A 168,675-nucleotide genomic window follows, 5' to 3' on the forward strand; every position below is an offset into this window, starting at 1 on the left:
AACTTTTAAAGATGTAGTAATTGTTGCCGGAAACGTTGCAACAGCTGAAGGAGCACGTGCTCTATTTGAAGTTGGCGTTGATATTGTTAAAGTTGGTATTGGTCCTGGTTCGATCTGTACGACACGTGTTGTTGCAGGGGTTGGGGTACCACAAATCACAGCTATTTATGATTGCGCGACTGTTGCACGCGAATTTGGTAAAACGATTATCGCTGATGGCGGTATTAAATACTCTGGCGACATCGTAAAAGCGTTGGCTGCTGGAGGAAATGCAGTTATGCTAGGAAGTATGCTCGCTGGAACAGATGAAAGCCCTGGTGAAACAGAAATTTTCCAAGGTCGTCAATTCAAAACTTATCGTGGTATGGGTAGTTTGGCAGCTATGGAGCACGGTTCTAAAGATCGTTATTTCCAAGCTGATGCAAAAAAACTTGTTCCTGAAGGTATCGAAGGGCGTGTTCCTTACAAAGGTTCCGTGGCAGATATTATCTTCCAATTAGTTGGCGGTATTCGTTCAGGCATGGGCTACACTGGCTCACCTGATTTAAGACATCTTCGTGAAGAGGCGGCGTTCGTTCGTATGACTGGTGCCGGACTACGCGAGAGTCACCCACATGATATTCAAATTACAAAAGAAGCACCGAACTATAGCATTTCTTAAGGTCGAAAAAGCAGAAATCTCTTCCAAAAGAGGTTTCTGCTTTTTAATTTCTTCTATAAAATAAGAAAACGCCCAGAAAAAACGAATTTCCTCAAAAAGCTTCAATTAAGTTCTTAAAACCGCTATACTGTTTCTATAGAGGAGGCGTGAAAAAAGATAATGATAGAACAAGCAAGAGCTATTTTACAGCAAAATTTTGGTTATCAAGACTTTCGAGATGGACAGATAGATGTTATATCGAAACTTTCAGCTGGTGAAGATACGCTCGCAATCATGCCAACTGGCGGCGGGAAGTCACTTTGTTACCAAATACCAGCACTTCTTTTTGACGGTTTAACCATTGTCGTTTCTCCGCTAATTTCACTTATGAAGGATCAAGTAGATGCGCTAGTCTCAGATGGCATTGCAGCTACTTTTATTAATAGTACACTTACTAATAGAGAAATAGATATTCGGTTAGATGCTGCATTTTCTGGAGAGCTAAAGATGCTTTATATTGCTCCAGAACGAATTGAAACGCCAGGTTTTCAGCGATTAATCGAGCAAGTGCCTATTGCGTTATTTGCAATTGATGAAGCGCACTGTATCTCTCAGTGGGGTCATGACTTTAGACCGAGTTATCTGAGTCTTTGCGATAGTTTAGACAAAATGACTCGGCGTCCGCTTGTTATCGCGCTTACTGCTACAGCAACTCAAGCTGTTTCAGACGATATTTGCCGTCTTTTAAAAATAAAACCAAATTCTGTTATCAAAACTGGATTTTCCAGAGATAATTTAGCATTTCAAGTAGTAAAAGGTCAGGATAAAGACAAGTATTTAATTGATTATTTAACGAAAAATTCGACGGAATCAGGTATTATTTATGCGTCTACACGAAAAGAAGTAGAGCGGATACACAGTTTCTTGCTTAAAAAAGGCGTGGAATCAGGTATGTATCACGGCGGAATGACTGATATAGCTCGAAAAGATTGGCAGGAGAAGTTTCTATATGATGATATTCGTGTAATTGTAGCAACGAATGCTTTTGGAATGGGCATTAACAAATCCAATGTGCGCTTTGTCATTCATTATAATATTCCCCGCAATATCGAGGCGTATTATCAAGAAGCAGGCAGGGCTGGTCGAGACGGCGTTCCAAGCGATTGTATTCTGCTCTTTTCTCCACAAGATAGTCGTATTCAACAGTTTTTAATTGAGCAATCCGAAATGGATGATGAACGTAAACAAAATGAATTCGCTAAGTTACGCCAAATGACGGGTTATGGTTATACAGAAATTTGTTTGCAGAAGTATATCGTTCAGTATTTTGGTGACGACGAGGAAAACTGCGGGAAGTGTAGCAATTGTCTGGATACGCGAGAGACGACAGACATTACAATTTTAGCGCAACAAGTTTTTTCATGTATAAAAAGAATGGGCGAACGTTTCGGAAAAGTATTAATTGCCAAGGTTCTAACGGGTTCTGCTGACCAAAAAGTGAAAGACTGGCGATTTGAAGAACTTAGCACCTATGGATTAATGAAAGATGCATCGCAAAAAGATGTATTGCAACTAATCGATTACCTTACAGCAGAAAAATATTTACAGCCTACAGATAGTCAATTTCCTTCGCTTAAACTTACTGATAGAGCGATATCTGTACTACGAGGCGAGCTAAAGGTAGAGCGTAAACAAGCAAAACGTGCCGAAAAAGTTAAAATGGATGTAACTAGTGATCTTTTCGAAAAATTACGAGAGGTCAGACGCGAACTAGCAGCGAAACACAAAGTACCGCCTTATATCATTTTTTCAGACGAAACCTTACGTGAAATGTGTGCGTATATGCCACAAACGGAAGATGCGCTGCTTGAAGTTAAAGGGATTGGTGCGATGAAACGTGATAAATATGGTGCTGAATTCTTGGCAGTATTGCAACAAGAGGCAGCAAAATAAGATAGAAGAGAGGGTTTGACAGATGACAAAAACACTAGTGCTGGCAGAGAAACCGTCTGTCGGTAAAGATATAGGCCGCGTGCTCGGGGCTAAACAAGGAAAAAATGGCTATTTAGAAGGCGGGAAATACGTAGTAACATGGGCGTTAGGACACTTAGTAACACTGGCCGATCCAGAACGCTACGACCCAAAATACAAGAATTGGAACATGGAAGACTTACCAATGCTTCCAGAAAAAATGAAACTAGAACCAATTAAACAAACAAGAAAGCAATATGAAACAGTTAAAAAATTGATGAACCGTACTGATATAACTACCATTGTTATTGCAACAGATGCAGGGCGAGAAGGAGAACTAGTAGCTCGCTGGATTATTGATTATGCGAAAATCAAAAAACCTTTAAAAAGATTATGGATTTCCTCTGTAACAGATAAGGCGATACGAGAAGGATTTGAACATTTAAAACCAGGAAATGCTTACGAAAACCTGTATCATTCTGCTGTGGCGCGCTCTGAGGCTGACTGGGTAGTGGGGATTAATGCTACACGCGCGTTAACAACCAAATACAATGCACAACTATCCTGTGGTCGCGTGCAAACACCCACGCTTGCAATGATTCAGCATCGTGAAGAAGAAATACGTAACTTTAAACCACGAGAATACTACAGAATTACCGCGTTAACAGAGCAAGAAAGTTTCACGTGGAACAATGGACAAACTTTTGATAAGGATTTAGCTGAAAAACTAGTAAAATCTTTACAAGGCGAAACGGCGTTAATTACAGATGTTGCTATGAAAGAAAAGAAAACTTTTTCACCCGGGCTATATGATTTAACCGAATTGCAACGTGATGCCAATAATAGATATGATTTTTCAGCGAAAGAAACGCTTAATATTATGCAAACCTTGTACGAACGGCATAAGGTATTAACTTATCCGCGAACTGATTCACGCTTTATTTCAACTGATATTGTCCCTACTCTAAAAGAGCGTTTAGAAGCTTGTGGTGTGGGTGAAAATGCTAAAGCTGCCCGCCAAATCAGTGGTAAACCAATTAAAGCAAATAAATCGTTTGTAGATAACAGCAAAGTAAGTGACCATCACGCCATTATTCCGACCGAGCAGCCCGTTTCACTCGGAGATTTAAGCGATAAAGAACGGAAAATTTATGATTTGGTAGTCAAACGTTTTTTAGCAGTACTTTCGGATCCATATATTTATGAAGAAACCTCTGTAAAAGCAAAAATCGGTCAAGAAGACTTCACTTTAAAAGGTAAGGTTGTTAAGTCCCTAGGCTGGAAAAGCATATACGGCGAGGCGCGTGAACCCGATCAACTGACTAAAATGAAAAAAGGCGACAAAATTCCTGTTAAGCGTGTAAATTTAGAAACAGGAAAAACAAAGCCGCCAGCAAGATTTAATGAAGCAACTTTACTGTCAGCAATGGAAAATCCGTCAAAATATATGGAAACAACGAGTAAAGCACTGGCCAAGACTCTTGGCGAAACAGGTGGTCTTGGAACAGTTGCTACACGAGCAGACATCATTGAAAAACTTTTCAATAGTTTTGCCTTAGAAAAACAAGGCAAGGAAATTCACATTACATCTAAAGGACGGCAATTACTCGAATTAGTTCCAGAAGATTTAAAATCCCCTGAACTAACGGCGCGATGGGAGCAAAAGCTATCCAAAATCGCAAAAGGAGAACTAGATTATCGTAAATTTACTGCGGAAATGCGGGATTATGCTAAAAAAGCAGTAACAGAAATAAAGCAAAACGATAAAAAATTCCGTCATGATAACATTACATCACAAAAATGCCCGGATTGCGGCAAGCCAATGCTAAAAGTGAAAGGTAAGCGCGGAACGATGCTCGTTTGTCAGGACCGTGAATGTGGTCATCGTGAATCAGTTTCAAGAACGACTAATGCGCGTTGTCCAAACTGCCATAAACGTATGGAAATGCGCGGCGAAGGGGATAAACAGATTTTTGTATGTGTTTGCGGACATCGTGAAAAGCTAACCGCCTTCCAAGAGCGCCGCAATAAACAGAAAAACAAAAATGTATCCAAAACAGATGTGGCCAAGTTTATGAAAAAACAAAACAAGCAAGATGATGAACCTTTTAACAACCCAATGGCCGAAGCATTAGCAAAATTAAAGCTAGATAAATAAGCGCAAACAAAGCGACCCACTCATATCGAGTGGGTCGCTTTGTTTGACATAGTCTGCTGTATACGAAACAATAAAATGGCAATCAATATTAAAAAGGAGATGTTTCACGTGAAACATAATCAATTAATAATAGAAACAGATATTCCAGCCAAAATGCGAGATGGGGTGACTCTCTACGCAGATATATATCGTCCAGCCGATGAAGGAAAGTACCCAGTTTTGCTTACAAGATTACCTTATAGCAAATCATATGGGCTCCATTTTCTCCGTCCTAATATTTTGGCAGAGCAAGGTTATATTGTGATAGTTCAAGATGTTCGTGGTAGATACACATCAGAAGGCGAATTTGTACCTTACATAGCAGAAGTAGATGATGGATATGACACAATTGAATGGGCAGCTAATTTGCCTTATTCTAATGGGGATGTCGGGATGTTCGGGTTGTCGTACTATGGTTATACGCAAATATTGGCTGCGATAAGCGGTAATGAGCATTTAAAAACTATTGCTCCAATTATGGCGCAAAATAGTATGACTGACGTGTTTAATGACCATGACGGTGCGCTCGAGCTTGGTATGTGGGAAACGTGGAATTTAGAATCAATGCTTCCAAACATGCTGACTCGCAAATACAGTACACGTGAAGAACAAGAACAAGCAGCAAATACATTAATGAAAAACTTAGATAATCTCGAATCATTATATAAATTTAAACCATACAAAGACTGGCCAGCAATTGGGCGGGAAGAAATGCCTTATTTTTCAGAGTTACTTAATTATGAACCAACCCACAATCACTGGCAAAAAATCGATGCGAAAAGCAATTACGATAAAATCAATGTTCCAGGGCTTCATGTAGCCGGTTGGTACGACTGCTTTTTAGATAAAACGATCGCTAATTTCCAAAATGGTCACAGCCGTAAGCTTGGAGATAAATTAGTCATCGGACCATGGACTCATGCCAATTTTGCACAAATGATTGGAGATAGAGACTTTGGCATAGCTGCTACTAAATGGGGCGAGGCAAGTATGCATGCAAGACATATAGAATGGTTTAATCACTGGCTGAAACAAGAGCCACTACCTGAAATGGCGGCAGTTAATTATTTTGTTATGGGCTTAAACGATTGGAAAACAGCTGAAACTTGGCCACCCGAAAATACAGCTATGACACCACTTTATTTTAAAACAGGCACAGTAAGCGCAGAATTCACTCCGCCAACCAAAGAGTCAAAAGCGAAATTCAGTTATGACCCGGAAAATCCGGTGCCTTCAAACGGCGGAGGAACTTTACACAAAGAGCTACATGCGGATGGTCCCAGAGATCAGCAACACCTAGAGTTGCGCAACGATATTCTTTGTTATTCAACTGCTCCACTTGAAGAGTCGCTAGAAATTACAGGACCAATCCAAGTAAAACTATGGGCGAAAACAGATGCGCCAAACACTGATTTCACCGCTAAATTAGTCGATGTTTTCCCGGATGGGACAGCCTTTAACCTAGCAGACGGCATTATCCGGGCTAACAAACAACACGGCGATAATGTGCAAAACAAAATTAATGAATATACAATTGATTTATGGGCAACAAGTAATCTTTTTGAAAAAGGGCACCAAATTCGCGTTGAAATTTCTTCAAGTAACTTCCCTAGATTCGATCCAAACCCAAATACGGGCAGTAGTTTTATTAATTCAACCGAAAGCCAAATCGCGAGCCAAACGATTTATCATAGTCCTGAATTTTCGTCACATATTCTTCTGCCAATCGTTCGCTAGAAAATTTGGTTTTTGGGCGAAAAGTTTTATATACGGCACTACTAAATCATGGTAAAATATGAAAGTATCCGTCAAAAAAATGAAACTTATTCAAAAAGGGAATTTTAAAATAGGTTTCTTGATTAAAATATAGATAAAATGAGTCAATAATTTGCTCAAATGAAGGAGAAGTTGCAGTGAAAAACATAATTAAAAAAACAGGGATCGTAATCATGGCAGCATCCCTTGCAGTAAGTGGCTTTTTAGTAAGTCCGAAAGCAGCACAAGCCGCGGAAGCACCAAATGTAAATGCAAACGCAGCAATCGCGATTGAAGAGAGTACTGGTAAAATTTTATATTCAAAAGATGCTGATAAGCTAATGGGAATTGCATCCATGACGAAAATGATGGATGAATACTTATTACTTGAAGCTATTGATAAAGGACAATTGAAATGGGACGATAAAGTAACTATTTCTGAATATGCCTACAAAGTTTCTCAAGACACTTCCTTATCGAATGTTCCACTTAGATTAGGTGAAGAGTATAGTGTTCAAGAATTATATGAAGCTATGGCGATTTATTCCGCGAATGGGGCTGCAATTGCCATTTCTGAAAAAATAGCGGGTTCTGAAAAAGAATTTGTTGATTTAATGAACAAAAAAGCAGAAGAATTAAAACTAGGCGATCACCAATTTGTTAACTCGACTGGACTTAACAATGAAGATTTAAAAGGTGGCCAGCAAGTGGGCGGTCCAACAGATGAGAACAAGATGACGGCTCGCGGGATGGCAAAGCTTGCGAAACACTTAATTGATGATTATCCTGATGTTCTTAAAACAGCTAGTACAACGAAAAAAGAATTCCGTAAAGGCACATCTGACCAAATTGACATGTCGAACTGGAACTGGTTACTACCAGGATTAATTTACGGTCGTAAAGGTGTCGATGGCTTGAAAACCGGAACTACTGATTACGCTGGAATGTGTTTGACTGCAACAGCTGTACAAGACGGCATGCGAGTTGTTACCGTGGTACTTCATGCTAACGGCGGTGGTAAAGGTGAACATACGAGTGCTCGTTTTGACGAAACAAACAAAATGCTAGATTATGCATTTAACAATTTCAAAGTAAAAGAAGTTCAAAAAGCAGGTTCGAAAGTGAAAAAACCAGCTAGTATTGCAGTAGATAAAGGAAAAGAAGACACAGTTGGACTCGTTACAAAAGACGCAGTAAAACTAGTGGTACCCAAGAACGACAACTCACCTAAGTTAAATACAAACGTAAAACTGGAAGAAAAAACCATAGAAGCACCAGTTAAAAAAGGTACAGAAGTCGGCAAAATGGAAGTATCTTTAAAAGATGGCGACAAGTTAGGATATATTGACGGAAAACAAACAGAAACAATTGACGTACTAACTGCCAGCGATGTCGAAAAGGCAAACTGGTTCATGCTCTCTACACAAGCAGTAGGTTCTTTCTTTAAAGGCATTGGAAGCTACGTTTCTAATGGTGTGCAAGGCTGGTTTAATTAACATAAAAAAATCGATTTCCTTAACTAGGAAATCGACTTTTTTTATTTGTTTGATAGTCTCTATAAAACCATAATAAGAAAAAAACAATACTAATAGTAAAAAATATAATTGGCACTATAATAAGCTTTGTGCCCAGTAAACTCTGATTGATGCTCCCATCCATAAAACCAGATTGAATCAATAACCCTCTTACGACCCCTAATACTTGGATGACAAAAAGTAAAATAAGACCAATAAAACCACTTCTAACAAAAAGATTAAAATTCATATGTATGTTCACCTCTGTTTTTATTTTTCTGTTCTAAATTACGTTAACATAAAATTACTGAGATGAAAATAAAAAAAGAAGTTCTCAATGTTTAACATTTGAGAACTTCCTTTTTTCTATTTATTTCAGACCATAAAAAGCGTCTATCTACTCAATAACAAACTGATTATGATAAAGCTCAGAATAAAATCCTTCCGCCTTCATCAGCTCATCATGATTACCCTGTTCAATCACTTCACCTTGATGTAGTACGACGATATGGTCGGCATCAAGGATAGTTTTTAAACGATGGGCAATGACGAAACTAGTTCTACCGGAGATAACGTTGTCCATAGCTTTTTGGATGCGGCTTTCGGTTACGGTATCTACATTACTTGTCGCTTCATCTAGAATTAGTAGAGAAGGGTTCGTAATAATAGTTCTCGCAATACTCATAAGCTGCTTTTGACCAACACTGAAAATATTGTTTTCATCACTGATTTCTGTTTCATAACCTTTTTCTAGGTTCATAATGAAGTCATGGATGTTAGCTTGTTTCGCAGCGTTAATCACTTCCTCGTCGCTTGCTTCCGGCTTACCGAAAACAATGTTATCGCGAATGGTTCCTGTAAATAGAACGGAATCTTGCAACACGATACCAACTTGTTTACGAAGAGAATCAAGGCGAATGTCGCGGATGTCGATATCATCAAAGAGAATCGCACCACCGTCGACATTATAGAAGCGGTTAAGAAGGTTCATAACAGTTGTCTTACCAGAACCAGTTGGTCCAACAAGCGCCACCATTTTACCTTTACTTACATCAATTGAAACGTCTTTTAGAACTGGTTTTTCAGGGTCATAAGCGAAATCAACATGATCTAGTTTAACACCTTTATTAATACCATCAATTGTTTGTAAGTTCTCGCGTTCAACTTCTTCTTCCTCTGCAAATACTTCACTAACACGACGCGCACCAGTGATTGCTAGTTGTAGCAAGCTGTACTGGGACGAAATTTGTGTTAGTGGCATATAGAATTGTTGTGAATATTGAACGAACATAACGATTAAACCAAGAGCGGCTGTGCGTTCAAGGTCGCCGTTTAGAGCTAACCATCCACCGAAGAAGATAACGATAGCTGTATTTAATAATGAAATACCTTGCATCATTGGAAAAAGTAAACCAGAGTAAACTTGACCTTTATAAGTTGCGTTTTTAACAACATTATTTTGTTTAACAAAGCCCTCAATAGTTTCTTCTTCTAAGCCATTTGTGATAATAATTTTTTGACCAGAAATTTTTTCGTCAATGTAGCCGTTCAAAACACCTAATTCATCTTGTTGAATATCAACGAATTTGCGGGCTTTTCGAATGATTATAGTCGCAATAATAATCGCAAATGGAGCAGATATTAAAGTAACAAAGGCTAGTTCCACATTTTGCTGGAACATCATGATGATGACACCAATCATTAATGCAATGTTTGATAGCACTTGAATCAATGCTTGGTTGAGTGTGTTAGAAATGTTATCCAAGTCACTAGTGAAGCGACTCAGCATTTCGCCATCATTGCGGCTGTCGAAGAAACGAATCGATAGTTTTTCCATCTTGCGGAAAAGCCCTATACGCATTCTGTTCGTCGATTTACCAGCTACCCCTGTCATAATGATACTTTGGATAAAAGTGGCAGCAGCGAGCAGCACGTAGCAGAGAATCAGCATCCAAATGATATGGATGAAGTCGCTCTTGTCATCAACACCTGTTTGTAGTAAACGAACAACATAATCACCAAGTTCTTGAACGGCGTTACCAATATATTGTGGCGCTTTTACTTGAAGGTATGTCGCAAAAACTACAGCAATTAAAATGACAAAAAGTTGAGGTTTATAACCCCGCAGATAGTGCCAGAAAAAGCGGCTAATTTGTTTAAACTCTTTCATTATGCGGTTACCTCCTTGCCTTTTTGAGTGTCGTAAATTTCACGGTAAGTTTCATTTTCTTTAAGAAGTTCTTTGTGGGAACCAACGCCAACGAGTTTACCTTGATCGAGCACGAGAATTTTATCTGCTTGAATAACAGAAGAGATTTTTTGTGCAATGATGAAAGTAGTAGTGTCGTCTAGCTCTTTATTAAGTGCTTCTTTGACTAATTTCTCGGATTTTGCATCAAGGGCACTTGTGCTGTCATCAAGAATTAGTACTTTCGGCGAACCGATAACTCCACGTGTAATGGATAGACGTTGTTTTTGTCCACCAGAGAAGTTATTACCGCGCTCAGAAACAGGAGCTTCATAAAGTTTTGCTTGTTTATCAATAAATTCTTTCGCTTGTGCTATTTTACTTGCATGTTCCATTTCATCGGTTGTCGCGTCTTTTTTACCATGACGTAAATTGTCTGCGATTGTTCCTGAGAAAAGGATTGCGCGTTGGAGCACGAAGGAAACGGTGCTACGAAGTGTTTTCTTATTGATGTCTTTTAGGTTAGTACCACCAATAATAACTTCACCTTCAGTTGGATCGTAAAGGCGTGGAATTAGCTGGGCAAGAGTCGATTTACCGGAACCTGTTGCGCCAACAATACCGACCATTTCACCAACATTCGCTTTAAAAGAAATATCTTTAAGAGCAGGTGTATCGTCACCATCATATTTGAAACTAACGTTACGGAACTCAACAGTACCTTCTAAATCTTGTTCTGGCGCATTTTCATTGTAAGTAATATCTGGTTCTGTTTCGAGAACTTCAGTAATACGTTTCAAGGAAATAAGCGCACGAGAGGCCATCATCATTAGCATACCGCCGATAATAATTGCCATCATGATTTGCATTAAGTAGTTCATGAATGATGCGATAGCCCCGATAACTTCTGGGTTTTCAGCAGCCATGTCACCTACAAAGAAAATAGAAACAACAATTGCTAAGTTAGAAACGAGCATAAATGCAGGAATCATGACAGAAAAAAGAGTTCCTACAATGATAGTGTGACGAGTTAGTTTGTCACTGACAGTTGTGAAACGTCCGATTTCGTTATCTTCTTGAACAAAAGATTTAACAACACGCATTCCGGCAAGGTTTTCTTTTGCGATAGAATTTACGCGGTCAATTAACTTCTGGATAATTGCAAAGTGTTTACCCATAGAGCCAAATGTGAAGACAACAATTAGCACAACGAGTACAACAAGCACAATAATTACCCACCATAATTCAGGTAGAGTAAACATCGCTAAAATAAAAGCTCCGATAAACATAATCGGAATTCTTGTTAGCGACTGTAGTGAAAGCATCACTAAATTTTGTACTTGGGTAATATCGTTTGTTTGTCGAACAACTAGATTACCTGTCGAAAGTTTTTCAATGTTACTAAATGAAAATGTTTGGATTTTACGGAAACTAGATTCACGAATATCTGCGCCGACACCTTGAGCGACTTTGGCAGAAAGAATCGTGTTTAGAATCCCAGCGATAAGGCCAACTGCGGCAATACCGATTAGAAGTGCGCCTATGGAAGAAATTTCATCCATATTATCTTTCATGATGGCGTCTAGGACTTGCTGAAGTAATTTTGGTTGCCATAGTTGTGAGATAACCATGACTACTACAAACAAAGTAGATAATGTTGCTTGTAGCTTGTAATTTTTAAGATGATGAAACAATACTTTCATGATTTTCCTCCCTTGGAAAACGGAAATAAAGACGTGCGAACACATATTCTAATATAGTTTGTGAAAATTTGCAAGTAATTTTTTCACTAATTCTAAATATGGCGAAAATATGGCAAATATACTGTCGAAAATCATTTTTTAATTGTGAAAAAACCTATTGATTATTGTTTGATTTCTACTTCTACAAATCCTCTTACACTATTTATTAACCACACAAAGTCAGCCTCGAAAAGGTCTTTTTTCATTAGTGTTTTTTCGGAAATTTTGTTTTTTGCTAATAAATCTGCTCTCATGGTACCTGGGAGAAGACCTGAACTCACTGGTGGTGTGAAAAAACAGCCTTTTATGCCTAGAACTATATTCCCGGTAGTAAATTCTGTTAGCTCGCCTCGCTCATTCCAAAGCAATGTCTCCTCGGTTTCAGTGCTTTTCATGTCTTCATAAACAGATCTATTAGTGGTTTTATGATAAAGGAATAAATCATCAGTTGAGACGGGACTTTTTGCCAGTTGCGCGGTTATTTGCTGATTTTGCGTACTTATTTCGGTTAGTTCTAAAAGGTGCGTGCCATTTGGATGGAGTAAAAATCTTAATTTATATGTTCCAGCTGGATTGTTTCGCGCTGTTTCCCGCCATAGTTCCACAATTTTTTCACCATTAAAAGGAAAACCAAAAAAATTTGCGCTTGTTTGAAGCCGTTTTAGATGAAAGTCTATCCGGGAGAGTACTCCTTTTTCAAGGCGTAAACATTCAATTAAAGAAAACTTGGTTGCTTTTTCTAAAATAGCTGATTTTGCATGAATCTCGGAAAATTCGCTTTCGGCATCAGAATCCCAAACAATACCGCCACCAACACCATAAGTTGCTTTATTATCTGCAATGGAAATCGTTCGAATTGGCACATTAAAAATCGCATTTCCATTAGGTTCTAGGAATCCAATCGCGCCACAGTATACGCCTCGAGGTGAATCTTCTAGCTCTGAAATAATTTCCATTGTCCGGGCTTTTGGGGCGCCAGTTATTGAACCACAAGGGAAAAGCGCCTCGAAAACTGCGGTTAAACTAGTATCAGGAGGTGTTTCTGCGGTAACAGTAGACGTCATTTGCCACACTGTGGGGTAAGGTTCTAAAGTCATTAATTTAGGCACTTTTACGCTACCAGGCACCGCAATCACCCCAAGGTCATTTCGTAGTAAATCAACAATCATCACATTTTCAGCACGATTTTTAGAATCATTTTTTAACCAATCATGTGCTTCTAAGTCAGCTTGTTCCGTACTTCCGCGGCGAATGGTGCCTTTCATTGGACGTGTCGTCAAGATGTTCTCCTTCCATTTAAAAAATAGCTCGGGTGAAGCGGAGATAATTTGAAATTCATCCGTTTCAATTAGCGCTGTATAGTTTGCTTTTCCAACTTGTTGCAGCGATTCAAAAGAAGCTTGGGCAGAAAACTCACTTGGTACCTCACTTTGGAGCCGAACAGTGTAGTTGATTTGGTATGTGTTTCCAGCAGCAATTTCCGCTTTAACCTGTGCTATTTTTTCCGCATAATCCGGGTAATCCGTATCCATTTTAAAAGAAAGTGGTGCAGTGTCTGAGTTTTCGGTAGGTGCAGTCGTGAAGTTGTCGTATACACCAAACCAGATAAGTGGCATGTTCTCGGCAGGATGTTTGGTTTTTAAATTACTACGAAAAGCAGGAGCGGCCTCATAACTAACAAAGCCAGCAACGTATTTTCCGGATTTTTGGGCTTCTTCGGCAGCTTTCATAATAGGAAGTACTTCCGATAAATCGCGCGCCACCAGTTCGCGAAGTGGATTTTCAAAAATCTTTACCGAACCTTCAAAATCAAAACGTAATAAACTCATTTGGCAGCTCTCCCCAGTCGTACAAAGTTTTCTAAAATTGCGTGTCCGTTTTCAGATAGGATTGCTTCAGGATGAAATTGGACACTATAAATCGCTTTTGTCAGATGCTCTAAACCCATTAAAACCCCATCATCTGTCACAGCGGTCACTTTCAAATCAGCTGGCACAGTATTTGGGTCGATAACTAAAGAATGATAGCGGGCAACTGAGAATCTCGAATTAAGTCCGGCAAATAATCCTTCACCGTGGTGCGTGATTATGCTAGTTTTTCCGTGAACAGGAACGTCCGCCTGAACCACTTTTGCCCCGAAAAAATGACCAATCATTTGATGGCCAAGGCAAATCCCGAGAATGGGAGCGTGAATTTTGTCTAGGAGAGCTAAACTTTCTGGAAAATCATCCGGAGAACCAGGTCCGGGCGAAAGAATAACCATTTCAGGTGCTAATTGGTCGAATGCTTGAAGCGAAAAATCTCTAGCAGAAACTACCCGCACATCTTCCTTAAGCTCTAAAAAATATTGGTATAAATTATATGTAAATGAGTCATTATGATCGATTAATAAAATCACTTCAAATCCCCCTAGTCAAAACGGTTATACTCTTTTATAGCAAATAGCTACGGAGATAACAAGCCTGAAATGTTTGAAGCCCGAAAACAAGTGGAAATGTACACTAAATAACCAAAGGAAGGTGTTTTAGATGGAAAATGAACTAGAAGATAAAATTCTCGCCATTTTAGAACAACATCAAGTTGGGGTATTAACCTCTGTACAAGGCGATTTTCCGCACGCTAGATATATGACGTTTCTTCATGATGGCTTAACACTTTATACACCATCTGGAAAAGAACTACCGAAAACAGAGGAAGTCCGTAGAAACCCGCACGTATGCGTTTTAATTGGCTATGATAGCCCCGGATCTGCCTTTTTAGAAATCAATGGTTTAGCATCACTGGAAGAAGATGAATCTATCAAAGAACGCATCTGGGAAAATATCTCTAAAGACTGGTTTCAAGGCGAAGATTCACCATCCTTTGTCGTTATAAAAATTGTTCCGGAACAAATTAGAATACTGAATTCTGATGATGACGGTCCAGACACGCTCGATTTAATTGGTTAAAGATTTGCTTGTAATTTAAGCAGATATGCGATAGAATAACTTTAAATTAATACGAAAAGCGAAGACAAGAAGTAGTAATGAGGTAGAATTTCTAAAGAGAGCCAGTGGTTGGTGCGAACTGGTGAAGTTTCCTTATGAATCCATCTTGGAGTGAGTGGTGGAAAGCATAGTTTTGCGAGTAAATCATTCCGGCTGGGTCCGTTAAACCTAAATGAAGCTGGGGATTTTTTTAAGTCCCAATAAGGGTGGCAACGCGGTTAACTCTCGTCCCTTTCCTGTTAATTCGGGAAAGTACGGGAGTTTTTTATATGGAAAAAAATAAAGGAGGAGTTAGCATGTTAGATGTTAAATTGTTACGTAATAATTTTGAAGAAGTAAAACAGAAGTTGCAAAATCGTGGGGAAGACTTGGGTGAATTTGAGAAATTTGGCGAGTTAGACAAACGTCGTCGTACACTGATTGTGGAAACAGAAGCGCTAAAAAGCCAGCGTAATGAAGTATCTCAAGAAATCGCTAAATTAAAACGCGAAAAACAAGATGCTGATGCTAAAATTGAAGAAATGCGTGTCGTTGGTGACCGTATTAAAACATTAGACATCGAATTAAGAGAAATTGACGAGAAGTTAGATACGATTTTAATGTCGATTCCAAATATTCCGCATGAGTCTACTCCGGTCGGTGAATCGGAAGACGATAACGTAGAAATCCGCAAATGGGGCGAAGTTCGCGAATTTGATTTTGAACCAAAAGCTCATTGGGACTTAGGAACTGACCTTGATATTCTTGATTTTGAAAATGCTGCAAAAGTAACTGGCAGCCGCTTCGTTTTTTATAAAAAATTAGGTGCAAGACTGGAACGAGCGCTAATTAACTTTATGATGGACTTGCATTCGAATGAACATGGCTATGAAGAAATGCTTCCACCGTACATGGTAAACCGCGCGAGCATGACAGGTACTGGACAATTGCCGAAATTTGAAGAAGATGCATTTTTAATTGAAGCGGAAGACTATTTCCTTATTCCAACAGCGGAAGTACCAGTAACAAATTACCACCGCGAAGATATTTTAAAAGCAGAAGATTTACCAAGAAAATATACAGCATTTAGCGCATGTTTCCGTTCTGAAGCGGGATCTGCGGGTCGTGATACGCGTGGCTTAATTCGTCAACATCAATTTAACAAAGTGGAATTAGTTCAATTTGTTAAACCGGAAGATTCCTACGCGGCGCTTGAAAAATTAACTGGAAACGCAGAAGAAGTATTACGTCGCCTAGAATTACCATATCGCGTACTAAGCATGTGTACTGCTGACTTAGGCTTCACTGCTGCTAAAAAATATGATTTAGAAGTTTGGATTCCAAGCTATGATTCTTACCGTGAGATTTCTTCTTGCAGTAACTTTGAAAGCTTCCAAGCAAGACGCGCCAACATTCGTTTCCGCCGTGAACCAGGAAGCAAACCAGAATACGTGCACACATTAAATGGTTCCGGGTTAGCGCTAGGTCGTACGGTCGCTGCTATATTGGAAAACTACCAAGAGGAAGATGGCTCTGTACGCATTCCGAAAGTACTACAAGGTTATATGGGCGGTATCGAAAAAATCGAATTACCAAAATAAAAAGGAAGAAGGAACTGTAATGGCGAACCTAAGCGAATTACCAAACATTGGCAAAGTACTGGAGCAGGACTTAATAAAAGCTGGGATAAAAACCCCAGCTGAGCTAAAAGATGTTGGAAGCAAAGCAGCCTTTTTACGTATTTGGGAAAAAGATTCAACTGTTTGTTTAAGTGAACTATGTGCGCTTGAAGGAGCCGTACAAGGCATCAGGTGGCATGATTTAGACGAAGCAAAGAAAATCGAACTCAAAAAGTTTCATCAATCCTTATAAAAAAACGACGATGCATATTCGCATCGTCGTTTTTTTATTTCCCGGGAAATAGTTATTTTAATTGTTGTTCCGCAAAAGAGGCGTAGAGCGGATGAGAAGCCACTAATTCGCTATGTGTGCCCCGACCAGTTATTTCCCCGTGTTCAATAAAGAGAATTTGATCGGCATTAACAATAGTGGAAAGGCGGTGAGCGATAACAAAAGTAGTGCGCCCCTCCATCAAGTTCGCTAAAGCTTGTTGAACTATTTGTTCGGATTGGCTATCTAAGCTTGCTGTCGCTTCGTCTAACATGAGAATATTCGGGTTGCGTAAGAAAGCTCGTGCAATTGCAATTCGCTGTCTTTGGCCTCCAGAGAGCTTCACGCCACGTTCGCCGACTTCGGTTGCCATTTTGTCAGGAAGTTCAGAAATAAAGCCGTCTGCATAAGCCAGTTTTGCTACATTCCAAAGCTCTTCTTCGTTAATTTCTCGATCCAGACCGTAACAAAGATTGTCGCGAATTGTGCCTGAAAGCATCGCACTTTCCTGTGAAACGTAACCGATTTGTGAGCGCCATGAGTTAATCGAAATCTCAGAAAGAGGAATATCACCTACTAAAATTTCTCCAGTTTTCGGTTGATAGAAACGCTCTAAAATCGCAAACAAGGTAGATTTACCGCCACCACTTGGACCAGCGAATGCGATAACTTCCCCTGGTTTTGTATCAAAAGAAACATCTTTTAAAATCGGTTCACCTTCATTGTAAGAGAAGGAAATATCAGTGGCGCGAATCGTTTTTCCGCTCACATCTACTTTTTTACCAGCATCGAAATCTTCTTCTGCTTCATTTAAAATATCTGCAATGCGTTCTGTCGCTCCCTTTGCTTTTTGAAGTTGCGCGAAGAACGTTGCAAAAGAGGTTACTGGGACGATAATTTGGAATAGATATAGCAAGAATGCGATTAATGTACCAGTAGTCATAGTCCCGGCTGAAACTCGAATCCCGCCGTAACCGATGATACCAACAATAACTCCCATTACAACAAAGAAAATTAAAGGTCCAAGTACGGCAACAACTTTCGCCTCTCGAATACCGAATCCGAATAGGCGATTGATTCCTTTATGACCAGCTTCTGTTTCACGTGTTTCCGCATTAGATGCCTTTACGAGCCTCGCTTCAGAAAGGGTTTGACTAATGGAACCAGTGAAGTCTGCTGTTTCATTTTGAAGACCTTTAGAGATTTTAAACATTTTCTGACCAAGCGGCGCAACGACTAGCGCTGTAATCGGAACAGCTATTAAGATAATTAGTGTCATTTTCCAGTCCATAAAGAATAGGATAATAATCGCACCAACCACAGAAATAATCCCTGTTACAAATTGCGGTAAATGATCGGCAATTAGTTCCTTGACTACGACTGTATCGTTCACCATGCGGCTCACCATTTCACCCGTTTTTGTATTATCAAAATAGGAAACTGGCAAGTGCACGATTTTTCGCCATAAACGTTCGCGGATGGTAGCTACAACTTTCTGCCCCATATAATTAAGCAAGAAAATCGAGAAACCGTTTGTTATAGCTTGCAAAATAAATGCAAGAACAATCAAAGCCACCATTTTTACATCTAACGAAGCTATCGAAAAGCCATCAATTAAGTTTTTTGTAAAAAGTGGGACTACAAGGCCAGCAACAGTAGTTACAACACTGGCGATTAAAGCGCAGAATATTATCCAATTTGCAGGCTTTGCACTAATAATTAACTGGAAAAAATTCCGCCAACTATATTTTTTCTGATCCATTTATTTCACCCTTCCTAATTTTCCCATCCATATAATGCTTACTTTTTAAGTATAATCAATTTACCAAATAATAAACCAGTCTAAAGTGGTAGTTATGGAATTATTTTCTCGATTTGAATATTTAAAGAAAAGTAACAAAAAATTCGAATTTATGTCAAAAGCTCACATTTATAAGTGATAAAAATTAAGAATTATAATAAACAATGTAATATAGTTATCTTAAATTGAGTTTTCAGCATTTTTTGAAAGCCTATGAACGAGATTTCCAATATAGTGTTTATGATATAATTACGAGTAGTTTTTTCAATATTATATAGCAAAGGAGAGAGTATGCTATTCTTAAAAGAGCTTGAATCCAATCTAACGGTTAGCAAATTAATGGAGCTGTGCTTTGAACATCCAAATTACAAAGACTACTGCTCGGTTATCAGCACGAAGAAGGGTGAGGTTCTAGAAAGTTTAAGTCCGACTGGGACAAAAGTATATTTTGTTCTAAGTGGCATATACGGGATGATTGTAGAAAAAGATGCAGAATTGGAAGAAGAAAACTGTAAAGAATGCATTGTTCGTTTCTTGCAAAAAGGAGATAGTTTTGGACTTTACCATTTGTTTTATGATGAATGGAGCCCGCATGTTTCGATGCAAAGTCTAGGTCATGGAGAGGTTATGGAAGTAGATAGTAATTTCTTATTTTCAGTGTTTGATAAGGAAGATGAGAACAACTTTTTCATGATTAAAGTAATGGCAGAAGAACTACGGGAAGCACATACTTTTGCAAAACTAAGCTTTTTAAAGAAAGAAGAACGAATTCGCAAAGCCATTCTCAAATGCGCTCAAACTCTAGGAACGTTTTCTGATAACGGGATATTGCTACCAAAAGAAGTCACGCAAGAAGTTCTTGCAAGATACACCAATACATCACGTGAATATGTGGCTCACACAGTCATGCATTTAATTAAAGAGGATATAATTAGAAATAGACCTAAGCCTCTACTAGTGATGGACAAAACTCGTTTATAACTTTGTTTCACGTGAAACTTTTTTAGAATGCTTCAATTGCATTCTTTTTTTTGTGGAAAAAAGCACTTCGAAAGCATTATTTTATCTTTTGCGTTATAATGGCTCTGTAATTGAAAGCGCTTGATAGAAAAGGAGGATGTTTCAATGAGATTTTTTATCGATACAGCGAACGTAGAAGAGATTAAAAAGGCGAATAGAATGGGTTTTATTGCTGGTGTCACAACGAACCCATCACTAGTTGCCAAAGAAGGCCGCGATTTTAATGAGGTTATTCAAGAAATCACATCCATTGTTGACGGACCGATTAGCGGTGAAGTAGTAAGTTTGAACGCGGAAGAGATGATTGAGGAAGGTCGAGTTATTGCTAAAATCCATCCAAATATGGTTGTTAAAATACCTATGACAGGTGAAGGTTTGGCAGCAGTAAAGGTTTTGACGGAAGAAGGGATTAAAACTAATGTCACGCTAGTCTTTTCTGCTACACAAGCATTACTGGCAGCGCGGGCAGGAGCGACATACGTATCCCCGTTTTTAGGTCGTTTAGATGATATTGGTGACGACGGACTGGTGCTCATTCGCGATATAGTAGAAATTTTTGAAACACATGGTATCCCGACAGAGATTATTTCAGCAAGCGTGCGCCACCCGATTCATGTAATTGAATGTGCCAAGGCGGGAGCAGATATTGCTACAGTGCCTTATAAAGTATTTGAACAAATGTTAAAACATCCTTTGACCGACAGCGGAATTGATAAGTTTCTTGCAGATTGGGAAGCTGCTAAAAAATAACGAGGAAGGTTTCTAACTATGAATCAAACATTTATCGTAAAAAAAGAACACATTAGCAAGTATCCAAATCCACTTTTTGTTAATAAAAATGAGTCTATTTGGGTGTTTGATGAAGATACAGAATACCCTGGCTGGATTTTTTGCAAAGTGAAGTCATCGGATAAAGAAGGCTGGGTTCCAAAACAAATTATTCAGTTAGGCAGTGACGGAAAGAGTGGGACCGTGACAGAAGATTATTCGGCGCGCGAATTAAATGTAAAACCTGGGGATAAATTAGAAAGCAATCGAGAGCTTAATGGCTGGGTTTGGTGCGTAACGGAAGATAATGAAGCTGGCTGGGTACCACGAGAAAATCTTGAATCCTAAATTGTTTCACGTGGAACATTTTAAGTAAATATAGCAAAAAAGCGAAGGGTTTAGTTTTACTTTCGCTTTTTTTGTGGAATAATTAAGGATAACGATAGAAGAATCTAGGTGAACTTATGGAAAATTGGAAGAAGAATTTGTATGTTGTTTGGGTGGGGTGTTTTCTTACCGGGACTGGATTAAATTTAATCATGCCATTTTTACCATTATATATTGAAGAACTCGGCGTACATAATCCCGACCAAGTAAGTTTATGGTCAGGTGTGGCACTGAGCTCAACATTTTTAGTATCAGCAATTATGTCGCCGGTTTGGGGCAAATTAGCGGATCAAAAAGGGCGGCGCATTATGCTTTTACGTGCTGCGCTTGGAATGGCGATAGCGATGATTTTGATGGGACTTGTCAGCAACGTTTACCAATTTGTAGGTTTACGTTTATTGATGGGGATATTTTCAGGATACATTTCCACGGCTAATGCGCTAATCGCCACACAAGTTCCGCGTCACCGCAGTGGATGGGCGCTCGGTGCTCTATCAACAGCAGCAGTATCAGGCGTATTAATCGGTCCATTAATTGGTGGAGCGCTATCTGACTCATTTGGCGTTAGACCAGTGTTTTACATTACAGGCGCTCTTTTATTAGGTAGTTTTTTCTTAACACTTTTCTTTGTTAAAGAGAAATTTACACCAGTAGAAAAAAAGGAAATGCGGTCAGGAAAGGAAGTTTTCTTATCATTAAAAAATCCTGGCTTAATTATTTCGTTGTTTATTACGACAATGATGATCCAAATTGCATCCAATTCCGTGAACCCTATTTTGACATTATATGTACGGGATTTAGCGGGAAATGCGCAAAACATTGCCTTTATTAGTGGGATGATTGCTTCAGTACCAGGGGTTGCAGCCTTGATTGCTGCACCACGACTTGGAAGGTGGGGCGACCGAATTGGTTCAGAGCGAATACTCCTAGGCGCGCTCATCGGGTCCATGTTGCTGCAAATACCAATGGCTTTCGCTCAAAATCCGATGCAACTTGGTATTTTGCGTTTCTTATTAGGTCTCACAGATGGTGCGTTACTTCCGGCAGTCCAATCACTACTAACTAAAAATACACCTCGCGAAATTTCCGGTCGAATTTTTGGTTATAATCAATCTTTTCAATATATCGGCAATGTCATCGGTCCGCTTGTCGGATCAAGCGTGGCGGCGCATTTTGGCTACGGAGATGTCTTCCTTGTAGTTGCTGGTTTTATTTTTATCAATGTACTAATCAGTTTTTATTTTAACCGAAAAATGCATAGAGAGAAGGGAAATCATGCCAACTGATCTAATAAAATTACCCGGAATAGGCAAGAAAATGGTATTAATGCTAAATGAAATTGGGATTGAAAAAGTTGCTGACTTAAGAGGAAAGAATCCGCTTGATTTATACGAAAACACTTGCGCTAAACGAGGCGAAAGAATGGATCCTTGTGTACTTTATACGTATCGCTGCGCAGTATATGTCGCAGAAACCGATGAAAACGAGCAACATGCAGATTTACGAAAATGGTGGAACTGGAAAGATAAACAGCATATAAATGAAAGGAATTTAAAAGATGAATAATTTGAAAGAAGCGATTAAACAAGCAGAACATATTGTTTTTCTAACGGGAGCGGGCGTTTCAGTGCCTTCAGGAATTCCGGATTATCGTTCGAAAAATGGTTTGTATGCGGGGATGAGTAGCCCGGAATATATGCTTAGCCATACGTGTCTTGTGCGGGAACCAGAGAAGTTTTATCAATTTGTCACAGAAAATATGTACTATCCAGATGCTGTCCCAAACACTATTCATCGTAAAATGGCTGAAATCGAAGCGGAGAAAAACGTCACTGTTATTACGCAAAATATTGATGGCCTTCATGAAAAAGCTGGCTCTAAGAAGGTAGTTAATTTTCATGGTAGTTTGTATCACTGCTATTGCCAAAAATGCGGAAGAAGTGTTTCAGCAAGCGACTATTTACAGTCAGACATCCATGCTGATTGTGGTGGGGTCGTTCGGCCAGATGTGGTGCTTTATGAAGAAGCGATTTCAGAAAGCGCGATAGACCAGTCACTTGCAGCTATTCGGGAAGCTGATTTAATCGTTATTGTTGGCACTTCTTTCCGCGTGAGTCCGTTTTGTAATTTAACGGACTATCGAAATAAAAAAGCGCGAATTTTTGCTGTGAATAAAGAACGAATTTCGCTTCCATATCCTTTTGAAATGATAGAAAATGATGCTGTGAAAGTTTTTGCGGAGATTTGAAACCTTGCAGTAATGGGGGTGGCGTGATAAAATTTTCTTAACCGGGAAATTGTCCGGAATATTTTGAGAAAATAAGGAGTGGAGAGTTCCATATGAACCCTGACCCCGAGAGTCAGCAGATTATCTTGCAGTTAATTCTTATTGTGGTGTTGACAATGCTCAACGCGTTCTTTGCCTCAGCAGAGATGGCCCTTGTATCACTGAACAAAAATCGGGTGAAAAACCAAGCAGAAACCGGTGACAAAAAAGCCGTAATGCTTGCTAAACTCGTAGATGATCCAAGTAAATTTTTAGCTACTATTCAAGTTGGGATTACGCTTGCTGGATTCTTTTCCAGTGCGTCAGCCGCGACTAGTATTGCGACTAGGCTTGAATCGGTTTTTGGCGGAAGCAGTTTTGCGAAAGAGTTATCCATTATCGTCGTAACTATTGTGCTATCTTATATCACGTTAGTTTTCGGTGAGCTTTATCCAAAACGTTTAGCACTCCAAAAATCAGAAAAAATTGCCCGTGTTTCTGTACGACCAATTATGGCAGTTGGTGTTGTGCTTCGTCCGTTCGTAAAATTCCTATCTTTTTCAACAGATATTCTTGTGAAATTAACGAGAATGGAGAAAAATACGGATAATGAAAAAATGACGCGAGAGGAAATGCAGCTACTGATTGAAACCGGTCGACGTGACGGCATTATTGAGGTAGAAGAATTACAAATGCTTCGTGGTGTATTTGAAATGGATAATAAATATGCGCGTGAAGTGATGGTACCACGGACAGATGCGTTTATGATTGATGCCGAAACAGAATCGGAAGAACTTTGTGACGCATTATTAAGTGAGAATTTTTCAAGAGTTCCCGTCTATACAGGCGACCAGGACTCGGTGCTAGGTATTCTGCATATGAAAGATTTTTTTGCGGAAGCGAGAAAGTCAGGCTTTGAAAACATTGATGTGAAATCGCTCGTTAAAAACGCGTATTTTGCCCAAGAGACGATGTTTATTGATGACTTACTTAAGAACATGCAAAGAACTAGAAATCAAATGGCAATTTTAATGGATGAATATGGTGGCGTAGCTGGTATTGTCACTGTAGAAGATTTATTAGAAGAAATTGTTGGCGAAATTGACGATGAAAATGATGTGTTTTCTGATGAAGTCAAAAAAATTGATGATAATACATTTATCGTTGAAGGCCGCATGCCACTAGATGATTTCAACAAAATGTTTCACGTGGAACTTCCAGCGCGTGGAGTTGATACTGTAGCTGGCTTTGTGCTTACTTTAACTGGGACAATTCCGGAAGAAGATGATAAAGTAGTAGTAGAATATGATACCCTTCGATTTACAGTAGAAGAAATGAATGATGCTAGACTGGTTTCGGTTCGTGTCGAAAAAGACATTCAAACAAGCGAACTCGAACAGCTGGCTTAATGATAAAAATAAAAGTGCGGTATGAGAAATCTGTCCGCGCTTTTTTCTTAGGAATGAGGTTTTTAAAATGCCAAATATTAAAGACATAGCCAAATTAGCGGGAGTTTCAGTGACGACAGTATCACGTGTGCTCAATAACCATCCGTATGTTGCGGAGGAAAAAAGAGCCCGCGTGCAAGCTGTTATTGATGAATTAGACTATTCTCCTAACCGTAGCGCCATGGACTTAGCGCGTGGTAAAACAAATACGGTTGGCGTGATTATACCTTATAATGATCATCCGTGGTTTGACAAAATTGTGAATGGTATTTTAGAAGCAGCTTTTAAAAATCGTTATTCGGTGACACTTTTCCCAACAGGATATGATCCGAAAGAAGAAGAAAAATATCTAATGCGCTTGAAAACAAAGCAAGTTGACGGGCTAATTATTACTTCGCGTGCCAATAATTGGGATGTGATTTTGCCATATCTTGCTTATGGTCCGATTATTGCGTGTGAATACGTGGAGTCCAAAGATGTATCTTGTTCCTATATTGACCGAGTAAAGGCCTACCGCGCGGGATTTCAATTTTTACAAGATGAAGGTTATAAAAAAGTGGCATTCACAGCAGGACGGGCCTCGCGGGAAAGCACAAGTACATATGGGAAAATTAACGCATATGAGCAGGTTTTTGGTCCAGTTGGTGAAAATCGTTTTTTAAGTGAGTGCTATACGTTAGAAGATGGTGTAAAAGCAGGAAAACACTTTTTTGCTGAAGGGAAAGACTGGCCTGATGCGATTTATGCGAATGGTGATGAGGTTGCAGCGGGTGTTATGTACCATGTGAAGGAGCTTGGGTTACGCGTGCCAGAAGACGTCGCTATTTTAGGGCAAGAAAATCTCCCAATTGGTAAGGCTCTTGAAATCACAACCCTTGATCATAACCTAAAAAAATTAGGAGAAAATGCTTTTTCGATTTTTGAACAAGGAAAATTACAACGAATTAAAGTGGAACATGAATTAATTAGAAGGAAAACGGTATAAAAGCTAGTCGCCGCTTCATTTTTAAAATATTTTTATGAAATTGCTTGACATGAAACCCATTTCATCATTTAAAACTAATATATAAGGTGATGAAGGAGGCGAATGGTATGAAATTAGATGGAGTATGCAAAATTAGTTCAGCCCTAGGAATGGAATATCAATTCGGAGAGTTTTACATCGATAGAGATTATCTTGTTTTTGACCAAAACTTCAGCTTAGGCATGAAAAAACGGCAAACTTTTCCAGTTGCGAAATTAGGACAGATTGCTTTAGTTCGAGAAGAAGAGGAAATCCTGCTCACTTTTAGCTGCGATAATATCGAATTTGAAATAAATGGGAATTCTCATGCTAATTTGCGCGAATTTCGGGATTTGCTTCAAAATAAAGGCACTAATAGCTCAGATATTCAAAAAGCTGAAAATAAGAAAAAAGCGAGATACACAACTCACCATTATCACAACTTCGCTAAATCTTGAAGGAGGAAATTATATGTATAAAGCAATAATTTTTGACGTAGATGGAACGATTCTAGACACGGAGAGAGCTGTTTTGCATTCTCTTCAAGCGGTTTTAGCCGAAGAAGGATTAAGTTATGAACTAGATGAATTACGATTTGTACTTGGAATTACTGGGGCAGCTGCGGTTGAACAGTTAAATATTTTGGATTCAGAGAAAGTATTGGACAAATGGATTGAACGTGAAGCAACTTTTATTGAAGAAGTAGAGGTTTTCGAAGGTATTCATAAAGTTCTGCATGCCATTCCAGAAAGCGGCGTAGTTACTTCGAAAAATGCGTTAGAAATGGAGAAAGGTTTCTATCCATTTGATATTCAGGATCATTTTCAAGCAATTGTTTGTGCGAGTGATACAGAAAACCATAAACCTCATCCAGATCCACTGCTGAAAGGGTTAGAAATTCTTGGAAGAGAGCCACATGAGGTGCTTTATGTCGGTGATTCTTCTTATGATATGAAATGTGCCCATGCGGCCGGAGCTCATTTTGGCTTAGCACTTTGGGGTGCAAAGACAACTGATGGCTTTGAAAAAGCAGAACTTGTCTTTGAAAAACCAGAAGATATTTTAGCGTATGTAAGTAAATAAGTAAAACCCGCCAACCTTGAATGAAGGCTAGCGGGTTTTTTCGTTATAAATTAGTGTAATGTTCATCGGATACGGGCTCTAACCAAGTAGTTCCCCCTAAATCCACATTTGTTGAAATGGCTAAGTGGACAAACCAGCTATCTTTCGTAGCGCCGTGCCAATGTTTCACGTCTTTCGGGATAGTTACCACGTCACCCTCTTTAAGTAACTGAGCGGGTTTTCCTTCCTCTTGATAGTAACCAGTTCCGCCTGTTACAAGTAGGATTTGCCCGCCGTCATGTTTATGCCAGTTATTCCTGGCTCCCGGTTCAAACGTAACATTCCCAATCGGACAATTGTAAACAGTATCTTCTGCGACAAGCATTTTTAAATAAGCATTACCGGTAAAGTAGTCATTAGTAATCCGTTCACCTTTATCAAAAATAACGCTGTTTTCGAGTGTAGTCATTATGAATTACTCCTTTCAACATTAAAAATCTTTTAGTTCTTTTTGAGCCGGAATGAGATGGGTATCGTAATTATCTATTTTGAAGTCAAGTCTATCAAGCGCTTCTTGCATAACATCAATGCGATTTTTCAACTCCATGCGTTGTTCTTTCAGCAATTCGGCGCGAGCTTCCAGCGTGTGTTCGCCTTCTCGGAAAAGTGCCAAGTAATCAATTAATGCTTCAATAGATAAACCAGCGCGGCGCATTTGACGACTAAACAAAATCCAGCGTATGTCTTCTGCGCCAAATTTACGAATCCCATTTTCATTACGATGTATAGGTGGAATTAAACCAATGCGTTCGTAGTAGCGAATTGTATCGGCAGAAACGCCACTTTTTTCACTAGCTTCTTTGATATTCATTGTTAAGTCTTCCGAAGCATCCACCACATAAAAGCTAATTTTATTTTTGGTCATAGCCATTCTCCTTTACTGATTTTCTATAATGATTGTATTTCTTGGAGTTAACTTTAAGTCAAGCGAAAAAGCAACCATGATCATTTATTCATGATTGCTATTATTTGTTTGAAGTGTAGACAGGTAAGCCAAGAGCAACCCGTCCATTTTGCGGAGTGATAAGTTTGTTTGTTCATAGAATTTGTCCAAACGATATTGAATTGTATTCCGGTGCATAAAAAGTTCTTTGGCAGTAAGGCTGATGTTTCCTTGGTTTTTAAATAACGTATGAATTAAAGGAATCCAAGTATCATCTTGATGGAAAAGGTTGTTGAGTTCACTCGTAATTAAACTTTCTTTCATTCTTAGCGCGATGACTTTTAAACTTTCGGAAGCGACGGTTTGGACAACTTCACGATTATTATGGTCAAAAATGGTACGTTCCTCTGCAAATAAACCGCGTAATTTAGCATTTAACGGGTGAAAGAGCCCCATGAAGAAAGTAGATTGAATATAAAAATCATTTTCAAGGGTACCGGCAACGGCAATAAGTTCTTCTTCCCCGAGCAGAGAACCGGTAGATTTTTCAATAATCACACCATAACTCGCCGAAAACATAATTAGTTCAGCATCCGGACTAAAGAAGCTGAGTAGCGCTTTTTGCCATTCTTGCAACATGCTTTTGGTGGTTGCGGTTTTAATATGAAACTGTGTTATCCGGTAAGTTTCTTTTTCACTCGTAATCGTGACAGCTTCATTTCCAAATAATAAATCGAACCAAAACTGAGTAGATTCTTTTGTAAATGTTGGTAAAGGTTCAGGAAATAACGTATGTAGTAACGCCGCTTCTTCTTCTGAAAGGTCACTTTTGGGGATAGTAAAATAATACGGTTCCTGGAAAAAAGAAAACGTATCTGTAGTTGATTTTATTGGGTTTTTTGAAACGACTATATTGGGATATCTATTTTTTAATATTTTAATCTGCACAGTGGATAGCACCCCTTCTCTACTCTTTATTTTTACAAAAGAAAGATAGGAAGTCAAATTATTGCCCGGGAAATAAAAAGGTTGCGCAGTCAACCAAATTACTGCTATACTATAATGGTTGACGCCGCAACTAATTATGTGGCGGATTTTTTTATGAGGAGTCGGATAAATGGCAGATAGACATGAAAGTTTAGCGAAAGCCATCGCAATTATTCATCGTTCAGAAAGCACTTTTAAAAATAAAAAGTTACTTGAAACTGGTCTTAATATAGGTCAATTGCGGTATTTATGGACGCTTTATAAAGAAGATGGTATTTCTCAAGAATCAATGGCAAAAAGGTTTATGGTGGATAAAGCCAGTGTGACAAGGCATATAAAGCGCCTTGAAGATCTTGGGATGATTCGCCGAGAAATGGATACAAGAGATAGACGTATTCAACGGATTTTCGTGACTGAAACAGGATTTAAAATGCGAGAATTAATTGAAGAAGTTACAGCTGAATGGTCTGCACTTTTAACGGCAGGGTTTAGCGAAGAAGAAAAAGATGACTTAATGCATTTGATAGGACGACTTTCTGATAATGCGATTATGGCAGTTGAAGGAGGAGAGGTCGAATGAAAGAACAGAGTAAACGATTAGGTGAAGATAGCATTCCATCACTCATGGCGCGTTTGTCGATTCCGGCATTTATCGGTATGTTTGTTATGGGAATGTATAATATTGTTGATACGATTTTCGTGTCATATGGCGTTGGTCCGTCAGGGGTTGCAGCACTTTCAATTGCTTTTCCCGTTCAAATGATACTGATGGCGATGGCGGCGATGTTTGGTATTGGTGGTGCTTCAATTATTTCCCGCTCGCTCGGTGCCGGTGAACAAAAACATGCGGATAAAGTATTCCATCAAGTTATCTGGTTAGTACTTATTTCCAGTATTTTTATTGCAATTGTAACCTTTATATTTTTAGATCCACTTATTACGCTTTTCGGAGCACCAGCGGATATTCATGATATTGCCAGTGATTTCTTATCGCTTATTTTACTAGGCGCAGTGTTCCAAACCTTTGCGATGGCGATGAATAATATCGTGCGTTCTGAAGGTAATGCGAAAACAGCGATGTTAACCATGATTATTTCCGCTATTTTAAATATGATTTTAAACCCGATTTTCATTATGGGATTCGGTATGGGCGTTCGTGGTTCTGCCCTTGCGACTGTTATTGCACAGGCAGTTGGCGCGATTTGGCTCTTGATTTACTTTTTATCAGGAAAAAGTACTTTATCTTTAAAAGGGTTCTCATTCCGAATGGATTTCCCGCTGATTCGCCGGATTATGGCAATCGGGTTCCCGTCATTTATTATGATGTCCGCAGGGAGTATCGTAACGGTTGCGGTAAACTGGATGCTTAATATTTATGGCGGAACAATGGCGATTGCGGTATACGGGATTGCCAACCGAATTGCTTCTTTCGTAATTATGCCGATCAATGGTGTAACACAAGGGATGCAACCAATCGTTGGCTTCAACTACGGATCGAGACAATTCGAACGTGTAATGAAAGCTGTCAAAGTATCAATGATAGCAGCAACTGTCATGTCACTAATTGCTTGGGGCTTGGTAGAAATTTTCCCAGGAATGCTCGTACGAATTTTCTCTAATGACCCAGAATTGATTGCACAAGGAACAAATGCTGTTAGATTTATGCTTCTAGCTGCCCCAACAATTGGTTTCCAAATTGTCTGCGGAGGGCTATATCAAGCGCTTGGTCGAGCACGGATTTCCTTTATCATTTCCTTAATGCGCCAAATCATCTGTTTAGTACCACTTTTACTTATTTTGCCGCAGTTCTTCGGTTTAGATGGTATTTGGTATGCTTTCCCATTAGCAGATTTAGGCGCGTTCACCGTCTGTCTTGTGATTATGAGCAAAACATGGCGCCGAATTTTTAAAAATCCTGAGATAGTTTAGAGAAAAACGAATTGGGTATTTTCTAACTAGCGTCTTAAAAATAAAGGAGCGATTTTTATGGCAAAAATGTACCCGTATTTGGCTTTTGAAAATGCAAAAGAGGCTTTAGGATATTATGAAGAAGTGTTCGGAGCAACGAATATTTCAAGGCTTCCAGTAAGTGAGGAACAAAGCGAAATGTTTGGTCTAGCAAAAGAAAACCTAGAGAACACAACAGTTCACGGTGGCTTTACCGTCCTTGGGGCAAATTTATTTTGTTCAGATTCATTCGGCAAAGAAGTAAAACCATCCAACCAAATCTCGATTATGCTCGATTCTAACAGTGAAGACCCTGTGGCTGTAGCAGATGCAGATGCTTTCTTTGAAAAAGTGAGCTCATCGGGAAGAGTAACTGTAACGTTACCTTTCGAAGAGCAATTTTGGGGCGGGAAAATGGGACAATTCGTCGACGAGTACGGCATCTCCTGGATGATTCATACACAACCTTATTCTAAATTATAAAAAACAAGTGGACCAGATATTAGTTATCTTGGTCCACTTTTTTATTTGGATTCACTTTTTTCATTAAGTAATGTTCGCCGATGCCAGGAATGACAAACGATTTACCAACTTTGCGGTAGCCATGTTTTTCATAAAAACCAACAGCGACAATCCGCGCATTGCACCAAATAATATCTGCGCCGTGCTTCCAAATTTCCGCTTCACCTTCTGCAAGTAATGCTGTGCCGAGGCCTTTCAAGCGCATCCGTCGTTCTGTTGCCACACCGCGAATTCGGTACTGAGCAGGATTATTAATAATGGCTGATTTTTCCGGATAAAAACTCGCAACTCCAAGTAAAACATCCTTTTCAAAAGCGCCTAAATGAAAAGTACCATCCATATCATCATTAGGGTAAATTGCGTTTTCTTCAGGATGTTCTGGGCGAAGAACCCGGTGCCTAATATCTTGCGTGTCTTTTGCTTTGATTTGCTTGATTTCCACGGCGCCCACCTCCACGTTATTTCTTTCTATTATAACCAATCTTTCTAAAATATCTATTCAAAAGTTAATTTTGTTTCATATGAATAACCGTGAACCAGCTCTTGATTAATCCAAGCCACCGTTTCTTGTAAAAGGTAATTTTCATTTTCTGGAGGCGTTTCTAAGTTTTGCGGCGTGACAAAAGCTTGCCGCTCACTTGATAATAAACGCCGTTCACCAAGTGCGCCAATAGAATGATCTAGTTCAATGAAAAGATAAGCCTGCCCGTCTAACATAAAAAAACCAGGAAACTGCTGATAGCTTTTCGAAAGACCGAGGCGACTCACAGTTTTCTGAACTTCTTGATGGAAATCTGGGTCGTTTAAAATATCCGCATGAACAGGTGTTAGAAGTGGCTCTGTAAGCAAAAGTCGGGCCGTTGTTAGAGGTTGTGTTGTTTCAGTTTCCCGTTTTAATAAACCTTGATAACGGTCAATAAGCCACTTTTTACGGGCAATGCGAGCTTCTTCATCCTTTAATTTTTGTTGATATTTAATAAGCAAATTGGGTAAGCTTTCCGATGTGTTTTTGTCGAGATATTGTTTGAGTTCTTGCAAGGAAAACCCCATATATTGCAACGCTTGAATGAGGTTGAGTTGTTCTTCTTGAGCCGTTTTGTAGTAGCGATACCCAGAAGTCGGATCGGTAAAAGCGGGGACCAAAAGCCCAATTTTATCATAATAGCGCAGTCGTTGAATGGAGAGTTGGCTTTTCTTTGCCATTTCCCCAATGGAAAAAAGCGGTTCCACATTTATCACCCTTTCGTCTTGACTCTATAGTTACTATACACTTTATCATAAAGGTAATTCAAAGCGAGAGGTGAAAAAAATGAAAATTATTGTGGAAAAAGATTACGAAAATATGAGTAAAACAACGATGCAACTGCTTTTAGGGAAAATGTATCAAGACAAGTTGGTTCATTTAGCCATCACAGCAGGCTCAACACCGAAGCGAATGTATGAACTGATGGTAGAAGAATTGAAGGATAAAGCGCCACTGAAGAATGTCAGCTATTATAATTTTGACGAAATTCCAATTGGAAACGAAAAATATGGCGTAACTATTGGTAATTTAAAAGCGATGTATTTTGATCCGGCGGGCATTCCAGAAGAACAAATTCACATGCTAGATACGAAAAACTATACAGACCATGAAGCACATTTGAAAGCAGTTGGTGGCTTGGATGCGATTTTAATCGGGATTGGTGAAGATGGTCACTTCTGCGGAAACTTACCTGGTGTAACCAAATTCGGCGATGAAACGCGACTTGTTTCCGTTCAATCACGCCCAGATATGTTCGATATTTTGCTAGGAGAAGTTGGCGGCGATGCAGAAAAAGTTCCAGAATACTACGTAACAATGGGACCAAAAAGCGTCATGCACGCAAAAGAAGTCATCCTATTCGCAAACGGCAAGAAAAAAGCAGCAATCATTAAAAAAGCACTACAAGGCCCAGTGACAGAAGACATTCCAAGCTCGATTTTCCAGTTACACCCTAATTTCACAGTGGTGCTGGACGAGGAAGCGGCGAGTGAGTTGAATATTTAAAAGAAAACCCAACCTTCTATTTAGGAAGGCTGGGTTTTTGATTATCCGTGCACACTAGCAAACTCCGCATCACGTAACTCAACGCGGCGAATTTTACCAGAATCAGTTTTCGGTAACGCTTCAACAAATTCAATCCGGCGCGGATACTTATACGGAGCCGTTTGTTCTTTCGTAAATGTTTGTAATTCATGCACAAGGTCTTCCGTGCCCTCGTACCCATCTTTTAAGACGATGAAAGCTTTTACGACTGTACCGCGGATTTCGTCAGGACTTGCGACAACAGCGACTTCTTTTACGGCTGGGTGATGTGTGAGCGCGTCCTCTACTTCGAACGGTCCAATCGTGTAGCCAGAGCTAATAATAATATCGTCATTTCGTCCTTGGAACCAGTAATAATTGTCTTCATCGCGGATAGCGCGGTCACCAGACACAAAATAATCACCACGAATCGCTTTTTGCAAACGTTCTGGTTCTTTATAATACTCTTTGAAAAGTGCTGGGAAGTCTCTGCGCATTGCGATGTCCCCAATTTCACCGACACCGACTGGAGTTCCTTCAGCATCAATAATTGCCATGTATTCTGGCATAATCGGTTTACCCATCGAACCAGGGCGGATTGGCGTATCAACCAGTGTCCCAATCAATAATGTACTTTCCGTTTGACCATAACCGTCGCGCACTTTAATATCAAAATTGTCTTGGAAAACTTGAATAACTTCGCGGTTTAAAGGTTCTCCTGCTGATACGGCGCTACGAAGGGCACTTAAATCATGTTCGCGTAAATTATTTACTTTAGCCATTAAGCGATATTCTGTTGGTGTACAGCATAGCACATTGATTTTTTCTTCTTCCAGTAAATGTAGTTGTTTTTCTGGAATGAAGCGACCGTTGTAAATGAAGCCAGTCGCACCTTTTCCAAGTACAGAAAGGAACGGAGACCAAACCCATTTTTGCCAACCAGGACCTGCTGTAGCCCAAACAATATCGTCCTCATGAATGTCCAACCAATGATCAGCTGCGATACGAATGTGCGCGTAACCCCAACCGTGAATATGTACAACACCTTTAGGATTACCAGTAGTTCCACTAGTAAATGCAAGTAGGCAAGCGTCATCTCGAGACGTTTCTACGCGTTCAAATTCAGTCGATGCAGTTTCCATTAGTGTTTCGTAGTGATCCCACCCGGATAATTTTTCGCCAACAATAATTTTTTTCGATACAGAAGGAATATTTTCGATTTTATCAAATTCAGCGGTCATTCCATTGTAAGAAACGATTGCTTTTACGTTAGCATGGCGGATGCGGTATTCTAAGTCATGTGCTTTAAGAAGTTCAGATGCCGGGATAATAATGGCACCAGCTTTCCACAAGCCCATGTATATGGCATAAGTTTCTAGTAGTCTAGGCGTCATAACAATGACATGGTCGCCTTTTTTCACGCCCGCATCTTTTACAACGTTAGCAAATTTGTTCGCTTGTTCCAGCAAGTGACGGTAACTCCAAGTTTTTGTTTCATTGTGTTCGTTTTTCCAAATTAAAGCAGTTTTTTCAGAACTAAATTTAGCAATCTCGTCGGTGATATTATAAAGTTCTGGAGCAATTAATTTCTCTGAATTCATAATGATTCTCCTTTGCAAGTAGATTGTATATTTTGATAATTTTGTTTTAGTACCTAGTATTAATATATGGTAATATAAATGCCTTATGAAAGCAACTAAAAGTATTCCTGTGAAAATTTGAGCAGATTATTCTTACATCTAATACAAGCTATGATAAAATGGCAGTGAGTGATTTTTGAGAAATGAGGTGCATAGATGGAACAAGATTTCTTTATGCAACAAGCGCTTGAGGAGGCGAAGAAGGCACGGGAAATTGGAGAGGTTCCAATTGGTGCAGTTGTTGTTTTAGATGGAGAAATTATTGGTCGCGCACATAATTTACGCGAAACTACCCAGAATGCTGTGACTCATGCGGAGTTACTTGCAATTGAAGATGCTTGTAAACACCAAAATTCTTGGCGTCTTAGCGGCGCAGAACTATATGTCACGCTAGAACCATGTCCGATGTGCAGTGGAGCAATTTTACTTTCGCGAATTGACAAAGTTTATTACGGAGCAAAAGATCCAAAAGCCGGAACAGCAGGTTCATTAATGAATTTATTGCAGGATGATCGATTTAACCATACGTGTAAAGTAGAAGCTGGATTATTAGAAGCCGAAAGCAGCGCGATGTTAAAAAGTTTCTTCCGGGAATTGCGAAAACGTAAAAAAAAGAATAGGTCTTAATACTCATTATACTAAATCATGCTTTTACGATTTCTATTGTGAAATAAAAAGCAATAAGTCTTATCAACATTTACAGCCACTTAATAATTGCGAAATTTATCACAATCTCTCAAAAATAAAATAACATCTAAAGTACTAAATAAATTTACCTTAAAATAGGATAAAATATACTCCAGATAGAACTCATTATAAAGTAAAAATCTTTCTTAACTAGTTCCTAAACCCGTGAAAAATAAGGATTACATATTATTTTATTATGCTTTGTGAATTACAGAGCAACTGGGCGCATCACTTTGGGCGGTTTTTCACAAGGTTTTTAAGAAAGAAGCAAAAAAGCAAGGGACTAAACAGCAATTTTAAGCATAAAAAGGAGGAGAAAAGGGTGGATAAACTATTTTTAGCCCGTTTTCAATTCGCATCAACAACGATTTTCCATTTTTTATTTGTACCACTTTCAATTGGACTTGTATTTATGGTTGCTCTTATGGAGACGTTGTATGTCGTGAAGGGGAAAGAAATTTACAAAAAAATGTCGAAGTTTTGGGGTCATATATTCCTTATTAACTTCGCGGTCGGTGTCGTAACCGGTATTATTCAAGAATTCCAGTTTGGGATGAACTGGTCGGATTACTCTAGATTTGTTGGGGACGTATTCGGAGCACCACTTGCTATCGAAGCGTTACTTGCATTCTTTATGGAATCTACGTTTATCGGACTTTGGATTTTTGGTTGGGACAAACTTGGCAAAAAGCTTCATTTAGCTTGTATTTGGCTTGTTTCAATCGGAACAATCATGTCTAGTTTCTGGATTTTAGCTGCAAACTCATTTATGCAACATCCGGTTGGTTTTGAATTTAAGAACGGCCGCGCAGAAATGAATGATTTCTTGCAACTTATTACTAATGGACAACTACTTGTGGAGTTCCCGCACGTTATTTTCGGGGCATTTGCCACTGGGGCCTTTTTCATTGCTGGTGTCAGTGCGTATAAGATGCTCAAAAAACAAGATGTCGCCTTCTTTAAACGATCATTCCAAATTGCAATGGTCATGGCGGTAATAGGTGGATTTGGTGTGGCTTTCAGTGGTCACTCGCAAGCACAATACTTAGTTAAAACTCAACCTATGAAAATGGCAGCAACAGAAGGGATATGGGAAGATACAGCTGACCCAGCTCCGTGGACGATGATTGCCAAAATTAATCCGGAAGAAAAGAAAAACGAATGGGAAGTCAATGTCCCATACGCGCTAAGTTTCTTATCTTACGGAACATTAACTGGTAGCGTGGAAGGTATGAACACGCTGCAAAAACAATATGAAGAAAAATATGGTGAAGGTGACTACATCCCACCAGTTAAAACAGCATTTTGGAGCTTCCGTATCATGGTTGGCGCAGGTATGTTAATGATTCTATTCGCGTTAATCGGTATCGTGCTTGCTTGGAAGAAAAAACTCGTTAATGCAAAATGGTATTTACGTTTCATGATTCCAATGATTGGCTTCCCGTTCCTAGCGAACTCCATGGGTTGGATTATGACAGAAATAGGGCGACAACCATGGGTAGTTTTCGGTTACATGAAAACCGCTGATGCCGTATCGCCAAACGTTTCATCAGGACAAATTTTGTTCTCGATAATTGCGTTCTCAACAATTTATACGATTTTAGCCATTCTATTGGTTTACTTATTTATACGTGAAATTAAAAAAGGACCAGACGGACACAAACCAGAAAAAGCAGAGATTTCCGTAGATCCATTTGATAAGGGGGATGAAAGCTTTGTCACTAAATGAGTTATGGTTTCTATTAATCGCCATCTTATTCATTGGATTCTTCTTCCTTGAAGGTTTTGACTTTGGTGTTGGGATGTCTACACGATTTATGGCTAGAAATGCACTGGAACGGCGCGTACTCGTTAATACGATTGGACCGTTCTGGGATGCAAATGAAGTATGGCTATTAACTGCAGGGGGCGCGATTTTCGCGGCTTTCCCAAACTGGTATGCAACAATGTTTAGTGGGTATTATATTCCACTAGTATTCTTATTACTTGCTTTAATTGGTCGCGGGGTTTCTTTTGAATTCCGTGGTCAAAAAGATTCACCGCTTTGGATAAAAACGTGGGATTGGGTTATTTTCTTCGGTAGTATTTTACCGCCATTCCTATTTGGTGTATTATTTGCTAGTTTGATTCAAGGTATGCCGATTAATAGTGATATGGATATGTATGCTGGTTTCTTTGATTACATTACCGTATTCTCCGTATGGGGTGGCGTGACGATTACGCTTATGTGCCTACTTCACGGGTTACTATTTATTACTTTACGTACAGAAGAAGATATTCAAGATCGTGCTCGTCGTATGGCGAAACGTGTTTGGTTTATTACTGTACCAGCTTTAGTAATTTTCGTTGTACTTGCTTACTTCAATACAGATATGTTCCAAGTTAGACCTGTACTTGTACCACTGATGATTGGAATTGTAGTCGTTATGTACGTGCTATCTGCCCTGTTTATTTGGAAAGATCGTGATATTTTAGCATTTACATTCGGCGGACTTGGAATTGTCTTCACGATTGCGACGATTTTCGTGTCACTATTCCCACGTGTAATGATCAGCTCTATCAACAGTGCGTTTGATTTAACTATAGAAAATGCAGCTTCCGGACAATATTCGCTAAGTGTGATGACGATAGTTGCCGTTACGCTATTGCCGTTTGTTCTTGGTTACCAAATTTGGAGCTACTATGTTTTCCGTAAGCGCGTTTCTAGTAAGGAGAAAATGACGTATTAATGGGAAAAGATTTAAGGAACTACAAAGGAATTAAAAAAATAATGGCGATTCTCGCAGTTTTCACGCTTGTTCAAGGTGCTGCGATTATCGTGATGGCGATAACTTTAGCTCGCGCGATTACTGACTTATTTCACGAGCATCCATTTCAATCAGTCACAATACAAATAGGTCTCTTCGCGGGGGCCTATTTCTTGCGTCACTTTTTGAACGTATGGAAAAAACAAATCGTTTATCGCTATGCTGCAAAACTTGCGAAGACAATGCGAGAAGAATTACTAGATAGTTTGTTCGCGCTTGGACCGCGTTTTGCACGAGCGGAAGGAACTGGGAAAGTTGTAACGATGGTAATGGAAGGTGTAGCTGACTTCCGGAATTATTTAGAACTGTTTCTACCTAAAATGATGAATATGGCTATTATTCCAGCGATGATTTGGGTTTATATTGCTTTTCAAGACTGGACTTCCGCTTTTATTTTGATGATTACTTTGCCAATTTTAATTGTATTTATGATTATTCTAGGATTAGCCGCGAAAAAACAAGCTGATTCGCAGTTTGAAACATATCGTGTGCTGTCCAATCACTTTGTAGATTCGTTAAAAGGTTTAGAGACTTTGAAATATCTAGGATTAAGTCATGACCATGAAGGGAAAATTGCTTCGGTTAGTTCGCGCTACCGGAAAGCTACGATGAAAACGTTACGTGTGGCATTTATGTCTTCATTTGCGCTAGATTTCTTTACAATGCTTTCAATTGCGCTTGTTGCCTTATTCTTAGGTCTTGGCCTTATTGACGGTAATATGAACTTGCCGATTGCGCTAAGTGTTTTAATCCTTGCGCCAGAATACTTTTTACCAGTGCGTGAAGTTGGCTCGGATTACCATGCCACACTTGACGGGCAGGAAGCGGGTCGAGTTATTCAAGGGATTATTGACCAAGCTAAAGCGGACAAGCCAGAAACGGACGCTTTACCGCTAACTCCATTTGCTGAAAATACCGAGTTCTCCTTTGAAAAAATTACTGTGAAGCACGGCGCGGATGATGCTGAATCGCTACATGAAGCAAGTTTTACTGTGAAAGGTTTTGAAAAAATTGGGATTATCGGTGCGACTGGTGCTGGGAAATCGACGTTAATTGATGTTTTAAGTGGCTTTTTGACACCAACTTCCGGAGATTTTCGCTGGAATGGAAAAACTGGTGCGGCGCTTGCTTCAACTGATTGGCAAACCCAAGTAACTTATATTCCGCAACATCCGTACCTTTTCCATGATACAATCGCTGGAAATATTCGCTTTTATCATCCTAATTCTACTGAAGAGGAAATGAAAAAAGCAGCCGAATCAGCTGGTTTAAATAAGCTTGTGGCCGGGCTTGAAGATGGCTATGAAACGCTTGTTGGGGAATCAGGGCGGATGCTTAGTGGCGGGCAAGAACAACGTGTTGCACTTGCTCGGGCTTTCTTAACGGATCGTCCAGTTGTACTAATGGATGAGCCAACAGCACACTTAGATATTGAAACAGAATACGAACTAAAAAAACCAATGCTAGACTTATTTGAAAATCGACTTGTCTTTTTCGCGACGCATCGCTTGCACTGGATGCTTGAAATGGACAGAATTGTCGTTTTAGATCACGGGGCTGTGGTCGAAACAGGAACGCACGAGGAACTACTGGCGCGTAAAGGGTTCTATTACAATTTAGTCAAAGCCCAATTGGAGGAAGTATGATGCGAAAAAGTAGCTGGATTATCCCATATATTAAAGAAAATCGCGGCTTGTTTTTACTTGTCATTTTCCTTGGAACACTGACTTTTGCCTCAGCTGGAGCGCTTATGTTTACATCGGGTCATTTGATTTCAAAATCGTCCCTGATGCCAGAGTCAATTATGGCTGTCTATATTTCAACCGTTGGAGTGCGCGCATTTGGTATTATGCGCTCGGTTTCACGCTATGTAGAACGCCTTTCGAGCCATTCGCTTGTGCTTCGAATTTTAGAAAAAATGCGTGTTCGACTGTATCGTTTACTTGAACCACAAGCTTTACTACTAAAATCGCGCTATAAAACTGGCGATATTCTAGGTTTGCTTGCTGGTGATATTGAACATTTGCAAAACTTCTATTTGACTACGATGCTACCGGCAATTGTTAGCCTTGTACTTTACGCAATCGTCGTTATTTCACTTGGAGCATTTTCAATTCCATTTGCGGCGCTTTTCGTACTTTTAATTGGATTACTCGTGCTTGTGTTACCATGGGTCTCCCTTTTATATGCTCGCGGTAAGAATGCTTATTTAAAACAAGGTCGAAACAGTTTGTATCAAAAATTTACTGACGCTGTTTTTGGTATTAGCGATTGGAAATTTAGCGGTCGTGAAAAAACATTTATTACGAATTATGAAAAAGACGAGGCGGATATGCTTCGAACTGAAAATAAACAGTTTCATTTTGTTAATTGGCGTGATTTCTTTAGCCAGTTAGTTGTTGGTTTTATGGTTATCGTGATGGTCTATTGGAGCACAGCTGAGTCTCGTGATGGCGCGTTTTCTGGAACAATGATTGCTGCTTTCGTTTTAGCTATAATGGCTCTTGCAGAAGCGTTTGTACCAGTTTCAAGCGCTATTAGTGATAAATCGCTCTACCAAGATTCGCTAGCCCGTCTAGACAAAATAGAAGACCCAGCGCTTCCAACCTTTGAAGAAGAAACGAAAGAAATTGCCCGTATTAATACTGAAAATGTAGTTTTAAAAGCAGAAAATTTATCTTTCGCTTACGATAAAAAGTCGCCTAAAATCTTAGACGGTTTTGACTTTACACTTGAACAAGGTGAAAAAGTGGCGATTATCGGTCGAAGTGGTACAGGGAAATCAACTTTTCTTAAATTGGTTCAAGGAGCTTTACTACCAACAGCTGGAAAAGTAACAATGAACGGTGTTGAGGTGGAGAATTTAAGACCGCAAATCCCTGAAATTACATCAATGTTAAATCAAAAAGCACATCTTTTCAGTACAACGGTTTTAAATAATATTCGCTTAGGAAATCAAGATGCCACCGATGAGGAAGTTTATGCGGCGGCAAAAAAAGTTCAGTTACATGATTTTATTATGAGTATGCCAGATGGCTACCATACACAAATGAGTGAGATGGGCGAGCGTTTTTCTGGCGGGGAACGTGGTCGGATTGCACTAGCTCGGATTTTACTTCAAAATACGCCGATTGTTATTTTAGATGAACCGACAGTAGGACTTGATCCCATTACAGAACGAGATTTGCTAGCAACTATTTTCGAAACATTAGCCGATAAATCACTCATTTGGGTAACGCATCATTTAGTAGGAGCAGAGAAAATGGACCGAGTATTATTTTTAGAAGAAGGAAAAACATTGATGGAAGGCCGCCACGCCAAATTAATGGCAGAGGAACCAAGATATAAACGGCTTTATCAATTAGATAGACCTATTGAATTATAGAAAAAAGCTTGCTAAGAAAAAACTTAGCAAGCTTTTTTTGTAGTACTTTCTTAACATTTGTAACAATATTGTAATTTAAAATTGACTTTTGACTCATTTCTGCTTATGATTAATATATGAAAAAACGAAAGGGGAATTTATTATGAAAAAATTCCACGGGCTGGTACTTATAGCTTTGTTAACTAGTCTTATCATTCCATTTTCATTGGCAGCAAGCGCTGAAACAAATGAAAATGGTAACAATGTAACTCCAACAGAAGATAAAATAACAGATACTACTAAAAATACAATCACTGAAGATCCTTCAAAAACACCTGAACCGCCAAAAGAAGCACCAAAGACTAAAACTACTGAACCACAAAAGGCTACTGAACCACAGAAGAATACTACACCAACAACTATCGACATTACCGATTCAGCTGAAGTTTATTCCTATGAACAAAACGATAAAATTGCGCTAAAAGATTTTACAGACACATTAACAACACATACAGGTACTAAATTAGTAAATTATCGCTTAGCAGAGAATTCTAAACTGAATACAGCAGAACCAGGTATCCATGTTATCACCTTACTTGGGGAAAATGAAGAAGGCAAAACTACAGCAGTCAAATTAAATTATTTAGTAAAAGAAAAAACAGCCCAATTAACTGTCACAGATATGAATTTTGATTTAGAAACAAAGATTTTTACTGGAAAAACGAAACCATTCGCAAGTGTCTACATTACTTCTCCCGTAGATGAAAATTTTGGCGAGGGAGTAACAAAAGCAGATAAAGATGGCAATTTTTACGCGCAGTGGGCTACAGTGCCGAAAAAGATTTTCGCTTATGCTTTCGATGAAGCGGGTAATTTCAGCGAAGAAGTAACCTATGAAGTTCCAACGAAAAAAGAAAATGACGTGGTTGTTAAAGCTCCGGCAAACGTGAAAAAAATCGAAACAACTAACGCAGTAAAAAGTGCGACAGCTAAACCAAGCACACCTAAAGCATCCAAAGAAGACTTACCTGCAACAGGGGATCAAGGCGTGGAATGGATTTTCGTTGTAGCAGGTGTTATAGTTATCCTTATAGCAATATTACTATTACGCAAACGAAAAAAATAAGCTAATTGTCATAGGGAATAACTCGAAAAAAAGGAGCGAATAATGAAGAAGTTATTAAGCGGTTTAATTATTGTTCTAATGGTTAGCCTCCTTGGTCACTCCTTTAACGCCGAAGCAGCAACGTATGAAAAAATCATTTACGACAAAGCAGTTAATTTAAAAGGGGTAGTCAATCAGTCGAAGCGAAACGATGGTATTACTAACAAAATATACAAGACAAGTAGTAGTGTAAAATATCTCGGTTCGGCAAAAAAGTATGATAAAAAGACACTCATTATTACTCGCGAAGGAAAAACAGCTAGAGCAAAATGGTATTATTGCAAGCTCGGAAATACGAATATTGGTTGGATTGACGCCCGAGCTTTCACGAATATCGGCAAACCAACTATCGCTGACACCGTTCCAGCACTTTGGAATAGTAAAAAAGCAATTATTACAACAAAACCAAAAAGCACTACAGCAACGACTTACTTTTTCCAGAAAAATAGTGCCGGCAATTGGTATGAAGTTCGCCATTTTACGAGTCATATTGGAAAATGGGGTTTTGATCCAAAGTTCTCTGAAAAAAGCTCAGGGACACCAGTTGGCGTTTACCGCACAGGCATTGCTTTTGGTCAAAAAGGAAATCCAGGTACGAAATTAACTTTTAAAGCAATTACTAATCGTAGTTATTGGATTTCTAATTCTAAAGATAAAGCTTATAATACCTGGCAGGAACGTTCTTCTTCTAGTTCTGCCGACGAAAAAATGAAAATCCCACAATACATTTACGGGATGGAAGTTAAATACAATGCTAAACGTATAAAGGGAAAGGGTTCTGCTGTGTTTTATCACGTAGACTCCCCGAAATATAATTATACTTTAGGTTGTGTAGCACAAAGCGCAGCAAACACAAAAGAAGTACTTAAATTTGCCGATAAAAACACATTAATAGTGCTAGGTGAAGAAAGCCGAATTAAAACATTTAATACGATAAACTAAGCTAGAGAATTTCTCTAGCTTTTTCTTTTGCAAAAATCCAAGTAGCCTAGCCCCAAAATTTATACTATTTGACGTATAATGAAAAGATACAAAGATATGAGGTGAAATGTTTTGACGAGCAAATCTTACATAATGGGCGTAGATATTGGGACTTCAAGTACAAAAGCAGTACTTTTCAATGAACGTGGTGAGGTCATTTGCCGGGAAGCTACGCATTATGAATTAGTAACGGATGAAACGGGGAAAGCGGAAGAGAGTCCTACTGAAATTTTTGAAGCAGTCATAACATCTATCCAAGGCGTAATGAAGGATATAGATAAAACAGAACTAAGAGGCATATCATTTAGTTCGGCGATGCATAGTTTAATTATGGTAGGAGCAGACGGAGAGCTTTTAACTGAATGTATCACTTGGGCGGACGGACGAAGCAGTGAGGCGCTTGAAAATATAAAAAGGGATAATTACTTGTTTCAACTATATGAAGCGACAGGGACGCCGATACATCCAATGAGCCCCTTTGCTAAAATTTGTTGGCTAAAAGAAGATGAACCACAATTATTCCATCGCGCGGAGAAATTTGTCGATATTAAATCTTACATTCTGAATCGTTTGTTTGGCGTCTGGGTGATGGATGAATCGTTAGCATCAGGAACCGGACTTTATAACATTTTAGAACATGACTGGGAATTTGAAGCAATGGAAATCATCAAATTAACCCCAGATTATTTGCCAAAAGTAGTTCCAGAAACCTACCAATTACATGGCGTGAAAAAAGAATACGCGGACTTAATGGGTATTCCGGAAAACTTGCCATTTATTGTAGGTGGAAGTGATGGAGCGCTTGCGAATATTGGTATTCAAGCAACAGGGCGAAATGATGTGACGATTACTGTAGGCACGAGCGGGGCAGTTCGGAAATTAACAAATGAATTTCAGGTGGACTCGCGTGGTCGGACATTTTGTTATGGTGCCGGGGATGGCTATTTTATCGCTGGTGGAGCCGTCAATAATGGCGGAAAAGTAGTGGAATGGGGATTACAGCAATTCGGATCTGAAGGTGAGATTATGAACCGCGATTTTGCAAGTTTCATTGCTCATATAGATGAAGTAGCTCCTGGCGCATCTGGATTGCTCTTTCAACCTTATTTACTTGGCGAGAGGGCTCCGTTTTGGACTAACGATATTCGCGGGGGCTTTGTTGGGCTCACGATTAATCATTCCAAAGCACATTTTATTCGCGCGATTTTAGAAGGAATTGCGTTTAATCTCGCGGAAGTCTATGAAGCAGTTTCGGCTCCGGATGATATTATTTATGTGACGGGTGGTATTTCTGGGCATGATGCTTGGTGTAGATTGCTGGCTGATATTTTAGACCGGGAAGTTCGCGTGCCACATACAATTGAAGGTTCTAGTTTAGGCGCTGCAATTATCGGAATGCGCTCGCTGGGAATTTTAAAAACGTTGAATCTGGAACAAACGCTTCCAATTAAAGCAGTCTATCATCCTAGTGAAAACACGAAGAAATATGCAGAATTACGCCCAATTTTCAAACAAGTAACAACACAATTAATGGCTAGCTACAGCATGCTAAATAGCTGGCAAAAGAAGTTTGATTATAACAGCTAATTTTTGTGTTTCATGATATAATCACTAAAAGAAAAGCGATAATGTGAAGTAAGGGGGAGAAGACTATGAATAAGAAAATAGTATGGATAGCTTTAACATTAGTAGGTATTTGCGTAGTTGGAACAATTATTGCAGCAATCATGAGTGTTTACTTACGTTAAAAAATATTTCCCCGTTTTCTACTTGCACTTTTTACACTAAAAAGGTACACTAGTAATTGAGCTCTTTTCAGAGTTTGCGCTAAATATCTTTTTATTTGGCACTTAATTATTGGTAGCAAATTTGTCGTGCTAGACGGGGAGGTAGCGGCGCCCTGTAACCCGCAATCCGCTCTAGCGGGGTTGAATTCCTCATTTGAGGCATCGTAATTGTTTGGTCTGCCCTTGACAAGTGGTGTTGAAGGTTGGGTCTTGCGCAATGGGAACCTGTGAACCATGTCAGGTCCGGAAGGAAGCAGCATTAATCAGTGCTTCTCATGTGCCGCGAGGTTGCCTGGCCCGAGCTAACTATCAAGGTAACGCAGGTGATTGCATGTCGATGTGAGGTGCGCGACACTAATTTTAAATATATTAAGGACTATTTTGCTTATCGCGAAATAGTCTTTTTTCTACAAAACAGCTACTAAACTTATAAAAGTAATGTATAATCCTCCATAAACTGGTACAATATAATTTAGTAAAGCAATTCATGACAAAGGATGAAAATAATGCAACAACTAAAATCTAAAAAGAAATGGCTGCCCGCTTTAATCATTGCAGTTTTAATAGGAATCCTTGTAATCTTAGCAATTATGTTTGGCTTTTTTCAGCGCCAAGAAGTATTCGATAAATACGACGTTGCTTACGAAATAGACGGCAAGTTATATGAGGTTTTTCCAATTAGTGCAACCGATATCGGGGTAGATAAAAAATCTAAAGACAAGCACCTCTACTTCCGTGTAAATAGTTATTACAATATCGATTATTTATTCCGTCTAGCGTATAAACAATATGAAATAAATGAACCTTCGACAAATAAATATTACTCAGGTTTGATTGACTACAGCGTGGCCGATAATGCTTACGTTACACAAAAAGATGTGTATATCACAAACAATGAATCTTATGCAACATATGACTTTTTTGATAAAAATGGCAAGAAAATCTATTCTTATAATCCTGAAGAAACCTCAAACGATGATTATATCGTCCGGATTAAACCTACCATTTTACAAGGTTACGAAAAAAGTGACATTGGTAGTTATGATGATTACTTAGATATTACAAGCTTGTTTAAAGACAAACTTGGTATGAATGTAAAAGTTCGAATTGATGAGGATAAAGAAATGGTCATCTTTTCTATTAACTAAAAAAAGAGCCCCGGTAGCGGGGGCTCTTTTTTGTTTGAAGTGGATTAATCGTCGTCTGTTTCACGTTCGGCTGGCTTTTTCTTTTGTTCTTCCACAGTTTTTGGTTCTTTTATATCATCTGGAAATACAATCGAAAAATGCTCTTTTTTCACAACTTTGCTATTTTTCGACTCTTCCGGCATATCACGTTTTACTGCCATATTTATCACCTCGAATTGTTGGTATTACTTAGCTTATGCTCATTATAACACAGAAAGAAGAATCTATGAATTAAGTGAAACTGTGTAATGTTAGCGCTTACTTACACAGTTTTTTAGGTATGTGTGTAATAGTGCTTCATCGGTATAAATGATAACGATTACAAGCGATAATCGTATATTTTCTTACTCTTAGATACTTGGCACGGAAATTGCAATAGATTAAAGTGAATCTAAATGTAAGCCTTATCATGAAGCGGAGAGGAGGACTCCCAAAATTTCACGAGGTCCTGCAAAGATTCCATCTGGTTTGTTTTAGCAGTAGAGATTGCTAAAACAACGTAAACAGATATAGTTGATAAACCTAAAGGGGAAGATACATAGAAATTATATTTTGTTTAAAGAGATGAGCAGTAAATAAAAAAGGTTAATGGGAGGATAAAATATGAATGGTTTGACAGCATTTTTAGAGAAATATTTTGTACCAGTAGCTGCTAAAATTGGTTCGCAAAAACATTTAGTGGCGCTACGTGATGCTTTTATTTCTACAATGCCAATTACAATGGCTGGGTCAATTGCAGTACTTTTAAATGCGTTTTTTAGGGATTTTCCAACTGACTGGGGATGGACAGGATTTGTGGAAGCAATGCAACCACTTATCGGGATTAATGGATATGTATACAATGGGACGTTAGCAATTGTTTCAATTATTTTTGCATTTTCACTAGGTTACAATTTATCAAAAGCGTATGAAGTAGATCGATTAGCTGGGGGGCTAGTGTCTCTTGCTGCTTTTGTTATGAACTTAACTGTTACTGTAAGCTTAGACGCAGTAAAAGCTGCTATTGCGGCTTCTAATGCTAATTTTGATGTCAATACTTTACCAAAAGAATTTGCTGGGATTTACGGGTTCTTTAATCTTAGTCAAGTAAATGGTACCGGATTGTTTACTGCAATGATTTTCGGTTTTATATCAACTATTATTTATGCGAAATTAATGCGCAGAAATATTATTATCAAAATGCCAGATTCTGTTCCACCGGCTGTAAGTAAAGCTTTCGCGGCAATCATTCCTGCGTTAGTTGCACTTTATGTTGTTGGTATTATTGACTGGGCATTCTTCAAAATCACTAATATGGACGTTATTACTTGGATTTCCAAAACAATTCAAGAACCGTTATTATCACTTTCGCAAGGGTACGGAGCTGTTTTACTAGTTACTTTCTTAGTACAACTACTATGGTTCTTCGGGATTCATGGTCCAAACGTACTTGCTCCGGTTCTAGAGTCACTTTGGGGTACAGCACAACTACAAAACATTAGTGCAGCACAAGAAGGCGCTAAATTACCATTCGAATGGGTACGTGGTTCTTTCGATGCGTACGTATGGATGGGTGGATCAGGCGGTACACTTGTACTAATTATCGCTTTACTAATGTTCTCGAAACGAGCGGATGCACGAACAGTTGCGAAATTGTCTCTTGCACCAGGTATATTTAATATTAACGAACCAATCATGTTTGGTTTACCGATCGTATTAAATACAATTTACTTAATACCTTTCATTATCGCACCAATGGTAATGGTAACAATCGCTTACTTTGCAACAACACTTGGCATTGTCGGCCCAGTTAAAATTGCAGTAGTTTGGGTAATGCCGCCACTTCTGAATTCCTTCTTAGCAACCGGGGGAGATTGGATGGCACCAGTAATTTCACTCATAAATATGGTCGTCGCGTTCTTGATTTGGGTACCATTTGTTATTACCGCAAATCGCGTTGGTGTACCGGAAGAAGAGATGAAAGCTTAGAAAATAATAAGTTTCTGGCTAGGTGCAGCTAATTGTGCCTAGCCAGTATATCATGTAGGAAATCCTGCGCCATTTTTATTCATTGCAAGAAGCGAAAGATAACGTTAAACTATAGAAAAGGAGGTTTTTTTAAATGATTATTCTTAATTGTCCAATGAAACGTGATTATATTACTGAATTACTTGAAACATACGATAAAGACGGTGTAACTTTTAAAAAAATTGCTGAACAAGGTATGAAACTTACTTTTGAAACAAATATTGAAGACGAAGAAAAAGCAGCAAAAATCGCCAAAGAAACAATAAAAGCAACTGAAATAGGCTCTGTACTCTATTTCCAAGTTAGTGTGGGTTGAAAATGAAAATTGTTAATGCACTATTTATTATTAGTATAGGTCTTATTATTATTATGTTTAGTCCTTCTTATGGAAAAGATGGGATGGCTAGTGTACCTCTTCTAGTTACAGGACTTGCGGTTGTTTTAATTGGCTGTGTATTCATCGTGCTAAAAATCCGTAAAGATAAGAAAGAAAAGAATTAGAAGGAGTCGATTGAAAAGTGAATGTCACACAGAAATTATATATTTCTCAAAAAGAATGCTTTGATACACTAGTTAGCTCAGCCATTTATGATGTGAAAAATGCCACTGGTAAAACGCTTCAGATGCGCAAGCTAGAAGGATATAAATACCAACGAACAATGTCTAACGGCGCACTTGCTACTACAAAAATTTTGAAAGTAACTCCTAATGAGTTATATCAATTTGAAACAAGCAGTCGAGTAAACACGCATACGACGACTTATACGATAAAGTCAACAAGCGAGACAACTTGCGAAGTGACTTATAACGAATTAATTGAAACGGAAAAAACAATGAATAAAATGAATAATATTATTGTTGGTTTTATGTTTGGCTTCTTCCGGAAAAAACGTGTGAAAAATTTGCTGAAATCAATTGAGCTTTCGGTTATTAATGAGAGTAAGAAAAAGCAGGAGAAATTGGCTGCTAAAAGTGAACAGTAAGGGTTTGGAATCGGGCTTTTTCGGGGGTCTGGTTCTTTTTTTGAGGGGTTTTGTTTTTTAGTTTTTGGTGGTGGTGGTTTTTGAAGCTAGCCCGACTCAGGACGTTTTGAAAGTTCTATTAAGGATTAAATCATCGCTGCGCTCAGATTTATATTGAAGAAGTAAATCAAAACAAACAACGTTTTGAAACTTCTTCAACAATACGTTATAATAAAACTACTAAAATGGTTTTAGGTGAAGGAGAGTGGCAGATGGCGTATCAGGCTTTGTATCGGGTTTTTCGGCCGCAGTCGTTTCAGGATGTTGTTGGACAGGAACATGTGACGAAAACGCTTAAAAATGCCATTGTGCAAAATAAAACTTCGCATGCTTATTTATTTTCTGGACCTCGGGGGACGGGGAAGACTAGTGCGGCGAAGATTTTTGCGAAGGCGATCAACTGTGAACACGGCCATGACGGGGAGCCTTGCAATGAATGTGAGATTTGTAAAGGTACGACGGACGGTTCTATACCAGATGTTCTTGAAATCGATGCTGCCAGTAATAACGGGGTTGAAGAAATTCGAGATATCCGGGAAAAAGTAAAATATGCGCCAACTGTGGCGAAATATAAAGTATATATTATCGATGAAGTGCATATGTTGTCGACGGGAGCGTTTAATGCGCTACTAAAAACGCTGGAAGAACCGCCGAAACATGTCATTTTTATTTTGGCAACAACAGAACCGCATAAGTTACCGCTAACGATTATTTCGCGGGTACAACGGTTTGATTTTAAACGAATCACGACACAAGATATTATTGGTCGTTTGAAATTTATTTTGGAAGAAGAAAAAATCCCTTATGACGAAAAAGCGTTGATGATTGTTGCGCGTGCGGCTGAAGGCGGGATGCGTGATGCGCTTAGCTTGCTCGATCAAGTTATTTCTTACGGATCAGAAGAAGTTACCGTGGAAGACGCGCTAGAAATAACGGGTTCGGTTGCTCAAAATCTCCTTACAAAACTAGTAAGTGCAGCGTTTGACGGCGATGCAGCAGAAGCGATTTCGACTTTAACAGCCTTACTTGCAGAAGGAAAAGACCCAGTTCGTTTAGTGGAAGACTTACTCGTATTCTTTAGAGATGTGCTGCTGTATCAAAAAGCGCCAAACCTTGAAGAAACGTTAGAACGGGCTTTGATAGATGATGATTTTGTTGCTTTGGCAAAACGAGCTGATTCACTAAAAGTCTATGAGTTTGTTAAAATTTTAAATACAGCTCAGCAACAAATGCGGTTCTCGAATCATCCGGGAATTTATGTAGAAGTGGCGCTTGTTCAGTTAACGCAGGCTGGGCAATCAGCGGTAAGTGGCGGAAATGTATCAGTGGATGCAGCTTCTGGAAGTGACTTTGGGGACTTAAAACGCCAAATGGAGCAAATGCAGCAAGAACTTCAAACATTAAAAAAACAAATTGCTAGTGGAGCAGTTGCCACCCAAGCTGAAAAACCAGCACAAAATCGTGGTGGATCTAAAAAAGCCATAAACAACGGCAAGCAATTTAAAGCACCTATTGGTAAAATTAACCATGTATTAGGTGAGGCTAAGAAAGAGAATTTACAGTTAATCCGTGGTTGTTGGGGCGAGCTTTTATCCATGTTGATGGCATCCCAGGCAGCACTTTTAAATGATGCAGAACCTGTAGCTGCATCTCAGGATACTTTTGTGTTAAAATTTAAGCATGAGATTCACTGTCAAATGGCGATGGATAATCCGAACTTTGTTGAAACGATTACGTCGAGTATTGCACGACTTACACAAGTAAATTATACTTTTATTGGAATCCCAGAAGATCAATGGGCTGAAGTAAGAGAAAATTTCCTTCATAGTCATGGTAGCGACGGTGATGCGGAGGAAGGTACAAATCCAGAAGCTAGAAAACCGGCGGAAGATCCTTTTGTTGCAGAAGCCGCAAAACTCGTTGGTGAAGATTTGCTTGAAATTAAAGATTAAAAAACAATAGAAGAAAGAGGAGATTATTCATGCGTGGAATGGGAAATATGCAAGGTATGATGAAACAAATGCAAAAAATGCAAAAGGAAATGGCGAAAGCTCAAGCTGATTTAGAAGCTCAAGAGTTCACTGGAACAGCTGGTGGCGGAATGGTTACAGTAAAAGCTACTGGTAAACGCGTCATTACTGATGTTGTTATAAACGAAGAAGTAGTTGATCCAGAAGACATCGAAATGCTACAAGATTTAGTACTTGCAGCAACAAATGATGTATTAAAACAAATTGAAGATACAACTTCACAAACAATGGGCAAATTCACACAAGGATTAAATCTCCCTGGAATGTAATATTGTTTGGTTTGAGACTCTTGGCTTAATTACAAGAGTCTCAACTATTTTTCAATAAAATGTTCCACGTGAAACATTGTGTATTTTGAAGGTGAGAGGAAGACGAGATATGCATTATCCTGAGCCGATAACGAAATTAATGGACAGTTTTATGAAATTACCGGGAATCGGACCCAAATCGGCAGCAAGACTGGCTTTTTACGTGCTAGATATGAAAGAAGACGATGTATTAGACTTTGCAAAAGCACTTGTGGATGCAAAGAGGAATTTAAGCTTTTGCTCTGTTTGTGGTCACATTACAGATAAAGATCCGTGCTATATTTGCTCGGACACATCCCGCGATCGCAGTGTTCTTTGCGTGGTGCAAGAATCTAAAGATGTTATCGCAATGGAAAAAATGCGCGATTTTCACGGGCTATATCACGTGCTTCACGGTACAATTTCGCCAATGGACGGAATTGGCCCAGAAGATATTAATATTCCTGATTTGCTTAAACGTTTGCAAGATGACACCATTGAAGAAGTTATTTTAGCAACCAACCCCAATGTTGAAGGGGAAGCCACTGCGATGTATATTTCGCGGTTGTTAAGACCTTCAGGCATAAAAGTAACAAGAATAGCTCATGGTCTGCCAGTAGGTGGAGATTTAGAATATGCGGATGAAGTCACGCTTTCTAAAGCCATGGAAGGACGAAGAGAAGTATAAACAGAGGTGATAAAATGGAGTCCAGAAGTAATAAGTTCGGTCGGAAGAAAAACAAGAAAATCGGAAAACTACACAAATCCTATGATGCTTATCTGATGGAATTGATTGAAGTCACGCAAGAAAAGTGGCATAAGCAGAAAGTTTTAATGCGAAAAAGTTTTGAGTACGATCCTAATTTAGAATATGAGGAGAAAAAGGCGGAAGCTCGCTATTTTTACCTCTTTAAAGAAGCTCGTGCACGTCAATTAAAGAAATAAAGAAAAAATCTACTAGACCATATTGGAATAGTAGATTTTTTTTATTAAATTTCAGAACGGACATACATTACATCTGGCGCATGGCTAACACGCTCACCATTATTTAAACGCTCGACTTGGCGCATATCTGCTTCTGTTAATTCAAAATCATAAATATCTGCGTTTTCTCTTATTCTTGAAGGCGTTTCTGATTTTGGAATGATTGAAATATTATTTTGCAAATGCCAACGAAGAACAATTTGGGCAGGAGATTTACCATGTTTTTTCGCTAAATCAATCAGAATTTGCTCTTGTAAAACGCCACCTCGGCCAAGCGGGCTCCAAGCTTGATGAACGATATGCAATTCCTCTAAATAACGATGTAACAGCTGATTTGGAAAGTGTGGATGTGTTTCCAGTTGATCGACTACTGGAAGAACGTTGGCACTTGTACGAAGCCGGTCTAAATGGTGCGCTTCAAAATTACTCACGCCAATCGCGCGAACAAGCCCTTCGTCATATAATTTTTCCACAGCTCGCCAAGTTTCGAAAAAAGTATCTTGTTTCGGCCAGTGGACTAAATATAAATCAACTTGGTCTAATTGTAGTTTTTTCTGAGATTTTTCAAAAGCACGGAGCGTTTCATCGTAACCTTGCTCCGTATTCCACATTTTTGTCGTTACAAAAAACTCGTCCCGTTTTAAGCCACTTGACGCAAAAAAGTCACCGAGTTCTTTTTCATTATGGTAAAATGAAGCCGTATCAAACAAGCGATAACCGACATCTACCGCAGTTTCTAGTGCAGTACGCATACGCTGTTCGTCCGTTAGTTTGTAGACCCCAAAACCATGTCTAGGCATTTCGATTCCGTTGTTCAGTCTGTATGTATCCGAGAAAGAAAGTGTCATTTAATTAACCTCCTGCTTTAGTTTACTAACTTAAGCATACCAGAAAATGGATAATTTCTGTAGAGTGAAGGGGTGGATTTGGAGGATTTTTTATAGATAATAAAAAAAGGCTGAAACTCAGCCTTTTTAATTCGTAATTAAACTATTTAATACGTGCGCAATTCCGTCTTCATTGTTGGATAAGGTGATGAAGTTGGCAGCTGCTTTTAATTCGGGGACGGCGTTACTCATAGCAATTCCTGTTCCGGCGTATTCGACCATGGTGATGTCGTTGTGGCCATCTCCAAAAGCAATGATATTTTCAGCGTGTATTCCCATTGGTGTTAAAACCGTATCGAGTGCTTTGGCTTTATCGATGCCTTGAGCTGTGAATTCAAAGTAGAAATCAGCTGTGAAGACACAATTAAGTGTATTTTTGAAAGGCGCCATCATTGCTTGATAATTTTCTTGCATATAAGCTGGATCGCCTGCCGTTAGTATTTTACTGAGACGGTAATCTAAAAATGCGGCTAAATCATCTTTCTCACAGAGTTTAAAATTTCCGCCACGGGATTCATACTGAATTATATTTATTACTTCGCCGCGGTAAGGGACGTAGCAGTCGTACACATCATTTGTATACATATAATCCTCTTTATCAATCATTACTTTTACTTCAAACTGTTTCATATGTTCCAAAACGGCTTTTCCTTCTGCAACCGTAAGCGCTTGGTTGAATAATTCTTCATTTGTCGCGCAATCAACTACTTTAGCGCCGTTGTATGAAACGAGCAAACCGTGGTGTTTATCCATTTCTAATTGTTCAGCATATGCGTGCATCCCAGTTGTTGGTCTGCCGGATGCGAGGATAAGTTTCACGCTATTTTGTTGCGCGGTGATGAGTGCTTTTTTTGTTTCGGGTGAAATTTTTTTGTCGTCGTTTAATAAAGTGCCATCAATATCTAAAATAATTGCTTGAGTTGTCATGTAGTTTAGCTCCTTTTTTCTTTATTGTATCATTAGAAAACAAGAAAAAGGCAGGAGCGTCGCATATTGAGAGCTTTTTTTCATTTTGATAGGAAATAGGTGCTTTTTTTGAAAAATCATTCCAATTCGCTGTTCATTTTTTGATAATTGGTTGTTTTATATTGAATGTTTTTTTCATAATCGTGATTAAAATAAACAGAATAAAGCGTGTCGAAAATACTTAGTAATGACTGCCGTGTTGAGAAGGAAGAGACTTTGTTGTAATGATTTTCGGCGGAGGCCATATAGATTTTATGAGTGGCAAATTCGACTAAAGGGTTTGCTTGCATGGAAGTAATTAAGATTATATCAACATCGTTTTCGGAGAGGATTTTGACTACTCTTTGAAGGGTTCGGCTTCGTCCGCCGTAGGAAACAACGATAGCAATATGATCTTTGTCACTATTTGCGGCGGACAAACTTTGAATATAATCTTCCTCAGGGACATTGACTAAAACACCGATTTCTTGCATTTGAAATTTGAAGTTTTGCGCGAAAAATAAATTAGCGGAAGCGGAGTAAACATCAATTGTTTTTGCCTTAATTAATTTTTCGCCAATCTTTACAAGTTCTTCCGGATCGGCGTTGTTTAATGTTTCGTCAATCGTTCCTTTGTAGATTTGGTTCAGATTGGTCATTATTTGATAAGGCGTATCTGATTCTAAAATAGGATAATCATAGTTTATTTCTTTTTCTTCGTTTGTTTCGCGAAGGCTAGAGGCGATTTCGATTTTTAGTTCGCCAATGCCGTTCAGCCCTAGCTTATTGATTAAGCGATAGATTGTTGCAGCAGAGACGAAAGCAGCTTGAGCTAGCTCTTTTGGCTTGAATTGAAGCGTTTTTTTCGGATTTGCCACAATGTAATTGGCAAGTTCTTTTTCACTATTAGTTAAATTAGTTAGTTCGCGTATTTTAATTAAAATATTCATCGTTTCAAATCCTAACTTTTTAGAATGGGAATTTATTTTAAGTAATTATACCATTAAATAAAAAAGTCCCTCTAGACAAAAAAGCATCTAAAGGGATTTTTTCAGTTATTTAATTTCGATTGTTTTAAGATTTGCTGCGATTACTTCCGGTTTTTCGTCCATTTGAATTTGAGCAGCAGTAGCATAAGCTCCCTCTAAAATGGGGGCATTAAAAAGAATAATTTCTTTTTCACTAATTTCTTCTACTGTTTCAATGTTCATTTTGGCGCTTCCAAGGTCATAAAAAGTGTAGACTTTGTCGGCTTCATTGCTTTCAATCGCTTCGTTTACTGTGTCGAAACTTGTGCCAATGCGACCATCTTCTGTTCCACCAGCATGCGTAATAGATACGTCAGGTGCGATTTCTTTAATGATATCATGGACACCTTTTGCAACATCTTTGGAGTGAGAAATAATGACAACACCATAAGGTTTAGCCATAATTCAGCTCACCTCCGTTTGAAGCATTGCGTGGAATAGGAGAGCAGAAGAGTAGGCGCCGGGATCGAGATGCCCGATAGACCGTTCACCTAGATAGCTGGCACGTCCTTTTGTTGCTTTTAAATCTTTTGTTTTTTGTAAAGCTGCTTCAACAACATCATCTGTTAAATCTTCCTGATGAAGGGCATTCACAACTGGTTCCCAAACATCAATCATTGTTTTCTCGCCAGCATGGGATTTACCGCGTTTTTCGATCCCTTCAAGTCCTGCTTCAATCACTTTGGTTAAGCCTTCTGAGTCAATTGTTTCTGAATCGACCGCTTTACTCATGTTTAAAAAGGCTGTTCCATAAAGTGGTCCAGATGCGCCGCCGACCTTGCTAACCATTGTCATCCCAGCGGTTTTAAATACATCTTTTAAATCTGCTGGCTCTTTTTCGGTAAAAGCTTTTTTGAGTTCGCTTAGTCCGCGAGCCATATTGATTCCGTGGTCTCCGTCGCCAATCGCTTGGTCGAGATCACTTAATAATTGTTTATTTTCTTGTACGCGTTCACCGAAATCATTTAACCAGCGTAACGCCCAATCTTTATCATAAGTCATTATTCATTCCTCCAAATCTTTTTACCAAGCAATTGTGTCTACTGGAAGTTTCAACATATCGACCCATTTTTCATCTTCTAATTTCAAAATGGTAAGGGATAATCCGGCCATTTCAAGTGAAGTCATATAATCGCCAACGAGTGTTTTTTCAACTTGAACACCGGCATTTTTTAGAAGTTCATGGACATCATTTGCGAAAACATATTGTTCCATTAGTGGTGTTGCGCCCATACCGTTTACAAGGACAACCACTTTATCACCAGCTAGGAGTTTGCTTTCACTACTAATGCGTTCATAAAGTTGTTTAGCAAGTCTTGCGGATGGCATAATTTTTTCACGCGTAAAGCCAGGTTCACCGTGGATACCAATGCCAAGCTCAATTTCGTCGTCGCCAAGCTCAAAACCAGGATGTCCAACCTCGGGAACTGTACACGGAGAAAGAGCAACCCCAAGCGTTTTAACAGAAGCAATAACTTTTTCGCCGAGTGCTTTTAGTTCTTCAAGGGATGCGCCTGCTTCTGCGGCTGCCCCGATAATTTTATGCACTAGAACCGTCCCAGCAACACCACGACGTCCAGTTGTAAAAGTACTGTCTTCAACAGCAATATCATCATCTACTACAATTTGTTCTACTTTAATATCATCGGCATCCGCTAAATCTGCCGCCATTTCAAAATTCATTACATCACCGGTATAATTTTTTACGATTAAAAGCACACCAGCGCCTTGATCTGCGGCTTTAATACCTTCATAAATTTGGTCTGGGGTTGGGGAAGTGAAAACATCGCCACATACAGCCGCAGAGAGCATTCCGCGACCCACATAACCAGCATGAGCCGGCTCGTGACCAGAACCTCCGCCGCTTACTAGCCCGACTTTTCCTGGACGTTTATCATTTCTTGCAATGACGCGAGTTCCTTCGACACGGTGAACAACATCTGCGTGCGATTTAACTAAACCTTCCACCATCTGTTCTACTACTTGATCTGTACCGTTAAGAATCTTCTTCATCTGACAAAAAACCTCCTTTAAAATTGTCCTCTTACCTCAATTTCCCTTTACTAGAAAGTCAAAACGTGGTTGCTGTCTTTATTATACAACTTATAAAATGAAAACGCTTTAAAACTGCAAGAATGTGTCATAAATCCAGCAAAATGGTACAATGAAGAAGAGAATTTGAAAAGGGGAATTGTTATGCGAGATCAATCTAAAATGCCTTTAGTGGAACGGTTAGATGCTCATGCTAAATCCTGCCCAATATCACTCCATGTTCCAGGACACAAAAGTGGAGCCATTTATCCAGCTGTATGGCAAAATTTATTAAAATGGGATGTAACAGAAATCACCGGGATGGACGACTTACATCACCCAGAAGACGTGATTTTGGAAGCAGAGGAGTTACTTTCTGAATGCTATGGAAGTAAAAAAAGCTATTTTCTAGTCAATGGGACAAGCGGAGGAAGCTTGGCGGTTATTATGGCGACGTTAAAGCGCGGGGAGAAAGTTTTAGTGCCAAGAGATGCACATAAATCAATCTTGCATGGCATCGAACTCGCCGGTGGAAAACCGATTTTCTTAACTCCGGCAACCAATAAAGAAGTCGGCGTCGCGAGTGGCGTGACAACCGAACTTCTGGAAGAAACCTTACATAATCACCCAGATATAAAACTATGTATTTTCACTTATCCGAGCTATTATGGAACGACTTTTAATTTAGAAAAATGTATTCGAATTGCGCATCAATATGGCGCGGTTGTGTTTGTCGATGAGGCGCACGGGGCACATTTTTTAACGAGCTCTGAGTTTCCAAAAAGTGCAGTGGAGCTTGGTGCGGATGTAGTTGTTCAGTCGGCGCATAAGACGCTACCGGCGCTAACGATGGGATCCTATTTACATGTCGTGAATGATTTACCGGTTTTTGAAAAACTAGCTTATTATCTGCAAGTATTTCAAACGAGTAGCCCATCTTATTTAATCATGGCGTCACTGGATGCGGCGCGGAAATATGCGGCAACTTACACAGCGGCAGACGTTGAAGCTTTTTGGAAAATGCGCGCCAGATGGATTAAATGGCTAACAAAAAATAAATTTGAAGTCATTTTGCCGGATGATCCGCTTAAAATCATCGTCCGTAAAACAGGCTACACGGGCTACGAATTGCAAGCGATTTTTGAAGAAAGTTCTTATTTCCCAGAGCTTGCCGACGAGTCACAAGTGTTACTGATTTTACCATTAATTAAAAAAGGGATTGATTTCACACCGATTAGTCGGATTCATTCTCCGTCGAAAAAAGAAATCGCGAAACAACCATATGAAATGTCAGCGCCTTTTGCGTCAGGTCTTGCGTTAACTTACGAAGAAATGCACGCCCGCGCGACCGAATTTGTGTCATTAGATGAAGCTACGACACGCGTTTCGGCTGAAACAATCTCGCTTTATCCGCCGGGAATCCCAGCTATTATCCGCGGAGAAAGTATCACAGAAAAACATATCCGCGAACTAAAAAGTATTCGCTCGCGGCACTACCAAGGCGGCGAAAAACTAGCCGAGAATTACATCCGTATATTCCGCTAATTTATGCTATAATCAAACAGAAAGCGACGCGAAAGGGAAAGGAAATTACGAAATGAAAGCAATTTTTATTACACTTGAAGGTCCAGATGGTTCTGGAAAAACAACTGTCGGCACCCTGTTAAACCAAAAAATGGAAGAAGCGGGCATTGATTTCATTAAAACCCGTGAACCAGGTGGCAGCCCGATTTCAGAAAAAGTAAGAAATATCGTCCTCGGAATTGGCAATGAAGAAATGGATCCAAAAACAGAAGTACTGCTTATTGCAGGCGCACGCCGTCAGCATGTTGTTGAAACAATTCGCCCAGCTTTAGCAGCAGGGAAAACAGTACTTTGTGACCGCTTTATGGATAGCTCTCTTGCGTACCAAGGAGCCGGACGTGACATGAATATGGAACAAGTTTTACAAGTGAATTTATATGCGATTGAAGATACAATCCCTGACCGGACCTATTATCTTGATGTACCCGCAGAAGTCGGCTTAGCTAGAATTGCTGCTAACAAAGGCCGCGAAGTTAATCGCTTAGACAAAGAGGACATTACTTACCACGAAAAAGTACAAAATGGTTATGAGAAAATTATCCAAATGTTTCCAGATCGTTTCATGCGAGTGGATGCAACGAAGACGCCAGAAGAGATTACTACTATTATTTTAGCAGATATTTTAAAGCAACTAACTTAACATTCCATGTGACTTAAGTACCAATCCATAAGTGCATATCGCTCTTTAAAATGCGGTTTATTTGCTATAATAGAAAAAAGATAGATTTTTAGGAAGGGTTGATTTCTTTGAAACTCATATTTGCAATAGTCCAAGATCAAGATAGCAACCGTTTGTCTGACGCACTAACAAAAGGCAATTTCGGTGCGACAAAATTAGCTACTACGGGTGGATTTTTAAAAGCAGGAAACACCACATTTATTATCGGAACAGAAGATGAACGTGTAGATGATGCACTAGCGATAATCAAGGAAAACTGTAAAGCACGCGAACAAATGATGACACCATCCGCTTCCTTAGGTGTGACGGTAGATACGTATGTGCCTTACCCAATCGAAGTACAAGTTGGCGGCGCGACAGTGTTTGTAATGCCAGTTGAGAGTTTCCATCATTTTTAAATTCTCACTAAGATAACAAATGAAAATCGAATAAAATGAATTGGATTAGGTTACTTGTTTCTAGAATTTTAGCAGAAATGAGTAGCCTAATTTTTTTGTATTAAAAAAGTTTACAAATCATCAAACTAGCATTATTATGGTTTATTTCATTTTTAAAAAGGTAAAAATATATAAAATTTATAGGTTTTTTATAAAATGTGAAATCATATGGTCAAGGAGGCGGAATCGGGATGAATTTGAAAAGATTGTATTTAAAAAGTTGGTTTGAAGAGGAGATTGTAAAAGACAAAGTAGTGTTTATAACCGAAAAGGAAACGAAAATTATTGAAAAAATCTTGAGTAACAATCCATTTTTAAAAGAAAAGAAGCATTATTTTATCGATGCTCTTGATTCAGAAGAGAATATCATCTGGCTAGGAAAAGCTGAATATATCATTTCAACTATAGAATTGCCTACATTCTTCATCAAAAAAGCGGGACAAACCTACATTCAAATTATCAACAAACCTGATTGGAACGCCAATTTCAAACGATTACTACTTCATGCAGATTACATTGTAAAAAAAGACGCTTTTGAAAACTTACCTGAAAACTTTAAAACACTTATACAAGGACAAGTTTTGTTATTAGAAAATGGTCGTCTTTTTGAAACAAAGGAAGCAGCTGCAGTGAAAAAAACGAAGAAGTTAATTGTCATGTACTGTGGAGGATTTAAAAATAATGGTATTACTTCTTCAGCGCTTAATTTGATGCGTAACCTAGACAAAGAAAAATATCAAATCGTAGTGATTGAAAAAGAAAAACTCGATTATTATGAAACTCTGAATTTTAATAAAATACCAAATCACGTGATTAAAGTCCAAATTCCCGGGGACATTAACATTGCACCTAATGAAGAAGAAGCGTTTTTAGATTTTCACTGTCACCCACTGGAGCATTTAATGAAAAACCGGCCCGTCAAATTTTTAACAGAAGAGATTAAAACGATTTATAAACGAGAACTTCATCGTGTGTTAGGTGATACTTCTATTGACATCGCTATTGATTTTGATGGTTATTTTAAATATTGGACGTTGCTACTTGCTTCTTCTAATAGTCCACAAAAAATAATTTACCAACATAATGAAATGATGCAAGAATATAGCAAAAAACTGGGAAAAGAGTACAAACATCGAGCTGATTTAAATATTATTTTCCCACTATATAATTATTTTGACGTAATTGTTTCCGTCTCTAAACAAACTGGGGAAGTGAATAAAGAGCATTTAAAACATATTATCCAAGACACTAGTAAAATGACGTATATTCACAATTTAATTGATTATGAATACATTCTCCGTTCTGCTAAAGAGGAAAGCGACATTGAAGTTTCACCAGATACATTTAACTTTGTAACAATGGGAAGATTGTCGCCAGAAAAAAACCATAAAGGATTAATCAAAGCATTTTATCAACTACAGAAAAAACAATCGGATACACAGCTTTTCATCATTGGGCTTGGCGAACTGGAAGAAGAATTAAAAAAATATGTTTTGGATTTAGGGTTAGAGGACAAAGTGCATCTTTTAGGTCAATTAGAAAATCCGTTCCCCATTATAGATGCGTGTGATGCTTTTGTATTATCTTCTATTCATGAAGGGCAGCCAATGGTACTACTTGAATGCCTAGTTTTACAAAAAAAGATTATTTCTACTAATATTCCAGGATGCTACAGCCTTTTAAAAGACGGGTATGGTTTGCTGGTAGAAAACACAACAGAAGAGCTGATGGAAGGAATGGAAAAAGTGATGCTTGGATACGATGATTTTAAAAAGTTTGATTATAAAGCATACAATAAAGAAGCTGGCCAAATGTTAGAATCTAAGCTAGAAAAAGAATGAAGTTGATTTAGTTGTAAGCGAATTTGCTATTGTTATTTTTCTAGAATATAAAAAAATAGGAAAGTAAAAAATGCCTTCGCTAGTTTCATTTGATGTGAATATAACGAAGGTGTTTTTCATGAATTCTTATTTATTATATCAATTGAAAAATGACTTTTTATTTTGCGAAGAAATGTTATAATATTTTTTTTGTTTTTATAAATTTGTTTTCAAATTAGATAAAAACCTTTTTTATCGAGCGGTTCTCTGGTTTAATATATGTGGGGGATGAAGGTGCATAAAAATTGACACAGACAGAAAGTAATTTTGAAGTACTGAATATGAGAAAAATAGAACTTAAAAAGAACGGGAAATGTTTAATTGACTCAAAAGATTGTATATTGGTGTTTTTCGATGGCAATCAACTTGGAATAAAAAAATTAGAGAAAAATACTAGATTAGAACAAAATGAATGCGCTTTTTTTAATAATTTTACCCAAATAATATTAGAAAATCATTCAGATAAAGAATTAAGGATTATAATTTGTAGTTTAGGTGTTCTGAAGAATGAGTGTGAAAACACAAGTAAGTTTAAATTGAATGAAGAGTTGGTTATTTTAGTTAACTTACTATTTTCAAAAGATTTATGTTTAGAAGAAGATACTCAAAAGAGTATGTTATCAATTATTACATCAAAAGTTCTAAAGAGTAAATACACTTCTTCATATTCAGATGTGATAAGAAAAACAATTGAATATTTAGAAAATAATGTGTGTGCAAATGTTAATTTAGACAAACTTAGTGAACTCTGTTTTTTAAGTAAAAGTCGTTTGTGTATTCTTTTTAAACAAGAAACTGGTAAAAGTATTATCACATATTTTACAACTTTGAAAATAAGTAAAGCCAAAGAATTAATAAATGATAATGAGAAAAATATTTCCGAAATATCAGAAATACTTGGTTTTAAAAATTTACAGTATTTTTCAAATGTTTTTAGGAAAAATACTGGCTTATGTCCTACAAAATACAGAAAGAAATTGTTTAAGATGTAAGGTAAACAGATTGAGGTGGACGGAAAGAAATTTGTACTAAGTTTATATAGGAGGTAGTGACGAAAGGATTGGATAAAATGTTACTAACTAAAAAGAAAAAAGATTCTATGGGGTTACTTAATGAAATTGATGTTACAACGTTAGATGAACAATTAGGTGGGAAAATGTCAAAAGCTTGGTGTAGATCAATGGTAGTTAGTTGTGTATATAATCTAGTTGATTTTAGTTCAAGCTCTGATGGGAAAAAGACTTGCGCATTATATAGAAAATACTGTTAATAAAAAAAATAAAAAAATAAAAAAATAAAAAAAGTACTACCTCCTATATAAACTTAGTACAACTGTAGATATTGAAAGGAGATGTAATTGATGGATGGAACTAACAAGAGGTTAGATGATAAATGGTTTGATATAAATTTTTTAGAAATGTATACAAGGTCATGCTTGAAAACATTTGGTTACTTTGATGAAATTTTAATTGTGAAAAAGAGAACAGAAATATTAAAAAATGTTTTAGAGAAGCAATATTTATCAACTAATGATTATGCAGAAGAATTTTTCCAATTAAATACGACGCTTGAATGTATAAAAGAATATATTAAACATAATTTAGTTATTGAAAAAGAACCTATATCAATATGTATTATGGTGAAAAATGAAGAGCGTTGTATCAAACGCTGTATAGATAGTATAGAGAAAATAGCGAAAGAAATTATAATTATTGACACTGGTTCAACCGACAATACGATTAGTATTATTGAGGAATACGCCAATGATAAAATCAAAGTTTTTTCCAAAGAATGGAGAAATGATTTTTCAGAGATTAGAAATTATGCAATTGAAAAGGCTTCTTCAGAATGGCTAGTATTTATTGATGCAGATGAATATTTAGATGAGGCAAGTATCTTGAATTTATTACCTACATTAAATATTTTCAACAACCATAAACTAAAAGATTCTATAGTGTTATGCCCAATGATAAATGAAGCAAATAATACGATACATTTTAGAACAGGGAAATTTTTTAGAAAAGATAGTGGTATTAAATTTTTTGGAACATGTCATGAAGAACCTAGAATAAAGGATATGCCTAATTCAACTTTGCTAATACCGATTAAAGTAGATTATTTACATGATGGTTATTTAGCTAAAGTTCAAAGTAATAAAGATAAAAAGACCCGGAACATTGAGTTGTTGGAGGGCATGGTTGAATTAGAACCTGATAACCCTAGATGGGCATATATGTTTGTGAGGGATGGTTTTGCTATTTTAGATAATGAATATATTGAAAAAACATGTTTGCGTTTTTTATTACTAGATAAAAATGTAAGAATTTGTGTGAATAATTTGCAAGATCATAAATTTACTTTGTCACTACTAACTATTTTGGGGAGGTTATATTTAAGAGAATGTGAATTTGAAAAATCCAATTTAATTATTCGCATTTTAGATGAGTTAATCCCAAATTCTCTGGACGGAAAGTTTTTAGCTTTTATGGAAAGGTTCTCAAAGTTGAAAATTGAAATTAATACTCTTCTAACTGAAGTAATTGAGTACAGAAGAAACCATGAAGTAGATGAAACGAGTTTGATCAATACTCAAGGTTATCATATCGACTATATCTTGAGCATGTTATTGTTTGAAACAGGGAATTACACTCAATCTAAAAAATATTTTGATTTTCTACAAGAAAACCATTTTCTTGAAGAATTATTCCAAGATTCTTCATATTCCATAATACTCAAGATGCTAGAGTCTGTGGAAGATTAAACCTTGGGCAGGTGAATTATGAGTAGAAAGAAAAGAAAACATATAATGCAAAATGGAGAATTTGATTGCGGTATCGCATGTGTGGAAAGTATGTTGTATTATTTGAATTGTCCTGTTGAAAAATCGTACTTAAAAAATGTTTTAAATTTCAACGAAAAAAGTATTGATTTAAGGGTTATTTATAATTTTTTTGAGAAAATAGGTGCCCAACCCAGTATCCAAGAATTTAAAGAAAAAAATGAAGGATTAACTGGTAAAGTCAAAAAAGATTTATTTCCTGCAATAGCTTTAATCGAAACAGGAGAGCTCATAGACCATTTTGTAATAATTTATGAAATGAACAGTAAAAACATAACTATATCTGATCCTGCAAGAACTAGGATTGAAACAAAAGAAACAAAAGAATTTTTAAAAAAGATATCTTATTTAATAATTTTAGCAGAAAAAGAAAACATAATAAGTAACTGGTCTCCCCCAGCTAATAGCGTATTTACAATTTCACCATTTATAAAAAAATATCGGAAAAATATTTTATTTATACTTATTCAGTCAATTATCGCAAGCATACTGGGTATTATTGGAACTTTTTATATGGGGATGATGATAGACATATACCAAGATTCGATTAGCAAAGCGACTTTTATTAATACTATAACCGTCCTCGCACTGGTTTTTCTTTTCATTGGATTTATACAAAATGCACTCAATAAAATAAAAAATAAAACTACTATTACTAATGCATTACGCTTAGAAAAAGATATAATATCAAATTATTTTAACCATATTTTTAGAATGAAACCTGATAACTTCCATTATAGAAAATCTGGGGATTTACTTTCTAGAATAGATGATATTGTATCTCTAATAAATATAGTTATTGAACTATTTGTAGGCATAATTATTAATGTCACAGTTTGTTTGTTTAGTTTAGTTGTATTATTTGTGCTTAATTATCAAATGAGTTTGTTTATTGTGGGCTGTAGTTTCTTAATTATTTTTGTAATACGAAGGTATTATTTGTTAATTTATGAGAGTAATTATGATTCTATGCAAGAGTATTCTGCATTTAATTCGGTGGTAATAGATAGCGTAGAATCAATGAATAGTATTAAAGCACTTTCAATTGAAAACTTGTTTTTTGAAAAAATTAGAAAACAATTAAATAGCTTCTTAAATATAACTTATAAACTCAACAATCTCGTTATTAACAATAGTTTTATTAATCAACTCATCGGTATTTTTGTGAATATTCTGGTTATAACTTTTGGTATAGTTTTAGTTTTTCAAAAAAATATGTCATTGGGTGAACTTTCTATTTTTGCGGCGCTATGTTCTTTTTATTTAACCAGTATTCAAAGTATTGCACTATCGCAAAATGAGTGGGAAAAAGTTCTTGTTTCTTACCATAGGATAAAAAGTATATTCGAGACGACTCAAATTGAATCAGATACGGAGGAACCTACAGAGATCATAGATGAGATTAAAAATATTGAATTAATTGATTTTAGCTTATATCAAAATGAAACCATATTATTGGAGAATATTAATTTAAAAATAAATTTCTCGCAAAATAATATACTAATCCAAGGGGATAGTGGTGTAGGAAAATCTTCTATGGTTCAGTGTTTCAATAAATTTAACGATTCTTACAAAGGCAAGTTATTAATAAATACAACAAACATTAAGAATATTAGTATTTTAGAAATCAGGAAAAAAATAATTTATATATCAAGTAATGAAAGTTTGATAAATGGAAGTATCTTAGAGAATCTTTCTTTGGATAAAACGGTTCGAAAAGTACGATTATATAAGGTATGTAAAGACTTTGGTTTATTAGATTTAATTTTATCATTCCCTAATGGATTTAATTATCCAATTATTTCTAATGGCGAGAATTTATCTTCTGGTCAAAGACAAAGAATTGCCATTGCTAGAGCTGTATTAAAACAACCACAAATAATCATTTTAGATGAAGGTCTATCTAATATTGATGAAGTGAGTCGGGAAGAAATACTAAAAAACTTGGAGAAATACGGGATAAAGTTAATCTATATTTCTCATCATCATATTGATTTGGAAAACACCGAAATATATAAATTTGAAAAGCAAACATTAACACATATGAAAATCTAATTCAGCACAAGGGATGAGGATAATGAAGGACTTAAAAGAAGAAGAGGTATTAAGTGTAATTAAAATAATATTATCAGAAAAAAATCAAAAAATAGACGTGATGAAAAACATTTTTATGCCTTTTAATCAAAATAAACTTGAAGAATATTTTCAACAGTTTTATATAAAGACATGTGTAGAAACATTTTCTTTTAATAAAATGAAATCCGATAAATTAAATATTCTTATTACCAAAGAAAATGAGATTATGATTATTAGTTCTTTTGATGAGAATTCTTTTATTACTGATAATCAAAAAGACAGAAAGCGAAGAAGTTGGAAGGAATACGAATTTAAAAGCATTTTAAATATTATAGATATACAAATTGATAATCTTAGTAAAGCAAAAAAAGTTTTTATATTTAAAGATTTGCATCAACAGATGAAACCAAATAGGTTGCTATTAATAAATATATGTATTTTAATGTTCGTTAGTTTTGCTTTAGTGATAGCGATGTCTTTTTATTTAGAAGTTATTTTTGACTTAGTACTTGTTAATTATTTATTTAGTTATCTATGGCCGATAACCTTCTTCTCATTATTTATAATGTTTTTACTGTATAGTCTGCAAATTTGTATAGAAAAATTAGTACAGAAGTATATTTCTAGAATAGTGTACAGGAGGAAGAATAAATTATTAGGCGAAATAAAAAGGAAAGTAAAAAATGAATTTTTACCACGTATAGTAATATTTTTAAATGATATACCTGTATATATATTTAGTATAACAATTAAGTGGCTTGCTAGTTTGCCATTACTATTTTTAGGGATTTTACTATTTAGATACGATACTAATATGTTTATACTATGTTTATTAATGGGGATATTAAATATTTTGATTGGAGTAGGTCTTTCTTCACGCACAAAGAATAAATATAAATCTCTTATTATTCAACGCGTTAGTTGTTTAAACAATGAAAAAGAGAATATTTTTAGTTTCAGCAAGGAGGAGAAAGTTAATCTTAACGGAAAAGGCTTTAATGAGATATTACTTCCAAATCCAATTTTTCGATTCTTTTTAGGCATTTCAACATTAGTGATATTTACTTATTTAATTAGAATGATACTTCTTGATATTATCTCAGTTGGAATCTTATTTATTTATTTGGCAATTGCCTTGTCTTTTTTGCTACCATTTATTCTATTTGGAAAACTCTATGTAGCTGGAAGTATTTATGAAGGTTATCTAGAAATTTATAATAGTTTATACAGATACGGTAAATATAAAGAAATTATTTTTTGGGATAACAAAAGAATTTCAAAGCTTCGTTTACAAAATGTAAAATTTCCCAATTATACTACTAGTACAATTACTAATATACAGTTTGATTTTGGAAAATCTGAATTAATAGCTATTGAAAGCAAGAACAGTAGTGGTAAAACTTATTTGTCGAACATTCTGACAAATAATATAAGAGTGCCGGCGTACACGGTTCTTTATGATGAAGTAGATGTGGAGAAATTAAGTGATAGTAAAGAATTTGATAAAAAGATAGTTTTGCTCAATTCTTGTGAGGAACTCAATTGTGATGCGACAATTTTAGACAATATAACTCAAGGAGAAAACTACTCAGAACAAGATATTTATGATGCTTGTCAGGAAGCTTGTATATTAAATTTTATTAATAATCTTCCTAATAAATTTCACACAGTAATTAATAGTGCTAATCAATTTTCAGCGACTGAGAAAAAACTTATACGACTTGCTTCGACTTTATTAAATGAAGCGGAAGTTATTGTGTTTGACAGTTTCTTTGATAATTTTGAACCTAATGATGAAAGAAATATTTTAGGGAATTTGAAGAAAGTTCCTGGAGTAAAGTTTATTCTAAGCAAGAAAACTATAAATGCTGATTTATTTGATAGCAAGTTTCTGTTGATAAACGGAACATTGCAAAAAAGTGAAGGAGTTAGTAATTTATGAAAAAATTCATTTTTATTTTATTGGGAATGGTTTGTATCTTTGCTATAGTTATTCTAATAATGTCTGACCAAGAAGAAAATTATTATCAAAGAGTAACTACTAGTGAGGCGAAAGAAATTCTTAATAAGAGTAGTAGTAAAGAATTGATATATTTTTATAAAAAGGGATGTGCAGCGTGCAATTCCTTTAAACCGATTTTAAATGCGAAGATTAAAGAAGACAATATAAATGTGTATGCAATAGATGTAGAAGCAAAAGAGAATGAAGGTGTATTCTTTGAAGAATATAATATTAATAGTACTCCAACATTGATAAAGTTTATTAATGGAAAGGCAGTTAGCCGACATGAAGGTGCGATGACAAAAAAAGAATTAGAAACATTTATAAGTAAATAGTTTAGTTTACTATTTGTTATAAATAAGAAAGGGCTGGATAAAAGATGAAAAAATTGATTTTTTCTGTAATATTACTATTAGCACTAACTTTAGGTGTAGTAGCATGGATAGAATATAATAATAAAAACGAAGTGAAGAAATTAGAGGCAAAAGTGGACAAATTAGCTAGTTCTTATCCAGATATTTATAACTATATTAATTCAATATCCTATGACAATTTAGATCTCTTTCTTAATACCAAAAAAGATAAAAATATATTAGTTTATGTAGGACGTCCTACTTGTGGAGATTGTACAGAGTTTGAACCTAAATTGATTCAACAAATTAAAGAAAATAAATTACAAGAGAAGATGGTTTATTTAAATGTTGCTAAAACGAGGGAAGATGAAGAAGAGTGGAACAATTTTAAAAATAAATATAATATTTTGTATACTCCTACTCTAGCTATATTTAGGAATGGAAAAGTTATAAAACAGTTAGGCTGGACGCCATCAAATGGGGTTGATATGAATGAAATAAATTTATTTTTGAAAAATACAAGTAATTTTGAAAATGTTAATTAAGTAAAGCTTAAAAAGCGTATTTCTATTTGGGAAATACGCTTTTTAATAATCAGTTCATATATATTCACTTAATCGTCAATTTCTGACCAACATGAATCATGTTGCTTGTTAATTTATTCCAAGCTTTAATATTATCTACAGTTGTTTTATATTGTCTTGAAATGGCCCAAAGTGAGTCGCCTTTTTTGACAGTGTATGTTTTTACTGCGGAGTTGCTTGGTTTATTTGTGCTTGGTTTGGCAGCGTTTGTGTTGTTTGTAGTTGTTCCAGCGCTAACTTTAAGCTTTTGTCCTGGATAAATGAAATCGGATTTCAGGTTGTTCCAAGATTTTAAGTTGGCGATTGTTACTTTATGGTTAGTCGCGATTCTCCAAAGCGAGTCACCTTTAGCAACCGTGTAAACTTTAGCGGTAGTGCTAGTGCTTGGTTTCGATGTGTTAGTATTTGTGCTTGGTTTTGATGTGTTCGTGTTGCTTGTAGTCGTACCAGCGCTAACTTTAAGTTTTTGTCCAGGGTAAATGAAATCGGATTTCAGGTTGTTCCAAGATTTTAGGTTAGCAATCGTTACTTTATGGTTGTTCGCGATTCTCCAAAGCGAGTCACCTTTTACAACTGTATAAATTTTAGCGTTGGAAGTGTTTGTATTTCCAGTGTTTCCGGTATTACCAGCATTACCAGTGCTTCCGGAATTTCCGCCAGTTGTTTTGCCGCTATCGTATTGTGTTAAATTATATCGGCTAATTAGGTCGTTTAATTTCGTTGCATAGGCTGTATCCGTTGCATAAGTTCCCGTTAAAGCTTTGGTTGCGTCTTTGTAGGACTTAGTATTACTTTTCCAAACTTTGGAGTAGTAATTTGAATTCCAGCTTGGGCCGTTACGAATAACTTTGGCATAGTCTTCAAGTGATTGATGGTAAGAAGGGTATTTTCTGAACTTAGCTGTGATTGTGTAGTAGTTTCCTTTACCGTCATCTTCTAATGTTTGTTTAGTGTATGATTGGCCGTTGTAAGCTCCTTTAATTCCAAATAGGTTATAGTTAGGAGCAGAGCCTAATTCACTTGTTCCATAAGCACTTTCTAAAATTGCTTGGGCGATCATGACAGATGCGTATAAGTCATTAGCTGCTGCGATTTGGGAAGAGGATGCTTGGATAGAATTAATAAAGCTTTGGATTGTAGCTCCTGAACGTAGCGCTGTTTTTTGTACTAAATTATAAGTCGCTGGAGTAGGAGAACTTGTTTTGTCATCTGGATTGCTGACTGTTATGGGTTCAGCTGGTGCTTTTTCAACTTGTTTTGCAACTGGTGCTTTTTCTGTAGGCGTAGTGGCTTGTTCTTTTGTTTCAGTTTGTTTTGTTTCGGTTTTATTTTCTACTGTTTTATCAGGTGTTGCTGTTTCAGTATTTGTGTTAGTTTCTGTTGAAGCAGTTGGATTTGCTGTTTTAGAAGATTCGTCTGCGGGTGCTGTTTCATCAGCGCTAACCATTACTTCAATTCCTGGAACAGTAACAGAGGTCGCTATGGCTGTAACTCCAGCAATTGTTGCCCCAGTTTTGAATTTGTTACTTTTTTTATTCTTCTTTTCTTCTTTCAAAGCTTCTAAAATACGTTCTTTTCTCGTTTTTTGCATGGTAAGTCACTTCCAATTCTTTTAAATATTCTACCTCCATTATTACACACTTCACATATCTTATGACTGTTATCGACAAATTGTAATTAAATTGTCAAAAAGGTCGGTATTTGTTATACTTAATATAAGCAAGTGCTTACTTAGTTGAACGGGGGTAAAATAATGATTACAAACGAATCCATCATGGATGCAACGCTTTGTATGATGGCAAAAAATGGCATAAAAGGCTCCACAACAAGACAATTAGCAGAAGCCGCTGGAATAAATGAAGCAACAATTTTTAAAAAATTTAAGAACAAAGATAATTTAATTCATATGACTCTTGAAGTGCAATTTGAAAGTATGAAAGCTGAAATCAATCAATTTTTTGATAAAGATTTTGAGAGTGCCAAAGTATTTTTACGTCAAGCAAGTCAGTTTATTTCGGATATTTATGAAAAATATCGTGATTTCATGGTAATTTCTGTTCGGGAAATGGGCAGTAAAGATATGGAATTTATTGATCCGTCAATTGTCGAATATCTATACGAGCGGGTTAATCAAAAAGTACAAGAAATGGTTCCAAGTAAGAACTCATCCCAAGAAGCAGATGCAATTTCTTTAATTTTAAATAGTGTTATTTTGCTAATCATGGTAGAGAAAGTGCGAGATGATATTTATAAACGCCCGCCAACGATTACGACAACTGCAGATGCCTTAGCAGATGTTTTGTTAAAATTATTGAAATAAATCACGAAAAGTTAAATAAAAGTTAAACATTTTACATTTTGTCTTGCGAGCATAGATTTTCTATGTTAAACTCGTAGACGATTAGAGCGATAATAAATATGTAGTTTTGCCTGTTAGGTGAGGCTCCTATGCAAACACAGGCCACTGCCCAAAAATGTCCAAAGACGCCAATGGGTAGAACAGGGATTGTCGGATTAAGGCTTTCCATAATGTGGCTAAGAGTAATTCTTTACGTTGTATAGTGCCAAAACTTTAGCGAGGGGAGTCTGTTTTAGTATGCGTATGAATTCAGAAGTCCTTGCCAAGGTTTTGGTAAGGACTTTTTTCATGTTTGTTATGAAAATAATTATCTGGAAATGAAAATCTTTTTTTCAGACAATTACGCTTAAGTAAAATTCGGAAGGAGATGAAGGCAATGGCCCACCATCAGGAAGATGAAGTAGAAGAACCGGACTCGTATTATAGTATTCAAGCTGCAAGAGTGACTAACCTTCATCTCTGGCGCACATAAACGTTATTCTCAGCTTGCCTAGAAAGAATTGGAGGCAAGGAAAATGAAAAAAACACACGTAAAAATGCAAGGTAACAATTTGCTCAAAGAATCACAAATGGATAGAAATAAGATTTTAGAAAAATTAGGTGTAATGGAAACAGGACTAACGAACGTAGATGTTACAGAAAGACTAGCCGAATTTGGTCCTAATCAAACAGTGGAAGAAAAGAAAGTATCGAATTTACGGTTATTTATTCGGGCGTTTAATGATCCTTTTATCTATATTTTAATCATGTTAATGGTGATTTCGTATTTAACAGATGATATGGAAGCTACAATAATTATGTCATTAATGATCTTAGCTAGTGGAATTCTTGGATTTGTTCAAACGAGTAGAGCAGAGCGGGCTAGCTACGCGTTAAAAAATATGGTGAAAAATAAAGTGAACGTTATTCGGAACGATGAAATGATTGTAGTAGCACAAGATGAAATCGTACCCGGAGATTTAATCGAAGTTTCAGCGGGGGATATTATTCCAGCAGATGCACGCGTTATTTCGGCGACAGATTTATTAATTAATCAGTCAGCACTTACAGGCGAATCAATTCCTTCTGAAAAATTTGTGGAAGACAAACGCGCCAATCCGGAGCTTTTTGAACGGGAAAACTTATTATTTATGGGGACAGATGTGTTAAGTGGGCACGGTAAGGCGGTTGTTTTACGAACAGGAAGCGCAACATTTTTCGGCTCATTGTCAATCGCAGCTACAGAACGTCGCGGCGACACTAGCTTTGATAAAGGCGTTAAGTCAATTTCGAAATTACTATTTTATTTTATGGTTGTAATGGTTCCGATTGTATTTATGATTAATGGTCTTATGAAAGGCGAGTGGTTAGAAGCATTTCTTTATGCGGTAGCGATTGCGGTTGGGCTCACACCTGAGATGCTACCGATGATCGTCAGCACGAACTTGGCAAAAGGCGCCATCAATATGTCGTCGAAAAAAGTAATTATGAAAGAGCTGAGTGCAATTCAAAATATCGGCGCGATGGATATTTTATGTACGGATAAAACAGGCACGCTCACAGAAGATAAACTAGAACTTGTAAAATACATTGATAGTGCTGGTGAAACTTCCGAAAGTGTTCTAAACATGGCTTATTTAAACAGCTACTTCCAAACGGGCTGGAAAAATGTATTAGATCATGCTGTTATTGCCAAATTGGATGAAAATACTGCATCAGGATGGACAAAAGTTGGTGAAATACCGTTTAATTTTGATCGGCGTCGTCTGAGTGTAGTAGTGGAAAATAATACAGAGACAAAGATGATTACAAAAGGCGCGGTAGAAGAAATGCTCACAGTATGCACTCATAAGGAATTTGGCGGCACTATTTCTACACTAACTGAATTAGAAAAGAATGAGCTTCAAGAAATGTGTGCAGAAATGAATCGCTCAGGAATTCGAGTAATTGCAGTAGCGTATAAAACTGGAAAAGCCGGCGAATCATTCACTAAAAAAGATGAAGAACAGATGATTATTGCAGGATTCCTAGGGTTCCGCGACCCAGTAAAAGCATCGACGAAAGAAGCAATTACACAGCTATTTAAGAACCAAATTAACGTGAAGGTTTTGACAGGAGATAACGAAATCGTTACGAAACGGATTTGTGAGGAAGTAGGTATACCAGCGAATGGATTTTTACTTGGCGGGGATATTGAAGACTTATCTGATGAAGAACTCACGCGCGAATTACGGAAATACCACATTTTTGCGAAATTAACACCAATGCAAAAATCGCGTATCATTGGTTTGCTAAAAAAAGCAGGACATACTGTTGGCTTCCTTGGAGACGGGATTAATGACGCGCCAGCACTTAGGAAAGCGGATGTTGGTATTTCTGTTGATACAGCGGCAGATATTACAAAAGACGCAAGCTCAGTAATTTTACTTGAGAAAAGTTTAACGGTATTAAATGATGCGGTTATGGAAGGGCGTAACGTATTTGGTAATATTTTAAAATACTTGAAAATGACAGCTAGTTCCAATTTTGGTAATGTGTTTAGTGTTTTAGTGGCAAGTGCATTTATTCCCTTTTTACCAATGCTATCTTTACATCTTTTACTACAAAACTTGCTGTATGATTTCTCACAATTAACGCTCCCTTGGGATAAAATGGATCGGTCGTTTTTGAAAAAGCCGCATCAATGGGAACAAAAAGGCATGTTGCGCTTTATTCTATGTATTGGGCCAGTAAGTTCGATTTTTGATATTGCGACGTTTCTAATTATGTGGTTTGTATTTAGTGCGAACACGGTAGCAGAGCAAGCTTTATTCCATAGTGGTTGGTTTGTTGTCGGCTTACTCACTCAAACTTTAGTTGTGCATATGATTCGGACAGAGAAAATACCTTTTATTCAAAGTCGGGCAGCTGCTCCGGTAATGATTGCGACACTTATTGTGATGGCATTAGGTATTGTGATTCCGTTTACCGGATTTGGTCACAGTATAGGTTTTGTGAGCTTACCAGGTAGTTATTTCCCTTGGTTAATCCTTATTCTTGTTGGTTATATGGCTACGATGCAACTAGTGAAAACTCTTTACATTCGGAAATTCCGGGAGTGGATTTAAATGCGTGCGGGCCGATTGCTCTTTGTAACGTATTTGCTTCTGGCAGTATGGAGTTTGCTACTTGTTTATAGCACGAGTTATGGGGTTGCAATCATGCGTTACAAAGTGAATCCTAGTTATTTCTTTAATAGACAGCTCCTCTTTTATGGTCTTGGTCTTTTGGGCTTGCTTATTTGCTCGCGTATAAATGTGAAATTATTTTATCAGCGGGTGACGTTGCGTATTCTTTCTTTGGGTCTTCTAGGTCTATTAGTTTTAGTGCTTGTAACGGGTAATGCGGCTAATAATGCTCAAAGATGGCTGTCTATTTTCGGAGTGACATTCCAGCCTACTGAAACTGTCAAATTGCTATTAATACTTGTGATTGCGACTGTTTTCTTGCGGAAAGGCTGCGGGGTGCGAGTACAACATTGGGTGCTAGGCTTTTTGTTTCTTACTATAGCATTAGTCTTCTTACAGCCGGATCTTGGCACGGCTTTAATTTTAGGTGTTATTGGGGTCGCTTTGTTTTTAACAAGCGGAGTCGGCCTCTCGCGCCTTGTCCGGGTATTTATCTGGGCTTTTGGACTGATAATTCTTGTAGCAACCTTGATTTACTTCTTTCATCCTGATTTTTTTAGCGCAGCAAAATTGGGCAGATTTGCTTTTTTGGATCCTTTTAACCTTGAAAACTTAGATGCTTCTTATCAACTTAGAAATGGCTACTATGCGATTGGAAGTGGTGGGGTATTTGGAACTGGATTAGGAGGTAGCATCCAGAAATTAGGCTATTTGCCGGAGCCACATACGGATTTTATTATGACGGTTATTGCGGAAGAACTTGGTGTTTTTGGTGTTATTTGGACGATTTTTTTATTAATGTTACTTAGTTTTACCGCACTTTATATTGCTGTTTGTAGTCATTTTATTTTCGATTCGATGGTTTGTATTGGAGTTGCCGCTTGGATTTCGGTGCAGATGTTTTTGAATCTTGGAGGAGTGAGCGGGATTATTCCGCTTACTGGAGTTCCGCTACCGTTTATTAGTTACGGGGGGAGTTCGGTTGTCATGCTTTCGTGCGCAGTTGGGTTTGTAATGGCTGCTGCAAGGCGGAACTTACTAGCTAAATCTAGAGAGGTCGTGTATTTATGAAGCGGGATATTCAATATAATCGAATTATTTTATCGGTGTTCTTATTGTCTTTAGTGAGTTGTGTAGCGATTTATTTTGCTCAGAAGACAAACCAGTATGATACCAATTTTTTAGGAATGCAGTTGGTGTTTTTGGTAATTGGGGCACTTACCTGTTTTGGTGTTTCGCGACTTCCGGTAGAGTTTTTGCGACATCATGCGATTTGGCTTTATGTCATTATGGTGATTACACTACTTGGAATACTCATCCCAAACCCTTTAGTCCAAAATATAAACGGAGCAACGCGGTGGTATCGCTTCGCTGGATTGTCCTTCCAACCATCTGAAGTTGTCAAATCGATTTTTATTTTTGTATTGGCACATTTTGCTGTAAAATATCAAGCGCAGAAATGGAAACAGTTAGGCATTTTAGCGGCGCTTACTGGAGTTGTTTTGCTATTAATTATGAAACAACCAGATCTTGGTACGACAATTGTTTACGGAGTTACAGCGCTTGCGATTATTTTGCTTGCTATAAAATCAACTAAATTAATGGTTGGCATTATAACTCTCATTTTAACGACAGTGACGGTTGGAATGTATGTAGTCGTTTATCATATTAGTTTACTGGAAAAAATCGGTTTTCATGCGTATCAATTTGCGCGAATCCAAACGTGGCTTGACCCTACTACTGACCCAGATGCGGTCTATCAACTTAATTTATCGATGAAGGCTGTTGGTTCGGGGATGATGACAGGTAGTTCTGGTACAAACGCTTATATTCCTGAAAGTCATACAGATATGATCTTTAGTACGATTGGTCATCAATTTGGCTTTGTTGGTGTCAGTTTGTTGTTAATTTTATTTATGCTACTTATTCATCAATTAATTATGGCAGCTCTTTTGATGAAGAATACTTTTTCTTCGCTAGTTTTAGCAGGTTTTGCTGTAAGTTTTGCATTTAATATTTTTGAGAATATTGGTATGACAGTCGGACTTATGCCGCTTACGGGGATTCCGCTTCCTTTTATTAGTTATGGTGGGAGCGCGGTGCTTGGTAATTTCATTGCAATAGGCGTAGTATTAGCGATTATTCGATCAGACGCCGATTTAGTAGAATAAAAAAACAGCTGTTTGAACTATCCTCTAAAAAAACATTAATTTTAGGGGTAGTCCAGACAATGTTGATGAAGGATTTTTTGCTTGGATAGAGAATACTATAATTATATGGTATAATCCTTGTGAAATAGAAAACAAACTCAGTAAGTGGAAATTAAATAATGGGAGGCAGAAGTATGTCTTGGATAACGCCGTACGTTCCAATTATAATAGAAGCTGTTTTAGTTATTGGTATTGTTTTTATAGGATTTAAGCTTTATAAAAAGTTTGGATTATCAAAGAAATAACATGAATAAAAAAGACCCCTAAAGTTAGTTCTGAAAATCTAATTCTAGGGATCTTTTTTCATATTATTAAATAAAAAGCCACATAAAAATAGAGTGGAAAAAATCCACTCTATTAATAGTTTAACTTTAGGGGGTCACTACATATATGACAACCCTGTTTTTATTTGTTCTTATAAAGGTCTACAATTTCTTTCGCTAAATCTTTGAAAGTGATTGCGTTCATTAAATGATCTTGTGCGTGAACGAGTAGAAGGGAAACTTCTGTTTTTTCGCCACGTGCTTCACCTTGTATAAGTTTTGTTTGAGAATGATGCGCTTCAAGTAGTGCTTGTTCTGCTTGGGCGATTTGTTCGTCTGCTTGAGCGAAATCCCCTTTTTTAGCGGAATCAATGGCTAACATAGCGTCACTTTTGGCATTACCACCGAACACGATCAAGCTCATAATAGTTTGCTCTAAATCCATCTGTAAACACGTCCTTAAAGTTTTGGTTTTTAAAAATTATTCAGCAGTAACGCCTTCAGCAGCAAGTGCTTCTCTTTCACGACGTAGCTCTTGGATTTGAGCGATTTTCGCGAATGGAAGGAAGATTAGGATAGATAGACCTAAGTTTACAGCTGCAAGTACGCCACCAGCGATACTTTGTGTTGCAAGTGCTCCACCGATAATTGGTGGTGTAGTCCAAGGAGTTACGATAGTACAAGCTGGTACCCAACCAATAGCTGTTGCAAAGTAAGCTACAGTTACAAGTACAAGTGGTGCCAAGATGTACGGAATGAACATAATTGGATTCAAGACGATTGGAAGACCAAACATCATTGGTTCGTTAATGTTGAAAAGACCTGGCGCTGCAGACAATTTAGAAACTGTCATGTACGCTTTGTGTTTACGAGCTACGATAAAGATAGCAATGATTAAACCGATAGTTGCCCCAGTTCCGCCTAAGTTAACGAAAGAGTCAAAGAAAGGTTTGTTAACGATGTAAGGAAGTTCTTTACCAGCTTTTAATGCGTCTTGGTTAGCAGTAATTGCTGGAATGTTGATTGTTTGCATGAACGGGTCGATAATATTCGCACCGTGTAAACCAAAGAACCAAAGGAAAGCAGAAACGAATGCCAAGAGTAATGCTGCTGGCAAGGAGTTTGCAAGACCCATGAACGGTTCTTGTACTAATTCATAGAAAGAAATTACTAAGTTAGTCACACCAGCTGCTTGGAAGAACGCAGTGATAAGACCAAAGATAGAAACAGTGATCATTGCAGGGAATAAAGCTGCGAATGAACGAGAAACTGCCGGTGGAACACCATCAGGCATTTTAATAATTAGTTTCGGGCTACCACTCAAGCGAGTGAAGATTTCAGTTGAAAGAATTGCAATAATAAGTGCTAGGAAAAGACCAGTTGATCCAAGACCACCAGTATTTGCAACGCCATCAGCACCTGGAGCAATTGCACCAATAGTGAAGAAAGTTGCTACAGAAACTACTGCGGAAGAAAGTGGATCTTTGTCATAAGATTTAGCTAAGTTGTAAGCTACTGTGAAAGCGATAAGTAATGCTAAGATAGCAAAAGTACCGTTCCAAACGTTTCCGCCAAATGCTTGCCAAGTTCCTTCACCAAATAAGTTATTCATGAATTTTTGGTAAGCTGGAATTGGGAAGTTGTTAATTAAAACGGCGAAAGACCCTAGAATCATAAGTGGCATAGTTGTAATGAAACCATCACGGATTGCTACTAAATGACGTTGTCCACCAATTTTGGCAGCGTAGGGAATGAAATATTTCTCCATAAATGCGATAAAACCATTCATTTTTTATTCTCCTTTTTTGAGGGATAAAGTAATAGCCGGGTTAAGACGAATACATAATTTCTAAAACATGGCGTTATTACTATACCTCTTTAGTTTTTTATAATTTTCAGCTAGCTAGCTGTAATTACCCTCTTTTTTACTTCATTAAATCTAATGCTTGTTCTAAAACTTTGTCGCCTTTCATCATTCCATAATCAACACTGTTAATAACAGCTAATGGAATACCTTTTGGCTCCAATTTTTTCTTCATGTTTCCTTCTAAGAAACGTACTTGTGGTCCAAGTAATAAAACATCAATTTCGTCTAAATGGTTAGCTGCTTCTGCTTCTGCAACGGCGAAGATTTTTGCTTCAAGGCCTTTTTCTGCAGCTGCTTTTTCCATTTTTGTAACTAGTAAGCTGGTAGACATACCTGCTGAACATACTAACATGATTGTTTTCATGATTATTTCCTCCTCTAGATAATTCTCTTAACACTTATTTATATATGCAAGTACCGTGCCAACTTTAAATGTGGCTATAAAAGGGTTTTCATTTTGTTTTTTGCTTACACATAGGCTTTTTTTGTGTGTAAATTTTACACACATAGAGATATTAACGGAATCTTTATGCGGAGCTTTAGAATCTTAACACTGTCTTTATGCATTTGTTGTTAGGATAAGGGGGTGGAAAGAGTACTTTGAAGGGGTGAACGGAAATGGGTGTTGTTCTAGTGATTGCTGGAATAATCGGTTTAGGGTTATTGGTATATTTATTTTATGTGTTATTTAGAGGTGAGAACTTATGAAGTATATCGTGATGCAAGATATGTTTTTTATTGTATTGTTATTAGTTTTAGCAGTACCTCTAGGAATTTATATGTATAAAGTAATGATTGGTGAAAAGGTGTTTTTATCAAGGGTACTTGAGCCAGTTGAACGATTTGGTTATCGGTTGATGGGTGTGAACGCGGCTGGGATGTCAGCGAAGCGTTATGCTGGATCTGTTCTTGCTTTTAGTGCGGTTGGTTTTATATTTGTGATGGCTGTGCTGATGTTACAAGGGTTTTTACCGCTTAATCCAGAAGGTATGAAGGGGCTTAGCTTTAGTCTTGCGTTTAATACGGCAGCGAGCTTTGTGTCGAATACGAACTGGCAAGCTTACTCTGGTGAGGCGGCTTTATCGTATTTTTCGCAGTCAATTGGCTTAACTGTACAGAATTTTGTTTCAGCGGCGACGGGGATTGCAGTGTTATTTGCGGTGATTCGTGGCTTTATATGGAAGAAACAGAAAACCGTGGGCAATTTTTGGCAAGATTTATTTAGGGTGACGCTTTATATTTTACTACCGCTTTCGCTTGTTTTGGCAATTCTTTTGGTGTCACAAGGCGTGGTGCAATCATTTGCTGATTATTCGGTGGTTGAATCGCTTGAAAATGGAGCGAAACAACTGATTCCGCTTGGTCCAGCTGCAAGTCAAATTGCGATTAAGCAACTGGGGACGAATGGTGGGGGCTTTTTCGGGGCAAATTCGGCGTTTCCTTTTGAAAATCCGTCGAGTTTTACTAATTTATTAGAGATGCTTGCGATTTTGCTTATTCCTGTGGCACTTGTTGTGATGTTTGGACGTGCGGTGAAGGACAGTAAACAAGGGCGTGCGATTATGACAGCGATGATGATTGTGTTTGTTGTTGGGGTAGTTGCGATTACGATTTCAGAACAATTCGCTGGTCCAAGTTATCAAGGTGTTACTACTTCTGGAAGTATGGAAGGTAAAGAGGTGCGTTTTGGTGTTGGAGGATCGTCGCTTTTTGCGGCTTCTACGACGGCTGCTTCAAACGGCGCTGTGAATGCGATGCACGATAGCTTGACTCCGCTCGGTGGGCTAGTTCCAATGTTCTTTATGCAGCTTGGTGAAGTTATTTTTGGCGGTGTTGGTAGCGGGCTTTATGGAATGATTGGCTTTATTATTTTGACGGTGTTTATCGCTGGGCTTTTGGTTGGGCGGACACCGGAATATTTAGGGAAGAAAATTGAACCATATGATATGAAAATGGTTTGTTTACTCATTTTAGTTCCACCGTTATTAACTTTATTTGGAACTGCGGTTGCGGTAATGATGCCGAGTGTGCAGGCTTCCGTTTCGGCGAGTGGGGCGCATGGTTTTTCTGAGGTGCTCTATGCTTTCACCTCTATGGGAAATAATAATGGTAGTGCTTTTGCTGGATTTGCGGCAGACACGACGTTTACAAATATGGTCGGCGCGGTAATGATGTTGCTAGCACGATTTATCCCGCTGATTGCGGCACTTTACTTGGCTCAAAATATGGCTGGAAAGAGTCCGGTTGCAGCAAGTAGTGGAACGTTATCGACGAAAAATGGCATGTTTATCGGTCTTTTAATTGGAGTAGTGGTGCTTGTTGGCGCACTTAGTTTCTTGCCGGCGCTTGCACTAGGACCGATTGCGGACTTCTTTACAACTTTCAAATGAGGTGAATGGAAATGATGGAAAATGGTATTTGGAAAGATGCGTTAATTCAGTCGATGAAAAAATTGTCTCCAAAACTACAAGTGAAAAATCCAGTGATGCTACTCGTATATGTTGGCGCGATTTTAGCAACAAGTCTTTATTTTCTTGGTTTTTTCGGAATTTCAGATGAGAAAGCTGGTTATACGCTCGCAATTGCGCTGATTTTATGGTTTACTGTTTTGTTTGCAAATTTTGCGGAGGCAATTGCAGAAGGGCGTGGCCGTGCTCAAGCAGACAGTTTAAAAATGGCTCGAAAAGACGTTTTAGCTCGGAAATTAAAAAATTTAGAAGATAAATCTGATGTTATAGAAGTAGCTTCGAATGATTTGAAAAAAGGGGATATAGTTTACGTGCTTGCGAATGAACAAATCCCGATGGACGGTGAAGTTATTGAAGGTGCGGCCTCTGTTGATGAAAGTGCGATAACGGGGGAATCCGCGCCGGTAATTCGCGAGTCTGGTGGCGATAGAAGCGCTGTTACAGGAGGAACTACCCTTGTTTCTGACTGGCTTGTTATTCGTGTGACGGCTGTTTCTGGGGAAAGTTTCTTAGATAAAATGATTGCGATGGTAGAAGGTGCTTCACGGAAAAAAACACCAAATGAGATTGCGCTACAAATTTTACTTGTGACACTGTCAATTATTTTCTTGGCAGTTTCAGCGACACTTTTACCATTTACCGAATTTGCGAGTAAACAAGCAGGGGCGGGATCGGCAATTTCGATTACAAATGTGATTGCTTTACTTGTTTGTTTAGCACCAACCACTATTGGCGCATTGCTTTCGTCCATTGGGATTGCTGGAATGAGCCGTTTAAATCAAGCGAATGTTTTAGCAATGAGCGGCCGGGCGATTGAGGCAGCTGGAGATGTGGATGTACTTTTACTTGATAAAACTGGAACGATTACGCTTGGAAACCGGAAAGCGAGCGAATTTTTACCGGTGGATGGGGTGACCGAACAAGAGTTAGCGGATGCGGCCCAACTATCCTCTATTGCGGATGAAACTGCAGAAGGTCGAAGCATTGTTGTATTAGCAAAAGAACGTTTCGATATTCGCGGACGAGATTTTGCGGAAATGCACGCAGAATTTGTACCTTTCACTGCAACGACACGAATGAGTGGAATCGATTATCAAGGAAACACAATTCGAAAAGGTGCGGCGGATGCAGTTCGTGCGTATGTCTCTGCAAATGGCGGTACGTACCCAAAAGAATGCGATACGATTGTAAGTAAAGTGGCTGGCGCTGGTGGAACGCCGCTTGTAGTAGTCCGAAATAACAAAGTACTAGGCGTTATTTATTTAAAAGACATCGTGAAAAATGGAGTGAAAGAACGTTTCCTTGATTTGCGAAAAATGGGTATTAAAACCATTATGATTACCGGTGATAACCCAATGACCGCAGCGGCAATTGCGGCAGAAGCTGGAGTGGATGATTTTCTAGCTGAAGCAACTCCAGAAGCAAAATTGGAATTAATTCGCGAATATCAACGAGAAGGGCATTTGGTTGCAATGACAGGAGATGGCACAAACGACGCACCAGCTCTTGCGCAAGCCGATGTTGCTGTGGCGATGAATACAGGAACGCAAGCTGCCAAAGAAGCGGGAAATATGGTGGACCTTGATTCTAGCCCAACTAAATTAATTGATATTGTTCGTATCGGAAAACAACTTTTAATGACTCGCGGAGCTTTGACTACATTTAGTGTTGCAAACGATTTGGCGAAATACTTTGCGATTATTCCTGTGCTATTTTACGGGATTTTCCCACAACTTGAAGCACTTAACTTGATGGATTTAACAAGTCCTACGAGTGCGATTTTGTCCGCGATTATTTATAACGCAGTGATTATTATTTTCTTAATTCCGTTATCTTTAAAAGGCGTGAAATATCGTGAAATGCCAGCTGGAAAATTATTAAGTCGCAATATGTTGATTTACGGTCTTGGTGGTTTAATTGCACCATTTATTGCGATTAAATTAATTGATATGCTGTTAACTGTTTTAGGAATCGTTTAAGAGGGGGAGAGAACATGAAAAGATTTATGCAAATTTGGAAGCCTGCAGTAGTGGGATTTCTACTTTTAACATTGGTATGTGGCGTGATTTATCCAGGGGTTGTCACAATTATTGCAGGTGCAGCTTTCCAGGACAAAGCAAATGGCAGTATAATAGAAGGAAAGTTAGCAGACGGGGAAACAGGAAAATATGGTTCCACCGAAATTGGCCAAACATTTACTCAGCCTGAATACTTAATCGGGCGAGCTGCGAGTGACGGGGCGGCGACTAATTTAAACCCAACTAGCGAAGAACAAAAACAATTAGTAGAAAAACGAATTACTTGGTGGCACAAACTAGATCCAGCTAACAACCGTGTTATTCCAATGGATCTTGTAACTGCATCAGCAAGTAGAGTAGATCCAGATATTTCAGAGGCAGCTGCGGCTTATCAAGTAGACCGAATTTCTAGGGAACGTGGAATTTCTACCAAAGTGGTTAAAGAAATCATTGCTGAAAACACAAGCAAGCGATTGTTAGGTTTTTGGGGTGAGCCGACCGTGAACGTATTACAAGTGAATGTGGCATTAGATAGTTTGAAAATGTAAGTAGTTGGAGGCGAGCATATGGAGACGAATCGTCCAAGTCCGGATGCGCTACTCGTGAATTTGCAAGAAGAAGCAGATTCATCAGTAGGTAAATTAAAAATATATTTTGGATTTGCAGCAGGTGTTGGGAAAACTTACGCCATGTTAAGTGACGCCAAAGATCAATTAGCAGCAGGTGTGGATGTCGTGGCGGGTTATATTGAACCTCATGCCCGTGAGGAAACTCTGAGAATGTTAGAAGGAATTCCGATTATCCCTCCTAAAGCAATCAATCATAAAAATATCGCGCTCAAAGAATTCGATTTGGACGAAGCGTTGAAACGAAAACCAGAACTTATTTTGGTAGACGAACTCGCACATACGAATGCATCAGGCGTACGCAATAAGAAACGTTTCCAAGATGTGGAAGAATTGCTTCAAGCGGGAATTGATGTGTATACGACTGTCAATGTACAACATATTGAAAGTTTAAATGATATTGTAGAAGGCATCACCAAAGTAGCTGTTCGCGAAACGATTCCTGACTATGTTTTTGATGAGGCGGACCGAGTTAAGTTAATTGATATTGAACCCGATGAACTTTTAAAACGACTAGAACAAGGCAAAATTTACCAACCAGCGCGCGCAAAAACAGCGATGCAGAACTTTTTCACTAGAGAAAATTTAAAACTCTTACGTGAAATTGCGATGCGAAAAGCGGCCGATCGAATTAGTCATGAATACGATCAAACAGGGATTTATCCAGAAAAACGGGCGAGTAGTAAATGGCTAGTCTGTATTGGATCGTCGCCTTCGTCTGCAAAACTCATTCGCTGGACAGCGCGCACTGCCGAGGCTTTCCGCGCACCGTGGACTGCCCTTTATATTGAAAATGAAGAAAATGATTACATGACTAAAACGGAGAAAAAATGTTTGCGGGAAACGATGGAACTCGCTGAACGACTTGGCGCGGAAATTGTTACCCTTGCCGGACACGACATTGCAGAAACAGTAGCTGAGTACGCCCGGTTGACTGGTGTGACAAATATCGTTGTCGGGAAATCGCGTCGCCGCATGGGTTTAAGGTCTTTATTTGAAGAGGATTTTGAGGATCGTCTCATTACGCACCTTGATAACGTCGATATGCATATTATTCCCTCAAGCCAACCGCAAACTAAAAAACGTCGAATGAAAATACGTTTTAAAAGCTTTCTATCCTGGCATGATATGGCGAAAATGATTTTACTGCTAGCATTGGCAACGGCGATTTGTGTCGGTTTAAGTGAATTCGGCATTGGTGATCAAAATGTTATTATGGTATATATTTTATCCGTGTTAATTATTTCTCGCGTAACAAGTGGCTATGTTTATGGCGTTATGGGTTCTATCATTGGCGTTATGTTATTTAATTTCTTTTTCACGACGCCACTTTATACGTTTAATACAATTCAAGCGGGCTATCCGGTGACGTTTGGAATTATGCTTTTAGTTGCTCTTATTACGAGTGCGCTAACTGTCCGAATTAAAACGCAAGCTAGCCTAGCCGTTGAGCGAGAACGTCGAACCGAAGTGCTTTATGAAATCAATAAGCGGCTATTAGTTACCCGCAATTTAAAAGGAATTATTGATTTAACCAACGAATATATTTTGCATTTATTTAGCCGCTCCGTTATTTTTTATTCTGCGGATCCTGCTAAAAGTAATAAAGGGATTTTCGTACAAGCAGAAGGAAAAGAAGATGCCAGTGCGCTTCTTAGTGCGGATGAAGAAGCTGTCGCGCATTGGGTATTTAAAAATAAAAAGCGGGCGGGTGCTGGGACGGATACGCTAATGGGGGCATTTGGTTATTATATGCCAGTGATGTCACAAGGAAAAGTGCTTGGTGTGATTGGCGTTTCTTGCTCCCCAGAAGATGGTCCACTTACACAAGATAATCGGATCTTTTTACGAATGATTAGCTCTCAAGTGGCACTAGCTCTAGAACGGCAATATTTATCCGAAGAACAACGCCAAATCGTCATCGAATCTGCAAAAGAAAAAATGAGAAGCAATTTACTTCGGGCGATTTCGCATGATTTAAGAACACCGCTCACTGGTATTGTTGGAGCAAGTTCTGCCTTACTTGAAAAAGAAACTGAGTTAGATAAAGAAACGGAACATAATTTAATTAAAGGTATTAAAGATGACTCTGGCTGGCTCATTCGGATGGTTGAGAATTTACTTTCTGTGACGAGAATTAGTGAAGGATTGGTGAGTTTGGAACGAGCTCCAGAAGCCGTAGAAGAAATTGTTGGTGAGGCTGTCGGTCGAATCAAAAAACGTTTCGCAGACCGAACAATCCATGTCAAAGTACCGCGCGACCTTCTTATGGTTCCGATGGATGGCACGTTAATTGAGCAAGTCCTTATTAATTTAATGGAAAATGCGTTGCGACATGGTGGATCTGATGCGGAAGTTTGGGTGAACGTGACGAAAACGAAGAAAAGTGCGATTTTTAGTGTGCGTGATAACGGAAAAGGCATTCCAGAAAATCGCTTGCCAGATTTATTTGATACTTTTGCTGTGGAAGCGAGAGAACGTTCGGATATGTCACGCGGATTAGGACTTGGTTTATCGATTTGTATGTCGATTATTCGAGCGCATGACGGGACTTTAGAAGCGAAAAACAACGAATATGGTGGGGCGACATTCTGGTTCACTTTGCCACTAGACGGAGGAGATGGAAAATGAACAGCAAACGACTTGTGCTAATTGTGGAAGATGAAGAAGGCATTAGCAATTTTATTTCAGCTGTTTTGACGGCGAGCGATTATGCGGTGATTAAAGCAGTGAACGGCAAAGAAGCGCTAGAACAGACGGCTAGCCATTCGCCGGATGTAGTGTTGCTTGACCTAGGTTTGCCAGATGTGGAAGGACTAGACGTGCTTCGGGATATTCGCGTTTGGTCAAAAGTGCCGATTATTGTCGTATCCGCGCGCGATCATGAACGAGAAAAAGTAACTGCACTTGACCTTGGCGCAGATGATTATATCACGAAACCATTCGGCACATCGGAACTACTGGCACGCATTCGAACTGCCCTTAGACACATTCAACCGAGCAGTAAAGAAGCGCCAAATGACCATATTATTCGCATTCAAGACCTGTATATTGATGACGACCGCCGACTTGTCAAAATGGGCGACATGGAAATTCACTTTACGCCGATTGAATATAAAATTTTGCTCCTATTAGCACGTCACGCTGGAAAAGTCCTCACGCATGACTTTATTATCCGAGAAATTTGGGGACCTTATTCAAGTGAAAATCAAGCACTTCGGGTCAATATGAGTAATATCAGGCGTAAAATCGAACAAAATCCTGCTGAACCTGCCTATATTTTGACAGAAGTAGGGGTTGGGTACCGGATGGCAGAAGAATAATAATATGTTATGATAAAAATAAACGCCAGGAGGAATTAACATGCATAAAACAATCCGTAGCGTAGACGTTTATTATGAAAAATATGGTGAAGGAATACCAATAATAATGATTCATGGCTTTGCACCTGATTCGCAGCTGATGATTGGTTGTATGGAGCCAGTCTTTGATAAGGAAAGTCCATTCTCGCGCATTTATTTGGATTTACCAGGAATGGGAAAAACCGAGAATTACGACTCAATTCAAAATGCTGACCATGTACTCACTCTTTTACTAGAATTTATTGAAGCTGTAATTCCGGGCGAGCAATTTGTACTCGCCGGAGAATCGTATGGTGGTTATTTAGCTCGCGGAATCGCAGCGAAAATGCCAGATAGAGTACTTGGAGTCTTACTTATTTGTCCAGTCATTTATCCTGAAAAGGAAAGAAGAACTTTACCCGAACAAAAAGTCATGTACCAAGATGATACGTTTGTACGGTCGCTATCCAAAGAAGACCGAGCGTACTTTTCAAAAAGTGGCGTTATTTTAACAGCAAGAAACTGGAATCGTTTCTTGGCGGAAGTGATGGCGGGAATGATTAATGCAGATGGAGAATTTTTAGACCGATTATCCGCGAATTATGCGCTTAGCTTTGATCCAGATGAAAAAACGCAATTCGATGTACCGGGATTATTCTTGTTTGGCCGTCAAGATGATCACGTGGGATACGCAGACGGGCTTACATTGCTTGAAAAATATCCACATGCTTCTTTTGCTATTCTTGACTTTGCGGGACATAATTTACAAATTGAACAACCAAAAATATTTACAACAATGGTAGAGGATTTCTTGTTCCGCGTGAAACCAGAATAAGTTAACCTTTGTGACCACCAACCATTTCAGAACGTTTTAATCCAGTCGCTCCATTTAGTAAACTGCTCGCATGCATAAGTGATTTAAAACCATAGCGAGTGCGAATTTTATCGACAGTTACTTCTAATTGCTCGTGATTTAATGTGCGGGTGGCATCTTCAAATAGATTGAGTTGCAGCCCGGTTTTTAAAGTGAGTTTACCACACGAAATCGCAATGGAGCGCACGGGTTCTCGTTCATCATAACGTCTGAATAGTTGCAGGAAATAAGGAATAAGAGCATGACTACTACTGGTAGAAGGGATTTTAGCTTGATGGCTGAATCCTTTTTTTATGCTGTATTTACTGTAGCCGATACTTAAATGAATAACCTCCGTATCCACATGGTTTTGGCGCAAACGCATTGCTACTTCCTCGACCATTTCGCGGATGACAATCTCTACTTCGGCCGGCACATGATAGTCTTTTTCAAGGATTTGGCTTTTTCCGTAGCTTTTACTAACAGGAACATATTTTTCGTTTAAAAGGCTGTAATCAATTCCGTGTGCGTGATAGTAAAGCTGTTCACCAACAACTCCCATTACGTTTTTTAATACTTGCGGCGGAGTTTGACTGAGTTGATACATATTGAAAATCCCCATTTTTTGTAGTCGAATGGCAGTCCTCCGACCAATCCCGCATACATCATCCAAATGTCTGATTTTCCAAATGGTCTCGGGAACATCTTCATAGCGCCATTCAGCGATGCCGTCATCCCGGTTTTTGGCCACATTATCGAGCGCGAGTTTGGCAAGAAGAGGGTTGTCGCCAATACCAACCGTGACATACAGCCGCAATTCCTCTAAAATATCACGCTGGATTTTGCGAACAATTTCTTCCGTGCTACCGAATAACAGGTGCGATCCGGTGATGTCTAAAAAACATTCATCAATACTATAAACATGAATAAACTCAGCGGGAACATAACGTCTGAAAATAGCTTGAATCATTGCGTTTACTTTTAAATATAGTTTCATTCGCGGTGGTGCGATAATAATGCGCTTATCCCAAGTCGGGAGTTCATACATTCTTGAGCCAGTTTTAATGTGGTGTTCTTGTTTCATTTTTGGCGTTGCAGCTAAAACAAGGCCACCAGCCCGGTCGGCGTTACTCATTACTACTAAATAAGCTTCAAGTGGATTCAGCCGACGTTTAACACACTCAACCGAGGCGAAAAAACGATTTAATATCGATGCACAAAATATCACGGCGCGGCGCACGGCTATAATCTTCTACTTGTACCATTTGTCGACACTCCTTTCTTCTACGTTTCGAATAGCAGAGAAGGAAAGCGGGACAGTGCCCTCAGAGTTTTTAATGTAAATGGTGTTGTTCTCCACGCCTGAAATACGACCAATAATATCATTTTCAGGAGCAGATTCTGGGTTTAATGGCTTTTTCTGGATAACAAGCGTAGACTGATGTGTCATCGCGCTAGCTAGCACGCTTTCGATAAATTCTGTAGTCATAGCTTCTTTCCATACTAAAGTTGGTTCAGCGTCTTGCATTGCTTCTGTATGCTCGCTTAATAAAAAACCGCCCCATTTCTTCATGCCGCGATCTTGATAGCTCATATGATGACACCTCCAATATTTTCAAATAATTAGCTGTTACTTAAATATATTATACGAACAAACGTTCTTGTTTACAATGTGTAAATATCCTCATTTATGCTAGCAAAACGGGAATAAATTACTATTTGTGAACTATTAATAAAGTGGACATAAAAAAAGACCAAGCCTATAAAATTAGACTTGGTCGTTATTATTATTTTAAGCGTGGCTATCTTCGTATGCTGTGATTTGCCCAACACGATTTGCGTGTCTGCCGCCTTCATACGCTGTTTCTAACCAAATTTTGACAATATCTTCTGCTAGTCCCGGACCTATGACTCTCGCTCCAAGTGCAAGGACATTTGTATCATTATGTTCGCGCGTTGCATGGGCGCTAAATGTATCGCCAACAAGTGCGCAACGAATACCTTTTACTTTATTGGCTGCGATACTCATACCAATACCTGTGCCACAAACTAAAATCCCGCGGTCGACTTCATTATTCACGACTTTTTCACTGACCGTAATTGCGAGCCCCGGGTAATCCACTGATTCTGGTGCTTCGGGTCCGAATTCTTCATAACTAATTCCAACGCTTTCAAGATAAGAAATAATACTTTTGCGTAACTCAATTCCGCCATGGTCTGAAGCAATGGCAACTTTACTAACTGTCATTTTTTCTCCTCCTGCCGTATAATCAATACCTTCATTATACATGAATTAGAGTTTTTCGACAGTCTTTCTGTTACGCCATGGTTTTGCATGAACAATAATTACGTCGCATGGTGCATGAGCGGCCGTATATTCAGAAACACTACCAAGAATAAATTGCTCTGTTGCTGAAAGTCCAGTTGCACCAACTAAAATTAAATCGGGTTCAAAATTTCGCGTTATTTTTTTATTAAAGGTAGTTTTTGGTGTACCAAAGTGAACAAAAGTTTCTACATGCGTGACACCAGCTTTTTCGGCCTCTTTTTTGTACATTTCAACTAATTCTTCTCCGTATGCTTTGGCTTTTTTTGCATAGGTTTGTTCATAATCAATTAGTGGTGCAATTCGGCGTACATCGGCAACAAAACCAATACCGAGAGTGGCACCATCCATTTTGGCAAATTGAACAGCTCGTCTTAGTGCGGCTTCCGCTTCGTTTGATCCATCAACACCAACAAGAATCCGTTTGTAAGCAGACATTTTGTATCACCCTCTCAAAAGTTTTCCTCTTATTTACTTAATACCCATAAATAAAAGAAAGAAGCATGATTGAAGATAAAAATTTGTGGTACTATGAGAAAAAGGAGGTTTCTTTATGGCAAAGCTAGAAACGTTTTATCCCATTGTAGCTACATCAAAGCGTGCTGGCTATAAAGAATATCTACCGAGTGTGCAGATGATAGAAATTTCCCGGGAAATAATTTAGTAGTTCCTGATTTATGTAATGCAACAAAATGTCGCATATATACAATGAAAAACGAACATGCTTTGTTAAAATAACAATATGGAGGGCTTACAATGATTAATGAATTTGCTTGGGTACGGGAGGAAATCAGTGGCCTTAAAGGAGTCCAGTATTCTTTTAAAGAAGAATGGGGAGCGGAGCGCTATCATGTTTTGGATCAGCTAATGGCAATGCGTGGAACGAATAAAGAAGGACAGCCCATTTTAACCTTGAAGTGCGATGCCGAAAAAAGTGAGCAACTTCGCGCAGAAAATCCAGCCATCGTTTCCGGTTATTACATGAATAAACGAGTTTGGATTTCTGTTTTATTGGAAGAAGAACGAGATAAAGACTTGATTCGCGCATTAATTCAGCATGCGTACTCAGAAGCGAAGAATAAGTTGCCAAAATATAAACAAGCGGAACTTTTTGACTAATTTAGTTAAGAAGTTCTTATTTCTGTTATAATGAAATTGATTGTGAAAAAGAAAACAAAAAGGGGATGAAAAGATGGACATTAATATGTTTATTCTATATTTCTTTATTTATTCTGTTTTAGGGTGGGCTTGGGAGGAAGTTTTTTGCTCGATTTCAGAGAAAAAGTTAGTGTATCGTGGTTTTCTTTATGGACCATATTGTCCCATTTACGGGTTTGGGGTAACGACTGTTTTAATGATGATTTTACCATTTCAAAACAATTTATGGGCTTTATTCATTTTTTCGATGATTATTTGTACAGTGATTGAATACATAACCGCAACGATTTTGGAAGCAATGTTCCATACAACGTGGTGGGATTATCATAATTGGCCGCTCAATGTAAAAGGTCGAATTTGCTTGCCGATTTCGATTTTTTGGGGATTTGCTTGTATTATCGTTGTACGCTTCTTGCATCCACTTGTCACCGAATTCGCGGACTGGGTTTTAAGCTGGGGAGGCTGGATTATTCCTGCTCTCATCGTGGTTCTTATGCTTATTGATACGATAAAATCTGTCACAAGTATGCTATCATTCCAAAAAGCACTTGCCGAATTTAATGAAAAACTAACTGCCCAAGCAAATGAACTAAAAGCAAGCGTAAAAGAACGGGCGAAAGAATTTGAAGAAGGACTTTTGAAAAAACAAGAAAATGTCGATATGAAAATTGCTGAAATGGAAGCAAAAAGAAAACAAGACAAAGAACTTGCTGCTAGTATGCGTAAACTTAAATTTAATGAGCGAAGAATGCTAAAATCTTTCCCTAAAATGAAATTGAAACGCGCAGCACCATTTAAAAACTTCAATAAAAGTATTCTCAGAGTCGATAAACAAAAAAGAAAATAAAGCTATGGATTATGACGCAAATGGTAAAATTTATCATTTGCGTCTTTTTTTGTGCTATTTTTTACGAAACGTATAGAAAGAATAGACCATCTTTTGTATGATTAAGAAGAAAGAGCTCCTCGCAAAACTCCATTACTTGATTCTCATTTTTGTTTCAAAGCAGATTTCGCACGTCATAAAAAAGTTTGCCAAATAGATGATAGGGCAAGCTTTGAAGGCAATAATTAATCATTTATAAATAGCGGGCTTGTTAAAAAAGTCACAAGTAAAGCCCAATGATGTACATTCTTTCCGCAAGTTATTGGGATGAAAGCGTGTACATTTTTATTAGAATTAGATTTATAATTAAAACGAACAGGAGGGAACGACATGTATTTGGATGAGAGAAGTAATTCACTTTTAAAAGAACTTTTACGACATCCTGACACATCGAGTACAAACTTACAAGCCAAATTCGGTTTAACTCGAAGACAAGTCGACTATAGTTTCCAAAAAATTAACAACTGGCTAGAAGAACAGACTTACCCGAAGATTCATCGTGCCGCAAATGGTCGATTTATCGTAGAACCTGACCTGTTTCAAATCATTGGTGAGGAAGATGGCGAAAAAACAGATTGGTACATCCCATCAGAAAAGGAACGCGCCAGTCTAATCATCCTCATGCTAACAACAGGAAGTGAAGAGTTATCCCTTAATCACTTTATAAGCGAGCTGGAGGTGAGCAAGAACACCGTATTACGAGACTTGAAGCTGGTACAAAAGACACTTGAAAAATTCAACCTCGAAGTTAAATATTCGCGGATGCGTGGCTATTTAATTGACGGGGATGAATGGAATCAGCGGACAGCACTCATTTATGCGGCAGAACACATCATAGAAAGTTTTGGCGGCGAAGAGTATTTACAGGATTTTATGCAAGTGGACGAAGCGAGAATTAAAGAGCTTCGGGAAAAATTGGAACAAGTCGAGCATCATCTGAATTTGCATTTTATTGACAATAAAATGCAAATACTGCCTTACATTTTAGAAGCTGTTTTTCGGCGGATGAAGAAGGGGCAAACAATTACGACATCTTTCCTGATTGACTACAATGAATTGTCAGATACTCGGGAATACGGAGCAGCAGAGATTTTTATTGAAGAAGAGCCGAATATGCCAGAAGCAGAGCGAATGTACATCACATTACAACTTTTAACTTCCAATGTACTTCCGAAACAATATTTGAAATCGGAGGAAACGCACAAGTTAAGGCTGGCACTGGAACAAGTTCTAAGTGAATTTGAGAAAAAGGCTTGTATTCAACTAGTAGACAAAGAATCGTTACTTGAAAAATTATTTGCACATATTAAACCTGCGTATTATCGGATTAAGTATCATCTTACAACAGATTACAGCATTTTAGACAAGATTGATCAAGAATTCCAAGCCGTGCATTACATCGTGAAAGAGTCGTTAGCACCATTAGAACGTTTTATTGGTAGCAAAGTTCCTGAAAATGAAAGTATATTTATTACCCTTTTCATTGGAGGACATTTAATCGAATCCACGGAGAAATTACAAACGAGACTAAAAGCAGTCGTGGTTTGTCCGAACGGATTGTCGATTTCGAGATTGATGGAAAAAACATTACGAAGCCTTTTCCCGGAAATATTTTTCTATCAAGCGATGTCGATTCGAGAATTTGAACAAACAAAGTTAGGCTATGACATTGTATTTTCCGCAGTGCCACTTTCGACCGATAAGAAATTTTTCCTAATTAATCAATTGATGGATGGAAAAGAGCGACTCGAGCTTAGGCGCCGGGTGATGCGGTCGGTTTACTTAGTGGATGAGGTGAATATCAGCGTCGATCAATTAATGAAAACTATTTCCAAATTTGCTGATATTAAAGATGCTGCCCGTCTTGAAAAAGTGCTAGCAGACTATTTAATGCCAGTTCCAGAAGAAAACACATCGAAACACGAAGGTAAAAGCTCACTCGCAGATTTGCTTGAAGTAACGCGAATCACACGCAAGAAATCAGTAAAAGACTGGCATGAAGCAATTTATCATGCGGCTTTACCGTTACTTTCCGCGGGAGTGGTTGAGCCAGCCTACGTGGATGAAATGAAACGGCAATATCCGGCACCGATTATGAACATCATTCTCCGTAATACGATAGCTATCCCTCATGCTGAAACGGAAAAAGGAGTAAATAGCCTCGGAATGAGCTTGCTTTATCTAGAAGAAGGCCTGCCCCTTGAAGGCGGTAAAGAGCTACATTTTATCGTTGTCATTGCAGCCGTAGATAAAAACGCTCACTTCACAGCTTTACTGCAATTGATGGAATTATCGGAGAACAAAAAAGAACTGAAAAAACTTGCGGATGCCAGAAACACAGAAGAAATGCACCAAATAATTAAAAACTTCACGGACTTGGAAACAAAAAAGACAATGTAGAGAAGTCAGAAAGAATTACAGGAGGATTTCGTAATGGATTTAGTACAATTTTTGAAAAAAGGAATGGTTTGGGTTCAATCGGATATCGAGAAACAAGAGGACCTATTCCAAATGGTCGCAGAAAGTGGAAAGTCTGAAGGGTATGTAACGGATGACTTTTTAACAAGACTAACAGACCGTGAACAAACCTTTCCAACGGGGCTAAAATTAGATGGATACGGCGTGGCATTACCGCACACGGATCCAGAATGCGTTACGGAACAATTTATCGCCGTAATCACTGTGAAAGATGGCATTCCATTTAAATTAATGGAAGATGCTGGTCAAACGGTTGAAGCGAATTTGATTTTCGTACTCGGACTAAATGAACCTCACAGCCAGCTCGCGGTACTTCAGCAATTGATGGGGACGATTCAGGATAAAGACAATGTAGCCGCATTACTCAGAGCGAAAGATGAAGACGAAGTAAAACAAATTTTAGAAACAATTACCGTTTAAAAAAACAGGAAAATTAGCCGCGGGAAATCGCAGCAATTAATTAGGAGGAATTTATCATGGGACAATTTAAAATTTTGGTAGCTTGTGGAGCAGGAATTGCAACATCAACAGTAGTAACGGACAGAGTAGAACGTTTGGTAAAAGAAAACAATGTGGATGCAGAGGTAAAACAAATTAAAATCTCAGAAGCAGCATCCATGCAAGACGGAGCAGATTTAATCGTATCAACAACTATTTTACCAACAACTTACAAAATCCCAGCTATTATTGCAACTTCTTATATCACTGGTATGGGTATGGAAGAATTAGACGAAGAAATACTTGCGCACCTTAAATAAAGGCTGCGCAAGGGAGTTTAACATTTATCATTAAACAGAGAAAAAAGGAGGAAATATTAAATGGATACACTTCTGTCAGGAGTACAGTATGTTTTAAACTTGGGGCCTACAGTTATTTTGCCTATTATGATTTTCTTTATTGCATTAATTTTCCGAGTACCAGCAAAGAAAGCGCTTCGTTCAGCGATTACGATTGGTATCGGGTTTGTAGGTATTAACCTTGTTATTAGTTTACTATCTAATAACTTAGGTCCGGCAGCGCAACAAATGGTTGAGCGTTTTGGACTGAATTTAACAATTATTGACGCAGGTTGGCCAGCAGCAGCCGCGGCTTCATGGGCTTCTCCAGTTGCAGCGATTTTAATTCCAATCTGTTTGGTAGTCAACTTAGCACTTATTTTCTTCAAAGTTACGAAAACACTCGATATTGATATTTGGAACTACTGGCACTTTATCGCAGCAGGTGCGACTGGTTATATCGTAACTGGTGGTAACTGGTGGTTCGCGATTCTTTGTGCGATCATCTATGAAGTTGCTGTTCTTTGGATGGCAGACAGAACACAACCTATGGTAGAAGAATTTTACGGCTTAAAAGGGATTTCCTTACCAACAGGTTCCACAGCAGCATTCGGTTTCATCGGTATTCCAGTTGGTTGGCTAATCGCTAAAATTCCTGGTATTAAAAACATCCACGTTGACCCAGAAACTATTCAAAAACGTTTCGGTATTTTCGGGGAACCAATGATGATGGGTCTTATTCTAGGTATTGCAATCGGTATTCTTGCAGGCTATGACGTTGGGGCAGTTGCACAACTTGGTATGTCCATGGGTGCGGTAATGTTCTTAATGCCTCGTATGGTTAAAATTTTAATGGAAGGTTTAATTCCAATTTCAGAATCCGCTCGTGATTTCATGAAATCTCGTTTCAAAGGCCGCGAACTTTATATCGGGCTTGATGCAGCACTTTCAATCGGTCACCCAGCGAATATTTCTACTGGTTTAATCCTTGTTCCAATCACTCTTTTCTTAGCTGTTATCATTCCTGGTAACAAAGTACTTCCTTTTGGTGACTTGGCAACTATTCCATTCTACGTATCATTCGTAGTAGCATCTCGTAAAGGTAACATTCTTCACTCTGTTTTAGCTGGAACTGTAGTTATTGCACTAGCGCTTCTTATGGCAACTGACTTCGGTCTTGTTCATACAGAAATGATGAAAGGTGTTTACGAATTCCCTAAAGGAGCAACACAAGTTAGTACACTTGATATGGGTGGTAACTTCTTTAACTGGGCTATTCTTAAATTCTCTCAAGCTTGGGCAGCTATTTTCTAAGTTTTGTCTTAATGATATAGAAGAGGTGATAGTAACATGAGAGCAGCTGTGTTATACGAGAATAATGTAATAAAAGCAGAACAAATTGATGAAGCGACTTGTGGGAAAGATCAAGTTCGTGTTGAAGTAAAAGCAGTCGGCATCTGTGGATCGGATATTCATAAAATGCAGACTCGCTGGAAATACCCACTGCCTGCTGTAATGGGACATGAATTCGCAGGTGTAGTTACAGAAATTGGTAGCGAAGTAACAAATGTAGCTATCGGTGACCGTGTTGCAGGGATTCCGCTTGAGCCTTGTATGGAATGTAATTATTGTAAAGCAGGAGACTTCGCACTATGCGACAACTACCGGATGGTGGGATCACATTTCCACGGCGGATTTGCTGAAAATGTCGTAATGAAAGCAGACAATGTCATTTCTATCGGTGACCTTGATTTTGAAGAAGGCGCAATGATTGAACCACTTGCTGTATCAATGCACGGGGTACTTGGTATTCAGCCGAGACTTGGCGATACGGTCATTGTCTTCGGGATTGGAACCATCGGAATCTTGGTTGTACAATGCTTACTTCTTGCAGGCGTGAAAGATATTATCGCCGTCGACATCAGTGATAAAAAGTTAGCAGATGCGCGGGAATTTGGTTGTAAATATACCATTAATCCTAAAAATGAAGACTTAAAAGAACGCGTTTTTGCTTATACAAATGGTCTTGGAGCTGATATCGCGCTCGAGTGTGCTGGTTCAAAAATAACGCAAGAACAATGCCTTCTTGTAACGAAGAAAAAAGGTAAAGTTGGTTACTTAGGAATCGCCTACGCAGATGTACTTTTACACGAAGAAGCTTTTGAAAATATTTTTAGACGTGAACTTACGCTTAAAGGTTTTTGGAATTCTTACTCAGCACCATTTCCAGGTGAGGAGTGGCGTACGTCGATTGAATTCGTAAAACAAGGTCGAATTAAGCTGAAACCACTAATTTCGCATCGTTATAAGCTAGAGGAAACGAAAGAAGCTTTTGATATGATTCTTTCCAGAGAGCATGATTATAACAAAGTGATGATATTGCCGCAGAAAGGTGACGATTAATTTGAAAGCAGTAGTAAAAACAAACCCCGGATATGATCAAATGGAGCTAAGAGATGTAGAAGAACCACAAGTCTATGGCGACAAAGTAAAAATCAAAGTAGCTTTTACTGGTATTTGCGGATCAGACATCCATACGTTTAAAGGTGAATACAAAAATCCAACAACTCCCGTTACACTGGGACATGAATTTTCTGGTGTTGTTGTAGAAGTTGGGCCAGATGTAACGAGTATCAAAGTGGGAGACCGTGTCACAAGTGAAACGACTTTTGAAACTTGTGGAGAATGTATTTATTGTAAGGAACGTGATTACAATTTATGTAGCAATCGTCGCGGCATTGGTACGCAAGCAAATGGTAGTTTTGCAGAATTTGTTTTATCTCGCGAGGAAAGTTGCCATGTGCTTGATGAACGGATTTCACTTGAAGCGGCAGCACTAACAGAACCGCTTGCATGTTGTGTGCATTCAGCGCTTGAAAAAACAACGATTCGTCCAGATGACACAGTACTTGTTTTCGGACCAGGTCCAATTGGTTTGTTACTAGCTCAAGTTGTGAAAGCGCAAGGGGCAACGGTGATTATGGCAGGAATTACCAAAGATAGCGACCGCTTACGTCTAGCAAAAGAACTTGGAATGGACCGGATTGTCGATACTTTAAAAGAAGACTTGGCTGAAGTTGTGCTCGGCATGACAGATGGTTACGGAGCGGAACGCGTATTTGATTGTTCCGGCGCAGTACCCGCAGTGAACCAAGGATTACCTCTAACGAAGAAAAAAGGCGATTTTATTCAAGTAGGACTTTTTGCAGAAAAGAAAAATGCGATTGACGAAGAATCCATTATCCAACGTGAAATTGCTTATATCGGTAGCCGTTCTCAAAAACCATCTTCATGGATTTTAGCGCTCGACTTACTTGCTAATGGCAAAATCAATACGGATAAAATGATTACTAAAGTATACGGTTTGGATGACTGGCGCGAGGCTTTCGAGGCAGTTATGGCAGGAAATGAAATTAAAGTATTAGTGAAATCTTAATAATGGAGGATGGGCTGTATGAAAAAACATCAAAAAAAGGATAACCGTGCAAACGAATCCAAAGCTTCTCGGGCTCAGATGTTTTACAGTAGTCATCCTTAGAAATGAGCCGAGAACATATTCGCGTATGTTCTCGGTTCCATTTCATTATAAGACGTTAAAAGAAAAAAATCTATTAATGAAGGTGAAATTAAATGAAATTAACAATTGGTTGCGACCACGGCGGACGTAGACTAAAAGATGCCATTGTGAAACATTTACGTGAAAAAGATATTGAAGTTGTTGATATTGGAACATATACAGACGAAAGTGTCGATTTTCCGTCTTATGCGGAAGAGGTCGCGAATCAAGTAGTAAGCGGACAAGCTGATCTTGGGATTTTGTGCTGTGGAACTGGAATTGGTATGAGTATTGCTGCGAATAAAGTTGATGGAATTCGTGCTGCGGTTGTTTCGGATACTTTTTCAGCGCGTGCCACTCGTGAACATAATAATAGCAATGTTCTCTGCCTAGGCGAACGTGTTATCGGCGAAGGATTAGCACTTTTACTTGTTGATACTTGGCTTGAGGCGTCTTTTGCAGGAGATCGTCATAAACGTCGCTTGGATAAAATTACTGAACTTGAAAGAAAGTGAGGATGAAAATGAGGAAAATAGCCGCTTCAATTATGTGTGCAGACCAACTACATTTAGGTGAAGAGCTCCGGCGCCTCGAATCTGCTGGTGTGGAACTACTACACTGCGATGTGATGGATGGTATATATGTGAATAATCTAGCACTAGGTCCAGAATATTTGGAAATAGTACGAAATAACACAGAAATCCCCTTAGACATACATTTGGCTACGATTACCCCACTTAAATATATTGACATGTACGCCACTGCGAAACCTGAATATATCTCGTTTCATGTGGAAGTAGCAGAAGATGTGTCAGAAGTAATCCAGAAAATCCGTTCTTACAATATTAAACCATCGATCGCGATAAATCCGGAAACCCCTATTGAAGCCATTTATCCGTATTTAGATGAGGTCGAAATGGTGTTAATGATGACGGTAAATCCAGGTTTTGCAGGGCAAAAATTCCAAACAGATGTATTACCAAAACTGCATGATTTAAAAGCAAAACTAGAAGGAAAATTGCATGCACCACTTATCGAAGTAGACGGCAATATTAATAAAGAAACAGTAGGCTTGATGCGAGATTGTCTACCAGATATTTATGTACTAGGCACATCCGCGTTATTTCATGATCGAGATAAAACGAGTTATGCAGAAAGACTAGTGCACATTTGGTCAGACGTAGAAAAACATGTGTAATAAAGCACAAACAATTTAAGGGAGATGACAGTTTTGAAAAAAACATTAGATAGACAAGCCGTGGACACGATTCGTTCGTTATCCATTGATATGATTGAGAAAGCAAACTCGGGACACCCAGGAATGCCGATGGGAGCAGCTCCAATGGCGTATATGCTATTTGCGAAACATTTAGTATTTAACCCAGCCAACCCAGAATGGTTTAACCGCGATCGCTTTGTTTTATCAGCAGGACACGGGTCCGCACTACTTTATAGTATGCTTCATTTATTTGGTTATGATGTGAAAATGGAGGACTTGAAACAGTTCCGTCAATTAGATAGTTTGACACCAGGACACCCTGAATTTGGATGGACTGCGGGAGTTGATGCAACGAGTGGCCCACTTGGACAAGGGATTGGTATGGCCGCTGGTATGGCGCTGGCAGAATCTCATTTAGCGGCTGAGTATAACCAACCAAATTATCCAATTGTCGACCATTATACGTATGCGATTTGTGGTGACGGGGACTTGATGGAAGGTGTGGCATCAGAAACAGCCTCACTTGCAGGGCATTTAGGACTTGGAAAATTAATCGTATTGTACGATTCCAATGATATTTGTTTAGATGGCGATTTAAGTGCAACGTTCAGTGAAAATGCAGCAGATCGTTTCCGTGCATACGGCTGGCAAGTTTTACGCGTAGAAGATGGCAATAATTTAGCGGCAATTCAAGAAAAAATTGTTCAAGCAAAATTAGAAACATCAAAACCAACGCTAATCGAAGTGAAAACAGTCATCGGTTACGGCGCGCCAACAAAAGCAGGAAGCTCTGCAAGTCACGGTGCTCCGCTCGGTGAAAAAGAAGCAAATGGTGCGAAAGAACATTATGAATGGGCAGAAGAACCTTTCACAGTACCAGCTGAAGTTCGTGATTATTTAAGAAATTACAAAGCACGCGGAGAAAAACTAGAAGGCGCTTGGAACACAATGCTCGCTAATTACAAAAAAGAATTCCCAGAACTTGCAAGTCAATTAGACCGCGTGTTAGCGGGAGAAGTAGCAGCTGATTGGAACGCCAATTTGCCAACTTTTGAAGCAGGCACAAATGTTGCAACACGCTCTGCTTCTGGAAAAATGATTAACGCAATTGCAGCCGAATTACCGGAACTTTTCGGGGGATCTGCTGACTTAGGTTGTTCGAACAAAACATTTATTGATGCGAGCCCAGCATACAGCATTCAAGACCCAGCTGGTAAAAATATCTGGTTCGGTGTGCGCGAATTTGCGATGGGAGCAATGTTAAACGGAATGGCGCTTCATAGCGGTTTACGAGTATTTGGCTCCACTTTCTTCGTCTTCTCAGACTATGTGCGTCCAGCAATGCGGATGGCTGCTTTAATGCAACTCCCAGTAACGTATGTATTCACGCATGACAGTATCGCTGTAGGTGAAGACGGCCCGACACATGAACCAATCGAACAACTAGCCTCGCTCCGTGCCATGCCAGGCCTAACAGTTATCCGCCCAGCCGATGCCAAAGAAACTCGCGCTGCTTGGGAAATTGCTGCAACCAACACGCATGGCCCAATCGCTCTTGTACTATCACGCCAAGACTTACCAGTACTTGAAAATGCACAAGAAGAAGTAGATGCAGGTGTAGATAAAGGTGCTTATATCGTAGCACCAGCAAATAGTTCCAAACCAGACGCTATCATTATCGCAACAGGATCCGAAGTGTCCCTTGCAATTGAAGCGAAAGCCGAACTTGCGAAAAAAGATATCGACGTTTCCGTTGTTAGTTTATCCAGCTGGGAACGCTTTAAAAAAACAACCGATGCTTATAAAGAAAGCATTTTACCAAAAGAAGTCACAGCGAGATTTGCGATTGAAGCTGGAGCAACATTCGGTTGGAAAGAATTTATTGGGTCAGAAGGCGATATGTTAGGAATCGATCACTTCGGCGCATCTGCCCCTGCGAAAGATTTGTTTAACGCTTATGGATTTACACCAGAAAATGTGGCGGATCGTGTCGAAGCTGTGATTGCGAAAGCCGGTGTGCGTGTATGACATTCGTAGCGCCATCTTTACTTGCAGCTGATTATATGAACATGGCAAACTCCATTAAAGAAGCAGAACAGGCCGGAGCTGACTACCTTCATATCGATGTCATGGATGGACATTTTGTGCCGAACCTGACGTTTGGAATTGATATGGTCGAACAAATTGGCAAAACGGCGACTATTCCACTTGATGTCCACTTAATGCTCTCAAACCCAGAAGACTACATTGAAAAATTTGCAGCAGCTGGGGCGCACATTATTTCCGTGCATATCGAAGCCGCACCGCACATCCACCGCGTCATTCAACAAATTAAAGCAGCGGGATGTAAAGCTGGAGTCGTGCTTAATCCGGGAACTCCGGCGAGCGTGCTGGATGCTATTTTGGGCGACGTAGATTTAGTTTTACAAATGACAGTAAATCCTGGATTTGGCGGACAATCATTCATTGATTCAACGATTGAAAACATGCGCTATCTGGATAATTGGCGCCGAGAAAATAACGGCAGCTATGTGATCGAAGTAGACGGTGGCGTAAATGCCGAAACCGCAGAAAAATGTAAACGAGCCGGCGTAGACGTTCTTGTAGCAGGTTCATACTTTTTTGGAGCAGACGATAAAGTAGTATGCGTTCAAGGCTTGAAAAAATAAAACATGAAAAAACTAGGTTGCCTAAAAAGCGTCTAGTTTTTTTCTATTATATAGAAGTTATTTTTTAATTGATACATCCCCCGCACTAGCTTATACTTAAATAAATACGACAACGAAAAGGAAGAGATATATGACACAACTAGCATTTCGAAACGGGACAGAACAGGACACGAAGTTAATTCTTCGTTTTATTACCGAACTTGCAATTCATGAAGGCATTGAAAAAGATGTAGTAGCAACCGAATCCGGCCTACACAAAGCCCTTTTTCAAGAAAAGTCAGCCGAAGTAATTATCGCTGAATACCAAGGTGAGCCAGTTGGTTTCGCACTCTTTTTCCATAATTTTTCCACATTACTTGGCAAAAAAGGCTTATACTTAGAAGACCTTTACATCATTCCAGAAATGCGCGGAAAAGGCTTTGGGACACAATTTTTCAGCTATTTATCCAAAATTGCCCTAGCACGTGATTGCGGTAGATTTGAGTGGTGGTGCCTAAATGAAAACAAATCAGGCATGGATTTTTACGAAAAAATTGGCGCAGAAAAAATGTCAGAATGGACCGTACATAGGCTCTCTAAAGCCGAAATGGAAAAACTAAGCAACCTATGAAAGGATGAGATTTAAATGAAATGGGATAAACTATTAAATGACAAACGCCGCCGCGAATCCGGTGTCACTCGCTCGAAAAACACCGATGTACGTAGCGCTTTTGAAAATGACTTTCAACGTATCGTCATGAGCGCATCATTTCGCCGTTTACAAGATAAAACCCAAGTATTCCCACTAGAAAAAAGCGATTTTGTTCGTACACGACTAACCCATTCAATGGAAGTAAGTACGATCGCAAAATCAATGGGAAACATGGTTACACACACGATTCAAGAAGAAAAATTAGACCAAGATTTTACAAAAGATCATGCGGACAAAATCCCGGAAATCCTTGCTTGTGCAGGACTTTTACACGATATGGGGAATCCGCCGTTCGGTCATTTTGGCGAAGAAAGTATCCGTGAGTGGTTCCGCGACAATTTAGCAACCATCACTTACAAAAATAAAAGCCTAGCAGAAATCTTAACACCGCAAATGAAAGAAGACTTTTACTACTTTGAAGGTAATGCGCAAGTGCTCCGCGTAGTTTCCAAACTGCATTATCTTTTCGACCAATACGGCTTAAACCTAACATTTGCCACTTTAAACGCGGTCATCAAATACCCAGTTTCTTCCTTAAAAGTAAATAAAAAACAAATCAAAAGCAAAAAACTAGGCTATTTTTACGCGGATGAATCACTTTTTAATGAAATAACAACAGCAACAGAAGCGCTTGATAACCGTCATCCGCTAACCTACTTACTTGAAGTAGCAGACGACATCGCGTACCTAAATGCCGACCTAGAAGACGGCGTGAAAAAAGGCATCGTCAACATCACGCAAATCTTAAAAGGTTTTGAAGAAGTAGAAGAGCATAATAAAGTAACTGCCGCGTGCTACAACGAACTCAAGAAAAAAAGCGAGCGCTACGAAGGACAAGAAGAAAGTTTCATCGTACAACAATGGCTAGCATCGAACGTCCGCGGCCAATTAATCAATCGCTCACTCGAAGTGTTTTACGAAAACTACGACGCAATCATGGCAGGCACATTCAACGATTCGCTCATTGATGCTTCAAGCGCCGAACAACTCGTACAAATTTTACAAAGCCTATCATTCACGTATATTTACCAAGATAAAGGTATCGTCGAATCGGAAATCGCCGGCAACGAAATCATCTCCAAACTCCTTGAAACGTTCATCCCAGCTGTCATTTACTACGATAGCGAAACCCCAGAACGCCAAACAGCCAAAGATAAACGCCTACTAACCTTGATTTCCGACAACTACCTAGGCTGCTACCGCAAAAACGCAGAAGGCGAAAGCGAAACAATGAAACTTTACCTGCGATTACTTCTCGTAACAGACTTCATTTGCGGCATGACCGACAGCTACGCGAAAGATTTATATCAACGTTTGAATGGACTAAGCTAATTAACTAAATTTCAAGTAACACCTTGACATCTAAACCTCAAGGTGTTACTATATTCAAGGTGCCTCTACTATAAACAGAGGTCTGAAAATAAAACAGCGTTGTAGGTCGAACTTACAGCCATTTTATTTTACCGAAAAAATGAACCACCTGGATGTGTGGAACTACTAAATAAGGAAGGAGGAATTTATCCCATGCCTACAATTAACCAATTAGTACGCAAACCTCGTCAATCTAAAATTAAAAAATCTACATCACCTGCTTTGAACAAGGGCCTAAACAGTTTTAAAAGAGAACTAACAGACGTTAACTCTCCGCAAAAACGTGGCGTATGTACTCGTGTTGGTACCATGACTCCTAAAAAACCTAACTCGGCGCTTCGTAAATATGCCCGTGTACGTTTGAGTAATGGTATTGAAGTAACAGCTTACATTCCTGGTATTGGTCACAACTTACAAGAACATAGTGTTGTTCTTATTCGTGGTGGACGTGTAAAAGATTTACCAGGGGTACGTTATCATATCGTTCGTGGAGCGCTTGATACAGCTGGTGTTGAAAATAGAGGACAAAGCCGTTCTAAATACGGTACGAAAAAACCTAAAAAATAATACTTATAAAATATGAAAGGAGGATATCCGATGCCTCGTAAAGGTCCTGTTGCTAAACGTGACGTGTTACCAGATCCGATTTATAATTCGAAACTAGTAACTCGTTTAATTAATAAAATGATGGTTGACGGAAAACGTGGAAAGTCTCAAGCTATCCTATATTCCGCATTCGATATCATTGCACAAGAAACTGGTAAAGATCCGATGGAAGTATTTGAACAAGCTATGAAGAACATTATGCCTCTTCTTGAAGTTAAAGCTCGCCGTGTAGGTGGTGCTAACTATCAAGTACCTATCGAAGTACGTGCTGACCGTCGTTCTACTCTTGGTCTTCGTTGGTTAGTAAATTATGCTCGCCTTCGTGGAGAGAAAACAATGGAAGTACGTGTTGCTCGCGAAATCATGGATGCTGCCAATAATACTGGTGCTTCTGTTAAGAAACGCGAAGATACACACAAAATGGCTGATGCTAACAGAGCGTTCGCTCACTATCGTTGGTAAAAAAATCACTAACAAATTCCAGGCGTATTGCCTGAAAAATTGTTTTATGGAAGGAGAAATACAACATGGCTAGAGAGTTCTCCTTAGAAAAGACTCGTAATATTGGTATCATGGCCCACATTGATGCGGGTAAAACTACCACTACTGAACGTATCCTTTTCTATACAGGGCGTATTCACAAAATTGGTGAAACCCATGAAGGTGCTTCTCAAATGGACTGGATGGAGCAAGAGCAAGAACGTGGTATTACTATCACTTCTGCTGCGACAACAGCTCAATGGAAAGGCTACCGAGTAAATATTATCGATACACCAGGACACGTAGACTTCACAGTTGAAGTTGAACGTTCGCTTCGTGTACTTGATGGTGCTGTTGCGGTTCTAGATGCACAATCTGGTGTAGAACCACAAACAGAAACAGTTTGGCGTCAAGCTACTACTTACGGGGTTCCTCGTGTAGTATTCGTCAACAAAATGGACAAAATCGGCGCAGACTTCCTATATTCTGTAGGTACTTTGCATGAACGTTTGGCTGCCAACGCGCACCCAATCCAACTCCCAATCGGGGCCGAAGATACATTTGAAGGTATCATTGACTTAATCGAAATGAACGCGTTGTATTACGAAGATGATTTAGGAAATGACCCTCATATTAAAGAAATTCCAGCTGATCTGAAAGACTTAGCAGACGAATACCGCGGTAAATTAGTGGAAGCAGTTGCTGAACTTGACGAAGAGCTAATGATGAAATACCTAGAAGGCGAAGAAATTACAAAAGAAGAACTTAAAGCTGGTATCCGTAAAGGAACACTTAACGTTGAGTTCTATCCTGTAGTTTGTGGTACAGCATTCAAAAACAAAGGTGTTCAACCAATGTTAGATGCAGTACTTGATTACCTTCCAGCACCAACAGATGTTCCAGCTATTAACGGCGTATTGCCTGATGGAGAAGAAGCTGCTCGTCACGCTGATGATTCAGAACCATTCTCTTCCCTAGCATTCAAAGTTATGACTGACCCTTATGTTGGACGCTTAACTTTCTTCCGTGTTTATTCTGGTACTTTGAATTCCGGTTCATATGTACAAAACTCGACTAAAGGTAAACGTGAACGTGTTGGACGTATCCTTCAAATGCACGCTAATCACCGTGAAGAGATTTCGATCGTATACGCTGGTGACATCGCTGCTGCCGTAGGACTTAAAGATACAACTACTGGGGACACTTTATGTGATGAAAAAGAACAAATTATCTTAGAATCCATGGAATTCCCAGAACCAGTTATCCAAGTCGCTATCGAACCTAAATCGAAAGCTGACCAAGATAAAATGGGGCAAGCTCTTGCGAAACTAGCGGAAGAAGATCCAACTTTCCGTGCTGAAACTGACCAAGAAACTGGCCAAACTCTTATCTCCGGTATGGGTGAACTTCACCTTGACATCCTTGTTGACCGTATGAAACGTGAATTCCGCGTTGAAGCTAACGTTGGTGATCCACAAGTTTCTTATCGTGAAACATTCCGTAAATCTGCTCAAGTTGAAGGTAAATTCGTACGTCAATCCGGTGGACGTGGACAATATGGTCACGTTTGGATTGAATTCGGACCAAACGAAGAAGGTAAAGGATTTGAATTTGAAAATGCAATCGTTGGTGGGGTTGTTCCACGTGAATACATCCCAGCTGTACAAGCAGGTCTTGAAGGCGCACTAGATAATGGTGTACTTGCAGGCTACCCACTGATTGACATCAAAGCAAAACTTTACGACGGATCTTACCATGACGTCGATTCCAATGAAATGGCCTTCAAAGTGGCTGCTTCAATGGCATTACGTAATGCTGCTAAGAAATGTGATCCTGTAATCCTTGAGCCTATGATGGCTGTAGAGGTTGTTATCCCAGAAGAATACCTTGGTGATATCATGGGTAACATTACTTCCCGTCGTGGTCGTGTAGATGGTATGGAAGCTCGCGGTAACGCTCAAGTTGTTCGCGCATTTGTACCACTTGCAAACATGTTTGGTTATGCAACTCACCTTCGTTCAGGTACGCAAGGTCGTGGTGTATACACTATGCAATTTGACCACTATGAAGAAGTTCCTAAATCTATTGCTGAAGAAATCATTAAAGCTAATGGTGGAAACAACAAAGAAGATTAATTGATTTTTTTCGCAACATCAAGTATAACTTTAGTTAGAAGTATTACTTAGTTTAAATTTAAGCTAAGTAAAAAATAATTATTGAATTATCGAGGAGGATATTTTAAAATGGCAAAAGAAAAATTTGACCGCTCTAAACCCCATGTTAACATTGGTACTATTGGACACGTTGACCATGGTAAAACTACTTTAACAGCTGCAATTACAACTGTACTTGCTAAAAAAGGCTTTGCTGATGCACAAGCTTATGATCAAATTGATGGTGCTCCAGAAGAAAGAGAACGTGGTATCACAATCTCTACTGCTCACGTTGAGTACCAAACTGACAACCGTCACTATGCACACGTTGACTGCCCAGGACATGCCGATTACGTTAAAAACATGATCACTGGTGCTGCACAAATGGACGGAGCTATCTTAGTAGTATCTGCTGCTGATGGCCCAATGCCACAAACTCGTGAACATATCTTACTTTCACGTCAAGTTGGTGTTCCATACATCGTTGTATTCATGAACAAATGTGACATGGTTGACGATGAAGAATTACTAGAATTAGTTGAAATGGAAATTCGTGATCTATTAACTGAATATGAATTCCCTGGCGATGACATTCCTGTAATCAAAGGTTCAGCTCTTAAAGCACTTCAAGGTGAAGCTGACTGGGAAGCTAAAATTGACGAGTTAATGGAAGCTGTAGATTCTTACATTCCAACTCCAGAACGTGATACTGACAAACCATTCATGATGCCAGTTGAGGATGTATTCTCAATCACTGGTCGTGGAACAGTTGCAACTGGACGTGTTGAACGTGGACAAGTTAAAGTTGGTGACGAAGTAGAAGTTATCGGTATTGAAGAAGAAAGCAAAAAAGTAGTAGTAACTGGAGTAGAAATGTTCCGTAAATTACTAGACTACGCTGAAGCTGGCGACAACATTGGCGCACTTCTACGTGGTGTTGCTCGTGAAGATATCCAACGTGGTCAAGTATTAGCTAAACCAGGTTCGATTACTCCACACACTAACTTCAAAGCTGAAACTTATGTTTTAACTAAAGAAGAAGGTGGACGTCACACTCCATTCTTCAACAACTACCGCCCACAATTCTATTTCCGTACTACTGACGTAACTGGTATTGTTACACTTCCAGAAGGTACTGAAATGGTAATGCCTGGTGATAACATTGAGCTTGCAGTTGAACTAATTGCACCAATCGCTATCGAAGACGGTACTAAATTCTCTATCCGTGAAGGCGGACGTACAGTAGGCGCTGGCGTTGTTTCTAACATCAGCAAATAATATCTGATACGATTCAAACCGACAAAGTCATTTGGCTTTGTCGGTTTTTTTGTGCATAAAATTGAAAAACTATGTATAAAGAATTGGGTTATATTTCAGAAAAATTAGTTATATACAAACTTTTCGAACTATGCTATATTTGTCACATACATAAATGACTTACAATAGGAGAGAGATAATGAAAAAGAAATTTAGTATTTTAAGATTGGCAGGCACGCTATTTTATCGGGAATGGTTTTTAATATGAGTCGATTTTTAAAAATAGAATTTAATAGAGTTTTTAAAAGTAAATCATTTCTTGCTGCTCTTGCACTTGGATTTCTTATCGTGCTGGTGCAACAAATAACTGTAGCACGCTATTATTCCTTGGCAGAAGAAAATGTATTTTTATATTTAACGGGTTATGATACAACTGGGCTTGGGACAAACCTATATTATTTATTGTTACCATGTTTAGTGGCTTTAGCTGGTGCGGATTTATTAGGTGAAGATCGGCGTAGTGGTTTAGATATATTTTCGCGAATAAGAGGAAATGATAAACAGTATTATTTTTCGAAGAGCATCGTTGCTTTTATTGCTGGAGGGGTAGTATTTTGTTTGCCTTTAATCATGGAACTTTGTGCATTAATGTTAGTGTATCCCTCTGCACCACTTGATTATTTCGTAGCAGAAGTACCGGTTACATATGGCGCGATGTTTTCGAATATATTTTATAACAGTCCGCTTACGTATCAGTTGATATTCCTTGTAATAGGCTTTGCTTACGGGGGATTATTTGCCTTAATTGGAGTTCTAGTGTCCTTTTTTAGTTCTAGTAAATATGTAGTTTTATTGAGTCCACTAGCTATTTATTATGGTGTGTGGATAGTGTTTTCTTTGATTGGTTATCCAGAGTTTAGTCCGTTTGGTTTCTTAACTCCAAAGCAAGGTTACCCCTTAAATTTCCATATTATTTGGATAGAATTTCTACTTCTTTTAGTAGTGATAATTATGGGTATTATTTGGAGTGTGAAAAATGAAAAATCATAATTTAGTCCGGTTGAATTTTGATTTTGAAAGAAGAAAATATTTACTGCTTTTATTGATATTTGTTTTTATAATTGTATTACGCTTGTTGTACACAAGAAATGTCGAGACAGATGTCCTTTACATTGTACAGAGTTCCGTATCAGTTGAAGTTCTATTTATAATTTTGAGCCCGTTCTGTTTATGGATGAATCAAATATTGTGTTTTCAACATAGGGAACTAGCTGTTGTTCGGATTAAGAACAAATATACACTTTGGAAAGTTAATATAACCGTCATTTTGTGGAATGCCTTTTTGCTTGCAGTATTAACTAATGCCTTAAATTATGCCAATAGTGTTATTGTAATGAATTCCCAAATAGTACAAATTTACATTTATTCTTTTATATTATTTGGTTTAGGTTTAGTTCTTGTAGGTGTTTTACAGAATATACTACTTGTTATTACAGGTAATAAGGCAATTGCTTTTTTTGTAGTATTTCTGGTATTTTTCTTTGATACTAGCACAATCAAATTGCAGCTAATTTCCAATCTGTTTATAGTGAATCCTAATGATCTTACTGATTTGTTGTCATTTGCCGGGCGAGTTTTCTGCTTGGTTGGTGGGATTATTGTTTTATTTTTAATAAGCTGGTTACTTACAGAGAAAAAAGATATGTTTCGAACCTCGAAAAAGAAGGTGCGTTAATATGTGGTTATTTTTTAAACGGGATATATTATGGTTCCTTCAAGGGAATAAATTGAAAATAATAGGCTTGGTAATGCTTCTGGTATTAGCAATTTTGATAAGTGTTGTTAATACGAAAAATGTATCGGGTACGATAGCAGATGTTTTTCTAGCCTTTTTAAAACAAGAAAATGGAGCAGAAAATCCGCTTACGAGTAGCTTAAATTGGATTATCATTCAAAGTGTGCCAGTTTTTCTATTTGGAAGTTACTTTTATAAGGAATTGTTTGCGCTAGAGGAGTTTATTACTATTCGCTTTAATAATAGGATACTCCCCTTTCTTTCCAAAATTTTACTAATCATTACGCTAATGTTGCTTTATTATTTAGTAATTATTGGATTAGTGGTGTTTATTAGTTTTCTTTTTGGCATTCGTTTGGATATAGAGCCGACTGTATTGTTCATAGGTTTAAATATGCCACTTTATGAAATTGGGGTGTACTTTTTTGTTGGTGGGCTAGCGCTTATCATGCTTCAATTGTTGCTTTCAATAATAATTAAGCCATTTTACGCTATTACGGTAGTGCTTGTCATTATTGTGACCAACTGCTTTATTACTAACTCTTGGATTATAGGAAGCGTTTCAAATGTTGCTGGGTTTACTGATGTAAATAATTGGCTGTTATTTAGTATTCAATTGGTATATATTATTTTGGCAATACTCATTGGCGGAAATATTTATCGAAAGACAGATTTATATAAACTAAACTAGGGAGAATATCGATGAATTATATAAAAGTTAACCATTTAACAAAAGTAATCAATAACCATACTATCTTAGACGATATTGATTTTGAATTAAAGCAAGGTGGAATTTATTCGTTCATAGGTCATAATGGCTCCGGGAAAACAATGTTATTTAGAGCTCTGTGCGGTTTTATTGCGCCAACAAGTGGTGAGGTTACAATTAATGGCGTAAGTATTAGTAAAACTAAATCTTTCCCAGAAAAGACCGGAATTATTATTGAAACGCCAGGTTTTTTAGCGAATTATACAGGTTATAAAAATTTGGAATACTTGGCTTCTATTAGAAATCAAATAGGTGAAAAGGAAATACTTGATGCATTAGAAAAAGTTGGGCTTTCTGGAAAAGAGGATTTAAAAGTAAAAAAATATTCACTTGGAATGAGACAACGCCTGGGTATTGCTCAAGCTATCATGGAGAATCCAGATTTATTAATATTTGATGAACCAACAAATTCACTAGATAAAGCTGGTAGTCAAAGTTTTATTGACTTGATTTTAGAGTTAAAAGAAAGAGGAAAAACGATTCTCTTGGCAAGTCATCACATTGCCGATATTGATGGCATATCAGATGAAATATTTGAAATGGAAGCAGGTCAGATAATAAATAGGAGAAAAGCATGAAAAAAATACTTGGCGGGATCTTAATTATTTTAGTAATAGGCCTGTTTGCTTGGCGTGTGTATGATGTAAACGCTAATTCTTTTTCATATGAAAATAAGACACATGCTGAACAGGAAAAATTTCAACTAGGAAGCGCAACAATCAGTGCTAGAAAAGCATTTGTTGTAAGTGATGCGGACTTAAAAAAATATGTGACAAACGATTATTTTAAACAGGAAAATAAGACTCTTTTGCTCGTTCAACTAGAATCTACAGAAAAAGATATAAGAATTTCTGATTTTCAGTTAGGGTATAAAGAATTTGTAACGTTGTCAGATACTTCGGCGTCTAGTTATGAATTCGAAGACGGGGTATATAAGCATTTGGTAGGTTTTAATATCCCTAAAGAATTACTAGCAACTAAAAAGACATTCACATTAGTTACTCCGAGTAAATATTGGAAGAACGGGGCAAGGGATGTTGTGAATATTAGTTTATAAAAAGTAATACGATTCAAACCGACAAAGTCATTTGGCTTTGTCGGTTTTTTTGCGCCTGAAATAAAAATTAACTTGAAAAATATCACATTTTCGCATAACCTTAAAGTAGACATATCTTTTTACCTTCTAGACCGAAATCAAGGAGGTAGGCCAAGTGGTACAATTTGATGCTAGAAATATGATGCTGCTCGAATCGCTCGTCGTGGCGAATGTATATCTTGCACCCGAGAAATTACAAGAAGAACTAGGCATTTCCAAACGAACACTACAATATGATGTTGAAAAAATTAATAAAGAATTAGACGATATAGGGCTCGATGGCATTCAATCCGTTCGTGGACAAGGTTATTATTTATTAGAAGATGAAAAATCGACAATTAAAGAAATCCTTGGAAATAGGGAAGCGAGCCACAAAGTCTTTTCAGCAAGTGAGCGTCGTATCCGTATTTTATTTTTTCTGCTTGTAACAGATGCGCGTGTAATTATTGATACAATTAATGCGTGCAATGAAGTTAGTCGTAACACTAGTTTACAGGATATTAAACAGTTAAAATTAGCGCTCAAACAGTTTAACTTAGAGCTCGCTTATGACCGGAAAAATGGGAATATGGTTCTTGGTGATGAACGTAGTATTCGTCAGTTTTTCATTCATTATTGTATGAATAACGAAGAAATAGCCACAGCAGACCAGTTACTCGATTTAATGAAAATAAATCCAATGATTAAAAATAAAGAACTTTTCCCACATTTAGATACAATTTTTGAAATATTAGCAGTGACAGAGAAAAAAATCGGTATTCGTTATACAGACGAGGTCATTGAACGAATCGGAATTATGATTTTCTTCTTTAAAGAACGAATGAAACGCGATTGTTATTTAAATGAGCACGAAGAACATGAAGTAGAATCTTTTAATATTGCTCAGGAAATTTACGAGCAATTACAGCAAAAAGAGCATTTTAAGATCAATCATGCGGAAATTACTTATTTAGGCAAACTTTTACTTGGCGCTAGTCGCTTGAATGATGATGCAGCTGTTGAAGGAAAGCTGGATATAATTGTTGAGAAAATTATTGCCGAATTTGAGCGCCTTGCTTGTGTGAATTTTGAAGACCATCGTAGTTTAAAAAAAGATTTATTGCTCCATTTACAACCAGCATATTATCGGCTTAAATTCCAAATTGAATGGATTAATCCGCTGCGAACAGATATTAAGCAAAGTTATAGTGACGTGTATGAGATTACAAAAAAATCATTAGAACCACTAGAAGATTTACTCGGTGAAAAAATCCCCGAAGATGAGATAGCGTACGTAACGATTTTGTTCGGCGGTTATCTTTCTCGCAAAAACAATACTTTAGTTGAACGGAAGAAACTTTTAATTGTTTGCTCGAAAGGGGTAGGAACGTCGCGGATGATTGAGCGGCAACTTGCACAATTACTCGGTGAACGTGTTGAAATATTAGAACCAATTTCCATCCGTGAATTTGAAAAAGGGTTATACGCGCCAGACTTTATTGTGTCGACTTTGCCAATTATGGAACCGAAAGCACCAGTTTTCATCGTTAGTCCGATTTTGACTGAGGCGCAGAAGCAACAACTGATGAAGGCGATTGCCCCGCACGTTTTGCAAAAGGATTCGGATGCGCGCATGTTGTCTTCTGTGCTTGATGTAGTGGATCAATATGCCAAAGTGGAAGACCGCGAAAAATTGGCGGCCAAGCTGAAGTCGGTATTGTTCCAAGTGCAATCGGACAGCCAACTTGAAAAATCGCCAACACTTGAAGAACTGTTGCCAAAAGAACGAATTATTTTTAAAGATAGTGTGGCGGATTGGCATGAAGCTATCCGAGTTGCGTCAAAACCACTACAACAAGAAGGTTATATATCGGGAAACTATCAACAAGCTATGATTGAAAACATTGAAAAGCTAGGGCCATACATCGTTATTGCACCAGGGATAGCACTGCCACATGCTTCGGTCGATGACGGCGCATACCGAGTCGGAATGAGCTTACTGCGCTTAAATCAGCCAGTATCATTTTCAAGTAAAGCGAAAGATCAAGTGAAGTTAATTATTGTGCTCGCTTCCATTGACTCCTATACACATATTAATGCGCTAAGCCAGCTTACTAATTTAATTATGAAACATCACTTACTTGAGCAGATTGAACAAGCTGAATCAGCAGCGGAAATTGCCGCAATGTTAACAATAAAATAAGCGATAAAGCCAGTGAGGCAGTAAGATGCCGCGCTGGCTTTTTTGTACGCTCGCTAACAACGAAATGTAACAGTCTATTCTTTGCACTTTCGAAAAGAAAGGAATTGGGCTTTTTTAAACAGAGAGGCTACAGCTATAATAAGAGTGTAAGTTATTGATAGCGCTATCAATTAGTTAGAAGGGATGAAGAGATATGTCTTTTTTGGATAAAGAGCTTGTGAATCTGCACGGATCAGCTAAAAATGCTGATGAAGCTATCATGCAAGCAGGAGAATTATTAGTAAATGCAGGTTATGTGAGCGAACAGTACGTAGAAAAAATGGTGGAATCTTATCACGAAAATGGTGCGTACTTTGTTATTGCACCTCAAATAGCAATTCCTCATGCAAGGCCAACTGATGGTGTTGAAAACTCTGCAGTATCGCTTGTCGTACTAAAAGAAGGCGTGAATTTCGGACACGCCGCAAATGATCCCGTACGATTAGTATTCGGACTTGCAGCAACTTCAAGTGAGGCACATTTAAAAGTCATTCAAAAAATTGTCTCCTTGCTTAGTAACAGCGATAACATTGAAAAAATGATTCATTCAGAAGATTATCAAGCAATTGGAGAATTAGTGGAGGGATAACGATGAAAATTTTAGCAGTGTGTGGACTTGGTCAAGGAACAAGCCTAATTTTAAGAATGAATGTAGAAACAGTTTTACGCGACATGGGAGTAGATGCAGACGTAGAGCATATTGATGTATCAGCTGCGCGTTCGATGAATGTGGATATTATTGTAACAAGTCAAGAATTGGCGGAAACACTTGGAACAGATACAAGCGCCAAAGTAGTCATCGTCAACAACTATTTTGACAATGCAGAAATTAAAACGGCATTATCTGAAGCAATCAATAGTTAAATAAGACAAAAAAAGGTGGGAAAAAAATGGAGATTATTACGTGGATTGCCAATAACTTTTTTGGAACCCCAGCCATACTTTTAGGTTTTATCGTACTTCTCGGGTTACTTTTACAGAAGAAAAATTTAAGCCAAGTTATTAGCGGAACGTTCAAAGCAATTATTGGATTCTTAATTATTAACGCTGGTGCGGCTGTTATTACTGGTTCCCTTGGAATTTTTGAACCAATGTGGAAAGAAGTATTCGGACTTGAAACACCGCCACTTGCAGGGTTTTTAGGACAAGAAGCCTTTAATGCTAAATTTGGTAGTGCAGTAACGCTTGCGATGACTCTTGGATTTTTAGTCAACGTATTATTAGCAAGATTTACACCATTTAAGTATATTTATTTAACTGGTCATATGATGTTCTGGACAACAACGATTTTTGCTGGGATTACTGTTCAAGCTGTCGGTGGAGATATTCCATTCTGGGGCCTTGTACTCTTCTTAGCGGTAATCATGGGTCTTTACTGGACATTACAACCAGCGATTACACAACCATTCCTACGTAAAATTACTGGAAATGATAACGTTGCATTAGGGCACACTTCTTCCAGTGTAGCGATTCTATCGGCTTTACTAGGAAAAGTATTTGGAAATAAGAAAAATGATGCAGAACATATCAATTTACCGAAAAAATTAGAGTTCCTACGTGACTCTAACGTTATTACAGCTCTTACAATGGGAATTCTGTTCGTAGTTGGTGCGGTGATTCTGATGGTGAAGAAAACTCCGGGAGCAGAAAAATTAATCGCAGAAGCTGGAAATCAAAGCTTTATCGTATACTCCATCGTTCAGTCCTTTACGTTTGCAGCTGGTATCGCCATCGTTCTTGTAGGTGTGCGGATGTTTATCGGTGAAATCGTACCGGCCTTCAATGGTATTGCAACAAAACTTGTACCGGGTGCGAAACCTGCACTGGATGCGCCAATCGTTTATCCATATGCACCAAACTCCGTAATTATCGGTTTCGTGGGTGCATTCATTGGAGCGATTATCTGGTTAGTAGTACTTGGAAATACAGTTGGCTACGTGTTTGTGCCAACAATGATTGTTCTCTTCTTCCACGGGGCAGTTGCTGGTGTATTCGGTAACTCAACTGGTGGGGTGAGAGGCGCCTTGATAGGTGGATTCTTAACGGCTACGGTTGTTGCTTGGGGACAATATATTATGGTTACCTTCTTTATCAATACGACTGTTCCAGATACAGCAATGTGGGCAGCCGACTCAGATATGTTTATCCTCGGACCAATTGTCAGCATGTTAGCGAAGTTATTCTTTTAAGTAAAATCTAAACCTCTTCCTTGTCTAGCATTCAAGAGGAAGAGGTTTTTTGAAAGGAAGTTTTAAAAAATGAGTTTTATTCGTACTTTTTATGGAGATATTGCCCCTGAACAACTGGGATTTACTTATTCACACGAGCATATCGTTTGTGTACCGGCTTACTGGCAAGAGCGAGATGCCGATGATTTACTTTTGGATGATAAAGAAAAATCGCAGCTTGATGTACAAGATTTCGCGGATTTAGGAGGCAAAACAATTGTCGATGCAACCGCGGTTGATTACGGCAGACGCGTGCTCGATGTGGCGCAAATTTCCAAAGAAACAGGCATCCAAATCGTTGGAACAGCTGGCTTTAACAAAAGTTTTTTATGGGACGGAAAAATTAAACCAGAACTGAAGCCGATCATAGGCGATTTTGAAACATATTATGAATGGATTGAAAACACTTCTATAGACAAACTAACGGAATTCGTTGTAAATGAAGTCGAAAATGGGCTTGAAGGAACGCCGTATAAGGCCGGTCAGGTGAAATTTGGAACTGGCTACAATATGATTACACCTTTAGAAGAAAAGACGATACGCGCGGTTGCAAGAGCACATCATGAGACAAAAGCACCAATACATTCTCACACAGAAGCGGGAACGATGGCTTTAGAGCAAATTGAGATTTTAAAACAAGAAAATATCCCGTTAGAATACCTCTCTATTGGGCATATGGACCGCAACCTAGATCCGTATTATCACAAACAAGTTGCCAAAACAGGTGCATTCATGTCGTTTGATGGCATCGCAAAAATCAAATACGCACCAGAAAGCGCTCGGATTGCAGCGATTCTTTATCTAGTTTCGGAAGGCTTTGAAGATCAAATTTTGGTCAGTGGTGATACAGCGCGCAAAACTTATTATAAACATTACGGCCACGGACCAGGACTTGAATATATTGCCAAAAAATGGGTGCCACGCTTTATTGACGAAGCTAACGAAAAAGGCTTTGACGGAGAAAAATTAGTTAAAAAATTCTTCGTGGATAACCCGGCAAGATGTTTTACTTTTAAAAAATAGGAGGCGAAATCTGTGTTATATGCAGATGAAAATTCTTTTGATATTGGCGCAAAAATCACGAAAACAAAACCAGTCCTTTTGCCAATAGGAGCAGTTGAAGCCCACGGACCGCATTTGCCGCTAGGGACAGACAATATTTTAGCGTCAGAATATTCAGTGAAAATAGCGGCGGAAACAGATGGATTTGTGCTTCCCGTATTACCCTATGGCCAAGTTTGGAGTTTGCAAGATTTCCCGGGAAGTTTAACGCTATCAAATGAAACGGTAACGAAAGTAGTTGTAGAAATCGGTGAAAGTCTATATAAACAAGGATTTCGCCTGTTTGTCCCAGTGAGCGGACATCTTGGAAATATGGCGGCGCTAAAAGATGCAGCGCGCGAACTATATGCCAAATTTCCGGATATGATTATCTTGCACATTTTTTACCCAAATATCCAAAAACTTGCAATGGACGTGCGCGAAGGAAAAGCAAACCATCATACCTATATTCATGCTTGTGAAATCGAAACATCCCTCATGCTTTACTTATCACCGGAAAATGCGGATATGAGTCGTGCCATTGATGACCCGCCAATTTTACCAATCGATGCGGATTTCACACCAACACCGTGGCAAAACTTCACCAAGACAGCAGTTTTAGGAGAAGCAACTTTGGCAACAGCAGAAAAAGGCGAATACTTGATCGAAAAAACGTTAAAAACATGTGTGGAGTTGATAAAGCTTGAACAAGAAAAAATTCGAAAATCTACCGAAATGGAATAATTTTGCGCTATTTAATTTTTTAGCGAAAGATAAAGAAAATAGCTTGGAAGTCATGGAAGCATCACGCGGTTTTGCAGTACCAGGAATCGTGGCGACAAACTATGAAACACCAGAAGAAGCTGCAAATGTGGTGAAAGAACTACAAACAACAGCTGAGGTCATCAGTGTTGGTCTTGGTGGTGGCGGCGACTGGCACAATTGGCGGGATGTTCTTCATATCGCGCGCCTCGTACCGAATAGTCATATTAACCAACCAATCGAAACAGCGGGATTAACAAATGACTTGCTCCCAGAAACATACACCAATGCACTCGTTCGACCAACCGGAAAAGTCGGGATTGTCAAACTATCTTCCGGCGACGAAATTACCGCTGAAGAAGCTGTCGATTATTGTCTATCCGCAAATATTCCTTCAATCAAATTTATGAGCATCGAAGGAACAAAGTATTTAGACGAACTTGTTTATTTAACAAAAGTTGCAGCGGAAAAAGGGATATACGGCATTGAGCCAGCAGGAGGGATTGGCGCCGAGAATATCCTTGAAATAACAACCGCCATCAAGACGACCGGCATTCCGTTTTTCATGCCACATATCTTTGGAAAAACAATTGATAAAGCTACAGGTCGCACTAAACCAGAAGAAATCGAGAAAATTTTTGCAGCTTTGGAGGGGAAATAAATGATTAATAACTATATCGATATTACGATTCGCTTATTAGAAAATATTCTTGATAATGAAGCTGATTATGTAAAAGAAGCAGGAGCGAAGGTAGCCGAGTCCATCGAAAACGACGGTGTGATTCATTTATTTGGCTGCGGTCACTCGCATATTTTAACAGAAGAAGTATTTTACCGAGCTGGTGGACTTGCTGCGATTCATCCGATTTTACACGAACCACTTATGCTTCACGAAGGTGCTGCGGCGTCATCCGTACTGGAGCGAAAAAATGATTATGCGAAAACGTTTATGGCAGAGGAAGATATTCGCTCGGGTGATGTGATGATTGTATTATCCACATCTGGCCGCAATCCTGTCCCAATAGATGTTGCTGAAATTGCCCGTGAAAAAGGCGCATTTGTCATCGTTATTACTTCATTACAATATTCAGCTAGCCAAAAATCACGCCACACATCTGGTAAACGCTTATCCGATACAGGTGACATTGTAATTGATAACGGCGCTGTTAAAGGAGATGCAGTATTAAAATCAGCTAACTTTGACATAGCATTCGCGCCGACTTCCACGGTAACTGGCGCTGTCATCTTGCAGTCCATTTTTGCCGAAGCGATTGAAAAAATGGTGAACGATAACTTCACACCACCAGTATTTATAAGTGGTAATGTCGAAAATGCCGATGAGCACAACCAAGCACTTGTTGATAAATACAATGAACGAATTCCGCTACTTGGAATGAATTTATAATAGAGAAAAGTCTAGGCGCTGACCTAGACTTTTTTTGCTATATTTAGTTTATACGCTATAATTAAACTATTATAAAAGGAGAAGGAGTGCGGCCGATGGATTCAGCATATGTATTTGATAGCGAACAAGCAACGAAATTATTAATGAAGAACTACGAGTTAGTAAAAACAAGTGGCGTTAGTTTTATTGATAAGCGGATTCGATTTTTGATTGCTCGTCTTTTTGCGGGAAATAATGAAATCGTTCAACCAGAAAAATTCTATGAAATAAATAAAGAATTTAAACGACAACTAGGTATGTTTACAGCGTTAAATGGTAATGTTCGCGCATCGCTTGTTGGCTTACTGATGGCAAGTGATAACGCGAAACGGGATAGTGTTCGTCAAGTGATTTCCAATTACAACACACTCATCGAAGCCGGCTTTAAACGCACAGAATACACCTATTTCGCCGCTTACCTATTACTAGAATCAGAAAATCCAACACTAACAGCAAAAAAAGCCAAAACCATTCATCAACTTTTCAAAAAAGACCACCCATTTTTAACCAAAAGTGAGGACGTAACAACAGCTGTTTTCTTAGCTAATCTCAAAGAAGAGAATGTAGAAAAATTAGCTGAAGTCACAGAATACTATTTCCAAGAATTTGCCGCAAAAGGGTTCCGAAAAAATGATAGCTTGCAGTTTTTAGCTACAACAGGAACACTTTTATATGGTGAAAAAGACAGCAAATTTATTAGAAGAGTAGATAATGTGGTAGAAGAATTACGTCAAAAAGGTGTGAAAATCAAGCCATTACATTACTCAAGTATCGGAATTTTAGCATTTGTGATGGATGGGCGCAAAATTGACTCTGGCTTGGTGAACTTAATTGATGACTTGCAAAATCAACCGGGTCTGCGGTTTGGTTGCGAGTTTGTAACAGCACTGGCAATCAGTCTTTATACAGAAAAACAATCGGGCCAAATGAGCAAAGAACAATTAGAAGGATTAATGGTTAATGTGCATATCTTAATTGCGATGGAACAAGCAGCCGCAATGAGTGCAGCCGCAGCAGCAAGTGCGGCCGCGGCATCAAGTTAATAAAAAACCTGGAAGCAGAATAAGTATGCTTCCAGGTTTTTTATTATTTTAAGGACTAACATAATAATCATTACTTTGTTTTGGAGGAACAGAACTACTTAAAACATAATCTTTTAAAAATGAATTAGGAGCACCGTCCCATAAATCCATTCCAGCAGATTTAGGTGGAGCGATGCCTGCAAAGAAAGCCATGTTATTTAAAGCCATGGTATCGGCCATTTTTTCTTTATCAGTTTGACTATAGTTTTTATAAGATTCACTCGTCATTAAGTCCATCATAGCTTTATCATAACCACTATTATAAAAAGTCTCATAATCGTATGCATCAAAGTTAAGCAGATTTTTGTCTGATGTTCCAGTTTCTTTTGCCCAAGCTTCTATGTCTAATTTTTGAGATTGGTAGGTGAATGTTTTGTTTTTTGCGCTATAGGTAAGGTTCCCGTATTTATGTGGATAGACGGAAAGAGCATTTGTTACAATATCAGTAATTTCTTTGCCGTCTGAACTTTTGGCAGATCGAATGTTTTGGGTGTGGATATGCCCACTCAAAGAAAAATTCATATTGCCAGCTGTCAGAGCATCGATTACTTGTTGATTGTAATTGATTGTGTAACCCTTTTGAATAACATCATTATGATCAGTTAAATTGTGGTGCATAACTGGAACAATCGTCACGCCATTTTTTTTCGCTAAGGCGCTACATTCTTTAATCCAATCTAACGTGCCAGCTGTTAAACCGCCTTCTGTCGTTGGGGAGCCTTGCTGCATATTGGTTTTATAAATAGCTGTATCAAGCATGAGAAGCCAAACCTTGGATGAAGGTGCTGCTAAATAGCTTAGCGAAAAATCATCTTCAGAAATAGCATCTTCGTAGCCAAAATGATTATAAATTTTGCTAAAATCTGCTGGTGATACTGTATCGGTCGGTAGTTGTTTGTCTTTCTCGAATTTTCGAGCCCATGGATTATTTATATCGTGATTACCGGGAACAACGAATACTTGGGTGCCTGTTTTTTCTACTTGCGCTAGTTTTTTAGCTAATTCTTCATGGCTAGTTTTTTCGCCATTATTAGTCAAATCACCGCTAATAATTAAAACGTCAGCCTTTTTAGTCTCAACATCTGCTAAGAAAGCATTGGTTATTTCATCGCTATATGCCAATTGCTTTCCATCACCAGCGGCTAGATATTTTTGGAATGCCTGCCCGCCATCAGTGAGTGATGGCGCAAAATAATGAACATCGGTCGTTTCAATTATTGATAAATCACGGTCTTTTTCAATCGGAGCAGTAATTTTTTTCGTTTCTTCACTTGCAGAACTACAGGCAACTAAGGAAAAAGATAAAAGAATAGGTGTCACTATTTTAAAAAATCGAATCACGTTAAATCACGCTTTCATGTTTGTATTTTCACAAATTGAGGTAAAATTTAGAACAAAACTCGGTAAGCAAAGAGCAATGTTCTAAATGTATTAAATATCTCTATCTAATATGCTTTTCGTCAAGCGGTACATATCATCACGATACGCGCCAGCTGGTAGTTTTTTAATTTCACGAAGGGCTTTATTCGTATATTTACTTGCAAGTTTGAATGCCTGTTCGACACCCTTATATTTAGAAATAAGTGCTAAAACTTGTTCAGAAGCATCATCAGTCATATCTAGTTTTTGAGAAAGAAGCGGCTCAAATTCAGCCAAGTGACCTTTCATTGCATAAATTAGCGGTAGCGAATAAATACCTTGTTTCATATCATTTAAAACAGGTTTACCAAGACCTTCATCAGTACTTGTATAATCCAAGACGTCATCAATAATTTGGAAAGCCATACCAAGATAATGGCCGATATTATAACATTTCGCTACAGTCATGCGTGGTGCTTTACTGCCCGTTGCACCAGAGTAACAACTAAGAGCAAATAGTTGAGCTGTTTTGCCAGAAATACGCGATAAATATTCGCGAACTGTTACATCCATTTTATAACTTGTGCGCATTTGATCCAGTTCACCCATTAAGATTTTTTCGATATTTTTACTGTTAAATTCGATATTTTCAACGGAAGAAGCATGTGCGGAAAGAATCTTAAAACAAATACAGAATAAATAATCCCCTGTATAAACGGCATAATTACGACCATATTTTGAATGGATAGTAGGGATGCCGCGACGTAATGGTGAATCATCAACGACATCATCATGAATCAACGTCGCCATATGGAGCACTTCAAGAGCAGCTGCGATAGAAACCGCGCGTTCTTTATCAAACTCAGGTCCAGCTTGAGCAGATAATAGCGCAAAAGCAGGGCGGAGTAATTTTCCACCAGCATGAATTAAATCTTTCACGTTTTTCTCTACATGTTTATCGCGAATTTGAATGTTGCTTTCAATTGTTTGTAATACTTCTTGTAAATCTTTGGAAAGTGCAGGATAATCATCCCACATAGCATGAAGTTGCATATTGAACTCCTTTTTTTAAAATTATTTTTGTGCTGCTTGACTTTGTTTAGCATCAGCGAACATCCGCAAAGTTTGGACATTTTTCAGCAAGTAGTTTGCCGCAATCCCAACCGCGATTCCAGAAAGAATACCGATAAAAGATAATACAGGTAAATAGAGCATAACCGACCAAGTCCCCGCAATCCAACTGGCAATAACGAGTTGTCCGACGTTATGTAAAATCCCACCGGTAACACTAACGCCAATGATGCTCACACGTTTCGGTCCAAGTTGTTGTACAAGCCACATCCCAAGAAAACTCAAGATAGCTCCCGCCGCACTATACATAAATGTTGAAATAGTCCCACCAAGCAAAGTGGACAACACCAATCTAATGCAGATAATCATAAATGTATCTTTTGCCGATAACGTATAGAGCGAAATACAAGTAATAATATTAGCAAGACCGAGTTTCGCTCCAGGAGCAAACGCAAATGGAAATGGAATGGCTCTCTCAAGTAAACTAATAACAACAGCTTGTGCAGCCAGTAGCGCTATATATACTAATCGTCTGTTTTTTGTCATAAAAACACTTTCCTATCTATTAGAGGATAAGGTCAGGAAGAGATAATTGGATCATCTGCATCACCTGAACTCCCGTCACTCGCTTTTACTTCAATCACTAACTTATGTGGAAGACAAACGACTGTATCACCTTGTTTATCAATTGCCCCAGTTCGAACGCAAACCTGATCGTTGCAATTAGCTTTACTGATTCGAATTTCTTCCCCCGAAACCTCAATCGTGTTAGTATGTCCATCTGGCTGTTTCACATCAAAGCTTTCAGTCCCTTTATGCCCAGTAAGCGTAACGGTTTTATATTCCTTACTATCAACCGAAATAACCGCAACAAGCTCTTTTTTTCCATTAGCTGGAGCAGGTTCATTCGCTTTTACATATGAAAAAATAGCAATCGGCAAAAAGGAAAGTATGCAAAGAGATAAAATAATTATAATATCCCAGCGTTTCACCATATAAAAGTACTTTTTCACCGCATTGCCTCCTTTCCAAATGTCATGTACAAATCCTATTTTAAAGGATAACGCCTAAATATAATAGGAAAAAGTTCATAAAAATAAACAAATAATAAAAACGGAAGCACCTCCTATGCCAAAACTGGCTTTTGGATGCACTCCCGATTTTTAATTTAAAATTTTAACTAGCTAATTTACTTGTCTCTGTAAACGGACCTCGGCTTACCGTACCACCAGTGACCAAGATGTTTTTGGAACCAAGGAACAGCCCAATAATCAAGACCAAATGTACGTCCAGCGCCATTTAGAAGTGCGATAGAAGCTGGTAACGCCCAGAATTTGTCCCAACCAAGCATAGCGCTTAGAGTGAACATTACTAGGAATCCAGCACTTCCGATACTTACAAGCCAAGTGAATAGACCAACTACCATAGCAAGACCAATTGCAAGTTCAACAAAAGGTACAACTTTTTGCATTACTAGAGCAACGTCAAGGTTTGGCATAAGAAGTTTCATAATCCATTCAAACCAACCAGGCATATGGCTAAGAATTGGTGTAGTTACGTTTGTCGCAGCGGCACCAGCAGCATCACCGGCAGCTTGACTAGCGCCAGATGTTGCAGCAGTTTGTAACCATTCAAAAGGCATTTTTGAACTAGTTGCTGTTAACCAAGAATCAGAACCAATACCATTAAATAGAGGTTTTAAGTTAGTAATACTTACTTTATCCCATGTAGTTTCACCGTAGATTTTAGAAAGAGCTTCGTCAATCCAGAACCAACCTAGATATACACGTAAAGGAAGAACCCAAAGTACGTTACCGTAACGAGAAGTCCAACCACGGAAGATATTACGGTGATCTTTAATGTGGAAGAATTCGTGCATAATATATTGCCACATGTAATAACCACTGCGAATACCGAAGAAGTAATAAAGGTTAACCATATGTTTCATTAAAATAGCGAACCAACCAGATAGATGCATGCCACCAAGGTGAGCAACACCGTATTTAGCCCCGATAGATACCATGACACCATGATATTTACCTTGGAATGGTTCTTTTTCGCCAGTACCACTCATTTCAACGATGATGCTTTTCGCTGCAGTTAATGCAGTTTGTTCAGCACCTTCAACGATTTGTGGAGTTGGCTTGCCATCTTCATCTTCAAAGTAAGCAAGGTCACCAACAACATACACGTCTTTAAGACCTTCTGCTTCCATATATTGATTTACTTTCAAACGTCCTGCACGAGCAGATTCCATGCCATAATCCTTTGTATCAGAGTTAGCACGAACACCAGCAGTCCAAATTAATGTACTTGTTGGAAGCTCTTCGCCAGATTTAAGAACGATGCTTTCAGGTTTAACTTCAACAATTGCAGCGTTTTTCATGATTTCAATACCTTTTTTAACCATGTAACGTTCTGCTTTGTCAGCGTCTCTTCTTTCAAGCATGTTTAGGATTGTTGGAGCAGCTTCTACTACAACTAGTTTAATTTCAGATGCGTCAATTTTGTTATCTTTAGCTAGACGATCTTTCCATTCTAAAAGTTCCCCAACCATTTCGATACCAGTAAATCCAGATCCACAAACAACGAATGTTAACATTGCTTTACGTTTTTCAACGTCTTGTTCGCGAGATGCTTTAGTTACTGTTTCTTCAATATGATTGCGTAATTTAACAGAATCTTCCCAAGACCAAAGTGTAAAGCCGTTTTCGCCAACACCAGGAGTCCCGAAATCATTAGGTTCGCCGCCCATACCAAGTACTAGGTAATCGAACGGATAGCTTCCGTGTTCTGTTGTTACAACTTTCTTATCGTGATCTACATGTGTCACGTTGTCAGTTACAAGATTAACTTTTGTTCTATTAAACAAACGACGTAAATCATATTGAATTGCAGTTGGTTCAACACGACCACCAGCAACCTCATGAAGTTCAGTCATCATTGTGTGGTACGAATGACGATCGATTAATGTAATGTTGACGTCTTTGTCTTTCTTGTATTTCTTAGCTAATTTCTTAGCAGCGTGTACACCTGCATATCCTGCCCCAATTAAAACGATATTCTTTTCAGGCATATGCTTCCTCAACTCCTTGTAAGTTTATTCACAAAAATAAAATGAGTCCAAAATTCCCCACAGTATTATTATAACCTATCATAGTTTAACAGAAACCTCCTACTAATGTCTAGATAGTAAAGAACAATTCTAATCTAAAACCCGAAAAATAGGACTTTATACAAAATTTGTATATTTGAGCAGGCTAAAAGTCCTTGTTTTATCTAGGTTGTTAGACATTTTTGTATGCTATTTTGCTAGAAAATGATGGTTTTACCCAAGTTTTATGTATCAATAGTCATTATTTTGAAAATTAGATGAATTATGTCTTTAGAATTACAGTAGACAAAAGCGCACGCTGATGGTATCATTTGTATTGTAAAAGTGATATCGCTTTCGCAGACTATCCGTTTGTGTTCACGTTATCACAAACAAGGTTTTAATAAAACAAAAGGTGGGAGCAAATATGAAATTGAAAAAAGTAGCAATGGGTATTACCGTAGTAATGGCTTCAAGTTTATTACTAGTAGGTTGCGGTAGTAGCGACGACAGCAGCAAAGATAAGAAGAGCACAGACACAAAACAAACAGAAACAAAGAAAACAGCTAAAACAGATGGTACTATGACTGATGGTACTTACAAATTAGAAGAAAAGAATTTCGACGACAAAGGCTGGAAAGGTTTCATGTCAATCGAAGTTAAAGATGGTAAAATCACTAAAGCTAACTACGATTACAAAAACAAAGACGGCAAACTTAAATCTGAAGATGCAGACTACGAAAAAGCAATGAAAGACAAAGTAGGAACTGGTCCTCAAGAATACTTGAAACAATTAAGCGATTCCCTTGTTAAAGGACAATCTGCATCATCTGTAGAAGTAGTTTCAGGAGCAACTCATTCCTCTGACGCTTTCATCAACTACGCAAACCAATTAATTCAAGCAGCTCAAAAAGCTGATACAACTACAATTTCCATCAACAACCTAGCTAAAATGGAAGATGGAACTTATAAATTAGAAGAACAAAACTACGCACATGGTTACCGTGTAGTATTCAGCATGGACGTTAAAGATGGCAAAATCACTAAATCTGATTACAACTATGTTGACAAAGACGGTAAACTTAAATCAGACGACGCTGACTATGAGAAAAACATGAAAGCTAAATCTGGTACTGGTCCAAAAGAATACATCCCAGCACTTAATAAATCTCTAGTAGAGAAACAAGATGTTGCTGCAGTAGACACAGTTTCTGGTGCTACTAACTCTTCTAACCAATTCAAAATCTACGCAGCTCAACTTCAAAATGCTGCACAAAATGGTAACACTGACACTATCAAAGTGTACAACCTAGTAGAAGCTGAATAATTAGTACAATGAAAAGCACAAAGCGGCTGGCCCTAATTCTGGGGCTAGCCGATTTTTTTATCGCAAAACAGAGGAATTAAGCCTTTTTACTGTAGATTTATTCCTTTTTTTACGCTATAGTTATTCAAGTAAAGATCACGGATTAGAAAGGTGAAAAAGCTAATGAAGAAATGGAAAATAATACTTTCAGTTATCGTATTGGCACTTGTTGTGTCGGCATGCGGAAATTCTAATAACGATTCAAAAAAAGAACCAAGTGATTCTAAAACACTTTTGGAACAGCCTTACTCTAAAACTGATTTCCTAATGGGAACAGTAGTCACACTTAAAATCTATGACAAAGGCAAAGAAGACGTTCTAGACAAAGGTTTCGATCGCATTAAAGATTTAGCAGCTAAAATTACTACAAGCGATGCAGAAAAAACATCGGAAGTTGACAAAATAAACGAACAAGCTGGAAAAAAACCAGTAAAAGTTTCTAAAGATGTCTACTATTTAATCCAAGAAGGACTGAAATACTCGGAAAACTCTGGTGGTAGCTTTGACATTACCATTGGACCACTTACTTCTTTATGGCATATCGGTTTTTCTGATGCGCGCAAACCTTCGCAAGCAGAAATCGATGCAGTTTTACCATTAATTAATTATAAAGACGTAAAAATGAACGACGAAGACCAAACTGTCTACTTGGAAAAAGAAGGCATGGAGCTTGATTTAGGAGCAATTGCAAAAGGGTTCATCACTGACGAAACATTAAAAGTGTTCAAAGATAACAAAGTAACTACTTCCATAATTGATTTGGGCGGAAATATTTATGTTCAAGGGAAAAATCCTAATGGCAATAAATGGAATGTTGGAATACAAGATCCGTTTTCTCCGCGTGGTAGTGTGATTGGGAAGCTTCCAGAATCTGATATGTCGATTGTAACTTCGGGCATTTATGAACGTTATCTAGAAGTGGATGGAAAAACATATCATCACATTTTAGACCCAAAAACAGGGTACCCGTTTGATAATGATATTGCTGGCGTGTCTATCGTATCTAAAAAATCTATTGATGGCGATGGCTTGTCAACAGCTACTTTCTCCAAAGGAATTAAAGGCGGAATGGATTACATTGAGCAGTTTAAAGGTGTAGACGCTATCTTTATTAGTAAAGAGAAAAAAGTATACGAAACATCCGGCCTAAAAGGGCAATTTGAATTAACAGATAAAAATTTCCAAATGGACACTTTGAAAAAATAAACCATTATATATAGAAGAAAGTGAGCAGACTTCTAACCGAGGTCTGCTCATAATAAGGTAGAGAGGGGTTAAAAAGGGGTTATGTCAATATCATCATTCCTGAAGTTGGTTGAAATCCAGACGAAGATAGCTAGCGTATTTCCGTTTATGTTAGGGACGCTATTTGTTGTGTATCAATATGATATGTTTAAGCCTATTAATACGTTGATATTTTTTGGCTCTATGCTAATTTTTGATTTAACAACTACCGCAATTAATAATTATATGGATTACCGTAAAGCCACAGATAATCATGACTACGACTACAGGACAACAAGCAACGTTATCGGGCAACAACAAATTCCAGAACGAACAGTTATTATTACTATTTTTCTGATGTTTTTCATTGCAACTGGTTTAGGTGTTTGGCTTGTTTTCCGCACTGATTTGCTAGTGCTATTAATTGGATTTGTATGTTTCTGTATTGGTATTTTGTATACATTTGGTCCTGTGCCACTTTCGCGTATGCCGCTTGGAGAGATTTTTTCAGGGGTTACGATGGGATTCGGGATTTTCTTCTTAGCTGTTTATGTAAATGCGTACGATGCCGGAATTGCGAATTTACTTTGGCAAGGAGAAATGGTAACCATCCAGTTCAATCTAATAGAAATCATCCGGATAGGTGTGGTATCCTTACCATGTATTTTCACGATAGCGAATATTATGCTAGCCAATAATTTGTGCGATTTAGATGAAGATATTAGAAATCATCGTTATACACTTCCTTATTATATAGGTAGAAAAATGGGCGTTCTTCTTTTTAATGCACTGTACTATGCGTCGTTTTTAGCAGTGGTTGTTTCGGTATTTATTCATTTCTTGCACCCAATCATGCTAGTGTCGGTACTGGCTGTTTATCCGGTCTATCGTAATTTAGTTAAATTTAATAAAGAGCAAGTGAAATCAAAAACATTTGTTATTGGTATACGCAATTTTGTGCTGATTAATGCGACTTTAACAATCTTAATGGCGGTTAGCGTTGTAATTCAACAATTGACGTGAGTGAAGGGGGCTTCTTTGAATGATAGAAAAACTGATATTAGGTCGTTTTGTTCCAGGGGAGTCCTTAATTCACGGACTTGATGCGAGAACGAAATTGCTAGCTGGGTTTTATTACATTGGAATTTTATTTCTAGCGAATAATTGGTGGACATATGCTTTAATGGTCTTGTTCACGCTAATGATTGTTCAAATGACGGGGATAAAGTTGAAAGTTTTCATAAAGGGAGTTAAACCACTTATTTGGTTAATCTTATTCACCGTTGTGATGCAAATTTTGTTCGCAAGTGGTGGAACGATTTATTTCGACTGGGGTCCTTTTACAATTTCGTCTTTCGGTCTTTTGAATGGTGTTTTTGTGTTTTTACGCTTTGTATTAATTATTATTATGTCGACAGTCATTACTTTAACAACTACCCCGATGAACTTAACAGATGCAATTGCGTATATCCTTCGTCCTTTTGCAGTGCTCAAAGTACCTGTTAACGACATCGCCTTAATGATCTCCGTTGCGCTACGTTTTATTCCGACACTTATGGGTGAAACGGATAAAATTATGAAAGCTCAGCGCGCACGTGGAGTTGATTTTGGTGAAGGAAACTTATTCGAACAAATGAAAGTGGTTGTTCCGATTTTTATCCCGCTTTTCGTTAGTTCCTTTAACCGGGCCGAAGAGCTAGCCGACGCAATGGAAGCTAGAGGTTATCAGGGCGGGGAAGGACGAACTCGTTTTCGGATACTTCACTGGCACTTTGGCGATCTTGTTGCGCTAGGTGTCATGTTGCTTCTAACAGCTGGACTTATATTGCTTCGTACTTCTTAAAAACATTCGAATCATCGGATGTTTTTTTTATTTTATTTAAAAACCAAAGAATACTGCTATGAAGCGTTTTTCGTCAGATAATAAACCGAGATTCTTCTATATAATAGCTTCTATGAAAATAACTTAAAACTTTTTTCAAAAAGCGGTTGATTACTACCCCTAACCCGTGTATAATAGATAAAGTGCAAATGGACAGGCATTGGTCTGCCCTTTTGGCAACGAGCACCCCGGTATTGCCGGGAATGCCCATGTGATGAAGTGAAAGGTTGCTGACACACCCGGCCGCTTTGCCATGGCGGATGTTCAGGTAATTTTCACGGAGAATGTCTACTTTGAAAGTAGGCGAAAAGGAGGGAAAGTAATGGCAAAACAAAAAATTCGTATTCGTTTAAAAGCGTATGATCACCGTATTTTGGATCAATCAGCAGAAAAGATCGTAGAAACAGCGAAACGCTCAGGTGCTTCCGTATCTGGTCCGATTCCACTTCCAACAGAGAAGTCTATCTACACAGTCTTGCGTGCGGTCCACAAATATAAAGATTCTCGTGAGCAATTCGAAATGCGTACACACAAACGTTTAATCGACATCGTTAATCCAACACCACAAACAGTTGATAGCTTGATGCGTTTAGACTTGCCAAGCGGTGTGGACATCGAAATAAAACTATAATAAGAATATATTAAATTAACAGGAGGTGTGACTCATGACCAAAGGAATCTTAGGTAGAAAAGTAGGGATGACACAAGTTTTCACTGAAAACGGCGAACTTATTCCAGTAACAGTAATCGAAGCAGCACAAAACGTGGTACTTCAAAAGAAAACTGTTGAAACTGACGGCTATGAAGCTGTACAAATCGGTTTCGAAGATAAGAGAGCAAAATTGTCAAACAAACCCGAACAAGGTCATGTAGCAAAAGCCGATACTACTCCTAAGCGCTTCATTCGCGAATTCCGCGATGTAAACTTAGACGAGTATGAGATTGGTGCAGAAGTAAAAGTAGACGTATTCGCAGAAGGTGACATCATCGACGCGACAGGCGTATCGAAAGGTAAAGGATTCCAAGGTGTTATTAAACGCCACGGACAATCACGCGGCCCTATGGCCCACGGTTCCCGTTACCATCGTCGCCCAGGTTCAATGGGTCCAGTAGCACCTAACCGTGTTTTCAAAAATAAACTACTTCCAGGTCGTATGGGTGGAGAACAAATCACTATCCAAAACCTAGAAATCGTTAAAGTAGACGTTGAAAAGAACGTTCTTTTAGTAAAAGGTAACGTTCCAGGCGCTAAAAAAGCATTAGTTCAAATTAAAACTGCTACTAAAGCAAAATAATTCATTTGGAAAGGAGGACTAACGAATGCCAAAATTAAGCTTACTTAAACAAGATGGAACAAACGCTGGCGAAATTACTTTAAACGACACTGTTTTCGGTATCGAACCAAATGAAAAAGTTGTTGTTGACGTAATTTTGAGCCAACGTGCATCCCTACGTCAAGGGACTCATAAAGTAAAAAATCGTTCAGAAGTACGTGGTGGCGGACGTAAACCATGGCGTCAAAAAGGTACAGGTCGTGCCCGTCAAGGTTCAATCCGTTCCCCACAATGGCGCGGCGGTGGTGTCGTATTCGGCCCAACACCTCGTTCATATGCTTACAAATTACCTAAGAAAGTTCGTCGTTTAGCGATTAAATCGATTCTTTCTTCTAAAGTAAATGAAGAAAAATTAGTTGTACTTGAAGGTTTGACTTTCGATGCACCTAAAACAAAAGAATTTGCGGCTTTTCTTAAAAATATCTCTGTAGATACTAAGGCACTAATCGTAGTTGCTGGTGAAAGTGAAAATGTAGAATTATCTGCACGCAACTTACAAGGCATTACAGTTATTCCAGCTGAAAGTATCTCAGTACTAGAAGTTGCTAAACATGATAAGTTAATTATCACTAAAGCAGCTGTCGAAAAAGTAGAGGAGGTGCTCGCATAATGGATGCACGCGACATCATTAAGCGCCCAGTTGTAACTGAAGAATCTACAAGCATTCTCGACGATAAGAAATATACATTTGAAGTAGATACTCGCGCAACTAAAACGCAAGTAAAATACGCAATTGAAGAAATTTTCGACGTGAAAGTTGCTAAAGTAAACGTAATGAATTACAAAGGCAAACTTAAACGTATGGGCCGTTATGCAGGTTACACTAACAAACGTCGTAAAGCGATTGTTACTGTTACAGCTGACAGCAAAGAAATTCAATTCTTTGAAGTATAATTCGACTAACTTTAAATAATTCTAACGAGGAGGGGAAACAATGGCGATCAAAAAGTATAAACCTACCACTAACGGGCGCCGGCATATGACAAGTTCAGATTTCGCTGAGATTACTACAAGTACTCCAGAAAAATCTTTACTACGTCCTCTTAAAAAGAAAGCCGGACGCAATAACCAAGGTAAGTTAACTGTTCGTCATCACGGCGGTGGCCATAAACGCCAATACCGCGTGATTGATTTCAAACGTAACAAAGATGGTATTCCTGGACGCGTTGCAACGATCGAGTACGATCCAAACCGTTCTGCTAATATTGCTCTAATCAACTATGCTGATGGAGAAAAACGCTACATCATCGCAGCGAAAGGCCTTGAAGTAGGTCAAACAATTTATTCAGGAGCAGAAGCTGACATCAAAGTCGGTAATGCACTAGAATTAAAAGATATTCCAGTGGGTACTGTTATCCACAATATCGAAATGAAACCTGGTAAAGGTGGACAATTAGTACGTTCTGCTGGAACAAGTGCTCAAGTACTTGGTAAAGAAGGCAAATACGTATTAATCCGCTTAAACTCCGGTGAAGTTCGCATGATCCTTGCTACTTGCCGTGCTACAATCGGTCAAGTTGGTAACGAACAACACGAACTTATCAACATCGGTAAAGCAGGTCGTTCACGTTGGATGGGTAAACGCCCAACTGTTCGTGGATCTGTAATGAACCCGAACGATCACCCACACGGTGGTGGTGAAGGTAAAGCTCCAATCGGTCGTAAATCGCCAATGTCTCCATGGGGTAAACCAACTCTTGGATACAAAACACGTAAGAAAAACAACAACTCCGATAAATTTATCGTACGTCGTCGTAAGAAAAAATAATCGGATTAATAGATTGAATAAAATTGGTAGCAGGATAGCGAGGACAAGCGTTCTCAGCTTCCTGACTATGCGAAGGGAGGTTCCGTCATGGGTCGTAGTTTGAAAAAAGGACCTTTTGTTGATGACCACTTGATGAAGAAAGTGGAAGCAGCAGCAGAAAGCGAAAAGAAACAAGTAATTAAAACTTGGTCTCGTCGCTCCACGATTTTCCCAACTTTTGTTGGACAAACAATCGCAGTATATGATGGACGTAAACACGTTCCTGTTTATGTTCAAGAAGATATGGTAGGACACAAACTGGGCGAATTCGCACCAACTCGTACGTACCGCGGTCATGCGGGCGACGATAAAAAAACTAAACGCTAATTTGAGAGGAGGATATCCTAATGGCAAGTGAAGTTACAAGCGCAAAAGCCGTTGCCAAAACGGTTCGTATTGCTCCTCGCAAAGCTAGAATCGTCATTGATTTAATTCGAGGCAAGCAAGTTGGCGAAGCAATTGCAATCTTGAAGTATACTCCAAGATCAGCTTCCCCAATTATTGAAAAAGTATTAAAATCCGCTATTGCTAACGCAGAGCATAACTATGATTTAGACATTAACAACCTTGTAGTAGAGGAAGCATTTGTTGACGAAGGTCCAACACTTAAACGTTTCCGTCCACGTGCACAAGGTCGTGCAAGTGCAATCAACAAACGTACTAGCCACATTACAGTTGTGGTATCTGAAGTGAAGGAGGGATAATTCGTGGGTCAAAAAGTACATCCAATAGGTATGCGTATCGGTGTCATCCGTGATTGGGACTCCAAATGGTACGCGGAAAAAGATTATGCGGACTTCTTACATGAAGATTTACGCATCCGTGATTATGTTGCAAAACGTTTATCTGACGCTTCTGTTTCTCGCGTAGAAATCGAACGTGCAGCTAACCGTGTGAATATCACTATTCATACTGCTAAACCTGGTATGGTTATCGGTAAAGGTGGTTCTGAAGTTGAAGCATTACGCAAAAACTTAAACGAACTTACTCAAAAACGTGTTCATATCAATATCGTAGAAATCAAACGCGCTGACCTAGACGCAAAATTGGTTGCTGAAAACATCGCTCGTCAATTGGAAGGTCGTGTATCTTTCCGTCGTGCGCAAAAACAAGCTATCCAACGTACTATGCGTGCTGGAGCAAAAGGTATCAAAACTCAAGTATCTGGTCGTCTTGGCGGAGCGGATATCGCTCGTGCTGAACACTATAGCGAAGGAACAGTACCTCTTCATACATTGCGTGCCGACATCGACTACGCATGGGAAGAAGCTGACACAACTTATGGTAAACTAGGCGTTAAAGTCTGGATCTACCGTGGTGAAGTCCTTCCTACGAAGAAAAACAATGTGGAAGGAGGAAAATAATAATGTTAGTTCCTAAACGTGTAAAATACCGTCGTGAATTCCGCGGAAACATGCGTGGACGCGCGAAAGGCGGAACTGAAGTTGCATTTGGTGAATATGGTCTTCAAGCAGTTGAAGCTTCTTGGATTACAAACCGTCAAATCGAAGCAGCTCGTATCGCAATGACTCGTTACATGAAACGTGGCGGTAAAGTTTGGATTAAAATTTTCCCTCATAAATCTTACACTTCTAAACCAATCGGGGTTCGGATGGGTAAAGGTAAAGGTGCTCCGGAAGGTTGGGTAAGCCCAGTCAAACGCGGCAAAATTATGTTTGAAATCGCAGGTGTTCCTGAAGATGTAGCGCGTGAAGCATTACGTCTAGCAGCACACAAACTGCCGGTCAAAACTAAGATCGTTAAACGTGAAGAAATTGGTGGTGAAGCAAATGAAAGCTAATGATATCCGTGATTTATCCACTACCGAAATCCAAGATCAAGAAAAAGCTTTGAAAGAAGAGCTCTTCAACCTGCGCTTTCAATTAGCTACTGGTCAATTAGAAAACACCGCACGTATTCGTGAGGTTCGTAAAGCAATTGCCCGTATGAAAACAATCGTTCGAGAAAGAGAACTTGCTTAAAAAAGAATCGTAAGGAGGTTTTAATACATGGCTGACCGTAACCAACGTAAAGTTTATACTGGTCGTGTTGTATCCGATAAAATGGATAAAACAATTACCGTGGTTGTTGAAACGTACAAGAAACATGGTTTGTACGGTAAACGCGTGAAGTATTCTAAAAAATTCAAAGCGCATGATGAAAATAACATTGCAAAAACTGGCGATGTAGTTCGTATTTCCGAAACTCGTCCATTGTCTGCAACTAAACATTTCCGTTTATTAGAAGTTGTAGAAGAAGCAGTAATTATCTAAATCAAAAGTTAAAAATAGATTGTGAAAAGTTGCCGAGTGCAATTTTTCCGACCCGTTATTCTGGAAGGAGGGTGTCCTAATGATTCAACAAGAAAGTCGTATGAAAGTGGCTGATAACTCTGGCGCACGTGAAGTGTTAACTATTAAAGTGCTAGGTGGATCAGGACGCAAAACTGCTAACATTGGTGATGTTGTCGTGTGTACCGTTAAACAAGCAACACCAGGCGGCGTTGTCAAAAAAGGTGAAGTTGTTAAAGCAGTAATCGTTCGTACTAAGAGTGGAGCACGTCGTCAAGACGGTTCTTACATCAAGTTTGATGAAAATGCATGTGTCATTATCCGTGACGATAAAAGTCCTCGTGGAACACGTATTTTTGGACCTGTTGCTCGCGAACTTCGTGAAAACAACTTTATGAAGATCGTTTCTTTAGCTCCAGAAGTTCTTTAAAAATTAAGTTCCAAGAAATCAAGGAGGTGCTATACCAATGCATGTCAAAAAAGGTGATAAAGTAAAAGTTATTACTGGTAAAGATAAAGGCAAATCCGGCAAAGTGCTCGCAGCATTTCCGAAAAAGGACCGCGTACTTATCGAAGGAATCAATATGGTTAAAAAACATACTAAACCTTCCAACATCAACCCGCAAGGCGGAATCTTGAATGTTGAAGCACCAATCCATGTTTCAAACGTAATGCTAATTGACCCTAAAACTGGCGAACCTACTCGTGTAGGCTACGAAGTTAAAGGTGATAAAAAAGTACGCGTAGCAAAAAAATCCGGTGAAGTAATAGATAAATAATAGTCGTAGGAAGGAGGGAATATTACATGAATCGCCTTAAAGATCAATATCTTAAGGAAATTGTTCCTGCTTTAATGAGCAAATTCAATTATGACTCCGTAATGGAGGTTCCAAAAATAGATAAAATCGTAATCAACACTGGTGTTGGTGACGCTACAGCAAATGCGAAAGTGTTAGACAGTGCAGTGGAGGAGTTAGCTCTTATCACTGGTCAAAAACCTGTTATCACAAAAGCAAAAAATTCTATCGCTGGTTTCCGTCTTCGTGAAGGAATGCCAATCGGTGCTAAAGTAACATTGCGTGGTGAACGCATGTATGATTTCTTAGATAAATTAGTTACTGTTTCACTTCCACGTGTTCGTGATTTCCGTGGCGTATCGAAAAAAGCTTTCGATGGTCGTGGTAACTATACGTTGGGTGTTAGAGAGCAACTTATTTTCCCTGAAATTGATTACGATCAAGTATCAAAAGTACGCGGTATGGACGTAGTAATCGTTACAACTGCCAAAAGTGATGAAGAATCTCATGAGTTACTTACTCAACTAGGGATGCCATTTCAAAAGTAATCAAAACTAATTTAGTAGGGAGGCGAAAACGTGGCTAAGAAATCCATGATCGCGAAGCAAAAACGTACACCAAAATACGCTGTTCAAGCATATACTCGTTGTGAACGTTGTGGTCGTCCACATTCCGTTATTCGCAAATTTAAATTATGCCGTATTTGTTTCCGTGAACTTGCCTATAAAGGTCAAATTCCCGGCGTGAAAAAAGCAAGCTGGTAAGAAAGAGTTTAAGGAAGGAGGGTATTATACATGGTGATGACAGATCCAATTGCAGATTTTCTAACTCGCATTCGTAATGCAAACATGGTTAAACATGATAAATTAGAACTGCCTGCATCCAAAATCAAAAAAGAAATTGCTGAAATATTGAAGCGTGAAGGTTTTATCCGTGACGTTGAATATATTGAAGATGACAATGCTGGAACAATCCGTGTTTTCTTAAAATATGGAGCGACTGGCGAACGTGTAATCACTGGTTTGAAACGTATCAGTAAGCCAGGTTTACGTGTATATGCAAAATCAACTGAGGTGCCTAAAGTACTTAACGGTCTAGGTATCGCAATCGTGTCTACTTCCCAAGGCGTTTTAACCGACAAAGAAGCCCGTGCTAAACAAGTCGGCGGAGAAGTACTAGCATACGTTTGGTAAGAAAAAGTAAACCATAAGGAGGTGCAATAAATGTCCCGTATAGGTAAAAAAACTATTGTGATTCCTGCAGGTGTAACAGTTACACTTAATGGATCAACAGCAACAGTTAAAGGTCCTAAAGGTGAACTTGTAAAAGAGTTCAACCCAGAAATTACTATTAATATTGAAGGCAACGAAATTAACGTTTCTCGCCCGACTGATAATAAAAACCACCGTGCACTTCATGGTACAACTCGTGCTATTCTTAATAACATGGTTGTCGGAGTTTCCGAGGGTTATGAAAAGAAATTAGAACTTATCGGTGTTGGTTACCGTGCGCAAAAACAAGGAGACAAACTTGTTCTTAACGTAGGGTACTCTCATCCAGTAGAGTTTGTTGCTCCTAAAGGCGTAGAAATTGAAGTTCCTGCAAACACTCAAGTGATTGTTAAAGGATACAACAAAGAACACGTTGGCGAGTTAGCTGCAAACATTCGTGCCGTACGTCCACCAGAGCCATATAAAGGTAAAGGTATTCGTTACGAAGGCGAACATGTACGCCGTAAAGAAGGTAAAACTGGTAAATAATGCCGCTTAATTAGGCAAATGAGAGAAGAGGTGAGTCGTGTGATTACCAAAATCGACAAAAATAAAGTACGTAAAAAAAGACATGCTCGTGTTCGTTCTAAGATTTCTGGAACTGAAAGTCGTCCACGTTTAAACGTATTCCGTTCAAACAAAAACATTTATGCTCAAGTTATTGATGATGTAAATGGTGTGACACTTGCAAGTGCGTCTAATTTAGATAAAGATTTCGGTTCTGCTGAATCCAAAGTTGATGCAGCAAGCAAAGTTGGCGAACTAGTTGCTAAACGTGCTTCCGAAAAAGGTATTACTTCTGTCACTTTTGACCGTGGAGGATACTTATATCATGGCCGCGTAAAAGCTCTTGCTGAAGCAGCTCGCGAAAATGGACTAGAATTTTAATAAGAAGGAGGGACATATTACATGCCTGAGCAAATTGATGGAAACAAATTAGATTTAGAAGAACGCGTTGTTACAATCAACCGTGTTGCTAAAGTAGTTAAAGGTGGACGTCGTTTCCGTTTCACAGCACTTGTTGTTGTTGGAGACAAAAATGGTCATGTTGGTTTCGGTACTGGTAAAGCACAAGAAGTTCCAGATGCAATCCGCAAAGCTGTTGAGGATGCTAAAAAGAACATGGTGTTTGTACCAACTGTAGACACAACTATTCCACACACTGTAGTCGGACATTTTGGTGGCGGAGAAATTCTTCTTAAACCAGCTAGTGCCGGTTCTGGTGTAACTGCTGGTGGTCCCGTTCGTGCGGTCCTAGAACTTGCTGGTGTTGCTGATGTATCTTCCAAATCGCTTGGATCTAATACACCAATTAACATGGTACGTGCTACAATCGACGGAATTAAACAACTTAAAAACGCTGAAGATGTTGCGAAACTTCGTGGCAAAACAGTAGAAGAATTGTTAGGATAAGGAGGGAATTATCATTATGGCGAAGTTAGAAATTACTCTAAAACGTAGCTTAATCGGACGCCCTCAACCACAACGCAAAACTGTTCAAGCATTAGGTCTTGGTAAAACAAATTCTGTAGTGGTTAAAGAAGATAATCCTGCAATTCGTGGGATGATCACTAAAGTAAGTCATTTAGTGGACGTCAAAGAAGTTTAAGCTTAATATAATAATATGTAATTGATAGAATTTGTTAAATAGGAGGAGGTGCTTGACATGAAACTACATGAACTTAAACCTTCAGAAGGTTCTCGTAAAGAACGTAATCGTGTTGGTCGTGGAACAGGCTCTGGTAACGGCAAAACTTCTGGACGCGGTCATAAAGGACAAAAAGCTCGTTCCGGTGGTGGCGTACGCCTAGGTTTTGAAGGTGGACAACTTCCACTTTTCCGTCGTATTCCAAAACGTGGATTCACAAATATCAACCGTAAAGAATTTGCTATCGTTAACTTAGATGTTTTAAACCGCTTTGAAGATGGTACAGAAGTAACACCAGAACTTTTAATCGAAACTGGAATTATTCGTAACGAAAAATCCGGGATTAAGATTTTATCTGATGGAAATATCGAGAAAAAACTTACTGTGAAAGCGAACAAATTCTCTGCAGCTGCAAAAGAAGCTATTGAAGCAGCCGGCGGAAAAACTGAGGTGATCTAATGTTTCAAACGTTAGCGAACTTCTTCAAAGTAGCAGACATCCGTAAAAAAATACTATTTACATTAGCTATGCTAGTTATTTTCCGTATTGGTACATTCGTGCCAGTACCGGGAGTTAACGCAGCTGCTTTACAATCTAGTATGGATGGCGGTATTTTGGGGTTCTTAAACACATTTAATGGTGGGGCTTTAAAAAACTTCTCAATTTTTGCCATGGGTGTAATGCCTTACATTACATCTTCCATTATTGTTCAGTTACTTCAAATGGATGTTGTTCCCAAGTTAACTGAATGGTCTAAGCAAGGGGAAATGGGTCGTAAAAAACTCAATCAACTTACTAGATACATGACGATTGGACTTGGTTTAATCGAAGCATTCGGTATGGCATACGGGTTTAACCGCATGTCATCTGCTGGTTTGGTTATCGAACCATCCATCGGTAGATATGTGATTATTGCAATCGTATTAACTACCGGTACAATGTTCTTAATGTGGTTAGGGGAACAAATCACTGTTAAAGGCGTTGGTAATGGTGTTTCCATCATTATCTTTGCAGGTATTGTTGCTCGTATTCCTGATGGAGTGCGTCAATTATATGTTTCGCAAATTGAAAACGCTGGTGATCAACTGTTCTTACACATTTTAACGTTAGCAGGTGTGGGAGTTGCGATTCTAGCTATTGTTGTAGCTGTTATCTTCTTCCAACAAGCACTTCGTAAAATTCCAATTCAATACTCTAAACGTGTAGCAGGAGCAAAACAATCGGGCGCGCAAGCAACTCATTTGCCATTAAAACTTAACTCTGCCGGAGTTATCCCAGTTATCTTTGCAAGTGCATTTATTATTACACCGCAAACAATTCTTACTTTCTTTGATCAAAGTAACGACATTGTAAAAGTATTGAAAGACGTGTTTGATTACACAAAACCAATTGGTATGATTTTATATGTTGCACTAATTGTTGCTTTCACTTATTTCTATGCTTTCATTCAAGTGAACCCTGAGAAAGTTGCGGACAACTTGAAAAAGCAAGGTGGGTATATTCCTAGTAAACGTCCTGGTCGGGAAACACAAGCTTATCTTACATCGGTACTTTATCGATTAACATTTGTTGGTGCAATTTTCCTTTCAGCGGTTGCTATACTTCCAACTATCGGTACTACTGTGTTTAGTTTACCGCAGTCACTTGCCGTTGGTGGTACAAGCCTACTAATTGTTATCGGGGTAGCATTAGATACTACGAAACAACTCGAAGGACAACTTGTAAAAAGGAACTATCGGGGATTTATCAAATAACACGCGGTTCTTGTTAGGATTTCCTAGCAGGAGCTAGCGCGTAATAAGGGGCGAAACAGTTGAAATTAGTATTAATGGGACTGCCCGGCGCCGGAAAAGGCACACAAGCGGAACAGATTGTTGAGAAATACAACATTCCTCATATTTCCACTGGAGATATGTTCCGAGCAGCTATGAAAAATAATACGGAATTAGGAAAGAAAGCTAAATCCTTTATGGACAATGGCGACCTTGTTCCTGATGAAGTAACAAATGGTATCGTTCGTGAACGTTTGGCCGAAGATGATGCTAAGAATGGTTTCTTGCTTGATGGTTTTCCGCGTACAGTGGAACAAGCAGAAGAGCTAGAAAATATTCTAAGTGATTTAGGGACAGAACTTGATGCTGTCATTAACATTGAAGTTGATAAAGATGTTTTAATGAAACGTCTTACAGGTCGTTGGATTTGTCGGACTTGCGGTAAAACTTACCATGAAATCTATAACCCACCGAAAGTTCCTGGGAAATGTGATTTAGATGGTGGAGAACTTTACCAACGCGAAGATGACAAAAAAGAAACTGTTGAAAATCGACTAAATGTCAATATGAAACAGACCAAGCCGCTTCTTGATTTTTACTCTGAAAAAGGTAAACTTCATAGCATAAACGGCGAGCAAGATATTAATGACGTTTTTGTAGATGTGGAAAAAATTCTTGCTTCTTTTTGAGGGGTAAGCTGTGCTGAAATCACTGTCAAAATCAATGCGTGCAAATTGGTTTGATTTGTAGTATAATGGATAATTGGCAGTGGGATTAAAGGCATCTAAGCAAATCATGATGAACGAGAGAACCGTTTGAAGATCATCCGAATGACGTATATGTTCTACCCTGATCTGTTCAGCCGCAATACTTTTGCGAGTGACAGTTCTTCTGGTTTTTACGGATTTCACTTTTACAGGTTGTCTGCAAAGCTGGCGAAATGTGTTGCCTTTTAATGAAGTGCATCCATTTTTGCATGTTTTACGTTTTTTTCATGTAAGAGAAATAGTTACACTGAAAGGATTAGGCCTGCATCAGGAACAAATCCAAGAATACAAGAAGGAGGTAGCAAACATATGGCAAAGGAAGATGTTATTGAAGTAGAAGGCGTTGTGCAAGAAACTCTACCAAACGCGATGTTCAATGTTGAACTCGAAAATGGTCATAAAGTACTGGCAACTGTTTCTGGTAAAATCCGCATGCATTACATTCGTATTTTACCTGGAGATAAAGTGACAGTAGAGCTTTCTCCATACGACCTGACACGCGGAAGAATTACTTATCGTTTTAAATAATTTGCACTCCGAAATTGAATTTATATACCGGTCTGGTTTATCCAGCTTAGAAATTATCGGTTTATAGAGACATTTTCTCTAATAAACAAGGAGGTATATCTATATGAAAGTAAGACCATCAGTGAAACCTATGTGCGAAAAATGTAAAGTTATTCGTCGTAAAGGTAAAGTAATGGTAATTTGTGAAAATCCAAAACATAAACAAAAACAAGGATAAGAGGAGGTGCTTAAGTAAATGGCACGTATTGCAGGTGTGGACGTTCCACGTGAAAAACGTATTGTTATTTCCCTGACTTACATTTATGGTATCGGTAAACAAACAGCTAAAGAAGTTCTTGCTGAAGCTGGTGTTTCTGAAGATACTCGTACTCGTGATTTAACTGAAGAAGAGCTAGGTAAAATCCGTGAAATCTTAGACCGCATTAAAGTTGAAGGTGACCTTCGTCGTGAAGTAAACTTAAACATTAAACGTCTAATCGAAATCGGTTCTTACCGTGGCATGCGTCACCGTCGTGGACTTCCAGTTCGCGGACAAAATACAAAAAATAATGCCCGTACTCGTAAAGGCCCGTCCAAAACAGTAGCAGGTAAAAAGAAATAATAGTAAAGGAGGTAGTTAGTGAATGGCTCGTAAAACAAATACTCGTAAACGTCGTGTGAAAAAGAATATCGAATCTGGTATTGCACACATTCGTTCTACATTTAATAATACGATCGTAATGATTACTGACACACATGGTAATGCTTTAGCTTGGTCAAGTGCAGGTTCTCTAGGATTTAAAGGTTCTCGTAAATCTACTCCTTTCGCAGCGCAAATGGCAGCTGAAAGTGCAGCAAAATCAGCACAAGAACATGGTTTAAAAACATTAGAAGTAACTGTTAAAGGTCCTGGTTCAGGTCGTGAAGCGGCTATCCGTGCACTACAAGCAGCTGGTCTTGAAGTAACAGCTATTAAAGATGTAACTCCAGTTCCACATAACGGATGTCGTCCTCCAAAACGTCGTCGCGTATAAGTGGTCGTTTTCTTTTGCCAATAGTAGATTTTTACTGTCTTAACTATCAAGGCAGAGAGTTTGACATAAAGACTGATATTCTAGACGTTTTGAAGGAGGGTAAATTTGAATGATCGAAATTGAAAAGCCAAAAATCGAGACGATTGAGATCAGCGATGATGCCAAGTATGGAAAGTTTGTTGTAGAGCCACTTGAGCGTGGATATGGTACAACTTTGGGTAACTCCTTACGTCGTATTCTATTATCTTCTCTTCCAGGTGCAGCAGTAACCTCTATCCAAATTGATGGAGCTTTACATGAGTTTTCTGTAATTGAAGGTGTAGTAGAAGATGTAACAACCATGATTTTAAATATTAAAAAACTTGCGCTAAAAATCTATTCTGATGAAGAAAAAACATTAGAAATCGATATGCAAGGTCCTGGTGTAGTAACTGCAGCTGACATTAATTATGACAGCGACGTTGAGATTTTAAATCCCGACTTACACATTGCTACATTAAGTGATAATGCTAAATTTCATGTGCGTTTAAATGCGACTCGTGGTCGTGGTTACACACCTGCTGATCAAAATAAACGCGAAAATATGCCAATTGGTGTACTTCCAGTCGATTCAATCTTTTCACCGGTTATCCGTGTGAACTATCAAGTGGAAAATACACGTGTTGGACAATCAACTAATTATGATAAGCTTACGTTTGATGTGTTAACTGACGGAAGTATCAGCCCAGAAGAAGCAGTTTCACTTGGAGCTAAAATTCTTTCTGAGCACTTAAGTATCTTCGTTAATTTAACAGATGAAGCACAAAAAGCTGAAATTATGATTGAAAAAGAAGAAAGCCATAAAGAGAAAGTGCTTGAAATGACTATTGAAGAATTAGACTTGTCTGTTCGTTCATATAATTGTTTGAAACGCGCTGGAATCAACACAGTACAGGAACTTGCTGACAAATCCGAAGACGATATGATGAAAGTCCGTAACTTGGGCCGTAAATCGCTTGAGGAAGTTAAAGTAAAACTGGCTGACCTTGGCTTATCTCTAAGAAACGAAAACTGATAAAGGAGGCAATTCCATGGGTTACAGAAAATTAGGTCGTACAAGCTCACAACGTAAAGCGTTACTACGTGATCTTGCAACGGATTTAATCGTACATGAACGTATTGAAACAACAGAAGCTCGCGCTAAAGAGATTCGTAAAGTTGTTGAAAAACTAATCACTTCTGGGAAAAAAGGAGACTTGCACGCTCGTCGTCAAGCAGCTGCTTTCATCCGTCATGAAGTTGTAGAAGTAGTACAAGTAGATGCTAAAGGTAAAGATGGTTCTACTGTGAAGAAAAACCGTCCTGTATACGCTCTACAAAAACTATTTGATGATGTTGCTCCACGTTACGCGGAACGTCAAGGTGGTTACACTCGTATCTTGAAAAAAGGTCCACGTCGCGGTGACGGCGCACCAATGGTTATTATTGAATTAGTTTAATAATAAAACGTTTAAAGCAAGTGGAGTGTCATGATATGGAGACTTCGTGTTTCCTTGTCTAGCTCTGTGTTTCCTAGTCTATTTAACCATAGGCTAGGAGGCAGGCTTTTTTTGTTTGACCTGCTTTACGAACATGTTTCGTCTGTGGGTCAAACTTGAAAAGCTATATTTTTTCGCTTGCCTTTTATTCTGAAAGCATCTATAGTAAACCTCAAAGATTTGTTTCGAGGGGGAACTAGGTATGCAATCAGTCACTAACTCGCAAATAGCTCAAAATCGGTTATACAATTCAGGTCTATTACAAAATAAATTTTCTAGCGCACCGGATGCTTCTCGTGCGTTATTTGGCATTCAATCACAGTATCAACAGTTTGGTGAAATTAGTTTGTTTAACCGGGTGCCTGATCTCACAAAAGAAAAACTTCAATATGATTATGATCAAAAAGATTTAATTAAAATATGGGGTCAAAGGATGACTGTGCATATGTATACGCCTTCTGACTGGTTTTTTGTGCATGATGTTTATTCGGATAAGAATAATTGGTTAAAAAAGCACGCTGACTCTCTTGGGCATGATTTAGACTTACTGCTGGAGGATATGGAGCAACTTCTTTTAAGCGAAGAGAAAATACCGAAAGAAGCATTTGCTGAATTATTAGGACAGCACGCTAAAGAACTTATGCTATGGGGTGGTGTTTTTATTCAAGGATCGCTTGATGGCACGCTCTTTTGTGTACCGGAATCACCTAAAACAAGATTTTATAGTCATAGAAACTGGATTAGTGCAGAAAAACAAGCTAATTGGCTAGAAACTGGTCATAATGAAGGTGGACTTGAGGTAATGATTGACCGTTACTTTAGCGCTTACGGTCCAGCTACAATTCGAGATTTCAAACATTGGACAGGCCTGCGGAAGTATGAATTCCAACAAACACTTGAGGCGGCTCTTGAAAATTATTTTAGTTACTTAGGTGAGGATGGTCAGGTTTACTATAGCAAAACAGAAATTCAAACTGACTTAGAACAACAACGGCCGCTTTTACTAGGAAAATTCGATCCACTTTTTGTTAGCTACGGGAAAAAAGACTGGTTAGCTGATGCAACTGAAACAAGTTTGATTTGGCGTCCAGCTGGGCAAATTGAGGCTGTTTTAATTATAAATGGCTTATTTTACGGAACTTGGAGATATAAGATAACAGGGGATAACGTAACGTTCACCTTCTTTCTTACTAAAAAAATGACGAAGAAAAACCAAAAATTTGTTGAAACGGAAGCAAGAAAATTAGCGAGATTTCTTCATAAAAAATACCAAGGAAGTTTTTTTGAACAAATTTAAAAGAAGCCCGTTCGCGATAACTTTTACGAACGGGCTTCTTTTTATAGGAAAGGCATCTCTGGGAAACTACTTAATGGAAGCTTGATACTTGTTGTGACGCTTGCTTTGTTTAGCCTGCAAACTTCAAAATCAGCTTGTAAAGATAATAAAAATATTGCATCTTCTAGCGTTATTTTATCTGATTCCATTAGTACGTTTAACATGTTTTGTAATGCTTTTTTTGTTGCTTTTTCGGTAGTGAGTTCAGAGCCGAGGCAGATTAGGTTGTTTTTATGGATAATAATCGGTGTTGGGGCTGTTTTGTTTTTGAGTAATTGTAGCCGTAATGTTACTTCTGCAGGGACTTCCGCGCTGGTTGAAGTTGTTTTTCCAAAACCTGTAGTTGCTCTTATATCAGCTACATGGAGCATTGCCCCGAATTTTTCTACTGGTAAAAATATTGTAGCGCCTTCTGTTATATCGGGAGAGTCAAGTGTCCCGCCGTGTTTAGTAGGCATATGAAATGGTTTTGTTTGATAAATGGATTCGGTTTTTAATAGACCAATTGTTTTTTGTAATTGTACGTGGATTTCATCGGAATAAATAATCTTATTCTGTTTGATTTTATAGCGGCGGATACAATTATTTGGTAGTAAATCATCTGTTACACCGATAGTAGGTCCGTTTAATAAAACGACATCTTTACTTGTGAGGGTGATTTTTTCAATGGTTACTGCGAGTAAGTCCCCTGGGCGCGCTTCTTCAATACAGATTGGACCTGTGGTGGGCGAAAACTGCTTCCAATCTATTTCCCCGTAGTGAAGCTGTTCTTTGTTGATTTGGCCATTGAAGTGATCTTTTATTTTTATTGTCACAACGGAGCCATCTTTGACTGTAAGCACAGGTTTTGCTGATTCATCCATCTTATGAATCGAACGTTCTGAAGTTACAAAGTTTTTCATCTCATCCCTTCTCTCTATTCTGTTAGTGTTGACGGGTGAATTATAGCAAAACGAGAAGATGTAAGTAAATGGATATTCTGTGAACAAATTAATTAAAATGTGCTATAAATATCTAATTTATTCCATTTTTTCAATCGTGACATCGGGAAGCGTTTGAATAAAGTGAAATAGTTCATATTCGTCGTTCTTATTCTTGGTTTTTACAACGATATTGACCCGGATAAATAGACTTTTTCCGACCAATTCTTTTTCACTAGAGTACGAAATTATTTGTTGTTTATTTTGCTGGATTTTGTCAGTGATTTTTACTAAATTTTCTTGTTTATCAGTGGAATAAATAAGTGAAGTTGTATGGAGCGAAACGGATTTAAAGATGATACTGAGAAATTCTAAACCAATGAGTGTGAGTAATGTCGCGGCAATTCCAACCCAATACATACCAGCACCAACAGCGAGACCAATCCCTGCTGTAGCCCAAAGTCCTGCCGCTGTCGTTAATCCACGAACAAATTTCTTTTGAATAATAATCGTACCAGCGCCAATAAAGCCAATACCACTTACCACTTGGGCAGCGACACGACTAGGGTCAAATGATACAGTTTGCATAGTGGCGATTTCGGAAAAACCGTACTGAGAAACAATCATAATTAAAGCACTACCAAGTGAAACGAGAAAATGTGTCCGGAATCCGGCTTTTTTTGCCCGAATTTCTCGGTCAAGTCCAATAACTGCTCCAAGGAGACCAGCAACAACAAGGCGTAAAATAAAATCTGCTAACATAGCTATCACATCCTTAACGTTAATATATTCCCGTTAGCTAAAAAGCAAAACAATCAAAAAGGAAATTTTGCGCCAGATGGATGTTTATACTATAATAAACAATGAATGGTCAAAAAGTGAGGTGTTAGGCGTGGCAGAAAGTTTTGTAAGATTAGAGCACGTTTTTTATAAATATGAGGATACGGAAAAATATGCAGTCAAAGATGTATCAATTTCTGCTCAAAAAGGGGAATGGGTCGCGCTAGTTGGTCATAATGGTTCAGGTAAATCCACTATTGCGAAATTACTAAACGGCTTACTTTTTCCGGAAGATGGCTTAATTAAAATCGGACACTTTGTTTTGTCTGAAAAAAATATATGGGAAATTAGACGACAAGTGGGAATGGTTTTTCAAAATCCAGATAACCAATTTGTCGGTGCAACTGTACAGGATGATGTTGCGTTTGGGCTAGAGAATCACGGAGTCCCACATGATACGATGGTGGAGCGAGTGGAATCGGCGCTTAATGAGGTTGGTATGCAAAGCTACGCGCTACATGAACCCGCTAGACTTTCTGGTGGTCAAAAGCAACGTGTCGCTATTGCGGGTGTTTTGGCGCTTCAACCAGATGTGATTATTTTGGACGAAGCAACTTCCATGCTTGATCCAAGAGGGCGCGCCGAAGTAATGGAGACTATTCGGATTATGCGCGAACAAGAGGATATTACCGTTGTTTCTATTACGCATGATTTGGATGAAGTGCTTTTTGCGGACCGGGTCATTGTTATGAATAATGGAGAAATACACAGTGAAGGCACGCCAAAAGAAATTTTCGAGCAAGCAGATGCAATGCGAGCAATTGGCTTAGGCGTTCCATTTATTATTGAATTACAAGAAAAATTAGTTGCAGGTGGCTTTGAAACAGGGAGTACCGTGCTATCGGAAGGAGCATTACTAGATCAATTATGGAAATTAAACTCGAACAACTAGGTTATTGTTATCAAAAAAATAGCCCTTTTGAAAAGAGAGCATTGCTTGATGTAAATGTTTCCTTTGATTCTGGTAGCTATTCTGCAATTATTGGTCATACTGGCTCTGGGAAATCAACATTGCTACAACATCTTAACGCGCTTTTGATGCCAACTGAAGGTAAAATCACGGTTGGTGATAGAGAAATTGTCGCGGGAGTTAAACAAAAGAAACTACGCGATTTACGCAAAAAAGTTGGGATTGTTTTCCAATTCCCGGAAGCACAACTTTTTGAAGAAACGGTCGAGAAGGATATTTGCTTTGGGCCAATGAATTTTGGCGTTTCTGAGGAAGATGCGAAACTTCGGGCTAAAAAAGTAATTTATGAAGTAGGGCTGACAGAAGAAATTTTGTCACGTTCCCCGTTTGAACTTTCTGGTGGACAAATGCGCCGGGTAGCAATTGCTGGAGTTTTAGCGATGGATCCAGAAGTACTTGTGTTAGATGAGCCAACTGCAGGACTAGACCCTCATGGCCGCGAAGAAATTATGGAGATGTTCTATAACCTTCATAAAGAAAAAGGACTAACGACAGTCCTTGTCACACATAGTATGGAAGATGCTGCACGTTACGCTGAAAAGATTGTTTTAATGAAAGCTGGAACGGTTCTGAAAATTGGATCGCCGCGGGAAATTTTTGCGAAGCCAGATGAACTTGTGGATCTTGGCTTATCTGTTCCGGATGTGGTGAGATTCCAAGGGCTTTTTGAGCGCAAGTTTAATGTTAAATTAACAAAAACTTGTTTAACAATTGCTGAATTAACAGCTGAAATGGCGCCTTACTTAGCGAAGGGCGGGGCTTAATTATGATGGATAAAATGATTCTCGGGCGTTATATCCCGGGAAACTCTTGGTTACATCGAATTGACCCACGTGCGAAAATCACTGCTGTTATGGCGTTTATCGCGATTGTCTTTTTAGCGAACAATTGGCTGACTTATGCGCTTATGTTCGCGTATGTTTTGTATTTAGTCCTAACCTCGAAAGTGCCATTTTTATTTTTTATTAAAGGGTTACAACCGATTTTTTGGCTTATTTTAATTACTTTATTGCTGCAAGTCTTTTTTACAAAAGGCGGGACAGTTTTAGTTGATTTAGGACTTTTACAAATAACAACACTCGGACTGGCGAACGGGGCGATGATGTTTTGTCGTTTTGTTCTCATTATTTTTATGACGACGCTACTAACATTAACAACAAGCCCGATTGAGCTGACAGATGGTCTTGAGAAAATTTTGGCGCCGTTTCGATTGGTACATTTACCAGTGCATGAACTGGCTTTAATGCTTAGTATTTCCTTGCGATTTATTCCAACATTGATGGATGAAACGGAGAAAATTTTAAAAGCGCAAAAAGCTCGTGGCGTTGAATTTACGAGTGGAAAATGGAGTGACCGGATCAAGGCGATTATTCCGCTACTCGTGCCACTTTTTATTAGTGCGTTTAAACGTGCGGAAGATTTAGCGATTGCAATGGAAGCCCGCGGTTATCGTGGTGGTAAAGGGAGAACGAGATTTCGTTTGTTACACTGGCGATTCGCGGATACATTCTTGTTAATTTCTTTAGCGGTGTTAAGTGGATTATTATTTTGGTTGCGGAGTTGAAATGGATGACACGATATAAAGCAATAATTTCTTATGACGGAAGTGGTTTTTTCGGATACCAAGTGCAGCCGAATACGCGGACGGTCCAAGCGGAAATTGAAAAAGCGCTTGAAAAAATGCATAAAGGTAAGAGCGTTCGGATTACAGCTTCAGGAAGAACAGATACCGGCGTTCATGCGAAAGGACAGGTAATCCATTTTGATTCGGAACTGGATATTACAGCAGAAAAATTCCAAAAAGCTTTGCAAGTGATGACGCCGTTTGATATTAGTTTTTTAACGGTTGAGGAGGCCCCGGCCGATTTTCACGCTAGATTTGGCACGGTTGGAAAAGAATATCGTTATGTTATAAAACGGACGAAAATTTTTGATCCTTTTAGTCGAAACTTTGCGCTACATTATCCATATGAATTAGATATTGCAAAAATGAAGCAAGCAAGCGAACGCCTAATTGGCGAACATGACTTTACTAGTTTTTGTTCGGCTAGAACGGAGCGGGATTCTAAAGTGCGGACGCTTTATAGTATCGACTTTTATGAAGAGGATGCCGAGACATTAGTGATTGCGTTTCAAGGGAATGGCTTTTTGTATAATATGGTGCGGATTTTGACAGGGACATTGCTTGATGCAGGTCAAGGCCGGATTTCTCCAGATGATATTACGAAGGCCTTATTAGCGCATGATCGCCAAAAATTAATTAGTAAAACTGCGCCGCCACAAGGGTTGTATTTATGGCGAGTTGATTATGAATAAAAATTGGATGTTTTTTTACAGAACGCATTGACTTTTTACTCTAAAAACTGTATTATGGACTATGGTATTGTTTGCCCCACAATAAGCCCCGGAAGGTTGTTGTGTTTAAACAATAAAAATATAGAATAGCATTTCGGGAATTAGGAACAGTTTTCGGGAGCTAATTTGTTTCAATTTATTTAGGAGGGTAATTCATGCGTACAACTTATATGGCGAAACCCGGCGAAGTAGAACGTAAATGGTACGTTATCGACGCTACTGGTGTTTCTTTAGGACGTTTATCCAGTGAAGTTGCTTCAATTCTTCGCGGAAAAAACAAACCACAATTTACTCCACATATCGACACTGGAGACTTTGTAATCATCATCAACGCTGGTAAGATTGGTCTTACTGGTAAAAAAGCTACTGACAAAATTTACTACCGTCACTCTCAATATCCAGGCGGTTTGAAATCTCGTACTGCAGGTGAAATGCGTACAAACAATCCTGAGAAATTATTAGAACTATCTATCAAAGGTATGCTTCCAAAAAATTCTCTTGGACGTCAATTATTCAAAAAATTACACGTATATGGTGGATCTGAGCACGAACATGCAGCTCAAAAACCAGAAGTATACGAATTACGCGGTTAATTAATAAAGGAGGAATACTAAGTGGCTCAAGTACAATATTACGGAACTGGTCGTCGTAAAAGCTCTGTAGCTCGCGTACGTTTAGTACCAGGCGACGGCAAAATCGTTATTAACAATAGAGACTGGGAAGATTACATCCCATTTGCAGCTCTTCGTGAAGTTATCAAACAACCTTTAGTAGCTACAGAAACTTTAGGTAACTATGATGTACTAGTAAACGTTCACGGTGGTGGTTACACTGGTCAAGCCGGTGCTATCCGTCATGGTGTAGCTCGTGCACTATTACAAGTGGCTCCTGAGTACCGCCCAGCACTTAAATCTGCTGGCCTACTTACTCGTGACCCACGTATGAAAGAACGTAAAAAATACGGACTTAAAGGCGCGCGTCGTGCACCTCAGTTCTCAAAACGTTAATCAAATCGTTTCAAAGCACCAGCTTTTGCTGGTGCTTTTTTTGTTTGCTTAAATATACGAGAAAAGTAAAAAGGAACCATGCAGAAACACGATTCTAAAAAAATTTGGTTTGAATGTTTTATTGTGATTATTATAACAAATTTATCGAAATATGCTATAATAATTTAAGGTTCATAATAGTTAGATAAATAGATGGATGAAGTGATTACTAGTATAAATGGTATATCTTAATATACATAGAAATAAGGGATTGTTGCAATTTTCAGTTCTTAAAAAAGTGTACAAAAAAAGCGCCGAAACAGCGCTACTTAATTAAAAGTTGATAACGGACAAAGCCTTATTTTAACTTGCTATGTTATTTTGAATACTAACAATACATACATTGTACCAAATTATAAAAAGAATGCAACTAAAAATTATTGAAGGGATGAAAAAAATGAAAAAACCGTACACGATTGGACTAGACATAGGAACAAACTCGGTTGGATGGGCAGTGTTAACAGATCAATATGATTTAGTGAAGAGGAAAATGAAAATTGCTGGAGACTCTGAGAAAAAACAGATAAAGAAAAATTTCTGGGGAGTTAGACTATTTGATGAGGGTCAAACGGCAGCTGATAGAAGAATGACTAGGACAGCTAGAAGGAGAATAGAGAGAAGACGCAATCGTATTTCATATTTACAAGGGATATTTGCGGAAGAAATGTCTAAGGTGGATGCAAATTTCTTTTGTAGATTAAGTGATAGCTTTTACGTTGATAACGAAAAAAGAAATAGTCGTCATCCTTTTTTTGCGACTATAGAGGAAGAAGTAGAATACCATAAAAACTACCCGACTATTTATCATTTGAGAGAAGAACTCGTTAATTCTTCAGAAAAAGCTGATTTAAGAGTAGTTTATTTAGCTTTAGCTCATATTATAAAATATCGAGGGAACTTTTTAATTGAGGGAGCATTAGATACCCAAAATACTTCTATTGATGGAATATATAAGCAATTTATACAAACATATAATCAAGTATTTGCAAGTGGCATTGAAGATGGTTCGCTAAAAAAATTGGAAGATAATAAGGACGTAGCTAAAATTCTCGTTGAAAAAGTTACGCGAAAAGAAAAACTTGAGAGAATTTTAAAATTATACCCTGGTGAAAAATCTACAGGAATGTTTGCTCAGTTTATCAGCTTGATTGTAGGCAGTAAAGGGAATTTTCAAAAGCCTTTTGATCTTATTGAGAAATCGGATATTGAATGTGCGAAAGATAGCTATGAAGAAGATTTAGAGTCTTTGTTAGCGCTAATTGGAGATGAATATGCGGAACTTTTTGTTGCAGCGAAAAATGCATATAGTGCTGTGGTGTTATCTAGTATTATCACAGTGGCTGAGGCTGAAACAAACGCGAAGTTATCCGCAAGTATGATTGAACGTTTTGATACACATGAAGAAGATTTAGGGGAATTGAAAGCATTTATCAAGCTTCATCTTCCTAAACACTATGAAGAAATATTTAGTAATACCGAAAAACATGGTTACGCAGGTTATATAGACGGTAAAACAAAGCAGGTAGACTTCTATAAATACATGAAAACAACATTAGAGAACATTGAAGGCGCCGATTATTTTATTGCTAAAATAGAAAAAGAAAACTTTTTACGAAAACAACGAACCTTTGATAATGGGGCTATCCCGCATCAATTACATTTAGAAGAATTAGAAGCCATTTTGCACCAGCAAGCAAAATATTATCCTTTTTTAAAAGAAAACTATGATAAAATCAAAAGTTTAGTAACTTTTAGAATTCCATATTTTGTTGGTCCATTAGCTAACGGACAGAGCGAATTCGCATGGTTAACAAGAAAAGCTGATGGTGAGATTAGACCGTGGAATATAGAAGAGAAAGTGGATTTCGGTAAGTCAGCGGTCGATTTCATTGAAAAGATGACCAATAAAGATACATATTTACCTAAAGAAAATGTATTGCCTAAACACAGTCTCTGTTATCAAAAATATTTGGTTTATAATGAGTTAACCAAAGTTAGATACATTAATGACCAAGGGAAGACTAGCTATTTTTCTGGGCAGGAAAAAGAACAGATTTTTAATGACTTATTTAAGCAAAAGCGTAAAGTTAAAAAGAAGGATTTAGAGCTGTTCTTACGCAATATGAGCCATGTTGAAAGTCCAACTATTGAAGGCCTGGAAGACTCGTTTAATTCAAGTTATTCTACCTACCATGATTTACTCAAGGTGGGGATAAAACAAGAAATCCTTGATAACCCAGTAAATACAGAAATGCTAGAAAATATAGTCAAAATTTTAACTGTGTTTGAAGATAAACGTATGATTAAAGAGCAGTTACAGCAATTTTCTGATGTTTTAGATGGGGTTGTTTTGAAAAAATTAGAACGACGACATTATACAGGATGGGGAAGGTTATCAGCTAAGTTATTAATGGGAATTCGTGATAAGCAATCTCACTTAACTATTTTAGATTATTTGATGAATGATGATGGACTTAATCGTAATCTGATGCAACTTATAAATGACAGTAATTTATCATTTAAATCAATAATTGAAAAAGAACAGGTAACTACAGCAGATAAAGATATTCAAAGTATTGTGGCAGACCTTGCTGGTAGCCCGGCTATAAAAAAAGGTATTCTACAAAGCTTGAAAATTATCGATGAACTTGTTAGGATAATGGGCTACCCACCTCAAACTATTGTTGTAGAAATGGCAAGAGAAAATCAAACAACAGGAAAAGGAAAAAATAATTCTAGACCACGTTATAAATCATTAGAAAAAGCGATTAAAGAATTTGGTAGTCAAATTCTAAAAGAGCATCCGACTGATAATCAAGAATTAAGAAATAATAGATTGTATTTGTATTATTTACAGAATGGGAAGGATATGTATACTGGACAAGACCTAGATATTCATAATCTTTCTAACTATGATATTGATCATATTGTGCCACAGAGTTTTATAACAGATAACTCCATTGATAATCTTGTGTTAACGAGTTCGGCTGGGAATCGGGAAAAAGGGGATGATGTTCCACCACTAGAGATCGTTCGAAAGAGAAAAGTATTCTGGGAGAAGTTATACCAAGGGAATTTGATGAGTAAACGTAAATTTGATTATTTAACTAAAGCTGAACGTGGTGGTCTTACAGAAGCGGATAAAGCGAGATTTATTCATCGGCAATTAGTGGAAACTCGTCAAATAACGAAGAATGTAGCTAATATTTTACATCAACGTTTTAATTATGAAAAAGACGATCATGGGAATACTATGAAGCAAGTTCGAATTGTAACATTAAAATCTGCACTGGTTAGCCAATTCCGTAAGCAATTTCAATTGTACAAGGTGCGTGATGTTAATGATTATCACCACGCCCATGATGCTTACTTAAATGGGGTAGTCGCGAATACGTTATTAAAAGTATATCCTCAATTAGAGCCAGAATTTGTTTACGGAGATTACCATCAATTTGATTGGTTTAAAGCGAATAAAGCCACGGCGAAAAAACAATTCTATACAAACATCATGTTATTCTTTGCGCAAAAAGATCGAATAATAGATGAAAACGGTGAAATTCTTTGGGATAAAAAATATTTAGATACTGTCAAAAAAGTCATGAGTTATCGACAAATGAATATTGTTAAGAAAACAGAAATTCAAAAAGGAGAATTTTCAAAAGCTACAATTAAGCCCAAAGGAAATTCCAGTAAATTAATTCCTAGAAAAACTAATTGGGATCCGATGAAATATGGTGGTCTTGATAGCCCTAATATGGCATATGCAGTTATCATCGAACATGTGAAGGGGAAAAAGAAGACAGTTATTGAGAAAAAACTAATTCAGATTAACATTATGGAGCGTGCTACATTCGAAAAAGATGAGCAAGCATTCTTAAAAGGAAAAGGGTATCGTCAATCTAAGGTACTCATGAAAATACCGAAGTACACTTTATATGAATGTGAGAACGGGCGTCGTAGAATGTTAGGTAGTGCGAATGAAGCTCATAAAGGTAATCAAATGGTCTTGCCGAAGCATTTAATTACCTTGCTCTATCACGCAGGAAAATGCGAAGCTAGTGATGGGAAAAGTTTAGCTTACATTGAAACGCATAGAGATGAATTTGGAGAGTTATTAACACATATATCAGAATTTGCGAATAGATATACATTAGCCGATGCTTATCTAAAAAAAGTTAATTTGCTTTTTGAAGAAAATAAAGAATGCGACATTAAAGTTGTTGCGCAGTCTTTCGTTAGTTTAATTGAGCTCAATGCTTATGGTGCTCCCCATGAGTTTAAATTTTTTGAAACTAAATTTAAACGTAAAAGGTATAAGAATCTTAAAGAACTATTAAGCTCCACCATAATTTACCAATCAATCACTGGACTATATGAATCACGAAAAAGGCTGGATGACTAAATGGGATGGCGGACAGTTGTTGTAAATTCTCATTCGAAACTATCGTATAAAAACCACCATCTTGTTTTTAAATCTGCCTATCAACAGGAAATGATTCATCTATCAGAAATTGATGTACTTATATTAGAGACAACAGATATTACTTTGACTACGATGTTAATTAACTGCTTAGTAGCTGAAAATATTTTGATTCTTTTTTGTGATGATAAGCGACTGCCTATTGGAAAGGTACTTCCTTTTTATGGGCGGCATGACAGTAGTTTGCAATTATCGAAGCAATTGGAATGGGAGTTTGAGTCGAAGGCAACTGTATGGACTGAAATTATTTCTCAAAAGATCTTAAATCAGAGTACGTTTTTATCTATGTTGAATTGCGATGAGAAGGCCGATTCATTGATAAAGCTACATGAAACTTTAGAGACATTTGATCCGACCAATCGTGAAGGACACGCAGCTAGAATATATTTTAATCAACTTTTTGGAAATGATTTTACGAGGGAACAGGAAAATGACATTAATAGCGGATTGAATTATGGTTATACATTATTGCTAAGTGTTTTTGCGAGAGAATTGGTGAAATCAGGATGTATGACGCAATTAGGTTTAAAACATTCTAATCAATTTAACGATTTCAATTTTGCCAGTGATTTAATGGAACCTTTTAGACCACTAGTGGATCAAATCGTGTATGAAAAACGCAACGAGGATTTTCAAGTAATCAAACGCTCATTATTCGAAATGTTCATCAAGCAGTTTGACTATAATAACCAGCATATGTTTTTAACCAATATTGCAAGTGATTATACTAAGAAGATAGTAAAGGTCTTAAATGAAGAAAGGGAAGGAGTTCCTGAATTTAGGATATGAGTTATCGATATATGAGAATGTTATTAATGTTTGATATGCCGACAGATACCGCAAAAGAAAGAAAAGCCTATCGTCAATTCCGACGCTTTATATTAAGTGAAGGCTTTATTATGCATCAATATTCCGTTTATAGTAAAATTTTATTAAATGGAACAGCTAGTAAAGCTATGCTAGCTCGCTTGAAACAGCAAAATCCTAAAAAAGGGTTGATTACTTTATTAACTGTGACGGAAAAACAATTTGCGCGCATGGTATATTTAAGTGGAGAACAGAATAAAAGTGTAGGTAATTCGGATTCGAGACTTATTTTCTTGGGAGATGATATGGATGAATTTTAATTTCAAACTGCTTGACGAGCCTATAATTATTAAAGATTCGACCATATTTGCAATAGAAGATGTGCGTGTTTTTGCCAATGTTACTAAGTGGTTGTATCAATACGACGAAACAGAAGAATTAACGATTTTTGGTGCGAAACAACAGCCTTTAAAAAGTAGCGAACTAATGTTGATTACAGATGTATTGGGACACGATATTAATTCTCTGGCAACTTTAAAACTGATTTATGCTGATTTAGAACAGCAACTTAATGAAAAGCCGGAAGTAAAATCAATGATTGATAAGCTGACTGCGACGATTAGCGAGTTGATTGGTTATGAGCTTCTGGAACATGAACTGGATTTAGAGGAAGATGAAATTACAGTTATTGAATTATTCAAAGCTTTGGGTATCAAGATAGAGACAAAAAGTGATACCGTTTTTGAAAAATTAATTGAAATAGTACAAGTCTATAAATACTTATCAAAGAAAAAATTGTTGGTTTTTATTAATGTATGTGCCTATTTAACAGAAGATGAGTTACTAGAGCTAAGGCGCTATGTCTCGTTAAACCAAGTAAAAGTTTTATTTGTTGAACCTCGAAAAGTAGAAGGGTTTTCGCAGGTTATCCTAGATTCAGATTATTTTTTACAAGTTGAAAAAGGAATGTAGAGTTCAAATGATCTTTGAAAACTAAATAGATTTTATGTGAACCATAAAATAAGCATTCAAAATTGAAATCTTGCTATGGATAAGTGGCGCGATTACGAAATCTAGGAGAATAAAAAATTCTACGAGGTTTTAGAGCTATGTTATTTTGAATGCTAACAAAACTCCAAATTATTCATTTCCCACTCCTCCTAAGTTTTAGAGCTATGTTATTTTGAATGCTAACAAAACTGCTGTAGCAACGGTATATGTTCACAGTGAGTTTTAGAGCTATGTTATTTTGAATGCTAACAAAACCCTCACCAACGATTAGCACATTGTCAGTTCGTTTTAGAGCTATGTTATTTTGAATGCTAACAAAACACGTTACCAGAAGGTTTTTATCCCACGTCGGTTTTAGAGCTATGTTATTTTGAATGCTAACAAAACTGCATTGAATTCTAGCAAACTCGTCCAGTCGTTTTAGAGCTATGTTATTTTGAATGCTAACAAAACTTAAGTCCGTCTGGGATGCAGAAAAACAGGGTTTTAGAGCTATGTTATTTTGAATGCTAACAAAACCAAACAGTTACGTGAAATAGTCAAAGACAAGTTTTAGAGCTATGTTATTTTGAATGCTAACAAAACAATCTTCGTCAAACTCATTCGCGGCATGGTGTTTTAGAGCTATGTTATTTTGAATGCTAACAAAACCTTTGACTCGACACTTCAATACCATATTCTGTTTTAGAGCTATGTTATTTTGAATGCTAACAAAACTTCACCATCCAGATGAATACTACAGCCATAGTTTTAGAGCTATGTTATTTTGAATGCTAACAAAACAGAGCTTCGCGGCTCTCTTTTTTAGAAAGAGTTTTAGAGCTATGTTATTTTGAATGCTAACAAAACGTAATAATCGTAGGAACGAAGGGGTCGATGGTTTTAGAGCTATGTTATTTTGAATGCTAACAAAACTTCAGTGAATCTACTTATCAAGCTGGCACCGTTTTAGAGCTATGTTATTTTGAATGCTAACAAAACCAAAAATTCGTGGCGCATGCGTGTTACTGTGTTTTAGAGCTATGTTATTTTGAATGCTAACAAAACTTACGCCAGCGTTAATAAGTAATCAGATAAAGTTTTAGAGCTGTGTTATTTTGAATGCTAACAAAACACAAGTGGAAACATTAGTATCTATGCAATAGTTTTAGAGCTATGCTATTTCGAATACTAAAAACCACATCTCTCAATCTACTCCAGCTAGAAAAAGTTACACCATTATGAAAGAGAGGCCCCAACACATGACACAATACCACTACCTCGCCTCAAAAGTAGCATTAAAAAATAAGACAAATTATATATATCAAAACGACTTAGACTTCCTGAGCTTGAATTTTGAAGAAAATATTGATGAGCGTACAAATGAAAAATTTTCCTACTCCAAATATTTTAACCCAACCTGTAATTTCCAAGTCGCTATAAGTGAAGGGAAATTGCCGTTAAAAGGCGAAGAGCAAAATAATGATTATGAATCTAAAAGTTTAAAAATACTACACGATTACATTATAAAAGTTAGTAAAGAAAGCGATACTCTTGAACTATACACTTCATGGAACGGCGAAGAAAATTTACCTTTGACGAATAAAACAGAATTAGCCATAGAAAATTTAACACCAGAAAAGTTGATTTTAAGAGACAGAGAACTATTAATAATTAAAAATAAGACTTTTACATATATCACTTAAAATAAAAAGGAGCCTCCATTCATGAAAAAAACCTCAATCATTTTTATTTTATGTATAACCTTACTACTGACAGCATGTTCCACCACCGAAAAACAAACAAAAATAGAATATACAGAAGCAACAGGTATAATAGAGCAAGTAGAAACAAATGCAATTTTAATTAACAATTTCAAAGAGAAAAATGATAAGGATAATCCAGAATCCGCAATACGTTTTGGCATCGCAGACAAATATTACGACAAAAACGGAAACAAAATAAAACTAACCGAACTAAACAAAAACGACAATGTCAAAATTATTTTAACCAAGGATTACCCAATCCAAGAAACCTCACCGGGACAAATAGACCCCAAATACATTCAAAAAATTATCCTGCTAAACAAATAAAACTCTCTCATCTGCAGAGAGTTTTTTCTTTCCCTAAAAAATAAACCTATAACCCTTGCCTTGGTGTGAACTCCAGGGTTTATAATTCAATATGTAAAGACGAAGTGAGGTGATCGATGATGAATATCAAACAAGCGGCCGAGATGTTTGGGCTTACGGTCGATACATTGCGTTACTATGAGCGGGTTGGGGTTATTCCACCTGTCCATCGTAATGAAAGTGGCTACAGAGACTATAAGACAAGCGACTTGAACTGGGTTTATCTTGTGAAGAGTTTGCGGAATGCGGGGTTGTCAGTGGAATCTTTAATTGAGTTTGCGACACTTGCCCAACTAAGAGAAACAGAGAATGTCGAAGCTGCTCAAAAACAAGTTTTAATTGACCAACTAAAAGAATTAGACGAAAAACTAGCTGAGATGAAACAAGTTAGAGATTTACTTGTATACAAAATCGATACGTACGATAGTCACATTGCCCAGTTTAAAACAGGGGAACTAACTGCAGATAATGTAGAAAAATTATGGGAACGGGACAAACTTTAAAGATAAGAGGAGGATTTTTAAATGAAAACAGTGAAATTAAATAATGGTGTAGAAGTACCTATTCTTGGTTTTGGAACGTACCAAATTACTGATGCTGGTGAAGCGGAACAAGCAGTCAAAGAGGCGATTGCTGCTGGGTATCGTCATATTGATACTGCGCAAAGTTATATGAATGAAGAAGCGGTAGGGCGCGGGATATCCGCATCTGGTGTGGATCGCAAAGAGTTATTTATCACAACAAAGATTTGGGTGGAAAATGTTAGTTATAAAGGAGTCATGAGTTCATTTGATCGCTCATTAAAACGTCTTGGGCTAGACTATATTGACTTATTACTAATTCACCAACCATATAATGATGTGTACGGCGCTTGGATGGCGATGGAAGAACTACAAGCTCAAGGTAAAATTAAAGCTATTGGTGTATCGAATTTTGGTGTAGACCGAGTAGTTGACTTAGCTGCCTTCAATGATATAACACCTCAAGTTAATCAAATCGAAATCAACCCTTTCCAACAACAATCAAAGAATATTGAAGCTTTACGAAAAGAAGGCGTGGCTGTTGAAGCGTGGGCTCCTTTTGCGGAAGGGAAAAATGATATTTTCACCAATCTGATTTTGACTAAAATTGCCGAAAAATACGGGAAATCAGTAGCACAAGTGATTTTACGTTGGTTAATAGAACAGGATATTATTGTTTTAGCTAAGTCTGTAAAACCTGAACGAATGGCGCAAAATTTAGCTGTATTTGATTTTGAACTGTCCGAAGAAGATAAGAGTGCGATTGCGACTTTAAATCAGGGCGAAAGTCAATTTTTCTCTCATGCAGATCCAGAAATGGTTAAATGGATGGCGAGCCGCAAAATGAATATTTAATACATGAAAAGAGACCCTAGCATTTATCTGGGGTCTCTTTGTTATTAACTTTGAATATCTGTTGCTTTAATCCAACCGAGGGAGTTATTATTTTCTTTAATATGCACCCACTGTTCGTCTTGAATCGTCGCTTCTTTATCTACTATCAGCAATTTACCATAATAGAAACCGACTGCTTTTGTTTCAGCGCTCGTTGCTTCGACTGGTTTGTTGTAAAGCATTGCTGCGGGATTTTTTAAATAGGAGACTTGAGTTATTGGTTTTTCAGCTTCAGGAGTATAAATGATATTTACATCTTTTTCACTAACCCAACCAACTACTTCGCCGTCTATTTTAAATTCGTACCATAGCGTGTTTCCGACTTTGGCGCGTGTAACTAATTCTAGTTTTGCAGTGTCATAGTCACTAAGCGGGGCAAGTTTCTCCGCATTTTTTGTATTAAAAGGGGCGCTCCAGACATTATCTGTTGCCGACATACTTACAGTCGCGTAGCCATCAAAGCTACTTTGTTCCGTGATACGATCATATAAGCGGTCGTTCAATTTGTCTGAGCGAACCCAGCCGATTACTTTACTACTTTCGGAAAGACGGAACCATGCATAACCATCACGTGTTATTTTCTTATCAGCGTGAAGTGCTTTTCGGTCATATTTTGCAATTGTACCATTGTCAAACTGCTGTTCCGGATTAGGTAAGCGATAAATATGAGCATTTAAGTCATCTACATATTTTGTTGTATCAACATTTTCGTCGTTATTTTGATGATAACTCAAAGTAAGCGCCGAGCTATTTACCCAACCAATGTCTTTATTGTTTTCACGTAAAAAATACCACAAACCTTTTTCTGTTTTCGCTTCCCAAGAAATTTCTAAATTGCGATTTGTATAGTTCTCTAATGTTCCGACTTCCTCAGAATTAGTAGTATTAAATGGTGCAGACCAAATCGTTTCTTGTTCTTTATTTGCATTGACTGTACCTATAGCAGCGATTTTATTTTGGTATTCAATTTTATCATAAACAACATCGTATTGATCCAGATTATAACGTTCAATAATAGCGACTAATTTAGAAACATAATCGGGTGCGGTAGCGTAACCGCCATCTTTTATCGCTTGCAAGGCTTTACGATAATCAGTTTCACCTACAGCACCTTGATAGCGTGCATTTTGCGTAATTAAGTTTGTATGGTCTTCAATTGATTCTTTCCAGCTAGGATAAACGCGGAAATCAGCCGTAGTTGCCCCAGATGCTTCCATCGTCCCCATAGAAACAGATTTACCTTCATACTGACCTTTAATACCAAATAAGTTATTAGAATTCTTGCTTAAACCACTTTTACCCCAGTTAGATTCTAAAATAGCTTGGGCAAGAGTTACACTAGTCAAAAGCTTGCCATCTCGGTAACCGTCTTCTGCAGCAGGTAAAATCTCATCGATAAATGCTTGTTGCGAAGAAGTTAATGAATTTTGAGCAACTCTTGAATTTCCCGTTTCTGCTCCAACATTTAAAGAAACTACTAAAAATGCCACAATGAGCAAGATAATCCCTGGTTTTATAAACTTTCTCTCCAAAATCGAACGCACTCCTTTTTACTATATCTGCGCTTATTTTAGCAATAAATAAAGAAATAGTTCTATTACAGTTCGATGACGAAACAAAGACAAAATGCTGAAGTGACTGGTATATATAGCTTTAACGTCAATTGCCAAAATGTGTAAAATTTGTGAAATTATTTATAGAGTGAAGCACATAAATATTGAATATGTGAAAAAAAGAAGGAGCCATGCTATAATATTCAGTATGTCAGCGCATTCATTTATGGAGGTTTGTAACTATGTTAAACGAACAACAAATTACTAGATTATTATATCGACTGCAAGATCCTGTTTTGGAAGCTAGTTTGGAAGAAACAGAAGGTATTTTAGAAGTGCAGGTCCTTGGAGAAAGCGCAAATATTAAAATTGCCTTAGCGGATCCAGCGATAGAAACAGATCATTTTGTTCATAATATAGAAGAACTTCTAACGCAATTCGGTGTAAATGAAATCAATATTGAACTTGAATACTTGCCGGCTGCAGTAATTGACCGCATTTTTCAAGCAAGAGATAACATCCTTTCAGAAACTAGCCAAACTAAATTTTTAGCAATAGCAAGTGGCAAGGGAGGCGTTGGGAAATCGACTGTCGCAGCAAACCTAGCGATAGCCTTAGCTCAACAGGGTAAAAAAGTAGGCTTGCTTGATGCAGATATATATGGTTTCAGTATCCCAGTATTACTAGGAACAACAGAATCCCCGCGTAAAGAAAATGGACAAATTATCCCTGTAGAAACAAACGGTATCCAAATGATCTCGATGGATTTCTTTGTAGAGTCTGGCGAACCAGTTATTTGGCGTGGCCCGATGCTAGGAAAAATGATAAAGATGTTTTTAGAAGAAGTGAGATGGGGAAAATTAGATTACTTGCTAATTGACTTGCCACCTGGAACTGGGGATGTCGCTCTAGATATTCACACCTTAATTCCAAAATGCAATGAAATTATCGTTACAACGCCACATTTCGCAGCGGCATCAGTTGCATCACGTGCGGGATATATGGCTTCGAAAAATAACCATAACATTATTGGCGTAATTGAAAATATGTCCTACCTAAAACTTGAAGATGGACAAATCTTAAAAATATTTGGACAAGGTGGCGGAGAAAAAGTTGCAGCTGACCTAGAAACACAACTTTTAATTCAATTACCAATCGAACAACCAGATTTCAATGGAAATGGCTATACATCAGCTATCTATGGCGAGTCTAGTGAGGCAGGAAAAGCCTATAAAACTCTAGCAGAGAAAATAATTCCATATTTATTATAAAAACTTTGTAAAAAGTATTGACGAAAGGCAAAAATATTGGTATATTTATAAACGTTGCTGATACGGACAAACGCTTTAGCAGCAAAAGAAACTGACCTTTGAAAACTGAACAAAAAAGAAGACGAAAAGCAATGAGACGCAAAGTCTCACTGGTAATCGCAGGGCAGAAAACAGAAAGCTGTTTTCAACAAAAACAAACTAGTAATTTAATTGCTAGCGAAGTCAATTTGACGCAAGGAATCTTATTCACGGTGTTGAATAAGTATT

Annotated in this window: 177 protein-coding genes, 1 other RNA gene, 1 pseudogene, 1 CRISPR repeat array, 1 riboswitch and 1 other annotated feature (1 of these 182 only partly in view); of the genes and pseudogenes, 144 read left to right on the forward strand and 35 right to left on the reverse strand. The window is 38.2% G+C overall.

Annotated elements, in window-relative coordinates; all coding sequences use genetic code 11:
* The 5 genes from guaB to pbpD1 all read left to right on the forward strand — a co-directional run.
* Positions 1–661, forward strand: partial view of an IMP dehydrogenase gene (gene guaB, locus AC4PG0_RS11665; protein ID WP_003722118.1) — the end only. It extends 806 nt beyond the left edge of the window; the window shows 661 of its 1,467 coding nt (coding positions 807–1,467); its start codon lies off the left edge, out of view; its stop codon occupies positions 659–661.
* Positions 662–820: 159 nt separating this feature from the next.
* Positions 821–2,593 (forward strand): DNA helicase RecQ, encoded by a 1,773-nt coding sequence (gene recQ / locus AC4PG0_RS11670; RefSeq protein WP_492167566.1) that lies wholly within the window; start codon positions 821–823, stop codon positions 2,591–2,593.
* Positions 2,594–2,615: 22 nt separating this feature from the next.
* Complete coding sequence (locus tag AC4PG0_RS11675) at positions 2,616–4,769, forward strand: DNA topoisomerase III (protein ID WP_003772809.1); 2,154 nt, start codon at positions 2,616–2,618, stop codon at positions 4,767–4,769.
* A gap of 108 nt (positions 4,770–4,877) precedes the next feature.
* Positions 4,878–6,545, forward strand: a complete 1,668-nt coding sequence (locus tag AC4PG0_RS11680) for a CocE/NonD family hydrolase (protein ID WP_194320293.1) — start codon at positions 4,878–4,880, stop codon at positions 6,543–6,545.
* 176 nt (positions 6,546–6,721) lie between these two features.
* The gene (pbpD1, locus tag AC4PG0_RS11685) at positions 6,722–8,059 is read left to right on the forward strand and encodes a D-alanyl-D-alanine carboxypeptidase PBPD1 (protein ID WP_045552760.1); all 1,338 of its coding nucleotides are present in this window, start codon (positions 6,722–6,724) and stop codon (positions 8,057–8,059) included.
* A gap of 19 nt (positions 8,060–8,078) precedes the next feature.
* On the opposite strand, the gene AC4PG0_RS11690 is transcribed toward pbpD1, so the two are convergent.
* The 5 genes from AC4PG0_RS11690 to AC4PG0_RS11710 form a co-directional block, all read right to left on the reverse strand.
* A complete protein-coding gene (locus AC4PG0_RS11690; protein WP_070752394.1) occupies positions 8,079–8,327 on the reverse strand; it encodes a hypothetical protein in 249 nt (82 codons plus the stop codon).
* A gap of 147 nt (positions 8,328–8,474) precedes the next feature.
* Positions 8,475–10,247 (reverse strand): ABC transporter ATP-binding protein, encoded by a 1,773-nt coding sequence (locus AC4PG0_RS11695; protein WP_045552761.1) that lies wholly within the window; start codon positions 10,245–10,247, stop codon positions 8,475–8,477.
* A complete protein-coding gene (locus AC4PG0_RS11700) occupies positions 10,247–11,968 on the reverse strand; it encodes an ABC transporter ATP-binding protein (RefSeq protein ID WP_045553788.1) in 1,722 nt (573 codons plus the stop codon). The genes AC4PG0_RS11695 and AC4PG0_RS11700 overlap by 1 nt, the downstream gene beginning before the upstream one ends.
* Before the next feature lie 161 nt (positions 11,969–12,129).
* The gene (gene pabB / locus AC4PG0_RS11705) at positions 12,130–13,836 is read right to left on the reverse strand and encodes an aminodeoxychorismate synthase component I (RefSeq protein ID WP_492167567.1); all 1,707 of its coding nucleotides are present in this window, start codon (positions 13,834–13,836) and stop codon (positions 12,130–12,132) included.
* A complete protein-coding gene (locus AC4PG0_RS11710) occupies positions 13,833–14,405 on the reverse strand; it encodes an anthranilate synthase component II (RefSeq protein ID WP_003772825.1) in 573 nt (190 codons plus the stop codon). The genes pabB and AC4PG0_RS11710 overlap by 4 nt, the downstream gene beginning before the upstream one ends.
* Positions 14,406–14,535: 130 nt before the next feature.
* Between AC4PG0_RS11710 and AC4PG0_RS11715 the strand changes: the two genes are divergently transcribed.
* The 3 genes from AC4PG0_RS11715 (at position 14,536) to AC4PG0_RS11725 (ending at position 16,845) form a co-directional block, all read left to right on the forward strand.
* Complete coding sequence (locus tag AC4PG0_RS11715) at positions 14,536–14,955, forward strand: pyridoxamine 5'-phosphate oxidase family protein (protein ID WP_003772827.1); 420 nt, start codon at positions 14,536–14,538, stop codon at positions 14,953–14,955.
* A gap of 52 nt (positions 14,956–15,007) precedes the next feature.
* Positions 15,008–15,230 (forward strand) — a binding site (T-box leader).
* Between the two features lie 60 nt (positions 15,231–15,290).
* Positions 15,291–16,574 (forward strand): serine--tRNA ligase, encoded by a 1,284-nt coding sequence (gene serS, locus AC4PG0_RS11720; protein ID WP_033533779.1) that lies wholly within the window; start codon positions 15,291–15,293, stop codon positions 16,572–16,574.
* A gap of 19 nt (positions 16,575–16,593) precedes the next feature.
* Positions 16,594–16,845: a TfoX/Sxy family protein gene (locus AC4PG0_RS11725; protein WP_033533780.1), complete on the forward strand. Its 252-nt coding sequence runs from the start codon at positions 16,594–16,596 to the stop codon at positions 16,843–16,845.
* Positions 16,846–16,897: 52 nt separating this feature from the next.
* Here the strand turns inward: AC4PG0_RS11725 and AC4PG0_RS11730 are convergent, their stop codons facing one another.
* Complete coding sequence (locus AC4PG0_RS11730) at positions 16,898–18,625, reverse strand: ABC transporter ATP-binding protein (RefSeq protein WP_003772831.1); 1,728 nt, start codon at positions 18,623–18,625, stop codon at positions 16,898–16,900.
* 330 nt (positions 18,626–18,955) lie between these two features.
* On the opposite strand from AC4PG0_RS11730, the gene AC4PG0_RS11735 reads away from it, so the two are divergent.
* From AC4PG0_RS11735 to AC4PG0_RS11780, 10 genes are all read left to right on the forward strand, one after another.
* Positions 18,956–19,645, forward strand: a complete 690-nt coding sequence (locus tag AC4PG0_RS11735; protein WP_003764343.1) for a Crp/Fnr family transcriptional regulator — start codon at positions 18,956–18,958, stop codon at positions 19,643–19,645.
* 144 nt (positions 19,646–19,789) lie between these two features.
* Positions 19,790–20,434, forward strand: a complete 645-nt coding sequence (gene fsa, locus AC4PG0_RS11740; RefSeq protein WP_492167568.1) for a fructose-6-phosphate aldolase — start codon at positions 19,790–19,792, stop codon at positions 20,432–20,434.
* Between the two features lie 18 nt (positions 20,435–20,452).
* On the forward strand, positions 20,453–20,800 hold the full coding sequence (locus AC4PG0_RS11745; protein WP_003764341.1) for an SH3 domain-containing protein: 348 nt from the start codon (positions 20,453–20,455) through the stop codon (positions 20,798–20,800).
* A gap of 116 nt (positions 20,801–20,916) precedes the next feature.
* Entirely contained in the window at positions 20,917–22,125 is a 1,209-nt protein-coding gene (gene lde, locus AC4PG0_RS11750; protein WP_003772833.1) for a multidrug efflux MFS transporter Lde, read from the forward strand.
* The gene (locus tag AC4PG0_RS11755; RefSeq protein ID WP_203573890.1) at positions 22,115–22,405 is read left to right on the forward strand and encodes a helix-hairpin-helix domain-containing protein; all 291 of its coding nucleotides are present in this window, start codon (positions 22,115–22,117) and stop codon (positions 22,403–22,405) included. Before lde ends, AC4PG0_RS11755 begins: the two co-directional genes overlap by 11 nt.
* Positions 22,398–23,087 carry an NAD-dependent protein deacylase gene (locus tag AC4PG0_RS11760; protein WP_003772836.1) on the forward strand — a complete coding sequence of 230 codons (690 nt, stop codon included), beginning with the start codon at positions 22,398–22,400 and terminating at the stop codon, positions 23,085–23,087. Before AC4PG0_RS11755 ends, AC4PG0_RS11760 begins: the two co-directional genes overlap by 8 nt.
* Positions 23,088–23,179: 92 nt before the next feature.
* The gene (locus AC4PG0_RS11765) at positions 23,180–24,514 is read left to right on the forward strand and encodes a hemolysin family protein (protein WP_003772838.1); all 1,335 of its coding nucleotides are present in this window, start codon (positions 23,180–23,182) and stop codon (positions 24,512–24,514) included.
* 67 nt (positions 24,515–24,581) lie between these two features.
* Entirely contained in the window at positions 24,582–25,538 is a 957-nt protein-coding gene (locus AC4PG0_RS11770; protein WP_003764330.1) for a LacI family DNA-binding transcriptional regulator, read from the forward strand.
* Between the two features lie 107 nt (positions 25,539–25,645).
* Complete coding sequence (locus AC4PG0_RS11775; RefSeq protein ID WP_003764329.1) at positions 25,646–26,014, forward strand: hypothetical protein; 369 nt, start codon at positions 25,646–25,648, stop codon at positions 26,012–26,014.
* 13 nt (positions 26,015–26,027) lie between these two features.
* Entirely contained in the window at positions 26,028–26,639 is a 612-nt protein-coding gene (locus tag AC4PG0_RS11780) for an HAD family hydrolase (RefSeq protein ID WP_003772840.1), read from the forward strand.
* Positions 26,640–26,682: 43 nt separating this feature from the next.
* Here the strand turns inward: AC4PG0_RS11780 and AC4PG0_RS11785 are convergent, their stop codons facing one another.
* The 3 genes from AC4PG0_RS11785 to AC4PG0_RS11795 all read right to left on the reverse strand — a co-directional run bounded on the left by AC4PG0_RS11785 (position 26,683) and on the right by AC4PG0_RS11795 (position 28,509).
* On the reverse strand, positions 26,683–27,087 hold the full coding sequence (locus tag AC4PG0_RS11785; protein ID WP_492167569.1) for a cupin domain-containing protein: 405 nt from the start codon (positions 27,085–27,087) through the stop codon (positions 26,683–26,685).
* Between the two features lie 21 nt (positions 27,088–27,108).
* Positions 27,109–27,489, reverse strand: a complete 381-nt coding sequence (locus AC4PG0_RS11790) for a MerR family transcriptional regulator (RefSeq protein ID WP_153648821.1) — start codon at positions 27,487–27,489, stop codon at positions 27,109–27,111.
* 138 nt (positions 27,490–27,627) lie between these two features.
* Complete coding sequence (locus AC4PG0_RS11795) at positions 27,628–28,509, reverse strand: helix-turn-helix domain-containing protein (RefSeq protein WP_492167570.1); 882 nt, start codon at positions 28,507–28,509, stop codon at positions 27,628–27,630.
* Between the two features lie 169 nt (positions 28,510–28,678).
* Here AC4PG0_RS11795 and AC4PG0_RS11800 point away from each other — a divergent pair, with 169 nt between their 5' ends.
* The 3 genes from AC4PG0_RS11800 to AC4PG0_RS11810 are packed head-to-tail and all read left to right on the forward strand — an operon-like array spanning position 28,679 to position 30,978.
* Entirely contained in the window at positions 28,679–29,128 is a 450-nt protein-coding gene (locus AC4PG0_RS11800; RefSeq protein WP_003768632.1) for a MarR family winged helix-turn-helix transcriptional regulator, read from the forward strand.
* Positions 29,125–30,477 carry an MATE family efflux transporter gene (locus tag AC4PG0_RS11805; protein ID WP_003728607.1) on the forward strand — a complete coding sequence of 451 codons (1,353 nt, stop codon included), beginning with the start codon at positions 29,125–29,127 and terminating at the stop codon, positions 30,475–30,477. Before AC4PG0_RS11800 ends, AC4PG0_RS11805 begins: the two co-directional genes overlap by 4 nt.
* A 57-nt stretch (positions 30,478–30,534) precedes the next feature.
* Positions 30,535–30,978: a VOC family protein gene (locus AC4PG0_RS11810; protein WP_003772844.1), complete on the forward strand. Its 444-nt coding sequence runs from the start codon at positions 30,535–30,537 to the stop codon at positions 30,976–30,978.
* A 19-nt stretch (positions 30,979–30,997) separates the two neighbouring features.
* On the opposite strand, the gene AC4PG0_RS11815 is transcribed toward AC4PG0_RS11810, so the two are convergent.
* Together AC4PG0_RS11815 and AC4PG0_RS11820 are read right to left on the reverse strand one after the other, a co-directional pair.
* Positions 30,998–31,459 carry a GNAT family N-acetyltransferase gene (locus tag AC4PG0_RS11815; RefSeq protein WP_492167571.1) on the reverse strand — a complete coding sequence of 154 codons (462 nt, stop codon included), beginning with the start codon at positions 31,457–31,459 and terminating at the stop codon, positions 30,998–31,000.
* 53 nt (positions 31,460–31,512) lie between these two features.
* Positions 31,513–32,247 (reverse strand): MerR family transcriptional regulator, encoded by a 735-nt coding sequence (locus AC4PG0_RS11820; protein ID WP_492167572.1) that lies wholly within the window; start codon positions 32,245–32,247, stop codon positions 31,513–31,515.
* Positions 32,248–32,326: 79 nt separating this feature from the next.
* Here AC4PG0_RS11820 and AC4PG0_RS11825 point away from each other — a divergent pair, with 79 nt between their 5' ends.
* The gene (locus AC4PG0_RS11825; RefSeq protein ID WP_033533788.1) at positions 32,327–33,046 is read left to right on the forward strand and encodes a glucosamine-6-phosphate deaminase; all 720 of its coding nucleotides are present in this window, start codon (positions 32,327–32,329) and stop codon (positions 33,044–33,046) included.
* A gap of 41 nt (positions 33,047–33,087) precedes the next feature.
* Here AC4PG0_RS11825 and mbcS read toward each other — a convergent pair whose 3' ends face one another.
* On the reverse strand, positions 33,088–34,665 hold the full coding sequence (gene mbcS, locus AC4PG0_RS11830; protein WP_492167573.1) for an acyl-CoA synthetase MbcS: 1,578 nt from the start codon (positions 34,663–34,665) through the stop codon (positions 33,088–33,090).
* Between the two features lie 195 nt (positions 34,666–34,860).
* Between mbcS and tadA the strand changes: the two genes are divergently transcribed.
* From tadA to AC4PG0_RS11880, 10 genes are all read left to right on the forward strand, one after another.
* Positions 34,861–35,331, forward strand: coding sequence for a tRNA adenosine(34) deaminase TadA (gene tadA / locus AC4PG0_RS11835; protein WP_003764308.1), 471 nt, complete (start codon positions 34,861–34,863; stop codon positions 35,329–35,331).
* 382 nt (positions 35,332–35,713) lie between these two features.
* On the forward strand, positions 35,714–37,120 hold the full coding sequence (locus tag AC4PG0_RS11840) for a cytochrome ubiquinol oxidase subunit I (protein ID WP_003722078.1): 1,407 nt from the start codon (positions 35,714–35,716) through the stop codon (positions 37,118–37,120).
* A complete protein-coding gene (gene cydB, locus AC4PG0_RS11845) occupies positions 37,107–38,120 on the forward strand; it encodes a cytochrome d ubiquinol oxidase subunit II (RefSeq protein ID WP_003727651.1) in 1,014 nt (337 codons plus the stop codon). Before AC4PG0_RS11840 ends, cydB begins: the two co-directional genes overlap by 14 nt.
* The gene (gene cydD, locus AC4PG0_RS11850; RefSeq protein WP_492167574.1) at positions 38,120–39,844 is read left to right on the forward strand and encodes a thiol reductant ABC exporter subunit CydD; all 1,725 of its coding nucleotides are present in this window, start codon (positions 38,120–38,122) and stop codon (positions 39,842–39,844) included. The genes cydB and cydD overlap by 1 nt, the downstream gene beginning before the upstream one ends.
* A complete protein-coding gene (cydC, locus tag AC4PG0_RS11855; RefSeq protein WP_194323943.1) occupies positions 39,844–41,583 on the forward strand; it encodes a thiol reductant ABC exporter subunit CydC in 1,740 nt (579 codons plus the stop codon). Before cydD ends, cydC begins: the two co-directional genes overlap by 1 nt.
* Before the next feature lie 142 nt (positions 41,584–41,725).
* On the forward strand, positions 41,726–42,688 hold the full coding sequence (locus tag AC4PG0_RS11860; RefSeq protein WP_010991414.1) for an LPXTG cell wall anchor domain-containing protein: 963 nt from the start codon (positions 41,726–41,728) through the stop codon (positions 42,686–42,688).
* A gap of 42 nt (positions 42,689–42,730) precedes the next feature.
* Complete coding sequence (locus AC4PG0_RS11865) at positions 42,731–43,669, forward strand: GW domain-containing glycosaminoglycan-binding protein (RefSeq protein ID WP_003772853.1); 939 nt, start codon at positions 42,731–42,733, stop codon at positions 43,667–43,669.
* Between the two features lie 111 nt (positions 43,670–43,780).
* Positions 43,781–45,295, forward strand: a complete 1,515-nt coding sequence (locus tag AC4PG0_RS11870; RefSeq protein WP_045552779.1) for a gluconokinase — start codon at positions 43,781–43,783, stop codon at positions 45,293–45,295.
* Between the two features lie 285 nt (positions 45,296–45,580).
* Positions 45,581–45,847: signal recognition particle sRNA large type (gene ffs / locus AC4PG0_RS11875), an RNA gene on the forward strand.
* Between the two features lie 154 nt (positions 45,848–46,001).
* Positions 46,002–46,643 (forward strand): hypothetical protein, encoded by a 642-nt coding sequence (locus AC4PG0_RS11880; RefSeq protein WP_010991411.1) that lies wholly within the window; start codon positions 46,002–46,004, stop codon positions 46,641–46,643.
* Positions 46,644–46,687: 44 nt separating this feature from the next.
* Here the strand turns inward: AC4PG0_RS11880 and AC4PG0_RS11885 are convergent, their stop codons facing one another.
* Positions 46,688–46,843, reverse strand: a complete 156-nt coding sequence (locus tag AC4PG0_RS11885) for a hypothetical protein (protein ID WP_003772855.1) — start codon at positions 46,841–46,843, stop codon at positions 46,688–46,690.
* A 442-nt stretch (positions 46,844–47,285) separates the two neighbouring features.
* Here AC4PG0_RS11885 and AC4PG0_RS11890 point away from each other — a divergent pair, with 442 nt between their 5' ends.
* The 8 genes from AC4PG0_RS11890 (at position 47,286) to AC4PG0_RS11925 (ending at position 52,973) form a co-directional block, all read left to right on the forward strand.
* Complete coding sequence (locus tag AC4PG0_RS11890) at positions 47,286–48,650, forward strand: PTS sugar transporter subunit IIC (protein WP_010991410.1); 1,365 nt, start codon at positions 47,286–47,288, stop codon at positions 48,648–48,650.
* A 133-nt stretch (positions 48,651–48,783) separates the two neighbouring features.
* Positions 48,784–49,005 (forward strand): hypothetical protein, encoded by a 222-nt coding sequence (locus tag AC4PG0_RS11895; protein ID WP_003721028.1) that lies wholly within the window; start codon positions 48,784–48,786, stop codon positions 49,003–49,005.
* Between the two features lie 2 nt (positions 49,006–49,007).
* On the forward strand, positions 49,008–49,190 hold the full coding sequence (locus tag AC4PG0_RS11900; RefSeq protein WP_003728589.1) for a DUF3188 domain-containing protein: 183 nt from the start codon (positions 49,008–49,010) through the stop codon (positions 49,188–49,190).
* 17 nt (positions 49,191–49,207) lie between these two features.
* The gene (locus AC4PG0_RS11905; protein ID WP_003739909.1) at positions 49,208–49,672 is read left to right on the forward strand and encodes a DUF3284 domain-containing protein; all 465 of its coding nucleotides are present in this window, start codon (positions 49,208–49,210) and stop codon (positions 49,670–49,672) included.
* A 251-nt stretch (positions 49,673–49,923) separates the two neighbouring features.
* Entirely contained in the window at positions 49,924–51,663 is a 1,740-nt protein-coding gene (dnaX, locus tag AC4PG0_RS11910; RefSeq protein WP_492167575.1) for a DNA polymerase III subunit gamma/tau, read from the forward strand.
* 29 nt (positions 51,664–51,692) lie between these two features.
* Complete coding sequence (locus AC4PG0_RS11915; RefSeq protein ID WP_003772859.1) at positions 51,693–52,010, forward strand: YbaB/EbfC family nucleoid-associated protein; 318 nt, start codon at positions 51,693–51,695, stop codon at positions 52,008–52,010.
* A 109-nt stretch (positions 52,011–52,119) separates the two neighbouring features.
* Positions 52,120–52,716 (forward strand): recombination mediator RecR, encoded by a 597-nt coding sequence (recR, locus tag AC4PG0_RS11920; RefSeq protein WP_003764287.1) that lies wholly within the window; start codon positions 52,120–52,122, stop codon positions 52,714–52,716.
* Between the two features lie 14 nt (positions 52,717–52,730).
* Positions 52,731–52,973 (forward strand): YaaL family protein, encoded by a 243-nt coding sequence (locus AC4PG0_RS11925; RefSeq protein WP_003764285.1) that lies wholly within the window; start codon positions 52,731–52,733, stop codon positions 52,971–52,973.
* 44 nt (positions 52,974–53,017) lie between these two features.
* On the opposite strand, the gene AC4PG0_RS11930 is transcribed toward AC4PG0_RS11925, so the two are convergent.
* The 6 genes from AC4PG0_RS11930 to dhaK1 all read right to left on the reverse strand — a co-directional run bounded on the left by AC4PG0_RS11930 (position 53,018) and on the right by dhaK1 (position 57,885).
* On the reverse strand, positions 53,018–53,860 hold the full coding sequence (locus AC4PG0_RS11930) for an aldo/keto reductase (RefSeq protein ID WP_003764284.1): 843 nt from the start codon (positions 53,858–53,860) through the stop codon (positions 53,018–53,020).
* Positions 53,861–53,986: 126 nt separating this feature from the next.
* Complete coding sequence (locus tag AC4PG0_RS11935) at positions 53,987–54,826, reverse strand: Cof-type HAD-IIB family hydrolase (protein ID WP_492167576.1); 840 nt, start codon at positions 54,824–54,826, stop codon at positions 53,987–53,989.
* 116 nt (positions 54,827–54,942) lie between these two features.
* Positions 54,943–55,794 (reverse strand): MurR/RpiR family transcriptional regulator, encoded by an 852-nt coding sequence (locus tag AC4PG0_RS11940; RefSeq protein WP_045553809.1) that lies wholly within the window; start codon positions 55,792–55,794, stop codon positions 54,943–54,945.
* 105 nt (positions 55,795–55,899) lie between these two features.
* Positions 55,900–56,274: a dihydroxyacetone kinase phosphoryl donor subunit DhaM1 gene (gene dhaM1 / locus AC4PG0_RS11945; protein WP_003772863.1), complete on the reverse strand. Its 375-nt coding sequence runs from the start codon at positions 56,272–56,274 to the stop codon at positions 55,900–55,902.
* A gap of 3 nt (positions 56,275–56,277) precedes the next feature.
* A complete protein-coding gene (dhaL1, locus tag AC4PG0_RS11950) occupies positions 56,278–56,874 on the reverse strand; it encodes a dihydroxyacetone kinase ADP-binding subunit DhaL1 (RefSeq protein ID WP_003772864.1) in 597 nt (198 codons plus the stop codon).
* A gap of 21 nt (positions 56,875–56,895) precedes the next feature.
* Entirely contained in the window at positions 56,896–57,885 is a 990-nt protein-coding gene (dhaK1, locus tag AC4PG0_RS11955) for a dihydroxyacetone kinase subunit DhaK1 (RefSeq protein WP_003772865.1), read from the reverse strand.
* Between the two features lie 183 nt (positions 57,886–58,068).
* On the opposite strand from dhaK1, the gene AC4PG0_RS11960 reads away from it, so the two are divergent.
* From AC4PG0_RS11960 to AC4PG0_RS12010, 11 genes are all read left to right on the forward strand, one after another.
* Positions 58,069–59,448, forward strand: coding sequence for an aminotransferase class I/II-fold pyridoxal phosphate-dependent enzyme (locus tag AC4PG0_RS11960; RefSeq protein WP_045552784.1), 1,380 nt, complete (start codon positions 58,069–58,071; stop codon positions 59,446–59,448).
* A gap of 52 nt (positions 59,449–59,500) precedes the next feature.
* Entirely contained in the window at positions 59,501–60,127 is a 627-nt protein-coding gene (tmk, locus tag AC4PG0_RS11965) for a dTMP kinase (protein ID WP_003772867.1), read from the forward strand.
* Between the two features lie 107 nt (positions 60,128–60,234).
* Complete coding sequence (gene darA / locus AC4PG0_RS11970) at positions 60,235–60,564, forward strand: cyclic di-AMP receptor DarA (protein ID WP_003739897.1); 330 nt, start codon at positions 60,235–60,237, stop codon at positions 60,562–60,564.
* 230 nt (positions 60,565–60,794) lie between these two features.
* On the forward strand, positions 60,795–62,444 hold the full coding sequence (locus tag AC4PG0_RS11975) for a glycosyltransferase (protein WP_045552785.1): 1,650 nt from the start codon (positions 60,795–60,797) through the stop codon (positions 62,442–62,444).
* A gap of 284 nt (positions 62,445–62,728) precedes the next feature.
* Positions 62,729–63,475 (forward strand): helix-turn-helix domain-containing protein, encoded by a 747-nt coding sequence (locus AC4PG0_RS11980; RefSeq protein WP_052690308.1) that lies wholly within the window; start codon positions 62,729–62,731, stop codon positions 63,473–63,475.
* A 56-nt stretch (positions 63,476–63,531) separates the two neighbouring features.
* Positions 63,532–63,753 carry a hypothetical protein gene (locus AC4PG0_RS11985; RefSeq protein WP_041176876.1) on the forward strand — a complete coding sequence of 74 codons (222 nt, stop codon included), beginning with the start codon at positions 63,532–63,534 and terminating at the stop codon, positions 63,751–63,753.
* A 90-nt stretch (positions 63,754–63,843) separates the two neighbouring features.
* The gene (locus AC4PG0_RS11990) at positions 63,844–65,244 is read left to right on the forward strand and encodes a glycosyltransferase (RefSeq protein WP_045552786.1); all 1,401 of its coding nucleotides are present in this window, start codon (positions 63,844–63,846) and stop codon (positions 65,242–65,244) included.
* 18 nt (positions 65,245–65,262) lie between these two features.
* Positions 65,263–67,377 carry a peptidase domain-containing ABC transporter gene (locus AC4PG0_RS11995; RefSeq protein WP_492167577.1) on the forward strand — a complete coding sequence of 705 codons (2,115 nt, stop codon included), beginning with the start codon at positions 65,263–65,265 and terminating at the stop codon, positions 67,375–67,377.
* Positions 67,378–67,399: 22 nt separating this feature from the next.
* Positions 67,400–69,340: an ATP-binding cassette domain-containing protein gene (locus tag AC4PG0_RS12000; RefSeq protein ID WP_045552788.1), complete on the forward strand. Its 1,941-nt coding sequence runs from the start codon at positions 67,400–67,402 to the stop codon at positions 69,338–69,340.
* Positions 69,337–69,735 (forward strand): thioredoxin family protein, encoded by a 399-nt coding sequence (locus AC4PG0_RS12005; RefSeq protein WP_045552789.1) that lies wholly within the window; start codon positions 69,337–69,339, stop codon positions 69,733–69,735. The genes AC4PG0_RS12000 and AC4PG0_RS12005 overlap by 4 nt, the downstream gene beginning before the upstream one ends.
* A 44-nt stretch (positions 69,736–69,779) precedes the next feature.
* Positions 69,780–70,298 (forward strand): thioredoxin family protein, encoded by a 519-nt coding sequence (locus AC4PG0_RS12010; protein WP_045552790.1) that lies wholly within the window; start codon positions 69,780–69,782, stop codon positions 70,296–70,298.
* A gap of 64 nt (positions 70,299–70,362) precedes the next feature.
* Here the strand turns inward: AC4PG0_RS12010 and AC4PG0_RS12015 are convergent, their stop codons facing one another.
* Complete coding sequence (locus tag AC4PG0_RS12015; protein WP_492167578.1) at positions 70,363–71,928, reverse strand: 1,4-beta-N-acetylmuramoylhydrolase; 1,566 nt, start codon at positions 71,926–71,928, stop codon at positions 70,363–70,365.
* A gap of 162 nt (positions 71,929–72,090) precedes the next feature.
* Between AC4PG0_RS12015 and AC4PG0_RS12020 the strand changes: the two genes are divergently transcribed.
* From AC4PG0_RS12020 to AC4PG0_RS12035, 4 genes are all read left to right on the forward strand, one after another.
* Entirely contained in the window at positions 72,091–72,657 is a 567-nt protein-coding gene (locus tag AC4PG0_RS12020) for a TetR/AcrR family transcriptional regulator (RefSeq protein ID WP_010991400.1), read from the forward strand.
* A gap of 102 nt (positions 72,658–72,759) precedes the next feature.
* A riboswitch (M-box (ykoK) riboswitch) is annotated at positions 72,760–72,927 on the forward strand.
* A gap of 284 nt (positions 72,928–73,211) precedes the next feature.
* The gene (gene mgtA, locus AC4PG0_RS12025; protein ID WP_045552792.1) at positions 73,212–75,782 is read left to right on the forward strand and encodes a magnesium-translocating P-type ATPase; all 2,571 of its coding nucleotides are present in this window, start codon (positions 73,212–73,214) and stop codon (positions 75,780–75,782) included.
* Entirely contained in the window at positions 75,783–76,913 is a 1,131-nt protein-coding gene (locus AC4PG0_RS12030; RefSeq protein ID WP_492167579.1) for an FtsW/RodA/SpoVE family cell cycle protein, read from the forward strand.
* Complete coding sequence (locus AC4PG0_RS12035) at positions 76,910–78,013, forward strand: FtsW/RodA/SpoVE family cell cycle protein (RefSeq protein ID WP_003734238.1); 1,104 nt, start codon at positions 76,910–76,912, stop codon at positions 78,011–78,013. Before AC4PG0_RS12030 ends, AC4PG0_RS12035 begins: the two co-directional genes overlap by 4 nt.
* A gap of 444 nt (positions 78,014–78,457) precedes the next feature.
* On the opposite strand, the gene AC4PG0_RS12040 is transcribed toward AC4PG0_RS12035, so the two are convergent.
* The 3 genes from AC4PG0_RS12040 to AC4PG0_RS12050 form a co-directional block, all read right to left on the reverse strand.
* Positions 78,458–78,760, reverse strand: coding sequence for a PTS sugar transporter subunit IIA (locus tag AC4PG0_RS12040; protein ID WP_003722042.1), 303 nt, complete (start codon positions 78,758–78,760; stop codon positions 78,458–78,460).
* Between the two features lie 36 nt (positions 78,761–78,796).
* Positions 78,797–80,104, reverse strand: coding sequence for a PTS sugar transporter subunit IIC (locus tag AC4PG0_RS12045; RefSeq protein WP_033533589.1), 1,308 nt, complete (start codon positions 80,102–80,104; stop codon positions 78,797–78,799).
* Positions 80,105–80,240: 136 nt separating this feature from the next.
* The gene (locus AC4PG0_RS12050) at positions 80,241–80,546 is read right to left on the reverse strand and encodes a PTS sugar transporter subunit IIB (RefSeq protein WP_003739890.1); all 306 of its coding nucleotides are present in this window, start codon (positions 80,544–80,546) and stop codon (positions 80,241–80,243) included.
* 254 nt (positions 80,547–80,800) lie between these two features.
* On the opposite strand from AC4PG0_RS12050, the gene AC4PG0_RS12055 reads away from it, so the two are divergent.
* From AC4PG0_RS12055 to AC4PG0_RS12085, 7 genes are read left to right on the forward strand one after another with little or no spacing between them, the layout of a single operon-like run.
* A complete protein-coding gene (locus tag AC4PG0_RS12055; RefSeq protein ID WP_031649714.1) occupies positions 80,801–80,890 on the forward strand; it encodes a potassium-transporting ATPase subunit F in 90 nt (29 codons plus the stop codon).
* The gene (gene kdpA / locus AC4PG0_RS12060; protein ID WP_045552794.1) at positions 80,887–82,572 is read left to right on the forward strand and encodes a potassium-transporting ATPase subunit KdpA; all 1,686 of its coding nucleotides are present in this window, start codon (positions 80,887–80,889) and stop codon (positions 82,570–82,572) included. The genes AC4PG0_RS12055 and kdpA overlap by 4 nt, the downstream gene beginning before the upstream one ends.
* Before the next feature lie 11 nt (positions 82,573–82,583).
* The gene (gene kdpB / locus AC4PG0_RS12065) at positions 82,584–84,629 is read left to right on the forward strand and encodes a potassium-transporting ATPase subunit KdpB (protein WP_010991396.1); all 2,046 of its coding nucleotides are present in this window, start codon (positions 82,584–82,586) and stop codon (positions 84,627–84,629) included.
* Between the two features lie 14 nt (positions 84,630–84,643).
* Complete coding sequence (locus AC4PG0_RS12070) at positions 84,644–85,216, forward strand: potassium-transporting ATPase subunit C (protein ID WP_492167580.1); 573 nt, start codon at positions 84,644–84,646, stop codon at positions 85,214–85,216.
* A gap of 18 nt (positions 85,217–85,234) precedes the next feature.
* A complete protein-coding gene (locus AC4PG0_RS12075) occupies positions 85,235–87,925 on the forward strand; it encodes an ATP-binding protein (protein WP_492167581.1) in 2,691 nt (896 codons plus the stop codon).
* Positions 87,922–88,617, forward strand: coding sequence for a response regulator (locus AC4PG0_RS12080; RefSeq protein ID WP_010991393.1), 696 nt, complete (start codon positions 87,922–87,924; stop codon positions 88,615–88,617). The genes AC4PG0_RS12075 and AC4PG0_RS12080 overlap by 4 nt, the downstream gene beginning before the upstream one ends.
* A gap of 40 nt (positions 88,618–88,657) precedes the next feature.
* Positions 88,658–89,470: an alpha/beta fold hydrolase gene (locus AC4PG0_RS12085; RefSeq protein ID WP_003772880.1), complete on the forward strand. Its 813-nt coding sequence runs from the start codon at positions 88,658–88,660 to the stop codon at positions 89,468–89,470.
* A gap of 1 nt (position 89,471) precedes the next feature.
* On the opposite strand, the gene AC4PG0_RS12090 is transcribed toward AC4PG0_RS12085, so the two are convergent.
* The 4 genes from AC4PG0_RS12090 to AC4PG0_RS12105 form a co-directional block, all read right to left on the reverse strand.
* Positions 89,472–90,728, reverse strand: coding sequence for a Y-family DNA polymerase (locus tag AC4PG0_RS12090; RefSeq protein ID WP_492167582.1), 1,257 nt, complete (start codon positions 90,726–90,728; stop codon positions 89,472–89,474).
* 12 nt (positions 90,729–90,740) lie between these two features.
* The gene (locus AC4PG0_RS12095) at positions 90,741–91,082 is read right to left on the reverse strand and encodes a hypothetical protein (protein ID WP_003772882.1); all 342 of its coding nucleotides are present in this window, start codon (positions 91,080–91,082) and stop codon (positions 90,741–90,743) included.
* 198 nt (positions 91,083–91,280) lie between these two features.
* Positions 91,281–91,736 carry a ribose 5-phosphate isomerase B gene (rpiB, locus tag AC4PG0_RS12100; RefSeq protein WP_010991390.1) on the reverse strand — a complete coding sequence of 152 codons (456 nt, stop codon included), beginning with the start codon at positions 91,734–91,736 and terminating at the stop codon, positions 91,281–91,283.
* Between the two features lie 45 nt (positions 91,737–91,781).
* On the reverse strand, positions 91,782–92,252 hold the full coding sequence (locus AC4PG0_RS12105; RefSeq protein ID WP_003739880.1) for a universal stress protein: 471 nt from the start codon (positions 92,250–92,252) through the stop codon (positions 91,782–91,784).
* Between the two features lie 115 nt (positions 92,253–92,367).
* Between AC4PG0_RS12105 and AC4PG0_RS12110 the strand changes: the two are divergent.
* From AC4PG0_RS12110 to AC4PG0_RS12270, 33 genes and pseudogenes are all read left to right on the forward strand, one after another.
* Positions 92,368–92,495 (forward strand): annotated as a pseudogene (locus AC4PG0_RS12110) (AraC family transcriptional regulator); the annotation flags it as partial.
* A gap of 75 nt (positions 92,496–92,570) precedes the next feature.
* A complete protein-coding gene (locus tag AC4PG0_RS12115) occupies positions 92,571–92,933 on the forward strand; it encodes an MmcQ/YjbR family DNA-binding protein (RefSeq protein ID WP_003772884.1) in 363 nt (120 codons plus the stop codon).
* A 73-nt stretch (positions 92,934–93,006) separates the two neighbouring features.
* The gene (locus tag AC4PG0_RS12120) at positions 93,007–93,819 is read left to right on the forward strand and encodes a putative ABC transporter permease (protein ID WP_492167583.1); all 813 of its coding nucleotides are present in this window, start codon (positions 93,007–93,009) and stop codon (positions 93,817–93,819) included.
* A gap of 369 nt (positions 93,820–94,188) precedes the next feature.
* Positions 94,189–96,258, forward strand: coding sequence for a BglG family transcription antiterminator (locus tag AC4PG0_RS12125; RefSeq protein ID WP_033533579.1), 2,070 nt, complete (start codon positions 94,189–94,191; stop codon positions 96,256–96,258).
* A 33-nt stretch (positions 96,259–96,291) separates the two neighbouring features.
* A complete protein-coding gene (locus tag AC4PG0_RS12130; protein ID WP_003724974.1) occupies positions 96,292–96,756 on the forward strand; it encodes a PTS sugar transporter subunit IIA in 465 nt (154 codons plus the stop codon).
* Between the two features lie 56 nt (positions 96,757–96,812).
* Positions 96,813–97,094, forward strand: a complete 282-nt coding sequence (locus AC4PG0_RS12135; protein ID WP_003722023.1) for a PTS sugar transporter subunit IIB — start codon at positions 96,813–96,815, stop codon at positions 97,092–97,094.
* Positions 97,095–97,154: 60 nt separating this feature from the next.
* Entirely contained in the window at positions 97,155–98,426 is a 1,272-nt protein-coding gene (locus tag AC4PG0_RS12140) for a PTS galactitol transporter subunit IIC (RefSeq protein WP_003739874.1), read from the forward strand.
* A gap of 36 nt (positions 98,427–98,462) precedes the next feature.
* A complete protein-coding gene (locus AC4PG0_RS12145; RefSeq protein ID WP_003772891.1) occupies positions 98,463–99,515 on the forward strand; it encodes a galactitol-1-phosphate 5-dehydrogenase in 1,053 nt (350 codons plus the stop codon).
* A 1-nt stretch (position 99,516) separates the two neighbouring features.
* Complete coding sequence (locus AC4PG0_RS12150; RefSeq protein ID WP_045553821.1) at positions 99,517–100,548, forward strand: zinc-binding dehydrogenase; 1,032 nt, start codon at positions 99,517–99,519, stop codon at positions 100,546–100,548.
* A gap of 194 nt (positions 100,549–100,742) precedes the next feature.
* Positions 100,743–101,183: a ribose 5-phosphate isomerase B gene (rpiB, locus tag AC4PG0_RS12155; RefSeq protein ID WP_003764201.1), complete on the forward strand. Its 441-nt coding sequence runs from the start codon at positions 100,743–100,745 to the stop codon at positions 101,181–101,183.
* Positions 101,184–101,191: 8 nt separating this feature from the next.
* Positions 101,192–101,866 carry a ribulose-phosphate 3-epimerase gene (locus AC4PG0_RS12160; RefSeq protein ID WP_492167584.1) on the forward strand — a complete coding sequence of 225 codons (675 nt, stop codon included), beginning with the start codon at positions 101,192–101,194 and terminating at the stop codon, positions 101,864–101,866.
* Between the two features lie 33 nt (positions 101,867–101,899).
* A complete protein-coding gene (gene tkt, locus AC4PG0_RS12165) occupies positions 101,900–103,915 on the forward strand; it encodes a transketolase (protein WP_492167585.1) in 2,016 nt (671 codons plus the stop codon).
* The gene (rpe, locus tag AC4PG0_RS12170; protein ID WP_492167586.1) at positions 103,912–104,556 is read left to right on the forward strand and encodes a ribulose-phosphate 3-epimerase; all 645 of its coding nucleotides are present in this window, start codon (positions 103,912–103,914) and stop codon (positions 104,554–104,556) included. The genes tkt and rpe overlap by 4 nt, the downstream gene beginning before the upstream one ends.
* 130 nt (positions 104,557–104,686) lie before the next feature.
* Entirely contained in the window at positions 104,687–105,166 is a 480-nt protein-coding gene (locus AC4PG0_RS12175; protein WP_033533576.1) for a GNAT family N-acetyltransferase, read from the forward strand.
* Positions 105,167–105,181: 15 nt separating this feature from the next.
* Positions 105,182–106,579, forward strand: a complete 1,398-nt coding sequence (locus AC4PG0_RS12180; RefSeq protein ID WP_003772902.1) for a deoxyguanosinetriphosphate triphosphohydrolase — start codon at positions 105,182–105,184, stop codon at positions 106,577–106,579.
* Positions 106,580–106,771: 192 nt separating this feature from the next.
* Positions 106,772–107,185: a 30S ribosomal protein S12 gene (gene rpsL / locus AC4PG0_RS12185; RefSeq protein ID WP_003720973.1), complete on the forward strand. Its 414-nt coding sequence runs from the start codon at positions 106,772–106,774 to the stop codon at positions 107,183–107,185.
* 30 nt (positions 107,186–107,215) lie between these two features.
* Positions 107,216–107,686, forward strand: a complete 471-nt coding sequence (rpsG, locus tag AC4PG0_RS12190; protein ID WP_003722012.1) for a 30S ribosomal protein S7 — start codon at positions 107,216–107,218, stop codon at positions 107,684–107,686.
* A 65-nt stretch (positions 107,687–107,751) separates the two neighbouring features.
* Complete coding sequence (fusA, locus tag AC4PG0_RS12195; RefSeq protein ID WP_003772905.1) at positions 107,752–109,839, forward strand: elongation factor G; 2,088 nt, start codon at positions 107,752–107,754, stop codon at positions 109,837–109,839.
* Positions 109,840–109,947: 108 nt separating this feature from the next.
* Complete coding sequence (gene tuf / locus AC4PG0_RS12200) at positions 109,948–111,135, forward strand: elongation factor Tu (RefSeq protein ID WP_003739865.1); 1,188 nt, start codon at positions 109,948–109,950, stop codon at positions 111,133–111,135.
* 243 nt (positions 111,136–111,378) lie between these two features.
* Positions 111,379–112,164 (forward strand): membrane protein, encoded by a 786-nt coding sequence (locus AC4PG0_RS12205; RefSeq protein ID WP_045552803.1) that lies wholly within the window; start codon positions 111,379–111,381, stop codon positions 112,162–112,164.
* Positions 112,151–112,849 (forward strand): hypothetical protein, encoded by a 699-nt coding sequence (locus tag AC4PG0_RS12210; RefSeq protein WP_033533574.1) that lies wholly within the window; start codon positions 112,151–112,153, stop codon positions 112,847–112,849. The genes AC4PG0_RS12205 and AC4PG0_RS12210 overlap by 14 nt, the downstream gene beginning before the upstream one ends.
* A 1-nt stretch (position 112,850) precedes the next feature.
* On the forward strand, positions 112,851–113,600 hold the full coding sequence (locus AC4PG0_RS12215) for a hypothetical protein (RefSeq protein ID WP_033533573.1): 750 nt from the start codon (positions 112,851–112,853) through the stop codon (positions 113,598–113,600).
* A gap of 11 nt (positions 113,601–113,611) precedes the next feature.
* Positions 113,612–114,256, forward strand: coding sequence for an ABC transporter ATP-binding protein (locus tag AC4PG0_RS12220; RefSeq protein WP_033533572.1), 645 nt, complete (start codon positions 113,612–113,614; stop codon positions 114,254–114,256).
* Complete coding sequence (locus AC4PG0_RS12225) at positions 114,253–114,735, forward strand: hypothetical protein (protein ID WP_045552806.1); 483 nt, start codon at positions 114,253–114,255, stop codon at positions 114,733–114,735. The genes AC4PG0_RS12220 and AC4PG0_RS12225 overlap by 4 nt, the downstream gene beginning before the upstream one ends.
* Positions 114,736–114,889: 154 nt before the next feature.
* Positions 114,890–116,956: a BglG family transcription antiterminator gene (locus AC4PG0_RS12230; protein ID WP_003772907.1), complete on the forward strand. Its 2,067-nt coding sequence runs from the start codon at positions 114,890–114,892 to the stop codon at positions 116,954–116,956.
* Between the two features lie 193 nt (positions 116,957–117,149).
* A complete protein-coding gene (locus AC4PG0_RS12235) occupies positions 117,150–117,584 on the forward strand; it encodes a PTS sugar transporter subunit IIA (protein WP_003772910.1) in 435 nt (144 codons plus the stop codon).
* A gap of 2 nt (positions 117,585–117,586) precedes the next feature.
* Complete coding sequence (locus AC4PG0_RS12240; protein WP_003726309.1) at positions 117,587–117,859, forward strand: PTS sugar transporter subunit IIB; 273 nt, start codon at positions 117,587–117,589, stop codon at positions 117,857–117,859.
* Positions 117,860–117,885: 26 nt separating this feature from the next.
* Positions 117,886–119,184, forward strand: coding sequence for a PTS ascorbate transporter subunit IIC (gene ulaA, locus AC4PG0_RS12245; RefSeq protein ID WP_003726308.1), 1,299 nt, complete (start codon positions 117,886–117,888; stop codon positions 119,182–119,184).
* Between the two features lie 69 nt (positions 119,185–119,253).
* Positions 119,254–120,246: a phosphotriesterase family protein gene (locus tag AC4PG0_RS12250; protein ID WP_003772912.1), complete on the forward strand. Its 993-nt coding sequence runs from the start codon at positions 119,254–119,256 to the stop codon at positions 120,244–120,246.
* A 12-nt stretch (positions 120,247–120,258) separates the two neighbouring features.
* On the forward strand, positions 120,259–121,008 hold the full coding sequence (locus tag AC4PG0_RS12255; RefSeq protein WP_045553827.1) for a creatininase family protein: 750 nt from the start codon (positions 120,259–120,261) through the stop codon (positions 121,006–121,008).
* Positions 120,968–121,687 carry a KDGP aldolase gene (locus AC4PG0_RS12260; RefSeq protein ID WP_003772914.1) on the forward strand — a complete coding sequence of 240 codons (720 nt, stop codon included), beginning with the start codon at positions 120,968–120,970 and terminating at the stop codon, positions 121,685–121,687. The genes AC4PG0_RS12255 and AC4PG0_RS12260 overlap by 41 nt, the downstream gene beginning before the upstream one ends.
* On the forward strand, positions 121,688–122,431 hold the full coding sequence (locus tag AC4PG0_RS12265) for an SIS domain-containing protein (protein WP_010991378.1): 744 nt from the start codon (positions 121,688–121,690) through the stop codon (positions 122,429–122,431).
* A 95-nt stretch (positions 122,432–122,526) separates the two neighbouring features.
* Positions 122,527–123,513, forward strand: a complete 987-nt coding sequence (locus AC4PG0_RS12270; protein ID WP_492167587.1) for a DUF4003 family protein — start codon at positions 122,527–122,529, stop codon at positions 123,511–123,513.
* 48 nt (positions 123,514–123,561) lie between these two features.
* On the opposite strand, the gene AC4PG0_RS12275 is transcribed toward AC4PG0_RS12270, so the two are convergent.
* The 5 genes from AC4PG0_RS12275 to AC4PG0_RS12295 all read right to left on the reverse strand — a co-directional run bounded on the left by AC4PG0_RS12275 (position 123,562) and on the right by AC4PG0_RS12295 (position 129,058).
* Positions 123,562–124,893 (reverse strand): metallophosphoesterase, encoded by a 1,332-nt coding sequence (locus AC4PG0_RS12275; protein ID WP_492168006.1) that lies wholly within the window; start codon positions 124,891–124,893, stop codon positions 123,562–123,564.
* 90 nt (positions 124,894–124,983) lie between these two features.
* Entirely contained in the window at positions 124,984–125,964 is a 981-nt protein-coding gene (locus tag AC4PG0_RS12280) for a polyprenyl synthetase family protein (protein ID WP_003772925.1), read from the reverse strand.
* Positions 125,965–125,985: 21 nt separating this feature from the next.
* Complete coding sequence (gene eetB / locus AC4PG0_RS12285) at positions 125,986–126,528, reverse strand: flavinylation system FAD exporter subunit EetB (protein ID WP_003723627.1); 543 nt, start codon at positions 126,526–126,528, stop codon at positions 125,986–125,988.
* A 32-nt stretch (positions 126,529–126,560) separates the two neighbouring features.
* Entirely contained in the window at positions 126,561–126,995 is a 435-nt protein-coding gene (eetA, locus tag AC4PG0_RS12290; RefSeq protein ID WP_010991376.1) for a flavin-based extracellular electron transfer system protein EetA, read from the reverse strand.
* Between the two features lie 176 nt (positions 126,996–127,171).
* Entirely contained in the window at positions 127,172–129,058 is a 1,887-nt protein-coding gene (locus tag AC4PG0_RS12295) for an FAD-dependent oxidoreductase (RefSeq protein WP_003772929.1), read from the reverse strand.
* Between the two features lie 445 nt (positions 129,059–129,503).
* On the opposite strand from AC4PG0_RS12295, the gene pplA reads away from it, so the two are divergent.
* The 34 genes from pplA (at position 129,504) to AC4PG0_RS12465 (ending at position 149,590) form a co-directional block, all read left to right on the forward strand.
* The gene (pplA, locus tag AC4PG0_RS12300; RefSeq protein ID WP_010991375.1) at positions 129,504–130,403 is read left to right on the forward strand and encodes an extracellular electron transfer flavoprotein PplA; all 900 of its coding nucleotides are present in this window, start codon (positions 129,504–129,506) and stop codon (positions 130,401–130,403) included.
* Between the two features lie 162 nt (positions 130,404–130,565).
* Positions 130,566–131,648, forward strand: a complete 1,083-nt coding sequence (locus AC4PG0_RS12305; protein ID WP_147732902.1) for an FAD:protein FMN transferase — start codon at positions 130,566–130,568, stop codon at positions 131,646–131,648.
* Positions 131,649–131,729: 81 nt separating this feature from the next.
* Positions 131,730–132,689, forward strand: a complete 960-nt coding sequence (gene menA / locus AC4PG0_RS12310) for a 1,4-dihydroxy-2-naphthoate polyprenyltransferase (protein ID WP_003772933.1) — start codon at positions 131,730–131,732, stop codon at positions 132,687–132,689.
* A gap of 19 nt (positions 132,690–132,708) precedes the next feature.
* Positions 132,709–133,509 carry an FAD export ECF transporter transmembrane subunit FmnA gene (gene fmnA / locus AC4PG0_RS12315; protein WP_003772934.1) on the forward strand — a complete coding sequence of 267 codons (801 nt, stop codon included), beginning with the start codon at positions 132,709–132,711 and terminating at the stop codon, positions 133,507–133,509.
* Positions 133,510–133,870: 361 nt separating this feature from the next.
* Positions 133,871–134,179 (forward strand): 30S ribosomal protein S10, encoded by a 309-nt coding sequence (rpsJ, locus tag AC4PG0_RS12320; RefSeq protein ID WP_003720954.1) that lies wholly within the window; start codon positions 133,871–133,873, stop codon positions 134,177–134,179.
* Positions 134,180–134,213: 34 nt separating this feature from the next.
* Positions 134,214–134,843: a 50S ribosomal protein L3 gene (gene rplC, locus AC4PG0_RS12325; protein ID WP_003772936.1), complete on the forward strand. Its 630-nt coding sequence runs from the start codon at positions 134,214–134,216 to the stop codon at positions 134,841–134,843.
* 25 nt (positions 134,844–134,868) lie between these two features.
* On the forward strand, positions 134,869–135,492 hold the full coding sequence (gene rplD, locus AC4PG0_RS12330) for a 50S ribosomal protein L4 (RefSeq protein WP_003727695.1): 624 nt from the start codon (positions 134,869–134,871) through the stop codon (positions 135,490–135,492).
* On the forward strand, positions 135,492–135,776 hold the full coding sequence (rplW, locus tag AC4PG0_RS12335) for a 50S ribosomal protein L23 (protein WP_003728540.1): 285 nt from the start codon (positions 135,492–135,494) through the stop codon (positions 135,774–135,776). Before rplD ends, rplW begins: the two co-directional genes overlap by 1 nt.
* Positions 135,777–135,816: 40 nt before the next feature.
* A complete protein-coding gene (gene rplB / locus AC4PG0_RS12340) occupies positions 135,817–136,650 on the forward strand; it encodes a 50S ribosomal protein L2 (protein WP_003727696.1) in 834 nt (277 codons plus the stop codon).
* Between the two features lie 87 nt (positions 136,651–136,737).
* Complete coding sequence (gene rpsS, locus AC4PG0_RS12345) at positions 136,738–137,016, forward strand: 30S ribosomal protein S19 (RefSeq protein ID WP_003720946.1); 279 nt, start codon at positions 136,738–136,740, stop codon at positions 137,014–137,016.
* 20 nt (positions 137,017–137,036) lie between these two features.
* Positions 137,037–137,393, forward strand: coding sequence for a 50S ribosomal protein L22 (gene rplV, locus AC4PG0_RS12350; RefSeq protein WP_003727697.1), 357 nt, complete (start codon positions 137,037–137,039; stop codon positions 137,391–137,393).
* Between the two features lie 3 nt (positions 137,394–137,396).
* Positions 137,397–138,053 (forward strand): 30S ribosomal protein S3, encoded by a 657-nt coding sequence (rpsC, locus tag AC4PG0_RS12355; protein WP_003720944.1) that lies wholly within the window; start codon positions 137,397–137,399, stop codon positions 138,051–138,053.
* A 2-nt stretch (positions 138,054–138,055) separates the two neighbouring features.
* Positions 138,056–138,490 (forward strand): 50S ribosomal protein L16, encoded by a 435-nt coding sequence (gene rplP, locus AC4PG0_RS12360; RefSeq protein WP_003720943.1) that lies wholly within the window; start codon positions 138,056–138,058, stop codon positions 138,488–138,490.
* Positions 138,480–138,671 carry a 50S ribosomal protein L29 gene (gene rpmC / locus AC4PG0_RS12365; RefSeq protein ID WP_003720942.1) on the forward strand — a complete coding sequence of 64 codons (192 nt, stop codon included), beginning with the start codon at positions 138,480–138,482 and terminating at the stop codon, positions 138,669–138,671. The genes rplP and rpmC overlap by 11 nt, the downstream gene beginning before the upstream one ends.
* Positions 138,672–138,698: 27 nt before the next feature.
* Positions 138,699–138,962 (forward strand): 30S ribosomal protein S17, encoded by a 264-nt coding sequence (rpsQ, locus tag AC4PG0_RS12370; protein ID WP_003720941.1) that lies wholly within the window; start codon positions 138,699–138,701, stop codon positions 138,960–138,962.
* A 79-nt stretch (positions 138,963–139,041) separates the two neighbouring features.
* Entirely contained in the window at positions 139,042–139,410 is a 369-nt protein-coding gene (gene rplN, locus AC4PG0_RS12375) for a 50S ribosomal protein L14 (RefSeq protein ID WP_003723686.1), read from the forward strand.
* 37 nt (positions 139,411–139,447) lie between these two features.
* A complete protein-coding gene (gene rplX / locus AC4PG0_RS12380) occupies positions 139,448–139,759 on the forward strand; it encodes a 50S ribosomal protein L24 (protein WP_003720939.1) in 312 nt (103 codons plus the stop codon).
* 26 nt (positions 139,760–139,785) lie between these two features.
* The gene (gene rplE / locus AC4PG0_RS12385) at positions 139,786–140,325 is read left to right on the forward strand and encodes a 50S ribosomal protein L5 (protein WP_003720938.1); all 540 of its coding nucleotides are present in this window, start codon (positions 139,786–139,788) and stop codon (positions 140,323–140,325) included.
* Positions 140,326–140,355: 30 nt separating this feature from the next.
* Entirely contained in the window at positions 140,356–140,541 is a 186-nt protein-coding gene (locus AC4PG0_RS12390; protein WP_003723684.1) for a type Z 30S ribosomal protein S14, read from the forward strand.
* Between the two features lie 30 nt (positions 140,542–140,571).
* Positions 140,572–140,970 carry a 30S ribosomal protein S8 gene (rpsH, locus tag AC4PG0_RS12395; RefSeq protein ID WP_003720937.1) on the forward strand — a complete coding sequence of 133 codons (399 nt, stop codon included), beginning with the start codon at positions 140,572–140,574 and terminating at the stop codon, positions 140,968–140,970.
* A gap of 30 nt (positions 140,971–141,000) precedes the next feature.
* On the forward strand, positions 141,001–141,537 hold the full coding sequence (gene rplF / locus AC4PG0_RS12400) for a 50S ribosomal protein L6 (RefSeq protein WP_003749693.1): 537 nt from the start codon (positions 141,001–141,003) through the stop codon (positions 141,535–141,537).
* 39 nt (positions 141,538–141,576) lie between these two features.
* The gene (rplR, locus tag AC4PG0_RS12405; protein WP_003764129.1) at positions 141,577–141,936 is read left to right on the forward strand and encodes a 50S ribosomal protein L18; all 360 of its coding nucleotides are present in this window, start codon (positions 141,577–141,579) and stop codon (positions 141,934–141,936) included.
* 21 nt (positions 141,937–141,957) lie between these two features.
* Positions 141,958–142,461, forward strand: coding sequence for a 30S ribosomal protein S5 (gene rpsE, locus AC4PG0_RS12410; protein WP_003772938.1), 504 nt, complete (start codon positions 141,958–141,960; stop codon positions 142,459–142,461).
* A gap of 16 nt (positions 142,462–142,477) precedes the next feature.
* Positions 142,478–142,657, forward strand: a complete 180-nt coding sequence (gene rpmD / locus AC4PG0_RS12415) for a 50S ribosomal protein L30 (RefSeq protein WP_003720933.1) — start codon at positions 142,478–142,480, stop codon at positions 142,655–142,657.
* Positions 142,658–142,714: 57 nt separating this feature from the next.
* Positions 142,715–143,155, forward strand: a complete 441-nt coding sequence (gene rplO / locus AC4PG0_RS12420) for a 50S ribosomal protein L15 (protein WP_003764125.1) — start codon at positions 142,715–142,717, stop codon at positions 143,153–143,155.
* Entirely contained in the window at positions 143,155–144,450 is a 1,296-nt protein-coding gene (gene secY, locus AC4PG0_RS12425; RefSeq protein WP_003772941.1) for a preprotein translocase subunit SecY, read from the forward strand. Before rplO ends, secY begins: the two co-directional genes overlap by 1 nt.
* Before the next feature lie 59 nt (positions 144,451–144,509).
* Entirely contained in the window at positions 144,510–145,157 is a 648-nt protein-coding gene (locus tag AC4PG0_RS12430) for an adenylate kinase (protein WP_003768462.1), read from the forward strand.
* A 387-nt stretch (positions 145,158–145,544) separates the two neighbouring features.
* Positions 145,545–145,763 carry a translation initiation factor IF-1 gene (infA, locus tag AC4PG0_RS12435; RefSeq protein WP_003720929.1) on the forward strand — a complete coding sequence of 73 codons (219 nt, stop codon included), beginning with the start codon at positions 145,545–145,547 and terminating at the stop codon, positions 145,761–145,763.
* 103 nt (positions 145,764–145,866) lie between these two features.
* Positions 145,867–145,980: a 50S ribosomal protein L36 gene (gene rpmJ / locus AC4PG0_RS12440; RefSeq protein WP_003720928.1), complete on the forward strand. Its 114-nt coding sequence runs from the start codon at positions 145,867–145,869 to the stop codon at positions 145,978–145,980.
* Positions 145,981–145,998: 18 nt separating this feature from the next.
* On the forward strand, positions 145,999–146,364 hold the full coding sequence (gene rpsM / locus AC4PG0_RS12445; protein ID WP_003723677.1) for a 30S ribosomal protein S13: 366 nt from the start codon (positions 145,999–146,001) through the stop codon (positions 146,362–146,364).
* Between the two features lie 22 nt (positions 146,365–146,386).
* Complete coding sequence (gene rpsK, locus AC4PG0_RS12450) at positions 146,387–146,776, forward strand: 30S ribosomal protein S11 (protein ID WP_003720926.1); 390 nt, start codon at positions 146,387–146,389, stop codon at positions 146,774–146,776.
* A gap of 109 nt (positions 146,777–146,885) precedes the next feature.
* The gene (locus AC4PG0_RS12455) at positions 146,886–147,830 is read left to right on the forward strand and encodes a DNA-directed RNA polymerase subunit alpha (protein WP_003723676.1); all 945 of its coding nucleotides are present in this window, start codon (positions 146,886–146,888) and stop codon (positions 147,828–147,830) included.
* A gap of 16 nt (positions 147,831–147,846) precedes the next feature.
* Complete coding sequence (gene rplQ / locus AC4PG0_RS12460; RefSeq protein ID WP_003768456.1) at positions 147,847–148,254, forward strand: 50S ribosomal protein L17; 408 nt, start codon at positions 147,847–147,849, stop codon at positions 148,252–148,254.
* Between the two features lie 241 nt (positions 148,255–148,495).
* On the forward strand, positions 148,496–149,590 hold the full coding sequence (locus AC4PG0_RS12465; RefSeq protein WP_492167589.1) for a winged helix DNA-binding domain-containing protein: 1,095 nt from the start codon (positions 148,496–148,498) through the stop codon (positions 149,588–149,590).
* Positions 149,591–149,631: 41 nt separating this feature from the next.
* Here the strand turns inward: AC4PG0_RS12465 and AC4PG0_RS12470 are convergent, their stop codons facing one another.
* Positions 149,632–150,531: an acetamidase/formamidase family protein gene (locus AC4PG0_RS12470; protein ID WP_492167590.1), complete on the reverse strand. Its 900-nt coding sequence runs from the start codon at positions 150,529–150,531 to the stop codon at positions 149,632–149,634.
* A 117-nt stretch (positions 150,532–150,648) separates the two neighbouring features.
* Positions 150,649–151,311, reverse strand: coding sequence for an MgtC/SapB family protein (locus tag AC4PG0_RS12475; protein ID WP_492167591.1), 663 nt, complete (start codon positions 151,309–151,311; stop codon positions 150,649–150,651).
* Between the two features lie 130 nt (positions 151,312–151,441).
* On the opposite strand from AC4PG0_RS12475, the gene AC4PG0_RS12480 reads away from it, so the two are divergent.
* From AC4PG0_RS12480 to AC4PG0_RS12545, 14 genes are all read left to right on the forward strand, one after another.
* Positions 151,442–152,281 carry an energy-coupling factor ABC transporter ATP-binding protein gene (locus AC4PG0_RS12480; RefSeq protein WP_492167599.1) on the forward strand — a complete coding sequence of 280 codons (840 nt, stop codon included), beginning with the start codon at positions 151,442–151,444 and terminating at the stop codon, positions 152,279–152,281.
* Complete coding sequence (locus AC4PG0_RS12485; RefSeq protein ID WP_003764109.1) at positions 152,257–153,123, forward strand: energy-coupling factor ABC transporter ATP-binding protein; 867 nt, start codon at positions 152,257–152,259, stop codon at positions 153,121–153,123. The genes AC4PG0_RS12480 and AC4PG0_RS12485 overlap by 25 nt, the downstream gene beginning before the upstream one ends.
* Positions 153,124–153,125: 2 nt before the next feature.
* Positions 153,126–153,923 carry an energy-coupling factor transporter transmembrane component T family protein gene (locus AC4PG0_RS12490; RefSeq protein WP_003768449.1) on the forward strand — a complete coding sequence of 266 codons (798 nt, stop codon included), beginning with the start codon at positions 153,126–153,128 and terminating at the stop codon, positions 153,921–153,923.
* Positions 153,924–153,928: 5 nt separating this feature from the next.
* On the forward strand, positions 153,929–154,675 hold the full coding sequence (gene truA, locus AC4PG0_RS12495; RefSeq protein ID WP_003764107.1) for a tRNA pseudouridine(38-40) synthase TruA: 747 nt from the start codon (positions 153,929–153,931) through the stop codon (positions 154,673–154,675).
* Between the two features lie 194 nt (positions 154,676–154,869).
* On the forward strand, positions 154,870–155,307 hold the full coding sequence (rplM, locus tag AC4PG0_RS12500) for a 50S ribosomal protein L13 (protein ID WP_003764106.1): 438 nt from the start codon (positions 154,870–154,872) through the stop codon (positions 155,305–155,307).
* Positions 155,308–155,328: 21 nt separating this feature from the next.
* Positions 155,329–155,721: a 30S ribosomal protein S9 gene (rpsI, locus tag AC4PG0_RS12505; RefSeq protein WP_003726075.1), complete on the forward strand. Its 393-nt coding sequence runs from the start codon at positions 155,329–155,331 to the stop codon at positions 155,719–155,721.
* A gap of 436 nt (positions 155,722–156,157) precedes the next feature.
* Positions 156,158–160,162: a type II CRISPR RNA-guided endonuclease Cas9 gene (cas9, locus tag AC4PG0_RS12510; RefSeq protein WP_492167592.1), complete on the forward strand. Its 4,005-nt coding sequence runs from the start codon at positions 156,158–156,160 to the stop codon at positions 160,160–160,162.
* Positions 160,163–161,029, forward strand: a complete 867-nt coding sequence (cas1, locus tag AC4PG0_RS12515) for a type II CRISPR-associated endonuclease Cas1 (RefSeq protein WP_194318506.1) — start codon at positions 160,163–160,165, stop codon at positions 161,027–161,029.
* Positions 161,026–161,367, forward strand: a complete 342-nt coding sequence (cas2, locus tag AC4PG0_RS12520) for a CRISPR-associated endonuclease Cas2 (protein ID WP_045554502.1) — start codon at positions 161,026–161,028, stop codon at positions 161,365–161,367. Before cas1 ends, cas2 begins: the two co-directional genes overlap by 4 nt.
* Positions 161,357–162,019: a type II-A CRISPR-associated protein Csn2 gene (csn2, locus tag AC4PG0_RS12525; protein ID WP_267667254.1), complete on the forward strand. Its 663-nt coding sequence runs from the start codon at positions 161,357–161,359 to the stop codon at positions 162,017–162,019. The genes cas2 and csn2 overlap by 11 nt, the downstream gene beginning before the upstream one ends.
* 126 nt (positions 162,020–162,145) lie before the next feature.
* A CRISPR array of direct repeats spans positions 162,146–163,238; the repeat unit is 36 nt; unit sequence GTTTTAGAGCTATGTTATTTTGAATGCTAACAAAAC.
* Between the two features lie 61 nt (positions 163,239–163,299).
* Positions 163,300–163,743 carry a hypothetical protein gene (locus tag AC4PG0_RS12530; RefSeq protein WP_492167593.1) on the forward strand — a complete coding sequence of 148 codons (444 nt, stop codon included), beginning with the start codon at positions 163,300–163,302 and terminating at the stop codon, positions 163,741–163,743.
* Positions 163,744–163,764: 21 nt separating this feature from the next.
* The gene (locus AC4PG0_RS12535; protein ID WP_492167594.1) at positions 163,765–164,130 is read left to right on the forward strand and encodes a hypothetical protein; all 366 of its coding nucleotides are present in this window, start codon (positions 163,765–163,767) and stop codon (positions 164,128–164,130) included.
* Between the two features lie 119 nt (positions 164,131–164,249).
* The gene (locus tag AC4PG0_RS12540) at positions 164,250–164,672 is read left to right on the forward strand and encodes a MerR family transcriptional regulator (protein ID WP_185325265.1); all 423 of its coding nucleotides are present in this window, start codon (positions 164,250–164,252) and stop codon (positions 164,670–164,672) included.
* 21 nt (positions 164,673–164,693) lie between these two features.
* Positions 164,694–165,545, forward strand: a complete 852-nt coding sequence (locus AC4PG0_RS12545; RefSeq protein WP_492167595.1) for an aldo/keto reductase — start codon at positions 164,694–164,696, stop codon at positions 165,543–165,545.
* A gap of 44 nt (positions 165,546–165,589) precedes the next feature.
* On the opposite strand, the gene AC4PG0_RS12550 is transcribed toward AC4PG0_RS12545, so the two are convergent.
* Entirely contained in the window at positions 165,590–167,116 is a 1,527-nt protein-coding gene (locus tag AC4PG0_RS12550; RefSeq protein WP_492167596.1) for a GW domain-containing glycosaminoglycan-binding protein, read from the reverse strand.
* A 263-nt stretch (positions 167,117–167,379) separates the two neighbouring features.
* Between AC4PG0_RS12550 and AC4PG0_RS12555 the strand changes: the two genes are divergently transcribed.
* Positions 167,380–168,408 carry an Mrp/NBP35 family ATP-binding protein gene (locus AC4PG0_RS12555; protein ID WP_160464569.1) on the forward strand — a complete coding sequence of 343 codons (1,029 nt, stop codon included), beginning with the start codon at positions 167,380–167,382 and terminating at the stop codon, positions 168,406–168,408.
* Positions 168,409–168,675: the final 267 nt, after the last annotated feature.

Source organism: Listeria sp. MAN/IMW/UF464 (assembly GCF_058683955.1).

What these genes read in the sequence shown, in the direction of transcription:
- recQ (WP_492167566.1), top strand. Translation starts at nt 821, where the DNA reads ATGATAGAACAAGCAAGAGCTATTTTACAGCAAAATTTTGGTTATCAA.
- AC4PG0_RS11675 (WP_003772809.1), top strand. Translation starts at nt 2,616, where the DNA reads ATGACAAAAACACTAGTGCTGGCAGAGAAACCGTCTGTCGGTAAAGAT.
- AC4PG0_RS11690 (WP_070752394.1), bottom strand. Translation starts at nt 8,327, where the DNA reads ATGAATTTTAATCTTTTTGTTAGAAGTGGTTTTATTGGTCTTATTTTA.
- AC4PG0_RS11695 (WP_045552761.1), bottom strand. Translation starts at nt 10,247, where the DNA reads ATGAAAGAGTTTAAACAAATTAGCCGCTTTTTCTGGCACTATCTGCGG.
- AC4PG0_RS11700 (WP_045553788.1), bottom strand. Translation starts at nt 11,968, where the DNA reads ATGAAAGTATTGTTTCATCATCTTAAAAATTACAAGCTACAAGCAACA.
- pabB (WP_492167567.1), bottom strand. Translation starts at nt 13,836, where the DNA reads ATGAGTTTATTACGTTTTGATTTTGAAGGTTCGGTAAAGATTTTTGAA.
- AC4PG0_RS11715 (WP_003772827.1), top strand. Translation starts at nt 14,536, where the DNA reads ATGGAAAATGAACTAGAAGATAAAATTCTCGCCATTTTAGAACAACAT.
- serS (WP_033533779.1), top strand. Translation starts at nt 15,291, where the DNA reads ATGTTAGATGTTAAATTGTTACGTAATAATTTTGAAGAAGTAAAACAG.
- AC4PG0_RS11725 (WP_033533780.1), top strand. Translation starts at nt 16,594, where the DNA reads ATGGCGAACCTAAGCGAATTACCAAACATTGGCAAAGTACTGGAGCAG.
- AC4PG0_RS11730 (WP_003772831.1), bottom strand. Translation starts at nt 18,625, where the DNA reads ATGGATCAGAAAAAATATAGTTGGCGGAATTTTTTCCAGTTAATTATT.
- AC4PG0_RS11735 (WP_003764343.1), top strand. Translation starts at nt 18,956, where the DNA reads ATGCTATTCTTAAAAGAGCTTGAATCCAATCTAACGGTTAGCAAATTA.
- fsa (WP_492167568.1), top strand. Translation starts at nt 19,790, where the DNA reads ATGAGATTTTTTATCGATACAGCGAACGTAGAAGAGATTAAAAAGGCG.
- AC4PG0_RS11745 (WP_003764341.1), top strand. Translation starts at nt 20,453, where the DNA reads ATGAATCAAACATTTATCGTAAAAAAAGAACACATTAGCAAGTATCCA.
- lde (WP_003772833.1), top strand. Translation starts at nt 20,917, where the DNA reads ATGGAAAATTGGAAGAAGAATTTGTATGTTGTTTGGGTGGGGTGTTTT.
- AC4PG0_RS11755 (WP_203573890.1), top strand. Translation starts at nt 22,115, where the DNA reads ATGCCAACTGATCTAATAAAATTACCCGGAATAGGCAAGAAAATGGTA.
- AC4PG0_RS11760 (WP_003772836.1), top strand. Translation starts at nt 22,398, where the DNA reads ATGAATAATTTGAAAGAAGCGATTAAACAAGCAGAACATATTGTTTTT.
- AC4PG0_RS11765 (WP_003772838.1), top strand. Translation starts at nt 23,180, where the DNA reads ATGAACCCTGACCCCGAGAGTCAGCAGATTATCTTGCAGTTAATTCTT.
- AC4PG0_RS11770 (WP_003764330.1), top strand. Translation starts at nt 24,582, where the DNA reads ATGCCAAATATTAAAGACATAGCCAAATTAGCGGGAGTTTCAGTGACG.
- AC4PG0_RS11775 (WP_003764329.1), top strand. Translation starts at nt 25,646, where the DNA reads ATGAAATTAGATGGAGTATGCAAAATTAGTTCAGCCCTAGGAATGGAA.
- AC4PG0_RS11780 (WP_003772840.1), top strand. Translation starts at nt 26,028, where the DNA reads ATGTATAAAGCAATAATTTTTGACGTAGATGGAACGATTCTAGACACG.
- AC4PG0_RS11785 (WP_492167569.1), bottom strand. Translation starts at nt 27,087, where the DNA reads ATGACTACACTCGAAAACAGCGTTATTTTTGATAAAGGTGAACGGATT.
- AC4PG0_RS11790 (WP_153648821.1), bottom strand. Translation starts at nt 27,489, where the DNA reads ATGAATATCAAAGAAGCTAGTGAAAAAAGTGGCGTTTCTGCCGATACA.
- AC4PG0_RS11800 (WP_003768632.1), top strand. Translation starts at nt 28,679, where the DNA reads ATGGCAGATAGACATGAAAGTTTAGCGAAAGCCATCGCAATTATTCAT.
- AC4PG0_RS11805 (WP_003728607.1), top strand. Translation starts at nt 29,125, where the DNA reads ATGAAAGAACAGAGTAAACGATTAGGTGAAGATAGCATTCCATCACTC.
- AC4PG0_RS11810 (WP_003772844.1), top strand. Translation starts at nt 30,535, where the DNA reads ATGGCAAAAATGTACCCGTATTTGGCTTTTGAAAATGCAAAAGAGGCT.
- AC4PG0_RS11825 (WP_033533788.1), top strand. Translation starts at nt 32,327, where the DNA reads ATGAAAATTATTGTGGAAAAAGATTACGAAAATATGAGTAAAACAACG.
- mbcS (WP_492167573.1), bottom strand. Translation starts at nt 34,665, where the DNA reads ATGAATTCAGAGAAATTAATTGCTCCAGAACTTTATAATATCACCGAC.
- tadA (WP_003764308.1), top strand. Translation starts at nt 34,861, where the DNA reads ATGGAACAAGATTTCTTTATGCAACAAGCGCTTGAGGAGGCGAAGAAG.
- cydD (WP_492167574.1), top strand. Translation starts at nt 38,120, where the DNA reads ATGGGAAAAGATTTAAGGAACTACAAAGGAATTAAAAAAATAATGGCG.
- cydC (WP_194323943.1), top strand. Translation starts at nt 39,844, where the DNA reads ATGCGAAAAAGTAGCTGGATTATCCCATATATTAAAGAAAATCGCGGC.
- AC4PG0_RS11860 (WP_010991414.1), top strand. Translation starts at nt 41,726, where the DNA reads ATGAAAAAATTCCACGGGCTGGTACTTATAGCTTTGTTAACTAGTCTT.
- AC4PG0_RS11865 (WP_003772853.1), top strand. Translation starts at nt 42,731, where the DNA reads ATGAAGAAGTTATTAAGCGGTTTAATTATTGTTCTAATGGTTAGCCTC.
- AC4PG0_RS11880 (WP_010991411.1), top strand. Translation starts at nt 46,002, where the DNA reads ATGCAACAACTAAAATCTAAAAAGAAATGGCTGCCCGCTTTAATCATT.
- AC4PG0_RS11885 (WP_003772855.1), bottom strand. Translation starts at nt 46,843, where the DNA reads ATGGCAGTAAAACGTGATATGCCGGAAGAGTCGAAAAATAGCAAAGTT.
- AC4PG0_RS11890 (WP_010991410.1), top strand. Translation starts at nt 47,286, where the DNA reads ATGAATGGTTTGACAGCATTTTTAGAGAAATATTTTGTACCAGTAGCT.
- AC4PG0_RS11895 (WP_003721028.1), top strand. Translation starts at nt 48,784, where the DNA reads ATGATTATTCTTAATTGTCCAATGAAACGTGATTATATTACTGAATTA.
- AC4PG0_RS11900 (WP_003728589.1), top strand. Translation starts at nt 49,008, where the DNA reads ATGAAAATTGTTAATGCACTATTTATTATTAGTATAGGTCTTATTATT.
- dnaX (WP_492167575.1), top strand. Translation starts at nt 49,924, where the DNA reads ATGGCGTATCAGGCTTTGTATCGGGTTTTTCGGCCGCAGTCGTTTCAG.
- AC4PG0_RS11915 (WP_003772859.1), top strand. Translation starts at nt 51,693, where the DNA reads ATGCGTGGAATGGGAAATATGCAAGGTATGATGAAACAAATGCAAAAA.
- recR (WP_003764287.1), top strand. Translation starts at nt 52,120, where the DNA reads ATGCATTATCCTGAGCCGATAACGAAATTAATGGACAGTTTTATGAAA.
- AC4PG0_RS11925 (WP_003764285.1), top strand. Translation starts at nt 52,731, where the DNA reads ATGGAGTCCAGAAGTAATAAGTTCGGTCGGAAGAAAAACAAGAAAATC.
- AC4PG0_RS11930 (WP_003764284.1), bottom strand. Translation starts at nt 53,860, where the DNA reads ATGACACTTTCTTTCTCGGATACATACAGACTGAACAACGGAATCGAA.
- AC4PG0_RS11935 (WP_492167576.1), bottom strand. Translation starts at nt 54,826, where the DNA reads ATGACAACTCAAGCAATTATTTTAGATATTGATGGCACTTTATTAAAC.
- AC4PG0_RS11940 (WP_045553809.1), bottom strand. Translation starts at nt 55,794, where the DNA reads ATGAATATTTTAATTAAAATACGCGAACTAACTAATTTAACTAATAGT.
- dhaM1 (WP_003772863.1), bottom strand. Translation starts at nt 56,274, where the DNA reads ATGGCTAAACCTTATGGTGTTGTCATTATTTCTCACTCCAAAGATGTT.
- dhaL1 (WP_003772864.1), bottom strand. Translation starts at nt 56,874, where the DNA reads ATGACTTATGATAAAGATTGGGCGTTACGCTGGTTAAATGATTTCGGT.
- dhaK1 (WP_003772865.1), bottom strand. Translation starts at nt 57,885, where the DNA reads ATGAAGAAGATTCTTAACGGTACAGATCAAGTAGTAGAACAGATGGTG.
- AC4PG0_RS11960 (WP_045552784.1), top strand. Translation starts at nt 58,069, where the DNA reads ATGCGAGATCAATCTAAAATGCCTTTAGTGGAACGGTTAGATGCTCAT.
- tmk (WP_003772867.1), top strand. Translation starts at nt 59,501, where the DNA reads ATGAAAGCAATTTTTATTACACTTGAAGGTCCAGATGGTTCTGGAAAA.
- AC4PG0_RS11975 (WP_045552785.1), top strand. Translation starts at nt 60,795, where the DNA reads ATGAATTTGAAAAGATTGTATTTAAAAAGTTGGTTTGAAGAGGAGATT.
- AC4PG0_RS11990 (WP_045552786.1), top strand. Translation starts at nt 63,844, where the DNA reads ATGGATGGAACTAACAAGAGGTTAGATGATAAATGGTTTGATATAAAT.
- AC4PG0_RS11995 (WP_492167577.1), top strand. Translation starts at nt 65,263, where the DNA reads ATGAGTAGAAAGAAAAGAAAACATATAATGCAAAATGGAGAATTTGAT.
- AC4PG0_RS12000 (WP_045552788.1), top strand. Translation starts at nt 67,400, where the DNA reads ATGAAGGACTTAAAAGAAGAAGAGGTATTAAGTGTAATTAAAATAATA.
- AC4PG0_RS12005 (WP_045552789.1), top strand. Translation starts at nt 69,337, where the DNA reads ATGAAAAAATTCATTTTTATTTTATTGGGAATGGTTTGTATCTTTGCT.
- AC4PG0_RS12010 (WP_045552790.1), top strand. Translation starts at nt 69,780, where the DNA reads ATGAAAAAATTGATTTTTTCTGTAATATTACTATTAGCACTAACTTTA.
- AC4PG0_RS12015 (WP_492167578.1), bottom strand. Translation starts at nt 71,928, where the DNA reads ATGCAAAAAACGAGAAAAGAACGTATTTTAGAAGCTTTGAAAGAAGAA.
- AC4PG0_RS12020 (WP_010991400.1), top strand. Translation starts at nt 72,091, where the DNA reads ATGATTACAAACGAATCCATCATGGATGCAACGCTTTGTATGATGGCA.
- mgtA (WP_045552792.1), top strand. Translation starts at nt 73,212, where the DNA reads ATGAAAAAAACACACGTAAAAATGCAAGGTAACAATTTGCTCAAAGAA.
- AC4PG0_RS12030 (WP_492167579.1), top strand. Translation starts at nt 75,783, where the DNA reads ATGCGTGCGGGCCGATTGCTCTTTGTAACGTATTTGCTTCTGGCAGTA.
- AC4PG0_RS12035 (WP_003734238.1), top strand. Translation starts at nt 76,910, where the DNA reads ATGAAGCGGGATATTCAATATAATCGAATTATTTTATCGGTGTTCTTA.
- AC4PG0_RS12040 (WP_003722042.1), bottom strand. Translation starts at nt 78,760, where the DNA reads ATGGATTTAGAGCAAACTATTATGAGCTTGATCGTGTTCGGTGGTAAT.
- AC4PG0_RS12045 (WP_033533589.1), bottom strand. Translation starts at nt 80,104, where the DNA reads ATGAATGGTTTTATCGCATTTATGGAGAAATATTTCATTCCCTACGCT.
- AC4PG0_RS12050 (WP_003739890.1), bottom strand. Translation starts at nt 80,546, where the DNA reads ATGAAAACAATCATGTTAGTATGTTCAGCAGGTATGTCTACCAGCTTA.
- AC4PG0_RS12055 (WP_031649714.1), top strand. Translation starts at nt 80,801, where the DNA reads ATGGGTGTTGTTCTAGTGATTGCTGGAATAATCGGTTTAGGGTTATTG.
- kdpA (WP_045552794.1), top strand. Translation starts at nt 80,887, where the DNA reads ATGAAGTATATCGTGATGCAAGATATGTTTTTTATTGTATTGTTATTA.
- kdpB (WP_010991396.1), top strand. Translation starts at nt 82,584, where the DNA reads ATGATGGAAAATGGTATTTGGAAAGATGCGTTAATTCAGTCGATGAAA.
- AC4PG0_RS12070 (WP_492167580.1), top strand. Translation starts at nt 84,644, where the DNA reads ATGAAAAGATTTATGCAAATTTGGAAGCCTGCAGTAGTGGGATTTCTA.
- AC4PG0_RS12075 (WP_492167581.1), top strand. Translation starts at nt 85,235, where the DNA reads ATGGAGACGAATCGTCCAAGTCCGGATGCGCTACTCGTGAATTTGCAA.
- AC4PG0_RS12080 (WP_010991393.1), top strand. Translation starts at nt 87,922, where the DNA reads ATGAACAGCAAACGACTTGTGCTAATTGTGGAAGATGAAGAAGGCATT.
- AC4PG0_RS12085 (WP_003772880.1), top strand. Translation starts at nt 88,658, where the DNA reads ATGCATAAAACAATCCGTAGCGTAGACGTTTATTATGAAAAATATGGT.
- AC4PG0_RS12095 (WP_003772882.1), bottom strand. Translation starts at nt 91,082, where the DNA reads ATGAGCTATCAAGATCGCGGCATGAAGAAATGGGGCGGTTTTTTATTA.
- rpiB (WP_010991390.1), bottom strand. Translation starts at nt 91,736, where the DNA reads ATGACAGTTAGTAAAGTTGCCATTGCTTCAGACCATGGCGGAATTGAG.
- AC4PG0_RS12105 (WP_003739880.1), bottom strand. Translation starts at nt 92,252, where the DNA reads ATGTCTGCTTACAAACGGATTCTTGTTGGTGTTGATGGATCAAACGAA.
- AC4PG0_RS12115 (WP_003772884.1), top strand. Translation starts at nt 92,571, where the DNA reads ATGATTAATGAATTTGCTTGGGTACGGGAGGAAATCAGTGGCCTTAAA.
- AC4PG0_RS12120 (WP_492167583.1), top strand. Translation starts at nt 93,007, where the DNA reads ATGGACATTAATATGTTTATTCTATATTTCTTTATTTATTCTGTTTTA.
- AC4PG0_RS12125 (WP_033533579.1), top strand. Translation starts at nt 94,189, where the DNA reads ATGTATTTGGATGAGAGAAGTAATTCACTTTTAAAAGAACTTTTACGA.
- AC4PG0_RS12130 (WP_003724974.1), top strand. Translation starts at nt 96,292, where the DNA reads ATGGATTTAGTACAATTTTTGAAAAAAGGAATGGTTTGGGTTCAATCG.
- AC4PG0_RS12135 (WP_003722023.1), top strand. Translation starts at nt 96,813, where the DNA reads ATGGGACAATTTAAAATTTTGGTAGCTTGTGGAGCAGGAATTGCAACA.
- AC4PG0_RS12140 (WP_003739874.1), top strand. Translation starts at nt 97,155, where the DNA reads ATGGATACACTTCTGTCAGGAGTACAGTATGTTTTAAACTTGGGGCCT.
- AC4PG0_RS12145 (WP_003772891.1), top strand. Translation starts at nt 98,463, where the DNA reads ATGAGAGCAGCTGTGTTATACGAGAATAATGTAATAAAAGCAGAACAA.
- rpiB (WP_003764201.1), top strand. Translation starts at nt 100,743, where the DNA reads ATGAAATTAACAATTGGTTGCGACCACGGCGGACGTAGACTAAAAGAT.
- AC4PG0_RS12160 (WP_492167584.1), top strand. Translation starts at nt 101,192, where the DNA reads ATGAGGAAAATAGCCGCTTCAATTATGTGTGCAGACCAACTACATTTA.
- rpe (WP_492167586.1), top strand. Translation starts at nt 103,912, where the DNA reads ATGACATTCGTAGCGCCATCTTTACTTGCAGCTGATTATATGAACATG.
- AC4PG0_RS12175 (WP_033533576.1), top strand. Translation starts at nt 104,687, where the DNA reads ATGACACAACTAGCATTTCGAAACGGGACAGAACAGGACACGAAGTTA.
- AC4PG0_RS12180 (WP_003772902.1), top strand. Translation starts at nt 105,182, where the DNA reads ATGAAATGGGATAAACTATTAAATGACAAACGCCGCCGCGAATCCGGT.
- rpsL (WP_003720973.1), top strand. Translation starts at nt 106,772, where the DNA reads ATGCCTACAATTAACCAATTAGTACGCAAACCTCGTCAATCTAAAATT.
- rpsG (WP_003722012.1), top strand. Translation starts at nt 107,216, where the DNA reads ATGCCTCGTAAAGGTCCTGTTGCTAAACGTGACGTGTTACCAGATCCG.
- fusA (WP_003772905.1), top strand. Translation starts at nt 107,752, where the DNA reads ATGGCTAGAGAGTTCTCCTTAGAAAAGACTCGTAATATTGGTATCATG.
- tuf (WP_003739865.1), top strand. Translation starts at nt 109,948, where the DNA reads ATGGCAAAAGAAAAATTTGACCGCTCTAAACCCCATGTTAACATTGGT.
- AC4PG0_RS12205 (WP_045552803.1), top strand. Translation starts at nt 111,379, where the DNA reads ATGAGTCGATTTTTAAAAATAGAATTTAATAGAGTTTTTAAAAGTAAA.
- AC4PG0_RS12210 (WP_033533574.1), top strand. Translation starts at nt 112,151, where the DNA reads ATGAAAAATCATAATTTAGTCCGGTTGAATTTTGATTTTGAAAGAAGA.
- AC4PG0_RS12215 (WP_033533573.1), top strand. Translation starts at nt 112,851, where the DNA reads ATGTGGTTATTTTTTAAACGGGATATATTATGGTTCCTTCAAGGGAAT.
- AC4PG0_RS12220 (WP_033533572.1), top strand. Translation starts at nt 113,612, where the DNA reads ATGAATTATATAAAAGTTAACCATTTAACAAAAGTAATCAATAACCAT.
- AC4PG0_RS12225 (WP_045552806.1), top strand. Translation starts at nt 114,253, where the DNA reads ATGAAAAAAATACTTGGCGGGATCTTAATTATTTTAGTAATAGGCCTG.
- AC4PG0_RS12235 (WP_003772910.1), top strand. Translation starts at nt 117,150, where the DNA reads ATGTCTTTTTTGGATAAAGAGCTTGTGAATCTGCACGGATCAGCTAAA.
- AC4PG0_RS12240 (WP_003726309.1), top strand. Translation starts at nt 117,587, where the DNA reads ATGAAAATTTTAGCAGTGTGTGGACTTGGTCAAGGAACAAGCCTAATT.
- ulaA (WP_003726308.1), top strand. Translation starts at nt 117,886, where the DNA reads ATGGAGATTATTACGTGGATTGCCAATAACTTTTTTGGAACCCCAGCC.
- AC4PG0_RS12250 (WP_003772912.1), top strand. Translation starts at nt 119,254, where the DNA reads ATGAGTTTTATTCGTACTTTTTATGGAGATATTGCCCCTGAACAACTG.
- AC4PG0_RS12265 (WP_010991378.1), top strand. Translation starts at nt 121,688, where the DNA reads ATGATTAATAACTATATCGATATTACGATTCGCTTATTAGAAAATATT.
- AC4PG0_RS12270 (WP_492167587.1), top strand. Translation starts at nt 122,527, where the DNA reads ATGGATTCAGCATATGTATTTGATAGCGAACAAGCAACGAAATTATTA.
- AC4PG0_RS12280 (WP_003772925.1), bottom strand. Translation starts at nt 125,964, where the DNA reads ATGCAACTTCATGCTATGTGGGATGATTATCCTGCACTTTCCAAAGAT.
- eetB (WP_003723627.1), bottom strand. Translation starts at nt 126,528, where the DNA reads ATGACAAAAAACAGACGATTAGTATATATAGCGCTACTGGCTGCACAA.
- AC4PG0_RS12295 (WP_003772929.1), bottom strand. Translation starts at nt 129,058, where the DNA reads ATGCCTGAAAAGAATATCGTTTTAATTGGGGCAGGATATGCAGGTGTA.
- pplA (WP_010991375.1), top strand. Translation starts at nt 129,504, where the DNA reads ATGAAATTGAAAAAAGTAGCAATGGGTATTACCGTAGTAATGGCTTCA.
- AC4PG0_RS12305 (WP_147732902.1), top strand. Translation starts at nt 130,566, where the DNA reads ATGAAGAAATGGAAAATAATACTTTCAGTTATCGTATTGGCACTTGTT.
- menA (WP_003772933.1), top strand. Translation starts at nt 131,730, where the DNA reads ATGTCAATATCATCATTCCTGAAGTTGGTTGAAATCCAGACGAAGATA.
- fmnA (WP_003772934.1), top strand. Translation starts at nt 132,709, where the DNA reads ATGATAGAAAAACTGATATTAGGTCGTTTTGTTCCAGGGGAGTCCTTA.
- rpsJ (WP_003720954.1), top strand. Translation starts at nt 133,871, where the DNA reads ATGGCAAAACAAAAAATTCGTATTCGTTTAAAAGCGTATGATCACCGT.
- rplC (WP_003772936.1), top strand. Translation starts at nt 134,214, where the DNA reads ATGACCAAAGGAATCTTAGGTAGAAAAGTAGGGATGACACAAGTTTTC.
- rplD (WP_003727695.1), top strand. Translation starts at nt 134,869, where the DNA reads ATGCCAAAATTAAGCTTACTTAAACAAGATGGAACAAACGCTGGCGAA.
- rplW (WP_003728540.1), top strand. Translation starts at nt 135,492, where the DNA reads ATGGATGCACGCGACATCATTAAGCGCCCAGTTGTAACTGAAGAATCT.
- rplB (WP_003727696.1), top strand. Translation starts at nt 135,817, where the DNA reads ATGGCGATCAAAAAGTATAAACCTACCACTAACGGGCGCCGGCATATG.
- rpsS (WP_003720946.1), top strand. Translation starts at nt 136,738, where the DNA reads ATGGGTCGTAGTTTGAAAAAAGGACCTTTTGTTGATGACCACTTGATG.
- rplV (WP_003727697.1), top strand. Translation starts at nt 137,037, where the DNA reads ATGGCAAGTGAAGTTACAAGCGCAAAAGCCGTTGCCAAAACGGTTCGT.
- rplP (WP_003720943.1), top strand. Translation starts at nt 138,056, where the DNA reads ATGTTAGTTCCTAAACGTGTAAAATACCGTCGTGAATTCCGCGGAAAC.
- rpmC (WP_003720942.1), top strand. Translation starts at nt 138,480, where the DNA reads ATGAAAGCTAATGATATCCGTGATTTATCCACTACCGAAATCCAAGAT.
- rpsQ (WP_003720941.1), top strand. Translation starts at nt 138,699, where the DNA reads ATGGCTGACCGTAACCAACGTAAAGTTTATACTGGTCGTGTTGTATCC.
- rplN (WP_003723686.1), top strand. Translation starts at nt 139,042, where the DNA reads ATGATTCAACAAGAAAGTCGTATGAAAGTGGCTGATAACTCTGGCGCA.
- rplX (WP_003720939.1), top strand. Translation starts at nt 139,448, where the DNA reads ATGCATGTCAAAAAAGGTGATAAAGTAAAAGTTATTACTGGTAAAGAT.
- rplE (WP_003720938.1), top strand. Translation starts at nt 139,786, where the DNA reads ATGAATCGCCTTAAAGATCAATATCTTAAGGAAATTGTTCCTGCTTTA.
- rpsH (WP_003720937.1), top strand. Translation starts at nt 140,572, where the DNA reads ATGGTGATGACAGATCCAATTGCAGATTTTCTAACTCGCATTCGTAAT.
- rplF (WP_003749693.1), top strand. Translation starts at nt 141,001, where the DNA reads ATGTCCCGTATAGGTAAAAAAACTATTGTGATTCCTGCAGGTGTAACA.
- rpsE (WP_003772938.1), top strand. Translation starts at nt 141,958, where the DNA reads ATGCCTGAGCAAATTGATGGAAACAAATTAGATTTAGAAGAACGCGTT.
- rpmD (WP_003720933.1), top strand. Translation starts at nt 142,478, where the DNA reads ATGGCGAAGTTAGAAATTACTCTAAAACGTAGCTTAATCGGACGCCCT.
- rplO (WP_003764125.1), top strand. Translation starts at nt 142,715, where the DNA reads ATGAAACTACATGAACTTAAACCTTCAGAAGGTTCTCGTAAAGAACGT.
- secY (WP_003772941.1), top strand. Translation starts at nt 143,155, where the DNA reads ATGTTTCAAACGTTAGCGAACTTCTTCAAAGTAGCAGACATCCGTAAA.
- infA (WP_003720929.1), top strand. Translation starts at nt 145,545, where the DNA reads ATGGCAAAGGAAGATGTTATTGAAGTAGAAGGCGTTGTGCAAGAAACT.
- rpmJ (WP_003720928.1), top strand. Translation starts at nt 145,867, where the DNA reads ATGAAAGTAAGACCATCAGTGAAACCTATGTGCGAAAAATGTAAAGTT.
- rpsM (WP_003723677.1), top strand. Translation starts at nt 145,999, where the DNA reads ATGGCACGTATTGCAGGTGTGGACGTTCCACGTGAAAAACGTATTGTT.
- rpsK (WP_003720926.1), top strand. Translation starts at nt 146,387, where the DNA reads ATGGCTCGTAAAACAAATACTCGTAAACGTCGTGTGAAAAAGAATATC.
- AC4PG0_RS12455 (WP_003723676.1), top strand. Translation starts at nt 146,886, where the DNA reads ATGATCGAAATTGAAAAGCCAAAAATCGAGACGATTGAGATCAGCGAT.
- rplQ (WP_003768456.1), top strand. Translation starts at nt 147,847, where the DNA reads ATGGGTTACAGAAAATTAGGTCGTACAAGCTCACAACGTAAAGCGTTA.
- AC4PG0_RS12465 (WP_492167589.1), top strand. Translation starts at nt 148,496, where the DNA reads ATGCAATCAGTCACTAACTCGCAAATAGCTCAAAATCGGTTATACAAT.
- AC4PG0_RS12470 (WP_492167590.1), bottom strand. Translation starts at nt 150,531, where the DNA reads ATGAAAAACTTTGTAACTTCAGAACGTTCGATTCATAAGATGGATGAA.
- AC4PG0_RS12475 (WP_492167591.1), bottom strand. Translation starts at nt 151,311, where the DNA reads ATGTTAGCAGATTTTATTTTACGCCTTGTTGTTGCTGGTCTCCTTGGA.
- AC4PG0_RS12485 (WP_003764109.1), top strand. Translation starts at nt 152,257, where the DNA reads ATGGAAATTAAACTCGAACAACTAGGTTATTGTTATCAAAAAAATAGC.
- AC4PG0_RS12490 (WP_003768449.1), top strand. Translation starts at nt 153,126, where the DNA reads ATGATGGATAAAATGATTCTCGGGCGTTATATCCCGGGAAACTCTTGG.
- truA (WP_003764107.1), top strand. Translation starts at nt 153,929, where the DNA reads ATGACACGATATAAAGCAATAATTTCTTATGACGGAAGTGGTTTTTTC.
- rplM (WP_003764106.1), top strand. Translation starts at nt 154,870, where the DNA reads ATGCGTACAACTTATATGGCGAAACCCGGCGAAGTAGAACGTAAATGG.
- cas9 (WP_492167592.1), top strand. Translation starts at nt 156,158, where the DNA reads ATGAAAAAACCGTACACGATTGGACTAGACATAGGAACAAACTCGGTT.
- cas1 (WP_194318506.1), top strand. Translation starts at nt 160,163, where the DNA reads ATGGGATGGCGGACAGTTGTTGTAAATTCTCATTCGAAACTATCGTAT.
- cas2 (WP_045554502.1), top strand. Translation starts at nt 161,026, where the DNA reads ATGAGTTATCGATATATGAGAATGTTATTAATGTTTGATATGCCGACA.
- csn2 (WP_267667254.1), top strand. Translation starts at nt 161,357, where the DNA reads ATGAATTTTAATTTCAAACTGCTTGACGAGCCTATAATTATTAAAGAT.
- AC4PG0_RS12530 (WP_492167593.1), top strand. Translation starts at nt 163,300, where the DNA reads ATGACACAATACCACTACCTCGCCTCAAAAGTAGCATTAAAAAATAAG.
- AC4PG0_RS12535 (WP_492167594.1), top strand. Translation starts at nt 163,765, where the DNA reads ATGAAAAAAACCTCAATCATTTTTATTTTATGTATAACCTTACTACTG.
- AC4PG0_RS12540 (WP_185325265.1), top strand. Translation starts at nt 164,250, where the DNA reads ATGAATATCAAACAAGCGGCCGAGATGTTTGGGCTTACGGTCGATACA.
- AC4PG0_RS12545 (WP_492167595.1), top strand. Translation starts at nt 164,694, where the DNA reads ATGAAAACAGTGAAATTAAATAATGGTGTAGAAGTACCTATTCTTGGT.
- AC4PG0_RS12555 (WP_160464569.1), top strand. Translation starts at nt 167,380, where the DNA reads ATGTTAAACGAACAACAAATTACTAGATTATTATATCGACTGCAAGAT.